201 protein-coding genes, 1 tRNA gene and 1 riboswitch (1 of these 203 cut by a window edge) are annotated in these 230686 nt (G+C 59.6%); of the genes, 72 read left to right on the top strand and 130 right to left on the bottom strand.

Features of this window, described 5'->3' with window-relative positions; all coding sequences use genetic code 11:
- From AC1DWZ_RS01010 to AC1DWZ_RS00970, 9 genes are all read right to left on the bottom strand, one after another.
- On the bottom strand, positions 1-476 hold the start of the coding sequence (locus AC1DWZ_RS01010; protein WP_477166997.1) for an acyltransferase family protein. Its footprint begins 541 nt before the window's first position; 476 of the gene's 1017 nt are visible here — the first part of the coding sequence; its start codon is at positions 474-476; the stop codon falls past the left edge of the window.
- Positions 477-851: 375 nt separating this feature from the next.
- Positions 852-1730, bottom strand: coding sequence for an SMP-30/gluconolactonase/LRE family protein (locus AC1DWZ_RS01005; protein ID WP_477166996.1), 879 nt, complete (start codon positions 1728-1730; stop codon positions 852-854).
- Between the two features lie 17 nt (positions 1731-1747).
- Entirely contained in the window at positions 1748-2620 is an 873-nt protein-coding gene (locus AC1DWZ_RS01000) for an SMP-30/gluconolactonase/LRE family protein (protein ID WP_477166995.1), read from the bottom strand.
- Positions 2621-2630: 10 nt separating this feature from the next.
- On the bottom strand, positions 2631-3563 hold the full coding sequence (gene kce / locus AC1DWZ_RS00995) for a 3,5-dioxohexanoate:acetyl-CoA acetone transferase (RefSeq protein ID WP_477166994.1): 933 nt from the start codon (positions 3561-3563) through the stop codon (positions 2631-2633).
- 18 nt (positions 3564-3581) lie between these two features.
- Entirely contained in the window at positions 3582-4529 is a 948-nt protein-coding gene (locus tag AC1DWZ_RS00990) for a 3-hydroxyacyl-CoA dehydrogenase (RefSeq protein ID WP_477166993.1), read from the bottom strand.
- An 11-nt stretch (positions 4530-4540) separates the two neighbouring features.
- On the bottom strand, positions 4541-5341 hold the full coding sequence (locus AC1DWZ_RS00985) for an SDR family oxidoreductase (protein WP_477166992.1): 801 nt from the start codon (positions 5339-5341) through the stop codon (positions 4541-4543).
- A 9-nt stretch (positions 5342-5350) separates the two neighbouring features.
- Complete coding sequence (locus tag AC1DWZ_RS00980; protein ID WP_477166991.1) at positions 5351-7390, bottom strand: ABC transporter permease; 2040 nt, start codon at positions 7388-7390, stop codon at positions 5351-5353.
- Positions 7390-8925: a sugar ABC transporter ATP-binding protein gene (locus AC1DWZ_RS00975; RefSeq protein WP_477166990.1), complete on the bottom strand. Its 1536-nt coding sequence runs from the start codon at positions 8923-8925 to the stop codon at positions 7390-7392. Before AC1DWZ_RS00975 ends, AC1DWZ_RS00980 begins: the two co-directional genes overlap by 1 nt.
- 68 nt (positions 8926-8993) lie before the next feature.
- The gene (locus tag AC1DWZ_RS00970) at positions 8994-10124 is read right to left on the bottom strand and encodes a sugar ABC transporter substrate-binding protein (RefSeq protein ID WP_477166989.1); all 1131 of its coding nucleotides are present in this window, start codon (positions 10122-10124) and stop codon (positions 8994-8996) included.
- A 204-nt stretch (positions 10125-10328) separates the two neighbouring features.
- Here AC1DWZ_RS00970 and AC1DWZ_RS00965 point away from each other — a divergent pair, with 204 nt between their 5' ends.
- On the top strand, positions 10329-11015 hold the full coding sequence (locus AC1DWZ_RS00965) for a GntR family transcriptional regulator (protein ID WP_477166988.1): 687 nt from the start codon (positions 10329-10331) through the stop codon (positions 11013-11015).
- A gap of 94 nt (positions 11016-11109) precedes the next feature.
- Positions 11110-12282, top strand: a complete 1173-nt coding sequence (locus tag AC1DWZ_RS00960) for an LL-diaminopimelate aminotransferase (protein WP_477166987.1) — start codon at positions 11110-11112, stop codon at positions 12280-12282.
- 58 nt (positions 12283-12340) lie between these two features.
- On the opposite strand, the gene AC1DWZ_RS00955 is transcribed toward AC1DWZ_RS00960, so the two are convergent.
- The 9 genes from AC1DWZ_RS00955 to AC1DWZ_RS00915 all read right to left on the bottom strand — a co-directional run bounded on the left by AC1DWZ_RS00955 (position 12341) and on the right by AC1DWZ_RS00915 (position 22105).
- The gene (locus AC1DWZ_RS00955; protein ID WP_477166986.1) at positions 12341-13444 is read right to left on the bottom strand and encodes an ABC transporter ATP-binding protein; all 1104 of its coding nucleotides are present in this window, start codon (positions 13442-13444) and stop codon (positions 12341-12343) included.
- A gap of 11 nt (positions 13445-13455) precedes the next feature.
- Entirely contained in the window at positions 13456-14289 is an 834-nt protein-coding gene (locus tag AC1DWZ_RS00950) for a carbohydrate ABC transporter permease (protein WP_477166985.1), read from the bottom strand.
- A 2-nt stretch (positions 14290-14291) separates the two neighbouring features.
- Positions 14292-15227, bottom strand: coding sequence for a carbohydrate ABC transporter permease (locus AC1DWZ_RS00945; RefSeq protein WP_477166984.1), 936 nt, complete (start codon positions 15225-15227; stop codon positions 14292-14294).
- A complete protein-coding gene (locus tag AC1DWZ_RS00940) occupies positions 15224-15412 on the bottom strand; it encodes a hypothetical protein (protein WP_477166983.1) in 189 nt (62 codons plus the stop codon). The genes AC1DWZ_RS00945 and AC1DWZ_RS00940 overlap by 4 nt, the downstream gene beginning before the upstream one ends.
- A 38-nt stretch (positions 15413-15450) precedes the next feature.
- A complete protein-coding gene (locus AC1DWZ_RS00935; protein WP_477166982.1) occupies positions 15451-16710 on the bottom strand; it encodes an ABC transporter substrate-binding protein in 1260 nt (419 codons plus the stop codon).
- Entirely contained in the window at positions 16707-17981 is a 1275-nt protein-coding gene (locus AC1DWZ_RS00930) for a PLP-dependent transferase (protein ID WP_477166981.1), read from the bottom strand. The genes AC1DWZ_RS00935 and AC1DWZ_RS00930 overlap by 4 nt, the downstream gene beginning before the upstream one ends.
- Positions 17978-18631 carry a FadR/GntR family transcriptional regulator gene (locus tag AC1DWZ_RS00925; RefSeq protein WP_477166980.1) on the bottom strand — a complete coding sequence of 218 codons (654 nt, stop codon included), beginning with the start codon at positions 18629-18631 and terminating at the stop codon, positions 17978-17980. Before AC1DWZ_RS00925 ends, AC1DWZ_RS00930 begins: the two co-directional genes overlap by 4 nt.
- Before the next feature lie 283 nt (positions 18632-18914).
- On the bottom strand, positions 18915-20264 hold the full coding sequence (locus tag AC1DWZ_RS00920) for a sigma-54-dependent transcriptional regulator (protein WP_477166979.1): 1350 nt from the start codon (positions 20262-20264) through the stop codon (positions 18915-18917).
- A complete protein-coding gene (locus tag AC1DWZ_RS00915) occupies positions 20264-22105 on the bottom strand; it encodes a sensor histidine kinase (protein ID WP_477166978.1) in 1842 nt (613 codons plus the stop codon). Before AC1DWZ_RS00915 ends, AC1DWZ_RS00920 begins: the two co-directional genes overlap by 1 nt.
- Positions 22106-22386: 281 nt before the next feature.
- On the opposite strand from AC1DWZ_RS00915, the gene AC1DWZ_RS00910 reads away from it, so the two are divergent.
- Positions 22387-23715: a dicarboxylate/amino acid:cation symporter gene (locus tag AC1DWZ_RS00910; RefSeq protein WP_477166977.1), complete on the top strand. Its 1329-nt coding sequence runs from the start codon at positions 22387-22389 to the stop codon at positions 23713-23715.
- A 59-nt stretch (positions 23716-23774) separates the two neighbouring features.
- Here the strand turns inward: AC1DWZ_RS00910 and AC1DWZ_RS00905 are convergent, their stop codons facing one another.
- The 7 genes from AC1DWZ_RS00905 to AC1DWZ_RS00875 are packed head-to-tail and all read right to left on the bottom strand — an operon-like array spanning position 23775 to position 30133.
- Positions 23775-25142 (bottom strand): amino acid deaminase, encoded by a 1368-nt coding sequence (locus AC1DWZ_RS00905; RefSeq protein ID WP_477166976.1) that lies wholly within the window; start codon positions 25140-25142, stop codon positions 23775-23777.
- 40 nt (positions 25143-25182) lie between these two features.
- Positions 25183-26181: a sugar kinase gene (locus AC1DWZ_RS00900; RefSeq protein WP_477166975.1), complete on the bottom strand. Its 999-nt coding sequence runs from the start codon at positions 26179-26181 to the stop codon at positions 25183-25185.
- Between the two features lie 15 nt (positions 26182-26196).
- Positions 26197-27114: an IclR family transcriptional regulator gene (locus AC1DWZ_RS00895; protein WP_477166974.1), complete on the bottom strand. Its 918-nt coding sequence runs from the start codon at positions 27112-27114 to the stop codon at positions 26197-26199.
- 11 nt (positions 27115-27125) lie between these two features.
- On the bottom strand, positions 27126-27884 hold the full coding sequence (locus AC1DWZ_RS00890; protein WP_477166973.1) for an amino acid ABC transporter ATP-binding protein: 759 nt from the start codon (positions 27882-27884) through the stop codon (positions 27126-27128).
- A gap of 20 nt (positions 27885-27904) precedes the next feature.
- Positions 27905-28582, bottom strand: coding sequence for an amino acid ABC transporter permease (locus AC1DWZ_RS00885; protein WP_477166972.1), 678 nt, complete (start codon positions 28580-28582; stop codon positions 27905-27907).
- Positions 28582-29247: an amino acid ABC transporter permease gene (locus tag AC1DWZ_RS00880; RefSeq protein ID WP_477166971.1), complete on the bottom strand. Its 666-nt coding sequence runs from the start codon at positions 29245-29247 to the stop codon at positions 28582-28584. The genes AC1DWZ_RS00885 and AC1DWZ_RS00880 overlap by 1 nt, the downstream gene beginning before the upstream one ends.
- A 31-nt stretch (positions 29248-29278) precedes the next feature.
- The gene (locus tag AC1DWZ_RS00875; RefSeq protein ID WP_477166970.1) at positions 29279-30133 is read right to left on the bottom strand and encodes a transporter substrate-binding domain-containing protein; all 855 of its coding nucleotides are present in this window, start codon (positions 30131-30133) and stop codon (positions 29279-29281) included.
- A gap of 260 nt (positions 30134-30393) precedes the next feature.
- Here AC1DWZ_RS00875 and AC1DWZ_RS00870 point away from each other — a divergent pair, with 260 nt between their 5' ends.
- Positions 30394-30828, top strand: a complete 435-nt coding sequence (locus tag AC1DWZ_RS00870; RefSeq protein WP_477166969.1) for a RidA family protein — start codon at positions 30394-30396, stop codon at positions 30826-30828.
- Positions 30829-30845: 17 nt separating this feature from the next.
- Here the strand turns inward: AC1DWZ_RS00870 and AC1DWZ_RS00865 are convergent, their stop codons facing one another.
- The gene (locus AC1DWZ_RS00865) at positions 30846-31799 is read right to left on the bottom strand and encodes a helix-turn-helix domain-containing protein (RefSeq protein WP_477166968.1); all 954 of its coding nucleotides are present in this window, start codon (positions 31797-31799) and stop codon (positions 30846-30848) included.
- A gap of 516 nt (positions 31800-32315) precedes the next feature.
- Between AC1DWZ_RS00865 and AC1DWZ_RS00860 the strand changes: the two genes are divergently transcribed.
- From AC1DWZ_RS00860 to AC1DWZ_RS00825, 8 genes are all read left to right on the top strand, one after another.
- Positions 32316-33746, top strand: coding sequence for an extracellular solute-binding protein (locus AC1DWZ_RS00860; RefSeq protein ID WP_477166967.1), 1431 nt, complete (start codon positions 32316-32318; stop codon positions 33744-33746).
- 116 nt (positions 33747-33862) lie between these two features.
- The gene (locus AC1DWZ_RS00855; protein WP_477166966.1) at positions 33863-34744 is read left to right on the top strand and encodes a carbohydrate ABC transporter permease; all 882 of its coding nucleotides are present in this window, start codon (positions 33863-33865) and stop codon (positions 34742-34744) included.
- Positions 34744-35580, top strand: a complete 837-nt coding sequence (locus AC1DWZ_RS00850) for a carbohydrate ABC transporter permease (protein ID WP_477166965.1) — start codon at positions 34744-34746, stop codon at positions 35578-35580. Before AC1DWZ_RS00855 ends, AC1DWZ_RS00850 begins: the two co-directional genes overlap by 1 nt.
- Before the next feature lie 4 nt (positions 35581-35584).
- A complete protein-coding gene (locus tag AC1DWZ_RS00845; protein ID WP_477166964.1) occupies positions 35585-35806 on the top strand; it encodes a DUF2160 family membrane protein in 222 nt (73 codons plus the stop codon).
- A gap of 10 nt (positions 35807-35816) precedes the next feature.
- Entirely contained in the window at positions 35817-36857 is a 1041-nt protein-coding gene (locus tag AC1DWZ_RS00840) for an NAD(P)-dependent alcohol dehydrogenase (RefSeq protein ID WP_477166963.1), read from the top strand.
- Positions 36858-36890: 33 nt separating this feature from the next.
- Positions 36891-37664, top strand: coding sequence for an SDR family NAD(P)-dependent oxidoreductase (locus AC1DWZ_RS00835; RefSeq protein WP_477166962.1), 774 nt, complete (start codon positions 36891-36893; stop codon positions 37662-37664).
- Positions 37665-37671: 7 nt separating this feature from the next.
- Complete coding sequence (locus tag AC1DWZ_RS00830) at positions 37672-39276, top strand: GMC family oxidoreductase (RefSeq protein WP_477166961.1); 1605 nt, start codon at positions 37672-37674, stop codon at positions 39274-39276.
- 70 nt (positions 39277-39346) lie between these two features.
- On the top strand, positions 39347-40414 hold the full coding sequence (locus tag AC1DWZ_RS00825) for an ABC transporter ATP-binding protein (protein WP_477166960.1): 1068 nt from the start codon (positions 39347-39349) through the stop codon (positions 40412-40414).
- 12 nt (positions 40415-40426) lie between these two features.
- Here the strand turns inward: AC1DWZ_RS00825 and AC1DWZ_RS00820 are convergent, their stop codons facing one another.
- From AC1DWZ_RS00820 to AC1DWZ_RS00735, 18 genes are all read right to left on the bottom strand, one after another.
- Positions 40427-41512 (bottom strand): ABC transporter ATP-binding protein, encoded by a 1086-nt coding sequence (locus AC1DWZ_RS00820; protein WP_477166959.1) that lies wholly within the window; start codon positions 41510-41512, stop codon positions 40427-40429.
- Positions 41513-41514: 2 nt separating this feature from the next.
- On the bottom strand, positions 41515-42315 hold the full coding sequence (locus tag AC1DWZ_RS00815) for an ABC transporter permease (protein WP_477166958.1): 801 nt from the start codon (positions 42313-42315) through the stop codon (positions 41515-41517).
- Between the two features lie 3 nt (positions 42316-42318).
- Complete coding sequence (locus AC1DWZ_RS00810) at positions 42319-43188, bottom strand: ABC transporter permease (protein WP_477166957.1); 870 nt, start codon at positions 43186-43188, stop codon at positions 42319-42321.
- 74 nt (positions 43189-43262) lie between these two features.
- Positions 43263-44306, bottom strand: a complete 1044-nt coding sequence (locus tag AC1DWZ_RS00805) for an ABC transporter substrate-binding protein (protein ID WP_477166956.1) — start codon at positions 44304-44306, stop codon at positions 43263-43265.
- Positions 44307-44401: 95 nt separating this feature from the next.
- On the bottom strand, positions 44402-44716 hold the full coding sequence (locus tag AC1DWZ_RS00800; protein WP_477166955.1) for an NIPSNAP family protein: 315 nt from the start codon (positions 44714-44716) through the stop codon (positions 44402-44404).
- An 11-nt stretch (positions 44717-44727) separates the two neighbouring features.
- Positions 44728-46212 carry an aldehyde dehydrogenase gene (locus AC1DWZ_RS00795; protein WP_477166954.1) on the bottom strand — a complete coding sequence of 495 codons (1485 nt, stop codon included), beginning with the start codon at positions 46210-46212 and terminating at the stop codon, positions 44728-44730.
- Positions 46205-47029, bottom strand: coding sequence for an alpha/beta fold hydrolase (locus AC1DWZ_RS00790; protein ID WP_477166953.1), 825 nt, complete (start codon positions 47027-47029; stop codon positions 46205-46207). The genes AC1DWZ_RS00795 and AC1DWZ_RS00790 overlap by 8 nt, the downstream gene beginning before the upstream one ends.
- Positions 47029-47622, bottom strand: coding sequence for an amino acid synthesis family protein (locus tag AC1DWZ_RS00785; RefSeq protein ID WP_477166952.1), 594 nt, complete (start codon positions 47620-47622; stop codon positions 47029-47031). The genes AC1DWZ_RS00790 and AC1DWZ_RS00785 overlap by 1 nt, the downstream gene beginning before the upstream one ends.
- A gap of 47 nt (positions 47623-47669) precedes the next feature.
- Positions 47670-48746, bottom strand: a complete 1077-nt coding sequence (locus AC1DWZ_RS00780; RefSeq protein ID WP_477166951.1) for an LLM class flavin-dependent oxidoreductase — start codon at positions 48744-48746, stop codon at positions 47670-47672.
- A gap of 29 nt (positions 48747-48775) precedes the next feature.
- On the bottom strand, positions 48776-49315 hold the full coding sequence (locus tag AC1DWZ_RS00775) for a flavin reductase family protein (protein ID WP_477166950.1): 540 nt from the start codon (positions 49313-49315) through the stop codon (positions 48776-48778).
- Positions 49316-49434: 119 nt separating this feature from the next.
- The gene (locus AC1DWZ_RS00770; RefSeq protein ID WP_477166949.1) at positions 49435-51195 is read right to left on the bottom strand and encodes a helix-turn-helix domain-containing protein; all 1761 of its coding nucleotides are present in this window, start codon (positions 51193-51195) and stop codon (positions 49435-49437) included.
- Between the two features lie 230 nt (positions 51196-51425).
- Positions 51426-52190 carry an SDR family oxidoreductase gene (locus AC1DWZ_RS00765; RefSeq protein WP_477166948.1) on the bottom strand — a complete coding sequence of 255 codons (765 nt, stop codon included), beginning with the start codon at positions 52188-52190 and terminating at the stop codon, positions 51426-51428.
- A gap of 81 nt (positions 52191-52271) precedes the next feature.
- Entirely contained in the window at positions 52272-53777 is a 1506-nt protein-coding gene (locus tag AC1DWZ_RS00760) for a sugar ABC transporter ATP-binding protein (RefSeq protein ID WP_477166947.1), read from the bottom strand.
- Positions 53778-53876: 99 nt separating this feature from the next.
- Positions 53877-54815: a substrate-binding domain-containing protein gene (locus AC1DWZ_RS00755; protein WP_477166946.1), complete on the bottom strand. Its 939-nt coding sequence runs from the start codon at positions 54813-54815 to the stop codon at positions 53877-53879.
- A gap of 145 nt (positions 54816-54960) precedes the next feature.
- Entirely contained in the window at positions 54961-55947 is a 987-nt protein-coding gene (locus tag AC1DWZ_RS00750) for an ABC transporter permease (protein ID WP_477166945.1), read from the bottom strand.
- A 47-nt stretch (positions 55948-55994) separates the two neighbouring features.
- The gene (locus tag AC1DWZ_RS00745) at positions 55995-57482 is read right to left on the bottom strand and encodes an FGGY family carbohydrate kinase (RefSeq protein ID WP_477166944.1); all 1488 of its coding nucleotides are present in this window, start codon (positions 57480-57482) and stop codon (positions 55995-55997) included.
- Between the two features lies 1 nt (position 57483).
- The gene (locus tag AC1DWZ_RS00740; protein WP_477166943.1) at positions 57484-58437 is read right to left on the bottom strand and encodes a transketolase family protein; all 954 of its coding nucleotides are present in this window, start codon (positions 58435-58437) and stop codon (positions 57484-57486) included.
- Entirely contained in the window at positions 58434-59261 is an 828-nt protein-coding gene (locus AC1DWZ_RS00735; RefSeq protein WP_477166942.1) for a transketolase, read from the bottom strand. Before AC1DWZ_RS00735 ends, AC1DWZ_RS00740 begins: the two co-directional genes overlap by 4 nt.
- Before the next feature lie 317 nt (positions 59262-59578).
- On the opposite strand from AC1DWZ_RS00735, the gene AC1DWZ_RS00730 reads away from it, so the two are divergent.
- A complete protein-coding gene (locus AC1DWZ_RS00730; protein ID WP_477166941.1) occupies positions 59579-60544 on the top strand; it encodes a sugar-binding transcriptional regulator in 966 nt (321 codons plus the stop codon).
- A gap of 21 nt (positions 60545-60565) precedes the next feature.
- Complete coding sequence (locus AC1DWZ_RS00725) at positions 60566-61348, top strand: SDR family oxidoreductase (protein WP_477166940.1); 783 nt, start codon at positions 60566-60568, stop codon at positions 61346-61348.
- Positions 61349-61403: 55 nt separating this feature from the next.
- On the opposite strand, the gene AC1DWZ_RS00720 is transcribed toward AC1DWZ_RS00725, so the two are convergent.
- Together AC1DWZ_RS00720 and AC1DWZ_RS00715 are read right to left on the bottom strand one after the other, a co-directional pair.
- Positions 61404-61985 (bottom strand): 6,7-dimethyl-8-ribityllumazine synthase, encoded by a 582-nt coding sequence (locus tag AC1DWZ_RS00720; protein ID WP_477166939.1) that lies wholly within the window; start codon positions 61983-61985, stop codon positions 61404-61406.
- A 10-nt stretch (positions 61986-61995) separates the two neighbouring features.
- A riboswitch (FMN riboswitch) is annotated at positions 61996-62161 on the bottom strand.
- Positions 62162-62466: 305 nt separating this feature from the next.
- Positions 62467-63267 carry a hypothetical protein gene (locus AC1DWZ_RS00715; protein ID WP_477166938.1) on the bottom strand — a complete coding sequence of 267 codons (801 nt, stop codon included), beginning with the start codon at positions 63265-63267 and terminating at the stop codon, positions 62467-62469.
- A 136-nt stretch (positions 63268-63403) separates the two neighbouring features.
- Here AC1DWZ_RS00715 and AC1DWZ_RS00710 point away from each other — a divergent pair, with 136 nt between their 5' ends.
- The 10 genes from AC1DWZ_RS00710 to AC1DWZ_RS00665 all read left to right on the top strand — a co-directional run bounded on the left by AC1DWZ_RS00710 (position 63404) and on the right by AC1DWZ_RS00665 (position 79684).
- Positions 63404-64042 (top strand): ANTAR domain-containing response regulator, encoded by a 639-nt coding sequence (locus tag AC1DWZ_RS00710; protein ID WP_477167733.1) that lies wholly within the window; start codon positions 63404-63406, stop codon positions 64040-64042.
- On the top strand, positions 64039-65304 hold the full coding sequence (locus tag AC1DWZ_RS00705; protein WP_477166937.1) for a CmpA/NrtA family ABC transporter substrate-binding protein: 1266 nt from the start codon (positions 64039-64041) through the stop codon (positions 65302-65304). Before AC1DWZ_RS00710 ends, AC1DWZ_RS00705 begins: the two co-directional genes overlap by 4 nt.
- Before the next feature lie 415 nt (positions 65305-65719).
- Positions 65720-67054, top strand: a complete 1335-nt coding sequence (locus tag AC1DWZ_RS00700) for a CmpA/NrtA family ABC transporter substrate-binding protein (RefSeq protein WP_477166936.1) — start codon at positions 65720-65722, stop codon at positions 67052-67054.
- An 80-nt stretch (positions 67055-67134) separates the two neighbouring features.
- The gene (locus AC1DWZ_RS00695) at positions 67135-68223 is read left to right on the top strand and encodes an ABC transporter permease (protein ID WP_477166935.1); all 1089 of its coding nucleotides are present in this window, start codon (positions 67135-67137) and stop codon (positions 68221-68223) included.
- 15 nt (positions 68224-68238) lie between these two features.
- Entirely contained in the window at positions 68239-69969 is a 1731-nt protein-coding gene (locus AC1DWZ_RS00690) for an ABC transporter ATP-binding protein (protein WP_477166934.1), read from the top strand.
- A gap of 10 nt (positions 69970-69979) precedes the next feature.
- The gene (nirB, locus tag AC1DWZ_RS00685; RefSeq protein ID WP_477166933.1) at positions 69980-72430 is read left to right on the top strand and encodes a nitrite reductase large subunit NirB; all 2451 of its coding nucleotides are present in this window, start codon (positions 69980-69982) and stop codon (positions 72428-72430) included.
- Positions 72427-72786 carry a nitrite reductase small subunit NirD gene (nirD, locus tag AC1DWZ_RS00680; RefSeq protein WP_477166932.1) on the top strand — a complete coding sequence of 120 codons (360 nt, stop codon included), beginning with the start codon at positions 72427-72429 and terminating at the stop codon, positions 72784-72786. Before nirB ends, nirD begins: the two co-directional genes overlap by 4 nt.
- Positions 72765-75461, top strand: a complete 2697-nt coding sequence (locus AC1DWZ_RS00675) for a molybdopterin-dependent oxidoreductase (protein ID WP_477166931.1) — start codon at positions 72765-72767, stop codon at positions 75459-75461. The genes nirD and AC1DWZ_RS00675 overlap by 22 nt, the downstream gene beginning before the upstream one ends.
- Positions 75433-76560, top strand: a complete 1128-nt coding sequence (locus AC1DWZ_RS00670; RefSeq protein WP_477166930.1) for a siroheme synthase — start codon at positions 75433-75435, stop codon at positions 76558-76560. Before AC1DWZ_RS00675 ends, AC1DWZ_RS00670 begins: the two co-directional genes overlap by 29 nt.
- Before the next feature lie 409 nt (positions 76561-76969).
- Positions 76970-79684, top strand: a complete 2715-nt coding sequence (locus AC1DWZ_RS00665; RefSeq protein ID WP_477166929.1) for an MHYT domain-containing protein — start codon at positions 76970-76972, stop codon at positions 79682-79684.
- An 81-nt stretch (positions 79685-79765) separates the two neighbouring features.
- Here the strand turns inward: AC1DWZ_RS00665 and AC1DWZ_RS00660 are convergent, their stop codons facing one another.
- The 12 genes from AC1DWZ_RS00660 to AC1DWZ_RS00605 all read right to left on the bottom strand — a co-directional run bounded on the left by AC1DWZ_RS00660 (position 79766) and on the right by AC1DWZ_RS00605 (position 92461).
- Positions 79766-80566 (bottom strand): 3-methyl-2-oxobutanoate hydroxymethyltransferase, encoded by an 801-nt coding sequence (locus AC1DWZ_RS00660; RefSeq protein ID WP_477166928.1) that lies wholly within the window; start codon positions 80564-80566, stop codon positions 79766-79768.
- A gap of 13 nt (positions 80567-80579) precedes the next feature.
- Positions 80580-81812: an NAD(P)/FAD-dependent oxidoreductase gene (locus AC1DWZ_RS00655; protein WP_477166927.1), complete on the bottom strand. Its 1233-nt coding sequence runs from the start codon at positions 81810-81812 to the stop codon at positions 80580-80582.
- Positions 81813-81866: 54 nt separating this feature from the next.
- The gene (locus AC1DWZ_RS00650) at positions 81867-82181 is read right to left on the bottom strand and encodes a MocE family 2Fe-2S type ferredoxin (RefSeq protein ID WP_477166926.1); all 315 of its coding nucleotides are present in this window, start codon (positions 82179-82181) and stop codon (positions 81867-81869) included.
- Between the two features lie 74 nt (positions 82182-82255).
- Positions 82256-83365, bottom strand: a complete 1110-nt coding sequence (locus AC1DWZ_RS00645; RefSeq protein ID WP_477166925.1) for a fatty acid desaturase family protein — start codon at positions 83363-83365, stop codon at positions 82256-82258.
- Positions 83365-84546 carry an aldose 1-epimerase family protein gene (locus tag AC1DWZ_RS00640; protein WP_477166924.1) on the bottom strand — a complete coding sequence of 394 codons (1182 nt, stop codon included), beginning with the start codon at positions 84544-84546 and terminating at the stop codon, positions 83365-83367. Before AC1DWZ_RS00640 ends, AC1DWZ_RS00645 begins: the two co-directional genes overlap by 1 nt.
- A gap of 147 nt (positions 84547-84693) precedes the next feature.
- Positions 84694-85608: a sugar phosphate isomerase/epimerase family protein gene (locus tag AC1DWZ_RS00635; protein WP_477166923.1), complete on the bottom strand. Its 915-nt coding sequence runs from the start codon at positions 85606-85608 to the stop codon at positions 84694-84696.
- Positions 85609-85643: 35 nt separating this feature from the next.
- On the bottom strand, positions 85644-86642 hold the full coding sequence (locus tag AC1DWZ_RS00630) for a Gfo/Idh/MocA family protein (RefSeq protein WP_477166922.1): 999 nt from the start codon (positions 86640-86642) through the stop codon (positions 85644-85646).
- Positions 86643-86772: 130 nt separating this feature from the next.
- Positions 86773-87873, bottom strand: coding sequence for an ABC transporter ATP-binding protein (locus AC1DWZ_RS00625; RefSeq protein WP_477166921.1), 1101 nt, complete (start codon positions 87871-87873; stop codon positions 86773-86775).
- Entirely contained in the window at positions 87827-88930 is a 1104-nt protein-coding gene (locus AC1DWZ_RS00620) for an ABC transporter ATP-binding protein (RefSeq protein WP_477166920.1), read from the bottom strand. The genes AC1DWZ_RS00625 and AC1DWZ_RS00620 overlap by 47 nt, the downstream gene beginning before the upstream one ends.
- 1 nt (position 88931) lies before the next feature.
- Positions 88932-89912: a carbohydrate ABC transporter permease gene (locus AC1DWZ_RS00615; protein ID WP_477166919.1), complete on the bottom strand. Its 981-nt coding sequence runs from the start codon at positions 89910-89912 to the stop codon at positions 88932-88934.
- Positions 89909-90769: a carbohydrate ABC transporter permease gene (locus tag AC1DWZ_RS00610; RefSeq protein WP_477166918.1), complete on the bottom strand. Its 861-nt coding sequence runs from the start codon at positions 90767-90769 to the stop codon at positions 89909-89911. The genes AC1DWZ_RS00615 and AC1DWZ_RS00610 overlap by 4 nt, the downstream gene beginning before the upstream one ends.
- Positions 90770-90850: 81 nt before the next feature.
- On the bottom strand, positions 90851-92461 hold the full coding sequence (locus tag AC1DWZ_RS00605; protein ID WP_477166917.1) for an extracellular solute-binding protein: 1611 nt from the start codon (positions 92459-92461) through the stop codon (positions 90851-90853).
- 365 nt (positions 92462-92826) lie between these two features.
- Between AC1DWZ_RS00605 and AC1DWZ_RS00600 the strand changes: the two genes are divergently transcribed.
- Positions 92827-93864 carry a LacI family DNA-binding transcriptional regulator gene (locus tag AC1DWZ_RS00600; protein WP_477166916.1) on the top strand — a complete coding sequence of 346 codons (1038 nt, stop codon included), beginning with the start codon at positions 92827-92829 and terminating at the stop codon, positions 93862-93864.
- A gap of 63 nt (positions 93865-93927) precedes the next feature.
- Here the strand turns inward: AC1DWZ_RS00600 and AC1DWZ_RS00595 are convergent, their stop codons facing one another.
- From AC1DWZ_RS00595 to AC1DWZ_RS00585, 3 genes are all read right to left on the bottom strand, one after another.
- Positions 93928-94377, bottom strand: coding sequence for a glycine zipper family protein (locus AC1DWZ_RS00595; protein ID WP_477166915.1), 450 nt, complete (start codon positions 94375-94377; stop codon positions 93928-93930).
- 100 nt (positions 94378-94477) lie between these two features.
- The gene (locus AC1DWZ_RS00590) at positions 94478-95014 is read right to left on the bottom strand and encodes a hypothetical protein (protein ID WP_477166914.1); all 537 of its coding nucleotides are present in this window, start codon (positions 95012-95014) and stop codon (positions 94478-94480) included.
- Positions 95015-95030: 16 nt separating this feature from the next.
- Positions 95031-95651 (bottom strand): hypothetical protein, encoded by a 621-nt coding sequence (locus tag AC1DWZ_RS00585; RefSeq protein WP_477166913.1) that lies wholly within the window; start codon positions 95649-95651, stop codon positions 95031-95033.
- A gap of 557 nt (positions 95652-96208) precedes the next feature.
- Between AC1DWZ_RS00585 and AC1DWZ_RS00580 the strand changes: the two genes are divergently transcribed.
- Entirely contained in the window at positions 96209-96883 is a 675-nt protein-coding gene (locus AC1DWZ_RS00580; protein WP_477166912.1) for a response regulator transcription factor, read from the top strand.
- Here AC1DWZ_RS00580 and AC1DWZ_RS00575 read toward each other — a convergent pair.
- Both AC1DWZ_RS00575 and AC1DWZ_RS00570 read right to left on the bottom strand, forming a co-directional pair.
- Positions 96854-99490 (bottom strand): hybrid sensor histidine kinase/response regulator, encoded by a 2637-nt coding sequence (locus AC1DWZ_RS00575; RefSeq protein ID WP_477166911.1) that lies wholly within the window; start codon positions 99488-99490, stop codon positions 96854-96856. The two genes, AC1DWZ_RS00580 and AC1DWZ_RS00575, sit on opposite strands and share 30 nt — an antisense overlap.
- A 1-nt stretch (position 99491) precedes the next feature.
- Positions 99492-100679: an FIST N-terminal domain-containing protein gene (locus AC1DWZ_RS00570; protein ID WP_477166910.1), complete on the bottom strand. Its 1188-nt coding sequence runs from the start codon at positions 100677-100679 to the stop codon at positions 99492-99494.
- A gap of 240 nt (positions 100680-100919) precedes the next feature.
- Between AC1DWZ_RS00570 and AC1DWZ_RS00565 the strand changes: the two genes are divergently transcribed.
- The 5 genes from AC1DWZ_RS00565 to AC1DWZ_RS00545 are packed head-to-tail and all read left to right on the top strand — an operon-like array spanning position 100920 to position 105541.
- Positions 100920-102029, top strand: coding sequence for an S-(hydroxymethyl)glutathione dehydrogenase/class III alcohol dehydrogenase (locus AC1DWZ_RS00565; RefSeq protein ID WP_477166909.1), 1110 nt, complete (start codon positions 100920-100922; stop codon positions 102027-102029).
- A gap of 38 nt (positions 102030-102067) precedes the next feature.
- A complete protein-coding gene (fghA, locus tag AC1DWZ_RS00560) occupies positions 102068-102934 on the top strand; it encodes an S-formylglutathione hydrolase (RefSeq protein ID WP_477166908.1) in 867 nt (288 codons plus the stop codon).
- A 23-nt stretch (positions 102935-102957) separates the two neighbouring features.
- On the top strand, positions 102958-103938 hold the full coding sequence (locus AC1DWZ_RS00555; RefSeq protein WP_477166907.1) for an ABC transporter substrate-binding protein: 981 nt from the start codon (positions 102958-102960) through the stop codon (positions 103936-103938).
- Positions 103935-104720: an ABC transporter permease gene (locus AC1DWZ_RS00550; protein ID WP_477166906.1), complete on the top strand. Its 786-nt coding sequence runs from the start codon at positions 103935-103937 to the stop codon at positions 104718-104720. Before AC1DWZ_RS00555 ends, AC1DWZ_RS00550 begins: the two co-directional genes overlap by 4 nt.
- Positions 104717-105541, top strand: coding sequence for an ABC transporter ATP-binding protein (locus tag AC1DWZ_RS00545; RefSeq protein ID WP_477166905.1), 825 nt, complete (start codon positions 104717-104719; stop codon positions 105539-105541). Before AC1DWZ_RS00550 ends, AC1DWZ_RS00545 begins: the two co-directional genes overlap by 4 nt.
- Here AC1DWZ_RS00545 and AC1DWZ_RS00540 read toward each other — a convergent pair.
- The 11 genes from AC1DWZ_RS00540 to AC1DWZ_RS00490 all read right to left on the bottom strand — a co-directional run bounded on the left by AC1DWZ_RS00540 (position 105487) and on the right by AC1DWZ_RS00490 (position 114391).
- A complete protein-coding gene (locus tag AC1DWZ_RS00540) occupies positions 105487-106302 on the bottom strand; it encodes a pentapeptide repeat-containing protein (RefSeq protein ID WP_477166904.1) in 816 nt (271 codons plus the stop codon). The genes AC1DWZ_RS00545 and AC1DWZ_RS00540 overlap by 55 nt on opposite strands.
- Positions 106303-106313: 11 nt before the next feature.
- On the bottom strand, positions 106314-106847 hold the full coding sequence (locus AC1DWZ_RS00535; protein WP_477166903.1) for a PQQ-dependent catabolism-associated CXXCW motif protein: 534 nt from the start codon (positions 106845-106847) through the stop codon (positions 106314-106316).
- 26 nt (positions 106848-106873) lie between these two features.
- A complete protein-coding gene (locus tag AC1DWZ_RS00530) occupies positions 106874-107725 on the bottom strand; it encodes a substrate-binding domain-containing protein (RefSeq protein WP_477166902.1) in 852 nt (283 codons plus the stop codon).
- 16 nt (positions 107726-107741) lie between these two features.
- A complete protein-coding gene (locus AC1DWZ_RS00525; protein WP_477166901.1) occupies positions 107742-108194 on the bottom strand; it encodes a c-type cytochrome, methanol metabolism-related in 453 nt (150 codons plus the stop codon).
- A 143-nt stretch (positions 108195-108337) separates the two neighbouring features.
- Positions 108338-110125, bottom strand: coding sequence for a methanol/ethanol family PQQ-dependent dehydrogenase (locus tag AC1DWZ_RS00520; RefSeq protein ID WP_477166900.1), 1788 nt, complete (start codon positions 110123-110125; stop codon positions 108338-108340).
- A 405-nt stretch (positions 110126-110530) separates the two neighbouring features.
- On the bottom strand, positions 110531-111646 hold the full coding sequence (gene pqqE / locus AC1DWZ_RS00515) for a pyrroloquinoline quinone biosynthesis protein PqqE (RefSeq protein ID WP_477166899.1): 1116 nt from the start codon (positions 111644-111646) through the stop codon (positions 110531-110533).
- The gene (pqqD, locus tag AC1DWZ_RS00510; protein ID WP_477166898.1) at positions 111643-111927 is read right to left on the bottom strand and encodes a pyrroloquinoline quinone biosynthesis peptide chaperone PqqD; all 285 of its coding nucleotides are present in this window, start codon (positions 111925-111927) and stop codon (positions 111643-111645) included. Before pqqD ends, pqqE begins: the two co-directional genes overlap by 4 nt.
- The gene (gene pqqC / locus AC1DWZ_RS00505) at positions 111924-112673 is read right to left on the bottom strand and encodes a pyrroloquinoline-quinone synthase PqqC (RefSeq protein ID WP_477166897.1); all 750 of its coding nucleotides are present in this window, start codon (positions 112671-112673) and stop codon (positions 111924-111926) included. The genes pqqD and pqqC overlap by 4 nt, the downstream gene beginning before the upstream one ends.
- On the bottom strand, positions 112670-113587 hold the full coding sequence (pqqB, locus tag AC1DWZ_RS00500; protein ID WP_477166896.1) for a pyrroloquinoline quinone biosynthesis protein PqqB: 918 nt from the start codon (positions 113585-113587) through the stop codon (positions 112670-112672). The genes pqqC and pqqB overlap by 4 nt, the downstream gene beginning before the upstream one ends.
- Before the next feature lie 50 nt (positions 113588-113637).
- The gene (gene pqqA / locus AC1DWZ_RS00495) at positions 113638-113772 is read right to left on the bottom strand and encodes a pyrroloquinoline quinone precursor peptide PqqA (RefSeq protein ID WP_477166895.1); all 135 of its coding nucleotides are present in this window, start codon (positions 113770-113772) and stop codon (positions 113638-113640) included.
- A 154-nt stretch (positions 113773-113926) separates the two neighbouring features.
- Entirely contained in the window at positions 113927-114391 is a 465-nt protein-coding gene (locus AC1DWZ_RS00490) for a hypothetical protein (RefSeq protein WP_477166894.1), read from the bottom strand.
- Positions 114392-114509: 118 nt separating this feature from the next.
- Between AC1DWZ_RS00490 and AC1DWZ_RS00485 the strand changes: the two genes are divergently transcribed.
- On the top strand, positions 114510-114866 hold the full coding sequence (locus AC1DWZ_RS00485; protein ID WP_477166893.1) for a hypothetical protein: 357 nt from the start codon (positions 114510-114512) through the stop codon (positions 114864-114866).
- A gap of 33 nt (positions 114867-114899) precedes the next feature.
- On the opposite strand, the gene AC1DWZ_RS00480 is transcribed toward AC1DWZ_RS00485, so the two are convergent.
- Positions 114900-115691, bottom strand: coding sequence for a quinoprotein dehydrogenase-associated SoxYZ-like carrier (locus AC1DWZ_RS00480; protein ID WP_477166892.1), 792 nt, complete (start codon positions 115689-115691; stop codon positions 114900-114902).
- Positions 115692-115726: 35 nt separating this feature from the next.
- Positions 115727-116686, bottom strand: a complete 960-nt coding sequence (locus tag AC1DWZ_RS00475) for a quinoprotein relay system zinc metallohydrolase 2 (RefSeq protein WP_477166891.1) — start codon at positions 116684-116686, stop codon at positions 115727-115729.
- A 192-nt stretch (positions 116687-116878) separates the two neighbouring features.
- On the opposite strand from AC1DWZ_RS00475, the gene AC1DWZ_RS00470 reads away from it, so the two are divergent.
- The 8 genes from AC1DWZ_RS00470 to AC1DWZ_RS00435 all read left to right on the top strand — a co-directional run bounded on the left by AC1DWZ_RS00470 (position 116879) and on the right by AC1DWZ_RS00435 (position 124310).
- Positions 116879-117286, top strand: a complete 408-nt coding sequence (locus AC1DWZ_RS00470; protein ID WP_477166890.1) for a c-type cytochrome — start codon at positions 116879-116881, stop codon at positions 117284-117286.
- Positions 117283-118515, top strand: a complete 1233-nt coding sequence (locus AC1DWZ_RS00465) for an ABC transporter substrate-binding protein (RefSeq protein ID WP_477166889.1) — start codon at positions 117283-117285, stop codon at positions 118513-118515. Before AC1DWZ_RS00470 ends, AC1DWZ_RS00465 begins: the two co-directional genes overlap by 4 nt.
- 47 nt (positions 118516-118562) lie before the next feature.
- Positions 118563-119528: a PQQ-dependent catabolism-associated beta-propeller protein gene (locus AC1DWZ_RS00460; RefSeq protein ID WP_477166888.1), complete on the top strand. Its 966-nt coding sequence runs from the start codon at positions 118563-118565 to the stop codon at positions 119526-119528.
- 1 nt (position 119529) lies between these two features.
- Entirely contained in the window at positions 119530-120345 is an 816-nt protein-coding gene (locus tag AC1DWZ_RS00455) for an ABC transporter ATP-binding protein (RefSeq protein ID WP_477166887.1), read from the top strand.
- A complete protein-coding gene (locus AC1DWZ_RS00450) occupies positions 120342-121166 on the top strand; it encodes an ABC transporter permease (protein ID WP_477166886.1) in 825 nt (274 codons plus the stop codon). Before AC1DWZ_RS00455 ends, AC1DWZ_RS00450 begins: the two co-directional genes overlap by 4 nt.
- Positions 121167-121178: 12 nt before the next feature.
- Positions 121179-121874: a hypothetical protein gene (locus AC1DWZ_RS00445; protein WP_477166885.1), complete on the top strand. Its 696-nt coding sequence runs from the start codon at positions 121179-121181 to the stop codon at positions 121872-121874.
- A 240-nt stretch (positions 121875-122114) separates the two neighbouring features.
- On the top strand, positions 122115-122687 hold the full coding sequence (gene gfa / locus AC1DWZ_RS00440) for an S-(hydroxymethyl)glutathione synthase (RefSeq protein WP_477166884.1): 573 nt from the start codon (positions 122115-122117) through the stop codon (positions 122685-122687).
- Between the two features lie 168 nt (positions 122688-122855).
- Positions 122856-124310, top strand: a complete 1455-nt coding sequence (locus AC1DWZ_RS00435; protein WP_477166883.1) for a methyl-accepting chemotaxis protein — start codon at positions 122856-122858, stop codon at positions 124308-124310.
- A 111-nt stretch (positions 124311-124421) separates the two neighbouring features.
- Here AC1DWZ_RS00435 and AC1DWZ_RS00430 read toward each other — a convergent pair whose 3' ends face one another.
- The 11 genes from AC1DWZ_RS00430 to AC1DWZ_RS00380 form a co-directional block, all read right to left on the bottom strand.
- Positions 124422-124781, bottom strand: a complete 360-nt coding sequence (locus AC1DWZ_RS00430; RefSeq protein WP_477166882.1) for a YybH family protein — start codon at positions 124779-124781, stop codon at positions 124422-124424.
- A 493-nt stretch (positions 124782-125274) separates the two neighbouring features.
- The gene (locus tag AC1DWZ_RS00425; RefSeq protein WP_477166881.1) at positions 125275-125925 is read right to left on the bottom strand and encodes a hypothetical protein; all 651 of its coding nucleotides are present in this window, start codon (positions 125923-125925) and stop codon (positions 125275-125277) included.
- Positions 125922-126494: a hypothetical protein gene (locus AC1DWZ_RS00420; protein WP_477166880.1), complete on the bottom strand. Its 573-nt coding sequence runs from the start codon at positions 126492-126494 to the stop codon at positions 125922-125924. Before AC1DWZ_RS00420 ends, AC1DWZ_RS00425 begins: the two co-directional genes overlap by 4 nt.
- A gap of 29 nt (positions 126495-126523) precedes the next feature.
- Positions 126524-127282 (bottom strand): ABC transporter ATP-binding protein, encoded by a 759-nt coding sequence (locus tag AC1DWZ_RS00415; protein WP_477166879.1) that lies wholly within the window; start codon positions 127280-127282, stop codon positions 126524-126526.
- Positions 127279-128352, bottom strand: coding sequence for a FecCD family ABC transporter permease (locus AC1DWZ_RS00410; RefSeq protein ID WP_477166878.1), 1074 nt, complete (start codon positions 128350-128352; stop codon positions 127279-127281). Before AC1DWZ_RS00410 ends, AC1DWZ_RS00415 begins: the two co-directional genes overlap by 4 nt.
- 2 nt (positions 128353-128354) lie before the next feature.
- On the bottom strand, positions 128355-129467 hold the full coding sequence (locus AC1DWZ_RS00405; protein WP_477166877.1) for an ABC transporter substrate-binding protein: 1113 nt from the start codon (positions 129465-129467) through the stop codon (positions 128355-128357).
- Between the two features lie 254 nt (positions 129468-129721).
- Positions 129722-130540, bottom strand: a complete 819-nt coding sequence (locus AC1DWZ_RS00400) for a sulfotransferase domain-containing protein (protein WP_477166876.1) — start codon at positions 130538-130540, stop codon at positions 129722-129724.
- An 89-nt stretch (positions 130541-130629) separates the two neighbouring features.
- Positions 130630-138540, bottom strand: a complete 7911-nt coding sequence (locus tag AC1DWZ_RS00395; protein WP_477166875.1) for a hypothetical protein — start codon at positions 138538-138540, stop codon at positions 130630-130632.
- A 441-nt stretch (positions 138541-138981) separates the two neighbouring features.
- A complete protein-coding gene (locus AC1DWZ_RS00390; protein WP_477166874.1) occupies positions 138982-139587 on the bottom strand; it encodes a hypothetical protein in 606 nt (201 codons plus the stop codon).
- Complete coding sequence (locus AC1DWZ_RS00385) at positions 139584-140240, bottom strand: hypothetical protein (protein WP_477166873.1); 657 nt, start codon at positions 140238-140240, stop codon at positions 139584-139586. Before AC1DWZ_RS00385 ends, AC1DWZ_RS00390 begins: the two co-directional genes overlap by 4 nt.
- Positions 140237-140995 (bottom strand): MotA/TolQ/ExbB proton channel family protein, encoded by a 759-nt coding sequence (locus AC1DWZ_RS00380; RefSeq protein ID WP_477166872.1) that lies wholly within the window; start codon positions 140993-140995, stop codon positions 140237-140239. The genes AC1DWZ_RS00385 and AC1DWZ_RS00380 overlap by 4 nt, the downstream gene beginning before the upstream one ends.
- A gap of 243 nt (positions 140996-141238) precedes the next feature.
- Here AC1DWZ_RS00380 and AC1DWZ_RS00375 point away from each other — a divergent pair, with 243 nt between their 5' ends.
- Both AC1DWZ_RS00375 and AC1DWZ_RS00370 read left to right on the top strand, forming a co-directional pair.
- Positions 141239-142657, top strand: a complete 1419-nt coding sequence (locus tag AC1DWZ_RS00375) for a sensor histidine kinase (RefSeq protein WP_477166871.1) — start codon at positions 141239-141241, stop codon at positions 142655-142657.
- On the top strand, positions 142654-143325 hold the full coding sequence (locus AC1DWZ_RS00370; RefSeq protein WP_477166870.1) for a response regulator: 672 nt from the start codon (positions 142654-142656) through the stop codon (positions 143323-143325). The genes AC1DWZ_RS00375 and AC1DWZ_RS00370 overlap by 4 nt, the downstream gene beginning before the upstream one ends.
- A gap of 29 nt (positions 143326-143354) precedes the next feature.
- On the opposite strand, the gene AC1DWZ_RS00365 is transcribed toward AC1DWZ_RS00370, so the two are convergent.
- The 4 genes from AC1DWZ_RS00365 to AC1DWZ_RS00350 form a co-directional block, all read right to left on the bottom strand.
- Positions 143355-143430, bottom strand: a tRNA-Met gene (locus tag AC1DWZ_RS00365).
- Between the two features lie 84 nt (positions 143431-143514).
- A complete protein-coding gene (gene rpoD, locus AC1DWZ_RS00360; protein WP_477166869.1) occupies positions 143515-145506 on the bottom strand; it encodes an RNA polymerase sigma factor RpoD in 1992 nt (663 codons plus the stop codon).
- Positions 145507-145564: 58 nt separating this feature from the next.
- Positions 145565-147490 carry a DNA primase gene (gene dnaG, locus AC1DWZ_RS00355; RefSeq protein WP_477166868.1) on the bottom strand — a complete coding sequence of 642 codons (1926 nt, stop codon included), beginning with the start codon at positions 147488-147490 and terminating at the stop codon, positions 145565-145567.
- Positions 147491-147505: 15 nt separating this feature from the next.
- A complete protein-coding gene (locus AC1DWZ_RS00350; protein ID WP_477166867.1) occupies positions 147506-147955 on the bottom strand; it encodes a GatB/YqeY domain-containing protein in 450 nt (149 codons plus the stop codon).
- Between the two features lie 246 nt (positions 147956-148201).
- Here AC1DWZ_RS00350 and carA point away from each other — a divergent pair, with 246 nt between their 5' ends.
- From carA to AC1DWZ_RS00325, 5 genes are all read left to right on the top strand, one after another.
- A complete protein-coding gene (carA, locus tag AC1DWZ_RS00345; protein ID WP_477166866.1) occupies positions 148202-149383 on the top strand; it encodes a glutamine-hydrolyzing carbamoyl-phosphate synthase small subunit in 1182 nt (393 codons plus the stop codon).
- Positions 149383-149928: an endonuclease domain-containing protein gene (locus AC1DWZ_RS00340; protein ID WP_477166865.1), complete on the top strand. Its 546-nt coding sequence runs from the start codon at positions 149383-149385 to the stop codon at positions 149926-149928. The genes carA and AC1DWZ_RS00340 overlap by 1 nt, the downstream gene beginning before the upstream one ends.
- Positions 149912-153145 carry a carbamoyl-phosphate synthase large subunit gene (carB, locus tag AC1DWZ_RS00335; RefSeq protein ID WP_477166864.1) on the top strand — a complete coding sequence of 1078 codons (3234 nt, stop codon included), beginning with the start codon at positions 149912-149914 and terminating at the stop codon, positions 153143-153145. The genes AC1DWZ_RS00340 and carB overlap by 17 nt, the downstream gene beginning before the upstream one ends.
- A 198-nt stretch (positions 153146-153343) precedes the next feature.
- On the top strand, positions 153344-153817 hold the full coding sequence (gene greA, locus AC1DWZ_RS00330) for a transcription elongation factor GreA (RefSeq protein WP_477166863.1): 474 nt from the start codon (positions 153344-153346) through the stop codon (positions 153815-153817).
- Between the two features lie 11 nt (positions 153818-153828).
- On the top strand, positions 153829-154623 hold the full coding sequence (locus tag AC1DWZ_RS00325; RefSeq protein ID WP_477166862.1) for a ribonuclease T2 family protein: 795 nt from the start codon (positions 153829-153831) through the stop codon (positions 154621-154623).
- 273 nt (positions 154624-154896) lie between these two features.
- On the opposite strand, the gene AC1DWZ_RS00320 is transcribed toward AC1DWZ_RS00325, so the two are convergent.
- On the bottom strand, positions 154897-155253 hold the full coding sequence (locus tag AC1DWZ_RS00320; protein ID WP_477166861.1) for a hypothetical protein: 357 nt from the start codon (positions 155251-155253) through the stop codon (positions 154897-154899).
- A 338-nt stretch (positions 155254-155591) separates the two neighbouring features.
- On the opposite strand from AC1DWZ_RS00320, the gene AC1DWZ_RS00315 reads away from it, so the two are divergent.
- Positions 155592-156500: an isocitrate lyase/PEP mutase family protein gene (locus AC1DWZ_RS00315; protein WP_477166860.1), complete on the top strand. Its 909-nt coding sequence runs from the start codon at positions 155592-155594 to the stop codon at positions 156498-156500.
- On the opposite strand, the gene AC1DWZ_RS00310 is transcribed toward AC1DWZ_RS00315, so the two are convergent.
- The 10 genes from AC1DWZ_RS00310 to AC1DWZ_RS00265 form a co-directional block, all read right to left on the bottom strand.
- Positions 156497-157030, bottom strand: coding sequence for a PAS domain-containing protein (locus AC1DWZ_RS00310; protein WP_477166859.1), 534 nt, complete (start codon positions 157028-157030; stop codon positions 156497-156499). The two genes, AC1DWZ_RS00315 and AC1DWZ_RS00310, sit on opposite strands and share 4 nt — an antisense overlap.
- Before the next feature lie 33 nt (positions 157031-157063).
- On the bottom strand, positions 157064-157561 hold the full coding sequence (locus AC1DWZ_RS00305) for a DUF1499 domain-containing protein (RefSeq protein WP_477166858.1): 498 nt from the start codon (positions 157559-157561) through the stop codon (positions 157064-157066).
- A 43-nt stretch (positions 157562-157604) separates the two neighbouring features.
- The gene (locus tag AC1DWZ_RS00300; protein WP_477166857.1) at positions 157605-158930 is read right to left on the bottom strand and encodes an HlyD family type I secretion periplasmic adaptor subunit; all 1326 of its coding nucleotides are present in this window, start codon (positions 158928-158930) and stop codon (positions 157605-157607) included.
- Positions 158927-160681, bottom strand: coding sequence for a type I secretion system permease/ATPase (locus tag AC1DWZ_RS00295; RefSeq protein ID WP_477166856.1), 1755 nt, complete (start codon positions 160679-160681; stop codon positions 158927-158929). The genes AC1DWZ_RS00300 and AC1DWZ_RS00295 overlap by 4 nt, the downstream gene beginning before the upstream one ends.
- Before the next feature lie 3 nt (positions 160682-160684).
- Positions 160685-161425 carry a hypothetical protein gene (locus AC1DWZ_RS00290; RefSeq protein WP_477166855.1) on the bottom strand — a complete coding sequence of 247 codons (741 nt, stop codon included), beginning with the start codon at positions 161423-161425 and terminating at the stop codon, positions 160685-160687.
- The gene (locus AC1DWZ_RS00285; protein WP_477166854.1) at positions 161415-162794 is read right to left on the bottom strand and encodes a glycosyltransferase family 4 protein; all 1380 of its coding nucleotides are present in this window, start codon (positions 162792-162794) and stop codon (positions 161415-161417) included. The genes AC1DWZ_RS00290 and AC1DWZ_RS00285 overlap by 11 nt, the downstream gene beginning before the upstream one ends.
- A 5-nt stretch (positions 162795-162799) precedes the next feature.
- On the bottom strand, positions 162800-163621 hold the full coding sequence (locus AC1DWZ_RS00280) for a class I SAM-dependent methyltransferase (protein WP_477166853.1): 822 nt from the start codon (positions 163619-163621) through the stop codon (positions 162800-162802).
- Positions 163618-165816, bottom strand: coding sequence for a glycosyltransferase family 2 protein (locus tag AC1DWZ_RS00275; RefSeq protein ID WP_477166852.1), 2199 nt, complete (start codon positions 165814-165816; stop codon positions 163618-163620). The genes AC1DWZ_RS00280 and AC1DWZ_RS00275 overlap by 4 nt, the downstream gene beginning before the upstream one ends.
- Positions 165817-165891: 75 nt before the next feature.
- Positions 165892-166794: a calcium-binding protein gene (locus tag AC1DWZ_RS00270; RefSeq protein ID WP_477166851.1), complete on the bottom strand. Its 903-nt coding sequence runs from the start codon at positions 166792-166794 to the stop codon at positions 165892-165894.
- A gap of 156 nt (positions 166795-166950) precedes the next feature.
- Positions 166951-168168 carry a glycosyltransferase gene (locus tag AC1DWZ_RS00265; RefSeq protein ID WP_477166850.1) on the bottom strand — a complete coding sequence of 406 codons (1218 nt, stop codon included), beginning with the start codon at positions 168166-168168 and terminating at the stop codon, positions 166951-166953.
- A 186-nt stretch (positions 168169-168354) separates the two neighbouring features.
- Here AC1DWZ_RS00265 and galE point away from each other — a divergent pair, with 186 nt between their 5' ends.
- From galE to AC1DWZ_RS00215, 10 genes are all read left to right on the top strand, one after another.
- Positions 168355-169350: a UDP-glucose 4-epimerase GalE gene (gene galE / locus AC1DWZ_RS00260; protein ID WP_477166849.1), complete on the top strand. Its 996-nt coding sequence runs from the start codon at positions 168355-168357 to the stop codon at positions 169348-169350.
- Entirely contained in the window at positions 169340-169990 is a 651-nt protein-coding gene (rfbC, locus tag AC1DWZ_RS00255; protein WP_477166848.1) for a dTDP-4-dehydrorhamnose 3,5-epimerase, read from the top strand. The genes galE and rfbC overlap by 11 nt, the downstream gene beginning before the upstream one ends.
- A gap of 10 nt (positions 169991-170000) precedes the next feature.
- On the top strand, positions 170001-170912 hold the full coding sequence (gene rfbA, locus AC1DWZ_RS00250) for a glucose-1-phosphate thymidylyltransferase RfbA (RefSeq protein ID WP_477166847.1): 912 nt from the start codon (positions 170001-170003) through the stop codon (positions 170910-170912).
- 215 nt (positions 170913-171127) lie between these two features.
- Positions 171128-172660: a DUF6212 domain-containing protein gene (locus tag AC1DWZ_RS00245; RefSeq protein WP_477166846.1), complete on the top strand. Its 1533-nt coding sequence runs from the start codon at positions 171128-171130 to the stop codon at positions 172658-172660.
- Positions 172661-172663: 3 nt separating this feature from the next.
- Positions 172664-175399 carry a glycosyltransferase gene (locus AC1DWZ_RS00240; protein WP_477166845.1) on the top strand — a complete coding sequence of 912 codons (2736 nt, stop codon included), beginning with the start codon at positions 172664-172666 and terminating at the stop codon, positions 175397-175399.
- Positions 175396-176568: a hypothetical protein gene (locus AC1DWZ_RS00235; RefSeq protein WP_477166844.1), complete on the top strand. Its 1173-nt coding sequence runs from the start codon at positions 175396-175398 to the stop codon at positions 176566-176568. The genes AC1DWZ_RS00240 and AC1DWZ_RS00235 overlap by 4 nt, the downstream gene beginning before the upstream one ends.
- 49 nt (positions 176569-176617) lie before the next feature.
- Positions 176618-177823, top strand: coding sequence for a polysaccharide pyruvyl transferase family protein (locus AC1DWZ_RS00230; protein ID WP_477166843.1), 1206 nt, complete (start codon positions 176618-176620; stop codon positions 177821-177823).
- Between the two features lie 20 nt (positions 177824-177843).
- Positions 177844-179031 (top strand): SGNH/GDSL hydrolase family protein, encoded by a 1188-nt coding sequence (locus AC1DWZ_RS00225; protein WP_477166842.1) that lies wholly within the window; start codon positions 177844-177846, stop codon positions 179029-179031.
- Between the two features lie 72 nt (positions 179032-179103).
- Entirely contained in the window at positions 179104-179499 is a 396-nt protein-coding gene (crcB, locus tag AC1DWZ_RS00220; RefSeq protein WP_477166841.1) for a fluoride efflux transporter CrcB, read from the top strand.
- A gap of 96 nt (positions 179500-179595) precedes the next feature.
- Positions 179596-179736 (top strand): hypothetical protein, encoded by a 141-nt coding sequence (locus AC1DWZ_RS00215; protein WP_477166840.1) that lies wholly within the window; start codon positions 179596-179598, stop codon positions 179734-179736.
- 75 nt (positions 179737-179811) lie between these two features.
- Here AC1DWZ_RS00215 and AC1DWZ_RS00210 read toward each other — a convergent pair whose 3' ends face one another.
- Positions 179812-179967, bottom strand: coding sequence for a DUF3309 family protein (locus tag AC1DWZ_RS00210; RefSeq protein ID WP_477166839.1), 156 nt, complete (start codon positions 179965-179967; stop codon positions 179812-179814).
- Between the two features lie 213 nt (positions 179968-180180).
- Between AC1DWZ_RS00210 and AC1DWZ_RS00205 the strand changes: the two genes are divergently transcribed.
- The 3 genes from AC1DWZ_RS00205 to AC1DWZ_RS00195 are packed head-to-tail and all read left to right on the top strand — an operon-like array spanning position 180181 to position 183397.
- Positions 180181-181782, top strand: coding sequence for a sensor histidine kinase (locus tag AC1DWZ_RS00205; RefSeq protein WP_477166838.1), 1602 nt, complete (start codon positions 180181-180183; stop codon positions 181780-181782).
- Positions 181783-181800: 18 nt separating this feature from the next.
- Positions 181801-182229 (top strand): response regulator, encoded by a 429-nt coding sequence (locus tag AC1DWZ_RS00200; protein WP_477166837.1) that lies wholly within the window; start codon positions 181801-181803, stop codon positions 182227-182229.
- Positions 182230-182242: 13 nt separating this feature from the next.
- Positions 182243-183397, top strand: coding sequence for a sensor histidine kinase (locus AC1DWZ_RS00195; RefSeq protein ID WP_477166836.1), 1155 nt, complete (start codon positions 182243-182245; stop codon positions 183395-183397).
- A 9-nt stretch (positions 183398-183406) separates the two neighbouring features.
- Here AC1DWZ_RS00195 and AC1DWZ_RS00190 read toward each other — a convergent pair whose 3' ends face one another.
- The 3 genes from AC1DWZ_RS00190 to AC1DWZ_RS00180 form a co-directional block, all read right to left on the bottom strand.
- Positions 183407-183628 (bottom strand): hypothetical protein, encoded by a 222-nt coding sequence (locus AC1DWZ_RS00190; RefSeq protein ID WP_477166835.1) that lies wholly within the window; start codon positions 183626-183628, stop codon positions 183407-183409.
- Between the two features lie 45 nt (positions 183629-183673).
- Positions 183674-184300: a sigma-70 family RNA polymerase sigma factor gene (locus AC1DWZ_RS00185; RefSeq protein WP_477166834.1), complete on the bottom strand. Its 627-nt coding sequence runs from the start codon at positions 184298-184300 to the stop codon at positions 183674-183676.
- 168 nt (positions 184301-184468) lie between these two features.
- A complete protein-coding gene (locus AC1DWZ_RS00180) occupies positions 184469-184720 on the bottom strand; it encodes a hypothetical protein (RefSeq protein ID WP_477166833.1) in 252 nt (83 codons plus the stop codon).
- Between the two features lie 223 nt (positions 184721-184943).
- Between AC1DWZ_RS00180 and AC1DWZ_RS00175 the strand changes: the two genes are divergently transcribed.
- Together AC1DWZ_RS00175 and AC1DWZ_RS00170 are read left to right on the top strand one after the other, a co-directional pair.
- A complete protein-coding gene (locus AC1DWZ_RS00175) occupies positions 184944-185744 on the top strand; it encodes a response regulator (RefSeq protein ID WP_477166832.1) in 801 nt (266 codons plus the stop codon).
- A 270-nt stretch (positions 185745-186014) separates the two neighbouring features.
- A complete protein-coding gene (locus AC1DWZ_RS00170) occupies positions 186015-187784 on the top strand; it encodes a histidine kinase dimerization/phosphoacceptor domain -containing protein (RefSeq protein ID WP_477166831.1) in 1770 nt (589 codons plus the stop codon).
- A gap of 41 nt (positions 187785-187825) precedes the next feature.
- Here the strand turns inward: AC1DWZ_RS00170 and AC1DWZ_RS00165 are convergent, their stop codons facing one another.
- Positions 187826-188302 carry a hypothetical protein gene (locus AC1DWZ_RS00165; RefSeq protein ID WP_477166830.1) on the bottom strand — a complete coding sequence of 159 codons (477 nt, stop codon included), beginning with the start codon at positions 188300-188302 and terminating at the stop codon, positions 187826-187828.
- Positions 188303-188588: 286 nt separating this feature from the next.
- Here AC1DWZ_RS00165 and AC1DWZ_RS00160 point away from each other — a divergent pair, with 286 nt between their 5' ends.
- Positions 188589-189707 carry an AI-2E family transporter gene (locus AC1DWZ_RS00160; protein WP_477166829.1) on the top strand — a complete coding sequence of 373 codons (1119 nt, stop codon included), beginning with the start codon at positions 188589-188591 and terminating at the stop codon, positions 189705-189707.
- Positions 189708-189814: 107 nt separating this feature from the next.
- On the opposite strand, the gene AC1DWZ_RS00155 is transcribed toward AC1DWZ_RS00160, so the two are convergent.
- The 8 genes from AC1DWZ_RS00155 to AC1DWZ_RS00120 form a co-directional block, all read right to left on the bottom strand.
- Positions 189815-190558: a PRC-barrel domain-containing protein gene (locus AC1DWZ_RS00155; protein ID WP_477166828.1), complete on the bottom strand. Its 744-nt coding sequence runs from the start codon at positions 190556-190558 to the stop codon at positions 189815-189817.
- A gap of 218 nt (positions 190559-190776) precedes the next feature.
- Entirely contained in the window at positions 190777-191562 is a 786-nt protein-coding gene (locus AC1DWZ_RS00150) for an ABC transporter permease (protein ID WP_477166827.1), read from the bottom strand.
- Complete coding sequence (locus AC1DWZ_RS00145; protein ID WP_477166826.1) at positions 191559-192413, bottom strand: ABC transporter permease; 855 nt, start codon at positions 192411-192413, stop codon at positions 191559-191561. The genes AC1DWZ_RS00150 and AC1DWZ_RS00145 overlap by 4 nt, the downstream gene beginning before the upstream one ends.
- 28 nt (positions 192414-192441) lie before the next feature.
- A complete protein-coding gene (locus AC1DWZ_RS00140; protein WP_477166825.1) occupies positions 192442-193548 on the bottom strand; it encodes an ABC transporter ATP-binding protein in 1107 nt (368 codons plus the stop codon).
- 82 nt (positions 193549-193630) lie between these two features.
- Entirely contained in the window at positions 193631-194674 is a 1044-nt protein-coding gene (locus AC1DWZ_RS00135) for an ABC transporter substrate-binding protein (RefSeq protein WP_477166824.1), read from the bottom strand.
- Between the two features lie 80 nt (positions 194675-194754).
- Positions 194755-195750, bottom strand: coding sequence for an AraD1 family protein (gene araD1 / locus AC1DWZ_RS00130; protein WP_477166823.1), 996 nt, complete (start codon positions 195748-195750; stop codon positions 194755-194757).
- A 35-nt stretch (positions 195751-195785) separates the two neighbouring features.
- On the bottom strand, positions 195786-196565 hold the full coding sequence (locus tag AC1DWZ_RS00125; protein ID WP_477166822.1) for an SDR family NAD(P)-dependent oxidoreductase: 780 nt from the start codon (positions 196563-196565) through the stop codon (positions 195786-195788).
- Positions 196566-196731: 166 nt separating this feature from the next.
- Complete coding sequence (locus tag AC1DWZ_RS00120) at positions 196732-198471, bottom strand: IlvD/Edd family dehydratase (RefSeq protein WP_477166821.1); 1740 nt, start codon at positions 198469-198471, stop codon at positions 196732-196734.
- A gap of 145 nt (positions 198472-198616) precedes the next feature.
- Between AC1DWZ_RS00120 and AC1DWZ_RS00115 the strand changes: the two genes are divergently transcribed.
- Positions 198617-199429, top strand: a complete 813-nt coding sequence (locus tag AC1DWZ_RS00115) for an IclR family transcriptional regulator (protein ID WP_477166820.1) — start codon at positions 198617-198619, stop codon at positions 199427-199429.
- Here AC1DWZ_RS00115 and AC1DWZ_RS00110 read toward each other — a convergent pair.
- Genes AC1DWZ_RS00110 through AC1DWZ_RS00090 form a run of 5 tightly spaced genes read right to left on the bottom strand, consistent with a single transcriptional unit; the run spans position 199426 to position 203896 of the window.
- Positions 199426-200274, bottom strand: a complete 849-nt coding sequence (locus tag AC1DWZ_RS00110) for an amidohydrolase family protein (RefSeq protein ID WP_477166819.1) — start codon at positions 200272-200274, stop codon at positions 199426-199428. The two genes, AC1DWZ_RS00115 and AC1DWZ_RS00110, sit on opposite strands and share 4 nt — an antisense overlap.
- A 4-nt stretch (positions 200275-200278) precedes the next feature.
- The gene (locus tag AC1DWZ_RS00105) at positions 200279-201373 is read right to left on the bottom strand and encodes a mandelate racemase/muconate lactonizing enzyme family protein (protein ID WP_477166818.1); all 1095 of its coding nucleotides are present in this window, start codon (positions 201371-201373) and stop codon (positions 200279-200281) included.
- 2 nt (positions 201374-201375) lie between these two features.
- On the bottom strand, positions 201376-202194 hold the full coding sequence (locus AC1DWZ_RS00100) for an NAD-dependent epimerase/dehydratase family protein (protein WP_477166817.1): 819 nt from the start codon (positions 202192-202194) through the stop codon (positions 201376-201378).
- Between the two features lie 16 nt (positions 202195-202210).
- Positions 202211-203122 (bottom strand): 5-dehydro-4-deoxyglucarate dehydratase, encoded by a 912-nt coding sequence (kdgD, locus tag AC1DWZ_RS00095; RefSeq protein ID WP_477166816.1) that lies wholly within the window; start codon positions 203120-203122, stop codon positions 202211-202213.
- A gap of 51 nt (positions 203123-203173) precedes the next feature.
- Positions 203174-203896: a FadR/GntR family transcriptional regulator gene (locus AC1DWZ_RS00090; RefSeq protein WP_477166815.1), complete on the bottom strand. Its 723-nt coding sequence runs from the start codon at positions 203894-203896 to the stop codon at positions 203174-203176.
- 324 nt (positions 203897-204220) lie between these two features.
- Between AC1DWZ_RS00090 and AC1DWZ_RS00085 the strand changes: the two genes are divergently transcribed.
- The 3 genes from AC1DWZ_RS00085 to AC1DWZ_RS00075 are packed head-to-tail and all read left to right on the top strand — an operon-like array spanning position 204221 to position 207002.
- Entirely contained in the window at positions 204221-205195 is a 975-nt protein-coding gene (locus AC1DWZ_RS00085; protein WP_477166814.1) for a TRAP transporter substrate-binding protein, read from the top strand.
- A 29-nt stretch (positions 205196-205224) separates the two neighbouring features.
- A complete protein-coding gene (locus tag AC1DWZ_RS00080; RefSeq protein ID WP_477166813.1) occupies positions 205225-205725 on the top strand; it encodes a TRAP transporter small permease in 501 nt (166 codons plus the stop codon).
- Positions 205716-207002: a TRAP transporter large permease gene (locus AC1DWZ_RS00075; RefSeq protein WP_477166812.1), complete on the top strand. Its 1287-nt coding sequence runs from the start codon at positions 205716-205718 to the stop codon at positions 207000-207002. Before AC1DWZ_RS00080 ends, AC1DWZ_RS00075 begins: the two co-directional genes overlap by 10 nt.
- Before the next feature lie 17 nt (positions 207003-207019).
- On the opposite strand, the gene AC1DWZ_RS00070 is transcribed toward AC1DWZ_RS00075, so the two are convergent.
- Positions 207020-208129: a helix-turn-helix transcriptional regulator gene (locus AC1DWZ_RS00070; protein ID WP_477166811.1), complete on the bottom strand. Its 1110-nt coding sequence runs from the start codon at positions 208127-208129 to the stop codon at positions 207020-207022.
- 303 nt (positions 208130-208432) lie between these two features.
- Here AC1DWZ_RS00070 and AC1DWZ_RS00065 point away from each other — a divergent pair, with 303 nt between their 5' ends.
- Positions 208433-215026, top strand: a complete 6594-nt coding sequence (locus AC1DWZ_RS00065; protein WP_477166810.1) for a calcium-binding protein — start codon at positions 208433-208435, stop codon at positions 215024-215026.
- Positions 215027-215262: 236 nt separating this feature from the next.
- Here the strand turns inward: AC1DWZ_RS00065 and AC1DWZ_RS00060 are convergent, their stop codons facing one another.
- From AC1DWZ_RS00060 to dgoD, 8 genes are all read right to left on the bottom strand, one after another.
- The gene (locus tag AC1DWZ_RS00060) at positions 215263-216165 is read right to left on the bottom strand and encodes an aldose 1-epimerase (RefSeq protein WP_477166809.1); all 903 of its coding nucleotides are present in this window, start codon (positions 216163-216165) and stop codon (positions 215263-215265) included.
- 3 nt (positions 216166-216168) lie between these two features.
- Complete coding sequence (locus AC1DWZ_RS00055) at positions 216169-217041, bottom strand: SMP-30/gluconolactonase/LRE family protein (protein ID WP_477166808.1); 873 nt, start codon at positions 217039-217041, stop codon at positions 216169-216171.
- Entirely contained in the window at positions 217041-217820 is a 780-nt protein-coding gene (locus tag AC1DWZ_RS00050) for a FadR/GntR family transcriptional regulator (protein ID WP_477166807.1), read from the bottom strand. Before AC1DWZ_RS00050 ends, AC1DWZ_RS00055 begins: the two co-directional genes overlap by 1 nt.
- A 12-nt stretch (positions 217821-217832) precedes the next feature.
- A complete protein-coding gene (locus AC1DWZ_RS00045) occupies positions 217833-218735 on the bottom strand; it encodes an ABC transporter permease (RefSeq protein ID WP_477166806.1) in 903 nt (300 codons plus the stop codon).
- Between the two features lie 108 nt (positions 218736-218843).
- A complete protein-coding gene (locus AC1DWZ_RS00040; RefSeq protein ID WP_477166805.1) occupies positions 218844-220349 on the bottom strand; it encodes a sugar ABC transporter ATP-binding protein in 1506 nt (501 codons plus the stop codon).
- A 94-nt stretch (positions 220350-220443) separates the two neighbouring features.
- Positions 220444-221421, bottom strand: coding sequence for a substrate-binding domain-containing protein (locus tag AC1DWZ_RS00035; RefSeq protein WP_477166804.1), 978 nt, complete (start codon positions 221419-221421; stop codon positions 220444-220446).
- Positions 221422-221460: 39 nt separating this feature from the next.
- Complete coding sequence (locus AC1DWZ_RS00030; protein ID WP_477166803.1) at positions 221461-222237, bottom strand: SDR family oxidoreductase; 777 nt, start codon at positions 222235-222237, stop codon at positions 221461-221463.
- Positions 222238-222243: 6 nt separating this feature from the next.
- Positions 222244-223416, bottom strand: coding sequence for a galactonate dehydratase (gene dgoD / locus AC1DWZ_RS00025; RefSeq protein ID WP_477166802.1), 1173 nt, complete (start codon positions 223414-223416; stop codon positions 222244-222246).
- A gap of 420 nt (positions 223417-223836) precedes the next feature.
- Between dgoD and AC1DWZ_RS00020 the strand changes: the two genes are divergently transcribed.
- From AC1DWZ_RS00020 to AC1DWZ_RS00010, 3 genes are all read left to right on the top strand, one after another.
- Positions 223837-224151, top strand: coding sequence for a hypothetical protein (locus AC1DWZ_RS00020; protein ID WP_477166801.1), 315 nt, complete (start codon positions 223837-223839; stop codon positions 224149-224151).
- Positions 224152-225074: 923 nt separating this feature from the next.
- Complete coding sequence (locus tag AC1DWZ_RS00015; protein WP_477166800.1) at positions 225075-225662, top strand: hypothetical protein; 588 nt, start codon at positions 225075-225077, stop codon at positions 225660-225662.
- A gap of 478 nt (positions 225663-226140) precedes the next feature.
- The gene (locus tag AC1DWZ_RS00010; RefSeq protein ID WP_477166799.1) at positions 226141-226866 is read left to right on the top strand and encodes a class I SAM-dependent methyltransferase; all 726 of its coding nucleotides are present in this window, start codon (positions 226141-226143) and stop codon (positions 226864-226866) included.
- Positions 226867-226978: 112 nt separating this feature from the next.
- Here AC1DWZ_RS00010 and AC1DWZ_RS00005 read toward each other — a convergent pair.
- Positions 226979-230686 (bottom strand): beta strand repeat-containing protein (locus tag AC1DWZ_RS00005; RefSeq protein ID WP_477166798.1); only part of this gene is annotated, 3708 nt, incomplete at its 5' end.

Raw genomic sequence — 230686 nt, 5'->3', positions numbered from 1 at the left:
AAATAGACGATGCGCGGCTGGTTTCGGAGATAGCGATAGAGAACCGTCGAGAAGAAGATTGCCGTCAAAAACCAATAGGCTGTCAGCGGCGTCACGATCCGGTTGCCGCCCAGGACATAGTTGGCCAGCAGCTTGGCAAGCTCCAACGGCGTCTCACCTTCAATGACCTTGCCGACGAAGTTGGCGCTGCCAATGATGATCAGCCAGGAGACATAGGGGACGATGAGGATCCGGGCGCGATGCCGGACTTCCTCCTTCAGCGGCCGCTTGTCCGACCACAGGTAGCCTGCGATCACAAAAAAGACAGCAACATAGCCGACGATCGGCGAGTTCACCCAGACATGGCCGCAAACGACGATGAGCAGGCCGAGCATGCGAACGATATCAATGGCGACCGATCGGCTGGCCACCGCCGACGCGACGGACGTAGCGGCCTGGTCCCGGCCCACGGGGTTGGCGTGTTCGTTCGCATTCACCGGCGTGCCTCCAACTATATTCACGCTTCCCAAAACCGGGCGGCAGTCAGGTGGCGGGCTTTCCCACGCCCAAGCCAGTTGCAATCGCGCCGGCCAACAAGATTATCCCGAGAAATGCTGCGACGCACCCAAAATAACACCAGAATATTGCATTGCGTCATAAACACTTAACACCGCAGTAACGCGGCAGTTGCCGACTGTCTCACTATTTTTGAAGGGGATCGCGCCAGACCCGCCAAAGGTCAGCCGCATGGCCGTTCTTGACGACCGCATCAAGAGAATAGCGTTTCAAAAAATATCTTAATAATTTAACATAATCAAATACTTAACAAAACCCGAACCGCCGCGCCGTGCCCGCAACCCGGCGCCTGGACATCAGGCGCCGAAGCGCGGTTCCGGTACGCCCTTGATCCCCAGATCATGGATGGCGAACAAACTGCCGCGCAGCACGCCATCACCGGGAAAACGCGGTAGCGGCGGCTTGGCCATCGACGTGACAAAGAGAATATCCATATTCGGCCCACCGAAATTGACACTGGTCACCTTCTTCACCGGCATGTCGATCACGCGATCAACCTTGCCATCCGGTGTATAGCGCACAAGCTTGCCGTCGTAGACCTGGGCATTCCAAAGATAGCCTTCTGCATCTACCGTGGACCCGTCCGCCGCCCCGCCGCGGCTGGTATCAATCTTGGTGAAGGTACGGCGGTTGGAGACGCCGCCGGTATTGATATCGTAATCATAGGCCCAAATTTCGCCCGACCATGAATCGGCGAAATAGAAGATCTTGTCATCCGGGCTCCAGCACGGGCCGTTGGAGACGATGATTCCGCTATCGAGCTTGGTCACCTTGAAATCCGGGTCGAGCCGATAGAGCTCACCATTGGGTCCGGCCTCCATCGTGTCCATCGATCCGCAGATAAAGCGGCCGCGGCGATCGACCTTGCCATCGTTCAGACGGATCGCCGGATTGTTGCCGATCGGATTATAGATGAGCGTGCTGTCGCCGGTCTTGAAATCCAGCGTATAGAAGCCGTCCTGCAGCGCGCAGATGGCACCATTGCCATCCTTGCGCAACGCCATCGACCCGATCTTGCCCGGCACATCCCAGGCGCGAATCTCGCGACCATCGGCGGTGCAGCGAAAGACATTGGCACCGAAACTATCGATCCAATAGAGACGCTGCTGTTCGACATCCCAGAGTGGCCCTTCACCGAGGATCGTCTTCACGTCTACCAAAACGTCGATGCGCATCACCAATTCCCCTTTTTCTAACCTTTGAAGCGCGGCTCGGCGATACCACGCACGCCCAAGCCATGTACCGCAACCGTCATGCCCGCCTCGCGCTCACGCGGATAGTGGCCTTTGAACGGCCGTGCCATCGACGTCACGAAGGCAATGTCCAGATTGGGTCCGCCGAAGCTGATACTGGTGGACGAGAAGACCGGCAGGCCGACCAAACGATCGATCACACCGTCCGGGTTAAAGCGCACCAGCCGCCCGGCATAGACTTCGACACTCCAGACATAGCCTTCGGCATCGACCGTGGCGCCATCAGGAAAACCCTGGAGCTCCGCGAAACTCCCGAAGGCGCGCTTAGAGCGCACATCGCCGGTAGCGGTGTCGTAATCATAGGCAAAGATGGTGCGCGCATAGCTGTCGGCGAAATAGAGAATCTTACCGTCTGGGCTGAAGCACGGACCGTTCGAGCAGATGATTCCCGTATCGAGGAGACTGACCTTCAGATCCGGATCGAGCCGGAATAGCTTGCCCACCGGCTCGCTCTCGAAATAATCCATCGAGCCAGCGACGAAACGTCCCTGGCGGTCGACCTTGCCGTCATTGAGGCGCGGGCGCAATTCACCCGGCTGCGTCTCATTGATGCGGGTGACCTCGCCACTGTCGAAATCGAGGAAATGAAACCCGCTGCGCAAGGCGAGTACAGCGCCCCCCTGCTCGCGCAGCGCCATCGATCCAATCGGTTCCGGCACGGTCCAGCTGCGTCGATCACCGCCCTTGAGGTCGGCACGGTGCACCATGGGACCGTAGGAATCGATCCAATAGAGCCGCTCCTCCGTCACGTCCCACAGCGGTCCTTCGCCGAGAGATTCCTTGCGGTCGCTGAAGATCTCTATGCGCAGCATGGTGCACCTCCTAGAACTGCACCTTGTCGGCGCCTTTGAGGCTGAGTATTTCGCGCGCGTCATCTGGTGTCGCAATTTCCAAGCCGAGGCCTTCGATCAGCTTGCGCGCGGCTGTCACTTGTTCGGCGTTCGATATCGCCAGACGCCCCGGACCGGCCCACAGCGAATCTTCGAGACCCACGCGCACATTACCGCCCATCGCCACCGACATGGCTGCGACAGCCATTTGATTGCGCCCGGCGCCCAATACAGACCAATGATAATTGTCGCCGAACAGGCGATCGGCCGTGCGCTTCATATGGATGACGTCTTCCGGATGCGGGCCGATACCTCCCAGGATGCCGAACACCGTCTGTACGAACAGTGGCGGCTTCACCAAGCCACGCTCCAGGAAGTGATGAAGGTTGTAGAGATGCCCCACATCATAGCATTCGAATTCGAAGCGGATGCCCGTGTCATTGAGCGTATTCAAGGCATATTCGATATCCTTGAACGTGTTGCGGAAGATGAGGTCGCGCGAATTCTCCAGCGCTTCCCGCTCCCAATCATGCTTGAACTCCTTGAACCGGTTCAGCATCGGATAGAGGCCGAAATTCATCGAGCCCATGTTGAGGGAGGCGACTTCTGGCTGGAAGGTGACCGAGGGCATGATGCGCTCCTCGATCTTCATCCAGGGTGCGCCACCAGAGGTGAGGTTGACGACGCAATTCGAGCGCTGCTTGATCACTTTCAGGAATGGTTCGAACGCCTGCGGTGTCTGGTCCGGCCGTCCATCCTTCGGATTGCGCGCATGGAGATGGACGATGGCAGCACCCGCTTCCGCAGCACCTACCGCCGCATCCGCGATCTCCTCCGCCGTCACTGGCAGATAAGGCGACATGGAGGGTGTGTGAATGGCACCGGTGACGGCGCAGGTGATGATGACTTTGCGTTTCTTGGCCATGACTGATCTTCCCAATCCTTATGAACCGATTTCGCCCGCCGCCTTGCGCTTGTGCGCCGCCAGCGCCATCAGCCGCCGGTCACGCCAAGCCGTTCGCTTTTGCAGGTCGGATTCCGGCAATTGGGCGCGGCGCTCTTGTTCGACGGTACCTAGCACAGCTCCTGCCCAATCGACGCGGCGCTGCATGGACGGGAACAGGCGCTCATAGATTTGCTGGTAGCGCACGATGTAGTCCCGCACACCGCCCGGCGCATTGAGGTCAATGGTCTCGAACGGCCCCATGAACGACCAGCGCAAGGCCAGGCCTTCGCGAATGCCGATATCGACATCCTCGACCGAGGCATAACCATCAGCCACCAACCGGAAGGCTTCTTCGAGCAAGGCACCCTGCAGGCGATTCATCACAAACCCGTCGATCTCGCGCTTCATGACGATGGGTGCCTGGCCGGCTTCGGTCAACAAGTGCCGCGTGCGCTCCACCGTTTCGGGCGCAGTCCAGGGTGCCGGCACGATTTCTGCGGCCGGAATAAGGTAAGGCGGGTTGATCGGGTGTACGACGAGGCAGCGCCCGCGACCGGCCAATTCCGCGGTGAAATGTGACGGCAGCAGCGCCGACGTCGAGCTTGCCAGCACCGTCTCCGGTGCTGCCGCCGCATCCAGCTGTGCAAAGACTCGTTTCTTCGTCGCCAGATCCTCTGGCGTATTCTCCTGCACGTGGGCGGCACCTGACAGGGCCGCCGCCAATGTCGCCACCGGTTTCAATCGCTCGGCCACTTCTGCAACGGACTGGCCATCAAGCAAGCCTTCCGCCACCAACGGCGATAGAGCCTCGGCGGCAAAGGCCATCGCCTTTTCCGCGGCGCCAGGGAATTCGTCATAGATCCGCACCTCATGGCCAGCCCGGGCGAAGGTGATGGCCCAGGCCCGGCCGATCAATCCGGCACCGACGATCGCGATGACTGCCATCTCACTTTCTCCTAAAGCGTCTCGACATTGCCATCGACGCCAAGCGATTGGCCGGACAGATTCTCGCCCATCGGCGACAGCAGGAAGGTGACCATGCCAGCAACGTCATGCGGTGTCACCATGCGGCGCAGCGAGACCTTCTCCAGATATTTTTCTTCCATCTTGTCATAGGACAGCCCGACCTGCTCTGCACGAGCGCGGATGACAGCCTCCATCCGCGGCCCCTCGACGATACCGGGCAGGATCGCATTGACGCGGATATTGTGTGGCCCCAGTTCCTTGGCGAGGCTCTGGGTGAACCCGATCACGCCGAACTTCGCTGCGGCATAGGGGGTCCGGAAAGCATAGCCATGGCGGCCTGCCGCCGAGGACATGTTGACGATCGCACCGCCACCCGCCTGCTTCAGCATCGGGACCGCAAAATGGGTGCACAGGAACTGACCGGTGAGCCCTACATCAATGCATCGCCGCCAATCGGCGATGGCGATTTCTTCGACGCCACCCGTTGGGCCAGCGACGCCGGCATTGTTGATGAGGGCGTCAAGGCCACCGAGCACCGCTTGCGCTTCACTGAAGGCCCGCGCAACATCGTCATCGTTGGAGACATCCGCCAATACTGCGCCGTGATCTGGATGCTGTTTCTTGAAATCATCAAGGAGGTTTTGCGCAACATCGCAGATGAAAACGCGAGCGCCATGCAGGATCAGCATATCGGCAATGGCCCGACCGATACCCGACGCACCCGCTGAAATGAACACACGCAGGCCGGGCTTGATACCGTCGATGATCTTGCGACCGATGGGTGTCGCCATGAACCTCTCCTAACTGTCTCGTTCGCGCAGGGCCACGACCGCCGCCAGGACGACCAGGCCAAAAATAATGATACGGGTGGCATAAGGCAGCATGGTGCCCGCGAGCAGGGTCTGCAATGCCGTCAGCAGCAGGACACCGCCAACCATGCCGATATAGCTGCCGCGGCCACCGGTGATCAGCGTGCCGCCGACCACCACGACGGCGATCGAGGGCAGCAGATATTCGTCACCCATGCCGAGGCTGGCCTGGCCGGAAAAGCCGGTCAGCATGCAGCCCACCAGCGCCGAGCAGAAGCCGGAGAGCATATAGACCAGCAAGGTCGTGCGATTGACATTGATACCCGACAAAGCCGAGACACGCTCGCCGTTCCCCAGCGCATAGATCCGACGTCCGAAGGCGGTCCGCTTGTGCAGCACGACGGCAGCCACGACAAACAGCAAGATGAAGATCACGACCGGCGTCACGAATTCAGCCTTCGACGTCATGAACCAGCGCATCAAGGGTGCGGAGAAGCCGGCCGGCGTCCCTTGCGAATAGAGCAAGGCAATGCCCTGCAGGATGCCATTCATGGCCAGAGTCATCACGATCGGCGATATGCCCAGCATGGCGATACCAAAACCATTGACCAGGCCGATGAGGCAGCCGATCGCCAGCACCAGTGGCAGCGTATAGATCAGCGGCCCGTTCTGCCCGTTGACGATCCCGGCCAGCAGAATTCCGCACAGCGCGATGGTCCATGGCACGGAGAGATCGAGACCGCCAGTCAGGATCACGGTCCCCTGCCCCAAGGCCAGCACCAGCAGGAACGACGAAAGTACCAGCAGCGAATTGTAATACCCGCCATGGAACAGTGCGTTGCCCGTGACGAACTGCGTCATCAGCACGACGAGGACGAAGCAGACATAGGCCGGCAGCGCAAACCGGATCGTCTCGGCATGGCGCACGGCGAAGGGCGGCATGGTGGCCGCCGCTTTGGCGCTGCCGATGCCGGGCAACACCAGTCGTTGGGCTGGCCTCTGGCCCTGCCCTGGCAGCATGCCAAGGCGTCGCGCCTTGATGCGATTAAGAAGCGATCTCAAGCCCCGCGCAGCCGGTGCATTGCGGCCGAGGGCCCCCGCCATGACCGCCAAAATCAGGATGCAGCCTTCCGTGATGGTCGAGTAATAGGCCGACACATTGAGCACGAGGAGGATGTTGACCACGATCATCAGGATATAGGCACCAACGATCGACCCCACCGCCCCACCACGGCCACCGCCCAGCCGCGTGCCGCCGACAACGACCGCGCCGAATACCTGGAGGAGCATCGAATTGCCGACCAGCGGATCGCCTGCCCCCGTCTGTGCCGAGACGAACACGCCGGCAAAGCCATAACAGCCGCCAGCCAGCACGTAGACCATGAACTGCACCCAACGCACCGGAATGCCTTGTGCCCTCGCCGCATCCATGTCGCTGCCGATGGCATAGACCGAGGTGCCGAAGCGTGTGTTCTTCAGCCACAGCCACAGCAGGATGAGAATGCCCAGCACCACCACCGCCATGGGCAATAAGTTGGGGATCGCATCTTGCACCAATGCCTCGCTGAGGCCCGCCGGTACCATGCCACCCGGCTTGTCGAGTACCAACAGCGTGAGGCCTTGCGTGATGAACATGGTCGAGAGCGTGACGACGATCGGCTGCAGGCGGAAGAAGGCGACAAAAAAGCCGTTGAAGGCGCCGATCATCATGCCAACGCCAATGCCCGCCAGCGACCATAGGAAAATTCCCATCGGCGTGTCCGGCATGTTGGTGGCGAGCAGCACATTGACCAACGAGATGACCGCGCCGGCAGACAGATCGAATCCACCGGTCAGGATCACCAGCGTCTGCCCGGCCGCGGCGATGGCGAGTGTGGCCCCGCCGGTCGACATGAAGCTGAACTCAAAATAGCTCATCGGCCCTGGGCTCATCACATTGTTGATGAGCAGCAGCAAGGCAAAGACGATGAGCGCAATGATCAAGCCGCGGTAACGGCCAAGCCTGAATGAACCGGTGGCAGTAGATTTCATCACGCAGCTCGCACGGAAACGTCACTGCCGAGGGCGGCGCGGACGATATTGTCTTCAGTGAGGTCCGCCATGGCGATCTCGCGCACAATCTGCCCTTGATAGAGCACGATGGCGCGGTCCGCGAGATGCACCAGCTCCGGAATCTCTGTCGAATAAAGCAGGATGGCACCGCCCGCTTCGACATATTGGCGCATCAGGCGATAGAGCTCGTGCTTCGTCCCCACGTCGATCCCGCGGGTGGGATCGTAAAGCAGTAGCACGCGGCTCTCTGCCAGCAACCATTTGGCAATCGCAATCTTCTGCTGGTTGCCGCCAGAAAAAGCGCCGGCCCGCGTCCACAACGCCCGGTCGGCGATCTCCACACGCTGGAACACATCCGCCACCGCCAGCCTTTCAGCCGCTATATCGATGAGGCCGAAGCGTGAGAAGCGCTCGATCACGGGAATGGAGGCATTCTCGGTGCCGGACAATTTCAAGAACAGCGCTTCGGTCTTGCGATCCTCCGGTACCAGGCTGATGCCAATATCGGCACGTACCGCATCGGCTGGCGAGGCAATCACCACCGGCTTGCCATCGACATAGAGCTGGCCGTTGGCGATCTCCGCCATGCCGAAGCAGGAGACGAAAAGATCGAGCTGCCCCATGCCCTGCAGGCCGGCAACACCCAAGATCTCGCCGCGATGCAGGCTGAACGAGGCATCCACCAGCTTCCCGTCGGCGGCAAGATGCTCAGCCCGCAGCACTTCGGGGCCGGATTGATGGGTGCGGATGGGGCGTTCCGGAAAGGCCTGGCCGATCGACCGGCCGACGATCATGCGGATCACTTCCTCATCGTCGAACGCGGCCACCTCGCCGCTGGCAATATGCTGGCCATTCCGCAGGACCGAGAGGGAATCGCAGAAATCGCGCACTTCCTTCAGTCGGTGCGAAATGAAGATGATGGTGACACCCTTGGCCTTCTCGCGGGCGATGATCTCGCCCAGCCAATCGACATCGCGGCCGGTCAATGAAGAGGTCGGCTCATCCAGCAGCAGCAGCTTTGGTTTGCGGTAGATTGCGCGCGCGATCTCGATCTTCTGCTTGATGGCGAGGTCGAGATTGCAAACCTCTTCATGGAGATCGATATCCTGCAGGCCGAGGGCCGCAAAATGCGCCCTCACCTCATCTTCGGCGGCGCGGCGGCGGATCAGCCCCAGACCATTAACCGGCGCGTAAGGCATCAGCACGGATTCGAGCACGGTCAGATCACGCACCAGGGTCATTTCCTGGAACGCGGTCTGAATACCCAGCGCATGCGACGTGCGCGGTGATTTCAACGCGGCTTCGGTCCCGAAAATGCGGAACGAGCCGGTATCGGGCATCAACAACCCGCTCAGCAATTTGACGATGGTGGATTTGCCGGCGCCGTTTTCACCCAACAGGGCATGGACGCGGCCGGCCTGTACCTGGAACGACACATCATCGACGGCGATTGTCGCCCCGAAAGCCTTGCGGACATGGTCGGCTTCTATCGCCAGAACGGATTGCTCTGTCACGTGACGGGACCCTCAGATTGGAAAGGAACCGGGCGGCACGGGGCCGCCCGGCACTAGTCATGCGACAGTCAGAGTTCAGGCTGACCGACCAACGCGCCCTGGAAACCGATTTCCGGAGTCTCGGGCGAGAAGATGGAAGCGAACCAGCCGGGGTTGGGCACCAGCGACGGCGGGAAAGCATTGCAGCCCGCCTTCATTTCTTCCCAGGATCCGGTTTCGCAATATTTGATGGTCTCGTTGGTGACAAGTGGCAGCGGCAGGGTGATGCGATGCGGTACATCTTTGCCTTCCAGCTTTTGCACCGCAAGCTTCAACGCATAGCCACCTGAATAAGGCGGCGAAGCGTAGGAGATGCGCGGTGCGCCCAGCGGTGCATAAGGTGCTTCACCACCCTCGACCTTGGTGCCGATGGGCAGCATCTGGATGCGGCCGCCATTGGAACCTTCGCCAGCGCAGGGCAGCAGTTCTTCCGGCTTCTTGCCGGCTTCCAGTTCCATGGAGTTCGCGGTGAAGCAACCCACCTGCATCCACAGGCCGTCGATATCGTCCCAGCTGCGTGTCGCCAGGATCTTCGAGAGTTCGGTGCGGGCCGTCGCCTGGCTCCACATGCCGACAGCTTCGGCAATGATCTTGATGTCGGGATGCTTGTCGAAGACTTCCTTGGCTGCCTTGGTGCGCAAGGTGTCGACCGAGGTGCCGGGGACGCCGGTAATGGCGACGATATTGCCTTTGCCGTTGAGCTTCTTGACCAGCCATTCGGCAGTGACGCGGCCCGCCTCTTCCTGGTCGATCGAGATATTATAGGCGCAGGGCTCGGTGATCTCGGCATCGTAGGCAAAGATGAGAACGCCCTTGTCGCAGGCATTCTTCACGGCAGCATTGAGGGCCGTGGGCGAGATCGGGAAGATGATGATTGCCTGGGCGCCAGCCTGCACCATGGCGTTGATCTGCTGGATCTGACGCTGGGCATTGGGGCCGGCCACTTGCACCTGCAGATCGACCTTGTCGGCCATGGACGGGTGCGCCGCCATGGCTTTCACCATGTTGGCGGCCTCAGCCTGCCAGTCGTTGCCGATGAAACTCATCGACAGGAAAATCTTGAACTTGTCGGCGGCATGGGCGGCACCACCCTGCAGCATGATGGACGCGCCGAGCGCAAAGGCCAGCCCAAGCCTCAGCGCACCTTTCAAAGGTGTCATTGTTTCTCTCCCAAACATGCGACCGCGTTTTCCTAGACGCCCTTTGGGTGTCCGCGCCCCCGATCCACGGTCACATCAGAACGGGAGCCGATTGTTTTTGATCATTTGATCATAAATCACATATCATGGAAATGACAAGTCACAATGATGGCTTGACGGGATACCCGCCCACCGATAGCCGGTTCGACCAGGATGAAAGAACCCATGCCAGCGAGTCGCCCGCGCCGCCGCACCAGCAACCTGCCGCAAATGCAGGTGGCGCGCGTCACCCTGCCCGACGAGATCTACCGCCAGATCAAAACCATGATTCTCGACGGCGGCTTGATCCCGGGAGAATTGGTGACCATCCAGGGGCTCGCAACAGCGTTTGGCGTCAGTGCCATGCCGGTACGTGAAGCGCTGCAGCGTCTTACCGCCGAACGGGCGCTGACCGTCATCTCAGGACGGTCCGTGGGCATTCCGGAAGTCGACGCGCGGCGGCTGACCGACCTTTCACGCGTACGGGCCGAAATTGAAGGGTTGGCGGCGGAATGGGCGACGCCCAACGTGACCCTGGCCGATCAGGCCAAACTGGAAGGCCTGGTCAAGACGATGGCCAAGGCGGCGGAGGATGGCGATACCCGGACCTATGTCCGCGCCAACCACGATTTCCACTTCACCGTCTATGCCGCCTCCGGCTCCGAGACACTGCTCGGCACGATCGAGGGCATCTGGCTGCAGGTCAGCCCCTATTTCCACCTGCTGCACAGTTCGGGCAATTACCTAGCCGCCAATGAGGAACATAAGCTGATCCTGCGGGCGATCCAGAGTGGCGACGCCAAGGCCTGCGCCATGCACTTCCGCGAGGATATCAACAGCGCCACGCGCGTATTGCTTGGCTTGCTGAGCTAACTTAGCGCACCGCCACACAACTCAATTGACAGGCCGGTTGACGCGGGGCAGCGTGCATGCCCCGTCACCGACCGTGCGAAGGATCTGACCACCGATGGATACCGAGTTCCACCGTACCAAGCGCTTGCCGCCCTACGTCTTCGCCGAGGTCAATAAGCTGAAAGCTGCCGCCCGTGCCGCCGGCCGCGATATCATCGATTTCGGCATGGGAAATCCCGACCAACCACCGCCCAAGCATGTCAGCGACAAGCTCGCCGAGACCCTGCTGGATCCGCGGGCCCATCGCTATTCCAATTCGCGCGGCATCCCCGGATTGCGGAAGGCTCTGGCCGGATATTATGCACGCCGCTTCAATGTGGAAATCGACCCCGATCGCGAGGCGATCGTCACCTTGGGATCGAAGGAAGGGCTAGCCAATCTTGCCCAGGCCATCACCAGTCCTGGCGACGTGATCCTGGCACCCAACCCCAGCTACCCCATTCATGCTTTCGGCTTCATCATCGCCGGTGCATCGATCCGCTCGATCCCTTTTCAGCCCGGCCAGGATTTCCTGGAATCCATGGACCGCGCTGTGCGCCATTCGGTGCCAAAGCCGCTGGCCGTCATCGTCAACTACCCCAGCAACCCCACCGCCGAAATCGCCACGCTCGATTTCTATCGCGAAGTTGTCGCCTTCTGTCGCAAGCACGGCATCTTCATCATCTCCGACATCGCCTATGCCGAAGTCTATTTCGACGGCAACCCACCCCCCTCCATCCTGGAGGTGCCCGGGGCCAAGGAGATCGCGGTCGAATTCAGTTCGATGAGCAAGACCTATTCCATGCCCGGCTGGCGCATCGGCTTTTGTGTTGGCAATGACCGGCTGATCGGCGCGTTGACGCGGGTCAAATCCTATCTCGATTACGGCGCCTTCACGCCGATCCAGGTGGCGGCAACGGCCGCCCTCAACGGACCCCAGGATTGCGTCGAAGAAATGCGGACACGCTACAAAAGCCGGCGCGATGTGCTGATCGAAGGATTGAACGCCGCCGGTTGGCCGGTGACACCACCGCCCGCCTCAATGTTCGCCTGGGCGCAGATCCCGGAACGCTTCCGCGCACTCGGCTCCCTGGAATTCTCCAAGCTGCTGATCGAAAAGGCCGGTGTCGCCGTGGCGCCTGGTGTCGGCTTTGGCGAATATGGCGACGACCATGTCCGCTTCGCCTTGGTCGAGAACGAGCACCGCACCCGCCAGGCCATCCGCGCCATCAAGGCTGCTCTCAGGTAGAGTCCAGCGTCACAAACACGGCCAGCCCCCTAGAAGCCTGGCCGAGTTTGGGTCGGTGTCAGGTCAGGCGCCGTCCGCTTGCAGCGTCAAAAGCATGCAGGCGCTCTGGTGGCAGCGAGATCGAAAGCCGATCACCGATGGCGGCATCTCCGCGCTCAAGCGTGAAGGCCTTGAACGAGACGCCGCAGAGCCGCAGATGCAGGATGGTCCCGAGGCCGGTCGGCTCGACCAGTTCGACAACACCCTCAAAGCCAGCCGCATCCCCCAGCACGATATGTTCCGGGCGAATGCCGATCGTGACGGCGACCCCATCTTCGATTCTCGCAGCCTTTCCCGCTTCGGCATCAATCTTCTGCAAGGGCGCCTGCAGCGGTAGTGTCAATCCCTCTGACAGATCGATCCAGGCAGCGCCACCATCCCGACGGTAACGCCCCTCTATCATGTTCATGGCCGGCGACCCGATGAATCCCGCCACGAACAGATTGGCCGGTCGGTCGTAGAGATCCAGCGGGGTCCCCACCTGCTGCACGATTCCGCCGTTGAGGGCGACGATCCGATCGGCCAGGGTCATCGCTTCGATCTGGTCGTGCGTCACATAGACGGAGGTGGCGCCCAGGGAATGGTGCAGCTTCTTGATCTCGCCACGCATCTGCTCACGCAGCCGGGCATCCAGATTGGACAACGGCTCGTCGAACAGGAAGGCTTTCGGCGCACGCACGATGGCGCGCCCCATAGCGACGCGTTGACGCTGGCCGCCGGACAGCGCCTTGGGTCGACGAGCCATCAATGCATCGAGACCGAGAATATTGGCGGCGCCGTTGACTGCAGCAGCAATTTTTTCGCGCCCGGTCTTTCTCAGCCGCAGGCTGTAGCTCATATTTTCGGCAACCGTCATATGCGGATAAAGTGCATAGGATTGGAACACCATGGCGATATCACGATCGCGTGGCGGCAAATCATTGACCCGCCTGTCATCAATTCGGATCTCGCCAGCAGAAATGTCTTCCAATCCGGCAATCATGCGCAGCAAGGTCGATTTGCCACAGCCCGAAGGGCCGACAAGGACGACGAACTCGCCATCCCGAATCTTAAGGTCGATTCCATGGAGGATCTGTATAGGCCCGTAAGCCTTGCGGATGTCGACGATATCGATCGATGCCATGGAATGCTCCCTCAGCCCTTGACCGCGCCGGCCGTCAGGCCCTGCACGAGATAGCGCTGGATGAGAAGGAAAAAGAAACCGGCCGGAATGAGGGCCAGCACGCCAGCCGCCATCATCTGGCCGAAATCCACCGAGAATTTCGAAACGAAGGACAGGAGTCCAACCGGGAATGTGCTGGCGGCCGTGCTGGAGATCAACATCAAGGCAAAGAGCAATTCGCTCCAGGCGGCCGTAAAGACGAAACCCAAAGTGGCCGCGATGCCCGGCAAGGTCAGCGGCAGGATGATCTGCCGGAAAGCACGGAACCGCGAGGCGCCATCAATCATTGCCGCTTCTTCAAGCTCCCTGGGAATACCGTCGAAGAAGCTTTGCATCAGGAACGTGGCAAAGGGCACGTTGAAGGCGACATAGACGATCACCAACCCGGTCAGGCTATTGGTCAAACCCAGCGGCGACAGCATTTTGAAGATCGGCGCCACCAGCATGACCAGCGGAAACATCTGGGTCAGCAGCATCAATGCCACGATCCAATATTTGCCGCGAAAGGTGAACCGCGACAATGCGTAGCCAGCGGTGGCGGCGAGCACTGTCACGATAATTGCGGTCGCTCCCGACACGATCAGGCTGTTGCGGAAGAAGCGCGGAAAATCGCTGTGTTGAAGCACGAAGGCATAATGCTCGAAGCCGACGCGTGACGGCCACAGCCGAACACCTTCGGAATAGAGAAGGTCGTTCGGCGTCACAGAAACCTTCAGCAGCCAGTACAGGGGAAAGAGCGCCACGGCGATGTAGAGCAGAATCGCGAGGCGATGGGCGACAGCGGCGGCAATTTGGCGCTTGCGCATCCTCATGCCCTCCGCAGCAGGGATTGGCGCAGCAACACAATCAGCAGCGAGTAAGTCATCAACAAGACCAGCAGAACAACGGCAATCGCCGACGCATAGCCGAAATCCAACCGCCGGAATGCCTGGGTGAAAATGTAGGAGGCGACGATCTGGGTGCGATCCGCGGGACCGCCATTGGTCATCACGATGATCAGGTCGGCGAAATTGGCGATCCAAACGGTGCGCAAAAGGACCGTGATGGCGATGGTCGGTGCCAGAAACGGCAGCGTAATGGAGCGAAAACGCTGTACCGCATTGGCGCCATCGATCGATGCGGCCTCGTAGAGATCGCGCGGGATCGCCTGCAAGGCGGCCAGCAATGTGATGGCGAAAAAGGGGATGCCCCACCAGACATTGGCGATGATCGGTCCCCACATCGCCATGGTCGGATCGGACAACAGGTTGGTCGGCGCTGAGGTCAAGCCAAGGGCAAAAAACCAATGTGGCAGTGGCCCCACCACGGGATTGAACATCCAGGCCCAGTTGAGCCCCGACAGAAAGCTGGGAACGGCCCAGGGCAGGAAGACCAGAGCCTGCGCAATAGCGCGGCCACGAAACGGACGGTCGAGCAACAGTGCCAGGATCAGGCCGAAAATGAACTGCAGCGATACCGATGCGCCGGCCCAGAGAAAGGTATTCTTCAATGCCCGGGCAAAAGCAGGATCTGTGGTCAGGGCACGAAAATGGTCCAAGCCGACGAATCCGCCACTGAAGGGATCAAGCAGTTTCACATCCCGAAAGGCATAGGAAAGGCCAAGCGCCAACGGCACCAGCATTACCGTCACGATCAGGATCAAAGCTGGTGCCGCGTAGAGATATGGCTCGCTCGCAATTGCCAGGCGCTGCAGCAGGGAACGCCGGTCCGGTCCACGTCGATCTGATGGAATTGCGAGACTCATGAATTGATGAAGCTTTCCAAATCGAACGTCATACGGATCGCGTCCCGGGCAGAGCCTTCAGGCAAGCTCGCAGCGCAGGACGGGTTGAGCAGGGCAAAGTCCGGAAACTGCCGGTGCATGGAACTTCCATGCACCGGCACGCCGACCTGACGGACGCTGAGCGATAATTCTATCGCCCAGGCCACGCGATATTGCCGCTCCGGAAAAAGCGTCAGTCACTAGTTCACTTGTTGCTCAAGAACTTTTGCTGCGCTTTGGTCAAGTAATCAGCCCATTGCTTGGCCAGTTCTTCCGGCGTCAGATCGCCCAACAAGGCTTCCTGGCTCGTCTTGATCACCAGCGAGTCCTTGAAGAAGGCGAATTCCTCCAGATAAGTCGGCATGACTGTTGGCACCACCGACTTGTCAGACAGTTCCTCAAACCAGCCCTTGAACTGGTCGTTGGCGTAGAACGGATCTTTCTCCGCCGATTTATGAACCGGCAGCGCGCCCGTCTTCTGGTTCCAGGCGATATTGCCTTTCTTGCCCTCCAGCGCCGCGATCAGCTTCCAGGACAGGTCCTTATGGGTACTGTTGGCAAACATCGACCAGCCGGCGTAGCCAATGGTCGGGAAGGCTTTGCCGCTCTCCCCCTTTGGCATGGGTGCCACGCCGTAATCCTCGGGCTTCATGCGCTGGGCGATCGCGATCAGCGCATCAGGATCCTGATCCAGCATGGCGCAGGTGCCGGAATAGAAGCCGGCCACGATTTCATTAAAGCTCCAGTTCACGCTGTCCTTCGGCGCGTAGCCGTTCTTGTAGAGATCGATCAGGAAAGTAAGCCCCTTGACCCAACCCGCTTCAGCAAAGGTCGAGGTGCCGTCCGGTTTGAAAAACTCGTTCGAGCCATTGGCCGTTGCACCAAACATCACCCAACCATTGAGGCCGCCAGGACCACCGCGCAGGCAGTAACCGTACTTGCCCGGCAGAGCCGAGACCTTCTTTGCCGCCTCCATGAACTCGTCCAACGTCTTCGGCGGTGCTGCGACGCCGGCTTCGGCGAACAGCTTCTTATTGTAGAACATCGCCCGCAGATAGAACCCATAGGGCAGCATGTAGGCCTTGTTCTTGATGGCCCGGCCAAATTCCAATGCGCGGTCATTGAGATCGGCGGTCTCGTCCCATTTGGCGAGATATGGCTCAAGATCTTCGAGCGCGCCATTGTTGGCATAGAGCGAGAGCCAGGTATCCGGCATCTCCACCACGTCCGGCGTCTCTCCCGCCGAAACCATGGTCGCAAATTTCTCGAACGCCTCACCCCATGGCAGCGAGATGATTTCAACCTCGGCGCCGGGATTATCGGCTTCAAAATCCTTGACGATGGATTTCAGCGTTTCAGTACGCTCCGGGCTGGTAATCACTTCGACGATCTTCAGTGCTTCGGCCTGTGCGGCGCCGGTCAGCAACATTGTGAATGCCGTCGTGGCAATAAGTTTCTTGATCACATTGTCCTCCCTTTATCATCGTTTGATCGGTCGCGGTTTTTAACAGCTTCGTTGATGGCTTGCATGAGGTCGTTCCACAGAGCTTCGATCCCTTCCAGTCCGACATGCAGACGGACAGAATTCGGGTCGATGCCAAAATCCAGTGCTGAATTGGGTGCCGCCGCCTGTGCCCGAACGACCAAGCCGGGCACGATCAGGCTTTCATGACCGCCCCAGCTCACGCCGAGCTTGAACAGCCGCAGCTGGTCCGCAAAGCGCGGCACGTTCACGCCGTCGCGAAAGGTGAAGGAAAACAGGCCGGACGTGCCATGCAGGCCGGTCGGCAAATGATTGCCGAGGCCTGGGTGGCTGACGGAGACAATGGCAGGATGCGCCGCAAGTCGTCTCGCAATGGCAAGCCCGGCCGCTTCATGTGCCTTCATGCGGATCGGCAAGGTCCGAAGGCCGCGGATCAGCAACCAGGCATCGAATGGCGACATCTTGCCGCCGAGATAGGGCGACGTCGTCGAGCGGATTTTGCCGATCAGGTCGCGCGATCCGGCGACGACACCGGCGACGACATCGCTATGCCCACCGAGATATTTCGAGGCCGAATGCAGGACCAGATCGACGCCGAGGGCGATCGGCTGCTGGAACACCGGCGTTGCCCAACTGTTGTCGATGATGCTGAGAATGCCACGTTGCCGTGCCAGGGCCGCCAGGGCGCGCACATCATGGGTCTCCATGGTCCAACTGGTAGGGCTTTCCAGGTAGAGCAGTGCGGCACCATCGAGTGCCTGGCTGACAGCGGCCGGATCGCGCCCATCGACATAGATTACGGTGATGCCAAAGCGAGATAGAAAAGTTTGGAACAGTCGATAGGCATCGGGATAGACATGCCGCACGCAAACGATGCGATCACCGGGCTTCAGGAACGTCAGCACTGTCGAGGAGATCGCCGCCATGCCGCTGGCAAAGCCGAGCGCATCCTCGGTTCCTTCCAGTTCGGCAAGCTTTTCTTCGAAAACCCGCACTGTCGGGTTGAGACCACGGGAATAGGTCGGTCGCACCTTCAGGCCGCGATAGGTTTCCTCCATCTCGGCATAGGTCGAGAAGGTGAAGAGCGAGGTCTGCACGATTGGCGGCACCACCGCGTCGTAAGCGATAGCATCGTCATGAGCAACAATGCGGCTGGCGCGCTCGAACGGATCACTGCCGTCAAGTGTCGGAAACTCCCTTAACGAATCCGGCGCAGCAATCGTCGGTTTGGTGGGAATCGGGCCGTTCGTCATCGGGACATTTCCTTGATGTCTTCCTCAACGATCGCCAGGATCGCGAGCGTCATATGCCGGGCGCGGTCAAGATCCTGAGCCGCGATGGCATCAAATAGCAGTCGGTGAAATGGGAATGAGCGGCGGGCGAAATCCCAACGCTCGAAAGGTTGCTCCCAGAAACTCTTGAAGGTTTCGCGCATCTGTTCCAACAACTGCGGAAACATCGCATTGTGCGTGGCATCGTAGATCGCCAGATGGAAGGCGAGGTCTTCCGGCCCGGCAGTGCCCTTTTCGTAATGCACCGCTTCCATGGCCAGCAGCTTTTCTTCGATCCGCGCCAAATCTTCCGGCGTGCGCCGCAAGGCGGCCAAGGCGCTGGCCTCGGTTTCCAGACCGCGGCGGATGTCGAGCGTCTGCAGCAGGGCATCGCGCAGATGCCCGACGTCAAAAGAGAGTGGCAAATGTACGGTGTCGGCCGAAATGTTGCGCAGCAGATAAGTTCCGCTGCCCTTGCGGGATTCGACCATACCCAGTGCTTGCCATTGGCGAATGACCTCGCGCACCGTCGAACGACCGACTGCCAAAGAAGCCATCAGTTCCCGCTCCGCCGGCAGCCGGTCGCCGGGCTTGAGCTGTGACCGTCCGATGAAGTCAGCCAATGCCGCCATGACACTCTGCGCCCGATCGGACTTTGGCAGCGGCTGCAGCCTGACGGTCAAGTCGGTCATTTCTTCGGCACTGCCCCCCTCAGCTGTCCCTGACCGCGCCCAAAAAAACGCGAAACCAATCTTTGAGAAGGATCAAATTCCTCATTTCTCAAAATTGGTCTGACATCTGATAGATTTGACCGAGAAACGGAGCATGTCAAGCGGCCATCCCAGAGCGAGCGCCGCCGACAGACGCTTTATTCAAGGTAAGGGGAGTGAGCCGGGTCGGCTCCAAGCCTGCGGCTTATTTGGCGATCCGAAAGGCGGTCTGATCGATTCCGTGACGATGCAGCTTGTCATAGAAAGTCTTGCGCGGAATGCCGAGCGCCTTGATCGTCGCCTGCACGTCGCCGCGATGAGTAGCGAGCGCCGCGCGGATTTGTTCGGCCTCAAATGCTTCCATACGCTGCGGCAGGCTTGCGCCAGGCTCTATCGATTCTATCGGCGCGGCGGGCCCAATTGGCGCCGTATCATCCATGAGGCCAAGGGCGACACGTTCGGCATAGTGGGCAAGTTCGCGTACATTCCCTGGCCAATCATGTTCCTCCAAATGCCGTCGGACCACAGTACCGATCATGGCTGGCTCGCGCCGAAAGCGCTTGGCCGCACCTCCGAGGAAATGGCCAAAGAGAAGCGGTATGTCCGTTTTACGTTCCCGCAGGGGCGGAATACGCACCGTCGCCACATGCAGACGATAATAGAGGTCTTCACGAAACCTGCCCTGGCGCACAAGTTCTTGAAGATCTGCCTTTGAGGCAGCGATCACCCGGACATCCACACGGCGCACATCATTGGCGCCGAGCGGTGTGATCTCCCGTGCCTCGAGCACCCGCAGCAGCTTGACCTGCAGTGCCGGTGACATAGCTTCGATTTCATCGAGGAAAAGCGTGCCGCCATGGGCATGCTCGACCCGCCCAACGCGTTTCTTGAGAGCACCGGTGAAAGCACCCGCCTCGTACCCGAACAGCTCGCTTTCGATCATCGTCTCTGGCAGGGCGCCGCAATTGACCGCCACGAAAGGCCGATTGACCCGGTGACTCCAGCGATGCAACGCATTTGCCACGACCTCTTTGCCGCTGCCTGTCTCACCTTCGACGAGGACATCGACATCCGCGTCGGCAATCTGGCGCAACGTCTGCCGCAAGCGCACCATGCCCGGCGTGGTGCCAAGTAGAGGCATGTCGTTGCTTGCTGCTTCCGCGGCCCGCCTCAGTTCGCGGTTCTCAAGAACCAGATGCCGCTTTTCAAGCGCGTGGCGAATACTGCCCAGAAGCCGGTCTATGGCATAGGGTTTGGCGACGAAATCGTAGGCACCCTCGCGCATGGCATCTACCGCCATGGCAATGTCACCGTGGCCGGTCACAAGAATGACGGGCAGGTCCGGATCCAAACGCTTGAGGCGCCGGAATAGCTCCAACCCATCTATCCGCGGCATCCGCACATCGGTGACCACAATGCCGGAGAAACTCGCATCAAGCTCGGCCAGCGCTGCAGTCGCGGAAGGATAGGGTGCCACGGCAAGGCCGGCCAGCATCAAAGCCTGAACATTGGCCGCTCGCAGGGCATCATCGTCATCGATGAAAGCGACGTCCATCATAGGCTCCTTGGCAAGGTAATGCGGAAGACCGCCCCGTCGTGATTCTCTGCGCCAAACGTGCCGCCGAACTCGGCGATGATCTCATTCGAGATGACCAGGCCAAGTCCAAGGCCTTTCGGTTTCGTGGTGGTGAAGGGCATGAACAACTCCTTCATGACCTCCGGCGGCAGGCCGGAACCGTTATCGGACACCGTCACTGTGACCTGTTCCGCCGTCGCCACCGCATCGATCCGGATTCGTCCGTCCGGCTGCTCGGACAATGCTTCAATGGCATTTTGCAGCAAATTGACGAAGACTTGCTCCAACCGCACACGTTCGGCGGCGACCACAATATCCTCTGCCGCCATATTCACGGTAAGATCGATGGCTTGCTGCTTCAGCCTATGACCGACGAGCAGGCGCGTGCCATCAATGACAGCGCGGAGCGATACAGGTTCGATCTTGCTGGGTGTCTTGCGGGCAAAGGCGCGCAATTCGTCGGTGATGATTCCAATGCGCTCGGTCAAGGAAGAGATGGTCGAGAGATTGGTTGACACTGCGCCCGCTTCTCCCCGTGCAAGAAGCGTTTCTGAATTCTCCGCAAAAATACGGATCGCAGCGAGCGGCTGATTGACCTCGTGCGCGACACTGGCCGCGATCTGCCCAAGGACGGCAAGCTTGCTTGCCTGCACAAGCTCATCCTGCATGTCATGGAGTGCCATCTGGGCACGCCGGCGCTCGTCCATCTCAGTTCGCAACCGATCGTTGGCATCGCTGAGTTCCGCCGTACGGACATCGACGCGCGCTTCGAGGTCGCGGCGCGCGACGGCCTGCATGGCTCTTTCGTTGCGCAATCTCTTGCGACGCGACATCCACAATCCCACCGCCCCCAATCCGATGACACCGACAAGCAGGGCCAGAGACCGCGCAGCCGTCGTGGCAAGACCGATTGCCTGCTCCGTTGGCTCAAGGACATGAAGTGTCCAGCCGATGGTGGGAACCGGCGCGGTGATTTCGACAAACTCCCGGCTTCCCTGGATACCGGGCAAGCTTGTCGAAACCGTCGTGGGGGCCTTCCCATCCGGCCGGATTGGCAGAAGATCAAGCGTCGCGTCGCCAAATTGCAGGCTCGCCCGGATGTCGTTTCGTTGATCGAGGGGAATGAGCATCGTCGTCCGAAAACGCCACTGCGGCTCGCTCGTCACCAGAACAATCGCCCGCTCATCGGTGGCGAAGGTCGGTTCGGCAAAGCGCCGCCATTCGGCTTCGATCGCATCGAATTCCGCCTTGACGACCAGGACACCCAGCGGCTCTGCGCCATCGTCGATCCGCTGCGTCAAATAGAGGCCTGGCCGCCTGCTGACCGTGCCAAAGGCAAAGTGTTCGGCGCTGCCGTTAGCCATCGCACGCTGATAGTAGGGTCTGAACGCATAGTCGTTGCCGACGAAGCTGGTCGGCGTGAGATAATTGCTGGCGGCAATCGCGACACCCTTGGCATCGAGGAGATAAATGGCCCCTGCCCGCGTGCTCTCGGCCAACAGCTGAAACTTGGCATTGAGTGTGGCGAGATGTGCCGCGTCACCCTGAAGGAGCGCTGCCCGGACATCCGGGTCCTGCGCCAGAATGATGGGCAGTGTGCGCTGCTTCTCAATTTCGCTGCGGAGCGTTGCAATCCGCAACCCAACCGCCGCCTCCGCCGACCCTTGCACTTCGGATAGCGCCCAGCGCTCAGCACCGTATTGGGCGATGCGATCCAAACCAACAAGAATGGCGATGGCGAGCAGGAGCAGCACCGCCTGGAACAAGCGATGGCGCCGCGAGGTCTTGTTGGTCTGCATGTCGATCTGAGGCGGTTTCAACGGGCTGCCTCGCAAGTGTTTTGTGTGGATTTTCGCACACGACTTTCGAAAATTTGTGCGTAATTCCGCCAAGCTTGTCAAGCTGCTCCGATTGGCCAATTATTTTATATATATAAAACAGATACTTAAGTGAACCCCGCGGCGACCAGCGGGTTGGTACGGGCTTTGCTGAAGGCAGTTGGCCGGCTGGTCTTTTTTGCACCGGCAGCCACGCAATCAACTCGGCTCCGAACGATGCCCAAACAATGAGGCGTCGACAGCCCTTGGGAGAGGAACGACCTATGACACAGGCCATTTTGGCGCCGGCACCGACCGCGCCCCGCAAATTCTATCGTCACCTCTATTTTCAGGTCCTGGTCGCCATCGCGGCAGGCATCCTGCTCGGACACTTCTACCCAAGCCTGGGCGCTGACATGAAGCCCCTGGGCGATGCCTTCATCAAGCTGGTGAAAATGGTCATCGCGCCGGTGATCTTCCTCACCGTCGTAACCGGCATTGCCGGCATGCGAGATCTTGGCAAGGTCGGCCGTGTGGCCGGCAAGGCCATGATCTACTTCCTGACCTTCTCGACGCTTGCCCTCGTGATCGGCCTGGTGGTCGGCAACGTTATCCAACCGGGCGCCGGGCTCAACGTCGATCCCGCCACGCTGGACCCGAAAGCGGTCGCCGACTATGCCGCCAAGGCTCACGATCAGACGATTGTCGGCTTTCTCACCAACATCATTCCGGTAACGCCGATCGGCGCCCTTGCTTCGGGCGAGATCCTGCAGGTGTTGTTCTTTGCCGTACTTTTTGGCATCGCCCTTGCTGCTATTGGCGAGCGTGGCGACCCGATTATGACGGTGCTGACGGCCCTGTCGCAAGCGATGTTCAAGCTCGTCGCCATCCTGATGAAAGCAGCACCCATCGGCGCCTTCGGCGCGATGGCCTTCACCATCGGTAAATATGGCATCGGGTCCGTTGCCAATCTCGCCATGCTGGTGGGCACTTTCTATCTGACCGCCATTCTGTTCGTTGTCATCGTGCTTGGCGCCGTTGCCCGCTACAACGGCTTCTCGATCTTTGCCCTGCTCCGTTACATCAAAGAAGAGCTGCTGCTGGTTCTCGGCACATCATCGTCCGAAGCGGCCCTGCCCAGCCTAATGGAAAAGATGCAGCGCGCCGGCTGTCCCAAATCTGTGGTCGGCCTGGTCATTCCGACGGGCTATTCCTTCAACCTCGACGGCACCAACATCTATATGACGCTGGCGGCCTTGTTCATCGCCCAGGCTACCGGCATTGAGCTCAGCCTGTGGGATCAGATCCTGCTGCTCCTGATCGCCATGTTGAGCTCCAAGGGTGCCGCGGGCATTACCGGTGCCGGCTTCATCACGCTGGCAGCAACCCTGTCCGTCGTTCCCTCTGTGCCGGTCGCTGGCATGGCGCTGATCTTGGGTATCGATCGCTTCATGTCCGAATGCCGGGCGCTCACCAATCTGGTTGGCAATGCGGTGGCAACCATTGTCGTCGCCCGCTGGGAAGGGGAACTCGACGAAGGCCAGCTCAAGGCAGCCCTGGCCGGCAAGGCGATCGATCCCGAGCTTCTGGTATCGGCCGTCCCGGCGGAATAATCGTCCAACACAGACCGCAAAGATGATCGCCCCGCATCCCTCCGCGGGGCGATCAGGGACTAGAATTGGGTGGTAATGCCACCGACCACCGACCAATCGTCATCGACCAGATAGATCAACCGCCAGCGGTCGAACGTCGTGCAGGGATGCGAGATTCCGCAGCAGATCAGATCACCGACCTGCAGATCATCGCCGTCGCCAATCGTCAAATAAGCATGCTGGTCGTTCATGCCCTTGACTGACCAGCCAGCCGGAACCGGCCGTGGCTGCGCGTCATCGCCGGGCCGATAGCACAGCACCGGTTTCGGCAGATCGATGTCGAATGAGGCATCGCGCTTGCCCATAGTGAGGATCGCTAAACCCGGCTCCGGCCGCGACTGGACCATCGACCAGACGAAAAGAGCTGGCTGCAACCGGCCCATGCTGCGCCAATCCGCAGGGATGCGATCCTGCAACCGATCGAAAATCTCGTCATAATAATGGGAATCGTGTGTGAGGTAGCAGCCGCTGCGAATGACGACGCGCGTTTTTCTCGACAGGCGTATCTCGGCAAAACGCCGCGCCACCATGTCGAAATAGGCCGAACCGCCCGCCGTCAACATGACTTCATCGCTCGCAAAGGCCCCGCCCCGGTCGGCCGCAATAGCAGCCTCGGTCAGGAAGTCGAGGAATTTTCCGACCTGCCCTTCGTCGGCGGCCGCATCTGAGGTATGGATCAATCCCTCGAAGCAGGCCAGCCCTTCCAGCGACAGGTGCGCACGGCAATCAACGAGGGCATCGATGGTCGCCTGTACCTGCTGCAGGGATCGGCAGCCGGTCCGCCCCCCGATCATGCCGACTTCGAGAAGCACTCGGAGCTTGCCAGCGAACCCCGCATTGACAGCGAGATCATGAAGCTGCCGCGCGCCCACCGCGGAATCGACATAGCTCCAGAAGGCGAGGTCGGGATAGCGCATGAGCAACGCGATCGCCCCGAATATGTCAGCCTTGGACACCATCTGGTTGGCCATCAAGATGCGGCGGCAGCCCGATTCGGCGGCCACCACAGCCTGCTGGATCGTGGCGACCGTCAGGCCCCAGCAACCGTCTGCCGCCTGGCGTGCGAACAATTGCGGGCTCATGGTGGTCTTGCCGTGCGGCATCAACTCGGCACCGGTATGGACGAGAAACTGAGCCATCCATTTGCCATTGTGATCGACAGCCGACTGCAGAATGGTCGCCACCGGATAGGGCGTGTCTCCACGCAGCACGTTAAGGCCAAGCGTGCCGAGTTGCGTCATGCTCACCGCAGGAAGGTAGGCCGGGTAGCCCTTGGTCTGTCCATCGACGGACCCCTGCCCCGCGCGAGCCAAGGCAGCATCAAGCGCCGCTTGGTCGAACCCGGGCGCGGTCTCTTCTTGACGAAGATTCTTGTCGCTGCTTGGCATGGTCTCGTCCCGTCAGTTGCTTGGCTTGTTGATCGTTTGCTTATGACGCCAGAGCGCTCTTGCGTAGCGCCATTTCGCGCAGGAACGCGTCCTTGGGCACGATCGCCCCGCGATGCCCGACGACGATGGCGGCGCAGGCGTGGCCCATGCGGGCGGCTGCCTGCAATGTCGCGCCGGTCAGCAAGGCGGACAGAAAGCCCGCATTGAAGGAATCGCCGGCCGCGGTCGTATCGACGATGCGGTCGGCTGCAGCCGCAGGAATCACGTCGCGTCCGCCGGCACTCGATATCATGCAGCCTCGGGCGCCGTCCTTGACGATGACGACCCGCGATCCGGCGTCATGGATCAGGCCCGTCGCTTCTTCCAATCCAGAGACACCATGGAGCGCTCGCTCATCGTCGAGGCCGGCCAGCACGATATCGCTCTCGGCCAGCTGGCGGCGAAATTCCCGTCGCGCCAGTTCGACCGAACTCCAGCCACGCGGCCGGTAATTGTCGTCAAAGACAACCTTGCCGCCCTTTTTACGAAACTGCCGCAACAACTCGAACAGGCGATCGCGACCGTCGTCACCATAAAGAGAGAGACTAATCCCAGTGAGGTACAGCCAGTCATACGACATCAGGGCACGGCACAGTTCAGGCCCATGCGGATCGGCAAATATCTCGCGCGCTGGTGCGCGGTCACGCCAATAGAAGAAGCTGCGCTCTCCCTGCTCGTCCAACTCGATCGTGTAAAGGCCGGGCAGGCGTCCTGGAACACGCCGCACGAGGTTGGTCCCAATTCCTTCACTTTGCCAATCGGCCAGCATCCGTGTGCTGTAGATGTCGTCACCCAGTGCCGTGACATAGTCGACGGTGGTACCGAGGCGCGCCAGATACACGGCTGTATTGAGCGTATCGCCCCCGAAAGCCAAATGACGGGATCCGGACGCGAGATCGGCCGCCGAGAGCTCGATCATGCATTCACCGATCGAGGCAATGCGTGGGCCGCCGCGTGCGCTTGGCACTGGTACGGCTGGTACCCCTTCCCCCTTCGTCATGGCAGCCAATCCAAACTATCGTGCGCCGGGGCGCACGCCGCCGAGACGGGCCGACATCTCATAAGCAGCGTCGGTCAATTGCCGGCGATAGCGGCGATGATTCTGCAGCCCCTCTTCCCGCGGCGTCAGCAGGCAGAGCGTTGCAACACAATGCTGATGCTGGTCATGCACCGCTGCGGCAAAACAGTGGGTGAAATGCCCGTCCACACCGTCACAGGAGAAGAACCCTTCGGCGCGCGCCTGATGAACTTCGGCGAGAAAGGATTCCGCCTTCAGTCGCTTGCCTTGCGGCAGGATAAAATCTTCAGTGGGGATGAGATCCAGGATATCGGCGTCATCCAGATGCGATACCAGCAACCGGCCCGACGCCGTCCAGGGCAACGGCACCTGTTCGCCGACGTCGGAACTGATGCGGAAATGCCTCTCGCCTTCCTTCATCTGCATGACGACATATTTCCGATCTTCGATCATGCAGAACTGTGCTGTCTGCGTGGTACTCGCCGACAGGCGATCCAGATATTCCACCGCCAGACGCATGATGTCGAAATGATGAAGATAGGACAAGCCGAACAGATACAGACGGCGTCCGAGAAAGACACGGCCTTCAGCGTCCGTCGGCTCAAGCACACGGCGGCGCAGCAGCAGCCCGATAATGTCGTAGACAGTCGATTTCGGCGCACCGATGGCGATGGCGATCTCGTTCGGCCGCATCGGCCGCCTGGCTTCCTGGAGGAATTCGAGAATATGGAATGCTCGGTCGATGCCGCGCGCACGGGGACCTGCCTCAGCCGATGCAGTATCCGCCACGCTTGCCTTTGGTGCCCGGGCGGCGGGCCTGGCGCGGGGGGTGCGATCAGCAACCGACTCGACGCCGCCCTTGGCTGTGACCCTGCGGCGCGCCCTGGATTGCGGCAGATTGGGCGTCTTTTGCATGGAGATCCCTCTTAGAACTGAGCGCTTTTCAGGAACTCGGCGAGGCGCTTGGACTGGGGATTGCGGAAAAGTTCCTCAGGTTTCCCCTGCTCCTCGATCCGGCCCTGATTCATAAAGACTACACGGTCGGAGACCTCGAAAGCGAACTTCATCTCATGGGTCACCAGCAGCATGGTCATCCCGTCACTTGCCAAGGTCTTGATGACGTTCAGTACCTCGTTCACCAGTTCCGGATCAAGGGCGGAGGTAACCTCGTCGAACAGCATGACTTTCGGGCTCATGGCAACTGCGCGGGCAATGGCGACCCGCTGCTGCTGGCCGCCGGACAATTGGCCAGGATAGTGCCCGCGCCGGTCGAGCATACCGACCCGCGCCAGCCATTTCTCGGCGATCGCAACTGCCTCGTCCTGCGGCATTTTCTTCACCTTGGTCAGACCCAAGGTGACATTCCCGAGCGCTGTCATATGCGGGAACAGGTTGAACTGCTGGAACACCATGCCGGTCATCGCCCGCTGGCGCGCGATCTCGACCTCCTTTTTCGGCTTCCGGTCGGGGCCTGGCAGGTAGCCGATTTCCTCGCCATCGATGCGGATATGACCCTCCTGAAAATCCTCCAACATGTTGACGCAGCGCAGCATCGTGGTCTTGCCCGAACCGCTGGAGCCGATGACCGAGACGACATCCCCGCTTTCCATGGCAAGGTCGACGCCCTTCAGAACCTCGAGGTCCTTGAACTTCTTATGCAAGTTTTCGATCTGTAGAACGGGCATCCCCAACGATTCCTCCTCACTCATGACGGCAGCGCGACGCGGCGCTCAAGATACCGGCCCAGCCGCTCTATCGAGAAATTGATCAGAAAATAGATGATGCCAGCCAGGAAGTAGAATTCGAGGCTCATGAAATTGCGCGAAATGATCTGCCTGGTCGCAAGCATCAGCTCCACCACGCCGATCACCGACAGCAGGGTCGATGCCTTGACCATTTCAGCTGCGGTATTGACCCAGCTCGGCAGCGCTTGGCGCAGGGCCTGCGGCGCCAGGACATAGATGAAAGCCTGCCGGAAAGTGAGGCCAATGGCCTTGGCAGCCTCCATCTGTCCCTTCGGCAGCGCCAACAGGGCGCCGCGCAAAGTCTCGCCAACATGAGAGCTGCAGAAAATGGTGAGCGCGAAGACACCAGCCTGGAATGCCGTCAACTGAATGCCGATTTGGGACAGTAGGTAGTAGCAAGCCAGGATCAACACGAAGACGGGTGTGCCGCGGACATATTCCAAGACAGCCCGTACAACGAAACGTGGCACCTGCCGTCCATAGACCAAGACAAGGCCGACACCGATCCCGAGAAGCGTCCCCAGCGAAATGGCCAAGGCCGAGATCAGCACCGTCATGCCAACCCCCTGGAGGATGGGCCAGCGAGCAAGCCAGAATTCAGTGAAGAAATGCGTGAGATCGGACATTTGTTCGGTCATCAACGAGGAATTGCCAAACGCCGCTCTGCGAACCGCAGGCCGGCAGCGATCAAATAGCAGGCGGTGACGTACATCAGACTACAGACCGACCAGGTTTCGATCACACGGAACGTGTTTACGTTAATCTGCCGCGCATAGAAGGTGAGGTCCGGCACTGCGATCGCTGCCGCCAGGGACGTATCCTTGAACAGTGAGATGAAGTTGTTGGCGAGTGCCGGAAGAGCGTTGCGCAGCATGACTGGAAGGATGACCCACAGCCGGGTCTGCCGTTCAGTAAGGCCGATTGCCAGACCAGCTTCGCGCAAGCCTCGCGGCAGTGCCAGCAAAGCGCCTCGAAAAACCTCGGTCAGATAGGCGCCGGCATAGATGGCGAGGGTCGCGACGAAGGCCTCGACCTTGCCGATGCGTACGCCCAACTGCTCCGGCACAACGAAATAAGTGAAGATGATCAGGAAGAAGATCGGCATGTTGCGAATGATCGTCACATAAGTCGACGCCACCCGACGCAGCACAGCGTTCTTCGAGATCATCGCAAAGGCCGCTGTCAGGCCTATCAAACATCCGACCAAGATGGCGAATACCGCCATTGCCAAGCCGAGTCCCAGCCCGGATAGCAACAAGTCGAAGTCTCGCCAAACCGGTGCGAAATTGAGTTGATAACCCATGACAGCGGCCCCGTCGATCTTCTAACAGAGCTTACTTATACTCGACCGGAAAGCCAATCTGGGGAACCGGCAGGTCGACGCCGAACCACTTCTTAAAGGAAGCGGCATAGGTACCGAACTCGACACCAGTCATGGCTTCATGGAATACCGTATTCACGAAATTCAACCATTGCTGATCACCACGCTTAACAGCGCAGGAGTAGCTCTGCGGGCTCCAGCCATAGCCGGCATCCAGATATTTGCCGGGTTGCTGCACGATCAGCCATTTCACCGAGGATTGGTCGGTAGCCGAGGCATCGGCCTGGCCGCTGTTCAAAGCCTGATACATGAGATCGACGCTCTCATACTGATCGACTTTGGCTTCGGGTAGAGCAGCGTGCACCATGTCCTCGGCATAGACGTTTTGGAGGACCGAGACGGTGGCACCGCTGCCGGCGGCCTTCAACTCGTCATAGGATTTGAATTTGCCACCTTCCTTGAGCAACAGGCCGACGCCCTCACGGTAGTACGGGATCGTGACGGCCACCTGCTGGGCACGCTCAGCGGTCACTGTCATAAACTGGCAAGTGATGTCGACCTTGCCGGTGGTGACGTTCGGAATACGCGCGTCTGACGATTGCTCAACGAATTCGATCTTGTTGGGGTCATTGAACAGACCCTTGGCGACGAGATGCGCCATGTCGATGTCAAAGCCCACCAGGTTTCCGTTTTCGTCCTTGAAATGCCACGGAGCATTGGTGCTGCCTGTGCCGACGATCAGGTGGCCGCGTGCCAGAATTTCGTCGAGCTTGCTCACTTCCTGTGCGTTGGCCGGCAGCGAACTGGTCGCCGCAACCGCTACGAACATCGTCAACCCGGCCAGCGTTTTGCGCAGTTTGTTGGTCATAGATCCCCTCCCTCATGCGATGAAACGGCAATCTACCGAATTCCAATATATTGGAACTGATTACACAGTGGTAGACAAGAGGGACTATCGGATGATAGTCGAAAGCGAGTCAAGAAGATCGTCGTGCCCTCGTTCTTGGATGTTGGGAACGCGATCTCCATGTCGGCGCTGAAGGACTTCCCGCCTACCGGCAGCAACGCGAGTGCACGCGATGACTTCCGAGCTGGAAGAACAATTTCATGACGAGGGAGCAGACAATTATGGCCACGAAGCCCGCGACAAAGACGAAGGCGAAACCTGCTGGCAAGGCGCGGAAAATACCGATCGGCGTGCCGAAGGCGGGCGCCGGCGGCATGGCATTGCCCTTCAGCCCGGCGATACGCGCCGGCGATTTTGTCTATGTCTCAGGTCAGGTGGGCTTTGACGCACACAACGAAATCGTCGCCGGCGGCATCGTCGCCCAGGTGCGCCAGACCATCGAGAACATGGCCCGGATTCTGGAAGCTGCCGGCTGCTCGCTCGATGATGTGATCAAGGTGAATGTGTGGTTGGATGACGCTCGCGACTTCGCAAGTTTCAACCGAGTCTATGCCGGCTATTTCAAGGACGTCCCACCGGCACGCTCGACGGTGCAATCACCTTTGACGATTGACGCCAAGATCGAGATGGATTGCATCGCCTACCGACCGCTGTGAGGCACCGACGGAGGGTGTCAGGCAGCTTGACCGACAGCCACCGCACTCTCGGCCGGTTTGAGGTCGCATTTATAGAGGTCCGTTGACTTCTGCATGTTTCTACCGGCCTGGCGTCGATATTCTGACGGCGCCAGGCCGCAGAGCTTGCGAAATTGGCGATTGAAATTCGAAATATTGTTGAAGCCGGTTTCAAAACAGATGCTGGTAATGGGCTTATCAGTCTGGGCGAGCAGGTCGCAGGCCAGATTGATCCGCATCCTGTTCAGATAGTGAACGAAACCATGCCCGGTATTTCTCTTGAAGAAGCGCGAGAAGATGGATTCCGACATACCGAAATAATTTGCGACATCGGACAGGTGAATATCCTCGGCAATGCTGGCTGACAGGAAATCCAGAACCTTGTTGATTGTCTCCGACGTCCCATGGTCCAGCGTCGGGCAGTAGTGTCGGCTCGAGAGAATCTTCCGCTCAGACGAGCGGCTCAATTCGTAGAGCAGTTCGAACAAAAGCAGGACCCTGCGCATGGCGGTCGCCTTGCCGATTTCGCCAAGCAGCTCCGCTCCCAGCTCGGCCGCGGCACCAGAAAACTCGATTCCAAATACGGCCTCGCTGAGCAAGCCGTCGATCTCCTTGAACTCCGGCCATAGCCGCATCGCATCCTGCACAAAGCTGTCGCTGAACTGCACCAGCATGTCGCGGTCTTCGATACTCTCACCGATCGCGATGTCGCTGACCCAGTTGTGTGGCAGGTTGGGGCCAGTCAGCACCAGTGTGCCGGGGCGGAAATCACCGACATAGTCGCCAATGAACATCTTGCCGGACGATTCCTGGATGAGATGAAGTTCGTATTCCGGGTGGTAATGCCATTTCGCGAGTTCATAGGGGTAGCCATGGACGTTCCACCGAAACGATTCCCGCGGCCCCCCAACAATGAGTTCAAAATCCGGCGTGCTGGATTTTCGCTTGGTCATGCTTCACCCGCCTGCTCATTCGCCAGCCGTCGCGGATCGCGCGGCTCCAACTCGACATCACCCAGTTCGATATCATCTGCGGCTATGGTGGAGGCCGGTCCTGCCCATCTGCTTTTTTCGACTTCTATCTCCGGCCTCCGATCACATATGCAATGGTTAAGTCATCGGCAGCGCATGTCAATGAGGTTGGCCGATGCTGCCTATGCTGCAACGCGAAACTTGGAGATGGAACATTTCGCGATGAGACATTTTGCGCAATTCGACTGGACATGATCGCATGCTGCGATCGGTGAGAGCCCGGGCACAAGCAATGACCGCGGTGATCATGTTGAAATTTGGTTTGTCGAAAAAAATGCGAACTCACCTGCCAAAAAGCGTGTAGCACGCCCCGCCCACGGGCGGATAATGCCGCACCAATAAGAAGCACGTCGACCCGATCCATAGTGAGTCAGGGCGGATCAGGGATCGATAGCTGCGGCCAATCAGAAACCTTAACCACTTATGGGGGGAAGATAGATGCACGCCAGACTTCCACTAAGAGCCATCCTCGCCACAGCGTCCCTGCTGGCGGCGGTATCGGGCGCCCGGGCCGATTTTTGGGCCGACGCCGGCGCCCCTTACAAGGGCGTTACCATTCACGGCGTCTCGGAAAGCACGCCGCCATCCAATTACGTCAAGGATGTCCTCGGGCCGGCCTTCACCAAGGCGACGGGCATCAACGTCGAATTCGAAGCGACCTCCTGGGACCAGATGTACGACAAGGCTATCAAGGACATGGAGGCCAAGACCGGCATCTATGACTTCGTCTATATCGAGCAGGACATCATCTACAGCTATCTGTCGCGCGACTTCCTGGTGGACCTCACCAAGGAACTGAAAGCCGATCCCAAGCTGGCATCGCCGGACTTCAAGGTCGACAATTTCACCTCCTTTATCAATTACTTCAAGGATTCCAAGGGTGACGTCTTTGGCGTGCCTATGGAAGCGTTCCTGAAGGTCTATCTCTATCGGAAGGATCTGTTCGACGATCCGAAGAACAAGGAGGCCTTCAAGGCGAAGTATGGCTATGATCTGGCGCCCGCCAAGACCCATGCCCAGTATCGCGACATCGCCGAGTTCTTTGCACAGTTGGGCAAGGACACCGATCAAGAGCTCTGGGGGACAACCGTCCAGGCCCATACCGGCCACCCGTCCTCGTGGTACGAGTTCTTTGAAAGCGTGGCACCCACTTTCGGCGTTTACAATTGGGGCATCAACCAGGACGGTTGGGGCGCCAGCGTCGAGCATGGCGGCACCATGAACAGCCCGAAGGCCAAGGCCGCCCTCGAATATTGGCTCGGGTTGCTGAAATTCGCGCCACCGGAATCGACTTCAAGCACCTGGGACGAGGTCGCCGCGACCTTCGCCGCAGGCCGCGCCGCCCAAGGTCTTGTCTACGGCGAAAATGCTGCCTGGATCGCGACCAACGCCGACAAATCCAATGTCGTTGGCAAGGTGGGTGTCGCCCTGCCGCCGCTCGAAGACGGCGTCCTGGCCGATGCCGAAGCCGGCAAAGGCTATATTGGCTATTACGATGGCGGCGCTTTCGGCATTCCCTATTCGTCAAAAAACCAGAAAGCGGCGCTGCTGTTCCTTGAGTATGTCGGCCAGGCTTCGGTCCAGGCGGATTGGGCGGTTGCCGGCTCGCGCATCACCCACACCGCGACCTATGACGATCCAAAGGTCAAGGCCATGGATGAAAAGGTCGACCACTATTATACGCTCATGAAAGACGAAGGTAAGCTGTTCGCTGGTGCCCCTCCCTACCCGTTCCATGCCCAGGTCCGGGAAGCGACTGCGCCCTTCTTCTATCAGGCGATTACCGGTGAGTTGACGGCCTCTGACGCCCTCGACAAGATGGCGGCAGCGGCGGAAGCCGAACTGACGAAGCTCGGCTATCGCAAGTGATCCGATCCCGGCCGGGGCGGTGATTGCCGTCCCGGCCGATATTTTTTACGGCTTTCACTGAATGCTTTTCCTGGACCAGATATCCGTCCGGAAGCCTAACTCTCGACGGTGAATTGATGCGATCACAAAGCATCGGCTGGTTGCTGCTGGCGCCGACCTTGGTCATCCTGGTCATCTTTGGTGTTGTGCCATTCGTTTACGTACTGGTTGTCGGCTTCACCGAATGGAACGCCTTTGCGGCAAATCCTGGGGCGCATTTCTACGGGGTGGAGAATTACCGTCACCTCGTCTTCGATGAGCAGCTGCTCTATTCGCTCTGGGTTACCCTGCGGTTCGCCTTCTTTGCGGTGCTGAGCGAAGTTGTCCTGGGATATTTCCTGGCGCAGCTAATGATGAAGAACTTTCCGCTGAAGGGTTTCTTCCGGACGATCCACACCTTGCCTTTGATGGTGGCCCCCATCGCCGTGGGGGCGACTTGGCGCCTCCTCACCGTGCCCGGCCTTGGTCCCGTCCCCTATTATCTCGATCGCTGGTTCGGGATCGACTATCGGCTGGGCAGCTTTGCCGACCAGGCCTTCTGGACGACGGTGCTCATGGATGTCTGGCACTGGACGCCATTGGTGACCCTGACGCTACTCGCGGCGCTTTCTTCCTTGCCGAAGGAGCCGTTCGAGCAGGCGCAGATCGACGGCGCCAACAAGTTTCAGATCTTCCGCCATGTGACGCTGCCGATGCTCAAGCCGGCGATCCTGGCGACCGTCTTCATCCGCATGATGGACGCCCTGCGCACGGTCGACGAGGTCTGGATGCTGACTGGCGGCGGTCCGGCCGCCGCCACGCGCTATATCGGCCTCTATATCTGGCGGGTCGTATTTCCCAAGACCGATTACGGCTACGGCTCCGCGATGTCCCTGCTCACCCTTTACCTCACGATCGTCATGTGCTGGCTGCTCTATGTGGCGCTGGTCGCACGCCGTGACCTGCCGAAAGGTGACTGATGCACAAGCAACGCCCCTGGACATCCGTCTTCTTCTGGATCGCCGCCAGCTTCGTCACGCTGTTCCCGATCTATTGGATGTTCCTGATCTCGGCGAAAAGCCGCGTGGAGATGTATGGGAAGCCGACTTTTCTCATTCGCAGCTTCTTTTCCGAAAATTATATCAAGACGCTGACGGATCCTTCGTTTCAGCAGTACATGCTCAACTCCATCATCGTTTCCACGGCCAACGCCCTGCTGGTGACCACATTGGCGCTGTGCGCCACCTATGCTCTGTCGCGCTTCAAGCTCGTCGGCAAAGAGAACATCTTTTTCTGGACGATCACGAACCGCATGGCACCACCCGCCGTCTTCCTGCTGCCGCTGTTCCTCCTGTTTACACAGGCCTTCACGATCGGCGAGTGGAAACTTTATGACACGCGCATCGGCCTCATTCTGCTTTATTGCGTGTTCAACTTGCCTTTTGCCATCTGGACCCTGCGCAGCATCATCGATGGCATTCCCAAGGAACTCGACGAAGCCGCCATGATCGATGGCGCCAATACCTGGCAGGTCATGACACGGGTCATCCTGCCGCTGGCCCGTCCCGGCCTAGCGGTCACGGCGATCCTGACCTGGGTGTTCGCGTGGAACGAATATCTGTTCGCAGCGACCCTCACCAGCGTCAAGGCGCGCACGATCACCACGGGCCTAGCTGAATTCGTGACGGTGACCGGGACTAATTGGGGTCAGATGGCAGCGACAGCAACATTGACTCTGCTGCCGGCTCTTCTCTTCCTGGGCTTGGTGCAGCGCCATATCGTCGCCGGCCTCACCTTCGGCGCCGTCAAGGAGTGACCCGATGGCCGATCTTCCGGACAAAAACAGCACGAAGAAAACCGGCAACGGGAAAATTGGCTTCCTGCCTATTCATACCAATGCTTTCGATCGAGTCTTCATCGGCACGGTCATCTTCGTTGCCGTGCATTTGTTTTGGATGCGTTTCCTGGAAGTGCATCTTCCCCTCTTCTTCGCGACGATGCTCTCCCTGATCATCGGCTGGATCGTCGTGGCGCGCGGTTAAGGAGTATAAAATGGTGCAGGCACTGGTTCTCGAAGAAAAAGACCGACTGTCCCTCCGAGACATTCCGGTGGACGAAGCGCTGGGTCGCCGTGATGTTCGCATTGCTCTCAGGCGTGTCGGCATTTGCGGTAGCGACGTCCACTACTACACCCATGGCGGCATCGATCCCTTCATCGTGCGGGCACCCATGATCCTGGGGCATGAAGCCTCCGGCGTCATCGTCGAGACCGGCTCGGACGTCACGGAGCTGAAGGTGGGCGACCGGGTCTGCATGGAACCAGGAATTCCAGATCCCACCAGCCGCGCCTCCCGCCTTGGCAAATATAATCTCGACCCGGCTGTCCGCTTCTGGGCGACCCCACCGGTCCACGGAGTCTTGCGACCAACCGTCGTGCATCCGGCTGACTTCACCTTCAAGCTGCCGGACAATGTTTCTCTCGAACAGGCTGCCATGGTCGAACCGCTGGCAACCGGGGTGCACGGTGCCACAAAGGCACAGATTCAGCCCGGCGATATTGCCGTTGTGACCGGCGCCGGCACGATCGGCTTGGTGACCACGCTAGCTGCCCTCGCCGCCGGCTGCGCCCGAATCATCGTCAGCGATGTTGACGACAGCAAGCTCGCCCTCGCCGCAACACTTGGCGCCGTCACCACCGTGAACGCTCGTTCCCAGAAGCTGGTCGATGTGGTGAAGCGCGAAACCGATGGCTGGGGCGTCGAGGTCGTTTTCGAATGCTCAGGCAACCACCGCGTCGCTCCTGACGTCTTCGACATGCTCTGCCCCGGCGGCCGCGCTGTCTTCATCGGTATGCCGGGGGAGCCGATCTCCTATCACGTCACGCGCGCGGCCATCAAAGAGGCACGGGTCGAGCATATTTTCCGCTATGCCCATGTTTTTCCGCGCTGTGTCGCTATGCTGGCCTCCGGTGCGATCGACTTGAAGCCGCTGATCACCCGCACGTTTGGCTTCGAAGACAGCGTCCGAGCGTTCGAATTTGCCAAAAACCCACCACAAGGCTCCGTGAAGATCCAGATTGAAATGCCGAGCTGAGTCAAGGCAGTGCCTGAGGAGGGCCGATTTCACATGTATCTCGAAAAGTTCAAACTTGACGGTCGCATTGCCGTCGTGACGGGAGGCGGCAGAGCGATCGGCCTCGCCTGTGTCACGGCGCTGGCTGAAGCTGGCGCCAAGGTGGTGATTGCAGAAATCGACCCCAATGTCGCAGCGAGCGGCCGGGCAACGCTGCAGAAGCTCGGGCTCGACGCCGAAATCGCACAGTTGGACGTGACCAATTCGACCGAGGTTGCCAAGGTAGCCGATGCCTTGGCAGCCAAGCATGGCCGTATCGATATCCTTGTAAACAATGCCGGCATCGCCCGCAGCGGAATAGCCGCTGAAGATCTGTCCGACGAGCATTGGCTCAACGTCAACGACGTCAACTATAATGGCCTCTTCTGGTGCTGCCGCGATTTCGGCCGACACATGTTGGCGGTTGGCCGAGGCTCCATCGTCAACATCGGCTCGATGTCCGGCTATATCGTCAACCGGCCGCAGAAGCAGGCCTATTACAACGCCTCAAAGGCGGCCGTGCACCATCTGACACGCTCGCTGGGCGCCGAATGGGCCGATCGCGGGGTCCGCGTCAATGCGGTGGCACCGACCTATATCGACACGCCCATGGTGCATGACGTCCCGGGGGTCGATGCTATGATGAAGGACTGGTTGCGGGACACGCCCATGGGCCGGCTCGGCAAGCCGGACGAGATCGCTTCGGTCGTTCATTTCCTGGCCAGCGATGCCGCAAGCCTGTTGACCGGCTCCATCGTCCTCGCTGACGGCGGCTTCACATGCTGGTAAGTCCACGGTGAAAGACTACGATTATATCGTCGTGGGCGGTGGCAGCTCCGGATGCGTGACGGCAAGCCGCTTGGTGCAAGATCATGGCGCGCGTGTGCTGTTGCTCGAGGCCGGTCCGGCAAAATCCAGCCCGGTACTTGCCATGCCAGCCGGCTACATGAAGTTCCTCGCCAGCGACGCCTATCTGACCATGCATAAATCCGTGCCCCAGCCCCAGCTCGACGGCCGCGCGCCGATCATCCCGCAAGGCCGGGTGCTCGGCGGTGGCAGCGCCGTCAATGCCATGGTCTATATGCGCGGCCAGGCCGCCGACTATGACCGGTGGGATCGCTATCTCGGCCAGGGGTCGGGCTGGAGCTATCGTGACCTGCTGCCTCATTTCAAGCGGCAGGAAGACAATGACCATCTCGCCGGCGAATTTCACGGCGTTGGCGGGCCGCTCAAGGTGTCGCATCTGGGTCATCACTGCGCCATGAGCCAAGCCTTCGTCAAGACCGTCCAAGGGCTAGGCTATCCCCACAATCCGGATTTCAATGGTGCCGCGCAACGCGGTGTCGGCTTCATGCAGCACACGATCGATGGGGCAACCCGTCGTCGCTGCAGTGCTCGCGACGCCTTCCTTACCCCCATCATGCACGATCCGCGCCTCACCATTCTCACCGACGCAAGTGCGACCGGTCTGATCATTGAACAGGGTCGCGCCAATGGCGTGCGCTATGTCCAGGGCGGCCAGATGCAGGAAGCTTACGCGGCCACCGAAGTAATTCTCACTGCTGGCACCTACATCACGCCAAAGCTCCTGATGCTCTCCGGGATCGGCCCGGCCGCGCATCTCAAAGAGCATGACATAACCGTCAAGGTTGACCTGCCCGGTGTTGGGCAAAACCTGCAGGATCATCACGAAGTTCCAGTGATCGCCGCCGCCAACGGGCCCTATGGCTATTTTGGCCAGGACCGCGGCCTCGCGATGCTGCGCAATGGTCTACAATATCTTCTCTTCAAATCCGGCCCCGTCACGACCACCGGCGTCGAAGCCTGCGCCTTTATCGATCCCGATACCCATGGCGATGAGAGCACGATCCAGCTCTATTGCGTGCCGACCGTCTATCTCGATCGGGACATTTCCGGCATTGCGCCGTGCGAGGGTGTCACCCTGACGCCGGGTGTCTTGCGTCCAAAGGCGCGCGGCTCTGTCAAGCTGCGCTCCGCCGATCCGGCATCGCCACCACTGGTGGACTGCAACTTCTTCGGCCATTCCGATGATCTTCGGCTGCAGGTGGCTGGCCTTCGCTTCGCCCGCAGAATCATGGCGGCAGCACCCATGCGCGACATGTTGACTGGCGAACTCTTCCCCGGTTCCGATAAAAATTCGGATACCGATCTCGAGACACATTGCAAGCGCATGGTCAAGACCACCTATCATCCGGTGGGGACCTGTCGCATGGGGCCGGATGGCGACATCAGCGCTGTCCTCGATGCCAAGTTGCGCGTGCGGGGTGTCGACAAGCTTCGCGTCTTTGACTTGTCCATGATGCCGAGCATTACATCTGGCAACACGAATGCGCCGGCTCTGGCGATTGCAGATCGGGCGGTCGCGCTGATGATGGGGTAGCGATATTTCCGGCGGACGATCCAGCTGGATCGTGGTTGAATTCAAAAAGAATCTGATGGGGGCATGGTCGATGGCGTCGGTCGAAATTCGCGAGGTTCGCAAGTCTTTTGGTGGCATCCACGTTATCCATGGCGTGTCGATCTACGTCGCTGACGGAGAATTCGTTATCCTGGTTGGTCCTTCCGGCTGTGGAAAATCGACACTACTGCGCATGATCGCCGGGTTGGAGGAAATCAGCAGCGGCGACATCCGGATCGGCGGCCGGATTGTCAACAACCTGCCACCGAAGGACCGCGATATCGCCATGGTGTTCCAGAATTATGCTCTCTATCCGCATATGACAGTTGCGGAAAACATGAGCTTTTCACTGATGTTGAAACGCGCGGCGAAGGATGAGATCGATGGGCGGGTTAAGCGCGCGGCCGAAATCCTGGCATTGACACCTTTGCTCAGCCGCTACCCGCGGCAGCTATCGGGTGGCCAGCGCCAACGTGTTGCCATGGGACGTGCCATTGTGCGCGACCCCCAGGTTTTCCTGTTCGACGAGCCCTTGTCAAACCTTGATGCCAAGCTGCGCGTGCAGATGCGTGCCGAAATCAAGGAACTGCATCAGCGACTGCGTACCACCACTGTTTACGTCACTCATGATCAGATTGAAGCGATGACCATGGCGGACAAGATTGTCGTCATGCATGACGGCATCGTGGAACAGTCCGGCCCGCCCCTGGAGCTCTATGACCGTCCAGCCAACCTTTTCGTGGCGAGCTTCATCGGCTCGCCCTCGATGAACCTGATTGACGGGACGGTGGAATCTAGCGCCAACGGCCAGCCCAGATTCGTGACGCCGGAGGGTGTTTATCTTCCACTTAATACTGCACCTGCAGATTCTATTGGCAAGCCCCTGCTCTATGGCATCCGCCCAGAGCATTTCATCGTTTCCGATGCTGGCGTCCCCGTGAAGGTCGTCGTCATCGAGCCCACGGGTTCAGAAACACAGGTTGTGGCGCGCCTGGGAAACCGCGACATCGTCGGCCTCTTCCGCGAACGTATCGCGCTCCAGCCTGGCGAAACCATCCGCCTCGCCCCGGATGTCGGCAAAATACATCTCTTTGACAAAACAACAGGCGTGCGGTTGTAAGGACAACGGCGTTTATCCGGGGAAAACCGTGGCATCCACCGACTCGAAAGAAAAGCGCGCTGGCGCCCCGATCGGCATGACATTCAGTTTGCGGCTATCTCGCACCAGAACGTTTTGTTTCCAGCGTGTCTCAATTTCGTATTGGAATATTTCGCCGAGAAAAGTCGCGTCAACGATTGTCCCTTCCAGAGATTGAGTTCTGCCGTCGTCAGAAGAGTTGACGTCGTGCAGCGCCAGCCGTTCTGGCCGCACCATGATCTCCACCGCAGCGCCTTCATGCAGATTTCCGCCATCGACGCCCTGCAGCAAAGTGCCGTCGGCCAGTTCGACCGTCGCAATATGTTGCGAAATGCCCCTCAAGCGACCACGTAGCATGTTTGAATTACCGACGAAACCAGCCACAAACGCATTGGCCGGTCGGTCATAAAGGTCCGCCCCGCTGCCGATCTGAACGATTTTTCCCTGGTTGAACACGGCAATGCGGTCTGACATGCGCAAGGCTTCTTCCTGGTCATGTGTGACATAGAGGATGGTGACGCCAAGATCCCGGTGGATCCGCCGAATTTCCTGTTGAATGTCCTCACGCAGGCGCTTGTCCAGCGCTGCCAGCGGTTCATCCATGAGCAGCAGGCGCGGCCGGTAGACCAGAGCGCGTGCCAAAGCGACGCGCTGCTGCTGACCTCCGGATAGCTCGCTTGGTCGGCGCGATGCATAGCCACCGAGACGCACCAGGTCGAGCATTTCGGCAACGGCGCGATTGATTTCGTTCTGCGGCCTGCCTCGTACAATGAGCGGAAATGCCACGTTCTCCCCTACCGACATGTGCGGGAACAATGTGTAGCGCTGGAACACCATGCCGATATTGCGTTCATTAGGCGGCACCGAGAGGACAGAGCGGCCATCGATCTCGACCAAGCCGGATGTTGGATCCTCAAACCCCGCGACGATGAACAGGGTCGACGTCTTGCCGGAGCCGGAGGAACCGAGGAATGTCAAAAACTCACCATCGGCAACCGTCAGCGAGACATCGTCGACCGCCGTCACCTGCCCGAAGCGCTTAACTAGATGGCGGATTTCCACGGCATTCTTGGTGGGCATTGTCATCGGGCGGCTCTCCGTCGCAGAAAGGCCGCAACCAGCATCACGGCAATGGTCATCACGATCAACAGGGTGGAAACGGCGGCAATAACCGGGGTGAGGTCCTGGCGCAAGGTGGTCCACATCTTAACCGGCAAGGTCTGCATGCCCGGGCTGGCCATGAAGATGCTGAGAACGACTTCGTCCCAGGAAACCAGAAAGGAGAACAGGGCTCCTGACAGAATGCCGAGCCGGATCGCAGGCAACGTCACCCGCCGAATCGCCTGAAATCGCGTGGCACCGCAAATGATCGCCGCCTTTTCGACCGAGACATCGAAACCCTCCAGCGAATTGACAATGCAGATGACCGAGAATGGCAAAGCAAGAATCAGATGGGCAGCGACGAAAGCCAGGAATGTCCCATTAAGACCAAGCTTGAGGACAAGCGCATACAGGGCGATCGCCAGAATGATCACCGGCACGATCATGGGGCTGATGAAAAAGGCATGGAGGGCAGCGCGACCGGCGAAACGCCCGCGCACGATCGCAAACGCCGCCGGCAAGCCGAGCACCACAGAGAATGCCATGACGCATGATCCCACTTTAAGGCTGTTCAGCATGGCTTCGATCCAGCGCGGATCAGCGAAGAGTGCCCCATACCATTTGAGCGTCCAGCCGGGCGGCGGGAACTGCAGCCATTGCGACGAGCCGAAAGACAGAAAGGCGATAAAGACGACCGGCAGCATCAGAAAAATGGCTGTCCCGGCGGCAATGGCATAAAGCACGAAGCGCCCGGAACCCATGCGATTGAGTGTCAATATCATCGGCTATTTCCGTTTTCCAAGGCCGACGACACGGACATAGATCGCAAAGAAGACGAGCGTCACGGCCAGCAGAATGAAGGCTGCAGCACTACCCACCCCCCAATTGAGCAAGGACTGCACCTGCTGGGCGATGAGTTCGGCAAGCATCATGTTGGTGGTGCCGCCCAGCAGAGCCGGCGTCACGTAATATCCCAGCGCCATAACGAAGACCATCAGACAGCCGGCGCCGATACCGGGCATCGACAGCGGTAGCAGCACGCGCCAAAAGATCTGCCGCGGCTTTGCGCCGGTGATGGCGGCCGCCTGCATGATCGCTGGATCGATACCCGACAGTGTTGCATGTAGTGGCAGGATCACATAAGGCAGCATGATATAGGTCATGCCGATGGTGACGCCGAACAGATTGTTGACCAGGGGCAAGGGTTCGCTGATGAGGCCAAGATCCATCAGCGTGCGATTGATGATGCCGGTGCGTTGCAACAGAACCATCCAACCATAGGTACGCGCCAGCAGATTGGTCCACATGGACAGAAGGATGATGGCCATGAGGGCATGGGCGGCACGGGTGGGCAATATCGCCAGCAGCCAGGCGACCGGGTAGCCGATCATCAGGGTGACAAAGGTAACCACGCCAGCGACGAAGAAAGTATTGAACAGAACCCGCCCATAGGCCGCGTCACCCAACAATTTCGCATAATTGCCGAGGCCAAGGCTCGGTTCCGTGACGCTGAGCAGAAGCAGGCTGGACAGCGGCAGGACAAGGAAGAGAAACAAAAATACCAGTGCCGGCATGGCCGGCCCAAGACCGCCCAATCGCCTTCGCATATGTTGGGGCGCGCGCGTCGATGCTGCCACCGCCAAACTCATCGTCATTCCAACCAACCGAGCCATGCCGACGGGATGGAGCAACCTTTGTCGCCCCATCCCGTTCTTGTTAAACGATCAGATCAAGCCGATTGCCAAGCGTACCAACGCTCGCCGATGGCATCGCGATTTTTCGCCCAGTACTTCATATCGAGCGTGATCTGGCTGTCGGTATGCTCGGACGGCAGCATGGCGACCATATCCTTGCCAAGCAATGGGATCGCCGCCGTGTTGACCGGTGCATAGGCGGTCGCCGTCGCGAGCGCAGCCTGCCCTTCCGGGCTGCTGGCTTGGGCGATGAACTTCATGGCCGCCTCCTTGTTCTTGGTTCCCTTTGGGACAACAAGGATATCGGCCAAGGCCATGTTCTGCGTCCAGGATGTGCCGACATTGGCACCCGATTGATTGAGCGCAAACATGCGGCCGTTCCAGAATTTGCCCAGGGCGACTTCGCCCGAAGCGAGTTGCTGCTGCGATTCCGCACCACTCGCCCACCACAGAATGTCTTTCTTGATCGTGTCGAGCTTGGCGAAAGCGCGGTCCAGATCCAATGGGTAGAGCTTGTCGGCTGGAACACCATCTGCCAGCAACGCCATCTCAAGTACGCCGGGGCTTGACCATTTCCAGAATGACCGCTTACCCGGGAAATTGGCCGTATCGAAGATCGCCGCCCAGCCTTCCGGCGTCTTGCCGCCCGTCGCGTCCTTGTTGAAGCCGAGCACGAAGGAGTAATAGAAGCTGCCTACGCCATATTCGAAGGAGAAGCGGGGGTCGAGCGCATCCTTCTTCACGATCGAATAATCGATCGGCTCTAGCAATCCGAGTTCGGCCGCCTGGAAGGCGTAATCACCCTCCACGTCGACCACATCCCACACCGCATTGCCCGCATCGACCATAGCTTTCAGCTTGCCGTAGTCGGTGGGGCCATCCTGAAGGACGTTCATACCCGTTGCCTGCGTGTACGGATCTGCCCAGGATGCCTTCTGAGCGTCCTGCGTCGTCCCGCCCCAACTGACAAAGATCATATCCTGCGCCGCTAGCAGGCGGGACGCCGGCAGAGCGCTGCCCAATGTCAATGCTCCGACACCAAGGCCTGTCGTTCCAAGTAGCCTTCTACGTGTAATCATGTCGCTAGCCTCCCTGATTGGCCAATTTCGCGGGGTCTTATTTTCCAGGTCACAGTTCCCCGAGGTTTCTGCAACCCATTACGCATCGTCGGCACCTAGAGCAGAGGCGAGAATGGCGCCGGCGTTAGAATCTTGGTTGCCCCCTCCTCGATCAGGACCTGGATTTTCGGCAGGAAGCCGAGCCATTCCGGATCAGCCATCAGGGAGGCGCGACGCGCGGCCCTGTCCGCCAGATCTGCAAAAGCCCAGATATGTGTAATTTCGTTGAGGGGGCCGATTTCCGTCGTGAAATAGCCCACCAGCTGACCGAGATGGCGCCGCTGAATGGGCAACCCCTCGCCACCCACGAGACGCAGATAGTCACTTACGCTGCCGTTCTTCAGCCGATAGGTACGGTGCTCATAGATCATGTTCCCACCTCTCAGCGCATCGCGAAGGGATCGCCCATCGGCGCACTGCTGGTGTTGATCCACACCGTCTTCGTCCGGGAATAGTCGAGCAGGCTTTCGATGCCGGCCTCGCGACCGGCGCCGCTTTGGCCATAGCCGCCGAAAGGCGCCATCGGGGAGACTGCCCGGTAGGTGTTGATCCAGACGATCCCGGCTCGAATCTGGTGCATCATCCGCAGGCCGCGCGCGCCGTCGCGGGTGAAAATGCCGGCGGCCAACCCGAAGGCCGTGTCGTTGGCCAACTGCACGGCTTCCGCCTCCGTCTCGAAACGGAAGGCGCTGAGGACCGGACCGAACAATTCCTCGCGGGCAGAGGCAATATCGGCACTCGGGCAATAAAGGATGGTCGGCTCGAAATACCAACCTTGGCTGATGCCTTCAGGACGCCCGCCACCGCCGATGAGTTCGGCTCCAGCTGCCAGCGAGGACGCCAGCACGGCTTCGACATGGTCGCGCTGCGCCTTCGTCGCCAGAGGCCCCATTTCGGTCGTAGCGTCCTGCGGATCGCCGATGCGAATGCGACGCGCTCGCTCAGCCACGCGACCCATCACGGCATCGAACACACCAGCCTGAATAATCACGCGTGAGCCGGCAACACAGCTTTGCCCGGAAGCACCGAAATTCCCCGCAACGATCCCGTTGACGGCACTGTCGATATCGCAATCGTCGAAAACGACGATGGGCGATTTGCCGCCGAGTTCAAGTGTGACGGTGGCAAAGTTCTCGGCACTGTTGCGCACGACATGGCGGGCCGTGGCGGGACCGCCGGTGAAAGCGATCCGTGCGACCAGCGGATGCCGCGTCAAGCGCGACCCGCAGGGATCCCCCAATCCGGTCACCACATTCACGGTTCCTGCGGGAAAGCCGGCTTCCTCGCACAGTCGCGCCAGTTCAAGGAGCGGTGCTGGCCCGTGTTCGGACGCCTTCAGCACCACGGCATTGCCTGCGGCCAAGGCGGGACCCATCTTGACGGCGGCCAGCATCAGCTGCGAGTTCCATGGCACGATCGCAGCGACCACACCGATCGGCTCGCGCACGGTCATCACGAACATATCGCTTTTGTCGATCGGCAGGGTCGACCCTTCCAGCTTGTCGGCAGCACCGGCGAAATAGTGGAAATAGTCGGCCACATAGCGGATCTGGGCCCGCGTCTCGCGGATGAGCTTGCCCGTGTCCGTGGTCTCCACTTCGGCGAGCCTATCGGCCCGCTCCGCCAGCAGATCGGCCAGGCGCCGCAGCAGCTTGCCACGCGCGGTGGCCGTCATCCCGGCCCAGGGACCGCTGGTCATGGCCCGGTGCGCCGCCTCAACCGCACGGTCGACATCATCGGCGCTGGCCGCAGGAAATCGGCACCAGACCTGCTCGGTCGCAGGATTGAAGCTATCCAGCAAGGCGCCGCCTTCGGCCTCGCACCATGTGCCATCGATGAACATTTTATAGCGGCGGATTTCACCCATGATGCGACCTGCCTTGCTCAACCTGTGGCGGCGCAACGAATTCGAGGATGCGCGCGGCGAGCACGTCCGGGCATTCGATCGGCGTCAGATGCCGTTGGCCGGCGATGATGGACGTCTGCGCCCGCGGCAACCGTGCCGCCAACGCTTCGGCCATCGCTACGGTCGAGCGCTGGTCGTCGCTGCCAGTGATGACCAATGTCGGTGTACCGATCTCCGCCACAGCATCGACCAGTTCCGCATCGGCGGTGGCGAAGACTTGATAAGCGGCAGCGTAGGCTGCAAGGTTGTTGCCGAGCATATGGCGGCGAACGCCTTCGACTATGTCTGGATTTCCGCGCCGAAAATCGGGGGTGAACCAGCGCTCGATCGCTACCTCGACGCTGGCCGGAAAGCCACCGGTCTCGACCTCGGCAACGCGCCGTGCGATAGACACCCGCTCTTCCTCCGATCGACGATAGACGGTGTTAAGCAGGATCAGATGATTGAGCCGGTCATCACCCGCCGCCGCAAAAGCCTGCGCAACCAGTCCGCCCATCGAAAAACCCAACAGATCGAAACAGCCCAGTTCCAGGGTGTTCACGACACGGGTCAATTGCGCGACATAGTCTTTGAGCGAGTAAGGACCAGCCGGCTTTGGGCTGCATCCGTGACCGATCATATCGTAGCGAATCACGCGAAACCGACCGACAAGCTGAGCTACCAAGCCTTGCCACATCGTTAGATCCATGCCGACGCCGTGGATCAGCACCAGCGGCCGGCCATGTCCTTCCGCACGCAGTCGCGTGCCGTCGCTGAGAACCTGATCGAGAGAAGGCATCACCCTTTGGCCTTTTCGGCCTCAATCTCGGCCATGTCGATGTAACGGTTGCCAATGCGCGGGTGCAACCTGCCGCCCGTACTGGCGCCCAAGGCGATGACGATTTCATCCGGCGCGGGGGCGTCGTTGACCGTGAATTCGACGGTCAGATAATGCGAGCGGGCTCCTTCGTCGAGCTTATGCATCATGGGTACTGCGATGGCGCAGCCCGGTGCGCCGCGCTTATTGGTGAAGCTGAGATAAGACGTTCCCCCAACGGCTTCGCGAAAGACATTGCCGAACCGGAGCGTGTGAATGAGGGCCGAGGCATGCTCGACTTCGCCCGATGTACCGACCACGGCCGCCTTGCCATAGGCTTCGACACGATCTTTGCCACCGCAGCGCTCGAGGATGATCGGCACCAGCGCCTCGCCCAGGATCGGCGCTGCCGCAAGAATCTCAGGTCGCAAATTGTCGACGAAGCCACTGCCGAGCCATGGATTATTGACGATGGCGGCCACGGCCACCATGCGTACCGGTGTCGCCCCGGCTTTGCCACCTTCGATGAAAACATCTTCCTGGTAGGTGACGATCTTGCGAATCTCGATAGGCATCAAAAAGTCTTTCCCCCGCATGCGTCAGATTGCGTCATTTCAAAGCATCAACGTGCGGTCGCCAGACTCCGCGGTGCGGCATTCTTGGCAAAAGCTGGCATCACTTCGTCGACGAAAAGTTTCAGTGACTTACGCTGCTGCGCCATGGGCAAGCCGTAGGTTGCGTAGTAGATAAAATTATCGACACCCAAGGCCTCATAGCGCTTCAGCTTTTCGATGATCTGGTCCGGCGTGCCGAACATCAGATTGGTCTGCAGCATCTTGCTGTCGTACTCGGCGCGGTTATCGAGGCTCGCCAGATCAATTTCGGAAGGGAAGCCGTTTTCGACTCCACCTTCACCGCGAAACAGATTCTCGAACTGGCCAGCCACCCGCTTCAACGAATTGACGAAGAGTTCCGCTTCCTGCTGGGTCCCGTAGACGCCAGTGTGACGCATGGTCGAGAAGCGCGGCCGGCGCGTGCCAGCAGGCGCCTTGGCAAGAGAGTCTTGGAAACGCTGCATGTAAAGCTCGACCTCCGCGAATTCACGCGTGAGCGCCCAGGTCATGACGTTGAGGTCGTTGGCGACAGCCCAATCGAAGGAAACCGGGTTGCGCACGGCTGCCCACAATGACGGATAGGGCTTCTGCAGTGGCTTCGGGCAGGCAGTCGCCTTTGGAAAGGACCAGAACTTGCCATGATGTTCGACATCGCCCTGCCATAATTGCTTGAGGAGCGGCAGCATCTCCAGCATGTAGGGCACGCTGTCCTGCGCCTTGAGCCCGCCTGCCATGCGATCGAATTCTCGCTGATAGGCACCGCAGCCAATACCAAATTCCAGGCGGCCATTGGTCAGCAGATCGCACATGGCGGCCTCTCCAGCGAGGCGGATCGGATGCCAATAGGCAGCAACGGCAACGGCGAGACCGAGGCGGATCTGGTTGGTGTGTTGACCCCACCAGGTCAGTTGCTGAAAGGGATTGGGGGCAATCGTCATCTCGATGGCGTGATGTTCAGCCGCCCAGACGATCTCGAACCCGCTCGCATCGGCGATCTGCGCCATTTCCAGCGTATGTCTGGCGACATCGCGCATGTCGGTAGCCGGACTCATCCGCTCGAAATTGATGGCAAGACTGAATTTCATGATGAGAGAATCCTTGTTCGAGAAGAGATCTAGAGAGCCAGGGCGGCATAGCTGCCGCGGTGGAAAATGAGTGGCAAGGCGGGCCTCTCTGCGAAGTCAACGACCTCGCCCAGCAGGATCATGTGGTCTCCGGCCTCGATCTCGCGCACACGCCGGCATTCCAAATGCGCCACGGCATCGTTGAGAACGGGGCTGCCCTGTCGGCCAGGACGCCAATCGACGCCAGCGAATTTGTCCGGCAATGGTTGCGCGAAGCCTTGTGAAAGTTCCTGCTGGCTGTGTGCCAGCACATTGACGGCGAATGTCTCGGCTGCGGCGAAGGCCGGCCAGATCGGCGCGTTCGTGGCAACGCAGACGAGGATGAGTGGTGGCGTGAGAGACACGGAGGTGAAGGAATTGGCCGTCATCCCGCGTGGCCGGCCGGACGCATCTCGGACGGTCACGATGGTGACGCCGGTCGCGAAGCTGCCGAATACCTGGCGCAAAGCGCGCGGATCGATCGCCGTATCTCCGCGCCGCGCGATGCCGGCAGGGCCCGTCACCGTTTCGGCAGTGGCAGTCTGGGACATGCCTGTCGCTCCCCGTCATTGCTTTTGACGGAGATTGCGGGCGTGGATGAGAATGGTCTTCCTATGATCTATAGGAATTCGACAATATTATGTACTATGAAACACAGGAGGTCTCGCGCCTAACTGCTGCCCAGCAGGCGCCGCACGCGGAGCGCCAGTTCGAGGCCGAGACGGGTCTCCTGCTCCTCAAGATCCAGCGCGAAAAGCTCGGATATGCGCTGCAAACGGTAGCGCAACGTCGTTACATGAATACCAAGCGCCTCGGCTGTCGCCTGCAGCCGAGTGCGATGTGCCAAATATTGTTCCAGCGTGAGCAGAAACTCGCCGCCACGGAGCGTGTCGTATTGCTCGATGCGGCCCACGACCTCCGTCACAAAGTCGCGCAGCCCCTCGGCATCCGTCAAAGCGACGAGCCGCGCCAGCGGTCCGAAATCGGCCGTCTCCGTAATTCCGGTATGGCCGACCTTCTCCGCAAGCGAGAGGAGCGTGCCCAACTGGCGACGCGCTGGGGGATAATCTTCCAATCGGCGGCAGGGCTGGCCCAGGCAGGCGACCGGTGCTGCCCGTGTCAGCCATTCGACCTCGCGCAGCAACTGTTCAAGGGTCTGCCGTGCAACGGTGCCTTTGGCCTTTGGCTCCGGCACGAATATGATAATGGCATCACCGTCGCGAAAGGCGCTGCCACCGGGCAGCACGCGCCGCAATTCCCGCACGACGGCATGCTCGACATCCGCGGCAATGTCACCAGCACCGCGCAAACTGATCGCGGCGAGACGCCCGGGCTCATCCAGAGCCAGACCCAGATGGTGGGCACGGGCCAGGATCGCTGCATGATCTTGCCAATCGGCCGAGAACAAGCGTGCAAAGAAGGCGCCATGCGTCTCCGCTTCGACCTCGAAACGGATATGCCGACGCAGGAGCAGCACGGTCAAAGCTGCACGGAGCTGCTGCGCTGTCAATGCTGCCGCCGCGCCAAGCGACCGATCTGAGAAAAGAGCCAGCCCGCCCAACACGCTGCCGGCGGCAATGCAGGGTTCGACGATCATCGATTGCCGCGCGGCAGATGCGGCAGCGCTAAATGGAATGTCTTCGACCATGTCGAACTGCCGCCCCTCCGCCTGCCGCAGGCGATCTCTCAGGCCCCGCATCAGTTCTTGTCTGTTTGCCGTGGCTGGCAGTTTGGCTCCTCCGCCGAAGTGAAGGCGGTTGGTGACAAAGTCGACCAGCAAAAAGGGTGTCGTCAGGTGCTGCGCCGCCAGCTCCAGGATTCCCTCAACGTCCTCCGTCGACAATACGTGGTCCATCGCGATCTGCGATATGTCGAGTGCTGTGCGCAACTGTGCCTTCTGTGCCTCGTCAAGACTGGTCCGGCGCGCTTTTTCAACGGCCAGCGACCCCAGCAACGCCACGGTCTCGAGGAAAGCCATCTCCTCCTCATCAACATCGCGTTGTTCGTGTGCATGAACAGAGAGCACCAGGCCTCGATCCAACTCATCAATCGTGCTGAAGGGGAGCAGAACGACGGTATGATAGTCGCGCTCGACCGCCTCCTTTCGATATCCAGGGAAGTCTGCGTTCTGCTGAGCATCTTCTATGATGATTGGCCGGCGCTCGGACAATACGGTCCGGATCGGGCTGGTGGAAAGAGTCCACTTGTCGACAGTGCCGCGCGCCACGTCGAACAGTGGATCGAAGCGTGCCACCAGGACCGACAAGCCTACATCTTCGTCCGCTGCCATGATGGCGCTGCTGGACCAGGATGACCGCTGACAGACGGCCGTCACGATAAGATTGAGCACCTCATTCAGGGCGTGGCCCGCGTTAATCAGGTTCGCGATATGGCCCAGACTTCTGATGCGTTCGGTGAGTTTTTTCGACATGCAAACCTCGTCGCCCACCTAACGTCGTCCAGCTGGAGGACCGAAGATCGTTCGGCACGGGATGCGAGGAATACAACACGTGATTCAATGTTGTGCAAATTCTATTGGAAGTGCCAGTGGGCCCCCAGTGTGGGCGGCGCATAGGATTCGAAGAAAATCCCGCCCTACTCCGCTCGATTTGATGTGCGTGCCCGCACTTCGGCTCAGCGCCGGAACGTGGTTGCGGTCGGTCACCAACATTCAAAGCCGCCATCGACCAGCAGGTCGACACCGGTCACGAAAGACGCAGCTCGGCTTGACAGGAACAAGGCCGGACCCGCCATTTCGTCGACAGTGGCCATGCGCTGCATCGGGGTTTCACGTTCGAAAATTTTACGCTGTTCGGCGACTTCGGGTCGAAGGTTCATCGGCGTCAACGTATAGCCTGGGCTGATGGCGTTAACGCGAATACCCTTGCCGACCCATTCCATAGCCAGGCTCTTGGTCAGATGCACCACGCCGGCCTTTGACGTGTTGTAATGCGCCTGCAGCAAGCCGCGGTTGACGATCGAGCCAGACATGGAGGCGATGTTGACGATCGAGCCGCGGCCGGCCTTCAGCATGATACGCGCCTCAGCCTGGCAGGACAGGAATATTCCCGTCAAATTCACATCCATCATGGTTTGCCACTGAGAAAGCGGCATGTCTTCGGCCGCAATGGCATTGGCGATACCAGCACTGTTGACTGCAACCGTCAGGCTGCCTAGTTCGGCTTCCGTGCGGGCGCAGGCTTCAGACAGCGCATCCGCGTTGGTGACATTGCCACTGGTAATCAGCGCGCGCCGGCCCAGTTTTTCGATGGCAGCGGCCGTGTCGCCGATACCCTTGCTGGCCGTCAGATCAAATAGAGCGACGTCCGCACCCGCTTCAGCGAGGCCAACGGCGATGCGCTGGCCAATACCGCTGCCGGCACCGGTGACAAAAGCGACCTCTCCGGCCAGGCTGAACATTTGCATCACACCACTCCCAGATTTCTGAATACCCGCCACGCCACCTGATATAGGTCGGGCGGGCGCTCTCACAACATTTGACTTGGTTCAGGTGGTCGCCAGTTCCATCACCGTCACGCGGGAAGCCTCATGATGAGAGAGAATACCGCGATTGCGGCCCCGGTTCAGCACCATGATCCGATGAGACAGGCCGAGAACCTCGTCGAGATCCGAGCTGACGACGATGACGGCCATGCCTGCATGTGCCAGCTCGGCGATCACTTCATAGATTGCGGCGCGCGCGCCAACATCAATGCCACGGGTTGGCTCGTCGAGGATCACCACCCGCGGGCCGCGCGAAATGCACTTGGCAATGACAACCTTCTGCTGGTTTCCACCCGACAGCTCGTCGGCCCGCTGCCCAGCCCGACCCTTGACGCCGAACCTGGCGATGGCTTCGCAGGCAAATCGGTCGACGATCCGTGGCAGTACCCAACCTTTTGGAGCAATCGAGGCGTAGTTGCCCAAGGCGATGTTATCGGCAATGGTATGCGGCAGTACGAGGCCCTGTGCCTTGCGATCTTCGGGCACCAACACGATCCCAGCATTGAGAGCATCGCGGGGGCTGCCTGGCTCAATCGCCCTCCCCTGCATACGTACCTGCCCGGCGGCCCGCCGATCGGCGCCGGCAATCGCCCGAACCAATTCGGTGCGACCTGCGCCAATGATGCCGGCGATGCCGAACACTTCGCCCGACCGCACCGAAAAGCTGACATCCGCAAAGCTGCCGTCAGGCGCGCTCAGTCCCTCGACGTCGATCAATGTGTCGCCTCCGACCTCCTCGATAGGCGGGAACATCCGGTCGAGTGGTCGGCCGACCATGTCCTCAACCAGCCGTTTGACCGGAATCTGCGCCGTTTCATGGGCGGCCACCAGCTGGCCGTCGCGCAAGACAGCAATTCGATCGGCGATACGGGCGATCTCATCCATGCGATGACTGATATAGACAAACGAGACACCGTCAGCTTTTAACTGGGCGATCTGATCAAACAAACGGTCCGTTTCTTCGGCGCCAAGTGCTGCCGTCGGTTCGTCGAAAATGAGCAGGCGGGCGTTGAGGGTCAAAGCCTTGGCGATCTCTACCTGCTGCTGAGCCGCGATCCGCAGGTCACGTACCAGCGTGGTAGGGGCGACATCCAAACCGAGGCGATGCAGCTGTTCGGCGGCCCGCGCGTTCATGGCGGTTCGATCGACCCTTCCACCTCGCATCGGGAGGCGTCCGACAAACACATTCTCGGCAATCGACAGATCCGGAAGCAACCGCATTTCCTGATGAATCAGGCCGATCCCGGCTGACAGCGCGTCGGCTGGCGAGGTGGGGGCATAGGTGTGGCCCAGCCAACGCATGCTGCCGGTACTGGGTCGAACGAGACCGGCAACAATGGCCGAGAGTGTGGACTTCCCGGCGCCGTTCTCGCCGATCAGGGCCTGCACTTCTCCATGCCTTACATCCAGATCGACACCACTGAGCACCGTCACCGGCCCAAAGGATTTGCCAACGCCCCGCAGCTCAAGGATGGATTCAGGCGTCGGAGGGGAAGCAGACTGTGTCATGGGCGTGCCCAGCAAAAGAAAGGGCGCAGCGGCGCCGCGTAGATAGGCGCCGCTGCGGCAGGGAGCCTTCCTGGGAGATCGGAAGGCCAGGCTCGATACTCAGGGGTGGTTGGCGATAAACGGTCCGACATTTTCTTTGGTGGTCAGCGTGGCATCCTGCAACTGCATGGCCGGCACCTTTTCACCAGCAACCAGCGCAAGCGCCGCGTCAACACCCAGGCGTCCCATCTTCTGGGTCTGCTGAGTGGCGGTCACGTCGAAGACACCGTCCTTCAACGCCTCGAGGGCGGCAGTGTCACCATCAAAACCGGCCACCCAGACCTTATGGTCGAGATTGGCAACCTTGACGGCCTGGGCCGCACCAAGGGCGAGGCCATCAGCCTGGGCGAAGATGATGGAGATCGACGGATCAGCCTGCAGCATGTCCTGCGCGATCTTGAAGCCTTCGTCTTGCGACCACATTTGACTCCATTGCTCGTTGACCAGCTTGACGCCTGGGTTGGCGGCAAGCGATTGGCCACAGCCATTGGAGCGGTCGATTTCCGGCGTGGTACCTTTCTGCCCATGGATGATGACCATGTTGCCGGTGCCGCCTGCCTGCTTGAGGATATAGTCGCACACGGTTTTGGCCGAGGTGACTGAATCAGTGGCGATAAAGGTGTCGCCAGGAGCACCGTCGGCGTTGCGGTCGATGTTCACGACCGGGATGCCTGCAGCCTTGGCGGCCTTCACCGGCACGGCGGCAGCCGTGGCGCCGGCGGGGATATAGATCAGCGCGTCGATGTTCTGCGCGAGCAAGTCCTGGATCTGGCTGACTTGAGTGGCCGCATCCCCCTTGGCGTCGACGGTGATCACTTCCAGACCTTTTTCGGCACCATAGGCCTCGACGGACTGTTTTATCTGATTGAAAAAGTTGGCCTGCAGGTTGGCGACGGCCAGGCCAATTTTCTTGGCTTCCTTGGCAGAGGCCATATCAGTCGCCCCAACAAGTGCCAATGTGGCGGCGGCTGCAAAGAGTGCTAAGCGACGTGAAAGCATTTTCGTTTCCTCCAGTTAGTTAAAGCCTCCGCCAGGCCGGGCTTCTTCCCGGCTTCAAGCGTGTCCTTGCGGACCAGTTTTCGCCCATGTCAGGAGCGAAATATTTGGGGAGCGTGCCGTAGCCGGCCCGCGCCCGGATCTCGTGTCAGCGCTTGCGCGCGCGGATGGAATCGCCGGCGACCGCCAGGGCAATAACCAAGCCGATGATGACCTGTTGAACAAAAGGCGAGACGTGCAGAAGATTGAGTCCATTGCGCAGGAAGCCAATGATCAGCACGCCGACGGCTGTGCCAGCGATGCCGCCCACGCCACCCGACAGGCTGGCGCCGCCAATCACCACCGCAGCAATAGTATCGAGCTCATAGCCCAAGCCGGATGAAGGCTGCGCCGAGTCAAGGCGCGCCGACAGAATGACACCAGCAAGACCAGCTAGCAGTGCACAGACGGTGTAGACCCAGATGGTCGCTGCCTCGACGCGTACGCCAGCCAGCCGGGCCACTTCTTTCGAACCACCGATGGCGTAGAGAGCTCTGCCGGTCGGCCGGAATTTCAAGAATACCCAAGCGACGACCGTCAGAACCAGCATCACGGCCACCGTGGCGCTAATCACGCCACCATGACGAATGATGGCAAGATCCGAAAACCAGCCAGGAAAGCCAACGATCTGTTCGCCGTCGGTGATGATCGAGGCAATGCCGCGCGTGATCGACATCATGGCCAGCGTGGCAATAAAGGGCGGCATGTTCAGACGCGTGATCATGACCCCGGCAACGGTGCCGCACAGGCCAGAAATGATCAGTGCAATGACAATGGCGACGCCGAACGGCAACCCCAGTTCATTGCCCAGATAGCCCATGACCATAGCCGACAGGGCCAGAACCGAACCGACCGACAGATCGATGCCACCGATGAGGATGACAAAGGTCATACCGATGGCCATCACGCCAATCACGGTGATCTGGTCCATGACGTTGAGGAAATTCCGAGCGCTGAGAAATGTGTCCGTGGCCAGCGACAGGAAGATGCACATGACAATGAGGCCAAGGAACGGCCCTGTCGCGCCGCTCCCAAGACGGAACCTAAACCGCCCTGATGCCTTTGCCGGTAAGACCTCGCCCGACGCCATTGCCATATGTCCTCCACGATCCTGCGGGTGGTCCCGCTTTTGTTCTTTGCCGGTCATCGCAAGTTGTCCGGTGCAAGCGACCGACCGACAGCCAGCTTCCAAGCACTCCTGCACTGCTCGCGCGCCGCACGCGGCAAGACCGGTCGAAAGGTCGTGCCATCGCGCGCCAGACCTGCCAGCTGCTCAAAACTGAACAGGCCAGCGGCATGCCCCGCGAGATGCGCGACACCAAGAGCCGACAGTTCTGGTGTCTCCGCGCGACATACTGGAAGGCCGATCACGTCAGCTTCAAATTGCATCAACTGGTTGTTGCGCGTTGGCCCACCGTCGACATGCAGCCGATCAACGGTGACGCCGCTGGCACGCACAGCCTCGACGAGATCTGCGATTTGATGGGCAATGGAATCGAGTGCTGCTCGTGCTACCGGTGCACGGCCGGAACCAAGCGTGAAGCCTGACAGGGTCGCGATCGCCTCCGCATCCCACCAAGGGGCACCAAGACCGTTGAATCCGGGTACCAAATGCACGTTGCCGGCATCTTCGACCGTGGCCGCCAACTGTGCCAGTTCATCGAGGCTGATACCGAGAAGATCGGCAGCCCAAATCAGTGTTGATCCTGCCGAGCGGATATTGCCTTCAAACGCAAGGCAGGGGCGATCGATCCACCAAGCAAGCGTGACGCAGAGCCCTGGATGCAGGCTTGATCCATCCTGCGTTGTGGCCCGGTCCAACAAGCCCATGACCGACGACCCGGTGCCATGAGTAGCCTTGATTGGCCCCGGCGCAAAAGCGCCGTGGGCAAAGAGCGCCGCATGGGAATCGGCCAGCGCCGCCAGGATCGGCACCCCGTCGGGCAGCGGCGCGAGATCGCACGCTGCATGAAAGGGCCCAATTGACGGGACAATCTGCGGCAAGCAAGCCTGCGGAATACGGAAGAGATCGAGCAGATCCTGGTCAAAAGCGCCGCGGACCACATTCATAAGCTGCGTCCGAGAGGCGTTGCCCGCCTCCACGACATGCGGTCCGCCGAAGCGAGACAGCAGAAAGGAGTCGATCGTGCCGACCCTGATCTCGCCCTCCGCCGCACGGCTGCGGTCCGGATCGATCCGGTCCAACAGCCAGGCGATCTTGGCCGCCGAAAACATCGGATCAAGCGGCAGGCCGCTGCGTGCGCGCACCATCGGGCCATGGCCCGCCGCGCGCAGACGGGCACACAGGTCTTCGGTGCGCTGATCCTGCCAAGACAGGACAGGCGTGAGCGGTGCACCGCTCCGTGTATCCCAGATGATGCAGGATTCGCGCTGCGTGCTAAGACCGATACCGATCACATGCGGTGCCAGATCCGCCGTCACAGTGCTGGCGACCGCCTGTTGAACGCTGGCCCAGATGGCAAGACCGTCCTGCTCGACCCAGCCTGGCTGGGGTGTCGCCAATCCAACCGACGCCTGGCCGCGCGCCACGACCGCTCCGTTCTTGTCGACGACAAGACATTTGGTGGAGCTGGTGCCCTGGTCAATGGCAAGCAGGAGCGGGCCAGTCATATCAGGCGCCCTTCAAGGCGCGGGCAGCAGCGGCGATGCCGGCCCGGTTGAGGCCAAAATGATCAAGCAGGAACTCTGCACTACCGGTTGGCGCAAAGCCGGCAATACCTAGGATGCGCATCGGTACTGGAACATTCTGCACGACGATGCCGGAAATAGCGGCACCAAGGCCACCCTGCACCACGGCCTCTTCTACTGTGACGATGGCACCGGTTTCGCGCGCCGCCGCGACCACGGCAGCCTCATCAAGCGGATGGATGGTTGCCATGTTGAGCACCCGGGCATGAATTCCATCTTTGGCAAGATCATCGGCGGCCTCGAGTGCTCGCCCGACCATGCCGCCGGTAGCTATCACGGTGAGGTCGCCGCCATCCCGCAACATATTGGCTTTACCGAAGATGAACGCCTCAGTCTGGCCAGCACTGACGGAGGGTACCTTGGTACGACCGACACGCATGAAAGCTGGCTTGCCATAGGCAACCGCCCATTGCACGGCGGCTCGGGTCTGCTCAGGATCGGCCGGCATGACAATGGCTAAGTCTGTGATGGCACGGAGCCAACTCAGATCTTCGATAGAATGATGAGTTGGCCCCAATTCACCATAGGCGAGCCCGGGACTCATGCCGCATAGCACGACATGATAACCGTTATAGGCTACGTCGGCTTTGATCTGCTCAAGTGCGCGACCCGTCAGGAAAGGTGCCGCGCAGCAGACAAAGGGCACGAAGCCACCGTTGGCAAGCCCGGCCGCGACGCCGACCATATTCTGCTCGGCGATGCCGACATTGATTAGTCGGTCAGGGAATTCCTTCTGGAAGGCGATCAGGTTGGACGAGCCAACGGAATCGTTACAGACGGCAACGATACGGGAGTCCTGGCGAGCCAGCTCAATCAGCGTCTCGGCAAATGCCTGACGGCAGTCGAAGGTCGCCGCACTGATGGTTTCGGCAATCATCGAGCCAACTCCTCAAGCGCAAGGACAACTTGTTCGGGGGACGGAACCTTGTGATGCCACTCAACGCGGTCCTCGATAAAGGACACACCCTTGCCCTTGATCGTGTTAGCGATCACGCAAAGCGGTTTTCCTTTGCGAGGCCTGGTGAATACGTTGAACAAGGTATCGTGGTCGTGGCCGTCAATCTCAGCGACCTCCCAGCCAAAGGATGCCCATTTGTCGCCCAATGGATCTAGCCGATTGGTACTCTCGGTGCGGGCACCCTGCTGCAAGCGGTTGCGGTCAACAATCGCCGTCAAGCTGTCGAGTCCGCGGTGGCCAGCCGCCATCGCAGCTTCCCAGTTTGAGCCTTCCTGCAACTCGCCGTCACCCAGCACCACGAAGGTGCGCCATCCCGTGCCAGACAAGCGCGCGGCGATAGCGCTGCCCACTGCGATCGGCAGGCCATGGCCGAGAGGTCCGGTATTGGCCTCGACACCCGCGACCTTGCGGCGGTTGGGATGGCCGTTCAAGATCGACAGCGGCTGCATGAAGCTCGCCAAAAGCGCCGGCTCGATGAAGCCGCTCATGGCAAGGGCGGAGTAAAGGGCCGCAGCGCAATGGCCCTTGGACAGGATGAACCGGTCTCGCAACGGGCTGAGCGGCGAAACGGGATCCACATCCAGCACGGCAAAATAGAGCGTAGCGAGAATGTCAGTCACCGACAGGTCACCACCGATATGGCCCGCCCGCGCAGCGCCGATCATCTGCACCACAGACCTGCGCAAGGCCTGCGACAACACCCGCAACCGCTCGGCTCGCTCGGCCGGCGGCAGTATGGCCAACTCTCCCGGTTTTGGTGCTGGCGGAAACGGGTGGGTAGATAGGGTGTCTTTCACTGGTGAATTTCCATTAGAATAATTATTCACTACTGGATTAATTTGCATGTTAAAGTTACAATCAGACTTCCGTCAAGGGTGGATTCTGATCTGGATTATTGCTTTCTGATCATGCTGCAATGCAGCACACAGCAAATGCGATGGACGAGGTTACGGCCCGGTTTATGCGCTACAAGAGCAATTCAAATTCGAATAATTATGCAAAGTACTGAATTGTCTGAAGTCGTTTCCCTCAAAATGACCCGTACCGGAATGCAATTCACATGAGCCGTGTCCATGAACTGCGCCTGATCGCCCGCGTCGCCCAGCTTTATTATGGTGATGGACTCAAGCAGGCGCAGATCGCGTCCATGCTCCACATCTCTCAGGCAACCATCTCCCGGCTGATTGGCAAAGCGCAGGGCGAAGGCATCGTGCGGATCACCATCAACGCCCCGCGCGGCACCTTCCCGGAACTGGAAGCGGACCTGCGCAGCCGGTTTGCCGTCAGCGAGGTCATCGTGGCCGAATGTTTCGAGGATCGCGAAGGGGCGATCTTGAGTGCCATCGGGGCTGCAGCGGGGCACTATTTTGAAACCACGGTAACGGACGGCGAAGTGATCGGGATTTCCTCTTGGAGCACATCGCTGCTGCGTATGGTCGACGCCATCCACCCGCTCAAACGGATCAAGGCTGAACGCGTGGTGCAGATTCTCGGCGGTATCGGTAATCCGTCAGTGCAGAGCCATGCCACCCAGCTGACCACTCGATTGGCAGCGCTCACCGGCGCCGATCCCATGCTGCTGCCCGCACAAGGTGTCGCAGGTTCGTCGGCAGCACGGCTGGTGATGCTGGGTGATTCCTATGTCCGGGCCACCACCGATCAGTTCCGCCGGGTCACGATGGCTCTCGTCGGGATTGGCGCGTCCCAACCTTCGGTAATGCTGGCCAATTCGGGCAACACCTTCACCAATGAAGAATTGCATGACCTGGAAGCGCGCGGCGCGATCGGCGATGTCTGCTTGCGCTTCTTTGATGCCAGCGGCAACCCGGTTGGTGGGCCGCTGGACGAGCGCGTCATCGGCATGTCTCTTGATGAACTCCGCGCCGTACCACGCGTCGTCGGCGTGGCCGGCGGCGCACGTAAGGTCGCCGCGATCCGCAGCGCCATGCTCGGTGGATTTCTTGACGTGCTGATCACCGACAAGTTCACCGCCGAAAAGCTGGTCGCTGCGCCGGCCGGCCAATAGCAATATCTGCCAGGAGGAAATATGCCCCGTTTCGCAGGAAAGACCGCCGTTATCACCGGTGCCAGCCGCGGCATTGGCGCTGCCATCGCTCATCGCTTTGCGGCCGAAGGCGCGGCAGTGGTGGTATCCGCCAATGAACCGCAGGCTGAGGCGATCGCAGCGTCCATCCGAGCCAAAGGCGGCAAGGCTATCTCTGTGCTGGCCGACGTGACCGACAAAGCCAGCGTGATCGCTCTTTATGACGCCGCCGAGACCGCTTTCAATCAGGTCGACATTTCGGTGCAGAATGCTGGTGTCATCACCATTGCCAAGATTGAGGCGATGACCGAGATCGAATGGGACAAGGTGATGGACGTCAACACCAAGGGTGTGTTTCTGTGTTGTCAGGAAGCCATCGCCCGCATGCGCAAGCATGGCCGAGGTGGGCGGTTGATCAGCACCGCGTCAGGCCAGGCTAGGCAAGGCTTCATCTACACGCCGCATTATGCTGCGTCGAAATTCGGTGTTATCGGCATCACGCAGTCACTGGCGAAGGAAGTGGCAAAGGAAGGCATCACCGTCAACGCCTTCTGCCCGGGCATCATCGAGACCGACATGTGGGCCTATAATGATGCAGCTTGGGGCAAGCTTTTGGGGAGCTATGCCCCCGGCGAATTGATGGCCGAATGGGTCCGCGGCATTCCCATGGGCCGAGCCGGGAATGGCGAGGATGTGGCAGGGCTCGTTGCCTTTCTGGCGTCTGAAGATGCATCCTACATCACCGGCCAGACCGTCAATGTCGATGGCGGCCTGATCATGTCGTGACCTATGGCGGCCCGACGCCGGAACGACCAGCGTCGGGTGCCTACAGCGCCGCAGGCTATGCCGCTACCTGTTTGAGTTGCTGGACATTACTCAAGGTCTGAGCGCAGGCATTGGCAACTTCAATGCCTTTGACGACAAAATGATCGAAATAGAATTTCTGATGCTCGCCATGCTCATGAAAATGATGCGGTGTGAGCACGGCCGACAGGACCGGCACTTCGGTCTCAAGCTGGACCTGCATCAGTCCGCTGATCACCGCCTGCGCTACGAATTCGTGACGGTAGATGCCACCATTCACCACGAAACCGGCACCGACGATGGCGCTGTATCGTCCACTCTTGGCGAGTAGTTTCGCCTGCAGCGGAATCTCAAATGCGCCCGGCACAGTGAAAAAATCCACCCGGCCGGCATCGATGCCGAGCTTGCCGAGTTGGGTCGCGAATGAGTCACGGCAGCGATCGACAATATCCGCATGCCAGGAAGATTGAATAAAGGCGACACGATCGACGTCAGCGCGTGTCGCATTTTCTTTAGTAGGATTGGCAGTTCGAAGGCTCTGATTCATCTTGGTTCCTCGACCATAGGACCTGGGAATCAGGGCAACGGGCTTATCCATAACCGGGTCATGCCTGATCATGTTGGCGATATCCCGTTCTCTTTCATCCGGACTATGACCGTCGGCCCCGGAGTCGCACCGGATCTGCTGACCTCATCAGATGATGCCGAAGCAACGGTCCGATGAGCGCTCGCGGGCTTATGCACTCTCATGCAATCACCGCCGGTGGGGAATTACACCCCGCCCTGAGAACGTATTTCCGCCTGAGAAATCATCTCGGACGGCAGCGTGAAGTACTCCATTTGCCGGATCGCTGCAAGCCAGATTGCCTTGCCGACTCAGGAAAGTCGCCACCAAAAATCGCCTTTTCCACGCGCTTTCATAGCGTTGCCGAGAAACTTTCTTGCCACCGAACCGTCTTGAGGTGGTCCTAATTGTCAGCGCCGGCCAGCTTGCGTCACCTTCACCCCCATGCGCGAAAGTTTCGTGGCTGCTCGAAACCAGTCCTGAGTGTTTCTATCTTGAGGGCGGGCGACCTCTCCACGCCTGAGCGCGCCCTCCTTCAAACCCTCGGGTATTTGCCAAAGAAGATCTTCGCCCGCTGCCGCCGCCAACGAAGCTTCGCTTTCAGGTCCCCGTCCACATAGTAGGTCAGCATGATCGACCGCCGTTCGCCATCTGCCTCCGTCGTCGTTGGCGCGCTGTGCCAGCTTTCCTTCCGACGGACGGCGAAGGCGTAGCCGCTAGAAGGCAGAAATTGCATCGCAAGTGGCTGGTCAGCCTCGTCCTTCTTATTGGTAGAGTGGAAGATCGTTCCGAGATGCGCTTGCGACGTATCACTCGGCAGATAGAACTGTACTGTAATCGCCTTGCTCAGCACGTCGGCGTGAATGCCGATGCGATAGCCGGGGAGATCACGCACCAGAATCGGCACGGGATAGAGTGGGATGCTCTCCGCCTCTTGCTGGAAGCGATCTTCTAAGGCTGTCCGGAATTTCCGCTTGAATGCGCTCTCAAGCTCCTGAGAGCATAGTGCGGCGGCAATCTCGCGCCAAATCGAGCTCTGTAAACGCGGCAAGCGCCAGAGGTTTTCGGGATAGAGGTACATGCGCATCCGCGTGCTGCTGCCGTCGGCCCGAAGCGCGTCATGGTGGTATAGCGGGTGATACTTGTCCGCGGCCGGAAGCTTCTCCAGTATCTCCTGGTAGAAATCTGCGGGAAAAACATTCTCCATATGAATGTGGTCAAAAGGCGTGTTGCGCAGGACCGCCCTATCCACGGCCCGGACAAGGTCGAGCTCGCCCCCCCTCTCGAACGTCGCCGAAGTGCCGGCGGTACCATCAACAATCTGCTGCGACATCATTAAAGCCTCTAAAACCCAGTCATAGGCCGAACCTGGATCCAAATTTATCTGGGTCCGGGTCTGTGGGCAATTCGGGAGGCAGTATCGTCCGATGTCTGCCCGATCAACCAGCAAAGTCGTAACTTCGGCACGATTTGTGCATTGCACAATATTCCTGCAACCGCGCCATTGGTATTTTGAGACATTGAGCCTTTCTGTCCTTGTCATCGACGAGAACCATATCCGGGCTTCGATCATCGAGGCCGGCCTGCGCGAAGCCGGTTGCTCGCCCGTCACCCTCGTGCGGGAAATCACCGGCCTCCTCGAACTCGTAAGCCGGATAAATCCGGACGTCATCTTCATCGATCTGGAGAATCCCAATCGCGATGCACTGGAATATCTGCTTCAGGTATCTCGCACCGTGCATCGCCCGATTGCCATGTTCGTCGATCGGTCGGACAAGGCGATGACTGAAGCAGCCATCGATGCCGGGATTTCTGCCTATGTCGTCGATGGGCTGAAAAAAGAACGAGTGAAGTCGATTCTCGACATGGCCGTCAGCCGCTTCAACGCCTTTTCGCGGCTCAAAAATGAGCTGGAGAGAACCAGGCAGGCGCTGGAAGAGCGCAAAGTCATCGATCGAGCCAAAGGCATCTTGATGACGGCCCGCGGGCTGTCCGAGGAGGAGGCCTATGCCCTCATGCGCACCATGGCAATGAATGAGAACCAGCGCGTCGCAGAGATTGCACAAAGCCTCATCATCGCCGCCAAGATATTTTCGGGAAATTCTTCATGACCACGGACGGGAGAATTGTAAGTTTGCGTGCAGGCTTCATGCCGCTTCTTGATGCAGCGATCCTGATTGTCGCCGCCGAAAAGGGTTTCGCAGAAGAACAGGGCTTGGCACTCCAATTGGTGCGCGAAACATCCTGGGCGAATATCCGTGACCGGATCGCCATTGGGCATTTCGACGTCGCCCATATGCTGGCGCCGATGCCAATCGCCGCGTCAATCGGATTGGCATCGCTCGCCGTTCCCATGATCGTGCCAATGGCGCTTGGTCTTGGCGGCAATGCTGTGACTGTGTCAAATGCCCTGTGGCAGGCACTTGCAGAGCTCGGTGCGCCAAATAACGGCGATCCGGCGCGCGTCGGCGCCGCTCTCAAGACACTTGTTGCCAACCGTCGTACAAAGGGCCAGTCACGCCTGACGCTCGCCATTGTGCATCCCTTCTCGGGCCATAACTACGAATTGCGTTATTGGCTTGGCGCTTGCGGAATCGATCCGGAAAATGATGTGACATTGGCAGTCGTTCCACCGCCCTTCATGCCGGACGCATTGGCCGCGGGTCATATCGACGGCTATTGTGTAGGTGAACCATGGAACACGGCTGCTGTCGCGGCCGGCGCAGGAAAGATCGCGACAACCAAGGCCGCTATATGGCGTTCAAGTCCTGAGAAGGTAGTCGGCATGCGTGCCGATTGGGCGGAACGAAATCGAGATGCGGTTAGAGCTCTCCTGGCGGCCATGTATCACGCCTCCAATTGGTGCGACAATTTCGAAAACCACACCGAGCTGGCACGCCTTCTGTCGCAACCAAAGTATCTTGATCTGCCGGTCGAATTGCTTCTGCCGGGTTTATCAAATCGGATCAGTCTTGGATCCGCAGCGCCGCAGGGTATACAGGACTTCCTGTCTTTTGAACGCAAGGCAGCGACTTTCCCCTGGATCAGCCATGCGCTGTGGTTCTTCAGCCAGATGGTGCATTGGGGTCAGGTCCCCTTGTCCGCAACGGCGCTCGACGCGGCGCGGCGCACCTACCGGCCAGATATCTACCGGGAGGCCCTCGGTCCGCTTGGCGTTGTCTTGCCGGGCGGCAGTTCAAAGGTCGAAGGCGCGCTGCTCAGTGAAACTCACGTGAGCGCCTCGGGCGGCACGCTTCGGCTCGGGCCGGACGGCTTCTTTGATGGCCGCGCCTTCGATCCTGACAAGCTCGACTCCTATCTCGAAAGCCTACCCTTCGGTGTCAAAACCGCGCGGGTCGCACCTCATTCGTAGAGTGCTGTTGTCGCGCGCACTGCACAATATTTACGCACGGCAAGCTCAAGAAATAGCCAAAACACCGCATCTAATCTCGTCGGCATGGAAATGTGGCAAACGCATAAGCTTCGACAGATAATGAAGAAAGTACCCTTCATGACACCCGGGATCCAGTTGGCACGCTGAGTGCATTTGTAACTTTGATTGGGCCACTGACGGTCCTCCAGAATATCGGCTCATAGAAGGGCCACCGGCAACGCCGCCGGCAGGAATCGAACCCCCAAGAAGAATTGGGGTGCGATCCTGCTTGCGGCGTTTTTTGCAATGACGACCGACATGGGTGACGAAGATGACAGGCACATATGCGTCAAGAGCCGATGATTTAACGAAAACCCGGTCCGCGGCGACTTTCATCGCAACGGTGTTGATTGGCGTGGTCACCTGGAGCGGAGCACCGCGCGCCGAACCGCTCGCGCTTGAAAAAGACCAACTCAAATTCGGCTTCATCAAGCTTACCGACATGGCGCCGCTCGCAATCGCCAAAGAGCTCGGCTATTTCGAGGATGAGGGATTGTACGTCACGCTGGAAGCCCAGGCGAATTGGAAGGTGCTGCTCGATCGGGTGATCAGCGGCGAACTCGACGGCGCACACATGCTCGCCGGCCAGCCGCTCGCTGCGACAATCGGCTACGGCACCAAGGCTCATATCGTCACGCCATTCTCGATGGATCTGAACGGCAACGGCATCACCGTTTCCAATGAAGTCTGGCAGATGATGAAGCCCGGCATTCCCCACGGTGCCGATGGAAAGCCGGTCCATCCGATCAAAGCCGATGCGCTCAAACCTGTTCTCGAGCAATTCAAAACCGACGGGAAATCCTTCAACATGGGGATGGTCTTTCCAGTCTCCCCGCACAATTATGAACTTCGCTACTGGCTTGCAGCGGCCGGCATCAATCCCGGCTTCTATTCGCCGGCTGACAATTCGGGACAGATCAAGGCCGACGTGCTGCTATCCGTGACGCCGCCCCCGCAGATGCCTGCGACACTCGAGGCAGGCACCATTTCCGGCTATTCCGTGGGCGAACCGTGGAACCAGCAGGCCGTCATCAAAGACATCGGCGTGCCGGTCGTAACGGATTACGAAATCTGGAAGAACAACCCCGAAAAAGTATTCGGTCTGACCGCGGCGTTCGTGGAAGAGAATCCGAACACCACGCTCGCCATCACCAAGGCGCTCATTCGGGCCGCCAAATGGCTGGATGAGAACGACAACGCGAATCGGATGCAGGCGGTTGAGATCCTGTCACGCTCGGAAAACGTGGGGGCAGACAAGGCCGTCATCGCCAACTCCATGACCGGCACTTTCGAATATGAAAAGGGCGACAAGCGCTCAGTACCGGACTTCAACGTGTTCTATCGCTACTTTGCGACTTACCCATATTACTCAGACGCAGTCTGGTACCTGACCCAGATGCGCCGCTGGGGACAGATCCCCGAAGCGAAGTCTGACGCCTGGTACGACGAAACCGCAAAGCAGGTCTACCGCCCCGACATCTACCTGAAGGCCGCCCAGATGCTGGTCGATGAGGGGCGGATCGACAGGGTAGATATTCCCTGGGACAGCGACGGCTATCGCAATCCGATGTCGGACTTCATCGACGGGCTCACCTACGACGGCCGCCACCCCAATTCCTATATCGACAGTCTGAAAATCGGCCTAAAGGCCCAAAAGACGACGGCCGACGCGGATTTTGTCAGCAACTGACACCACTTGAGCATGAGCCAGCAGGTCCGCCCAACCCATGTGCCTTCTGAGCATCCGGAAGTCCTTGAAATGGAATTGACATGACGCTGCAATCCGATTTCGCCAACCCTGCCAATAATACGGAGCGCGCCATCCGCCACGAAAGGCGCCGCGCCCGCATCGATCACACATCGATCTACCTCAACGCTGTTGGACTGGGTTGGACCGTGCCGATCATGCGGCTTTCCATTGGCGAGAATCCACAGGCACAGCTCAAGGAATTGTGGTCCACATTGCTGCTGCCTCTCATCGGCATCCTTTTCTTCATTGCTGCCTGGGGCTATTTCGCACCCCAGGTCCAGACCTCACTCGGTGCCATCCCTGGCCCGACAGCAGCTTGGTCGCAGGCGGTCAATCTCTGGCACGATCATGAGGCCGAGCGCGCAAAAAAAGCCGCTTTCTACGAGCAGCAAGAAGCGCATAACGCGCAATATGCTGCCGAGGGCAAACCCGACAAGATCAAGTGGCGCCGATACACAGGCCGTCCCACCTATGTCGACCAGATTTCTACCAGCGTCGAAACGGTCATGCTCGGCTTTGCGTTCGCCACGCTAATCGCAGTCCCAATAGGAATAGCTGCGGGCCTGTCGCGAACCGTCAACGGCGCCTTGAATCCGCTAATCCAGATTTTTAAACCGGTATCGCCACTGGCCTGGCTCCCGATCGTCACCATGATCGTGTCCGCACTCTATTTGGACCCAGTGGAGTGGTTGCCGAAATCCCTAGTCGTTTCGGCGATCACAGTAACCCTTTGTTCGCTGTGGCCAACTCTCATCAACACCGCCATGGGCGTGTCGTCGATCGACCGCGACCTGGTGAACGTCGGCATGGTATTGCAGCTCTCCACCTTTACCACCATCCGCAAGCTGGTCCTGCCATCGGCGATGCCGCTGATCTTTACCGGGCTACGCCTGTCGCTTGGCGTCGGCTGGATGGTGTTGATTGCGGCTGAAATGCTGGCTCAGAACCCAGGCCTTGGAAAGTTCGTCTGGGATGAATTCCAAAATGGTTCTTCGGAATCACTTGCGCGCATTATCGTCGCCGTCCTCACGATCGGTATTATCGGCTTTGTACTAGATCGCATCATGTACGCGCTTCAGCGCGCCTTCACCTACTCAACCGGGCGATAGAGGAAACACGCGGCGATGGCGATCCTGGAAATGACGAATGTCCGGAAATTTCGTGGCGAGGGCAATCAACGGACTGAGGTCCTGTCTGATATCAATTTTGCCGTCGAAGAGGGCGAATTTGTAGCCATCGTCGGATTTTCCGGCTCCGGCAAAACAACTCTGATGTCAATGCTCGCCGGTCTCGCCAAGGCTGATGAAGGCCAGGTGCTGTTCAAAGGAAGTCCGGTGACTGGACCCAGCCCTGCCTGCGGCCTCGTCTTTCAAAACTATTCACTCATGCCATGGCTCACGGTCTATGGAAACGTGGCGCTCGCCGTCGACGCCGTCTTTACGGACGAAACCCGCATCAATCGAGACACTCGAATACAGCACTTCATCGAATTGGTCGGCTTGTCTCATGTCCTCGACCGGAAACCGGCCGAACTCTCGGGCGGCATGCGACAGCGGGTGGCCGTCGCCCGCGCCCTCGCCATGAGCCCGGAGATGCTCCTGCTTGACGAACCACTTTCCGCGCTCGACGCACTGACACGTGCCAAGCTGCAGGACGAGATTGTCTCTATCTGGGAGGCGAACCGCAGAACTGTCATTCTCATCACCAATGACGTTGACGAGGCCATTCTGCTCGCGGACCGGATCATTCCGCTCAACCCAGGGCCGCGCGCGACGCTGGGACCGTCCTTTAGAGTAGACATTGCGCGGCCGCGCGATCGCATGACGCTGAACGGCGATCCAACATTCAAAGCCCTCCGCGCGACAATAACAGATTACCTTATGAACGTCGGCAAAGACGCAAAGAGCGAGATCGACGACACCCGGTCGCTGCCGAATGTGGTGCCGATCACTCAGCGTGAGGTTCTGCCAACTGCCTATGCCCGCGCAGCAGCCTCACCGATCGAGAACCGCTACCTTGAGTTTTCCGATTTGAAGAAAGTATATCCCACGCGGCAAGGGCCGTTGACTGTAGTCGAGGACTTCACGCTCAAGATGCGAAAGGGAGAATTTGTCTCTCTAATCGGCCATTCCGGCTGTGGCAAGTCTACAGTTCTCTCTATGGCAGCCGGCCTCAGCCCAATTACCGGCGGTGGCATCGTTCTTAACGGACGAGAGGTCGCTGGACCGGGCCCCGAACGGGCTGTCGTTTTTCAAGCCCCCTCGCTGATGCCCTGGTTGACGGCACGAGAGAATGTGGCGCTTGGCGTAGACAAGGTCTATCCCAAAGCCACGCCAGCGGAGCGGCGCGAGATCGTGGAGTATTATCTCGGGCGCGTTGGACTTGGGCAATCCATGCACAAGCCGGCGTCCCAACTTTCCAATGGCATGAAACAGCGGGTTGGTATCGCACGCGCGTTTGCCCTCTCACCAAAACTTCTGCTGCTCGACGAGCCTTTCGGGATGCTGGATAGCCTCACCCGCTGGGACCTGCAGGAAGTCTTGATGGAAGTCTGGAAGCGGACGCAGGTAACGACCCTATGCGTCACCCATGACGTCGACGAGGCGATCCTGCTGGCAGATCGTGTCGTGATGATGACCAATGGTCCTCATGCAAGGATTGGCAAGATTATGGACGTCGATCTGCCGCGCCCACGAACCCGCAAGGCCCTGCTAGAGCATCCTCACTACTACACCTATCGCCAGACAGTTTTGACATTTCTGGAAGAATTCGAGCATGGCGCCAGGGCCCAAGTCGGAACGGGTACGCCGGCGGTCGAAACGATTGCGATATCATCCGCCAAAACGGCCGCTTGAGGAGCCACCAATGAAGAATCGACTCGTCGTTGTGGGAAATGGCATGGTCGCGGGGCGAGTGCTCGAACATCTCCTCGCCTCGGCACCAGATGCCTATCAGATTACTGTCTTCAACGCTGAACCCCGCGTCAATTACGACCGGATCATGCTGTCGCCGGTTCTTTCGGGTGAGAAGACCTATGCTGATATCATCATTCATGATGACGATTGGTATGCGGAGAGAGGGATCACTCTCCATAAGGGACAAAAGATCATCGCAATCGACAAAGTCATGAAAACAGTAACATCAGTCGATGGGACAATCACCGCTTACGACAAATTGCTGATCGCCACCGGTTCTTCACCCATCGTAATACCTGTTCCGGGGCATGATCTACCGGGCGTGCTCACATATCGTGACCTTGACGATGTCGAAGCCATGTTTGCCTCGGCCGCCAAGGGTGGCCGGGCCATCGTCATCGGTGGAGGCCTGCTCGGCCTCGAGGCGGCGGCGGGTCTCATGGCCCGCGGCATGGCGGTAACGGTCCTCCACCTGATGCCAACCATCATGGAGCGCCAGCTCGACACCACTGCAGCGTTCCTTCTGCAGCGGGAGTTCGAGACCCGTGGCATCAAGGTGCTGACTCAGGCTGACACCAAGGCGATTCTGGGTACTGAGCGAGTTGAAGCGGTGGAGCTCAAGGACGGCAGCCTCTTACCGGCCGATATGGTCGTGATGGCCGTTGGCATCCGCCCCAATGTCGCACTTGCTCGGGAAGCTGGTCTCGCCGTCGACCGGGGTATTGCGGTGGATGACGGAATGGCGACGAGTGATCCGGACATTCTCTCGGTCGGTGAATGCGTGGAGCACCGTGGCGTTTGCTATGGCCTGGTAGCACCGCTCTACGAGATGGCCAGGGTGGTCGCAGCCCGACTGGCGGGCAATCATCAGGCAATTTACGCCGGGTCAACGACCGCGACAAAACTCAAGGTTACCGGCATCGATCTCTATTCCAGCGGCGATTTCAGCGAGGGCGTCGATCGCGAAGAGATCGTGTTGCGCGACGCCGCGGGCGGCATCTACAAGCGGCTCGTCATCAAGAACGACCAGATCATCGGCGCTGTCCTCTACGGTGACACGCGCGACGGCGCATGGTTTTTCGATCTCCTGAAACGAGGGGCGGATATTTCCGGGATGCGCGACACGCTCATCTTCGGTCAACAGTATGCCGGAGGGTCCCCGCTGGACCCTATGGCGGCCGTTGCAGCCTTGCCAGATGATTCCGAAATCTGCGGCTGCAACGGCGTATGCAAAGGCACTATTCTTTCAGCCATTGCGACCCAGCATCTCGCCAATCTGGGCGATGTGAGATCTCATACCAAGGCCTCGGCTTCCTGCGGTTCCTGTACCGGCCTCGTTGAGCAACTTCTGACATTAAGCCTAGGCGAGGCCTACAAACCGGCCACTGTGCAGCCTATTTGCAGTTGCACCGAGCTTGGCCATGATGATGTACGCCGCCTCATTGCCGTCAAACAACTCAGAACGATCCCGGCCGTGATGCAGGAACTGGAATGGAAGACATCGGCGGGCTGCGCCAAGTGCCGCCCCGCATTGAATTTCTATCTACTGGCAAAGTGGCCCGGTCAGTATCGAGATGATAGCCAGTCGCGATTCATCAATGAACGTGTCCATGCGAATATCCAAAAAGACGGTACCTATTCTGTGGTGCCGCGCATGTGGGGCGGTATGACGAATGCGCGCGAACTTCGCGCGATCGCCGACACAGTCGATAAGTTCTCGGTCCCGGCGGTCAAGGTAACCGGCGGCCAGCGAATCGACCTTCTTGGCATCCGGAAGGAAGACCTGCCGGCGGTCTGGGCAGACCTCAACGCGGCTGGCCTGGTGTCTGGCCACGCTTACGGCAAGGCCCTCCGGACCGTGAAGACCTGCGTCGGAACAGATTGGTGCCGGTTCGGGACGCAGGATTCGACGGGCCTAGGAATTCGCATCGAGAAATTCATGTGGGGGTCTTGGACACCGGCGAAGGTCAAGATGGCGGTCTCAGGCTGCCCACGCAATTGCGCGGAAGCGACCTGTAAAGACGTCGGCGTGATATGTGTTGATTCTGGCTACGACATTCACTTCGCCGGTGCCGCCGGCCTCGACATCAAGGGCACTGAAATCCTTTGTCATGTGGATACTGAGGACGACGCGCTTGAGATGATCGTTGCTCTTGTTCAGCTCTATCGCGAACAGGGCCGCTACCTTGAGCGCATCTACAAATGGGCAAAGCGAACCGGTATCCAGACGATCAAAGATCAGATCGTGGAGGACGCTGAAAAGCGAAAAATGCTGTTCGATCGCTTTGTCCATAGTCAGAGCTTTTCACAAAATGATCCCTGGGCAGAACGCGTTGCCGGGAACCAGGCGCACGAATTCCGCCCGATGGCTGATCTCGCTTTTGAGGGCATCGCGCAATGAACGCACAGCCAACGACCGCACAAGGGACCGAATGGATCGATATCGGGCGACTTGACGACATTCCCCAGCAAGGTGCCCGTACCGTCAGGACGCCGGACGGTGATATCGCGATCTTTCGCACGAGGGATGACCAAGTATTTGCCCTGTGGGACCGCTGCCCACACAAGGGTGGGCCACTGTCGCAGGGCATTGTCCACGGTCATGCCGTTACTTGCCCATTGCATAATTGGGTGATCTCCCTCGAGAACGGTGAAGCGCAGGGTGCGGACAACGGCTGCGTTCATCGCTTACGCGTGAAAGTCGAAGCAGGTCGTGTGTTCCTTGAGGGAGCGGCTTGTCCGGCAAAGGCCGCGTGAACCACATGATGGCTGGCCCCGCGCAAGAAATTCGAACCACCTGCCCCTATTGCGGCGTCGGTTGCGGCCTCCTTGCAGCGTCGCGATCTGACGGTTCCGTTGCCATCAAAGGCGATCCGGATCATCCGGCGAATTTCGGGCGTCTTTGCTCAAAAGGATCGGCGCTGGCTGACACTTTGTCCCTTGATGACCGCCTCCTTCACCCCGAAATTGGCGGACAGCGAGCGAGCTGGGAAGCTGCTATCGATCTGGTTGCAACGCGCTTCAAAGAAGCGATCGCAACACATGGTCCGGACTCAGTCGCTTTCTATGTTTCCGGCCAGTTGCTGACGGAGGATTACTACGTCGCCAACAAGCTGATGAAGGGCTATATCGGGACAGCAAATATCGACACGAACAGTCGGCTTTGCATGGCGTCTTCGGTGGCGGGGCATCGCCGAGCTTTTGGCTCTGATACGGTGCCCGGCAGCTATGAGGACTTTGAACACGCCGACCTCGTGGTTCTCGTTGGATCCAATTTGGCATGGTGCCACCCAGTCCTGTTCCAGCGGCTACTCGCCGCGCGGCACGAGCGGGGCACACAGATCGTGGTCGTCGATCCCCGCCGGACAGTCACGGCCGACTCTGCTGACCTGCATCTGGCATTGGCGCCCGGATCCGATGTTGCGTTGTTCAACGGATTGCTCGCCCATCTCGCTGCGACGGGAAAGACCAACGCCCATTACGTCCAGCAGCATACGCTTGGACAAGAGAGAGCGCTTGCCGCCGCGCAAGCCACGGGGATCGAGAGTATCGCACGCGAAACACAGTTGACGATCACCGATCTCCTCCATTTCTATGAGCTGTTCGCCTCAACTGAGCGGGTTGTCACCGTCTATTCTCAAGGCGTCAATCAGTCCACCTCTGGCACCGACAAGGTAAACAGCATCATCAACTGCCACCTGCTGACCGGTCGCATTGGACGGCCCGGCATGGGACCATTCTCGATCACGGGCCAGCCGAACGCCATGGGCGGGCGCGAGGTCGGTGGCCTTGCCAACATGCTCGCCGCCCATATGGAAATCGAGAACCCGGATCACCGCCGGATTGTCCAGGATTTCTGGCGAAGCCCCAGCATCGCAACAAAGGCGGGCCTGAAAGCCGTCGATCTTTTCCAAGCCATTCGAACCGGGCGTATTAAGGCACTCTGGATCATGGGCACCAATCCGGTCGATAGCCTGCCGGAGGGCGATGATGCTAAGGCGGCCCTGAAGACCTGTCCTTTCGTCGTGATTTCCGATGTGACACGGAGAACGGACACGGTCCCCTATGCCGAGGTGCTTCTGCCAGCTGCCGCATGGGGCGAGAAGGATGGGACCGTTACCAATTCCGAACGACGCATTTCCCGCCAGCGAGCGTTTCTATCGTTGCCCGCAGAGGTGAGGCCCGATTGGTGGATCATAGCAAAAGTAGCCGAACATATGGGCTATTCGGGTTTCGGTTACGCTGGCCCTGCGGCGATCTTCCAAGAATACGCGGCATTGACGGCGGCGAACAATGCAGGACAGCGAGATCTCGATCTTGGGGCGCTTGCCGATATCTCCGAGGTTGACTACGCTGAGCTTGCGCCACAGCAATGGCCGCTGCCTGCAGGAAGTCAAGTCACTAACTCAACGAGATTCTTTGGAGCAGGCCGCTTTTACACGTCAGATCGCCGTGCTCAATTTGTGCCGACACCCTTTCGGCCGCCCAGCCTTCTGCCAAGCGCAACATATCCGCTCATTCTCAATACTGGTCGGATTCGCGATCAATGGCACACCATGACGCGAACAGCGAAATCTGCACGCCTGATGAGCCATTTTGCAGAACCTTTCGCAGAAATTCACCCCGACGACGCTGATCGCTTCTTTATCGAGCCCGCGACCTTGGTTCACATTAGAAGCGCATTTGGTGCGGTAACGGTACGCGCACTGGTGACAGATCGGCAACGGCCAGGGTCGGTCTTCGTGCCGATGCATTGGACCGATCAGACAGCAAGTTGTGCACGCATCAATGCGGTCGTCGGCGCAGCAACAGATACTATCTCTGGTCAGCCGGAACTAAAACACACACCCGTCGCAATCCGGCCCGTGGCGATCGCCTGGTACGGCTTTGCGGTATCGACGGAACGACCCGACACAGACAACATCTTCTATTGGGCCGTGGCAAAAGCCGACGGCGGATGGCGGGCCGAACTTGCCGGCATCGCCGAGCCCGAAGATTGGGCCAGCTTCGCCGTGCGGCTATTCGCCGCTCAAAATAGCGCCATCGAAATTCTTTCATATCAAGATAGTGGGAACGGCGTGAAACGGTTCGCCGCTTTTGACGGCGATATATTGCGCGGCGCGCTGTTCGTAGCTCCCTATCCCGTTGTGGTCTCGCGCAGCTGGGCTACGGCACAGCTATCCAAGGTACAAGATCTGTCCAATCGCTTCGGCCTGTTGGCCGGTCGTGGCGGAGACAATATGCCAGATCCAGGTGCCACGATCTGCTCGTGCTTCTCGATCGGAGTGAACGAGATTGCAGGTGCCGTCGCAGCCGGAGCCACAACCGTCGACGAAGTGGGAAATAGCCTCAAGGCAGGAACAAATTGCGGATCTTGTCGGATAGAAATCCGGAGGACAATCGATGCATATCGTCTCAAAGAAGCCGTCTGAGTCCGTCACGCAGCGGTTCGGCCGACTGGCCAAACTCCCAGTATTCCTCGATCTCGCAAACAAGCGGGCTCTTGTGGCTGGTGGCTCTGCTGCAGCCGCATGGAAAGCGGAACTCATAGTTGCGGCTGGCGCCCATCTTCATATTTACGCATCACGGATCTCGCCGGAAATGCAGACTTTTCTAGAATATCACGCAGTCGCGGAAAAGATCACGCATCATATCAACGACTGGACGGGGATAGATCTCGACGGCAGCGCGATCGTGGTCGCCGATGCAGGGGACGAACATGAAGCACGCCTCTTTTCCGAGGCCGCAAAAGCTCGCAACATCATCTGCAATGTGATCGACCGTCCTCGCTACAGCACGATTCAGTTTGGAGCCATCGTCAACCGATCGCCTGTCGTCGTCGCCATTTCGACCGATGGCGCTGCTCCGGTGCTCGGGCAGGTGATCCGGCGCCGTATCGAAACATTACTACCTTCAGCACTCGCCGAATGGGCGACCCTCGCACAGACCATTCGAGAACATGTGAAGTCCGTGCTTCCCTCTGGCCTACGCCGCCGGCGTTTCTGGGAATGCTTTTCGGATCTCGCCTTCGGCTTTGCATCAGAAGGACTTCGCCGACAGTCAGCCGAAGTTCTGCTCGCCTCACATGTCCATCATGCCAAGGATGGGAGTTCGACGAGTGGCCGGGTAGCCATCATCGAAGTCAATTCGAGTGAGGCAGATATGCTGACATTGAGAGCATTGCGAGCGATGCAAATGGCCGACGTCATTCTTTTTGATGATCTTGTGCCAAGCCAGGTATTGGCACTGACACGCCGTGAGGCCCGGCACATGCTGATCAGAAACTCTGCGGAGACGAACGGCTCGCGGACAGTTGGAAACAACGACATAGCGATGAAATTTGCGATGTCAGGCAAATACATTGTTATCTTGAGGTCTGATCGACCTGCCACGGCGAATATAGCAGACGTGGAATTCGCCGAATTTGAGCGGAAAGGGATCTCCGTTGAGATCATCCGCAGCGTGACGCAGACCACTACCAAGGCGCCAACACAACCCGTCCATGCTCAAACCGCGGCAACGCTCGTATGACCTGATCGGCTTCACTTCTTTGATCCGGAACGGACACTCCTAGCTCAGCGTTGCCGGTCTGGAAGCTCTAGGAACGGTTATGACATCACCTTCGTGGTCGATGATGCCGATGCCTCCGGAATCTGGAACAACAGTACAGCTGATGCTGGTGCATCTGCTGTTTCAATCGATCTTCTTATCGTCGGATGCCAATTCGGAGAATAGGTTTAGCCGGTGGTAACCAGTTCGGCAGCTACCGTCTACGGCCTAAGCATTTGAATGCATGCAGAATATGCCTAGCCCGAAACATTTCTCGGATCTCTGGCGGGCGAGCCTATTCGCGGACATCATCACCCGACATTTGCACCCTAAATAAATATTTAACCATGACGATTCTACAATTGCGGGCCGCTTCATTCAGAGGTGTTCGGTGCAGGGCTCTTATGATGTCAGCCTGATCATTCTGTCGATCATTGTGAGCGTGTTCGCCTCGTTCACCGCACTCGGCCTCGCTCAGCGCCTTGCACAATCGACAGGCACCGTCCGGTATGCCTGGCTTGGTGCTGCTGCGATCGCGATGGGTGGTGGCATTTGGGCGATGCACTTCGTGGCGATACTCGCTTTTAGTTTGCCCGTCCCTATTACATACGATCTTACTTTGACGCTGCTTTCGCTTGCGGTGGCAATCATCTTTACTGCTCTTGGCATCCATCTCGCGTTTCGGCGCGGCGTTGGCGCCATCAATCTGCTGTTTGCTGGCACGTTGATGGGCCTTGGGGTCGTAAGCATGCACTATATCGGCATGGCCGCCATGCAAATGGCTGCGATCGTCACGTATAACTGGTTCTTTGTTGCTCTCTCGATCGCTATTGCCATCGCTGCCTCAATGGCGGCTCTGTGGTTGTCGTTCAAGCTCAACTCCATTCTCGGCAAGATAGCTGGTGCGGTTTGTATGGGCACCGCCGTTTGCGGGATGCACTATACGGGCATGTATGCCGCCACTTGTTCACCGGCCGCGTCATCACCAGTGACGAGATTTTCCGGTATCGACCCGGCTTGGCTGGCGGGCGGAATTGCTGCCGTGACAATTATCGTCCTTTTCCTGGGTTTGGTCCTGGCATTGGTTGATCAGCATCTCGAAGGACGGGCTACGGTCGCGGCTGAGCGCCTGCGACACATCAACGCTGAATTGGAGATGCGGGTCGATGAAAGAACGGCTGCGTTAACACGAATCAATCAAGCACTTCAGACGAGTGAAGCTCGTTTCCGTCGTGTGGTCGAAGCGGCACCCAATGCGATCGTTACGATCAATGAGGCCGGCCTGATCGAGATGGTCAATGCGCAGGCAGAAATGCTATTCGGCTATCGGCGAGAGGAACTTCTCGGGCAAGCCGTCGAAATCCTGGTACCCGAAAGATTCCGTTCCCATCACCCAGAGCAGAGGCAATCGTTCTTTCGAGACCCACAGTCACGCGCTATGGGTGCCGGCCGCGACCTCTTCGGCGTTAAGAAAGATGGTACTGAATTCCCCGTCGAAATCGGCCTCAATCCAATCGAAACGGACGACGGCACACTGGTCCTTTCCGCGATCGTTGATATCTCTGAACGCCGCGCGGCAGAAGCAGCGCTGCGCAAAGGCGCCGAAGATTTTCGCTATCTCTTTCAGAGCAATCCGTTGCCCATGTGGGTCTATGAGAGCGGCAGCCTGAAGTTCTTGAAAGTCAACAAAGCTGCCGTTCTGAACTACGGGTACTCTCGGGACGAGTTTCTGGCAATGCGCTTGACTGATATCAGGCCGCCCGAAGATATCAGGAAATTGATGGAGAACCTTGAGAGCGCGACCGGTGATTATCAGAAAACTCATAACTGGCGGCACCGGCGCAAGAATGGCGACATCATTCGCGTTGATATCTTCAGCCATGCGCTCATCTTTGAAGGCAAGGATGCGAGGTTGACGGTGGCGCTCGACGTCACGCAACGGAATGTCGCGGAAGAACAGTTACGCCAAGCGCAAAAGATGGATGCAATCGGTCAGCTCACTGGCGGCGTCGCGCATGACTTCAACAATCTGTTGGCTGTGATACAAGGAAACTTAGAAAGTATCGGCGATCGTGTCAGAGTTGATCCCGCAACATCGGAACTGGTGGAAGACGCTCTGAAAGCGACCGAGCACGGCGCGAGTCTTACCCATCAATTGCTAGCATATTCACGCCAACAGCCCCTTGAGCCGCGTGTACTCGACCTGGACAAGGTGATTAGTGAAATGGCGACAATGCTGCGTCGCACTTTGGAAGAATCGATCAAAGTGGACGCCGTCATCGCGCTAGATATGTGGAAGGTACGTATCGATCCACATCAGTTGCAGAACGCCTTGTTGAATCTTGCCGTGAATGCCAGAGACGCCATGCCAAATGGCGGCGAATTGACGATAGAGGGATCCAATGTCACTTTAGATGATCACTACGTCGCCAACAACGCTGATGTCGCGGCCGGCAGATATGCATTAATTTCTGTCAGCGACACGGGCGCCGGAATGCCGCCGGAGGTCATCAATCGTGCATTCGAACCATTCTTCACGACTAAGGCTGTTGGACATGGCACTGGGCTCGGCCTCAGCATGGTGTATGGCTTTGTCAAGCAATCCGGTGGTCACATCAAGATCTACAGTGAAGTCGGCTTAGGGACGACGATCAAATTGTACCTCCCTAGCGCCGAAACGGCGGGCAGCGCTACAGAAGAATTGGAGACGAAGACGGCAGCTCCCCGCAGCGCCGGTGGTGAAGTTATCATGGTCGTGGAAGACGATCCGTCTGTCAGGAAATTGACGGTTCGCCTGTTGGCGGAACTCGGATATGTGACCATCGAGGCCCAGGATGGCGCGAGCGCCCTCAGGGCCTTGGCCGAAGTTCCACGTATCGACCTCTTCTTCACGGACGTGGTACTACCCGGTGGAATGAACGGGGCCATACTGGCGCGCAAGGCAAAAGCACTGCGGCCCGATCTCAAGATCCTCTACATGTCCGGCTATACTAGAAATGCCGTTCTTCACAATGGTGAGCTGGACACTGGTGTCCAGTTGCTGACCAAGCCGTTTCGTCGCGTGGACCTGGCACTAAAGATTCGCCAGATTTTGTCGAACGCTTAGACGGGCAACATTCGGCCATGGCCGGATTGCAATCCACTGCAGCAATAGGCATGTCGTCTGCAAACGCTTCGCACTTCAGTTTCAGCCCGCACCTATTCTTGCCATGAATCGACCAAGTTCCTGGACATCCATGTTCACTACATGCTGACTTTCCGGATAGCTTCTGTTGCCAACATCGGCGACAAACTCCGAGAATGCAGCGACGCGCTCGGTCTGCAAACGATCGTATTCGGCGGAAAAATTGCGATAGACCTTGGAATGACGCGGTATATGCCCGCGATTTTGACCAAGAATATCGTCGGCAAACAGATACTGGGCGTCGCAGCCGGTTCCCGCACCCATCGAAATCATGAACAGCGATGTGCGCTCGGAGATGGCTTTAGCGACTTCAATCGGCACAACTTCGATCTCCGCGCCAAAGGCGCCCACCGCCTCATATTGCTTGACTGCATCAAATATCTGGACAGCCGTATCAGCGGTCTTACCAACTGCCTTGAAGCCCCCTGTCCACGTTGCTCGCGAAGGGATCAGCCCAACATGGCCGATGACCGGAATGTTGTCAGCCGCCAATCGCCTCACTGTCTCGAAGCCGGCGCTACAGTAGACGGCATCGGCAGTCGCCTTGTACATGCGAAAAGCCCATCGCAAGAAATCGTCTGACGTACCAATCTCGAAGAAATTGTCTCCCGGCATAGCAAATATCCCAGGCGCCGCATCACGAAACCGCGGATCAAGAATTAGATCCGGCGGCACGGAGACGATATCGATACCAGCCTTCTCGGCCGCCTCAAGCTCCTCCAAGGTCAGAACACGCAGCATGGTCAGTTGCCGCTTGCCTTTCATCGCGCGGAGATCGGCAACTGTCGGCCTCTTACGACTCATTGCACCTATTCCTTCATCCTGATTGTCTGCGTCGCAGCAACGCCTTGAGATTCACAGCTGAGTCTGCAAGTTCTTCGCACGTGGGAGATGCACGGCCGGCGATCAACATCTCCGCCAGTCGAATATCTTTGGCGACCGCATTTCCTGGACCAATGCCACTCGCAGCCACCAATCTCCCGTTATCGGCGAGATGAAATAGAAGAAAGACACCCGCCCCCATATCGCGGCGCACAATATGAGTCCCCTCGTCAGGTAGACCTGCTATCTGCAGCCCGAGGTCATACTGGTCCGACCAGAACCAGGGAACGGCCGTGTGACTCTCTCTTGCGCCGAGCATATTTCTCGCCGCCAGCGCCCCCTGTTCTCGTGCATTGCGCCATGCCTCCAATCTCACACGTCGCCCTCCATAGATCGCCAACGGGAATGAACAGCAATCGCCCGCCGCAAAAATATTCGGGTCACTCGATTGCATATAGCTATCGACTTTAATGCCATTCTCGATCTCCAGTCCGGCCATCCTCGCCAACTCAGTATTTGGCGTCGCACCAATTCCGATGACTGCCAGGTCGGCAGCAATCGTCTCTCCGTTCGCCAGTGAGATGTCGACATCGTCCTTCATCTCATCGATCGCGACGATGTTCTGACCGCAGACAATCCGGACGCCCTGCATTTCATGTCTGTCCTGGACCACTGCAGCGATGTCGGCAGGTACGCCGCGCATCAAGATGCGAGGCTGCGCCTCAATCACAGTGACCGTGCAGCCAACGCTACGCGCCGATGCAGCCAGTTCCAAGCCAATGAAACCGCCGCCGATGATGGCGACGCGGCGTTGTCGCGCAAAATGCGGCCTAAGAGCGAGGGCATCTTCGAAGGTTCGGAGATAGAAGCAGTGGCGATTCTTATGTACGTTGGTTAAGCGGCGCGGTTCCGCGCCGGTTGCCAAAAGCAGTCGATCATAGCGGATTTCGCCTTTGCCATCGAGGTGGAGGAGTCGGTCGGCCCTATCGATGCAGTCCACCTTCGTGGTTCTCATGAGAGTTATGCCGGCGTCGGAAAAGTGGGCAGCGTCGGCAATCGCCTTCGGCGCGGGTTCTGTTGCCTGGACGACGGTCTGTTTTGACAATGGTGGTCGTTCATAGGGCAGATGTCCTTCGGCTCCAATCAGAGAGACTGGACCGGTGAAGCCATGTTCACGCAACGCGAAAGCAGCGCGCGTACCACACTCACCCGCGCCGACAATCACCATTCCTGCAGAGCTGCTAACGCTCACTGTCTCGCCTTGCACGCTTGCAATAGTACATCACGCGATCTCGACCATGACTTTGCCAGCTGCAATTCTGACCAGAAAAGTTCGAAGATTGATGCAGACTGGCGCGCCCTTGGCTTGACCGGTCTTGTAGTTGAATCTGCCATTGTGCTTGGGGCATTCGATGATGTCACCCATCACCAGTCCATCGGCGAGATGCACTTTCTCGTGTGTACAGAGCCCTTCAGTGGCGAAGAACTCATTCTCTGGGGATCGATAGACGGCGAAGGTGCGTCCCGCCCGATCGACGCGAATCACGTCCTCCTCATCGATGTCATCCACTGCACATAGTTCAACCCAACCACTCATTCTCGATCATCCATGTAGTCACTGAAAAGGAACCCGGATACCCGTCGTCGATATCTTAACTCTCATCTTTCACCCTATTCCGCCAACGAAGATACGTTGGGAAGGTCTACGTTGATACGATAAGGCTGTGCCGTCGGGGGCAGACCACGCAGAACAAAATACTCCAGATCATGTCGCTGGCGCAGGAAGGCCGCGATCATCTCTCGAAAAGCATGAAATATCGACGGATTGGGGGCCGGCAAATCATGTTTGATCAGCTCATGGAGCTTGGGCAAGGCGTGATAAGGCACCATCGGAAACATGTGGTGCTCGATGTGATAGTTCATATTCCAATAAAGAAACCGACTGATCCGATTCATATAGACAGTACGGGTATTGAGGCGATGATCTGTCACATTGTCAGCAAGGCCGCCATGCTGCAGCAAGCCGGTCATTAGCATATGCCAGCAGCCATACATGCGCGGTAAACCGATCAGCATCAACGGTAGCCAGGACAGGAGGCTCAACGACAAGGCGAGCGTCGCCAGATAGATAGCAACATGATAGCGCGCTGCCCATATCGCCTTGGCCTGCTCCATTTCTGGAATGAAGCTACGCTCAGCCGAACTCAATCTACCGAGCGCATTCTGCGCCAGAGCCAAGATCGAATGCCAGACGTCGACAATACCGACAAATCCGAGCGCCACGCGCCATAAGTTGGGCGGCCGCATGACGGCTATTTCGGCGTCGCGACCGACGATGATCGTATCGGTATGATGCCGCACGTGACTCCAGCGCCAGGTCACGGGATTGCGCATCAGCATGAAACTCGCAATATGATAGATGACGTCATTCATCCATCGCGTCATAAAGGCCGTACCGTGGCCGCATTCATGCCAGCGTGCATCACTGGCCGAACCATATAGGACCCCATATACAAAGAAGAATGGCACACATTCCCAGCTGTTCCAGAAATAGATGCCTCCCGCAGCCGACAGGAGCAGCGACCCGATCCAGATGACAGAGTCCCGTATTGCCGGACCGTCAGAGCGGCGCATGAGGTCTTTCATAGTCTTGCGCGGCACATCGGTTCGATACCATTGCGCCATAGTGAGGCCGCTGTCGATCGCGTAGCGCGTACTCTCTCCAACTAGGCTATAATCTCGTCTGATCGGACCTGTCGATCCGTTGATACCTATCTTCATCACAACCTCCCACCGATACGCGGAAAATCGCCCGATGGTCGCGGATAGTCCTCTGCAGGCTGTCGCGCGATGGTCGAGATTCTCCTTTCCACCGCCGCAATCTGTTCGGCCCCGTCAACGATGCGAAAAGTTGCGTCGTAAGAGCGGCTCTCATCATGCTCAAGCCAAATCATTTCGGCGCGCTCACGCGCAGCCAGATTGCCAAGCACATGATGCGTTGAGGGTTCGATACCCAGCGCATACTGGCCGGCCTGGAAATTTTGCCACTGATACATGCAAGGTAGCTGATCTTTGCGGGTGATCACTTCCAAGCCGATTTTCAGGCGATCGTTGATGACAGCAACGGGTACTTCGCCAGCTTGGTCGGCGTCGAGCTCATGTTGCCAGACCTGCTCCTGGAACTTTTGCCGCGGCGCCGGCATGGTCCGATAGCCGACATTCTGCGCGTCATAACTTGCGCCTGCGTGCGCCGCCCATACGACATCCTTGATAGGTGCCAGATAGCGTGAGCCGTCATCAAGTAGCGGATGACTGACATTGATGTGATAGAAATACATATGCGGCGTTCGATAGAAACCGTGATTGACCACTCGGTCTTTCAACCGGATTTCGTTGCTCCCCACATCCACCTCGATACGGCGAATGAGGTGCAGATCTTCGCCAAACACGGTCGACTGCTGGACGATACCTTCCGCCCATAAAACGCAGCGATCACCGTCCCAAGTCTCACCATAGCCGGTAAGACGTGCCGGGATCGTGCTGATCCGTCCATGCAGAGAATGCGCAATCGTCTTCTTCGGCGGGTAGAGATAGGTGTCAGCCGGCACGTCATTCATAAAAAGAATATGATCGAGGCCGCAAGTGACCAGCAAACCGGAAAATGACCGGGCCCATGCCAAACCACCCTCTCCCTCATATTCATGGAGGCCGGGATGACGAAAGCCCGCCGGGGAATGCCACCCAATTGCAAGGCCTTTGAACTCACAATCGGCGATGTCCATGGCGCGGTCGACAAGAACAGTGAAGCGCAGCCCGGTACCGGTACGGAATTCGAGCATGCGAATTCCCCGTTCAACCCCGTCGCCGAGTGTCATCAGGCGGACCCCCGCAAACTGCGAGAGCATACCAGCCCGTTCGGCAATCTGGCGGCGCGACAATGCCTGACCATAGAGCTCAACCATGACAACCCGCCGGCAGGGGCCCATCGGTGAGATCTTTGGAGAGAACCGTCCGGCAGCATGGCAGCGCGGCATATCTTTCGCTCCCATCGCGTGATTGGCCCATGTGATCCATTGATCTCGCCATAGTGAACCCCGACTGTTCAGCGCTCAAAGTCCGTTAGCGCGGAACTTTCCATCCAGGAACTTTTTCGCCCTCGAGACGTCGTCCTCGGAAAGATGTTCGATGATGACAGGGATATTCGGGTGCTTTTCGGACAGCCGCTGCAGATAGAGATCGTAGTTGAGCGATCCCAGGCCCGGCGCTGGCAACTCGATCTCGCCGACCCCTCGGAACGTATGGCTCTCTAACGCATCTGTATCGCCGATGTCGGCGTGCTTTTCACTCTTGTCGCCACCAGCGCGTTTGACATCCTTGGCGTGCGCGATCCGGATCTTATCAGTCAGTGTATCAAAGACTTGGTTTAGAATCTGGTCGATCTTGTCGATGTTATGATTCTCGAAATAGTTGGTCGGATCCATCAGCAGACCCAAACCGGGATGATCGACCTGCGCAAACATCTTCACGGTTTCCTCCACAGAGCCCACGACATTATTCACATAGGTCTCGAGCAGGAAGACGGCACCATGGTCGTAGGCCGTCTGCGACAGGTCAGCGATGACCTTGCGGCACTCTTCAAAACCTTCTTCAGTCTTGTTCTTAGGGTGATGCACCCAGTCGGATTCTGTGTTGTAGGTGCCGGTTTCCGAGATGACATAGGGCGTACCGAAATGGCGTGCGTTACGGATGATCTCCTTGAGATAGCCGACCCGCTTCTCCCGCTCTGTCTTATCGGGATGAATGATGTTGGTGTAACCGGAGATGCAGCACACTGGCAGATGGTTGTCGCGGAACACGTCGCGAACCTTTTTCGCTTTGTCCTTGGTGATTTTCCCGGCAGAGAGATCGATGTCCTTGAAATGCAGATCGAGCTGCACAGTGTTGAAGTTCTGCGCCCGGATTTTCTGCGCAGTTTCTTCGAGGCCATATGGAAAGTATCCCGTAAAAATGCCTGCTTGCATCATGGTTTAGTCCTCCCAGACTAGGTGTTGGTTGGTCTTTATTTTATGGAGATCTCGGAAAGCTTGACAGTGCGGCGTTGGTCAATGGAACGATAGCCGGCTTCGATCAGCGCCATAGTCTTGACATTGTCGGCAACAGACAGCGCCGGTGGCATACCTGTCGCCAGCGCATCCTGCAGCTGCGCCATTACACCGATGAAGGCATGCGGGAACCACATCGTGGCCCATTGTGGCGAGACCCAGTTGCCGCCTGTCGTCTCGGCAGATGCATAGGTGAGTGTCGACGCGGCACCCGTCGGCCAGCCGATGGTGCCCTTGGCGACGCCCAGCGTTCCCTCGACGCGCCAGTCGATATGCTGATCATCCTTATATCCCTCCCGCCGTGGGCCCGACCAGACGTCCTCCAGCGACACCGCTAGAACACCAGATGGAAATTTCAAGGTCGAGATGGTGATACCATCGACATGATCGAACTTGGTACGTGGATCTCGGCGGGTCAGGCTCGTAATTTCTTCCGGGTCGCCAAAAAGGAAGCGCAAGACATCCAAATGATGCACACTCATATTGGCCAATGTCAGTCGGTCATACCCTTCCAGGAACGATTGCCAATGCGGGATGGCGTGCATGTCGATCTGGGCGAATACGATGTCTCCAAGCTCGCCGCCATCAACAATCTGCTTGAGAACTCGCATGGACTGGTCGTAGCGCATATTCTGGTTGACCGAGAGAATTTTGCCCGCGGCCGCCGCCTCATCGCGCAGCTTGATTGCGTCGTCGAGCGATAATGCTAGCGGCTTCTGCGCCAGAATGGCCTTGATATGCCTCTGCTTGAAGGCCTGTCGAATTAAAGCAGGTTGCTGGTCCGGCGGAAAAGCGAGATCAATGATATCGACGCTAGCATCGGCGATCAGCGCTTCCGGCGCGTCGTGGACCATAGGAATATGCCATCGCTCCGCTACCTTGGCCGCGTTGGCTCTGGTGCGCGAGGCAATCGCACTACCGGGAAGCCAGCCTCCCGATAAGCGGCCAGATGGCATTCCGCCATGATCATGCCAGCGCCGATGCAGCCGATCTTGAATGTCTTAGCCCCGACGGTGACATCCGGTTGGAATTTTGTCGCCCCAGCCATTTTTCTCTCCCCCTCGCCGATCGTTTGCAAGGCCGCTGTCATTGTGCCAGCGCTCCGCCGCCATGGCCGAAATAGTGAACGCGATTCGGTTCGCAGACGATCGATACCAACGAGTCCGCTCTGATATCCGGCTGCCCCCGAATGAGTGCCCGAAGACGTGTCTCCCCAGCCTCCAAGGTGATGACAGTGTAACCGCCCAGCGGCTCCACTTCGAACACTTTGGCCGGCCGACCTTTGGTATCGTCGGTCCAGCGTTGCAATTTGATATCCTCCGGCCGCAGGCCAATTTCTACGGTATCAGCCGGGATGCCAGGAAGGGCAATTCGAATGGCGCCACCAGCAGCCGACAAACCGTCGTCGCCATACACTGACGTTAAGACATTCATCATAGGCGAGCCTAGCAGGCGCGCGACATAGACACTGGCTGGATGATCGTAGATGTCGATGGGCGTGCCGATCTGGCGAATATGACCACCTTCCAGGATCGCCATACGATCGGCGACTGACATCGCCTCTTCCTGGTCATGGGTCACATAGATCAGCGTCTTGCCAAGTTCGCGCTGAATGCGTTTCAGTTCGACGCGCATCTCCTCCCGAAGCCGGGCGTCCAAGGCGGAGATGGGGTCGTCCATGAGATAGGCGGCCGGATCGCGCACCAGGGCGCGGGCTATTGCGACACGCTGGCGCTCGCCACCTGAAAGCTGCCCAGGCAGCTTGTGCAGGATATGGCCGATGTGCAGTTTGTCGGAAACGCTTTGCACGCGCGCTACAATCTCAGGCTCTGCGATCCGCCGCTCGACCAGCGGGAAGCGGATGTTGCCGCGCGCGGTCAGATGCGGGAAAAGCGCCAAATTCTGAAATACCATGGCGACATTCCGCTCTGCGGGTGACATCTGATTGGCAAGTTTGCCACCGATCAGAATCTCACCTTCATCCGGGGTCTCTAACCCTAGGATCAGTCGCAGAATTGTCGATTTTCCGGAAAGCGGCGGGCCGAAGAAGCAGAAAAACTCGTTGTCATCGACGGTAAAGGTCGCATTCACGAGAGCCATTGTCCTGCCGTATCGCTTCGTTACGTTGCGAAATGCAATGTCAACCATTGGCGGCCTCCGCCCTGATCGCCAGACCGCTTGCTGCATCGAAGATACGGGTCGCTTCTGGCACCGGTGCGACCGTCACGACATCGCCGATCTTTATCCGGATATCGTTGTCAAATACTGCCTTCGCCGTTGCGGCCTCGTCGCTGAAGTGGACGATGGTCCGCGCTCCGATCCGTTCGACAAACCGGACCACCAGGGAAATACCCTGCCCGCCGGAGGCCAGTGTCATTTGCTCCGGACGGCAGCCATAGAGTACCTCGCCGGAGGCATTGCCGACGGCCGAGGCCAGCGACGGCGACAAAGGTGGTGTTATGCCGAGCGAACCCAGATCGATCGCCAGCCCGCGATCCGTCATGCAAGGCACACCCTTGAGCAAGTTCATGCCTGGTGCGCCGATGAACTGGGCAACAAAGACATTGGCCGGATTATTATAGACTTCGAGCGGCGAGCCGACCTGTTGCAGCACACCATGATCCATGACAGCGATCCGGTCTGCCATGGTCATCGCCTCAAGCTGATCATGCGTCACATAGACCATGGTCTGCTTGAACTGGCGCTGCAGGTGTTTGAGCTCGGTCCGCATCACGGCACGAAACGCAGCATCGACATTGGACAGCGGCTCGTCGAGCAGAAAGATAGCTGGCTCCAGGATCGCCGAACGGCCGATTGCCACGCGCTGCAGGATGTTGACGGACAACCGGTCTGCCTTCCGATCCAACATGGATGCGAGCTCCAACAGCTCCGCGATGGCTCGAACTCGGCGCTCGATTTCACCTTTGCTGTCGCCCCGCATTTTCGGGCCGTAGGCAAGGTTGTCGCGAACCGTCATATGGGTAAAGATGGCGTAATTCTGGAACACGAATCCGACGCCGCGGCGTCCCATCGGCATGTCGGTAACGTCACGATCCCCGAACATGATGCGGCCGCTCGTTGGGTCAACCATGCCGGCGATCATATTCATGGTTGTCGACTTGCCGCAGCCGGATGGCCCCAGCAGCGCCATGAACTCGCCATCGGCAATGTCGAGGTCCATCGTCTTCAATGCCGTGAAATCGCCGAACTTCTTGACCAAATTCTGGAGGCGAATGGTGCTCATATCACACCGCCTGCCGCGCTGTGGCCATGCGCTTCATGCCGAACACGGCGGCAATCGACAGCAGAACCAGGATGGCAAGGGCGATTGCCGCGACATAGCTCCAGATCAGATCCTGGGTCGTGACTTTATAGATGTAGACAGAGATGGTTTCCGTCGCGACGCCCGGACCACCGCCAGTCATGATATTGAGTGTATCGAAGATCTTGAAATTCTCGATGACGCGGATAGCGAGAGCAATGACGATAATCGTTTTCATCTTGGGCAGAACGATGGTCGTGAACCGCTGCCATGAATTGGCGCCCAGCAACGTGGCTGCTTTGATCTGGTCATCCGGCACGCCCACGAGGCCGGCCAGCAAGATGAGAAACATCAACGGCGTCCATTGCCATATATCGGCAATCATCACCGCGATGAGCGCTAGTGTCGGGTCCGACAGCCAGGCAACTGTTATCTGCAGGCCAGTCAGGGAAGACAGAATATCGTTAATCGGCCCATCTGACTGGAACAGCATGAAGAACATGTAGCCGGCGACAGCAGGGACTACCATCATCGGCATCAGCAAGATCGAGTAAAAGATCCGTTTGCCGAGAAAATCGTCAGCGAACAAGATGGCGAGCGCCAGACCCAGCAGGAATTCCGCCGGCACGCAGACGATCATCACAATGAACGTCCGCCACAGAGCGCTCCAGAACCTTGCATCGGCAGCAAGGTCCGGATAATTCGCAAGACCATTCCAGAGCTGCCATGCATTCCACCATTGCACGCCAGACAAAGGCGACCAGTCGGTGAGGCTGATGTAGAGCTGCATCAGGAGCGGAAACACGGCAATGAACAGGACCAGTATCTGCGCCGGCAGCGTCAGACGCAGGCCAAGACGCGCGGCTTCCGCATTGTGGGCCGGACGGACCTGCGCCATCGGTAATCCAATGTTGGTACCCACGATTGGCGCCTGTTCGTTGACTGGGACGATGACCGAGCTCATTGCTTAAGGGCTCCAAAGGTCAGCCCGCGCACCAGGTGGCGCTGGATGGCAATGCCCATGATCACCGGTGGCACCGCCGCGATGAGGCCGAGTGCTGCCTTGGCACCATATAGCTGGCCGGTCATGGAGGAGGAGAGCGAGGTCATATAGACTGGGATTGTCACCCATTCCCGCGTCGTGAGCAGCAGGGCAATAAGATAATCCGACCAGTTGAGGATAAAGACAAACAGGGCGGCACTTGCCAGTGGTGCCCGCATCATGGGCAGCGTGATGCGAGTAAAGACGCGCAGGCGCGAGCAGCCCTCGACCAGAGCCGCCTCCTCGATCTCCCGCGGCATGTCGTCAAAGAACGTTTTCATGAGCCAGAAGGCGAAGGGTAGCGTCACAATGCCATAGATGAGAGCCAACCCCCACCAACTGTCCATAAAGCCCAGAACGGACCACATGATCATCACCGGAATCATGACGGCCATGGGCGGAAACAACCGCAACTGAATGAGTGCCAGTGGCAAATTCTGACCAGCGCCGAAACGCGACAGACCGTAGGCGGCGGCCGTTCCCGCAGACATTGCAATCACCGTCCCGAACACCGCCGATAACAGCGAGGAAACGATCGGCTTAATAGCGGTGCGGTCGAGTGCGACGATGAGGTTGGTTGTTGATTCACCAAAGACGAACTGGAAATTGCTGAGTGTCGGATTTTTCGGCCACCAAGTCAGATCGGCGCCGGTCGCCGACCATTCGGCGATCGGTTTGAAGGCCATCGACATCATCCAGACGATCGGGACGAGCGTCACCGCCATGGCTGCCAGGATTGCAGCGTAGCGGAATATTTGAAAGGGTACTGAACGTGTCATTGGGAGCGATCGTCAAAAATCTCGGTTAAAACGAGGGAGGGGCACCGCCCCTCCCTCCAAGCGTCGACTGACTGGGAGGAGTCAGCCGAGCGGATCGACAATCGTCGGCCAGGCTTCCTTATTCGCCTTGATGGCGTCAAGGAGTTTGCCTTCGCCCGTCCGCCGCGCGATTTTCCTCCATTCAGCCTCTGTGTCAGCCATCGCCTGTTCTGCTGACTTTGCCTTGGTGAGCGCCGCCATCAGATTTTCGTCAAGAGCATTGTGAAAGGCGGTGGCACCTGGGTAGTTGATCGTTGGCACCGTGCGCGCCACTGTCTCGCGGACCACGTCCATGTGATAGGCGTGGTAGGTCTGGCGTACCAACGGATCAGAGAAATCCGACATGCGGAACGGATCGAAATAGCCGCCTGGATTTGCCGTCATCCAGGCATAGATGCGGCTCGACCCCAACCATTGCAGGAACAGATAGCAGGCTTCCGGATGCTCGGCCTGGGACGAGACCGACGCCGACAGATTGAGCCACAGCACGGACCTGCTGATTAGGTTGCCATCGATCTCACGCCCGGGCGGTAGCATCGACCCGATCTTGCCGGTGACCTTCGAATCCGCATTGCCTGCATTGTCGAGGAATTTCGGCAGGTTGGAGAAAGCGCAGGTCATCGCTGCGCCACCTTTGGCAAAGTTGCCGTATTGCTCCGGCCAGCCCCAGGAGATGGCATCGGGAGAATGGTGGGCGAGCGAGGCGATATATTCATTGGTGGCGGCAATGCCGGCATCGGAATTGATCAGCGGTTTTCCGCTGTCGTCGAACAGGAACTGGTTGGGTGAGCCCATCGACACATAGCGCTGGTACCAGTTGGTATAGCCCCAACCTTGATTGCGCAGGTCCGTCGATCCGAACAATCCCTTGTCAGGACGATGGAAGAAGGCCGCAACCTCATCCATTTGTTTCCATGTCCGGGGCGGCGCCAGCTCATAGCCATGCTGGTCGGCGAAAGCCTTCTTCTCGCCTTCGTCGCCGAAGAGATCCGAGCGATAGACCCAGGTCTGAAAATCGCCGTCCAGGGATACACCATAGGTCGACCCGCGATACTGATTGAGCAGCGAGACGCCCTTCGCACCGTTCACATAACCGCGCTCGGGATCGTCCCATTCCGGTTTGTGGGCGGCCACAAAATCGTCGAGCTTCAGGATACCACCGGTTTCAGCAAGATCCCCGAGGCGATTCCACTCCACGGCGTAGATGTCGTAGGCACCACCTTTCGTGGAGATGTCCTGCATCGTCTTGGTGAATTCCTGGCCGTTCGGGACTCCGATGATCTCGAGTGGAATGCCGGTTTCCTTTTCCCAGAGATCCTTGATCGAGGGTGCGCCTTCGGGAAACGGCTTCGTCAACTGGCCGATCGACCCATCGGACAGGCCAAGCACGATTTTCGCTGGGGCCTTGCCGGCCCCCTTCATCACCTTGACCGCCTCGACGGCACGGCCTTCCGGTGTGTCGGCACCGTACTGATAGCGTTCGGCACCATCAAAACCCGTCGGTCCGCCGATCATGCCTGGCGCCAACGCGTCGGCCGCGTAGGCGCGGCCGGGGCGGATGAATTTGGGCGCCATACCAGCTGCAATCAGGACAGCAGCCTTACCTCCGGACGCCAATAAGCGGCGCCGCGATATGCGGTTGAAGTGCGACATTTTTCTCTCCCAGCGTGGGCTGCAGTTGCTCCGCGGCCCTTATGATGGAGATTGACGATGTTATTTTATGTTGTCAACATCAATAACGATCAAAAAACATCAAAAAGAAGCTTGTTTTGACGATTCCGCATTGAAATCTGATGGGTGTCAGTAAAAATGCTTGGATTTGATTGAATGAGAGGGGCCGACTGGAACGGCGTTGGGGGTCAGGCAGAAAAATGGCGTGCCCGCGGGATGTCGCAGGGCACATCAATTTACATCAGAATCAGCGACGGCTGAGTTAGCTTGCCCCAGGATGGATTTATCGGGGCGGCTTTATCGCGACGGGCTTCCAGTCACTGAGACGGACTAAACAGAAGGAACGAATGGTTGTGCGATCTACCCTGACCGACATTGCGCGCGAAGCGGGCGTCTCCACGGCGACAGTAGACCGTGTGCTCAATAACAGATCCGGCGTGCGGTCGCGCACCCGGGAAATCGTTCTCGAGACCGCCCAGCGGCTGGGATATATCGCCGATGGGACGAGTGCCAACGCCCTGCCCCCGTCGGCTGTCGGCCCCGTCGTCCGGCTCGATTTCACTCTTCCCGCCGGCACCAACACCTTCATCAAAATGCTACAGCGCCAGATCGAAACTCAGGCGGCAATGCGCCCCGATCTCGACGTTCGCGTCTCCATGATCGAAGGCTTCAGCCCTGAATCCCTGGCGCGCGCCCTGCACGATCTACGCGGCCAGACCCACGGCGTGGGCGTCATCGCCCTCGACCACCCGACCGTGCGCGAGGCGATCCGGGCGCTCGCGGCTAACGACGTCAAGGTGGTGACGATCGCCTCCGACATCCTTCATGTGCCGCGTGTCGCCTATATCGGCATCGACAATCGCGCGGCGGGTCGCCTGGCCGGCTATCTACTTGCCCGGTTCCTGGGGGCTGAAAAGCCAGCCAAGGTCGCACTCTTTGCCGGCTCCCTCTCCTACCGCGGGCACCAGGAGCGCGAGATGGGCTTCCGTCATATCCTGATGGAAGAGTTCCCAAATATTCAGATTGTCGAACTTCGGGAAATGCGGGATGACCGGGAAAAGGCTTATGCTGAAGCATCAGCCCTGCTCGATCGTCACCCTGATCTGGCGGCCATCTACAATGTCGGTGGCGGCAATATAGGTATCGCCAGAGCGCTCAAGGAACGCAAGCGGGAACATGCCATTGTCTTTCTCGGGCATGAAGCAACCGAAGGCACCAAGGAGTTGCTGCTCGACGGCACACTCGATGCCGTGATCGATCAAAACCCGCGGGTCGAAGCGCGCGAAGCGCTCAACATCCTCAGCCATGCCGTGAGGGGCACGCCATACGAAGGGCATCCGCCGCGATTGCAAGTCATCTTCAAGGAAAACATCCCCGAGATATGATCTGCCAAGAGATCATATCAGTCGCCGGCAAATGGCCAACACGATTTGGCGCGGCTATGCTGGTCAGCGCACCGTATATGCACGCCCCTGCATGCAAGCGCCAAAAGCATTGTTGTAGTTGTTGAGCTCCGCCTGATATTGAGCTGCCGACTCGTCGCTCGCACGAGCTTGCTGCCGGCGTTCGCGACCATTTTTAAGCAGCCCCGCGGTAGCGCCCACGCCAGCACCGATCGCGGCGCCCTTCCCGGCATCACCCCCGATCGCACCACCTACTGCCCCGAGAGCGGCACCACCTGCCGCACCTCGCACAATATTGCCGCTCGGCGCGTAGGAATTGCCGTAATATTGAGGCGGAGATTGATAAGGGTAAATGCCGGTCTGCTGGGTTGCCCACGCGCGACACTCCGCTTCGTCTTTTGCTTGTTGCTCCAAGCTCTGGCCGTTCCCAGGATAGCTGATGGGTGACTGCGCGAACGCAGTAGCCAGCGTCCCAGGCGCCGCCAGCGTGACCATAAGCGTCAACACTGCAGGCAGGCCACAGTACCGACTTATGCTGCCTCCCATCGCACCCTCCATTCGCTGCTTCTATCCCGCGCGAAGTCACGATCCCGATCTATGGCAACTTGTAAGTAAGCTTCGGCCAGATAATGATGCCGCCGGCCGATTCCTGAACGACGTTGCCGCCGGTTCCGGTGAATTCCTGCAGACCGCTTCGGATCGTGATGGGGCCGCCACCCGTGATGCCGGCAAATCGGTCGGTGCCGCCGGTAAAGGTGAACTCACCATCGCATCCGACCATGTGAACGCCTTTGCATGCAATATCGGCGTACGCGCGCGAACCATCCTTTGCCGAGATCGTGCAGCGTCCTTTGCCTTCCTGCGTGCCGTCTTTGGGGTTCACGTCAACGATCGCCGGACAAACCATAAAGCCAGCATCAAGCGGGCCTTTCTCCGTTTCGACAAAGATCATGCCAGTGAATGACCCCACAAAGGTGGTGCGGTCTGGCCCGGTATCAAACATCTGGCCGCGCCCTTGCCAGGCGGCAAATGCCTTGAGAGTCTGTTCTTCTCCAGCGAATGCCGGCGATGATGTCATGACAGCACCACACAGCAGACCGAATATCATCGCGACATGCGTCAAGCTCAGCATGGCTTTCTCCCTCAAATCAATCGAGATCGATGTAGACGGCATCGCCGCCCAGTGAGAGTGCGAGGCCAGTGCGTTCTGCTTTTAGCTTCAGAACGACGCCCTTCGTATTTCCTAAGACCAACTCGCCGGCGCTTAGATTGCCAAGGGCCAAGCCATAGCGTCCCTGTACATAGGCGCCATCAAAATCTTCAATGTTGCGCAAGTTGTAGACGGTGCCGGTTGCAACCATCTTAGACAGTCCGATGCCGCCAACACCGAGGCCACCGACCGTAAAGTCATATTTCCTGCCACCGACCGTCAACGTCCCGCCGCCGAGATTTCCACTGCCAATGAATGCAATCTGGACTTGTTCAATGCGAACCGCACCTGACGGCACCAGGTCATCCGCAATGAGGGGCGAGGCGAATATCAGGCCTAAGCCAGCAACAAATGCGGAATATAATCCGCGGCGCATCATCCCAGCAGCTTCACGTCCTCTGCCGGCTTGCTTAGTACGGTCATTCATCGCCGTCCCCTTCCCAACCAGAAATGGAACATCAGGCCGATGATCGGCCAGACATCTACGCGTCAATGACGAAGGTTTCTTGGCAGTAACAAGGTTTGAGATAAACACCGCAGATGCAATGCGATGCATCATCAATCGATCATCAAGTGGGATCCAGGCACTCCTGCCGGGCGCAACGACACTGAGACTCTTTTGTATTGGGCCAACATTACAGCGCCACTATCGGTAAATCCAGCATCCAAGTGACGCTGAAGCGTTGCAGCGCGATGGATACATATTCGATCTGCTGCACTGCAACGGTCTGCTAGCACCGCAGGCGCAGGTGTCAACAAGATGGCTGCAGATCACGGGAGGACCGATCCCGCTGCCGTCAGCATGTCAATTCCACTTTGGTATGATCAGGCGAGAAGAACAGGGTCTACTCCTCAAGTGAAGGAGTGTCACTGTCATGGCAAGATCGCTTCAGATCTCTGCTTGCCATTGTTCGGCGCACACGAGCTTTCTCCCGGTCGCAACGCATTCGACATGGAAGCCACAGATCGGCGCTCGCGCCACCATACTTGTCGCAAGCAAAGGTCCGGCGGCGGGTTCATGGACGGACATTTCTGTAACTACGACAACGCGCGGGTTGACACGACTAGGGAATAGGACTTCAATCTTTAAAACGTTTGTCCTGGGAGGACGCTACCATGATGACCGTGCTTGTCGCTGATGATCATCCTCTGTTTCGCGAGGCAATCGTGGACGCTCTTCGGGGCATGCAACACGATATCGATGTGATTGAATCTGGATCGCTCTCCGAAGCCTTCGATCACATAGCCAACAGCGCCGACATTGATCTCATTCTGCTTGATCTGCGCATGCCCGGCGTAAGTGGCGTCAAGGGCGTACGTGCGCTTCGAACCCGGCGGCCGGATGTACCGATCGCAGTCATCTCCGCGTTGACAGACAACGTCGTCATTCGCGAATGTTTTGATGCCGGCGCCGCCGCCTACATTCCTAAGTCGCTGCCTCGAGCTCATTTCGCCAGCGCCATCCAGACCGTTCTTGATGGCGGTATTTATATGCCGGCAGACGATAAGGTTGCCACGCCCACCGATGACGATGAAGGCATTGACGACTCCCTTCTCTGTCGATTTGAGCTACTGACCAATCAGCAGCGAAAGGTTCTCGAACTCATGGCGCAAGGGATGCCGAACAAGTGCATCGCCTATGAAATTGATGTGCAGATGACGACGGTCAAATCTCACGTCTCGAGCCTGCTGCAGAAACTTGGTGTCTCCAGCCGAACGCAGGCCGTCATCCGCTATGAGAAGTATAGTCGGCACCTCTCATCACCGGACAGACGAGATCAGCGCTCGTAATCGAGCCGGCTTGATTGGCTTGACCAGCAATGTAGCCCCCATCTGCTGCACTAAATGCTGGATTTCGGAATTGCGGTCTGCGGTAATGATCGCTGCCGGCACGTCGGCATTGCAGTGTTTTCGAATGGCGGCGATGACGTCCGTTCCGACGCGCCCTCGATCGAGATGAAAATCCGCCAGAATGATATCTGGGCGGTCACCACGCCGCACCAGCTCCGCAAGAGCGCCCGCTTCGTCGGACGCGGCGATCACGTCGCAGCGCCATGTATTTAGCAAGCCGGCCATGCCGTCGAGAACGTCTGGCTCGTTTTCAACGACAACCACCCGAATGCCTCCAACACTCGCGCGCTCGGCAACCGTCGGCGGCCCCACCTCCACCGGCTCGCTGACACCGGTTGCGATCGGTACAGAAACCGAAAACATGGAACCCCTCCCCAGCTTCGAGCGCACCTGAACCGGGCAGTTGATGAGCCGGCTGATACGACGCACAATCGAAAGTCCGAGCCCGTATCCCTCGCCACCGATCTCCGTGAATCGCCGGAATTCCTCGAAGATCTCGTTGAGCTTGTCCTTGGGGATGCCGATTCCAGTATCGATCACCTGCAATTCGACAAAGGACCCGCGACGACGAGCGCCAAAAAGAATCCGTCCATTGGGTGCGTAACGGCAGGCATTGGTGAGAAAGTTCTGCAGCAAACGGCGCAAGAGCGGCACGTCTGTTTTCACATTGAGCGAACATGGCATGAGGGTAACGCTGACGCCGTTACGATTGGCAAGAGGCGCAATCTCCTCAAAGAGGGCGGCCATCAACGCCGCCAGTGGCGCTCGCCTGATATTGACCGCGACCTTGCCGGCATCGAGCTTCGAAATATCGAGGAGGATATTGAGAATGTCTTCGACGTTCGACAACGCGCGATCTACCCGACTGATCAAGCGAAGCAAATCGTCAGGCACCGGCTGATCCTGAATAGCGGCGACAAAAAGCCGTGCCGCATTGAGCGGCTGCAACAGATCGTGGCTGGCGTCGGCCAGGAACTGCGTCTTGCTCAGATTCGCGCGATCCGCCTGAATTTTCGCCTGCTGCAGCTCACCGGCGATCCGCCGCCGTTCGACCACTTCACCTAGCAAAGTTTCATTGAGCTGCTGGAGAGAAGCCGTACGTTCATGAACGCGCCGCTCCAGTTCCTCGTTTGCAGCCTCCAGGATGCGCTGTGCCCGGCGCCGCTCTGTAATATCCTGTACCAGCGTGAAAAAGCCGATGATGCGACCGTTGCTGTCGCGATGCGGCACGTAAGTCGCTAGCCCAAAACGAGGCTCGCCGTCCGCCGACGGCAGCGTCAGTTCGAAGACGACCGTCGATCCGCTCAGCACGCGTTCGATATACGGCCGGCGAAGATTGTATTCCTCCTCGCCCAGGACAGCCCGCATCTTGCGCCCGAGAATCTTCTTGCCGTTGCGCCCGAACGACGTGCGATACGCTCGATTGACGAATTGGTACTGCTCGATTTCGTCGATGTAGCACATCATGGTCGGCATGGCGTTTGCGAACAGGCGGATGCGCTCCTCCCGGTCGTGCACAGCCTCCTCAGCCAGCCGACGCTCAGTGATCTCTGCACAGGATAAGACGAACCCACCATCTGGCATGGGATCCCGCTTGATCGCAAACCACCTGCCGTTGACACTCACCTCGGATGGCGTGGTCGCATTCGTTGTGACGAGCGGTGATGTAACACCCAGCTCCGGAACGTTGCGAAGATCATTGAAGCGCTGGAAACTCTGCAATGTGGCGCCCACGGTCAACAGACTTGCCGGTAGCTCCAGCAGCTCGCCATAACGCTGGTTCACGGTCATAAGTCGCTGTTCCCGATCGAACACGGCAACACCGATCGACATACTTTCGAGTGTCGCCTGCAGATGGCGCGATCGCTCCGCCAAAGCCTGCTCGCGCTCCTGGCGCTCGGCGTCCTTGACGTCGGTGATGTCGGTGTAGATCGAGGCAATGCCGCCCTCAAGCGAGGGCCGGTCATTGACCTGGATCCACCGACCGTTGGAAAGCGCATAGACCCAGCGATTTATACCCCCGCGCTTAATATCTTTCCGCTGCGCCAGGCGGTCGGCAATCCATTGCTCGGCCGGACAATCGCTTGGCGTGACAATCGAGCCGTTCTTTATCGCCAACCTGATCAGCGCTTCGAACGTCATATTGGTGTGGACGTCCCCCTTCAAATTCGGCCAGAAATCCAGAAACCGCTGATTGCAGAGGATCAGTTTGTCGGCCGGATCGAATATTGCAAAGCCTTCAGAAATGCTGTTAATCGCGTCGCGTTGTCGGTTCTGGGCCGTCATGCCCATCGCCACCGCTTCATTCAACTCGCGATTTGTGCCCGCGACAGCCTCCAGTGCATGCTCGAGTTCTCGGGTACGTTCCTTCACCATCCGATCTAGCAAGATAGCGGTCTGGAACAGGTGATAGGCGTTGCCTTGCAGATCCAGGCTATGTTCGACATGCTGCGTTAAGGCGCGATTGATCTCACGCAGTTTTGAAACTTCGCGCCGCAGCTTGACGACCTCGTCGTTATCCGCAGGCGATGTAATCTGGTCCTGCATATTATCGTGGGTGGCCAAAGGCGATGCCGGTAAATGTCTGGCTCATATGCATTGTGCCGAATTGTTCACCATAGGTGTTGAACCCGATCACATTGTTGAGGTCGTGCAATCGCGAGACGTCGGTCAGCATGTCTCCCTGCTCCATCTCGATATAACGTAGGATGCAGTCAAAGCCGATCGTCGCCTGCACAGGCCCGAGATCGTTGCGCAATTTCTCGAAGACGGCCTCCAGATCAGCCACCAGGTCGCCACTGCGCGCAATGCTCAGCACAATGCCTTCGTCGATCGCACAGAAGAATTGCAGGCTATCGTCATCGTTCACCTTCTGGATCGACCGAGCGTAAAATCTGCCGCCAGCACGCACCACGAGCGGGTGCAAGGCGAAAACCTGGGATGTGAGATCCGCACGCGTGAGGCCGAGGAGTCTGGCATATTCCTGAGCTGCTGGTTCTGCATTGATCTGCATGACGACCCGGCGGGAGGGATCGGCACGGGTGATGACAAGTTTCTGCGCCAGCGCCTCGAAGTGCTGTGTTTGGAACACACGGAAGTCGAGATCCGTCGAAATCAACATTAATACTGCGGAATTGGTCAGGATGCGGCCACCCAACAGCATATTGGGCTCGTTCTTGACGGCGCTGACCCCAGCCGAGCCACCGACGAGTGGCACATGACCCAGGGCGTTGCCGAATGCGCTAGCGATGGCCTCTTCACGCATCGACAGGCCGTCATTGAGCAGGATCGCGAAGGAATTGGGCATCGTGGCATGAAACTCGGCCGCTTCATGCTGGGTGAGAAGCGTGCGCGCGGCCGAGAAGCCGTCAGCAAGGTCGAACTGGGCCAATTGTTCGAACAATTGCAGGGACAGGTTAAAATGTGCCTTGGGGAGGCTCAGCCCAGTAATGGTCCCGTGCTGGTAGCCATGCGGTGTGATCTCCCCGGCAGTCGTGCAGCCAACAACTGGCATGCTACCGCCATATTCCGCCACCGCGGCGGCGATTTCGGGAATGTGGAATTGCGGTGAGCAGAACAGCAGCACAAGCTCGCTGTCATCGTTCGCGATGGCCGCCAACACCGACAACACAACGTCCCTGGTCGTACGCGTCTCGCGGCGCGCTTCCACAGACCACAGGATGCCGCCACGGTCTCCCTGGTGGCCCGGCGCATTTGGCGCTTCCAGAACAGCCATCTCAATCCTCCCCAGCGCGAAGGGTCCTGTTGATTGATTGGTTTGGCGGCATGCAACCTCACGCCGCACTTATCGGTCCTCGCGCTAGCATTATCATTGATTGCGGCCTTGATCCAAAGTCCAATTTCCGACTTGGGCAAGTTCTCGATAGCATTTCCTTTCTATAAATCGGCTCGTACCTGCAGGACGTAGGCTAGCGGTGCTGGCGGTGCATGTCCCTCAAACGGATAGGAAACAATCATGAAAACCCGGGCAGCCCTGGCGACACAGGCCGGCAAACCGTTGGAAATTGTCGATGTTGAGCTCTCCGGGCCAAAGGCAGGTGAAGTCCTGGTCGAAGTCAAGGCAACGGGTCTCTGCCACACCGACTGGTTCACCCTCTCTGGGGACGACCCGGAGGGCATTTTCCCTGCCATCCTGGGCCATGAGGGCGCCGGCATCGTGGTCGATATTGGCCCCGGCGTCACATCGCTGAAGAAGGGCGACCATGTCATTCCACTTTACACGCCGGAATGTCGGCAATGCGAATATTGCCTCAGCCGCAAGACCAATCTCTGCCAGGCAATCCGTGCCACCCAAGGCCAAGGGTTGATGCCGGACGGCACCAGCCGCTTCTCAATCGGAGGCCAGAAGGTCTTTCACTACATGGGAACCTCGACCTTCGCCAACTTCACCGTGGTCCCGGAAATCGCCCTGGCGAAGATTCGCGAAGACGCACCGTTTGACAAGGTCTGCTATATCGGCTGCGGCGTCACCACCGGGATCGGCGCCGTCATCAATACGGCGCGCGTGGAAATCGGTGCCAATGTCGTTGTCTTTGGCTTGGGCGGCATCGGGCTGAACGTGATCCAGGGTGCGCGTCTTGCTGGCGCTAACATGATCATCGGCGTCGACCTCAACCCCGGTCGCAAGGCCTTGGCCGAAAAATTCGGCATGACCCATTTCGTCAACCCGAAGGAGGTCGAGGGCGACCTCGTCCCCTATCTGGTCGACCTCACCAAAGGCGGCGCGGACTATAGCTTCGAATGCATCGGCAACACCAAAACCATGCGCCAGGCGCTGGAATGCTGCCACAAAGGCTGGGGTGTTTCCGTTGTCATCGGCGTTGCCGGTGCAGGTCAGGAAATCTCCACCCGGCCCTTCCAGTTGGTGACGGGCCGAGTCTGGAAGGGCACAGCTTTCGGCGGCGCGCGCGGTCGCACGGACGTTCCCAAGATCGTCGACTGGTACATGGATGGCAAGATCAACATCGATGACCTGATCACCCACACCATGCCGCTTCAGGACATCAACAAGGGCTTTGAATTGATGAAAGCCGGAACCTCCATTCGCAGCGTGGTACTCTATTGACCGATGCCAGATCGCAACAAGGCATGGGCCCGATGGCCGTGAGCCAGATAACAAGCGTGCCGATCGAGACATTGTCGCGGCAGCGTTGTTTTGGTGGATGGCAGGGCTTCTACCGGCACCAATCATATGAAATCGGGCTGCCGATGCGTTTTTCAGTGTTTCTGCCACCTCAGGCGGAACGCGGGCCGTGCCCCGTTCTGACATTCCTGGCCGGCCTCACCTGCACCGAAGAGACTTTCATGGTCAAGGCGGCGGCACAGCGGTTGGCTGCGGAATATGGACTGATCCTGGTTGCACCGGACACCAGCCCGCGCGGCACCGATTTTCTTGGACAAGCCGATCACTGGGATTTTGGCGTTGGGGCGGGCTTCTATGTCGATGCTACGCAGCAACCCTGGTCGCGCCATTGGCGAATGTACAGCTACGTCACGCGCGAACTGCCGGACGTCATCGGCGCACATTTTCCTGCCGACATGGCACGGCAGGGAATCTTCGGCCATTCCATGGGTGGTCATGGTGCCCTGGTCGCTGCCCTCCGAAACCCCAGCCGGTATCAGTCCGTCTCCGTCTTCGCTCCCGTCGCAGCACCCAGCCAATGCCCCTGGGGGCAGAAAGCATTTCGCGGCTATCTCGGCCCCGATTCGGCGGATTGGCGTGCGTATGACGCGTCTGAACTGGTCAAAGTGCACCGGCATCCAGGTGAAATCCTTATCGATCAGGGCTTGGATGATCAATTCCTTGCCGAGCAGCTGCATCCGCATCTCTTTGAAAAGGCAGCGCTGCAGTCGGGCCAGGCCGTCGAGTTGCGACTGCATCAAGGCTACGATCACGGCTACTACTTCATACAGAGCTTCATGGCCGATCATTTCCGGCATCACGCGCAGCAAATCTGTCGCGACCAGTAAACCTCTATCCGAGGGAGGCAGGGATGGTGACATCCATGGGCCGGGCATTGTCGGTATTTTTCATGGCCCTTTGGCTGACCGGCCAGGCATGTGCGGCTGACTTGCCGACGGTCCGTGTTGGCACGCTGAAATTTGGCACTGTCAATTGGGAGCTCCAGGTGCTTGGTGACGGCCTTGACCGAAAGCATGGCTTTATCCTCAGTCCCCAAGTGCTTGCCGACAAAGAGGCCACCAGCGTCGCCCTGCTGGCGGGCGATGTCGACGTCATTGTCACGGATTGGATCTGGGTCGCCAAGCAGCGCGCTCTCGGGCGCGATTTCACCTTCGTACCGTTCTCGCGCTCGGTCGGCGCCGTCATGGCCAACCCGGCAACAGGCATCAAGACGATTTCTGACCTCAAAGGTCGCAGCATCGGCATTGCCGGCGGAGCCACGGACAAGAGCTGGGTTCTGTTGCGGGCCTATGCCCTGAAGACCGCCGGGATGGATCTTGCTAAGGATGTCGATGCACAGTTTGCGGCCCCGCCTATGCTCAATGAACTGCTGTTGCGTGGCAAATTGGACGCCGTCCTCAATTTCTGGCAGTTCAACGCCAGACTGGCGGAAAAAGGCATGGTGCCGGTCATTTCGATCGCCGATATTCTGCCGGCCCTCGGCATCAAAACACCACCGCCTCTCCTGGGCTGGGTTTTCAGCGAAAGCTGGGCGGGCGCCAACCCGGCCGCTGCCGAAGGCCTGATCGACGCGTCCTATGAAGCCAAAGATATCATGAAAACCGACGATGCCGTCTGGACGCGCCTGCGCCCCGTGATGGACGCCGAAGACGACACAGTGTTCGCCGCCCTGAAATCCGGCTATCGCGACGGAATACCGGATGGATATGGGGCGGCGGACGTTGCCGCGGCCAATGCTGCTTTTGAGCAGATGCGCGCTATTGACCCAGATGCAGTTGCCGACCTCCCGACACTACCGGCAGGAACCTTCTGGCCGCATTTCCGGCCATGACACGCGCGGCAGCCGTTCCGCCGATGGAGACCGCATCTGCTCGGCGCTGGTTCAGATGGCCATCTTTACTGGCCTTGTTGGGGTTCTGGTATCTCATCGCCTTGCTGCTCGATGACCCGGTGTTGGTCCCATCGCCGATCGCGACTTTGGCGGCCTTCTATCACCATCTCATCGAGGGTGATCTTGTCTTCAGCCTGGCCATAACACTGGCGCGGGTCGTCGTCGCTTTTACTCTGGCTATGATTCTTGGCAGTATTTCCGGGATCCTGCTCGGCCGGTCGCAGATCATGGACGATCTGTTCGGCGGCTGGCTGGTAATAGCACTCAACATGCCGGCATTGGTGACGATGGTCTTGTGCTATGTCTGGTTTGGCCTGAACGAGAGTGCCGCGATCCTCGCCGTGACGATCAACAAGACGCCGATCGTGGCCGCAATTACCCGAGAAGGCACCCGCGCCATAGACGCGTCTTTGTTGGAAATGACCAAGGTCTTTGCTGTACCCCGATTTCGGGTGCTGCGCCGGGTCATACTGCCGCAGATCGCCCCCAGTTTCATGGCATCAGCACGTGCAGGCCTTGCACTCACCTGGAAGATCGTGCTTGTGGTGGAGTTGCTCGGACGCCCGAACGGCGTCGGGTTCGAGATTCGCACCTTCTTCAATTATTTCGACATCGCCAGCATTCTTGCCTATTCCCTGGCATTTATTGCCATCGTCATGATGATCGAAGGTTGTCTCCTGACGCCAATCGAGCAGCGCGTCGAGCGCTGGCGGCGCCCTTGATCGGCTTGCAACTTCAAGGCATCACCCGGGGCTTTGCGCGCCCAGCGCCGCACGCTGTCTTGCGCGGCATCGACCTTACGGTGGCACAAGGTGAGCTTCTCAGTCTGGTTGGTCCCTCGGGCTCCGGCAAGACCACGCTTCTGCGTATCATTGCTGGCCTCGATCAAACGTTCGGCGGGCAATTGCAGTGGCCGGATGGATTGCGGCCGCAGATCGCCATGGTATTCCAGGAACCACGCCTCGTGCCCTGGCTCAGCGTTCTCGACAATCTCCTGCTCGTGGCGGGTGACGGACGCCGTGCGGAGGCGATGGCGCTTCTGGCGGATGTGGAACTGGGTGGCAGCGAGCATGCCTTTCCGGCCCAACTGTCCGGCGGTATGCAGCGGCGCGCCTCTTTGGCACGCGCATTGCTCACCAAACCCGCAATGCTGCTGCTGGATGAGCCATTCATCTCGCTCGACGCCGCCTGCGCCAGCCGAATGCGGCGGCTGCTTGCGGCATATTGGCAAGAGCATGGCACGACAATCCTGTTGGTGACCCATGACCTCCGCGAGGCGGTCGAGCTTTCGACGCGCATTGTGGCACTGTCGCCAAGCGAAGGGCGTCTGATGACCGACCTGCCCATTCCCCTGTCATATCCGCGTAACGATACCGACGCCGCTGTAGAGAAGATTCTGGATATTCTTAGGCCTGTGACGCAGGGCTGGCCGCAACCGGACAACTCTCAGGCAACCGAACGCAAGAACGACACCTCGGCGGTCTCGTCTTATTTCAGCAAGGCACGGTCAAGATTTCTGGCTTTGTCGAGGCCGATCACCTGATCCGCTCCCACAAGATCAATCAGCTTGGTGGATGCGACGTCAGTTTGATTGAAATTGGTACCGGCGACATTGGCCCCCGTGAGATCGGCGCCGGCGAGTTCCGCCAGCATCAAATCCGCGCCCGACAGATTTGCGCCGACAAGCTTGGCAAATTCTAGTTTTACCCGCGTCAGGCGGGCCCCCGATAGATCCGCACCGGCAAGGTCGGCGGAAGACAGTACCGCCCGCATCAGCCCCATCGACTGGTTCTTCATATCGGCTGACAGATCGGCACCAACCAATATGGCACCCCGGAAGGCCGCTCGCGTAAGGTCCGCCGTGATGCGCGCATTGGACAGATTGGCCGACGTGAAATTGGCATCGCGCATTTGCGCGCCAAACAGCGTGGCGCCGACCAGGCTCGACCCACTGAAGTCGCTACCGAGGGCCCACACCTGGTCGAGAATGGTACCGTCCAATTTGGCGCCAACCAACTTGGCGCTATTGAGATAGGCGCCGCGCAGATTGGCATGCCGGAAATCCAGCCCGGAGAGATCCAGGCCATTGAGCCGCTTGCCCGACAGATCGATCTCTGTCCCAGGCGCAGCTTGCGCAAGGAGATTCACAAGCTCGTCCCGGGTCATCTCCGCAGTCGTAAAAGCCGGTCCCGAGAGATCGACCTGATCCATCATGTCCTGCGCGGACGCACTATCTGCTTCCGATCCCACCAGGCCCAGCGACAACCAGAGGACCGCCGCCTTCATGCCGGGCCAGATTTTCACGGGCATCATCATTACTTCAATGGGACTGCTGCATTGAGCATTGTCGGGTATCCAGCGGCACTCCATTCCTGAACGCCTCCCGGAAACCAGTAGACGCTTCGATAGCCGTAGCTAAGTGCGCGTTTGGCCGCATTCCAGGACATCCAGCATTGCGCTTCGCAATAGAAGGCCAGCTTGCGCGCCCTGTCACCCAGGGAAATATTGTCGAGAGCATCCTGGAAATATTGGTCCATCTCGTCCGATAGACTCCCGTAGCCAACATTTGCCAGCCAGACGCTGCCTGGAATATCGTGCCTCGCCGGCGGACGCCAATAGGTCGTTGCCGGAAGTTCGGACGGCCGCGGCGGTTGTGGCAGCACATCAATTGCCACCACTGCGTCCTGCAGCATCAAGCGGCGGAGTTCTTGTGCGCCGATGACGGTCGCACCATGCAGCGTCGCTGGGGTTTCTGCGCGGTAATCGTTCAGCCGGTAGGCGTCCGGCTCAGCAACATCTGCACTTGCCGATGAGACCGAAGCGGCAAGGTACATGACAGCAAGCAGCAAGAGACGCGTGATTGCTCCGGAGGCAGTCATGGCATGAGATTGCGCTGGGCATCGAGTGTAGGAACATGATAGCTGCGCAGAATGGCGTTGATTTCTTTCTGATTCTCGCGAATGAGCGTGTTGATCTCATTCTTCCAATTGTTCTCGCCCGGCCGCACCGCCATCGTGATGTAGAATTCCATGCGCGTGGTCGCCGTCTCCCTGGTCAAGGGCGTGATCGTCAGTTGCCCGCCATGTGGCGCCGCGAAATAGCCGGCGATCGGCCCCCATAGCAGCGCCACGTCGATCTTGTCATCAATCAGATCCTGAATCATATCCTTGCCCGGCGATCGATAGCGCGTGTCGACCATCAGATCATAAGGGCGCACTCGCGATGCAAGGCCGCTTTTGGCAACAATGTCCGCCGGCGGCGCCCCGGCCGTCAGGCCGATTCGAAGATCCTTGGACCGCAAGGCCTCGATCGTCTCGGCTGCGATGCCATCCGCGCTACGCGTGACCATGACATAGGTCGACCGATAATAGGGGTTGGTGCTCTGCACCATCTCAGCACCGGTGACAATGCCCATGACCAGGTCGCAGCGGCGTGCACGCAAGGTATTGCGCAGGAACCCGACCGTGTTGGGGTACCAGATATATTTCAGCGGAACATGAAGTTTCGCCGCCAGCAGCTCGGCGATCTTATTCTCAAACCCTTCGCCCTTGTCGTTTGAAAAGGGCAAATTGCTGGGATCAGCACAGACCCGCAATGTCGAACGGTCAACTGCTTCGGGATGCTCCGTGGCATTTGCCGACGAACTTATGAATGAAGCAAGGCAAAGAGCCGCCAGGCAAGCCACGACGTGACGGTAGGTTTGGAACGCCTTGAGCGTCCTCCTCACGCGCTGAAATCCTTGCTCAATTAGCCATGCAGGCCGCTTCCGTTTCGGCCACCTCAGCCGGTTTTGGATCATGCTTCGCCGGTCGCCCAGGCCCGAGCGCACCGTCGGAACGCGCCTTGAGATAGGCATATATGTCATCGATATAGCACATGACGTTGCGGTCGGTGCCAAGTGCCGGCATCTTCAGCGTAGACGCCGTATTGACGTCCGTCTTGCCGTTCACGACGGTCTCGAAGAACTGCTCATAGGTGAGCACCTTCAACGATTCCATGAGCGCTGGCCCGAAGGAACTCCCGGCGCCATCTGGCCCATGACACGTGAGGCAGATACCGTTGTAACGTCGAAAGCCGTTGAACGTCGCCCAATCTGTCGTGCCGTCCGGCTGGATACGATAGGGCTTTTCGGCGGCATCGGCAGCACCGCTATCCTGCGCGCGCGCCCCGGGGCTTAGGCTAACAATTGTCGCCATCGTTGCAACGGCGATGAGTTGAAGATAGCGACTTCCATTCGGCAGCATTCATCGTCCTCGGTTCGATTTTGATCAGGCCCGCGCGTCGGTTACTTGGAAAGACGGCGGGGATGCGGCAAACCGCACCCCCGCCAGCCGGCTACTCACTTGGGAAGCGCGAAGACGGTCAGTGTTCCACCGAGTGCTGTGTACTTCGAGAGGGATTGGTAGGCGCCCACCGCCCCCAGACCCTCTTGCGCACCGGTCAGGCCCGCCGCCATACCGATACCAGCCCAGCCACCCAGACCGGACAGCACCGCGACATACTGCCTGCCATCGTACTCGTAGGTGTTGACGTTGCCGATAATGCCAGATGGCGTCTTGAACTTGTAAAGTTCCTTGCCGCTCTTGGCATCGACAGCTTTCAGATAGCCCTCCAGCGTACCGTAGAAGACCACATCGCCGGCTGTCGCCAAAGCACCGCTCCAGACCGAGAAGGGTTCCGGCAACGACCATTTGATCTTGCCGGTCTCGGCGTCCCAGGCGATGAAGTTACCGAGATTCTCTTCACCCTTGGGTGGATACATGCTCAGCGTCGCACCGACATAAGGCTGGCCCGCAGTATAGGCCACCTTATAGGGCTCGTAGTCCATGCACACATGGTTGGTGGGCACGTAGAAGAGGCCCGACTTCGGCGAATAGGCCGACGGTTGCTGGTCCTTGCTGCCCAGTGCCGCCGGGCAGACGTTCTGAGTGTTGGTATCCTCGCCGCCAGCTTCGGTCGAGAACTTCTTTACCCGGTCCGGCAAGCCGGTCTTCAGGTCGATCTTGGTTGCCCAGTTAACAGCTGGATCGTACTTCTCGGCCACCAGCAGTTCGCCAGATGCCCGGTCCAACGTGTAGCCAAAGCCGTTGCGATCGAAGTGAACCAGCAGCTTGCGGTCTTTGCCTTTGAACTTCTTGTCGACCAGGATCATTTCGTTGACGCCGTCATAGTCCCATTCGTCATGGGGCGTCATCTGATAGACCCATTTTGCCACACCGGTATCGGCATCGCGGGCGAAGATAGTCATCGACCACTTGTTGTCGCCTGGCCGTTGCACGGGGTTCCAGGTGCTGGGATTGCCTGTGCCGTAGTAGACAAGATTGAGTTCCGGGTCATAGGACATCCAGCCCCAGGCAGTACCGCCACCGGTCTTCCACTGGTCACCTTCCCAGGTGGAAATACCAGAATCCTTACCGACGGGCTTGCCAAGTTGCGTGGTTTTCTCCGGATCCATCAGCGTGTCGGCATCCGGACCCACCGAATTCGCCCGCCACAACTGCTTGCCGGTCTTGGTATCATAGGCCGTGACATGGCCGACAACACCGAACTCGGCGCCGCTATTGCCAACCAGCACCATGTTTTTGATGACCATTGGCGCCGACGTGCCGGTCTCGCCCTTGGTCGGATCGCCGTCTTTCGCTGTCCAGACAGCCTTGCCGGTCTTGGCGTCGAGCGCGACCAACGAAGCATCGGCCTGATGCAGGAAGATCAGCCCGTCGCCATAGGCAACACCCCGATTGACCGTATCGCAGCACATCACCGGGATGACGTTGGGATCCTGCTTGGGTTCATACTTCCACACGATCTGACCGTCCTTGCTGAGATCGAGCGCAAAGACAGTGTTGGGGAATGGTGCATGCACATACATCATATTGCCGATAACCAGCGGGCCACCCTCATGACCGCGCAACACGCCGGTCGAGAAGGTCCAAGCAACCTGCAGATCCTTCACATTCTTGGCGTTGATCTGGTCCAATCCGCTGTAGCGTGTGCTTGAATAGTCGCCGAGCGGCATGACCCATTGCTTTGGGTCCTTCTGCAGGGTGAGCAATTCGTCATTGGCGAAAGCGCTGAGAGACCACAATGACGCTATTGCAGTCAGACCCAGCACTACACCAGGTTTCATTCTTGCCATGATTCCCTCCCGATAAAAGTGAATGGCCCATTCGCATCGGCGTCTTTATTTTCCCTGACCTACCGAGCAGCCATGTCCTTAGTGATCATCACGCGACAACCTGGAGAGATTTACCGGCACCTGAACCGCGTTCACATTGCAAACGATGCATCGGGCAAATGACGAACTGGCCAATTCATAAGTAAGCCAGTCAATCTGTCGGGTTCTCTACAGGCCACGATAACGAAGGATAGAGTGGGGCGACCGACCATTTGTCGTCAATCGACAAACGCAACGTAACCATCGTCCTTTGGTACAACTTGGTCCGCGATACACACTTTAGAGAGATCAGCCGGATCATTTTGCACTCGCGCGATCTTAAGATTGCACCGCGACATGCGCCCAAAATTCACCGACTCAGTCCGCCATTGCGGGCGATGACGTTCGACGACGATAGCGGAACGCCGGCGACGGCAGAGCAGATGCTGATTCCGCCAATGCACGCATCTCGGCATGCATGGGTGACAGTGCGCAAGCGGGATCAGTGGCACCTGCCGCACCAGCGATCGCGAGCGCCTGGCATCGACAGCCGCCCCAATCGATCTCGCGCTGTGCGCAGCTGTGGCAGGGCTCTGGCATCCAGGCGGTACCGCGGAATCTTTCGAAGGCAGAAGACGTCGCCCATATCTCGCCCAATGACCTGTATCGCACTGAGTCGAATGACAGCTCGGGGATAGTTTCCGCTGCATGGCATGGCAAGACGCGGCCGGACGGCGTCACATTGAGAAACTGCCGACCCCACCCTCCCATGCACGCCTTGGGCACGCGGGCGTAGTAATCCGGCACCACATAGTCGATCACGATGCGGCCACGCAGGCGGAGGCGTGCCGCTTCGACACGCTCGGTGGCTTGCTCGAGGTCGGCCAAAGTCGGCATCAAGGCCGCGCGGTTCTTGAGCGCCCAGCCATAATATTGCACATGCGCAATCTCGACACGGGCAGCCCGCAGACTCACCGCCAGATCGATCATCTCGTCGACCCGGCTGATATTGTGGCGATTGACGATGATATTGACAGTCAAGGGGAGGCCCATCTCCTGGACCCAACCCGCAAAAGCCAGCTTCTTTGCCTGCGCGCCAGCATAGTTGCCGATCCGCTCCGCCGATTCTGGAAGCGAGTCCTGGAAGCTGAGCTGCGCATGATCCAAGCCGGCTGCCACGAGATCGGCAAATCGAGCACGATCGATTGCAACGCCGGATGTAATGAGATTGCTATAGAGGCCGCATTGCCGGGCATGGGCAATGAGATCGACCAGGTCGCGCCGCACGGTGGGCTCACCGCCGGAAAAATGGACCTGCAGTACACCTAGCTTCGCGGCCTCGCCAATCACCCGGCGCCATTCCTCGGTCGTCAATTCATCGCGCACATGGTCCAGCTCCAAGGGATTCGAGCAATAGGGACATTGCAGCGGACAGCGATGCGTCAGCTCCAGGAGGATTGCCAGCGGCGGTGCCGGTGCGACAATGGCATTCATATCTGTAAGACCCGCTTGTCGATAAGCCCCGTCAGCAGCGCCCGCACGTCGCCATCGATCTCCGATCGATCAGCACTATAGGCCAGCGCCAGATCATCTATCAGCGTCGCAATAGGAGTGGTGCCGTTGCAACGTTGCACGATATCGAGTGACGTCTCGTCCAACATCAGGATGCGTTCGGGCGCCAACAGCATCCAGGATTGGCGTGTCTCGTCAAAATGCAGTCTGACACCCGGCGCCAGATGTGGTCGGGAGTCGATGGCCAACGAGAGATCGTTCACACCAGCACCTCCGGTATGAAGGCACCTGGCGCGATATGCCCTGGCGCCACATAAGCGTAGTAAAGCGCATCGAGCTGGGCCCACAGGACGTCGCATTTGAATGTGAGCGCCCGCAAAACCGACTGTTGCTGCTGCGGTAGCCGCGCTTCCCGCTTGACATAGTCCAGCGCAAAATTTGCATCGCGCGGCGCCTGGAAGAGCCGTTTGTCAAAGTAGGATAAGGCTGCCCGGTCGACGAAGGCGTAATTGGCCAGCATCCCGCTGACGCGGTCGTTGATGATCGCTGGCGCGAACATCTCAGTCAGCGACGACGCCACCGCCTCCAGCAGGCTGCGCTCGCGAACAAAGTGGAGATATGCCTCGACCGCGAACCGTGTGCCCGGCAGCAGGCCCGCGCCGGACAGAACATAGTCTCGTTCAAGTCCAAGGGCGTCGGTAAGTCGGAGCCAGCGCTCAATGCCACCTTCTCCCACCGTTTCTCCTGCAGCGTCACCGTCATGATCCTCGATCCGCTGGCGCCAGGCGCGCCGGAAATCCCGGTCCGTCGATCGGCCCAGAATTGCAGCGTCCTTCATCGGAATGATCGATTGGTAATAGTACCGATTGAGCGCCCAGGCCTGCACCTGGCCACGGTTGAGCTWGCCGCTATGCAGCAGCGCATGGAATGGGTGGCGGCTATGATAGCGCTCGGCACCGATCGCCCGCAGCGCGCGCTCCAATCCGTCGGCATCCAGCAGTTCGCTCATAGATTTACCCTCATGCCGTCTTCGGCTACTTCCCAACCCGCCGCCATGACAGCGGCGCGTTCTGGCGAGGTATCGTCCAGCACAGGATTGGTGGTGTTCACATGGATGAAGATTTTCCGGCCGATCGCGAGGTCTGCGAATGCCGCCAAGGTGCCCTCGGGTCCGCTGATGCTCATATGTCCCATCCGTGCCCCTGTTTTCGCGCTGACACCAAGATCAACCAACTCGTTGTCGGACCATAATGTGCCATCGAAAAACAAAAGTGACGAACCTTGCAAGCGGTCCCGCAGTTCCGGCGTCAACCTGGCGCAACCAGGTATGTAATGAAAACGTGCCTCGCCACAGCTGATTTCAAGACCGATGGTATCTTCGACATTGCCTGCAAGATTGCCGGCATGCCGTGATTCCAGAAACAGCGGTACCTTACCCGGCACTGGAAACGCGGTGACGGTGATATGGAGCGGCCCGAGATGCCCGTCGATATCAACCGGCTCACCCAGCGGAAATGGCCCACGTTCTACATACGTGGGGGACAAGGCGCCGAAGATTGGGTTCTCGGCCAAAATCTCCAACACACTACGCGTCGCCCACAAACGGAACGGCTGGCTCTCCCGCATCGACAACAGGCCCGCCACATGATCAATCTCCGCACTGGTCAACAGGACGGCCTTGATCGGTGAGTCACGCAAGCCATGCCGAGGCCAGAAAGCTCGGTTCTGCAGAAATTGTTGGCGTAAATCCGGTGAGGCGTTGATCAACAGCCACCGCTCGCCATCAACACTTACAGCAATCGAGGCCTGCGTTCGCCACTTGGTATGGCTAACACCTTCGCGTGCTGCTTTGCTGGCCGGTGTGTTGCAGTTCCACTGCGGAAACCCACCACCGGCAGCCGAGCCGAGCACAATCACTTCCATGATGATGGTCGTGACATTGCCAGACTCTGCCGCACGGCGAATGGCGTAGGTTACAGACGTGCGCTGGCGTAGCTGTTGATTTCCATGCCGACGCAAATTTCACGGATACGCGGAGCTGTCCATTTCTTCACGATCAGTCCCTCCCAATTTAGAGCGATTGTTGAACTCGCACTAACAGTCGGCATTGCCGACCAAATGGATCGTATCGCGACTCATCGGCGGCGACAATGACGCGCGACGCTACCAGGCTCATCCTTAGGAAGGAATTTCGGCGATATATCCGTCTATGTCGCATTGCAGCGTATGCGCAGGCCGGTGAACCGCCTCTTATTCTTGCGTTCAACAAGCAGGAAATATGGGCCTGGCGCGAAGCCGCAGCATCTCCGACGACAGAACACGCATTGTCGGCGCCGTATCTCTTAACCAATGAAACTGCACGTCATAGGCTTCACGCTCCCGCGCGTTCCATTCCCGACAATCCAATGGCACGCTGAGCGCCGCACCACCATTGGTCCCGTTCAATGAATCACCAGCGCTGGCGGCGCGAATTTGCAGGAAGTGCGTGAGTTCATGGACCAGGATGCTGGTCGCTACCGGATCGCGACCGACAGCGATACTGTCGTCCAACAGGATGCGTCCGTCAGGCGTGGTGAAGGCAAGGATACCGCAAGACTTGCCGCAGACCTCCAGCGCGAGTTCCTCATGTGGCAGCGCCACGATCTCGGGCGGTGCCGCCGGGATCGCATAGCCTGTATATTCGGAGATCGCCACGAGGAGCGAAGCCAGCAGCTTTGCAGTAATCATGCTCCACACCCCGGCAACATCGTCGCCGTCATGATATCGCCCCCAAAGTCAATTGACGCTCCGGTGGGTGTGTGTTTTGCTGACGCCGATTTACCCTTTCCATCACGCTGGAGTTCGCATGATGTGGCGCAAATGGCTCTTCGGCAGCGTGATGGCGACTCTGCTGCTGACGACGGGACCAGGCATTGGCGGCGCCCAGGCAAACGATTATCCGACAACCGTTGTCGCCGATTATGTGATCGGCTGCATGGCCAGCAATGGCCAGAACCAGGACATGTTGCGGCGCTGTTCTTGCAGCATCGATACCGTCTCGTCGATCATGCCCTACGAGACCTACGAGAAGGCCGACACCATCATGCGTATGCAGCAGGTGAGCGGCGAAATGACCGGCATGTTCCGTGAAATGAAGATGCTGACAGATATCGTCAAGCAGCTGCGCCTCGCCCAGATCGAGGCTGATTTTCGCTGTTTCTAAGGTTTCCGCCACGTCTTTGCCTTGCTCTTGACGTCAACTCGCCGGCGGAGTTGGCCAGGCGGATCGATAGATCTCACCCTCCGAATCTTTGACCTCGACCTCGACGCGAGTGCCCTTTTTGGCCGGCAGGTTGAACTGGAAAGCAGGATTTTCGCTCAGCGAGATATTGCCTTCGACCGACAGCACCGGCTTCCCGTCGGCTCGGATGTCGATCGTTTCAAGATAATTGGCAGGGATATAATTGCGCGTGATCTGATCCATCTGCATGCCACTGAAGTTCGGGTGACGGATGAGAAGTTCAATCGGGCCATCACCGCCCTCTTCCGCCAGTCGCTTCAGTTTCATCTCGCCGCGATGCGCCAGTGCTTCGCCCGGTGCCTTGCTGGCAGGAGCGGAGCACCCTCCGGCCGCTTTCACGTAGGTCGAGATTTCGTACAATCTTCCGTCCGTTGCTTCCGCGACCGCATGCACGTCGGTGTATTCGTTGACTCGAACTCGAGTCCCGATGGAAGGATCGTCGACGCCGGCCGGGTAATGGAACACCGCCGCCACCGGCACCGGATTCTTATCGACAATCAGGGTCAGCGTGCGCAACCCGATGCCACCGAGGCGGGTCGTGTCAAAATCAATCTGAATAGGCACAACGGCTGCATCATAGGCCCGCTCTGGAGCGGTTATGTGCATGAACGAAGCACCGCTTATGATGGATTGCCCGGGAAACAACGCAGCCTTAAGGTCCGGCCACAAATCGTCTTCGGCAATGGCGGGCCCACCGCATAAGACGCTGATCGCTGCGGTGACGATGCATAAGCGCCAACACTTCATCATGGCCTCCCACCGGATTGCCGACGATCCGAACCCTATTCCCACTCCAGTTCAGTATACGCCGCCGTTACATTACGCGCATTATAGGAGTCGAATAGGTGCCAGCGGCCTTTCTCCGATAAGCCCACGCGGCTGGTCGCTTCCGGCAAGGTCCCGCCCTTGGCCAGAATCTGCCGTGTTTCCCGAACGATAAGCTCCAGGTAGCGTCGCTCGTCCGCCAACGCCGCCGGCCACGGCGCAGTGGCTGGACCATGGCCCGCCACAACCCGCTGGGCTGGAACCTGGCGTAGCCGGTCGATCGCTGCCAGCCAGCCAGTGATTGATCCGTCCACAGCCGGAATGCGCTCCAGAAAAACGAGGTCGCCGGCAAATAATGTCCCAGTTGCCTCATCAAGAACCGTGAGATCACTATCGGTATGTGCCGGCGGATAGGCCTCCAAAACCAGACGGCGATGTCCCAGATTGATTGCCTCTCGTGCCGCCACCAATCGTTGCGGGGCGACAAACCAGGATTGCGTTGCCATGGGCCCGAACAGCTCGTCCGCCCGCGTAAGATAGCCCGCTTGTCGTGCACTGAGGGCCGCCGGCAGATTGGCATGGCCGATAATCACGGGCTTTTCGGATGCGAATGCTGCATTGCCCAAGACGTGATCGGGGTGGAAATGCGTGTTGATGACATAGCTGACAGGCAGTTCCGTCACCTGACGGATGGCCGCCAGCAGCGCGTGCCCTATCATGGGGCTCCCACCGGTATCGATGACGGCGACGGAGATGTCACCGACAATAAAGCCGATATTGGCGATTCCGCCGGCATTCTCACGCGTTGCTTCCGCATCGGCGCCATGAAAGACATAGACTCCCGGCGCGATCTCACGGACCGGGAGAGGCGTTTCAGCGGCGGCAGGACATAGGCGCATGGAGAGGACCATTGCGACGACGGTCAGTCCTAGAATGATGTGGGTCACAATGTGTTGATGCAGGACCGGACGTGACATGCTCGTCTCGACGCTCCATTGTACTTTAGTCTGATGCCGGTGTTGAACGCTTGTGGAGTGTGGGATCGATTCCTAATATTCTGACGATTGCTTCAAGTCGCCGGCTGCTCAGCATTTACGATCCAATGCGAGCAGATTGAGAAGAGCGACATCGGAATCTATCACGTGCAACGAATTTCTGGGAGTTTGTGCATGCAGCGCTCTTTTGTCACTGCGGTCGCTGGTGTCGCGGCCTTCGTTATCCTCTCCCTTGGGGCGGGAGCCGTATCTCATGCGGTCGAACCTGGCGACCCCGTGAACGGCAAGAAAATCTTCGCCCGCTGCGCGGCCTGCCACTCGGTTGACGTCAATGTCAACAAGATCGGGCCGTCTTTGCATGGCATCATCGGTCGTCCGTCCGGTTCCATTGCCGACTTCAAATACTCGCCGGCCATGAAGAGCATTGGCCTCACCTGGGATGCCGACACCCTGGACAAGTATCTCACCAAGCCGAAGGACGTCGTCCCCGGCACCAAGATGATATTCCCGGGCTTACCCAAGCCGACAGATCGGGCCGACGTGATCTCATACCTTCAGGAGGCCGCAGGTACGACGCCATGATCGGCGCCGCGGCGTTTCGGCAATCTCTTGCCAGATGGGCGATGCTATGCACCCTGCTCCTGGCATGCCTTGTCACGATGCCGGACGCCAATGCGGATGCAACGGCGCTCACTGTCAAAATCGGCTATCTCGGAGAGGCTATCCCCGAGCGCGAGCCGTTGTCCTTGGTCGAAGTTGTTGCGACAGATAAAGGGCTGGCCGGGGCAAGGCTGGCAATCGGCGACAACAACACAACCGGCAAGTTCCTTAAGCAATCCTACAGCCTGACGGAAACAATCATTCCGGAGAAGGGCGATTTGCATGCGGCCGCCAGCGCCTTCAGCGCCGCCGGCATCAAGCTCATCGTCGCCGCCCTGACGGCGGACCGGCTGTCGGAACTGGCGGCTCTCCCGGAAATGCAGGACGCCTTGATTTTCAACATTCAAGCGCAGGACGACAGCCTGCGGATTGCCGGATGCCGCGCCAATATCTTCAACATCATCCCGAACCGCGCCATGAAGGCCGATGCGCTCGCGCAATATCTGATCAGCAAGCAATGGCCGCGATGGGTTCTCATTTCCGGTGCCGAACCCGCGGACAAGGCCTTTGCCGATGCCATCCGCCGCGCAGCGAAGCGCTTCGGCGGCGAGATCGTCGAAGAGCGGGAATATAAGTTCGAAGCCGGATCGCGGCGCACCGACACTGGTCAGCAGCAGATCCGCAAGCAGATGACCGACCTTACCCAGCGTCTCCCGGATTACGACGTGATGATCGTTGCCGATGAGAGCGACATTTTCGGCGAATATCTGCCTTATCGTACGTGGGCAGCACGGCCGGTTGTCGGCACGCAGGGCCTAGTGCCAACGGCCTGGCATCGCAGCCAGGAACAATGGGGTGGCACCCAGCTCCAGCGCCGCTTCACCAAGGCGGCGGGGCGCTGGATGCTCGAGGAGGACTATACCGCCTGGATGGCCGTCCGGGCGATCGGCGAAAGTGTCACGCGGGTGGCCAAGGACGATCCCCAGACCTTACGTCAATTCATGTTGTCCGACGCTTTTCAGCTGGGTGCCTTTAAGGGCCAGGGACTGACCTTCCGCCACTGGGACCAGCAACTGCGAGAACCGATCCTGCTCGCCTCGCCGATGATGCTGGTATCGGTCTCGCCGCAAGAAGGCTTCCTGCATCAACGGACACCCCTGGACACTTTGGGCTATGACGAACCGGATTCGGAATGCCGTCTCAACCCTTGACCGCCAGCGATGCCGGCCGTGTCATGCAAATGCTTTAGGAGATCGAGATGAATGGCTTGCCCGCTTGTGCTCTCGCCCTGCTCGCCCTGGTCATCGCGCCACCAGCACTGGCATATACGGCCTATGTCTCCAATGAGAAGGGCAATACCGTCAGCGTCATCGACCTGACGACGCTGGAAGTCACCGCCACTGTTCCCGTGGGCGAACGGCCGCGCGGCATCACCCTCAGCGCCGATGGCAAGCAGATCTATATCTGCACCAGCGACGCGGACCATATCGAGGAGTTCGATGCAGACAGCCTGACATTGATCCGCACGCTGCCGAGCGGGCCGGATCCGGAGCTTTTTGCCTTGGCACCAGATGGCAAGCATCTCTATGTCGCCAACGAAGACAACAACATGGTGACCGTGGTGGATGTCGGCCCGGGTGCCGTCTCGGCCGAAATACCGGTCGGCACGGAACCGGAAGGCATGGGTGTCAGTCCGGACGGCAAATGGCTGGTCAGCACATCGGAAACGACCAGCATGGCGCATTTCATCGACACCGCCAGCTTCGAAGTGGTCGACAGCGTGCTGGTTGACGCCAGGCCGCGTTTTGCCGCCTTCACGCCAGATGGGGGGCAGGTCTGGGTGTCGTCCGAAATCGGCGGAACCATCAGTGTCATCGACGTCGCGACGCGCAAGATCCTGCACAAAATTGCCTTCGACGTGCAGGGATTGCGCAAGGAGACAATCCAGCCGGTTGGTATTTCGATCACCCCCGATGGCAAGACGGCTTTCGTGGCCCTTGGACCGGCCAATCGTGTGGCAGTGATCGATGTCGCCAGTTTTACCGTTAAGAAGTACCTCCTGGTCGGACAGCGCGTCTGGCAATTGGACCTTACCCCGGACAGCAAGATGCTGCTGAGCACCAACGGCGAATCCAACGACATTTCCGTCATCGACGTCGAGGCGCTGAAGGTCATCAAGTCGATCCCCGTCGGGGAACTTCCTTGGGGGGTTGTGATCCGCTGACATGGCATCGTCGATGAACAGCCCGGTCGCCGATGCACGCAAGACTGCAACGCAGTCGCTGGCGGCGTCGGCAGCGACCAGCCAACCTCCGGCATTGTCTGTGACCGGCCTTTCCCACCATATCGGCGGGCGGGCGATTCTCGACAATGTAAGCTTCGACGTTCCCAACGGCCGCTTCGCTGTTCTCCTTGGCCTCAACGGTGCAGGCAAGACGACTCTCTTCTCCCTTGTCACCCGCCTTTACGCGGCCCAGCAAGGATCGATCCGCATTTTTGAATCGGATCTGCAACAACAAAGCTCTCTCGCTTTGTCCATGCTCGGTGTCGTCTTCCAGCAGCGTGCCCTCGATCCCGACCTCAGTGCCCGCCAGAACCTGTGGTATCATGCGGCCCTCCACGGCATGCCGCGGCGGCAAGCGCATAGCAGGAGCACCGAGGAGCTGGGCCGGGTCGGTCTGGCGGACAAGGCTGATCGTAAGATCCGCGCCTTTTCCGGCGGCGAGGCGCGGCGGGTAGAGCTGGCTCGCGCCTTGCTCCACGATCCACGATTGCTGTTATGCGATGAGGCGACCGTCGGCCTCGATATCAAGAGCCGCGCGGAGATCATCGCCGACGTCCGCGGCTTGGTGGATACGCGCGCCTTGAGCGTTCTGTGGGCGACACATCTCATCGACGAAGTGCAGCCCACCGATCTCACCATTATCCTTCATCGCGGGCGGATCCTGCGGATTGGCACTGCTGCCGAGATCGTGCGGGAGCTGGGTGCTGCGGATCTCAACGCGGCCTTTCACCGGCTGACCGAAGGAACCGGCACATGAGGCACGGCCTGCCCGCCAGTACCTGGTTTCGCTGCTTCCACGGCATCGTCTGGCGCGAGGGGTTGCGCTTCATTCACCAGCGCAGCCGCTTCATTTCCGCCCTGGTGCGGCCACTCATCTGGCTGTTTGTGTTTGCGGCCGGCTTTCGCGCCGTGCTCGGCCTGTCAATCATCCCACCCTATGAAACCTATATTCTCTATGACGAGTACATCGTGCCGGGGCTCATGGCGATGATCCAGCTCTTCAACGGCATGCAAAGCTCTCTTTCGATGGTCTATGACCGCGAGGTCGGCAGCATGCGTGTGCTGCTGACAAGTCCACTGCCCCGCTGGTTCCTGCTGCTGTCGAAGCTGGTTGCCGGCACGCTGCTCTCCTTGCCGCAGGTCTATGTATTCCTCCTGATCGCGCGCCTTTATGGCATTGAGGTGCCCACGCTGGGATATCTCGTCGTCCTCCCGGCCCTGTTCCTCTCCGGCCTGATGCTGGGCGCCCTCGGGTTGTTGCTATCCTCGCTCATCCGCCAACTGGAAAATTTCGCGGGCGTCATGAACTTCGTCATCTTTCCGATGTTCTTCGCCTCCTCCGCCCTCTACCCGCTGTGGAAGATCGAGGAGGCAAGCCCGCTCCTGCGCGACGTCTGCAGCTTCAATCCGTTCACCTATGCGGTCGAATTCATACGCTTCATGCTCTATTGCAAGGTCGACATCTTTTCGGGCCTGATCATGCTGGGCTTCACCGCCTGCTTTCTCGGGGCCGCCATCACGGCCTATGATCCGTCGAAGGGACTTATCGCCCGCGTGCGCGCCGGCACGGGCGCTTGAAGGGAGAATGACATGCTCGCCTACTCTCATTTGACCCAGTGCGACGCAAGACCGTGCGGCTCCCTGCGAGCCATTTCAGTTGGGCTGGCGCTGGCTTGTCTTGGTATCTTGTCCCATCCCGCCCAGGCACAGGAGACCACTGTCAGCGAGGCGCCCGCGAGCAACTGGCCCTGCGAGCAGGCATTGCGACCGGAGATTTCGCTGGGGTCGGTATGGTCCGGCCCCGATATTGCTGCCGTCGAAGAGACATGGCGTGATGTTCCGGCCGTCGTCACCCTGGTTTCGCAGATCGCACCGCGCCGTATGCCGCAGGCTGATGCAGTGGCGACGGTGCACCGCTTTGCCGCCGGTTATCAGGCCGACCGCTCGCTTGTCCTGACCCAGGTCTTTGCCGGCCTGTTTGACACCATGGACAAGGAACGCCGCGACATTATCCGCGGCATAGGCCGCTTCAATGAGCGGCAGGCCAGCCTGTCAAAACGCATTGAGGAAGGCTGGCACACGCTCGATACCCTGGATCCCAGTTCGACCGATCCCGCCGTCGCCGAGCAGCGGTTTGCATTGCAGCAGGCGATCGATTGGGACTCGCGTGTCTTCGACGACCGGCAGAAGCTGCTACCGGAAATCTGCCAGCAGCCGGTCGTGGTCGAACAACGCCTGTTTGCTCTGTCGCGGGCGATCCAGGAAGATGTCTCAGCCGGGCAATAGTGATGGGCGCCGGGGCCATCCGCGAGGGCTTTCCGCGGGTGGTCTTCCGCGGAGCGCCATCCACTCTCATCCTTTGGAACAACGACGCCTCCCGGCCCTCGACTAACGAATTTATTCGAGGATATAACCGGATAGTCAGGTGGATTGTAGGCCTGCTGCGGCAAAAGAATGGCCCAATCAAAACGGTGGTGCGCTTCGCTGCAAGGGCATCCAAATTAGAAGATATTGGAGGACGCGAAAATGGCTGTATTGATTCATCCATCCGTGGACAACGGCGTCAAGCCAGGGTCAAAAACTTTCTCTGGCGGGACTTTGACGTGCAAATGCGCGACGGATCCCGTAACCGTCACAATCGGGGCGCAAACGGCACACAATCATATCTGCGGCTGCACCAAGTGCTGGAAGCCGGCCGGCGCCACTTTCGCGCAGATCGCCGTCGTATCGCGCGATGCAGTCAACGTCACCAAGAATGCGCAGAAGCTCAAAATCGTCGATCCGAACGCGACCATTCAGCGCCATGCCTGCACGGGTTGTGGTGCCCACATGTATGGCCGCATCGAAAACAAGGCCCATCCTTTCTATGGCCTCGATTTCGTACACACGGAATTGTCCAAGGAAGATGGCTGGTCAGCACCCGAATTTGCGGCCTTCGTGTCGTCGGTGATCGAAGCCGGTACGAAGCCGGACCAGATGGCAGGCATCCGGTCGCGACTGAAGGAATTGGGGCTTGAGCCCTATGATTGCCTGTCGCCGCCCTTGATGGACGCCATTGCAACGCACCTTGCCAAAGCCTCTGGCGCCTTGAAAGCTTGACGTCCAGTGCAACGATCACTTGCTAGGCACAGCAAGTCGATAACCTGGCCGCGCTATCCCACCACTCGTTGAGCGGTAAGGATATGCGCGGCCATTATCGTTCCGGTGTCGGCGACGGATGACGATCCGGAATGACCAATCAGGTGAGGGCCGAGGATCCGCCGAACAGTGAGCAAAGCGAACTTCATACCTCCCACCGACAGTGCTGCTCGGGCGCCGGTTCCGGGCAGCGCGGAAGGCCCATCCATTCAAGATAGGCTGATCGCCGATCTTGCCAATCGGATTGGCAATCTCGGCGTCGAGATGGCGGATATTGCCGGCAACATTGAAGAAGTGACCGGACGTTTTTCGCATCAAGCGGAACAATTCAGTGGCCTGCAGCAAACCGTTCAGACCATGGTCGCTGCCAATCGCGAGATAGACGATGCCGCGCGGTCTGCCCAGGCAGCCGCCGTCGCAGCCGGCACGAAGGTCGTCGACTCACGGGCGACTGTCACGGATGCCGGCGACAGCATCGCTAAACTCATCGCCGCGGTAGGAAAGTTCGAAGAGCGCCTTGGCACCATTCAGTCCGTGCTGGAACAGGTGGCGGGATTTTCCGGCACGATCGAAACGATTGCCAAGCAGACCAATCTTCTCGCATTGAACGCGACCATAGAAGCAGCGCGTGCCGGCGATGCAGGACGCGGGTTCGGCGTGGTTGCCAACGAAGTGAAGTCCCTGGCCGAGCAGACGCGCAAGGCGACACGGCAGATCGACGCGACGGTCCGCGACCTCACCAGCGAGATCGGCAGCCTGATCCAAGAAAGCGGCACCGCCACCCAATATGCCAAGCAGGCGGGCGAAGGTGCCCATCAGATCGAAAGCGTGATCGTCGGCATCCATGACGGTTTTACCGCTGCGGATCGCGAGATCAACGCGATTGCCGGCACTGCCGCCACCAATCTTGGGCATTGCGACGCGGTCCTGGCCGAACTTGCCAATCTGGCTGACGGTGTGCAGCTCTCCTCGGCGACGTTGCGACAGGCTGACTCCCGGGTAGAGGGTCTGCTGCAGTCCAGCGAGACGCTGATCGCCTTCATTGCCGAAAGTGGCGTAGATACGCCCGATACGCCATTGGTCCAGGCGGTTGTGGAAACGGCTGGCAAGATCATGGATGCCTTCGAGGCAGCCATCCAGCGCGGCGAGATCACGCTGGAAAATTTCTTCGACGAAAAATACCGCGAGATTCCCGGCTCTAACCCCAAACAATATATGACCGACTATGTCGAACTGACGGATCGCATCTTGCCGCCGATCCAGGATCCGATCCAGAAGATCGATCCGCGCATCGTCTTCTGCGTTGCCTGGGCAAAAGGCGGCTATCTCCCGACGCATAATCCGAACTATCGACAGAAGCCGGGCAGCGATCCGGTCTGGAACTCGGCGAACTGCCGGAACCGGCGCCTGTTCAATGATCGTGCCGTGCAAAAGGTTGCCGCCAATACCAAGCCGTTCCTGCTGCAGACCTATCGTCGTGACATGGGTGGCGGCAAGTTCGTATTGATGAAGGATCTTTCCGCACCGATCATGATCCGCGGCCGCCACTGGGGCGCGTTTCGCATGGGCTTCCGCCAGGATTGAAGATTGCCGCCAACGATGATGCGGTGAAGTTCAGAACGGCGCGCGATTTGAGCGCTGACTTGCCAGCAATAGTTCAGGGTCGGCTTGAAGGGCGTACCATCAAAGGTGCTGCTAGGTCACGGAATACCGGTCGATCACCCAGAGCCAGCCGCCGTCAGCCTGCCGCCGCGCGACCTCGGTGGTCACATCGCCATCCGGCAGGCGCGTCGACGTCATGGCAAGACCACCGCAGATCAGTGCCGGCCGCTGTTCGCCCATCGCGAACTTGCGGCCCGCTGCGATACCTTCGACATACAAGCTGCGGATAGCTTCCTTGCCGCGCACCAACCGGCCACCGCCGCAGTCGATCACGGCATCTGGCTCGAACAAGGCGGTCATGCCATCGACATCGCCAGCATTCTGCCTGGCTACCAGCAGACGCTCCAATTCCTGAGGGTCGTAAACCGGTTCGCTCTCCACTTGGCTATTCATGATGAGGCCTCGCTATTTATTGCAGATCGCTTGAAACAACGACTGCAGGGAATGCCGAGGCCGTGCGAAAGGCAAGCACCAAAGCTCATCGTGTGAACAGGCCGGCATATCGCAGCGGGAGTTGGCACGGCGTGTTCAGGTCCGCAACTCGACGATTTTCCTGATCGAAGCTGAGCGGATGAATCCGTCCATCGGCGCTGAAGCGGATACTCGATGGCATTCCGCTGTCGATTGCCGCCTTTTTCACGATGTCGATCGAGGAAGATCCGCAATTCTTCTTCCAGGAAGAAGATCTGATCGAGATCGGCAAAGGCGCGGTTTCATTCCGCCAGGTCGGCCTACGTATTTGAAAGCGCCCTGCCGCACCGGTTCAGGAATACAGGATCAGAAGCCTGCATTGTCGTGAGCGCTTGCACCCCGCCCTCATTCTGAGATGGGGCCGATAGGATGAAAGTTCGATCCTGGCAATTGACGTGGCTCAAAGGAAAAGAAGCTAGCTCGTCGCCATCCGCTCGACATCTGCAAATGCCTCTTTCCTCACATCCAGTTCCTCGCGCATCCACGCCAGGAAGCCGTCGAGAAACCGCGTCGTGGCCGGCATGAAATGCGAACCATGATGATAGAAGGGATCGAGGCTGGTCAGGATCATTCTGCCCCTCGTCGTGACTTCATCGATGTAAAGGATCGGCTTGCCGCTCTCGTTGACGGCCAGAACCTCGGCACCTTCCGGCACGTCGAACCAGCCATGCATATGCCAAGAAAGATCATCCCGCATGAGGCGCTTGAACAGTGCGTGCCCGGGCGCCGTGATTTTCACGCCAAGATCCGCGCCGGGCGTCAACCACCACCACCAGTTCGTCGCCTGCGGCGTGAATCGGACAGCGGGCAGATAGAGCGCCCAGTCATTCTCACCGGTCGCAATCACGGTGCCGCCCTGATCGAGATAGTCGCGCAGCCGCCCCGCATGCGGGGTCATGCGCTCGGCCGGGGTCCGGCACGGGATGAGGACGACCCGGAAATCTTCCAGCCGTACGTCCTGGAGATCTTCGGGCCGCACCAGCCGGTCGAAACATCCGGCATAGCGTGGCGCCTCAAGGCTCTCGATGTGATAGAAGGTGCCGGGGTGGATGGCGAGAATGCTCATTGACTTAAATCTCCGTCCGCCCAAGCAACAGCGCGGTCGGCCAACATTTGGTGAAGGGCTTCGTCGTCGCCGTTGTGCCAGAAATCATTGCCGGCATGGGAGAAGATGTATCCGCCTTCCGGCCTCGCCCAATGCCAGTCAATCGGAAGATTCTGCGGCCCCAATCCATTGATGGCGGTAGCACCCTGCGGCATCGGATTGTGGCCACGCCCATAGAAGCCCGCGACTCCCTTGTTCATCTCCAGCGCCTTCTGATCGATACCGGCGAAGATCGGGTGCTCGGAGAGACGGGTGAGCGTGAAGTCGACGCGACGCGGCTCTGGCAACGGCACATAGATACCGAGGCCCGGAACGATAGGGCGCAGCACATGGCCGTTGAAGAGCCAGCGGCGGCCGCGGCCGAGCAGCGCCTGGATCGAACCCGCATGTTCGATGAATCCGATCTGGTCGAGATACATGGTGGTGATCAGCCCGGAGGCCCCAGTAAAATGCGCCGCCGTCAGGTCGCGCTGACGCACCCGGCGCAGTTTGCCTGCCGCTTCCGGCTTGTCGAACAGCGCCTCGGTCATGCCGGAATACGAATCAACGAAGAGGACGCTCATCCGGCACGGGCTCCGGCAAAGGCCGGCAACACCGCACGATGCAAAACACCAGCCGGGCCCGAAAGCTCGACGGTGCGCATCGGCACGCCGTAGAGCCGCTCCAGATGCGCCGGCGTCAGGATCTCCGCCACCGGACCGAACAGCGCCGAGCCATCGGGCATCATCAGCAAGACGTCGTCGGCCGCAGCCAGCGCATGGTTCGGGTCATGGGTGGTGAAGACGATGGCCTTGTGCCGCTCCTGCCGCAGGCTTTCAAGCAGCGTCAACAGGCGTTCCTGGTTGTGAAGATCTAGGGCAGCAGCCGGCTCGTCGAGGACCAGCACCTCTGATCCAGTGGCAAGGGCGCGGGCCAGCAGCACCAACTGGCGCTCGCCGCCCGACAATCGGTCGAACGGCTGCTCGGCATGGCTCGCCGCACCAGCGCGTTGGAGTGCTGCCTTTGCCACGATGAAATCCTGTTCCTTCGGCTGACGGAACAGCCCCAGATGGGCCGCCCGGCCCATGACGGCAATGTCGATCGCCTTGAGCCGCTGGTTGCTCACGCTCACTTGCGGCACATAGCCGACAATCGGCGGCGCGGTGCGGGTTCCGGCATGGAGGCGCTGAAAGCCCAGCATGGCGCGCAACGCCGTCGTCTTGCCGCGGCCGTTGGGACCGAGGATCGCCAGCGACCGCCCGATCGGCACGGAAAAAGACAGGCGATCGACAACGGTGCGGGCACCGAAGCGGACCGTGGCCTGAGACAGGCCGATCATCGGCCGGTCCTTTCCCGGTAGTGATGGCGGAGCAGTACGGCAAAGATCGGCGCGCCGACCAAGGCGGTGATGACGCCGAGCGGGATTTCCGCCGCGGTCGCGGTACGCGCCAGCGTGTCGATGATGGTGGTGAAGGCGGCGCCGAGCACGATCGAGGCCGGCAGCATGACGCGATGGTCATGCCCCACCAGCAGGCGCGCCGCATGGGGGATGACGATGCCGATCCAGCCGATGATGCCGGAGACCGCGACTTGGCTGCCGACAATGACGGCGACCAGGGCGAAGATCAGCCAGCGCTCGCGCTCGGTCTTGGCGCCGAGGCTCTTCGCCTCCGCCTCATCGAGCGCAAGGACGTTGAGCCGGAACCTGAGACTCCAGAGCAGAACCGCGCCGAGGATCAGCCCGGGTGCCGCGATCAGCACCCGCTCCCAGGTCGCCGAAGAGAAGGAACCCATCAGCCAGTAAACGATGGCCGGCAGCGAGGTCTCGGGATCGGCAACGAACTGCAACAACGAAACGACCGCCGCGAAGACCGAGCTCACGACCAGGCCGGAGAGGATCACGGTGACGGTTTCAGTCCGCCCGCTGATCCGCGCCAGGAAGCCGACCAGCACCAAAGCCGCCATGCCGGCGATGAAGACCATGGCGATCAGCGGAAATCCCCAGATACCCAGCATGATGGCGAGCGCACCGCCGAAAGCGGCACCTTGCGAAATGCCGAGAATGTCCGGAGAGACCAGCGGATTCCGGAACACGCCCTGCAACGCGGCGCCGCAGACCGCAAGGCCCGCGCCGGCCAGAGCCGCCAGCACCACGCGCGGCACCCGAACCAGAAGCATGATGCGCTCATCCATCGCCTGAAGTGGCAGCGATGGATCGGTCAGCCCCTGCCAGATCAAGGCGAGCGCCCGATGGACCGGCACGCCGAAACGGCCGGCGCAAAGGCTGACCAGCAGGCTGACACCGAGCAAGGTGAGCAAGGCGGCGAAAACCAAAGCGGTCCGGGTCCAGGCACGGGAGCCCCGCGGAATTCCACTGGGCGCCACCAGGCCTTCGCTCACCGAACTCATGCTCAGTGGACCTTGAACTGGTCGTAGTTCGCAGCGTCGCCTTGTTTGGCGGTCCAGAGCACCCCGTCAATATCGGTATCGGCCAGATCATAGTGGTAGAGGGTCTTATAGGCCTTCTTCATCTCGGCCCTGAGATCGTAATGGAAGACCTCTGGATGCAGCAGGTTCGCCATCCACATCCAGCTCAGCGGCGATTCCTGGCTGGGCGGATCCCAGCGATAGCCACCGAGCGGCAGCTTGTAGACCCTGTGGTTCTTGGCCGCGTTGGTCAGCGAGAGAATGGGATCCTTATAGACCCAACCGGCATCGAGCTCGGCCTCGAAAGCGTTGAGGAAGATCACATCCGGATTCCAGGCCGCGACCTGTTCCTTGTTGATCGAGACCGTGCCGACCAGCTCCGCGGCGGCGTTCCGACCACCCGCGAGCTCCATCGACCATTCGGTATAGTTCCCCTTCGTACCCGACGCCGCCATGTCGGTGATCGCGCGCTGGAGATAGAGTGCGCGCGGCTTCTTGTCCTCGGGGATGGCGGCCGTCTTGGTCGCGAGGTCCTGCCGCACCTGGTCGCGCCAATCGATCAGCGCCTTCAATCGCTCGTTTTGACCGATCGCCTTGCCGGCCATGGTCATGTAGCCCTGGGTCAGCTCCTCGGTCCCGTAGAGGATCAGCATGGTGTTGATCCCGGCATTCGTCAGCGGTGCCACTTTCTCTTCGCCGATATCGCCCCACTGCACGACCAGCTCGGGGTTCACCGCCGCCAGCGCCTCGACATTGGGCACGAAGCTCGGCGAGGTGACGTCAGAGGGAATGTCCTTCGCCTCCGGGAAGATCTTGCCGAGAATGCCCTGGGTGACGGCGCTCTTTGCGGTCGGATTCATGCCGACCAGCTTCTTGGTGCCGCCATCGAGTGCGATCAAGTTGGAGGCCATCGGGATCACGATGGACACGACGCGCTCTGCGGGTTTCGGCAGCCGCACCTCGCGGTTGGCCTGATCGGTGAAGACGACCTCCTCCGCCTGGGCCGGCAGGCCGGACAACATGATGCCGAAGGCAAGGCCGATGAGGGGTAGATAGCTGCCGGCCCGGGTCGCCGTCTTCAAACATCCGCGCGTCATACAAATCTCCACTGGCCATCAAGACTGATCCAGCAATCCCAGCCAGCGTCGCCGCCGCACTGAACTTACCGACGCGGGCCATGTTGGCCCAACTATCGGTCACCCGTCAATGCAATTAAGAAGCAGTCGCAATTAAAACATCGCAATATGTCTCATGCCACCATGCCTAGTCACGGTCAGAGACAGAGAATGCGCCGCCGGCGACGGCGGATGATGAAAAGGGCGGATAGAAGGCGGATAGAAGAGTGTGAGTATCAACCTATGGCCGGGTCATACCCCAGTTCCCGGATTAGGCGAGCGAAGCGCTTGCGAGCAGCGGCTTCCTGTTCGGCGGTCAAGCGATAGCGACTTGTTCCGCTTTCACTGCGGCCGACAAAGCGCAGCCCGGACTTGATCGCCGCCTCGTTGCGATTCTGGAAGAAGATCCCTTCGCGTCTTTCGGCAATCTCAGTCTCTTCGATCCGGCGCATCACGTCAGCCGTCGAGTTGGCGATGGCCGACGAGATATCAGCTTCCGCGCGGTCGAGCTGCAGGAAGCGGCAGATGCGCCTCAATTCGACTGCCGCGTCATCACGCAGATCCTCATAGCGCAGCCGCAGTCGAGGTATCTTGATAAGAGGCGACGACCAGCTGGCCGTATGCTCTTCGAGGCGGCCGATGCCGAATTGCTGGAATTTCGCCGGGCCGCCATGCTTGATGAACGCATCGACAAAATCGCTGGCCAGCTTGTCCACATCCTTCCCACTTGCCTCGTGCAACAGATTGCCGGACCTGTTGATCGCGTAGTTCTGGTTGGATTCCAGCGTGGCGATCGGATGGCGGACCAGATGGATGATACCCACCGTGTCTTCGCGGAGCGGAAACTGCGTGTTGAAGGCCCAGTGGGTCTTGATCAAGGTCGTCTGCGGACCCCAAAGATGCGCGCCGATAACGCCTTCATGGATATCCGGCACGGCCAGCCGGACCTCTTCCGAACTGGCAAGCGGGCGCTGCGCGAGGAGGTTCGCCAGCAGGAAGCGCAGCCACGTATTTCCAGATTTCGGATAGGACGCAACCCAGACGATTTTGGCCATGAGTAACTCGATGGAAAGAATGTGCGACGGGAACGGCCACGGCCGGCGGCACAAGTATATGTGCCGCCGGTCGGCCTGTCAGCAAGTCGTCAGTAGGTTGTGATCTGGCTGTTGGGGTCGGCCACCAGGTCGGCGATGTTGTTGATGGCGCCTGTGCCGATGCCGTGGAAGGTCAGCGACCCGCCGTTGCTGAAAGTCACCAGAACATCAGTTCCGTCATCCGAGACCGTGGTCGCTGCCTGGAGATTGTCCAGAATACCGTCATGCTCGGTATCGAGGATATCCGCAAAAGCCAGCTTGTCCTGGCTGACGTCAAAACCGTCGACGCTGTCATTCCCCTCGCCAAGCGCTGCGAAGCGGAATGTATCGCCGCCGGCGCCGCCATCGAGCGTGTCGTTTCCGCCGCCGCCCGTCAGCGTATCGTCGCCATCCAGGCCGCGCAGGACGTTGGCGTTGGTGTCGCCGACGATCAAATCGTTGAAGGCGGAGCCGCGGACGTTTTCGATGCCGGTCAGCGTATCCTCATAGCCGAAGCCATCATTCTCCGCCTTGCCGAGAGTGAGATCGACGGTGACCGCGGCATCGGAGTTCCGGTAATCGGCCTGATCGATACCGGCACCGCCATTGAGGATGTCGAAACCAGCCTCTCCGCGCAGATAGTCGTCGCCACCGGCCCCATTCAGGATATCGTTGCCGTCCCCAGCACGGATCCAGTCGGTTCCGGCGCCGCCATTGATCGTGTCGTTGCCATCGCCGCCATAGAGCGCGTCATAGAAGCCGCCATTGCCGTTGATCGTGTCATTGCCAGCAGTGCCGATAATCACTTCGGCGGTGTTGACATTGTTGGTACCCGTCAGGCCGCGCTGGAACACGAAGGTCGAGAGATCTTCGTTGACGCCGTAATCTTTATTGAGCTCGCCAACGTCGATCTGCACCGCGACTGAGCCGGTGCCGACAAAGAAATTGGCCAGTGTCAGCGCGCCGGTATCGTTGACGTCGTAGCTGTCGTTGATGGCCTGGGCAACGGTCAGGTCGGTGTCATTCCAGCTGTAATTCAGGTCGTAGAAATCATCCCCCTGCAGCTTGATGATGTCGCCGGCGTTATAGGTAGCGCTGCCTAGGATGTCGAAGCCGTCGCCCACTGCGAAATTATAGATGTCATTGCCGGCACCACCATCCAGATAGTCGTTGCCCAGGCCGCCCGTCAGCGTGTCATTGTCAGCGCCGCCTTCGAGACGATCGTTCCCGAGGGCCCCCGTCAGCGAGTCATTCCCGCCAGCGCCGGCGAGGATGTCATCAGCACCTGCTCCCACAAGAATGTTAGCAGCAGCGTTGCCAACAAATGTGTCGAAAGTCGTGATCTGGGTATTCACGTCATCGACCAGATCGTCGATGCTGTTATAACCGAATCCACTCATGCCGCGGAAGAACACGATCCCGCCGCCTGAGAATTGGAAGCCGATATAGGTGCCGTCATCGTAGACGAACTGCGCCGACTGGATGTCATCCAAAATCCCGTTATTGCCGACATCCAGCGACTTTGCGAAGGACAGAACATCCTGCGTCCGATCGAAGTCGTTGATGTCATCGGAGCCATCATTCAAGCTATTGAAGCGGAACGTATCCGCGCCATCACCGCCATAGGACACGTCATTACCGGTGCCACCGGCCAGGATGTCATTGCCTTCGAGGCCATACAGATAGTTTCCGTTGGCATCGCCAAGAATGATGTCGTCATAGGAAGAGCCGCGCACGTCATCAATGCCGGTAAACGTGTCCTGGGATCCGTAGCCGTCATCGAGCGCCTTGTTCTGCGATAGATCCACCATGACGCCGGACGCCGCGCCGCGGTAGTCCGCCAGATCAAAGCCGGCACCACCATTGAGAATGTCAAAACCGGCATTGCCGCGCAGGATGTCGTCGCCACCGGCACCGTTCAATATGTCGTTGCCAGCACCACCGAGAATCCGGTCATTGCCGGCACCGCCATTGATCGTATCGTTGCCGTCATTGCCATAGAGGGCATCATAGTACCCGCCATTACCGTTGATAACGTCGTTCCCGGCGGTACCGATGATAACTTCGGATGTCGTGGCATTGTTCGTGCCCGTGAGGCCACGCTGGAAGATGACCGTCGAGAGATCGGGATTCGTGCCGTAGATGTCATTGTCGGCGCCGAGATCGAACTGCACGGCAACGGAACCCGTACCGCCGAAGAAATTCCCCAACGTGATGCTGCCGGTATCGCTGAAATTGTAGTTTCCATCGATCGCCGGCGCGACATAGAGATGTGTATCGTCCCAATCGTAGTTGAGATCGTAATAGGTCCCGTTGAACCGGATGATGTCGCCGGTGTTATAGGTCCCGGCACCGATCCCGTCGAACCCATCGCCGGCAGTGAAATTATAGATATCGTTGCCAGCGCCCCCATCCAGGAAGTCGTTGCCCTGCCCGCCGGCCAGTGTGTCGTTGCCGGCACCGCCGATGAGCGCATCGTCCTCACTGCTCCCATTCAGCGGATTGTTCCCGGTATCGCCCAGTACCTTGAGTGCCCCGAACGAGGCGCCGACGAACGTATTGACAAACTCGGCGGCGGTATCGATCGTCCCGTCGCCGACATTCGAGAGCGTCAGTGTCTTCCCACCATTCGTGAACGTGGCGACCACATTCGCGCCGTCATCGACGACGGACGCAATCGAGCCTGCCACGTTACCTCCCAGTGACGTGGCGAAGGACAAGGAATCCTGCCCGACTGTGAAGTCCTCGATAACATCATTGCCTTCACCGAAGGCATTGAACCGGAAGGTATCCGCGCCATCGCCGCCCAGCAGACTATCGTTCCCACCACCTCCGGTCAGGATATCGTCGCCGTCGCGGCCTTCCAGACGATTCGCATTGGCATCACCGCTGATGAGGTCGTTGAAGGCTGAACCGCGCACATCTTCGATGCCGATCAGTGTGTCTTGCCCGCCCTCGCCATCATACATCGCCTTGCCGAGCGACAGATCGACAATCACGCCCTCGTCTGCACGATTGTAATCGGCGCGGTCGATGCCGGCACCGCCGTTCAGAATGTCGTATCCCGCATCGCCACGGAGATAGTCATTGCCGCCGGCGCCAATCAACGTGTCATTGCCGTTGCCGCCGCGCATCCAATCCGAGCCGCTGCCGCCGTTGATGGCGTCGTTGCCGTTGCCGCCATAGAGGCTGTCGTAGAAGCCGCCATTGCCATTGATGACGTCGTTACCGTCTGTACCGACGATCACCTCGGCGGAATTGACGTTGGCCGTACCGGTCAGTCCGCGCTGGAAAGTAAATGTCGATAGATTGGCATCGGTTCCATAGAGCTCGTTATAGGTTGCCGTATCAATTTGCACCGTGATCGACCCGGTACCACCGAAGAAATTCGATACCGTCACCTTGCCGGTATCGGCAAAATCGTAATCGCTGTCGACGGCCTGTGCGATAAAGAGATTGGTGCCATCCCAGTCGTAATTGAGGTCGTAGACGTTCGTGCCAGCCAGCTTGATGACGTCGCCGGTGTTATAGGTGCCGCTGCCGACAACGTCGAAGCCGTCGCCGACGCTGAAATTGTAGACATCATTGCCAGCGCCGCCATCCAGGTAATCATTGCCGAGCCCACCCGTCAGCGTATCGTTGCCAGCCGCGCCAATCAGATGGTCGTGTCCGGCGCCACCGCCGATCGCATCGTTGCCCGCACCCCCAGTCAAGGTCTTGTCGGAGTCGATGAAGGTCGTGAATTGAGTGTTCGGATCGGCGACAAGATCGTCGATGCTGTTGATCGACCCGGTCGCAGCCCCCCAGAGCGTCAAGGTATGGCCGTTGGCGAAGGTAACGATGACGTTCGGCCCGTCCTCGGTAACAGTTGCCGTAGCAAGATCGTTCAGGATCCCGTCATTGCCGGTGTCCAGCGCCGAGGCGAATGACAGCTTGTCCTGGGAACCGTCGAAATCTTCGATGATGTCGTCACCTTCCCCGAAGGCACTGAAGCGGAAGGTGTCTGCGCCATCGCCGCCAACCAGATCATCGTCACCAGCACCACCAGCGATGAGGTCGTCACCGTCACGTCCCTCGAGCCGATTGGCGTTTCCATCGCCGATGATCGTGTCATCGTGGCTGGAGCCACGCACATTCTCGATGCTGTTCAGTGTATCCGTGGTACCGAACCCATCGTCGAGCGCCTTGCCCAGGGACAAATCGACGATGACCGAATCGTCCGAGTTCTTGTAATCCGCACGATCGATGCCGTCGCCACCGTTCAAAGTGTCGTTGCCGGCTTCACCGCGCAAAGTGTCGTTGCCCGCGGCACCGTTCAGAACATCGTTGCCTTCCCCGGCACGAATCCAGTCGGTACCGGATCCTCCCGTGATAATGTCGTTTCCCTTGCCGCCGTAGAGCGCGTCGTAATAGCCGCCATTGCCGTTGATGACGTCGTTGCCGTCCGTGCCGATGATCACTTCGGCGGTCGTTGCATTATTGGTGCCGGTCAGCCCACGCTGCATGACGAAGGTCGAGAGATTGGCGTCGGTTCCATAGAACTCATCGTAATTGGCCGTATCGATCTGGACCGTGATCGATCCCGTGCCGCCGAGGAAACCGGCCAACGTCAACTTGCCGGTGTCGGCAAAGTCATAATTCTCGTCTACCGCCTGAGCGAGGATGAGATCCTTGCCATTCCATTCGTAATTGAAGTCATAAACGTCGGTACCAGCCAGCTTGATGATGTCGCCGGTATTGTAGGTACCGGCGGCCAGCGTGTCCTCGCCATCGCCGATATTGAAGATATAGGTGTCGTTGCCGATACCGCCGTTTAAAATGTCATTGCCGACGCCACCCTCCAGCGTGTCGTTGCCCGCATTACCCGTCAACGTGTCGTCGCCGGCGCCACCGGCGAGCACGTCATTGCCTACGCCACCCGTCACAATCCTGTTGGCATCAAGGAAGGTCGTGAATTGCGCGTTGGGATCGGCGAGCAGATCGTCAAAGCTGTCGATGGAGCCGGTCGCGGCACCAAGGAACGTCAGGGTGTGTCCGTTGGCGAAGGTGACGACGACGTCATCTCCGACTTCGGTTGCCGCGATGCTGGCAACATCATCGAGGATGCCGCCATTGCCTTTGTCCAGCGCAGATGCAAATGACAGCTTGTCCTCGGCGCCGTTGAAATCCGTGATGACGTCATCGCCTTCGCCAAGGGCGCTGAAGCGGAACTCATCGGCGCCGCTTCCACCAACCAAGCGGTCGTTGCCGGCACCGCCGGTAAGGGTATCTTCGTCATCTCCACCGACCAATTGGTCATTGCCGGCACCCCCGGCAAGGATATCGTTACCGTCACCCCCTTCCAGCTCGTTGGCGTTGGCGTCGCCGACGATGATGTCAGCAAACTCGGACCCGCGCACATTCTCGATGCCAGTGAGCGTGTCGACACCAAAAAAGCCGTCATTGGTCACCTTACCCGACGACAGATCGACGTTGACGCCCGTCTCGCCGCCCTCCTCTTCGAGACCGCGATCGACATCGGACAATTCGTAATTCAGCAGGTCAATACCGTCGCCGCCATTGATCTTATCGTTGCCGGCGCCGCCGGTGATGGTGTCGTTGCCGGCAAGCCCGTTCAGAACGTCATTGTCGCTACCGCCAAAGATCCAATCCTTGCCAGAGCCGCCGGTGATAGTGTCATTGCCTTCACCGCCATAAATCTGGTCGAAGAAGCCGCCGCCGCCATTGATCGTGTCGTTGGTGTCCCCGCCGACAATGATCTCGCTCGACGTCGTATTGGCTGTACCGGTAAGCCCGCGCTGGAAGATGAAGGTCGAAAGATCCGCGTTCGTTCCATAGGCAAGGTTGTCCGCCAGGTCGATCTGCACCGTGACCGAGCCAGTCGCTTTCAAGAAATCGATCAACGTCATCACGCCAGTGTCGCCGTAGTCATAACCGGCATCAATCGCCTGGGCGAGATTGAGATCGATGTTGTCGATGCTCCAATTGAGATCGTGGAGATCCGTGCCGGCCAACTTGATCAAATCGCCGGTGTTGAAGGTGTTCGGCCTCAGAACGTCCTCACCGTCCCCGACATTGAAAATGTACGTATCGTTGCCGACACCGCCATTCAGCTCATCATCACCCTTACCGCCGACCAGCGTGTCGTTGCCGGCGTTGCCCATCAGGAAGTCGTTGCCGAGACCACCCGTCAGATGATCATTGCCCGTGGCGCCTATGATCTGGTTGTTCGCGTCGGTGCCTGTGAACGTCCAGGCGGCCGTCCCGAAATACGTAAAGTTCTCAACATTCGCGAAATTATTCGCATTGAGAATCGTCGCTGTTGTCCGCACCGAATCCTGGGTGCCCTCGCCCACGCCCTCCGTGACCGAATCGTTGAGATTGTCGACGAAGTATAGGTCGCCGCCCTTCCCGCCGATCATCACGTCCGCGCCGGCACCGCCATCGAGGACGTTGCCTTCGTCGTTGCCGGTGATCGTGTTGATACCCGCGTTACCCGTGCCGTTGGTCGCGGTACCCGTCAGTTTCAGGTTCTCGACATTGGCCAGCGCCGCCAGGCTATAGCTCAGGCTGCTTTCGATCGTGTCGGTGCCGGCGTTGGCGAGCTCCGTCACCTTGTCGCCGACATTGTCGACAGAATAGGTGTCGTCGCCAGCGCCGCCGATCATGGTATCGGCACCTGTGCCGCCATCCAGCTTGTTGTTCCCCTCGTTTCCGGTCAGGGTGTTGACGAGTGTGTTGCCGGTGAGCTCAATATTTCCCACGCCCCCCAAGGCAATCAGATTCTCAACGTTCAAGCCGTTCGTCAGCAGATTGAAATTGACCGCTGTCTTGATCGTATCGGTGCCGCCCATGGCAGCTTCCGTCACCGTGTCGTCGTCGCTGTCCACCACATAGATGTCGCTACCGAGACCACCGCTCATCTTGTCGTTGCCGGTGCCGCCATCCAGCGTATCGTTGCCGGCATTGCCCAGCAGCGTGTCGTTGCCCGCACCACCCTTCAAAGTATCGATGCCTGAACCGCCACTCAGCGTGTTGTCGACGGATCCGGTCGCTGTGAACGTCCAGGCTGCAGCACCGGTATAGGTGTAGCTTTCGATCCCTGTCGTCTCCTTCGTGATCAGCGCGCTGCTCTGGAAGGTGTCGTTGCTGCCGCCCTCATCGTCGATCGCCAGTTTGTCGCCGATCGAATCGAAGATATAGGTGTCGTTGCCCAGGCCGCCGGTCATCGTGTCGTTGCCGGCACCGCCATTGAGAATGTCGTCACCCTCGCCGCCCAGCAGCGTGTCGTCGCCGCCATTGCCCAGCAGCGTATCGTTGCCCTTGCCGCCGGTCAGATTGTCCTTGCCCGTGCTTCCGGTGATCACGTTATCGAGGTCGTTGCCCACGAACGTCCAGGCCGCCGCGCCGGTATAGGTGTAGTTCTCGACATTGTCGAAGTCGGTTGTGATCAACACAGACGTCTTCACCGTGTCCGTGCCGGCAGTTGAACCTTCGACGACTTCATCCAACAGATTGTCCAGCAGGTAGGTATCGTTGCCCTTGCCGCCTTCCAACTTGTCCGCACCGGCCTTCCCGTCGATCACGTCATTGCCGTCGCCGCCCAGCAAGTGATCGACGCCCGCCGAGCCTGTGACAGTGTCGTTGCCGACAAGAACGCGAGCCGTCAGAAAATTCTGAAAGTCATCGACGGCAAAATCAGCATGAAAGTCCGCAGCCTGGATCGAGAGACCCGTAATCTGCACCTGGGTTACGCCACCCACCACCGACTTGATACCTGTGATGATGCCGCCCGTCGGCACGAAATCGCCGTCATAGGTGAGGTTGGTGCCGACATACTCGTAATACGTCGTCGCTGCCTGGGTAACGCGCCAACTGGTTTTTGTGTGGGTGGTGACATTGCTGCCACCGGGGGAGACGATCGGAAAATCGAGGGTATCGAAGTCAAAGCCGCCCGCAGCGGGCACCAACAAGGTCGCCATTCATCCACCCCCATAAGCACGTTTATTTCGCTAATTAATAGAATTGTGTCTATATTGATATCAATTCCCACGCGTTCGCATCACCTAAATGGGTGGAATTGACATAAATTATTAATGACATTAATTTCTCGCGAGCAATCAATGGGATATCTGCGCGCGCACCGGTGTTTAGCACCGCCCAGGCCCCGCTCGATCACGTTTCTGGCTGCCGAAAACACCTTAAATTTGTATTTCTTTAAGAAATCCTCGGCATCCGGCCGACGCGCTCGGACTCGCAATGGTACGCTTTCCGCTCAGCATGCAACGACCGATGCGCGGCGACTCTGCAGGTCATCGGGCACCTAGGGATGTCATGCGCTTGAGTAGCGCATCGAGCGGGAATTCCGCCGGGTTTCTAGGAGAGTATAGCTAGCGCGCCAAAGATCGCGCACTGGGATGAGATCAGGGAACGTCTTTGGGCGGCAGCAGCGGCTTTGGCAACGGAATAAGGTCGACCGATTTCGACTGGCCGCCGAGAAAGGCTGGATCGAACAAGCCGCCGCCTGAAGGATCGCCACCCGGGGGTGCAGCGGCATTCACCGGCGAAGTGCCCGCGACGCGGTCCTCTTGCGGCAGGTGGCCGAAGAATTGGGACCGGCCGCCTTGGGGATGGCCCTGCTCGATCTCCGCCTGTGCGGCAGACACGCGCCGCGCCAGTTCTGTCGAATAGGGCAAGAGGTAGGCCCGGGGTGCACCGCTGGGCAGGTTGGCGTCGTCCAACGCCTCCAGCCAGAGATGGACGGCACCGGGCTCCTCCTGGGCCGGATTCGGTTCAATGACGCGGGTCCACAATACCTGAAATTTGTYCGGCACGGCGACCGGCGCCGACCAGCCAAGCAAGCCTTGCGTTGCGAAGAAGACCACGAGGTAAAAGACGCTGGCCGCCAGGATCTGGGCAACCTTGATCGGCCGGGGAATCGGTAGCCGTATCATCACCACAAGCAGCAAGACGCTCAACAGCACGTAAGCCAGGGTCAGGCAGAGGACGCTGGTCTGCAAATTCATCATTGGGGCGCACCGTTTCGCCATGCTTTGCCGTCCGGCGCGGCGTTGTAGAAGGTCTGCAGGATCGACCTCTCGATATGGCTGGTTTCCGTGACCGCACCGCTTGCATCCAGCGTGAAGCGCGCGGCGGTCTTTTCCACGCCGCCTGCATTGAACTCAATCGTTTCCTTGGCCACGATCGTCACGATGGGGTTGAGCTTCTGGACAGTCACCGTCACCGGGACCGTCCGTCCCGTGAGCGCGCTGAAATGATAGACATTCACCGTATATTCGCCGGCCACGATGCCGCGCAGGCTGACCAGTTCCTGCCGGGTCGCCGTTGGCACTTTCTGGCCGTTGACCATGACAAACGCGTTGAGACCGCCCCGGTTGTCGCGATCCAACAGCATGAAGCCGGCCTCGCGCCGCCGGAACCAGACGATGTTGCCAAGCGGGTCCTGGACGAAGGTATCGAAATCGTCGGGATGATTATCCGGCCAGTCCACGCTGATGAGAAATTCGGCCTTGCTGTCCACTTTGCCGTTCTTCGCCTCAGGCGCGACGAGGAGCAGTGCGAAGAAAAACAGGAAGGCCAGAACCTGTAGCGCCTTGAACAGCACAACACTGAAGGGATCGAAGGCTTCCTCGCGCGGCAGGAGTTCGAAATTGTCGATCATTCCGCGGCCGTGCGGCGTTCCAGTGCCGAGATGACATGGACTTCAGTGAGATCGACCGCAAAAGCAAAGATCTTTGCCGTGGCGCTGTCCAGAAGGGCATATTGAATTCGGATCAGGATCGAGCCGACGAGGCCGACCAGGGTCGTATACATGGCGACCGCCATGCCGTCGCTCATCAGCGACATCGACGATCGGACCGCCGCGCGATTTTCGGGATCCAGTCCAGCAATCGGCGCCAGCATCATGATGAAGCCGATGATGGTGCCCAGAAGGCCGAGCTTCATCAGCGTGTCGCCGGCGAAGAGGCCGAATGGATTCGACCCGCGCAATCGGTCGGCCAGAACGCGCAGAAGCAGAGTCTGATCAATGCGCCCGGCGCCCTGCAACGCCGCCTTGGTGATCAGATCGCGGATATGGCTGGCGACATGGCCCGATGGGCCGTCCTTGCGCGCCGCACTTTCCTGGGTGGGTCCATCATTCAGGAATTCATCGCCGTCACCGACCACCGCTCGAGCGGTCTTCAGGGCGGCATCTCCTTCCCGCGAGACGATGATGATGCGCCACAGGCAATGCAGGCTGCTGCCGACATAGAGCAGGCCGATGACCGAGGAAATATGGGTACGATCACTGGTGAGCATCATGTCGATCAGCCCATAGTACCAAAGGATGAGAACGGCAAAGAGACAGACACCGGTGAAAATCAGCCAGGGCAGCAAGGGATCGCGTCCTGGCAGTTCGAGATTGCGTGCGCTCATGCGGATACGGCTCTCCAGGGTGTTTTGCCAAGGCTTCTGGGGCGGCACCGCGCAGCTTATCTGTCAATACGGCCGAGAGAGTGGGCACGGGACCCGCGTCACCCTGGGCAATTTGCCCGACCTGCTTCCGACGCCGCCGCTCATTGTCGTTGGTCATTCCCTCGGTACTTGCCGGCCAAGATGCTTGCCACCCAAGATCGGGGCGGCCAGTATGGACAAAGCCAATTCGACCGAGAGAGAAAAATGACTCTGTTCGCTCATCTCGTCTTGCGTCTCATCGGTGTCGTGCTCGTCTGCCTGGTCTGCGCCGTCGGCTGGGTGTTGATCGACACGCATCGCGCCATCGAAAAAGAATCGGCAGCGTCTGCCGACCGGGTCGCCAGCACGCTTGAAACATTGTATTGGCGTGAATTGCTCTGGCGCGGCGGATTGAGCCGGGGCCATTTGCTACCGACTCCCGACTGGGAAACGATGGCGACCATGAAAGCCATCTCGCCCGGCGTTTGCATCACCTTTGCACCTGGCAACGACTTGCCGCGACGCCTGTGCAGCCAGTTGGAGACGATCAGCGACCCGGCGCCGGCCTGGTTCGAAAATTTCTATGATCGTGTCTTTGGCAGCTATGCGCGGGTCGAGCGGCCCCTGACATTGCGGCAGCCGACAGAAGGCGTGATCTCGGCCGAGCCTGACCGCGGCGCCGCGGTCCGCCAGGCATGGCATCAGATCTATGTCGTGCTCAGCGTGGCGGCACTGCTCGCCATCGCGATCGGCGTTCTCGCCGCCCTGTTCATCGGGCAATCGCTGATGCCCGCCCGGGCTATTGTCGCCGGCCTCCGGCGGCTGGAGCGCGGCGACTACAGCTACCGCCTGCCCGGTTGCCGCACCACGGAGTTCAACCGCATCTCCGGCGCGCTGAATGATCTGACCGCCCGCTTGGCGGAGACGACCGCGCAGCGCGCGGCGCTGACGACCCGCCTGTTCCAAGTCCAGGAGGAAGAGCGGCGGGCGCTGGCGCGGGATCTCCATGACGAATTCGGCCAATGCCTTGCTGCGGTGGGTGCCCTGGCCGCCGCCATTGAGATGGAAGCAGCGGCAGACCGGCCCGAGATCGCGCGGGACGCCCGCTCGATTATTGGCGTCGGCAAGGGGATGACGGCAACGCTGCGCGGCGCCCTCGCCCGCCTGCGTTCGCAGGAGGTCGAGGAGCTCGGCCTAGAAGCGAGCCTGGCGCAGCTCGTCGCCGGATGGAACGTGCAAAATGAACCGCAGGCGGCCTTCCATCTCGATGTTGTCGGCGACCTCGCCGGATTGCCGGAGGCGACGGCTCTCAACATCTATCGCATCGCCCAGGAATGCCTGACCAATGCCGCGCGGCACGGTAAACCCCGCGACGTCCATCTGCATGTCGAGCGGGTTGACGCCCGGGACGACGAGCCGGGGCGCAGCGGTGCCGTGGCGCTCAGCGTGGAGGATGACGGGGGCGGCAGTCCCGGCCGGCTGCATTCCGCATCGGGTTATGGCATCCTCGGAATCCGCGAGCGGGTCGCGGCGCTAGGCGGCAGCTTGTCGATCGATCAGGCTCGCCGCGGCGTGCGCATCGCCGCTCTCATTCCGTTGATGCCCGCACGCGACCCATCCATCGCGACGGCGGTGCCGGCTTGACCGATCTCACCATCTTGCTGGTCGACGATCACCCCGTAGTACGGGAAGGATATCGGCGGCTGTTTGAACGGACGCCGGGCTACCGGGTCGTGGCTGAAGCCCATGATGCCGCGTCGGCCTACCAAGCCTATCAGAAGTCGCAGCCCGATGTCGTGGTCATGGATCTCTCGCTGCCCGGCATTGGCGGTATCGAAGCCTTGCGCCACATCCGGCAATGGGACCGCGATGCGCGCATTCTCATCTGCACCATGCACAGCGGCGCCGGCTTTGCGTTGAAGGCTTTTGAGGCAGGTGCCACCGGTTATGTAACGAAGGGAAGCGACGCCGCGGAGCTGATCAATTCCGTCGCGATTGTCGCCAAGGGTGGTCGTGCCATGAGTAACGATGTGGCCAGGGAGATCGCCGCCGAACGACTCGCTCATCCAAGCTCCGCGTTGGACGACCTCAGCCCGCGTGAGACTGAAATTCTTCGCCTCGTCGCCTCTAGCTGGTCTGCCGAGGAAATTTCGGCCTCGCTGCATCTCAGCCTCAAGACCGTCCGCAACTACCATTACCAGATCAAAGCCAAGCTCGGCGCCCGCACGGACGCCCAACTGGTGTGGCTAGCCATCAGCGCCGGCCTCGTCGGCGCCAATCTGCAGCCGGGTCTAGTCACGCGATCTGAGTGAAGAATTCGTTCAAGAATTTTTGAAGAGAATGGTGGGCCCGGAGGGACTCGAACCCCCGACAACACCGTTATGAGCGGCGCGTTCTAACCGCTGAACTACGGGCCCCCGAGGCGTGCGGCGTGCGCCTCACCCTGCCACTCGTCATCCCGGACTCTGACCGGACATGACGAGGAAAGGCAAGAAACGGTATCAGGTATCCAGGAAGCTCCGCAGCTTCCGTGAGCGGCTCGGATGCTTCAGTTTGCGGAGCGCCTTCGCCTCGATCTGGCGGATGCGTTCGCGGGTCACCGAGAATTGCTGGCCGACTTCTTCCAGCGTGTGGTCGGTGTTCATGCCGATGCCAAAGCGCATGCGCAGCACGCGCTCTTCACGGGCGGTCAATGTCGCCAGCACGCGGGTCGTGGTTTCGCGCAAATTCGCCTGGATGGCGGCATCGAGCGGCAGGACCGCGTTCTTGTCTTCGATGAAATCGCCAAGATGCGAATCCTCCTCGTCGCCGATCGGCGTTTCGAGGGAGATCGGTTCCTTGGCGATCTTCAGGACCTTGCGCACTTTTTCCAGCGGCATCAGCAGCTTTTCTGCCAATTCCTCCGGCGTCGGTTCACGGCCGATTTCGTGGAGCATCTGGCGGCTGGTGCGGACCAGCTTGTTGATCGTTTCGATCATATGCACCGGGATGCGGATGGTGCGGGCCTGATCGGCGATCGAGCGGGTGATCGCCTGGCGGATCCACCAGGTGGCATAGGTCGAGAATTTGTAGCCGCGGCGATATTCGAACTTATCGACGGCCTTCATCAGGCCGATATTGCCTTCCTGGATGAGATCGAGGAATTGCAGGCCGCGGTTGGTGTATTTCTTGGCGATCGAAATGACGAGACGAAGGTTGGCTTCCACCATTTCCTTCTTGGCACGGCTGGCTTCGCGTTCGCCCTTCTGCACCGTGTTGACGATGCGGCGGAAATCACCGATCGGCAGGTTGACGATGCCCGAAATCTCGGCGATGCCCCCACGGATGTTCTTGGCTTCGTCCTTGAAGTCGATGGCGAACTTCTTCCAGCCCTTGCCGGCGAGCTTGCCGACCTTGGCGATCCATTTCGGATCGAGCTCGGCGCCGTAATATTTCTGCAGGAATTCTTCGCGCTTCACGCCGGCCTTCATGGTCTGGCGCATCAGCTGGCCTTCGAGGCCCATCAAACGGCGGTTGAGACCATAAAGCTGATCGACCAGCGCTTCGATCCGGTTGTTGTTGAGGCGCACGGAGCGCATCAGCTCGACCATCTCGAGCTTCTGCTTCTCGTAGCTCTTTTCCGAGCGCGGGTTCAGCTCTTCGCCGGCAAGGATCGTCTCCAGGCGCTTCACCTGGACCTTGTCGAGCTTCTTCTGGAGCGAGGCGATCTTGTCGAAGGTCTCGAGGACCTGCGGCATCAGGGTAAGTTCCATCGACGCCAGCGAGACGGCGGCTTCTTCGCCCTCTTCGCCTTCCGCGGCGGCGGGCTTGGCCTCGCCTTCCGCGGCTTCGGCCTCAGCCTCAGCTTCCGGCTCGTCGCCTTCAAGCGCTGCCTCGTTCTGGCGCAGCATCTCTTCTTCCGACAGCGGGGCACCGCCCATGCTGGCGTCGAGATCGATGATATCGCGCAACAGCAGCTCGCCGGCCTTGAGCTTGTCGCGCCATTCGACGATGCAGCGATGCGTGGTCGGGCTTTCGCCGATGCCGCCGATCATCATGTCGCGGCCGGCTTCGATGCGCTTGGCGATGGCAATTTCGCCTTCGCGCGAGAGCAGCTCGACCGATCCCATTTCGCGCAAGTACATGCGCACCGGATCGTCGGTGCGGCCGACATCGCTGTCGTTCAGATTGCCGGCGGGCTTGGCGTCTTCATCGCCATCGGCATCGGCTTCGGCCTTCGGCTCGTCTTCGCTCTCTTCGCTATCGTCGTTCTCGACGACGTTGATGCCCATCTCATTGAGGAGCGCCAGCGTGTCTTCGATCTGTTCCGAGGACATCTGCTCAGGCGGCAGGACGGCATTGAGCTCGTCATAGGTGACGTAGCCGCGCTCCTTGGCCTTGGCGAGCATCTTGCGGACGGCGGCATTCATGCCATCCATCAACGGACCTTCTGCGGTCTCTTCCTTCGGCTTGGCTGCATCGGCCTGGGGTTTCGCGGTCGGTTTGGTTGCCATCTATTCTCACCTGAGCTCTTTGAGCGTCTAATCGGTCACGTTACGGCTGAATAACCGTTCAACTTTTGAATAAGAATTCAGTGTCGGCGAGATCCAGATCGCGCCGCCTGCTCTCTGCTTCGAGTTTCTGCTGCTGCGCCGCTTGGAAGCGGTCGAGGTTCTCCTGAGACATGTCTTCCTCCAGGGCCCGTGCCGCCGCTTCCAGCTCGACCTCGATCTCGGTCTCGCGCAAGATGGCCATAACGTGCAAAAGCCCCGCCTCAGCCTGGGAAAGCCCGGCTGAAGGAAGGGCAAATCTGATCGTTCCCGTATGCCGAACCAGTGTTTCGATCGCTGCGGAGAAACCTAGTTCCATCAAATGGTTCCTGAGGTCGCCCGCTTCAAGGTCCGGATGTCGGGAGGCGAGGTCTAACAAGGCCCCCTTCAGCTTGTCAAGCTGACGGTCCGGAATGGGGATCAAAGCCGCCGCCTCGCCATGCCGGTGGAGGAGGTCGGGATGGTTAATAAGGACCGCCAGAAGCACCTCATATGGTAGGCGCTTGACCCCGGCCGTCCCGCGCCTCGCTGCTTCCCCACCCCCATCCAGATGCTGGAAGGGTGAGCCTGGCTGGCGAATATTTGCAAAGCGGCCAAAGCGTTGGCCACTTGGCGGCCTGGCCTGCACCTGCCCAGCCCGGGCTTGGGCGGGGTTGGCGAACATCTGGTCGAGGCGGTTGAGCATCTCCCGCCGGTAATCCTCCATGACCCCTTTATCGGCAATCCGGTTGATCGCCGCCAAAAGGTCGCGGCGGAAGCCGGACCGGCGTTCCGGGGTGTCGAGGGTCCGGCCAGCCAGCGTCTCGGTCCACAGCACGTCGACCAGGGGCTGCGCCTTTTCCAGCACCTGGCGCATGGCGCCCGCCCCACCACCGGCGCCACCGCCATGGGCGGGTCCCCGGATAAGGTCGTCAGGATCCTGGCCCTGGGGCAGCCAGGCAAAACGCAGGGAGAGGCCGGGTTTCAGGAGCGGGAGCACGCGCTCGACGCCGCGGGCGGCAGCCTTCTGCCCGGCATTATCACCGTCGAAACAAAGGATTGGCTCCTGTGAGAAACGCCAAAGGAGCTGGATATGATCCTCGGTGAGGGCCGTGCCCAGCGGCGCCACGGCGTGTGGAAAGCCGCCCTCGGCCAAGGCGATCACATCCATATAGCCTTCGACCACGATGATCTCGTTCTTGTCGCGGGCCGGTTTCTGGGCGTGGTTGAGATTGTAGAGCGTGCGGCCCTTGTGAAAGAGCGGCGTTTCCGGGGAATTGAGGTATTTGGGCTTCTCATCCCCCAGCGCACGGCCGCCAAAGGCGATGACGCGGCCCTTGGAATCCATGATCGGGAACATGACCCGGCCGCGAAAGCGGTCATAGACCCGGCCCGAATCCTCATTCTTCACCAGCATGCCGGATTCCAAGGAGATTGCTTCCGGGATGTTCTCCTTGGCGAGCTTGGATTTCAGCGCCTCGAACCCGTCCGGGGCAAAACCGAGGCGGAATCGTTTCATGGTTTCAGGCGTCAGGCCCCGCCTTCGGAAATAATCGAGACCGGCCCGCCCAGCGCTGCCGCCCAGCTGCGATTCGAAGAACTTCGCGGAAAGCTCCATGACACCGGCCAGCGTGTCCTGGCGTTCGGCCCGTTCGCGGGCTTCGGGATTGTCGCGGGGAATCTCGAGGCCGGCCTCGCCAGCGAGCTTTTCGACGGCATCGCGGAACTGCATGCCCTCCGTCTCCATGACGAAGGTGATGACATCGCCATGGGCACCACAGCCGAAGCAATGGTAATGCGGCTCGTCCGGCCCTTCATAGACATGAAAGGACGGGCTTTTTTCGTTGTGGAAGGGACAGAGTCCGGTTGCCTGCAGGCCGCGGCGATTAAGCCGCACGCGCCGGCCCACGACATCAAAAATCGAGACGCGGCGGCGCAGCTCTTCGAGGAATTGCGGCAGCAGCGCCATATGCGAAAAGGCCCCTTAGCCGAGCTTCGCCTTCACCAGGGCACCAACCTTGCCGAAATCGAGCTGGCCGGCAAAGCGTTCTTTGAGGATGCCCATCACCTTGCCCATGTCCTTGATCGAGCTGGCGCCAGTTTCGGTCACGATGGCGGCGATGGCCGCCGTCGTATCGGCCTCGGACAATTGCTTGGGCAGATAGCGGTTGATGACGTCGATCTCGCCCTGTTCCTTGGCCGCGAGTTCCGGGCGGTTGCCCTTGGTGTACATCTCGATGCTTTCCTGGCGCTGGCGGATCATCTTCTGCAGCATGTCGATGATCTCGGCGTCGGAAATGCCGTTCATATTGCCGGGACGGGCGGCGATGTCCTTGTCCTTGATGGCGGCGGTGATCAGGCGGAGGCCGGAAAGCGCCTCATCCTTGGCCTTCATGGCCGTTTTGACATCATCATTGATCCGCTGCCGCAGCATGGGCGCCATCCGTTCGGGTGAGGTATAGTGGAAAGGCCGGACACTACAGGATTCGCTTTCGCGAGTCCATGCGGCTGATAGTCATCAAGCCTTTGAAAAACCTCGCTATTCTTTTCGAGACGCCGCTTGACGCGAGGTCTGTCACGGAATAGAAACTCCCAACTTGCGGCCAGCGGTCTTTAAGCTGAAGGCGGCTGCCCAGGTTGGCACGCCTCCCTTTTCACGCACGCACGCAAAGGCCCGCGCATGACCGCCGCGACCAAATCCCCACACGCGCCCGCATATGATGCAGCCCCAATCGCCACGGCGCTCATCGTTCTTGCCGACGGGACCGTGCTGAAGGGCCGAGGCTTGGGTGCAGAAGGCCATGCGGTGGGCGAGATCTGCTTCAACACCTCGATGACCGGCTATCAGGAGATCATGACCGATCCTTCCTATGCCGGGCAGATCATCACCTTCACATTCCCGCATATCGGCAATGTCGGTGCCAACCCCGAGGATGTCGAGACCCAGCGCGTGGCAGCGCGCGGCGCCATCCTCAACCTCGACATCACCGAACCGTCGAACTGGCGCGCGACCCAGCATTTCGATGCCTGGCTGAAGGCCAACAATCTGCCGGCCATCGCCGGCATCGATACCCGCGCCCTCACCCACCGCATTCGCGACCTTGGCGCGCCGAATGGCGTCATCGCTGTGAATCATGAAGGCAAGTTCGACATTCCGGCACTGATCAAGGAAGCCAAGGCCTGGCCCGGCCTCGACGGCATGGACCTCGCCAAGGACGTCACCTGCCGCCAGGCCTATCATTGGGAAGGCTCGACCTGGGATCTGAGCGCTGGCTACACCAAAGCGCCAGCCGCCAAATACAAGGTCGTCGCCATCGATTACGGCGCCAAGGATAATATCCTCCGGTGCCTGTCTGCTGCCGGTTGCGATGTCACCGTGGTGCCGGCCACCGCCAGCACGGACGATGTGCTGCGGCATAGGCCGGATGGCGTGTTCCTCTCCAACGGCCCGGGCGATCCGGCGGCCACCGGCGAATATGCCGTGCCGGTGATCCGCGACCTCATCGCCAAGGATCTGCCGATCTTCGGCATCTGCCTCGGCCACCAGATGCTGGCGCTGGCGCTGGGTGGCAAGACAAAGAAGATGGGCCGCGGCCATCGCGGCGCCAACCATCCGGTCAAGGATATCGGCACCGGCAAGGTTGAGATCACCAGCCAGAATCATGGCTTTGAAGTGATGGCGGAGAGTTTGCCGAAGGATGTCGTCATCACGCACCGCTCCCTGTTCGATGATTGCGTCGAGGGGTTGGCCATGACCACGAAGCCGGTCTTCTCGGTACAATACCACCCCGAGGCATCGCCAGGCCCGCAGGACAGCCATTATCTGTTCCACCGGTTTGTTGAGAACATGGCGAAGAAGTGATGATGGCTGGCAGCGGGAAATCGGGGGCATACCCCCCTCCCCGACCCTCCCCCTCAAGGGGGGAGGGAGATTCGACCGAATCTCAGACGTCGAACAAGTCTTCTCCAATTGCAAACGCGTCCTCGCCATCTACGAAGACGTCCTCTCCCCCCTTGAGGGGGAGAGCTAGAGAGGGGGGTATCTCTCCGCTGGCACAATCTGCGAGCAAGAAGCTCCGCAGCACCATGACCGAGGTGGAGAAGAAATTGTGGCGATTGCTAAGCCGCAAGCAATTTGCCGGGCATCGCTTTCGCCGCCAGGCACCCATCGGCCCTTACATCGTCGACTTCTTCTGTCCGAGCGTGAAGCTCATCATCGAACTCGATGGTGGGCAGCATGCCGATCGCGCCGCGCACGACCGACGACGAACTGATTTCCTGGAGCGCGCCGGCTATCGCGTGCTGCGCATCTGGAACAACGACCTTTTGCAAAATGAACACGGCGCACTGATACTTATCAGTCAGGCGCTTGGAATAGACGAGACAAGTGATGCCCAAACGCACTGATATCCACTCCATCCTCATCATCGGCGCCGGGCCGATTGTCATTGGGCAGGCTTGTGAGTTCGATTATTCCGGGGCGCAGGCTTGCAAGGCGCTGCGGGCTGAGGGGTATCGGGTCATTCTGGTGAACTCGAATCCGGCCACCATCATGACCGATCCGGATCTGGCGGATGCAACTTACGTCGAGCCGATCACGCCGGAAGTGGTGGCGAAGATCATCGAGAAGGAGCGGCCGGACGCGGTGCTGCCAACCATGGGCGGGCAGACGGCGCTCAACACGGCGATGGCGCTGCATAAGTCAGGCAAGCTTGCGGAACTTGGCGTCGAGCTCATTGGCGCCAATGCGCATGCGATCGACATGGCGGAAGACCGTTTCCTGTTCCGTGAGGCCATGGACCGGATCGGGTTGGAGAGCCCCAAGGGGCGCCAGGTCGAGACCATGGAAGAAGCGCTTGAAGCGCTGGACTATGTGGGCCTGCCCGCCATCATCCGCCCGAGTTTCACGCTGGGCGGCACCGGTGGCGGCATCGCGCAGTCGCGCGAGGAATTCATGCGCATCATCGAAGGCGGCCTCAAGGCATCGCCGGTCGGCCAGGTGCTGGTCGAGGAATCGGTGCTGGGCTGGAAAGAGTTCGAGATGGAAGTGGTCCGCGACAAGGCGGACAATTGCATCATCATCTGTTCGATCGAGAATATCGACCCGATGGGTGTCCATACCGGCGATTCCGTGACCGTGGCGCCGGCCCTCACCCTCACCGACAAAGAATATCAGATCATGCGTAACGCCTCGATCGCGGTCCTGCGCGAGATCGGCGTCGATACCGGCGGATCGAACGTGCAGTACGCGATCAATCCGGAAACGGGACGCCTGGTCGTCATCGAGATGAATCCGCGCGTGTCGCGTTCGTCGGCACTGGCATCGAAAGCCACCGGCTTCCCGATCGCCAAGATCGCGGCGAAGCTTGCGGTCGGCTATACGCTGGACGAGCTTTCCAACGACATCACCAAGGTGACGCCGGCGAGCTTCGAGCCCACCATCGATTATGTCGTCACCAAGATGCCGCGCTTCACCTTCGAGAAGTTCGCCGGCGCCGAGGCGATCCTCTCTACCTCGATGAAATCCGTGGGCGAAGCGATGGCGATCGGAAGGTCGTTCGCAGAATCGCTGCAGAAGGCGCTCCGTTCGATGGAGACGGGCCTTACCGGTCTCAACGAAGTGGCGCTCGATGGCGATGACAAGCCGACCATCATGGCGCAGCTGGCCAAGCAGACACCGGACCGGCTACTGCTGATCGCCCAAGCCCTGCGCCATGGGCTCACCGTCGAAGAAATTCACGAAGCCTCGAAATTCGATCCCTGGTTCATCCGCCAGATCGAAGATCTGGTGCGCACCGAGGCCGAGGTCAAAGCCAAGGGCCTGCCGAAAACGCGCCCTGGCTTGATGCGCCTCAAGAAGCTCGGCTTCTCGGATGCGCGTCTGGCGCAATTGGTGGGCGAGAAGCCGGCCACCGTGACGGCACTGCGCCTGAAGCTCGACCTGCATCCGGTCTATAAATGCATCGACACCTGCGCGGCCGAATTCGCCTCCAACACGCCCTACATGTATTCCTGCTATGAGGGCGATGGCGTTGAGAAGGCCGAGACCGAAGCGAAGCCCAGCGACCGCAAGAAGGTGATGATCCTGGGCGGTGGCCCAAACCGCATCGGGCAAGGGATCGAGTTCGACTATTGCTGCGTTCATGCGGCTTACGCGCTGAAGGAAGCCGGTGTCGAGACCATCATGGTCAATTGCAACCCGGAGACCGTGTCGACCGATTACGACACCTCCGACCGCCTCTATTTCGAGCCGCTGACCGCCGAAGATGTGATCGAGATCGCGCGCGTCGAGCAGAGTAAGGGCACGTTGCTGGGCTGCATCGTGCAGTTCGGCGGGCAGACGCCGCTGAAGCTCGCCGCAGCCCTGGAAGCAGCGCATATCCCGATCCTCGGTACGTCGCCGGATGCCATCGATCTTGCTGAGGACCGCGAGCGCTTCCAGCAATTGCTGCATAAGCTGAAGCTGCGCCAGCCGAAGAACGGCATCGCGCGCTCGACCGAGGAGGCCGAACGCATCGCCAGCGAGGTCGGCTATCCGGTCGTCATCCGCCCGTCTTATGTGCTGGGCGGCCGTGCCATGGAGATCGTCCATGAGATCGGCCAGCTACGCCGTTACATGCGGACAGCCGTGCAGGTCTCCGGCGACAATCCGGTCCTCATTGATTCCTATCTCGAGGATGCGATCGAGGTCGATGTCGACGCGCTGGCGGACGGCACCGATGTCTATGTCGCCGGCATCATGGAACATATTGAAGAGGCCGGCATCCATTCCGGCGATTCCGCCTGCGCACTGCCGCCGCACACATTGCCGCTGCAGGTGATTGCGGAACTGCGCCGCCAGTCGGAAAGTCTCGCCATCGGCCTCAATGTCGTGGGCCTCATGAACGTGCAGTTCGCGATCAAGGGCGCTGACATCTATGTGCTGGAAGTCAACCCGCGGGCCAGCCGCACGGTACCCTTCGTTGCCAAGGCCACGGGCCTGCCGATCGCCAAGATCGCCGCAAGGGTCATGGCTGGTGAAAAGCTGAGCTCTTTTGACCTCAACACCAGCCTGCGCCACCATGTCGCGGTCAAGGAAGCTGTGTTCCCCTTCGCCCGCTTCCCGGGCGTCGACATCATCCTGGGGCCGGAAATGCGTTCGACCGGCGAGGTCATGGGCCTGGACTCAAACTTCGCCCGTGCCTTCCTGAAGGCGCAGATGGGCGCCGGGGTCCATCTGCCGAAGAGCGGCACGGTCTTCATTTCGGTCAAGGACAAGGACAAGCCCAGCATCGTGGGTGCCACCAAGCGCTTGCTGGACATGGGTTTTGACATCTGCGCGACACCGGGCACGGCGGCTTACCTGCGCAACCAGAACCTCAATGTCCGCGCCATCAACAAGGTTCATCAGGGGTCGCCGCATATTGTCGACGCCATGCAGCGCGGCGAAATCAAGCTGGTGTTCAACACGGTGGCCGGTAACAAGGCTGTCGGCGACAGTTTCAGCTTGCGCCGGGCGGCCCTGATGGGACAGATTCCCTATTACACGACCCTTTCGGGGGCCGTGGCGGCAGTCGATGCTGTTGGCGCCCAGGCTGCCGGGGAGCTTGCAGTCGCGCCTCTGCAATCGTACTTTAAGAGCTGAACGGGAAAAACGACCGCCACTCGTTAACGGTCGACCAGGTGCGGCCCAGTGTTTGATTGTCGTTTTCGACAGCCATTTTTAACTGGGGGATCTGGTTCCAACGCACATGTCAGCCCCACCGGGTAGCGACGCGGCCTCCTGAAACGGAGCCGGGCTGCGCCCGAGGGGTTCTTTTGCTTTTTTGCTATGGATTTGACCATGTTGAAGATTCCGATGACCGAGGACGGATTCGTCCGCCTCGAAGAAGAGTTGAAGCAGCTGAAGTCGGTCGAACGGCCGGCCATCATCCGTGCCATCGCGGAAGCGCGCGAGCATGGCGATCTTTCGGAAAACGCCGAGTATCACGCCGCGCGCGAACGCCAATCCTTCATCGAAGGCCGGGTGATGGAGCTTGAGGACAAGATTTCGCGCGCCGAGATCATTGATGTTTCGAAGCTGACCGGCAAGCAGGTCAAGTTCGGCGCCACGGTGACTCTCATCGATGAGGATACCGAGGAAAAGACGGTCTACCAGATCGTCGGCGAGGACGAAGCAGACATCAAATCGCGGCGCCTGGCCGTGACCGCGCCACTGGCCCGCGCGCTCATCAACAAATCGGTCGGTGAATCGGTCGAAGTGACGACACCCGGTGGCTCGAAATCCTACGAGATCGCCAAGGTGCAGTTCAAATAGGCCACGTCCCGATGAACCTGTTCAACGGCCGCCGGATCCGCATGATCCTGGTGGCCGTTTTCGTTTTGGCGGCCCCCTTGACGGTCAGGTCGGCCGCCGCCGAGACGCCGAGCTATGTGCTGGCCCTCTCCTGGCAGCCGGCCTTCTGCGACAGTGATGCGGGCAGCAGCAAGGCAGAATGCCGGACGCTGGCCGACGGCGATTGGGCCGCCGGCGATTGGGGACGAGGGCATTTCACGCTGCATGGGCTGTGGCCCAATGCCGATCGCAACAAGGACGGCAGGCTCGACGAGGCCGACGATTATTGCCTGCCGCCCGCCGCTCGCGCGGACGCCATCACGCTCGATCAAGGCAGTTGGCGCAGGCTGCCGCCGGTGGCCTTGCCGAGCAATCTTCAGCAGCGCCTGATCCACGTGATGCCCGGCACAGCATCGCAGCTGGAGCGGCATGAATGGATCCGCCATGGCAGCTGCAGCGGCTTCAGCGCCGCCCGCTATTTCGGCGCGGCAGTGGCATTGACCGAAGCAATGGCAGAGACCGAATTCAGCGCGTTCGTCGCCGGACAGGTTGGCAGAGATGTTGCCCGAAGCGATCTGCTGCAGGCTTTCAGAACTGAATTCGGCAAAGGAAGCGAGCGGGCATTGCAGCTGCTGTGCCACAAGGATGGTGGCGTCCCGGTGTTGAGCGAGATCCGGCTGCGCTTGCTGCCGGATGCGGTGGAGCAGCCATTGTCGGCGCAGTCGTTCGACACGGCGAAGGTCGCGAAAGGAAATTGCCCGGCGCGGATTTGGGTGGTGGGAGACTGATCGAACCATACCCCCCTCCCCGACCCTCCCCCTCAAGGGGGGAGGGAGTTTCGACCGAGCTTGATGGCTCGAACGAGCATACTCGATCGGTCCTCTCCCTCCTTGAGGGGGAGAGTTAGAGAGGGGGGTGTCTCTCAATCGACCCGATCCTCCCAAAATCAAACTCAGCCAACACGATCCTTACAGACCCAAAACTCGGCCACCACCAAAAACAAAACCCCACCACCTTGCGGTAGCGGGGTTCTTTATCAGCCGACCTTGCGGTCGAAAGATTTACATCGGGTTGGCGAGTTCCGCGTCGTAAAGGGCGAGGAGCGCCTTCACTTCGTCCGAATCGCAGCCCTTGTTGTAAACCAGGACGCGGGTATCGGTCTTCGCGGCTTCGATCAGCGTCAGACGCTCACCGGCCGGGATCTCGTAATTGATCTTCTTGTCGATATAGGTCGACACTTTGCTCCAGGCAGCCGGATCCAGCGTCATTTCACGGCAGGCTTCCGCAGCGCGGATGGCCTGGTGATACTGGCTGTAGATCGCGGTCTGATCCTGAGCCGACGCGAACGCGGCCGACGCCATCACGCTTCCCGCCACCAGGGCTGCCGCCGACAGGCGGATCACGAAACTCTTTGACATGGTTGGGTATCCCTCTTTTGAGCCCATGGAACGCAAAACCGGCCTTAGTCTCGTGCGGCCGGAAACAGAATTCAACAGGAATTTGCCGAAATACAGGGGTAATAACGCCCTCGGACGGACCAAAGTTCCCGTGGCAGACGCAAAAAGAAGCTTTTGAAGGCCGTTTGCGCCGCCTCTTTTGTCCCAAGGTTGACCCTTGGAGGCTGACCCTTTGGGTTTGTCCTCAGGCAGCCGCTATCGCCCCCGACTCGGCACCGGGCGTTATGATAGCAGATCGGCTTTGGATACGAGATCATCAAGCCAGAGCATCAAGCCAGGTCATCAAGAGGGTCATGCCCATGCGTCGTACCGCCCGCTTCCGCGAACTCATCGACCGACCGGAGATCCTGGTGCTGCCGGGGGCCCATGATGCGCTGTCGGTCCGCATGATCGAACTGGCGGGGTTCGACGCCTTTACCGCCGGCGGTTACGCCGCCACGGCGAGCCTGCTGGGCGCACCGGATATTGGGCAGCTGGGCCTCTCTGAAATGGCCGATCATTATGCGCGCCTCTGTGACACGACGCCGTTGCCGATCCTCGCTGATGCCGATACCGGCTATGGCTCGAGCATCAACGTGGCGAGGACCTTGCGTGCCTACGAGCGTGCCGGCGTCGCCGCCCTCTTCATCGAGGACCAGGTGGCACCGAAGCGCTGCGGGCACATGGAAGGCAAGCGCGTCGTGCCGGTGACCGAGATGGTGGCCAAGATCAAGGCGGCGACCGATGCCAGGGTGGATCAGGACCTGGTCATCATGGCGAGGACCGATGCGCGTGCCATCGAAGGGCTGGAAGCGGCCATCGAACGGGCGCAGATCTACCGCGAGGCCGGGGCCGATCTCATCTTCGTCGAGGCACCGCTGACGCCCGACGAGATGGCGCGAATCTGCAGCGAGATTCCCGCCCCGTGCATGGCCAACAATGTCGAAGGCGGCAAGACGCCTTTGCTGTCGGCAGCCCAGCTTGAGGATATCGGCTATGCCTGTGTTGCCTTCCCGGTGGCTGCGACCTATGCCATCGCGCACACGCTGCGGCGGCTCTACACCACCTTGCGGGAAAGCGGCGACACCCAGGCACTGCAGGCTGAGATGCTGAATTTCACCGCCTTTCACGACATCGTGCGGCTGCCGGCCCTGCGCGAGATGGAGCGCGGCTGCGATGGCTTTGCCCGCGACCTCTTGGAACGCGTGGCGGCAAGATCGGTAGATTAGCCGCGCGTCGTCACCGGCGTCATGTCGGGGATCTGGTAGCGGTCGAAATCGTCATAGGCCTCGATGGCGATGAAACTGCCGGCCGGATCGTCGCCGCGCAGCAGGGGCAACAGCGCGAACTCATAGCTGGTGATCCGACCGTCCAGGAAATGGAGATCGTTGATACCGACGAGGGGGCACCGCTCGCTATGCATGAAGCGGTAGCATTGCTGCCAGTCGACACTGTCGCGGGCGCTGTAGACCAGTTCGTCGAGATATTGGCCGGTGAAGTCCTGCTGGCTAAAATCGGCAACGGCGGTGCCAATCAACCGGAACAGCACGCGGAACGGGTCCGGCTCGATATCGCCCAGCAGAATGAAGGGCAAAACCGGCTTGATCGCGGCGGGATCGATCTGGGTGCGCCGGGGTGGCAGATTGTCGCGCCAGGCCGACAGCCAGTAGGCATAGAGCGTGCGGGTCGATGGCATCCGCGCCTGTGCCGCGTCCGTAAAACGGTGAGAACCAGGCGGCGCTGCAGAAATTCTGCTCATAATCACGTCAGTTCAATGAATTAGCGATGGCCGTCAGGCAGCCTTTGCGGGAACGCCCAGCTTCGCCAGCCAGTCCGTCACGCGGGCGATATTAACGCCAAAATCGCCATGGCCATAATTGGACCTGCTGTAGATGGCCAGAGTGGCGTGGGTCGCATCGACTGGCATCACCGCGATGTTGACCGTGTCCGGAAAACGGAACAGGCGCGAGCGCTGCACGAACACGAATTTGAGGCCAGTCTCGTCGCGCGCCGCAAGCTCGGTACGCGGTTCCTTGACCAGCACGTCAACAATCCGCGCTGCCAGCTGGTCGGCAGGGAGCGCCACGATCTCGGTGAGAAGATCGGTCTTCGCCTGGCAAAGCCCAATCGGACAGGCCAAGGCGGTGTTGGGCGTCTCGGCCCGTACCAATGTTGCAAAATCGATGAAGCCGGTCTCGGCACTGCAGCCCGCCGTCAGCAGGCAGAAACAGCACAGAAGGCCCAAAATGGGGTGCTTGCGTCGGTTGGATTGAATCTCTGAACGGGCCATCGGGCGGTACCACCTTGCGGGATACCGCCCTTATAGCGTGCCGTCACTCCTCGCGGAAGGCGCGGTGCCAGCTGTCGGTGATGGGGGAGATGAAATAATCGATGGCGCGGCGGGGGCCGGTGGCAATCAGGACCTCCGCCGGCATGCCGGGATAGGGTACCACCTTCAGCTCCGGCGGCAGGGAGGAGAGATCGAGCTTCACCCGTGCCAGATAATAGGCGACGCCGGAACGTTCCTCGACGATGCGGTCGGCGGAGACGGTGATCACTTCGCCGTCGATCGACGGGACGCGGCGCTGCTTATAGGCCAGCAGCTTCACTTCGGCCTTCAGACCGACATGGACGGAATCGATATCGTCGGTCTTTACCTTGGCTTCGATCACCAATTGATCGTCCTGCGGCACGATATCCATGACCGGCTTGCCGGGCTCGACGATGGCGCCGGGGCCGAACACCTGCATGTTGACGATGCGTCCACCCTGGGGGGCACGCAGATCCATGCGCTTCAAGACATCTTCGAGGCCCGCCAGACGACCCACATAGTCGCTGCCTTCAGAGAGGACCTGCTGCAATTCGGCATTCACGTCGCTGGCGCGGGTCGATTTCAGATTCTCGATCTCGATGCGCAGGCCCGCCATGGTCTCGCCACCGCGCGCGATGTTGGACTTCAGCTCGCCGATGCGGCCGCCCAGTTCGGCCGAATCCCGCTCCAGGCCACGCAGGCGTGGAATCTCGGTGAGACCCTTCTTGTAGAGCTCGCGGATGCTGACCAGCTGCTTTTCCGTGATCTCGCGCATCTCGCGGGTGGCCCCGATCTGGCTTTGATAGCCATCGATCTCGTTCTCGGTCTCGGCGATCTTTTTCATGCGCATGTCGGCGCCTTCGTCGAAGGCCGACCAGCGGGCTTTCAGAAGCGATTCCTGCGATGCCATCAGCACCTTGATCGCCGGGTCCGACCCTTGCGCCAGCAGTTCCGCCGGATAGGTGATCGTGCGCTGGCCTTCCTGCTCGGCGGTCAGGCGCGCGATCCGCGCCAGGCGCGAATAATGCTCCATGTGCAGCTGGTTGATCTGCGACTGCACCTGGGTTGTGTCGAGGCGCAGCAGCACATCGCCCGCCTTCACCTGGTCGCCATCGCGCACCAGCAATTCCTTGATGATGCCGCCTTCAAAATGCTGCACCGACTTCTTGTTGCTGTCGACCACCACGGTGCCGTCGGCAACTGCCGCCCGGTCGAGCGATGCGAGCAAGCCCCAGAGAACAAAGCCGCCAAAGCCGAAGAGGACAACGGCCAATCCGGTGATGATGTAACGGCGAAGGCTCGGTTCCGGATAGACCAATCCGGCATGGTTCATCTCGATGACGCTCATGATTTCACCAACCTTGCCACACTGGCAGTTGCAGGCGCCAACGCACCTTCGCTTTTGCCGGACGCGGTCACCGAGCGGAGCACATCGGCGCGCGGCCCGAACTGGGCCATGCCACCGTCGCGGAGCACCAGCAGCTTGTCACAGACGCCGACGATCGAGGGGCGATGGGTGATGAGGACGATGGTGGTGCCATCGGCCTTCGCCGCAGCCAGCGCATTCATCAAGGCCTGTTCACCGGCCTGATCGAGATTGGCATTGGGTTCATCAAGCACCATGAAGGCCGGCGCGCCGAACAGGGCCCGGGCCAAGCCGATCCGCTGCCGCTGGCCACCGCTCAGCGAATAACCTTGCTCGCCGATTTCGGTATCGTAGCCATGCGGCAAGGTGCCGATGGTTTCATGGACATCGGCGCGACGTGCCGCCGCCACGACCTTGGTGGCCTCCGCCTCGCCCATATGCGCGATGTTCTCACGGACGGTGCCTTCCAGCAGCGAGACCGATTGCGGCAGATAACCCACCGCGGCGCCGAAGGAGGACCGCTCCCAATTGATCACGTTCTGGCCGTCGAGATAGACGGCACCCTGGGTCGGACGCCAGACACCCACCAACAGGCGCGCCAGCGTCGATTTGCCCGCGGCCGACGGTCCAATGACGCCCAAAACCTCACCCGGCTCCAGCGAGAAGGTGATATTGCGCAGCACGGCACGGTCCGATCCCGGCGGGATGAAACCCAGCCGATCGACCACAAGCCGTCCTTCCGGGTTGGCCAGCGCCATGCCAGGGGCACGCGTTTCCACACGGCCGATGAGATCCTTCAAGCGCGAATAGGCACCGCGCGCGAAGACCCATTGGCGCCAGCCTTCGATCAACTGATCGAAGGGCAGCAGCATGCGGCCCATGATGATGGAGGCGGCAGCCATGGTGCCGGGCGAGGCCATGCGTTCGATGACCAGGATGGCGCCGGCCGACATCATGCCGATCTGCAGCATGTAGCGGATGGTCTTCGACAGCGCCGAGAGAGAGCGGGCGCGGCGGTTGCCTTCGTCCAAGCCCTGCAACACTTTGTACTGGCCATGTTCCCAGCGCCGGGCGATAGCCGGCAGCATGCCCATGGCCTGAATGACTTCGGCATTGCGGAGCGCCGCCGCAGTCTGGCCGGTGCTTTTCACGGCAGCTTCATTGGCTTCCGCGAGCGGCCGGCGCGCCACCAATTCCATGGTGAGGCTCAGGCTGACGATGATGATGGCGGCCGCCACGGCGATGAGCCCATAGACCCAATGCAGCATGAAGAGGACCGCCAGAAACAAGGGCGCAAACATCGCCTCGAACGGCACGCTGACCGCCGAGCCGGTCAGGAACTGGCGCAGATCGTTGAGATCGCGCAACGCCTGGCCGGGGTGATTGTTGCGCCCTTCCAGATTGTCGCTGACCGCCGCCTGCAAGGTCGGGCCATTGAGACGCCGCGCCAGGCGGTCGCCGAGAACGTGATAGACGCGGCTGCGCACATATTCGAGCGTGCCCAGCATCGCAAGACCACCAGCCGCCACAATGATCAGCATCGAAAGCGTGTCGAGGCTGCGACTGCCCAGCACGCGGTCGTAGACCTGCACCATGAACAGCGGCACGATCAATTGGCAGACGCAGATGAATGCCGTCAGGAAGCCGACAAAGGCAAGACCGCCGCGCAGCGCTCGGATCGCCGCGTCGAATGGGTTGTTCTTCATGCTGGCCTGGGTTTTGGGACCCGCCATAATTCAGTGACTCCCCAGCAGATGATAGACGATGAAGCCGACCGAAACGGCACTGGCCAGGAGGGCCCAGGTCCAGAGCAGGACGGGCTTGCGGCGATGTCCCTTGCGCTCGACCTCGAGCAGTCGCTTGTCATAGCCCTGCAGCATGGTGTCGAAGCGAACCTGGAACACTTCCATCGCTTCCAGGCGATGGTCGACGTCCGGCAGGGCGGCATCGAGCCGCTCGAGCGATTGAATGACGCGATCGTTGAGGCTTTGATCGAGACCGCCGCGTTCCTTGGCGACCGAAACCAATTGCTTGATCTGGCCCTGCAGGCGCTGGTCCCGGGCGCGAATTTCACCCAGCACGACGGCACTGACCGAGGCCGGTGCTGGCGCCGCATTCTGCCGCTTCAACTCGACCGAGGAAGCACCATCGCTGGTCGTGGCGATGACGGTAACCGGCGAGGCGCGGTCGATTTCGCCGATCGCCGGAATGTTGGCAACGAAGGCATAGCGGCCATCGCCGATGCCGTTGGCGACCAGATCGGGCCGCGGCAGGTTCGCTTCAAGACGGACGATCAGCTCGGCACCTTGGCGGACTTCGACCGTGAGACGCTCCGACGGCTCGGTCGTGTTCCAGGCCCAGCCGTAGATCCGATCCGGTTCGATGGCGTCGATATAGCCCTGGATATGGGGCGCACCATTCTGCGGCACAGCGGCGCCGGTATCCTGCTTTGTGATGACGTCTGCGTTAACCGACATGAGACACCGCTTTTTCCGCTTTCGATTTCGCCGCCAAAGGTTTAGCCGCGAGAGATTTAGATTTTGATAACGATGAGTTTGTTGGCATTTTAGATACTTTGTTTTGGTCTTCGGCGAGCAGCCCACGATAGAGTGCCAGATGTTCGGCAGCGCAATCTTCCAGCGTCCGGCGCGGCTTGATCGCTGTGACTAAATTGTCCCACAGTTGCGGTTCGGTGAGCGCTCGCTCCATGACATCCGCCAAGGCCGAGGCATCGCCCGGTCGGAAGGTCAGTCCATCGATTCCATCGCGCACGGATTCGGCCATACCGCCCATGTCGCTGGCGATCACCGGGCGCTTCTGGGCGAAGGCTTCATCGATGACCAGGGGCGCGTTCTCCCACCAGATCGAGGGCGTCACCATCCAGTCCGTGTTGCGCATGAGATTGGCCATCTCGTCCGCCTGATAGGCGCCATGCCAGCCGACAAATCCGTCGACCTTGGCCAGGGCGGCGGTGAGATCGGCTTTGAAGGCCTCGCTCTGGAACGGCGCACCACCGTGGATATCGACCCGGAAGGCGCCCGGGTGGCGCTGATTGAGCAGCCGTGCAGCTTCCAGCAGGACCAGCACGCCCTTGTTTGGGCTGAGATTGCCGAAATAGGCAAAATTCCCGCGTATCTCGCCCTTCTTGAGGGACCGGTGCGGCATGATTTCCGGGGCCGGCCGCGCATTGCGCAGGACCTCGATCCGATCCGGGGCCAATCCCCAGGCGATATAGCGCCGGCGCAGGAAATTGCTCGGGCTGAGAAAGCGGTCGACCACGGAGAAATGCGTCTTGATGTGCCGCTCGCGCAGCACGAAATGCTCCTGGTCGATGGTCGGGAAGCAGCGATGGCAGGCATCGGGCGAGGCCGCATGACATGGCCGCCGGTCCTTGGTCGTCACCATCTGACCATCATGGGCGCAGATCGAATAATAATCATGCAGCGAGAGGGCGATCTTTGCCTTGGGCAACACGCGCCGCACCAGGAACAGGATTTCGACCCCCATCAGCAGAATGTGATGGAAGTGGACGATGTCGGGCTTGAGCTCATGGAGCAGGTCGGTGAGTTCCGGCACGATGCCGTGGAGATCGATCTGCGACAGGTAGAAATTATCGAAATGACCGGTCCACATCAGCATTTCGTCGCTGTTCGGGCCGATGCCCTGGAACACGGTGCCCGGCCGCTGGCGCCGATGATTCTGATCGACGCAGCCGATGAACACCCCCTTCACATCACCATCGTCATTCAACTGACGGTGCAGGTCGCGCGCAAAGATCTCCGTCCCGCCCGGATGCAAGGCGGGATGGTTGTGACAAAGATGCAGCACCTTAAGTGGTTTCATCATGTCCTCTATTTGCCGCGCTGAAACACGCAGATGTCCTGGAAGTTCTCGGCCACGCGCCCGCTCCAATGGCCAAAGGCGATCGGGCGGTGCAGCTGCAGCCCCTGGGCCCGCGCGGTGCCGAGAAACCAATCGGCATCGAAGGCGACGGCCGCCATGGGATGGGCCTTATCGGCGATATAATCGGGCCCCTCGCCTTCCAGATGAAAGGCCGGGCGCGCCTTCTTGGCCGCGACCAGCGTGCGATTGGCTTCATCCATCACGAAGGCCGTGACGAACAGGCGCCCCGTCGGTCGCAACAGGCGCGCGGCTTCGCGCAGATAAAAGGTGGTGTAGCCGGGATCGAGATGTGTCACGACCGAGGTCATGAACAGGAAATCAACACTGTCGCTGTCGAACGGCAGGACAGCCTGTTCATCCAGGCGACCATCCGGATTGTAGAGCTGGTTCTTGAAGTCGAGATGCAGGAACTCAAAATTGGCATAGGCAGCGGCGATGTTCTGCTGGCACCATTCGATTCCGGCCGGCACCACGTCGAAACCGCTGTAGCGGCCGGCCGGCGCCTCCAGGAATTGTGTGAGAGGCAATGCCATGCGGCCGATACCGCAGCCGATCTCCAACACACGGTGCTGCGGCTTCAGGCCGCCCAGCTCGACGAAGTGGCGCAGGAATTCGCAGCCGATGGCCAGGAAATCACCATCGCCGACAAAGTTGCGCTCCTGCGGCGGGATCGGCAGGAAATTGTTGCGCCGGATCGACTTCAGTTGCGCCGCAAAGACCGCTTCTTCGATATCGAGCGCGTTGATAGGAGCCTGGGTGACGGCATTCATGATGCGGCACCGCTGGTCTTGCTGCCGAAGCGCGTCATCAGCGCCTGCATGGCGCTACCCCAGCGCTGTCCTGCCAGCCAGCGGTTGTAGAGACCGGCCACACTGCGCTGATAGCCCGCATGACGGTTGATTGATTTGCGCTCGAAATGGAACAGCACGGCCTCCGGGCAATAATAGATGTCACCGCCCGCGGCACGCAGCTTCAGGCACAGATCGGAATCTTCGTAATCGCCGATGATGTAATCCTCGGTGAAGCCACCGACATCGAGGAAGGCCTGCCGGCGTACCAGCAAAGCAGCACCCGTCACCGCTGGTACCGAGCGCGTTTCCAGGGCCGGCGCAAAGTCACGGGGCGCACCCTTGTGGTAATGAAGGTTCAGCCAATGGCCACCGGCATCGCGGGTGAAGCGCATGCCGGCATGCTGCAGGGAATGATCGTCGAACAGCAGTCGCGCACCCGACGCCACGACATCCCGCCCCTTCAACAAGGGAGCTACCAGCTTCTGCAGCCAGCCAGCAGCTTCCGGCACGACATCCGAGTTGAGGAGGACCAGGAATTTACCTTGGGCGATGGCAGCGCCGGCATTGTTGGCAGCAGCGTAGCCGAAATTGCCGGACATGATCATGATGGTCATCGACAAAGCATAAAGCTGATGCAGGCCGCTGAGGAAATGGACGAGGTCGGGGCGCTGCTCAGGCGAATCGAGCACGAAGATGATCTCCGCCTGCGCCATCTCAGGGTCAGTGGCAAAGCTGCCGATCTGGAAGCGGAGATAGTCGAGATTGCGATAGAGCGGGATGATCAGCGAATAAAGCGGTTTCTTGGGCCGCGTTCCCAATTGCACGATATCCGGTTCGCGGCGCGCAGCGAGATGCTGGCCATGGAGCGGGACAGCGGCGGGCGCGATGACACGGGCGATCGCCTCCGTGGTCAGATGCTCAGGCGGCACGCCACCCAGCACAGCATCGCGCAGCTGGACCGGTGTCCCCTGCGCCGGCCGTGCCAGGATCTCCAGCGTGGCGCCGGATCCCAGCTGCAGCTCTACTTTCGCCTGGCCGCGGATGGTGCCGACATCGGGCAGAAATGCCACGAAACCCAGCGTTCCCGAGTGGCCGTCATAATGCTTGTCGATGTCCGGGCGCGGGAAGCGCAGCCAGATGTCGTCCAGGCGCTGCGACTTGATGCCGACCGCCACGAGATGCGCCTCCCGCGTCAGTTGATGCGGATCACGCACCCAGCCTTTGACGAAGATGCCACCCTGCCCATCGCCGATCAGCAGTTCGATGGCGGCGCCGACCGGCATCTTCTTGTCGGTAAGATTGCGACGCACAGCTGGCTGGAACAGTTCAAGCTCGCGCAGCAAGGCGGCAGCCGAGGTGTCCTCATCGGCGATCTCGGCCACACAACGCATGACAAAGGCACGGGTCGTGGTGGCGATCGGCTTGTTGGCCTGTAGCCAGGCCAGGAATGGTGTCTGGGGCTGCGCGGCGATGCGCGCGGTGGCAAAGCCCTGGGATCCCACGACGACCAGCAGGCTGCCCACTTTCAGGGCCGCGCGGTCGAGCAGGATCAGGCTGCGGCCCTTGCCGACCTTCAGCGGCTTGTGGAGACCGATGGTGATGCCCCGGTCGCCGATGATGATGACATCTACGATGTCGCCGATATGGCCGGGGACCGGCATGCCGGCCAGAGCCAGATGCTGGCTGATCACCGCCTCCGGGGTGAGGGAAGCGGCATGCGGCGCCAGATCCGTGAGCAGGCTGCGGCACAGGCGGCCATAGGCGGTGTCGTGTTTGAGCTGAAAGAGATCGCGGCACACGTCCAGCAACTGACGCACCAGGCGCAGCTTGCCGGTCTCGTCGAGGTCGCGGACCAGGCAGTCGCGGTCGAATGGCAAGGGCGTCGCCGGATCGGCACGGCCGAGCAACTGGCCGTCAAGGGCCATGAGGTCGATCGGCTTTTGCGCCTTCGGACTTGGCCGGAAAATAATCATCTGCCGCATGCCGCCATCCAGCAGCGGCAGCGCCACCTTGATCATCGGTGGCGGCAGAACCTTGCCGTCCTGCATCGGCATCAGGCTCGCGGTCTCGCGCGTCACAATCAGGCGCAGGCCCCCGGGCATGTCGAAGCACGCCGGCTTATCATCAAGAACGGGCCGCTCGTTGGGCAAATGGTCGATGGGCTGAACCAGCATGTTTTTCCATTATCCGCCAAAGAAAATGGCGCCGGGTCCTGCGCCAGTGTTGGCCGGACCCGACGCCATATCCTGTTAGCTGATGACGAAGAACGCGCTCGGATTGGCCTGCACGTCGACCGCCTTGACGCCGACCAGCGTTACCTGGTCGCCGCCACCGAAGTCGATGACCGCGTTGCCGCCGACATCGTGCGCCAGCGAGGCCACGTCGTCCGCGGAGGTGACATCGAGACCGTTGATGTTCTTCGAGACGTGGAGGATGTCTTCACCCTCCTCGAAGTCCATGATGACATCCTGGCCGCCGCCGCCGTGGAAGACGAAGGTATCGTCCCCGGCACCGCCACGCAGGAAGTCAGCACCAGCGCCGCCATCGATTGTGTCATCGCCGTCACCGCCGACGATGCGGTCCGCGCCGTCACCACCCAGGAGGTGGTCATCGCCCTTGCCGCCATCGAGGCTGTCATCACCTGCACCACCCTTGAGCAGATCGTCGCCGTTGCCGCCACTGAGGCTGTCCTTGCCGGCACCGCCTTCAAGACGATCGTCACCGTTGGCGCCGCGCAAGGCATCATCGCCCTCGCCGCCGTAAAGCTGATCGTCACCGTTGCCGCCGGTCAGATCATCCTTGCCGGCACCGCCATTGAGGATGTCGTCGCCGGAACCGCCATTCAGCCAGTCGTCGCCACCATCGCCGAAGATCGTGTCTTCGCCGGAACCGCCATTGATGTAGTCGGCATCGGCCCCGCCATGGATGCCATCGCTGCCAGAACCGCCCAGGACGTGATCGGAGCCGGTGCCGCCAGAAATACTGTCGTCACCACCACCGCCACCGATCCAATCATGGCCGGAACCACCGTCGATATAATCCTTGCCACCACCGCCGCTGATTGCGTCGTCACCACCGCCGCCCAGGATCGTATCCCCGTGGCTGGTGCCGACAAGACGGTCGGCGAAATCACCGCCCGGAATTGTCGCCATCGTGTCTCTCCTCGTTTGGATTGCTGGTCGTTGGTGCCGAAACCGCAGTTACTTGAACAGCAAATATCGAGGGCCGCAACATTTGTATTGTTATATAACTATGAAGCTAATTTTCGACGTCGTAATTACTCTAGCTTATACTTTGGTGGCATTTTTCTACGGCACGATCGTGGTGCCGCTCGTGGCGAGTGCCTTCCATTTCGGCAGCAGCAGAGTGCGAGAAAAGTGCAATTTTGCTCGGTTACTGGCGTTGCTGCGCATTTTAGAGGCATGTGTTGCATCATTTATCGCATGCATGATCACTTTTTCCAGCGCTGCAACATCACGGTGATCGACAAAGTGCGCCGTCGAATCATCGCCAAGTACTTCGCGGGTCGGTTCTGTGTCCGATGCGATGATTTGGCACCCGCATGCCATCGCCTCAACGAGTGACCATGAGGGAACAAATGGCACTGTCAGATAGACATGCGCGCTCGATATCTGCAGCAGCCGGCGATAGTCATCGCGCGCCAGCGTGCCTATGAAATGCAGGCGTGTGAGGTCGAGATCCGGCAATTCACGAAGCGCTCTCTCCTTATATGTCTCGCCATCCGGCAGCGCGCGTGAATAGAAGGGGCGGTCCTCGCCGGCGATGGCGACATGCAGATTCTCGTCGGCACGCAGGCAGCCGGCGATGGCACGCATGAATTCCGGAAAGCCGCGATAGGGCTCCATGCCGCGCGTCGCGTAGGTTACTAAATGATTAACATTGGTGAGATCGACACCGCTGAATTGGCGCGAGACATTCGTCGCCGGTTTGAAATATTCGGTATCAACACCATCGTGAAGGGTGACCAGCTTGTGCTGGTAGGCGCGCGGCAGTCGAGATTGCTGAAAAGCCGTTGGCACAAGGCCTAAATCGACATCTTCCAGCATCATCAGAATCGGTGCATTAAGCGTGCGGATGCGGCAGGCATTGTCCGGGGTCATGGCATCCGGAGCCAGATAGTCCGCATCGCTGTTATGCGGATGATAATACCATTCGAAATAGCCGATGAGCCGTGCCCGCGGGAATGCTTCGCGGAGATACAGGCCAGCGCCCCAGCCACAATGTGCGAATATCACATCCGGCGTAAAAGCTTCTTCGCGCAGCCGATGGCACGCTTCGAAGACTGCCTGCCCGGCGAGCACCCCTGCTTCAAAGCCATGCAGATAATGATGCGTCGATGGTGCTGGCGCGCGCCGTGGCTGATAGCGGCGCACCATCATATCAGCGCGATCTCCGACCACAGCAGAAGTTACGAATGCAACACGATGATGCGTCGATTGCGCCAGATGCTCGGCCAATGCACCGAATTGGCCGGGGAAATCACGATGCACGAACAGGATATTCAAAGCGATCTCCCGCAGATGAGACGAAACAGTGACGTCACATAAAATGCGCAACACACATCTTCTTGCAAGTCTTTGCATACAGATATTGTCGCGACCTTTATGAATATTATCGCCAATAAGTAATTAGTGCTTTGCAGCATTCTGTTTGATAACTTCGCTCTTGGAAACAGCCAGGATGAGAACGCAATGCGCCATGTGCTTGTAACCGGCGGTGCCGGATATGTCGGCAGCCACGCGTGCAGAATACTCGCGGCCAGCGGCTATCAACCCGTGACCCTCGACAATCTTTCCACCGGTCATCGCTGGGCCGTGAAATGGGGCCCGCTTGAAGTCGGTGATATCGCTGACCACAAACTTGTCACATCGGTGATCGCGAAATATAAGCCCGTCGCCGTGATGCATTTCGCAGCGCTGTCGCTGGTCGGTGAATCCGGATCGCTGCCGGCCCGCTACTACGACAACAATGTCTCGGGTACCTTGTCGCTGCTGCAGGCGATGCGCGTCGGCGGTATCGATCGCTTCATCTTCTCCAGCACCTGCGCCACTTATGGACAGCCGGAGCAGTGCCCGATCGAAGAGACGACCCGGCAGCAGCCGATCAACACCTATGGCCGCAGCAAGCTGATGGTGGAAACCATCCTGCAGGATTTTGTCGCCGCCTACGGGTTGCGTGCGACCGCCCTGCGCTATTTCAATGCGGCTGGCGCCGCGGCCGAAGATGGTATCGGCGAGGCGCATCAACCCGAAACACATCTCATTCCCCTCGTCATCGAAGCGGCCCTCGGGCAACGCGGGCCAGTCCAGGTGTTCGGCGAAGATTATCCGACCGCCGACGGGACCTGTGAGCGGGACTATGTGCATGTCAACGATCTGGCCAGCGCCCATGTCCGCGCGATCGACTTCATGGAGGCACAGCCCGGCTTCCATGCCTTCAACCTCGGCACTGGCCGACCCTATTCCGTACGCCAGGTTATTGCCGCGGTCGCCGCCCAGGCCGGCCACAGCGTGCCGCAGGTGATGGGCCCGCGCCGCGTGGGCGATCCGCCCGCTCTCTATGCCGATCCGCGCCGCGCCAAGGACATGCTCGGCTGGACGGCAACTCAATCCTCCCTCGACGAGATCGTCACCAGCGCCTGGCGCTGGCATGCAGGCAATGCCAGGGAGGTGCGCCTTGCCGTTTGATCCCGCACCCAACAGTCATTTGTCAGCCAACCATCTGCCGGCTGGTGTCCGGCTGATCTCCGGGCGGCAATTCGCCGATGCGCGTGGCTGGTTCATGGAATTGCACCGCCGGCAACCGAGCGATGACGCGGCGAACGCTTCCCTGCCCGACTTCTATCAGGACAATGTCTCGCTCACCGGACAGCCGGCCGTGGTCCGCGGCCTCCATTTCCAGCGGCCACCCTTTGCGCAGGCCAAGCTGGTCACTGTCCTGGCCGGCGCCGTCCTCGACGTCATTGTCGACCTGCGCTCAGGCTCTCCGGATTTCGGCCGGCCGGCCACTTTTCATCTCGCGGCCTCGACCGGACAACAGCTCTTCGTGCCGGCAGGCTTTGCCCATGGCTTCTGCTCGCTACAGCCCGAAACGCTGGTGCACTATAAGGTGTCGGCGCCCTACACGCCCCAGGCCGAAGGTGGCATCGCCTGGGACGATCCGGACCTCGGCATCCAATGGCCCTTCACTGCCGCAGAGATCCTCGTCTCCGACAAGGATGCGCTGTTGCCACGCCTGCGCGATGTTGCCCCCATCGATTGGCAGCAGCACGCCGCGGTGAGCCAGCCGCATGGCAGTGGCCGTCGTGCCCAGAGGATCGCCATATGAGGATTGCCATATGAAGGGCATCGTTCTCGCCGGCGGCAGCGGCTCGCGCCWCTATCCGATGACGGCCTCGGTCACCAAGCAGCTGCTGCCGATCTATGACAAGCCGATGATCTTCTATCCGATCGCGACCTTGATGCTGGCCGGCATCCGCGACCTGCTGCTCATCACGACGCCCAAAGATGTGGATCGCTATGTCGATCTGCTGGGCGATGGCAGTCGATGGGGCCTTAATATCAATTACGCCGTCCAGCCGCAGCCCGATGGCATCGCGCAGGCCTTCGTGATCGGTGCGGACTTTCTGGGCGGTGCGCCGTCTGCCCTGATCCTGGGCGACAATCTGTTCTTCGGCAGCGGCCTCAGCCAGCGCCTGGTCAACGCTGCGACCCTGACCGATGGTGCCCACATCTTCGCCTGCCGCGTCGATGATCCGGAACGCTATGGCGTGGTCGAGCTTGATGCCGAGCAACGCCCGCTGTCGATCGTCGAGAAGCCACGCCATCCAGCCTCCAATTGGGCGGTGACGGGCCTCTATTTCTATGACGGCGAGGCCAGCACCATTGCCGGTGCCTTGAAGCCCTCGGCGCGTGGCGAATTGGAGATCAGCGATCTCAATGCCCATTATCTGGCACAAGGGCGCCYCAGCGTCGAACGCCTGGGCCGTGGCTATGCCTGGCTCGATACCGGAACGCCAGAGACCTTGATGGCAGCCACGCAATTCGTCTGCGCGCTGGAAAGCCGCCAGGGCATCAAGATCGCCTGCCTCGAGGAAATCGCCCTCGCCCAGGGTTTCATCACCGCCGACAGCTTTGCGCGATTGGCCTCCGCGGCACCGGTCAGCGCTTATGGCCGCTATCTGAAGACACTGCTTGCCGATCTCGAAATCGAGCACAGCCCGATGCCGCTACGCATCGCCGGCAGATAGATCGCCGCATTACTGCGGTGCGATAAATATATCTCAAATACTGAGACGATCCTGTCGTGCATCATTACTGTATAAATAGCATTAGTACTTGTTTTTATAAGATAATCACCCATGCGTGGGAGTATTTTTATTTATAGAATTGTTGATGCATCTTTCCAGCATTGCTATATTGCACCGCAAGATCAGATGAGCCACCAGATGGAAAGGGCGCGCGCGTGATCAGTGCTGCGACTGCACGACCTCAAGAGATCCACGTTCTCGACACCGTCAAGCGCGGCTACATCCGCAAGCCGGCAATTCTCTTCAGCGGTCGCCTGAGCGACAATGTCAAGGCACTCGCCGGCGACAGCTACGAGATGCTCAAGATCAAACGCGTCGCCGATGATCATCTTCTGGTACGCGATCAGTCAGGCCAGGAACGGCGCCTTGCTGAAGCACCGGTGCAATTGGCCGGCATTGTCGCGTTCGAAGAGACCGACCGCGAACTGGTCGAGCGGACCACCGACTGGCTGCGCAAGCGCCGCAACACGGGCGTGCCCGCGGCACAGGTGTTGGCCGGCGATGACACCGCGCAATTTGCCGCCATCATTCTTGCCAATGCTCAGCAACTGGCGCAGAAGAGTGCCGAGCTCACCACCGCCTTATTCCGGCAATTGTCGGAATCGCGGCAGGCCAATGAAGAGCTGCAGAATCGCTTTGCGGCCTTGGAAGCCTTCATCGACCGCCATGGTTTGCAGCCGTTCGAACTCGCCTTCATCAATCCGCCGGTCGATGATGATGCGGAGCCAAATGTGCTGGCGACCGCCAGCGGCGGTCGGATCAGCCAGATCCTGCCGGTGGCCAGCGTCGGCGTCAGTGCCATCGCCCTTCATATCGCCAAGGCGGCACCGCGCGGCAATGCCGTGCTTCAGGCATCGCTGCAATCGGTGGAAGATGGTCGCGTCATCGAGACCTGGTCCATACCGGTGGCTGAGATCGACGCCGGATGGATGACCCTCTCCCTCAAGAACACCATCGCCGGTCTGCGCCGGACCTTGCGCCTGATCGTGTCGGTTGACGGGCAGCGCGCGGATCTGCCCACCCTGTCGCTCGGCAATGCCCAACCACTCGATCTCTTCCGGTTGCAGGATCCCGATCTGCGGCAATCCATTTCCAGCAGCAGCCTTGCCTTGCAGGTCTATGTCGGCCTGCCCGGCGTGGTGCCACCGACACGCACCGGATTCTCGCCACGTACCTCGCAGGACAATGCGGCACCCGGCTTGCGCGAAACCTCGCTGCTGCCCGAAGTGCTGGCGCTCACCCGCCAGGTGCATCTCGACGAGGAATCGAGCGGGTTCGAAGGCGTCACCTATCTTGAGGGCGACCGTATCGTTTCCTGCCATCCGCCGGCCTTCGGCACCACCATCGCCAAGATTGCCGGGGGCTGTCCCGCCGGCACCTTGCGCCTCTCCGCCAATCTCCTGGTGGCCCATGAAAAGGCCAAGGATGTCGAGTTTGCACTGGTCGTCGGCCGCGACGAATCGCGCATTGCGCATCTCCTGAGCGGAACCGCAGATCCGGAACCCGGCGAAGGTTTCTCCGGCTGGGTGCGCGTGCCGGCCAAGCAGCCAAGGTTCGGCAGTCTCTATCTCGACGCCGCCGCCGCTGAGGCCAATGATCTCTATCTGGCCACGCGCATGGTAGATCCCGGCAATCACGACTTTGCCTGGGCCCGCTTCCTCAACATTCATGCACTCGTGCAGGGCTGACCCATGCAGGCACGCAAGCTGACCAAAGCCGCCAATGAGTCCAAGATCACCGCGGAAGATCGTCCGCCGGCGGTCGCGGGAGAAGATGGCTTTGCGCCCACCCTTGCGATCGTCATTCCGGTCTATAAACATTCGGTGCTGATGACCGAAGCGGTCGAATCGGCCCTGGCGCAGCAGGCGGATTTCGGTATCGCGATTGTCATCGTCGACGACGGCTGCCCGTTCCCGGAAACAGAAATCATCGGCACCAACTACGCGACCGCGCATGCCAATGTCTTTTATGTCCGCAAGCCCAATGGCGGCCTGAGTTCTGCCCGCAATTACGGCGTCGATTTTGCCTTCGACCTGTTTCCGGGCATCGAAGCAATCTATTTTCTCGACGCGGACAATCGCATCACCCCGCCGGCCATGCAGGATGTGTTCGATTTCCTAAAAAGCCGGCCGGAGATCGACTGGGTCTATCCCAACATCGATAAATTCGGCATCGGCTGGAATGGCAGCTACCAGGCGCCTTATTCGCGCCTACTGCACATGACCTTCGACAATATCTGCGAAGCTGGCAGCATGGTGTCGCGCCGCGTCTTCGATGCCGGCATCCGTTTCGATGAAACGATGAAGGCTGGCTTCGAGGATTGGGAGTTCTGGCTGCAATGCATCTCGCTGGGCTTTCTCGGCGCCAACTATCCCTTCTTCGGCTTCGACTACCGGCAGCGCGCTGAAAGCATGTTGCGCGATTCGCATCGCACCAAGGCCGCCATCATGGCCTATATCCGCGAGAAGCATAAGAAGCTGTTCATGCCCGATACGCTGGCGCAATGGGAGCATGAGGAGAGCCCGCGCTTTGCTGCGATCGCCACCGGCACCTATGCCGTCTCGCTCTTCACCGATCCCACAGCCATTCATCCCAAGATCGATCTCGAGACCTTCATCGATCGCTATTGGGCGGCCCTGGCGGAACCTGATGCCCATGGCGTGCCGCCTTTCATGCTGTGGATAGCGCCGGCGCATATCGAAGCGATGCGCAAGATTGGCGTCCTTCACAATGTGCTGTGGCACGCAGAGCGCCTCAGCGAAAAACATCATCTGGTTGCCATCCGCCTGGAGCACGATGCCAGCCGGATCGAAATGAAGATCGTCGGCGCCGGGACACCGGATTTCATGGCGAAGAAGCCCTTGGCCTGGATGTGCTCGGTCGACATCTTCAAGGCCTGTGTCGAAGATATTTCCGACGAATGGATCGGCTCGATCCGTACCAAGCGCCCCTCGCCGGATACGGTGGAACTGGTTATCCGCGGCCCCTTCAAGGCTTTCGATCTGGACCGGACCGTTCTTTCCGCCACCAATGGCCTGCTCTCGACGCTGGGTGTGTTCCGCGATTCCGCCTATCGGCGCGTGACCAGCGCGCGCTGGACATGGCGCGGTGGCTATTTCCCGGCCATCAAGACCCATTACCGGATGTTGCGCGAGGCCGTGGGCGCGTCACCGGTCCTGCCGCGCATTGCCGGCAAAAACCAGGCACCGCGCATCGGCTTCCTGCTGCCGATCGCCTCCTTCGGCGGCGTCGAGAAGGTCGCCTACGCCATGGCGCGCGTGCTGGCGCGGCTGGGTTACGAGACGCATCTCTATGTCCTCGGCAAATCGTCCTGCGAAATGGTGTTCGACCTTCAGGACTTCACCAGTGTCAACTTCCTCATGGATGACTATCCGCTCTGGGGTGGTGCTCATCATTTCGCCGGTCATGATGTGATGATGGCGCAGGATGAAGGGGCGCGCGTGGAGCGTCTGCTCGGCCTGTTTTCCGGCCTCGACGTGGTGGTCAATTGCCAGGTGGCCCCGGTCAATGCCGTGCTGGGCGAGTTGCGTCGCCGCGGCGTCAAGATTCTCGATCATGTGCATGTGCTGGACAAGACGCCGTCCGGCCGCGCGGCCGGCCATCCCTATATCGCCCTGGCCTACGAGCATATCTACGACCTCATTCTCACCTGTTCGGAACAGATGGTCGATTGGTTCCACGGCATGGGCGTTCCCTCGGCCAAGCTCATGCATATCCGCAATGCGCCAAGCTACGAGATGCGTGAGTCAGAGGTCCGCACTGTCCTGCGTCAGCGCCAGCGGCGCGGCATGCCGGAGCGCCTGAAGACATTGTTCATCGGACGCCTCGATTCACAGAAGGGCATCGAGCGCCTGTACGCGGCTGCGGTCGCCATCAAACGCCGCAAACTGCCGATCGACATTCGCCTCATTGGCGGCGAAGTTCTGAACGATCAGAATCGCGGCTCCTGGACCGAACGTTTTGCCGATATCGGCATCAAGCTGGAACCGGCCATCTATTCGGCCAAGGCCATCACCGATGCCTTTGCCGAAGCCGATGTGCTGATCCTGACCTCGCGCTGGGAAGGCGCACCGCTCACCATCCTGGAGGCGCAGCGTGTCGGCTGCGTGCCGGTGGTGACCGCCGTTGGCGCGGTGGCCGAGCTGGTGGAGCATGACGTCGACGGCATGCTGATCCGGACGGACGACGACAATGCCGTCGCCCAAGAATTGGTGAATTCGCTTGAGCGGCTGCTCAGCGAACCGCACCTCCTCAATCGGCTCTCCTCCAAGGCGGCAGACCATGTCGCTGCCGGGAATTGGGCTGAAAACCTGTCGCCGCTCATGGACCGGCTTGAGGCTTGGTTTCCCTTCAGGTCGGAGGAAATCGAGCTACGCCGAACCGTAACCTCGAGTCCCGGCCGATGAGCGGCGGCAACCATCTTTGGCTCGGCAAGCTGCTCGCCTGTGCCTGCACGATCACTGTGGGTGCCGGCGTGTCGGCGGTGGCAAGCGGCCAGAATGCCGGTGGTTTCGACACCAGTGGCTTCAATACCGGAATCGCCGCAGCCAACATTGCCTGGGCGAAGCCGAAGGCCATCGAAACGACTCTCACGGACATTGCCGCGGCCGGCTTCGGCAGTGTGCGCATCGGCCTCAAGAATCCGCTGACCGGCAGCTACCGGGCGCTGGAACAGGCCAAGCGTGCCGGGCTCGATGTGCTGGTGACCATCCCGCTGATCGACGGTGCCGTGGCGGCCAAGAGTGCCGAACCACGAGCACGCACCGATCGCTTTTTTGCCGCCTACGGCCTGTCGCAGATCGATCTCGAGCGCTATCGCCTGCGGCTCGAAGACCTGCTGGCTTTTGCCGATTTCCACGGAATCCCGCTTATTGGCCTCGAGCTTGGCAATGAGCTCAACTGGTCGGGCTACAATGGCGACCTGCCTTTGTCGCCTTCAGGTTCCGTCATCAAGAAGGAAGCGGACTGGCAGGCAACTGATCGCACCCGTTTTGAGGCTGGCCTCGATCGATACCGGGCGGTGATCGACATCACCCGGCAGGCGCTCGCCAAATATCCGTCCCTGGCCCGGGTCAAGCTGGTCTCGGCAGGCCTTGCCGACATCAACAGCGGCTTCATCCATCATAGCGGTGCCACTTACATTGCACCCGATCTCGTCTACCAGGCCTTTGCCGCACACAAGATCTTCCAGCAATTCGATGTCGTCGGCATCCACCTCTATGAACCGCTGCGCAACGCCAATGCATTGAGTGCGCGCGCCACCATGATCGACGCCCAGCTCGACGATTGCGCTGAGGCGGCCTTCGCCACGCGCCCCTGCTGGATTACCGAATTCGGTGCGGCCTTGCCGCAGCAGGATTGCGCACCCAGCGACAGCAGCCGCATCGCCTTGATGCAGCCGTTGCTGAAATATCTGGCCCTGCCGGCCAATGCCGGCCGCGTGCCCCTGGGTTTCTACTACGACTGGAATGACGATGCCGGCTTCGCCCTCGTGCGCTGCGGCCGTCCAACGGAACTGACCAAAATATTGCCGCGCCACAAAGACGGCAATAACGAGCTTCTGGGAACACCATGAGTAAGTTCATTCGCCTATTCAAACCATATCGGGGAGGAGGATTTTCGCGATGAAGAGACTTTGTTTCGGTCGTCAACCGGCGGATACCCGCTATCGCTATCATCCGGGTATGCCCTTCTCGGAGGGCCTTCCCCGGTCGAACAGCACGGATTTCAGCACGCTGTCGCGCAATTTCTACCTGACGTCGAACAAGGGCAATATGCTCATCGGCGAAGGGTCGTGCCGGATCTTCGACTATGACCGCAACTATAGCTGCATGCTGAGCGTGCACGTCCTCTACGACGCCTATAAGGGCTCGAAAGAGGCGATGGACATGCTCAACAACAATTTCGACGCCCTCGTCCTGCCGATGGCGAATGAAATCCGCCCCAATCTCAATCACAGCTCGCTGGTCAAGGTGATCGAGCAGTTGAAGATCCCCCTCGTCGTGCTCGGCATGGGCATGCAGAACGAGCTGGAGGATCTGAGCGGCCTGGAACCGGCCACGGTCGAGCTCCTCAAGCTCATTGACGAGCGCGCCCTGGTGTTCGGCGTGCGCGGCACTTATACCGAAGCCTGGCTACGGAAGATGGGCTTCAAGAACCCGACAGCACTCGGCTGCCCCAGCATGATGCTGTATCCGGAGAATATCCTGGCCATCAAGGCACCCACGAAGAAGCCGGAGGATTACCGTTTCGTCACGGCCGGCTATCTGCAGAAGAAGTCGGTGCGCGGCCGGCAGCTGGCCAAATTCTTCACCGGCCAGAAATGCTCCTATGTCTTCCAGGACGAGATCTTCCAGTTCAAGGACGAGTTGCAGGGCCGTCACTTCTTCGACGACGCGCGCAACCAGATGATCCAGAGCGTCTTCGAGCCGCTGATGTCCGAGGCAATCGGCACGCCGGCGCCATTCGACAAATATTTCTACTTCGATAGCGTCGATGCCTGGCGCCAATGCTATGGCTGGCATGATGTGTTCATCGGCGACCGCTTTCATGGTGGCGTCGCAGCGTTGCAGGTCGGCCTGCCGACAGCGATCCTGTTCAAGGATCTGCGCGTCAAGGAATTGGCCGAATTCTTCGGTGTGCCGCATACCTCGGTCGACAAGGCCTGCACCATGGGTATCGAGGCGTTCATGGCGGAGTTCATGTCGGAGCAGCGCATCAATGCCTTCCTCGACACCTACCGCATGCGCCTGAAGAACTTCCATCGTCACCTGACCGAAGCCGGCCTGATGATGACGGAGAACTACCAGGCCATGCTGATGGCTGCCTGAGAGCGGGAGAACCGAACCTAATGCCAAAGACCCTGCGCACCACCATCATCGGCGGCTCCAACACCGTGATGGAACCGGGCTATCTCGGCCAGATGCTGGCTGCGACCGAACGCCAGGGCCTGCGTCTCGATGTGATCGAAAATATGGCCGTGGGCGGCACCACCAGCGCCTACGGCCTGTTTCGCCTGAAGACCAGCGATGCGCTGGAGCGCTCGGATCTGCTGATCATTGAATATGCGCTCAACGATGCCTTCATCTATGGCGATGAGCGCCGGCAGTTCCGGCACTGGGCGCGAATCTATGAGGGCATTCTGCGCCATGCTCTCACCCGCAATCCCAGGATCAAGATCTGCACGCTGATTTTTGGTGCCCGCAACGGATCGTGGCTCGGCAGCGTGCCGTCGATCGATGCTGGTATCCATTACCTCTCGGACTGGTACGGTACGACGGAGATCGATATCTCGCGCCTGCTGATGCGCCGTTTCGGCCGCGACGTCGTGAGCGATCCCTCCTTCTACAGCGACCAGGGCCATTACACCCGGCCGATAGCCACCGCCATGGTGGCCGATCTTGCGGCGGAAGCGCTGGTGCGCACTGCCCGGGATGCGGCATGGGGTGCCGGATCGGAGGCCGCCCTGCCCCCGGCCGTCGATCCGGATCACTTTGCCGATGCGGGCGTCATTGATGTACCGACCATCTTCCGTGCGGCCAAGGACGCGCCGCTGGTCGAATACCACAACCGCCGCTTTGCCCTGACCGCAATCGATATCGCGCGCCATCAGCTGACCCTCAAGCTGGACGGCGGCAAGTTGCTGGGCGTGTTCCATGTCAGCACCCCAGGCACGGCACCCCTGGCGCTGACCCGGGGCGAGACCGGCTATCATTGCTCGATGCTGAAGGGCGGTGTGCGCGACGGCAAGTTCAAGTTCCTCGCCGCCATGATGCCGTGCGAGTTCCTCTATGGCGCCGAATTGCTGCAGGATGTGGCAGCGGAGACCTTCACCTTGGGATCCGCCGGCCCGGATGCCGCCTTGAAACGGCACGTCGCCAAGGACAATGTCGCCCAGGACGCACCAGGTCCCGACACGGCGCACCTGCCGCTTTTGGGCCTGCTCTACAGCGGCACCCGGCTGGGCTTTTCGGCCGCGCCGCGGACTGCCCGCACCACTTCCGAGGCAGAACCGCGCCGCGCCGCCAATTCGGCCTGATCACCCCTTTCATCCTGGCCGTCCCGCCATGCTATAAGCGGGGCGATCGTCGGTTTGTGGATGGGGTTCCAGATGGCGGCTTATCTTTGGATTGCGCTCGGCAGTGCGCTGGGCGGCATGGCGCGGTATTGGTCCGGGAGTTTTGTCGGCGCCAGGCTTGGCACCGAATTTCCCTGGGGGACCATCTTCATCAACATCCTGGGATCATTCGTGATCGGGTTTTTCGGCACGCTGAGCGGACCCGACGGCCGGCTGCTGGTCGGTGACAATATCCGTCTCTTTGTGATGGTCGGACTTTGCGGTGGCTACACCACCTTTTCCGCCTTCAGCCTGCAGACGCTGGACCTCATCCGTGCCGGTCATTTACCCGCCGCCGCCGGCAATATCGCGCTGTCGGTCATCCTCTGCCTGATCTTCGTGGCACTGGGCCATTTCGCCGCCACCTTTTTGAACCAGGCCCGGGCTTAGTCCCTTAAGCCTGGCGACTGCGGGCAACTAACGCCCTTCTCCGGTGTTTGATCCTGAAGAGACCCGAGTCACGAGAATTCGGAAGGGTGACATCTTATGGCCGACCAGCATCAGCACATATCGGCGCAGAAGGCGCGATCCGGCGAGATCAGCGGCCGCGTGCGCAACGTCCTCATTCTGTCGACATCACTGGCAATTCTCGCCCTGGCGATCATCGCCGCCTATTGGATGGGTTGATCAGCGGCAGGCGAAACCAGCAGGCAAAACCGCCCGATCCTCACGGAACGGGCGGTTCTTTTGCCGTGCGCGAAACTAGATGCGTCCGCTTGATACCGCGAGGACCACGACGATCAGCAGCACGACCATGATGCCGCTCGGGGCATAACCCCAGGAACGGCTATATGGCCAAGCCGGAACGGCGCCCAGCAGCATCAAAATGAGCAGTACCAACAGAATGGTCCCTAGCATGTCATCCCTCCATTGATCAATTATCGACGCCGATGGCGATGGCGGTCGGCTTAGACGATCAACCCAAAGACGTGATGCAGGTTCCGCTTCACAGCTGCCGGCAACTGAGCCGATAGTCGGAGAAATCGGCACTATGTTTTCTTGACGCGAAAAACCCGCCTCGCCAGGATGCTGTCAGTTTTAACGATATTGATCACATAGGGTAATGATCGCATGGGTTACTGGCCCCGGGCATTTCGCCCGGTCCAGGCATTTTGCTCGGTACTGTCGTTGGAGATGGGCTTGCCCCACACGGATCCCACAGCCATAAGCCAGCCCTGGCATGCGCGCCTGGCACCGATGGTGCGGGCCAGCGGCGGCCGACATCTCAACCAGCTGATCGTCCTCATCGGCGCAACCTCTCTCATGGTGGTGGTGGCCCTGGTGTCGGCATTTCTGGTGATCGACAACCGTGCCGCCGGCACGGAGGTTCTCCAGGCACAGCACGTCACCACCGATGTGGCCCGCCTGCTGATCCTGCTGCAGCGCGCCGAAAGCGGCCAGCGCGGCTATTTCCTGACCGCCAATCGCGACTATCTCGACCGCTATAACGACAGCATGAGCAAGATCTATCCGACGCTGGAAGCGGTCACCGAGGCCTTGAAGGGCCATCCGGCGCAGCAAGTCGAACTGCTCAATCTGCGCTCTGTCATCGGTGCGAAGATCGGCGAAATGACCAACACGATATCCCTGTTCGAATCCGGCAGGCGCGACGATGCCATGGCCATTGTCCGCTCCAATCAGGGCAAGGTCCTGATGGACCAGATCCGCACCAGCATCGCCGCGATCTGGACCGAATCAACCCGGCAATCGCAGGAACGCATCGACAGCTGGCGGGCCAACGGCAACTGGCTGTTCGTCGTGCAGCTGGGTGCCGCCATCCTGGTGCTGCTGGTATCGGGGCTGGCTGTCGTCAGCGGTGTGCGCCATACCCGTGGCCTGCAGGCGACGCAGGAGACCCTGCGGGCCGCCAATGAAAGCCTGGAGGAACGCGTGCGCGCCCGCACCGCCGACCTGCAGGAGGCCAATGAGGAAGTGCAGAAGTTCGCTTATATGATCAGTCACGATCTGCGCTCGCCCCTGGTCAATATCATGGGCTTTGCCGCAGAACTGGCAACGATCCGCGCCGAGACGGCAGCGCTCCTCGGCTCGGCGCCACCAATCGATATAAAACCGCGCGATCCTTCCGTCATCGATCAGGATTTTGGCGAGGCGCTCAGTTTCATCCAGCAATCGACCACCAAGATGGACCGGCTGATCAGCGCCGTGCTGCGGCTCGCCCGGTCCGGTCAGCGGCAGTTCCAGTACGAAAAACTCGACATGACGGCACTGCTCAACGATATTGCCGCAACGCTCCGTCACCAGACTGTCGAAAGCGGCACCGAGATCGTGATCGAGAACCTGCCTGACCTGGTCAGCGACCGGCTGGCCGTCGAGCAGATCTTCGGCAATCTCCTCGACAATGCCGTCAAATATCTGGACGACAGCCGCTTGGGACGGATCGTAATCCGCGCCCAGCTGTTGCGCCGCGCCGTCCTGTTCGAGGTCGAGGACAATGGCCGCGGCATTGAACCCCACGATCTCAAACGCATTTTCGATCTGTTCCGCCGCGGCGGCCGGCAGGATCGCCCCGGCGAGGGCATTGGCCTGGCACATCTGCGGGTCCTTATCCGCAGGCTCGGCGGCAAGATCAGCTGCCGGTCGGACTATGGCAAGGGCAGCGTATTTTCAGTGCTGTTGCCCCAGGGTGACTTGTCGCCCGACAAACACACCTGACGCAGGAGACCAAGGACCATGACCGGACCGGTACGCATCGTGATGATCGAGGATGATGATGGCCATGCGCGCCTGATTGAAAAGAACATCCGCCGCGCCGGCATCACCAACGAGATCATCCCCTTTACCCGGGGCCGTGCCGCACTTGATTTTATCGACGATGCCGCAGCACCCGGCAGGCCGGGCGGCGATGTCAAGTTCCTCATCCTCCTTGATCTCAACCTGCCGGATATGAGCGGGCTCGACATCCTGGCCAAGGTCAAGGCCGGCGAACATACCAAGCAGATCCCGATCATCGTGCTGACCACCACCGACGACAAGGTCGAAATCCAGCGTTGCTATGATCTCGGCTGCAGTGCTTATGTAAAGAAGCCGCTGGAATATGATGCCTTCGCCCATTCGGTCCGGCAGTTGGGCTTGTTCTTTTCCATCATCGAATTGCCATAGGCCTAGGATCACCGTGCCTCCTGAGACAGCGCCGCATATTCTCTATATCGACGACGATCCCGGCATCTGCCGGCTGGTCGCCAAGGATCTTGCGCGCCATGACATCAAGGTGACGCTGGCCCATAGCGGCGCCGATGGCCTGCGCCTGGTGCGCGAAGCAGCCTTCGACGTGATCGGCCTCGACCACTTCATGCCGGGCGAGAACGGCCTCCAGATTCTCAGCGACCTCGACGCCCTGCCGAACACACCGGCAGTGATCTACGTCACGGGCAGCGAGGACATCAACATCGCGGTGGCGGCCCTGAAGGCCGGCGCCAGCGATTTTGTGGTCAAGGATCTGCAAGGATCCTTCCTGACCCTGCTGCGTAAGGCCATCCATTCCGCCGTCACGCAATCGCAGCTGCGCCACGCCAAGGAAGCGGCCGAGGCGGAGATATTGGCGGCCAATGACCGGCTGGAAAAACTGGCGGCCAAGCAATCGATCCTGCTGCACGAAATGAATCACCGCATCGGCAATTCGCTGCAGCTCATCACCTCGATGATCCGCCTGCAGGCCTCCGCCACCCGTGATCCCGATGCGAAGGATGTCCTTCGCCAGGCGGCCGAACGCGTGATCGCCGTGGCCCAGGTCCATCAACGCCTCTATACGTCGGAGGACGTCCAGTTCGTGCAGATGCAGCCCTATCTGCGCAAGCTGCTGGAAGATCAGCAGCTGGCGGCGCGGGACCGGGGGTGCGAATTATTGGTCGATGTCGAGGACGTCAAGCTCAGCACCGACCGCGCCATTTCGGTCGGCATCATCGTCACCGAACTGGTGACCAATTCGCTGAAATACGCCTATCCGGACAAGGGCGGCCCGATCCGCGTGAAGCTGGCGCCGGTCGCCCAAAGTACCCAGCTAAATACCCAGCTAACCAACACCCGGGCAAATGACACCTTGGCGCTGGCGGTCGAGGATGATGGCGTCGGGTCAAGCGCAGCCTCCGGTCCCGATGGGCTGGAGATCCAGGGCACCGGTGTCGGATCGCGGATCGTCTATGCCATGGCCAAGAGCCTTGGCGCGCAGATCGAACAGGATTCAGGGGGAGCCGGCTTCCGCTCGATGCTTGTCTTCCCGCGGGCGGCGGAGGCATCCACGATCATGCCGGCCGCCGTCACGGCGCAATAGGCGCCCGCCTCAGGCGCGACGCCGCCCGACGACCACCAGACCCAGGCCGGCCACGACGGCAATGATGCCGGCGATATCGGGAATGTGAACCGTGTGTTCCTTGTCGGCCGTCGCCACCAGGGGCCCAAGCTCGAGCACTTTCTCTTCGGTGGTATAGGAGAAGCGGCCGATGGCCAGCGCGGCTACGCCGCCAATGATCAGCAGCAATCCGACAATTGAAATTGGTTTCATCGTCTTATCCTCGCCATCGTCTTATTATCCTCAAATGTGACGAGATCAGGAGCGATCTTGCCCGCGATAGGTCTGCTGCGGCGTGTCGGTAACCGAATCCTGTTCCAGGAATGGCTCCAGGCCATCAGCTTGGGTTGGGGCCGCATCACTGCGCTGACCGTTCAAAGTGCCCTGTTCCAAAATCTGCTTCAACTCGGCGCGCGCGCGCGAGACGCGGCTTTTCACCGTGCCGACGCGGCAATTGCAGACCTCGGCCGCTTCCTCGTAACTGAATCCGCTGGCGCCAACCAGAATCAGCACCTCGCGTTGATCGGCATTGAGTTGCCAGAAGGCGCGCCGGAAATCATTGAATTCGAGATTGGCTTCCTGCGCGGGTCCGATGGAAGGTTCATCACCCGCCATCTCATCGATCGGTGTCGATTTGATCCAGCGCTTGCGGCATTCATTGTAATAGAGGTTGCGCAAAATGGTGAACATCCAGGCCTTGAAATTGGTGCCTGGCGTAAACTGGTCGATGGCCGCCAACGCGCGCACCACCGCATCATGTGTGAGATCATCCGCCTGATCGCGGTTGCGGGTGAGTGAGCGAGCAAATGCGCGCAGATGCGGAATGACATCCAGCAGCATCGCTTCGACATCGGCCCTGGATTGTTTCACGACCTGGGTATCCATTCACTACTCTCCCTTGCCGCTCCCAAACATCGGGGGCGGGCCGCAGTTCCTTAGGCGAACTCGGCGTGACGCAGTTGTCGGCTGGAAAATATGCCACGACGCGTCCATGCGCGCTTAACAGGCGGCGTCTTGCTCTTAGTACTTTTGACGCAGCTATTTTTGACGCAGCTATTTTTGACCCTGGGCCTTCAACTGGCCAATCAATTTTGCCAGATCGGCCGGCAATGGCTCGCTGCTCACGTCATTAAATAATTGATTGAGCTGATCGTCGAACCAGCGGTCCAGCGCCTGGGGCGCTTTGCCACCCCCGGAGGTAGAAGTCGGTCCGGAGACTGTGCCGCCGGCATCAGCTTTTCCCTCCGCCGCCAGACCATTGTTGTCCGGGGCGCCCGCCTTTTGATCATTATGCTTTGAGGTCACGATGGCCAGCCGCCTTATCAATCTTTCTGAGGACTCATGCCGAGGCCCCTGAACAGGGCCAAATGCCACGACAACCCTAGCTCTGGCGATATAGGAACATATCCTTAGCATCGCTCGAAGCGTCTTTTTCTCTCGGTGACGGGAACCCAGCAAGTGTTAAACGGTTCCTTCTCCATCTGAAAAAAGTTAATCGCAGATCGAATTCTCAAAAAAGGGTGGCAACGTGCGGGCAAATTCTGACGAAATCGTCCACAATCTCAAGTATGTACGCCGTTATGCACGCGCTTTGATGGGCTCGCAGGAATCCGGCGATCTTTACGTGCGCATCTGTCTTGAAGCGCTGCTGGCCGAACCGGCCCTGCTGCCGGAGGGCACCGATGTAAAGCTGGGCCTGTTCCGGCTGTTCCACGCCGTTTCCAGCCGCAATGTCGACCCGGGTGCCGATACCGGCGAGTTGGTCGATCTTTCGGTTGAAGCGCGCCTGCGCGCCTTGCCGGCTTCCGAACGGCAGATTCTGCTGCTCACCTCGCTTGAAGGCTTCTCGACGGCGGATGCAGCCACCATCCTTGCCATTCCCCTCGCCGAAGCAGAAGCGCTTCTGGTCGATGCCTGGTCGACGGTCAACCAGCAGATTGCCACCTCGATCCTGGTCATTGAAGACGAGCCGGTCATTGCGCTCGATATCGCCAGCCTGGTGGGTGATCTCGGCCATCAGGTGGTCGGCATTGCCGCCAGCCAGACCGAGGCTGTGGCTCTCTTCAAAAAGACCCAGCCAGGGCTGGTGCTGGCCGACATCGATCTCGGCGCCGGTGGATCAGGCATTACCGCGGTGACTGAGATTCTGCGCATGTCGTCGGTCCCGGTCATCTTCGTCACCGCCTATCCGGAGCGCCTGCTGACCGGCGAGCGGCCGGAGCCGACCTATCTGGTGACCAAGCCATTTGAATCCGACACGCTCAAGGTGACCATTTCGCAGGCCCTGTCTTTCTCCAGTGCCGGTCACGCCAAGCGGATCGCTGTCTGATACCTGGGCACGCCACCCCACTTCACGTCCGCCTGCGTCATCAATCAGGGGCGCCGGTTGGCGTGGGCGCAAGTCGGCGGGGCGTTATCTGGTGGGGCTGGAGGATTGCCTTGTATCCATTGCCTTGTAACCCGGGCCGACCGAAACGCATTGCGGAATACGCGACACGGCAGATTTAGCAGCTGGGGAGCTTTGAAAGATGCATGGCGCCACCAGCAATAGCAATGCAGCGCCCACCAGCATTGCCGCCGCGCGTTCTGGTGATACCAGATGATGGGCTCCTTTCTTGGGCCACTGCGCCATCGCCTTATTCTGCTGTTTGCAATCGTCTTGGTGGTACCCAGTGCCTTCGGTGTCTGGGCGGCCATCGACAATTTCCGCAGCCAAGTGGCGATTGCGCGGGATTCGACCGCCCGCTTTGCAACCCTTGCCTCGAATTATGAAGCCAACCTTCTTTGGCAATCGCAACAGATCGTCCAGAACCTCTCGCGCGACGATGACGTGCTCTCTGTCCTGCGCGGTGTCAGCGATACGCGGATTGCCACGGCCTGCAACGAATCTTTCGCCAGGGCGGTAAAACCCTACCCACCCTACGGCACGGCAGTCCTGTTCGATCTGGGTGGCCAGTCCCTATGCCAATGGGACAACAGCAAAGCCATCATCAACGTCTCGCAGCGTGAATGGTTCAAGACGGTGATGGCAACCAAGACGGCAACGCTGAGCGGCTTCCTGATGTCGCCGGCCCTCAAGGAACCGATCATCTCCTACGCTGCCCCCGTCTTCGATACCGATGGCGTGATGAAGGGCGCCATCGCGCTGGGCATCCGCCTCAACTGGCTGTCTGCCATCGGTCAGGAACCCGGCCTGCCCAGCGCCGGTGAAATCACGCTCCTTGATCATGATGGCAAGGTGCTCGTCAGTTCGACCGGCGACGGCGAACGTGCCAAGAATGCCTTGCCGGGTGAAGCCGCCTTGCTGCGGATCGTCAAAGAAGGTGTCCGTGCCCTTGAGGAACCCGGCCTTGATGGCGAGACCCGGCTTTATGCCGTCAACGCCCTTGGCAATAACGGTCTCTTTGTCATCTTCGGCATGCCGCGCGCAAATGTCATGGACCCGCTGCTGCGCGACCTGATGATCCAGATTGGCATTCTTACCCTGGTCTCCGTCGCCGGCATGCTCGCAGCACTTCTTGGCGCCCGATTGCTGGTGACGAGATGGACGGAAAAGCTGACCGAGGCCGCCAATTCCATGGACCTTGGAAACCTGTCTGCCGAGACGGAACTGCGCGGCGCGCCGATGGAGATCCGGCAGCTGGGCGACAATCTCAAGGCCATGGCGATCCGCATCGAGCATCGCGAGGCGGATCTGCGCGATTCACTGGCGCAGAAACAGCTGATGCTGCGCGAGATTCATCACCGGGTGAAAAACAATCTGCAGATCGTCACCAGCCTGCTCAACCTCTATGCACGCCTGCCGCGGGGCGATGCTTTCAAGCAGGCCTTTTCCGACCTGCAGATGCGCATCAACGCCCTCGCCCTGGTACACCGGCATCTCTATGAAAGCGAAGATCTGAAGGAAATCGACCTGGCGCCCTTCATGAAAAACCTCTGCAACCTGCTGCAGGACGGCTCCGGCATATCATCCCGCCGGGTCAAGATGACCTTCAGCTTTCCTGAGTTGCGCATGATCGGTGATCGCGCCGTGCCCCTGGCTCTGCTCACGACCGAGATTCTCACAAACTGTTTCAAGCATGCCTTTCCCAACCAGCTGGCCGGCACCATCGACGTGAAACTGGTGGTGGCAGGAGATGGCGCGGCAACGCTCACCATCGTTGACAATGGTGTCGGGCCCCTGGCGGAGGAAGCTGGCAATCCGGCGGCAAGCATGGGCGCCACCTTGATTGCCGCCTTTACCAAGCAGCTAGGTGGCCGCATGCACGTTGCCGGGCCGCCCGGCACCGCGACGACGATTACGTTTAACGTTCTGTCCCTGACGCCCGAACAGACCGCCGAAGCCCGGGAACTCCAGCCATCGGCCTGATTCCCGTCTTCAACTGACGCCTGCTAGCGACCTGATGAGGCTCACTTCCCGGATTTCGTTGCGGCCGTGACGGCAAATTCCAGATCATCCAGTTCCTGGCGCGGCACTTTGATCTCCCGCAGGATGGCCGACGCCTCATTGGGCGACAGGCTCACCCCATTCGGCGAATTGGTCGAACGCGCTTTGCGGATGATGTCGATCAATCGGCCGATGGCGCCCGGCAGATCCAGGGCCTCAGAGAGAACGTCGCCACCCTGGCGGGGTGTCTCCGTCGTCGCATCGGCCAATTGCCGCGTATAGGCCTCCAGGAAAGGTGCCCGGCCAACTTTGGCATAACAGGCAGCATCCAGCAGGACGGACTTCGCCAAGGTCGGGCGGCCCGCACGATCGGGATCGGAATAATCCCGGATCGTCTTGGGCGACAGATTGGCAGCCTTGGCTGCATTGGTGACGCCCAGGATGCGCAGCACATCCAGCGTGGCGTCCTCGAAAGTACCGGCAGCGCGAATCTTGGTCATCATTCCTCCGACTTATCTTGGCCATGTCCCCACCAAGCCATTGAAGCAGGCGGGTTCACGGCACGCAGGCTTGTGACAGTCCGCGGTCAGCCACAGACTCCCTGGCTGAATAACGCCGCCCGCTACAGAGAGTTCCGCAAGGGCCAGTTCCAATATGTGGCCCGATATCCGGCCCGATATCCGGCTGCGTACAAGCGGAACATTTCCCTCATCCCGTCGTTGTTATTCCGCCCCGGCCGATTATCCCGGCGGTCTCATCATTCACGAGGATGACTGGATTAACGCCGTGGCCACGATCACCGAAATACCTGTCGGCAAGGCGCCGCAAAACCCTATCGAGAACGAGGATGCTGCCGTCCCGGAATCGGTTCAGCTTGGCCTCGATCCGATCACCGTCGCCATCGTCGGCCTGTTCCTGCTGGCGCTGCTCTGGGCGCTTTATATCGGGCGGCCGGTGGTGCTGCCGATCGTCGTCGCCTTCGTGCTGCGCCTATTGCTGCAGCCTATCTTCCGGTTTTTCACGAAAGTACATCTGCCGAAAACGGTGGCGGCGTTGCTCACGATCACTTTTCTCGTAGGCGTCGGCCTGCTGGTCTTGGCGCCGCTCATGGGGTCGGCCACCGCCTGGATCGAAAAGCTGCCCGAGGCCATCGCTCGCCTCACAGACCGCCTCAGCCTGCTGCGCGAACCGATCGATCTGGTGCAGCGCCTCATCCACCGTGCCGAGACGGCAACCAATGGCGCCGGCACAACGGTGACCGTGCAGCATTTCGACGTCGTCGGCTGGGTCGTTGGCCGGCTGGGTGCTGTCACCGATGGTCTGCTGACCACTGGCATCATTCTCTTTTTCCTGCTGATCGCCGGCGACAAATTCCTGCGCCGCCTGGTGGAATTGCTGCCGACCTTTCGCCAGAAGCGCCAGGCCATCGACATTTCACAGCAGATCGAAAGCGATATTTCCGCCTATCTGGTGACGGTCAGCATCATGAATCTCGCCGTCGGCGTCGCAGTCGCCATCGCGATGTATTTCTGCGGCCTGGGCGATCCATTGCTCTGGGGCGTGCTTGCCTTGCTGCTCAACTATGTGCCGATCCTGGGCCCCATCGCCGGCCTCGGCATCTTCCTGCTGGCAGGGTTTTTGAGCTTCGCGAACGATCTCCTCGCACTTCTGCCGGTATGCCTCTATCTCGTCATCCATGTCATCGAGGGCGAGATCGTGACCCCTCTGCTCCTGGCCCGGCGCTTCACGCTCAATCCCGTGGCCGTCATTCTCGCGTTGATCTTCTGGTACTGGATGTGGGGCGTCGCGGGCGCCATCCTCGCGGTGCCTATGCTGGCGATCACCAAGATCCTGTGCGACCGGGTCGAGGCTCTTAGCCCAGTCGGGCATATGCTGGAGGATTGATGTCGCCCGGGCATGGACCGGCACAGGGAACGGGCCGGCACAGGGCGTCGCTACCCACAGGGCGTCGCTACCCCATGCCGGTTCTATCTCTTGGTTGGGGTTGGCTGTTAGTTGGGGTTGGCTTCATAGGCCGGCAGGGCTTTCAGGCGCTCCTTGGTCGCGTTGACCAGGGCCTTCACCTCGCTCTGCGCACCGCTGAGCTGGACGTCCTTCCAGTTCAACAGGACCGGGTGCACGCCGATGCCGAGGAAACCACCGACATCGACCACCACGCCCTGGACGCTGCCATTCTCCTCCAACACCACTTCCCCGACTTCGCCGACGACATCGCCATCGCCGTTCTCGACATCCAGGCCGATGAGCTTGCTGGTGTTGATGCTGCCATCGGCATTCTTGATCGGCGTATCGTTCGGCATCAGCGTGCCGGGCTCGGCCGCCGCGTAAGGCTTGCCGTCGCCGGTCATGACCTTGCCGCGCAGGGAATCGTCAGCATAGTCATAGGGTGGTGTCGCCTCAGCCAGGTCCTTGGTCAGGCTGGTGACGATCTTCCCGTCCTCGGTCTGCTGCAGATCCTTCCAGGCCACCGGGATCAGCTTGTCACCTTGAATCCAGCCACCGACGTCAATGACGACCGACTGCACCCTGCCGCCAGCGTCGACCATGACGCTATCGACCTCGCCCACGGCATTGCCTTGGGCATCGACCACATCCTTGCCGATGAGGCTGCCGGCATCGACACTGCCATCCGGGGCGATCGTCTGTGTCATGACCGCATTGTCGGCAAGGCCGAGCGCCGGCGATGCCACCATCAGCACCGCCAGCGCCATGCTTGTCCTGAGCATGTTCTTCATTCCGTCTCTCCTTGAACTTGGGCTAGGTGATAGGAATGGGCCCTGCCGGCATTAGTTCCTGGCACGGCCGCGCCCAAATCTCCGTCAAAGTGCCGGGCGCAGTAACAGGCGCATTAACTTGTCTTTACAAGTGCGGCCCGAGGCCGGATCAGCGGGCATCTCGACGCCAACTTCTCACGCATATCGCAGCCACCTTATTCTACAATGTAGAATAAACGTCACATTTCCTTGGGCATGAGATAGCGGGCGGCAAGCAGGCACATGATCGTGGTGAGGCCCAGGATCAACGCCACCAGCGCATTGATGTCCGGCGTGAAGCCAAGGCGCATCATGGCCCAGAGGCGGGTCGGCAAGGTATTGTCAGTGCCGGTCACCAGCAGCGTGATCATGGTCTCATCAAACGAGAGCGCAAAGGCCAGGATCGCAGCACCGATCATGGCGCTGGTGAGATTGGGCAGCAGCACATAGCGGAAAGTCTGGAATCCGCTGGCGCCGAGATCGTAGGACGCCTCGACCAGGCTTCGGCTCAAGGATTGGAGCCGCACCAGCAAGGTGCGATAGACCAATGCCAGGACAAAGACGGTATGGCCGATGATCACCGTCACCAGCGACCGGTCGAAATCGATCTCGCGGAAATAGATGAGCAAGGCGAGGCCGGTGATGATCGGCGGCATCAGGAACGGCAGGAAGATGATGAACTGCAGCAAGGCCCGGTCCTTGGACTTGCCGCTGCTGACATAGAGTGCGCTTGCCATGCCGAGGATGAGCGAACAGAGGACAGCCGAGACGCCGACCACCATGGTATTGCGCAACGCCACCAGGATACCTTCGTTCGATGCCAAGGTGACATAGGCACCCGCGGTCGGCTGCTGCCAATCCACGACGCCCTGCTTCAGCGTAAAGAAGGAGGATGCGATGGGAACACAGATCGGCCCGTAGAGCAGGATGAAGACCAGCAGGGTGAAACCTGCCAGGAACCAATTGCCGCGCGAATCCCGGGTCATTTGCCAGCACTCCGGTCACGGCCGAAGACGGTGCCCACGGCAATGGCAGCGATCACCACGGCAGCCAGGATCACCGACAGAGCGGCGCCGAACGGCCAGTTGAAGGCTGTCCCGAACTGACTGTAGATGATCCGCCCGAAGGTGAAGCCGCTTTGCCCGCCGACCATCTGCGGTGTCAGGAAGTCGCCGATCGCCAGCACGAAAGTGAAGGTGAGCGCGGTGATCGTACCGGGCAGACTCAATGGCAGGATGACGCGCATAAAGGTTTGCCCGGCACTGGCACCAAGATCCGCCGAGGCGTCCATCAATGAGCGCGGGATGCGTTCCAGTGACAGGAAGATCGGCAGCACGGCGAAGGGAATGAGCAGCACCGTCAATGTCAGCAACACGGCATTGAGGTTGAAGACGAAGATGGTCAGCGGCTCGTCGATCACGCCCAGCCACAGCAGCGCCCGGTTGAGCGCGCCATTGCCCCCCAAGATGCTGCGGATCGCATAGATCTTGATGACATAGCTCATCAGCAGCGGGACCAGCATCAACATCAAGAGGATGTAACGCTTGCGCCCGCGCAGGCTGGCCAGAAAATAGGCAACGGGATAGCCAGCGAATACAGTGAGGAAGGCCACCTCGAGACAGAGGATGCAGGTCTGCCACAGGACCGGCAGGAAGACCGGGTCGGTGAAGAAGCGCTGATAATTGCGCAAGGTGAGCGCATAGGACATCTGGCCCTGCTCGGTCCAGAACAGGCTGTAGGCAAGGAAGGCCACCAGCGGCAGCAGGATGAAAGCGACCGGATAGACGAAGACGCCGATCGCTGCCAGCCAATTGCGGCCTTGTCCCGGCGCTTTCATTGCCGCCTCTGTCGTGGGGCCGTTCATCTCACACCAGCACCAGTCGGCATTCCGCGGCGCGCCAATAGAGATTGCTGATCATGCCGGCACTGAGTGCCACGCCTTCGACGCGGCTGGGCAGGCGCAGGCGCAAGGTGACAGGCTCGCTGGCGCTGACATTGATGTTGGCCAGCGTATGGGCGCCAGCAAAGCTCAAGGATTTGACGATGCCATGAGCGGAATTCTCCACTGGCGTGCCAGTCGGCGTTGGCGACAGCGCTTCCGGCCGGAAGGTCGCAAAGGCGCGGGTGCCATCCGGTGCCGCGGCGAGTTCAGGCTGGCCGTCGATAGCACAGGCGAGGCGGCCGATTGGCGTGTCGATCCACCGCAGATCGCCGGCGACCTCCTGCAGGCGGCCCTCCACCAGGTTATTGTCGCCGAAGAAACGGGCCACGAACTCGCTGGCCGGCCGATAATAGACTTCGTGGGCGGTGCCCAATTGCTGGATGCGGCCGGCATTCATGACACAGATGCGATCGGCCATCGCGATTGCCTCTTCCTGGTCATGGGTCACGAACAGGAAGGTCGTCTTGATCTCGCGCTGGATGTCCTTGAGGAACAGCTGCATATGGCGGCGCAATTCGACGTCGAGAGCGGCGAGCGGTTCGTCGAGCAGAATGAGACGCGGACGGCAGATGATGGCGCGTGCCAGGGCCACGCGCTGACGCTGGCCACCCGACAATTGCGCCGGATAGCGGCCGGCAAAATCACCCAACTGCACCAGATCGAGCGCCTGCCCGACCCGGGCCAGGATCTCGGCATTCCTGGCACCACGGACTTTGAGGCCATAGCCGACATTGGCCGCGACAGTCATGTGCGGAAACAGGGCATAGTCCTGGAACACGGTGTTGAACGGCCGCTTGTTGATCGGCAATGGGCTGATATCGGTGCCGTCGAGCAGGATCTGCCCGGTCGTTGGGCTTTCAAAACCGCCAATCATCCGCAGGATCGTGGTTTTGCCGGAACCCGACGGTCCCAGGATGGTGATGAATTCACCGTCACGCACGGCAAGATCGATCCGCTGCAACACGTTGGTGTTGCCGAAATCCTTCGAGACTGCCTTCAATTCCAGCAACAGCCGATCGGTGCTCATCATACCCCGGATATTTCGCAGAACTTAAAATAAGCTCGGCTGGCGACCCACCCCCATGGATCGCCAGCCGACCGTAGGACCGCTGCTACTGGGCGGCTTTGATCTCGTTCCAAAGGTCGGAACGCTTGGTCGGGTCTTCGACCGATTCCAGGTAGATCAACTTGTCATTGGCGCCGGCATTGGGTGACGGAGCCACCGTGTTGCCGAAACCGGTACGCTGCGACAATTGCTCGCCGATCTGCTTCTGCAGGACGAAATCGATCCACTGCTCGGCCAGATCCTTGTCTTCGACACCGCTGGTGAGCGCCCAGGTATCAAGCCAGGCAAGCGCACCTTCGCTCGGATTGACGTAAGCGATATGGGCGCCGGCATCCTGCATCGCCTTGACCTGCTGCTGGCCGTAATTGGCCCAGATCAACGCCACGTCATTGCTCTGATAGATCTGCAGTGCCTCATCGGCGGTGCTGTAGAAGCTCAGCACATTGCCTTTGAGAGCAATGAGCTTCTTCTTGATCTCGTCTAGCTGCGCGGCGTCGAGATGGAACGGGTCCTTGATGCCGAGGGTGAGTGCCGTGAACGAGAAATTGTGTTCGCCATTGTCATAGGCCAGCACCTTGCCCTTATATTTCGGGTCCCACAGGATGTCCATGGAGGTCGGCGCCGGGCTTACCTTGTCGGTGTCGTAGATGAGGCCGATGGAATCGAAGCAGAACGGAATGGCATGCACCTTGCCGTCGCGCATGACACCCTTGACCTTGGTAAGGTCGGCAAAAATCGGCAGCTGGCCCTTCTGGTTCGGCACCTTGTCGAGGTCGATCGGCGTGGTGAGACCCGCGTCGATGTAGCGCTGCAGCTGTGCGGTGTTGACGGCGAAGAGATCAAAATCCTTGCCTTCCGAACCCTTGATCTTGGCCCAGATTTCATCGTCCGTGCCAATGAAGACGACGCTGACATCAGCACCGGTCTTCTTCTCGAATTCCTTCACCCAATCGTCGTCGGCATAGCCCTGCCAGGCGAGGATGCGCAATTCCTTGGCATCGGCAGCCTGCGCGCCCATCAGGCCGGTACCGATCAGGGCACAGAGACCGGCCATCACCGGCAGTCCGCGCTTTACCAGATTCCCAAACATATTGAACCTCCTTGTTGATTGTTCGTCATCATCGTTCAGTCGTGATGTCTTGAACTCTCGCCGCACGCAGTATCGCGGCGTCACAGCACCTTCACGGTCACCAGACCTTCGTCCGGCACCGCCACCATCTTGTTGCAGAGCGTCTTGCCGAAGACCTCGGCCTCGATCTCGAACACGTCACCCACTTCCGTCTTGATCTTCGAAGCATAGCTCATGACCGCGGCACCGAAGAAATAGGCATGAAGGTCGCCCGGCCGCCGGAACATGGAATAGCGGAAATGATAATGCTCGAGATTGGCGATCGAATGCGACATGTTCTTTTCGCCTGACAGGAAATCCTCTTCCCACAGGATCTTGTCACCGCGGCGGATGCGCGACTTGCCGCGCACATCCTGCGGCAACTCGCCCAGCAGGATTTCCGGTCCGATCGAACAGGCGCGCAATTTGGAATGCTGGGTGTAGAGATAATTCTGCGCCTCGGTGAGATGATCCGAGAATTCGTTGCCGAGCGCATAACCGATGCGGAAGGGCTGACCATCCGGCCCGACGATATAGAGCCCGACAATTTCAGCTTCCTCGGCGCCGGCAAGCGCAAAGGCCGGCAGGGGCAGCGGATCGCCCGGCGCCAGAACACAGGTGCCGACACCCTTATAGAACCATTCCGGCTGGATGCCGATCTTGCCGGCGCCGGGCTTGCCACCCTCCAGCCCCATGCGAAAGATCTTCATGGAATCGGATTCAGGTGCGCCGTCGCCATGGGTGCTGATATGCATCTGGTTGCGCGCCGATGCCGAGCCGATGTGGGTGAGGCCCGTACCCGTGATGAAGAAGCGCGCCGGTTCCGGATGTTCGACCGGTGCCATCACCTGGCCCTTGGCCAGCAGGTTGGCATAATCGACCGTCTTATCGGTGGCCAATTCCTTGACCAAGGCTTCCAACCCGGTCTTGCGGGCGATAGCAAGATTGGCGAGCTCGAACACGCTCGATACCTGGCCGATTTCGCGGGCATGGTCGCCATCGGGCTGCACCCAGCCGACATGCCGCGCACCAGCATTGAAATATTGAATGAGACGCATTTGATGACCCCGTTGCGTAAGGCGATGCGCTGGACTCAGACCCAGCCGCCATCGACGATGAAATTCTGCGACGAACACATGCGGCTGTCGTCAGCCGCCAAGAACAGGACCATGCGCGCGATGTCGGCCGGAAAGAGCTTGTCCTTGAGGCATTGCCGCTCGTCGATCTGCTTCTCGCCGGCCTCATCCAGCCACAATTTGACCTGGCGTTCAGTCATGACCCAACCCGGCAGCACGCAATTGACGCGGATGCGTTCCGGGCCGAACTCCCGCGCCAGCGCCCGCGTCATGCCGGTGATGGCAGCCTTCGAGGTCACGTAGCCGGGACAGTCGCCATCCCCCACCAGCCAGGTAATCGAGCCGAAATTGATGATTGAGCCGCCACCGGCATCACGCATCATCGGTCGCACGGATTGGGCCGCGAAGAATTGATGCCGTACGTTCACAGCCATCCGCTCGTCCCAATAATCCGGTGTCACGTCTTCGCTGCGATGACGATCATCATTGCCGGCATTGTTGACCAGCACGCGGATAGGGCCATGCTTGGCGGCCGCGGTGGCGATGGCCGCGCGCAGGGCCTCGATGTTCCTGAGATCAACCTGGATGAAGTCCGGCGCCGCATGACCGCTGGCGGCGATCCTGGCACAGAGAGCGCGCGAGGGCGCTTCCGCGATATCCACGAAGGTGACCTTGGCCCCCTGCTGGCAGAGATGCGTCACGATGCTTTCACCGATGCCGCTGCCACCGCCGGTAACGAACACCACCTTGCCCTTGAGACTGTGGAACGTGGCGGGTTGGTCGATAAGTCCGGTCATTGTAGCGCCCCAATGTCGTGTTTCATTCAAAGCCCCCTCACCCCAACCCCTCTCCCCGCAAGCGGGGCGAGGGGCTTAGAGCCGAGCTCGCTCGAAACTCCCTCTCCCCACGATAGTGGAGAGAGGGTCGGGGTGAGGGGTTTCTGGATTGGATCATTACCCGCCCCTAATGCGATTGACGGGGCACATCGGCACCGCGCTTGCCGACCAGAAAATCGAAATCGCAGCCGCGGTCGGCCTGCAGCACATGATCGACGAAGAGCTTGGCGTAGCCGCCACCGGCAGCGGCGCTGGCCGGCACCGGTGGGGTCCACGCGGCTTTGCGCTGTGCCAACTCGGCATCCGACACATCCAAATGCAGGCGGCGGCCAGCGACATCGAGCTCGATCATGTCGCCGTCGCGGACCAGGGCGAGCGGGCCGCCAAGGGCCGCTTCCGGTGCCGTGTGCAGGACCACCGTGCCATAGGCCGTGCCGCTCATGCGCGCGTCCGAGATGCGCACCATGTCGGAGACGCCTTTTTTGAGGAGCTTGGCCGGCAGCGGCATGTTGCCAACCTCCGCCATGCCCGGATAGCCGCGGGGTCCGCAATTCTTCAGCACCATGACGCAACTCTCGTCGATGTCGAGTGCCGGATCGTCGATGCGGACGTGATAATCCTCGATGGTTTCGAACACCACGGCACGGCCGCGATGTTGCATGAGCGCCGGCGTCGCCGCCGACGGCTTGATCACCGCGCCATTGGGAGCGAGATTGCCGCGCAGGACCGCAATGCCACCTTCCGGCGTCAGCGGCTTGTCCATGTCACGGATGACCTCGCTATTGTAGTTGGGCGCATCCTTGATCGCCTCGCCGATCGTGCCGCCGGCCACGGTGAGCGCATCGAGATGCAGCATGCCGGCATCGCCCAAGGCGCGCATGACGGCTTTGAGGCCGCCGGCGTAATAGAATTCCTCCATCAGGAAGCGGCCGGAGGGCATCAGATCGACAATGGTGGGGACACCGCGGCCGAACTTGTCCCAATCGTCGATACCAAGATCGACGCCGAGACGCCCGGCAACCGCAATGAGATGAATGACGGCGTTGGTGGAGCCGCCAATGGCGCCATTGACGCGAATGGCATTCTCGAAGGCAGCCCTCGTAAGGATCTGCGACATCGGTACATCCTCCTTGACCAGGTCGACGATGCGCCGGCCGGCAAGATGCGCCAGCACGTTGCGCCGTGCGTCGACCGCCGGAATGGCGGCGTTGTCGGGCAGACCGATGCCGAGCGCTTCCACCATGCTGGCCATGGTCGAGGCCGTGCCCATGGTCATGCAGGAGCCGGCCGAGCGGCTCTGCCCCTGCTCGGCCGCGAGGAAATCCTCGATCGAAATGCGGCCGGCCTTCACATCCTCGAACACTTTCCAGACATGGGTGCCCGAGCCCACAGCGGCACCCCTGAAATTGCCATTGAGCATCGGCCCGCCGGAGACGGCGATGGTGGGGAGATCGCAGCTGGCGGCCCCCATGAGCAGCGCCGGCGTGGTCTTGTCGCAGCCGACCAGCAGGATGACGCCATCCATCGGATTGCCACGGATCGATTCCTCGACATCCATGGAAGCAAGGTTGCGGAACATCATCGCGGTCGGGCGCAGATTGGATTCGCCCAGCGACATCACGGGAAATTCCAGCGGCAGGCCGCCCGCTTCATAGACGCCGCGCTTCACATGCTCCGCGAGCGTGCGCAGATGGGCGTTGCAGGGGGTGAGTTCGGAGAAGGTGTTGCAGATGCCGATGACCGGGCGCCCGTCGAACACGTCGGCAGGCAATCCCTCATTCTTCATCCAGGAACGATGCATGAAGGCATTCTTGCCCTGCCCGCCGAACCATTCGGCCGAACGCAGTTTACGCGGCCACTTGGCCATCCCTGTCTCCAGTCTCTTGCGGATGCCGGCCCTCTCGATCGGGGCTTGCGATCCATTTTCTTGTTTGGTATTACAAAACTATGTTTTGCATTGCCGTGACTGTACGACTGAGCCGCGGGTGAAGTCAATAAAGGGAAGTGTCGCGATGTCGGATGAACGCTATCGGGTGCAAAGTCTTGGCCGCGCACTCGATCTTCTGGAACTGCTGGCGAAGTCCGGTCGCGACGGTGGCCGCTTGACCGATCTGGCGCTCGGTCTCGGCCTCTCCAAGGCGGCGACCTATGCCATCCTGCAGACCTTTCTCTCGCGCGGTTTCATTTCTGCGATCGGCGAGGGGCCGACCAAGCGCTATCGGCTCGGCATGTCGCTGGCACGCCTCGGCGACCAGGCGATCTCGAACATCGCCTTGGCCGACATCGCCATGCCGGTCCTGCGTGAGCTGACGCGTGAAGTGGGATTGACCAGCCGGGTGGCCGTGCTCGACGAAGGCTATGCGGTGGTGATCGGCCGCGCCGATGCGCCGGGTGCCATCCGCTTCGACGCAGCGCTCGGCCGGCGCGAACTGCCGCACAGTTCCGCCGTCGGCAAATCCCTGCTGGCTGCCATGCCGCGTGCGCAAAGCAATGCCATCCTGCAACAGATCGGCCTGCCGCAGCGGACACCGCACACGCTACTGACCCTCTCTGCCGTCAACGAAGATCTCGACCGCACCATCGCGCGCGGCTATGCCATTGATGACGAGGAGGATACCGAAGGTGTGGTATGCATCGGCACCTGCGTGTTCGACCGCACCGGCCTTGCCATCGGCGCCATCAGCGTCACGCGCCTCAAGCAGCAATCGACCGAGCAGCATCAGGAACAGCTGGCGGAAACGCTGATCCGCCATGCCAATCAGCTCTCGCGCCATCTGGGCGGTTTGGATGGTGTGGATGCCTGGGCGCTCAGGCGGGTCGCTTAGAAGCCGTAAAGTCCGGCCGGATTGTCGACCAGGATGCGCTGGCGCACGGCTTCGTCCGGCGCCCAATCCAAGAGCCGGTCGAGGAGATGCGCGTCATCCGGATAGCCGATCTTTTCGGCCAGAGCATGAGGCCAGTTGCTGCCCCAGATGATGCGCTCGGGTGCTGCCTTGACGAGCACGCGCATCAACCGCCCCACATCCTCGAACGCCGTGCCGCCTTCCTTGGAGAATTCGTAGGCGCCGGAGATCTTGACCCAGCAGCGCCCGGTTTCGACCAGCCGCAACAGGGTCTTGAAGGCTGGGCTGTCGACGGCGACCGGCTCCATGAAGCGGCCACAATGGTCGATCACATAATCGACCGGCAGGCGCCGCAATTGCGCCTCATGCTCAGGCAAGGTGCAGCCATCGAGTTGTACGATGGCGCTCCAGCCGAAGGGCTGCACGCGCGCTGCCATCTCGTCCATATGTTCCCAGGTGAGCGTCCCGCCGAAGAGATTCATGAAGCGGATGCCGACGGCGCCCGCTTTCGTGAGACTGTCCAGTTCCGCGTCGGCAATGCCGGGCTTCACCACGACGACACCGCGCGCGATGTCGCCCAGCGCCTTGACGCCCGCCATGGTCAACCGGTTGTCGTCGCCATAGGCGTTGGGCTGCACGACGACCGCGCGCGCGATGCCGAGCCATTTCATCACCTGGCGGTAATCGGCCACGGCCGCGTCGGGCGGGTTGAGCGTGTTCGGCAGCGCCGGATATTTCCGGTCATAGAAATGCATATGCGTGTCGCAGGTGCCGGCTGGCGCCTTTAGCTGCGGCGGCGCGCCGGTCAAAGTTCGCACCAGACTCATGCTCTCAATCCATCACGGTGAAATGTTGCAAGGCGTAAGGATCGGGTTCGAAACCGAGCCCAGGTGCATCCGGGATGGCGACCATGCCGTTCCGTGGACTCGGACTCTCTAGCCCGACCCAGCTCTTGGGCTGGATGAAGAGATGCTCCAGCATGCCGAGCTCCGGCAGGAAAGCCGCCAATTGCAGGCTCGCCCACCAGCCAGGTCCTGAGTAAGGACAATGCGGCATGAGGGTCTTGCCGGCCACCTTGGTGGCTTCGGCAACCTTGATGAATTCCAAAATGCCGCCGATCTTCGTGACGCTCGGCTGCACGAAGGTCACGGCGGGGACAATCTGTTTGAACTGGAAGGCCGTGCAGGCATTCTCGCCGGTGGCCAACGCCACGCCGAACTTCTTCTCCAGCGCCGCCAGGGTCTCGAAATCCTCCGGCGGGAAGATCGGTTCTTCGACCCAATAGAGGTTGAGGGCCTTCATGCGCGGCAGCAGATCTTCGGCCTGCGCCAGGCTCCAATTGCAATTGACGTCGGTGGTGAGACGCAGGCCGTCACCACCGGCTGCGCGCGCCGCGGCGATCACGTCATAGGCGATCTCATGAAGCTTCACATCGGTGAAGCCCTGGCTCATGGCAGCGTCAATGACGGGTGCCATGGGGGCTACTTCGCCGTAGCGCACGAGACTGGCATAGGCTGGAACCGAGTCTCGCTTTCGGCCGCCAAGGAGGCGTGCCAGCGACACACCTGCGCGTTTTCCGGCGATGTCCCACAGCGCCATCTCGATGCCGGACCAGGCAAAAATGGTGATGCCGTAGCGGCCCTGGATGTGCAATTGCCGCTGCATTTCCCGGCTCAATGCTGCGATATCGCTGCAATCCTGGCCGATGAGGCGTGGGCTGTACATGTCACGGACCGCGGCCCGCGTGGCGGTGCCGCAGGCATAGGCGAAGCTTTCGCCCCAACCAATGAGGCCGTCATCCGTCTCGACACGAATGAGCAGCGTATCGCGCTGGGTCCAGCCGCGCGGCTTGGTCCGCGGCCCGGCATAATAATCGTCGAACGGGATATCGAGGAGGATAGTGTCGATGCGGGCGATTTTGCTCATGATCAATCACGCTGCTTCAGTCGGTCGAAATCACCCGCGAAGTCCTGCGAGCAGAACGGCCCGCCCTGGAAATAATCACCGACCGGGTCCGGCACCTTGGCCGCCTGCCCGTCGAGGGCCGCCTGCAAGTGAGCTTCCGACTCACCGCTGGGCTTATAACCATAGCGATAGGCCGTGGCATTGTCCCACCAGCCGCGCACATTGTCGGAGATGCCGTAGAAGATTTCATAATTGAGATCGGGATGCTCGAGGCCGATCTGGATCAGCTGCACAAGATCCTCGGGCTTCAGCCAGATCGACAGGTGACGCAGATCGAGCGGCGCTTCGTTGATATTGCCGATCCGCAGGCACAGCACCCGGAGGCCGAATTTGTGGGCATAAAGCGCTGCCAGCCCTTCGCCAAAGGTCTTGCTGACACCATAGAGCGTGTCAGGCAAGGCGGTGACATTGGTGTCGACGCGCTGATCCCGCGGGTAGAAGCCGATCACATGGTTGCTGGAGGCAAAGACCACGCGCTTGACACCCTGGCGCCTGGCCGCTTCGAACAGATTGTAGGTGCCGACGATGTTTGCGTTCAGGATCGTGTCCCACGGCCCTTCGACCGAAAAGGCACCGAAATGGATAACGGCATCCATGCCAGCAACCACTCGCTCGACGGCGGCAAGATCGGACAGATCGGCCGCCACGAACTCCTCATCGGGCCGCAAATCAGCCGGCGCCTGCAAGTCGGAAAGACGCAGCTGCGGATAATGAGGCGGCAGCAATTTCCGCAGGCGAGTTCCAACGCCACCACTGGCACCGGTCAGCAGAACGCTTGTCATCACCATCATCCCCGAACTATTGTGGCCCCAATTTGTCGATCAGCAGCTTCAAGGCCGCGCGCTCTTCGGCATTGCAATCGACCAAGGGCGTGCGGACCGGGCCGGCGGAACGGCCGACCAGATCAGCCCCCGCCTTGACGATGCTGACGGCATATCCAGCGCGCTTATTGCGGATCGCGGCATAGGGCATGAAAAACGTGTCGAGCAGGCGGTTGAAGGTTGCGGCATCATCATCCCTGACGGCACGGTAGAATTCCATCGCCATCTTCGGCACAAAATTGAATACCGCCGAAGAATAGACCGGGACGCCCATCGCCTTATAAGGGGCGGCGAAGAATTCCGCCGTCGGCAGGCCACCGAGATAGGCAAAGCGCTCGCCCATGCGGCGCCGCACGGAGACCATGAGTTCCAGATCGCCGATCCCGTCCTTGAAGCCGATGAGGTTCGGGCACTGCGCCGCAAGCTTTTCCAGCGCATCGGGGCCAAGGCGGCAGACGTTACGATTGTAGACGATGACACCGATCTTCACCGCAGCGCAGATCGCCGCCACATGGCGCGAGATTCCTTCAGAATCGGCTTCCACCAGATAGTGCGGCAGCACCAGGAGGCCAGCGGCCCCCGCCGCTTCCGCAGCCTTGGCATAGGCGATGGCCTGGCGCGTGCCGAAACCCACACCGGCGATGATCGGCACCTGCCCCTTGCAGGTCTCGACCGCAGTACGAATGACGGTTGGATATTCATCTGGTGCCAGAGAGAACAGCTCGCCCGTCCCGCCCGCTGCGAACAAGGCGGTGGCACCATAGGGCATCAGCCATTCCAACCGCGCCCGGTAACCCTTGGGATCAAATTCGCCGGCGGCATCGAAATCGGTCACTGGAAAAGATAACAGGCCGGTACCGAGAACGGATTTCAACTCTTCTGGACGCATCGCTCTTCCTTCACCCGATAAGCGTTTGATGATGTCGCCGGGACATGAAACTCAATGGCCGTCATTCTCGGCCATGGCGAGGCGCAGGCGCTCGCGCGAATTGCTGAGATGGAGCCGCATGGCGGATCGCGCCGCCTCGGTATCCTGGCGGTGGATCGCGTGGTAGATGTCTTCATGCTCGCGGTTGACGCGGCGCAGATATTCAGTGCGGTCGGGCGCAAAGTAGCGAAAAGTCTGCAATCGCGCCCGCGGGATCAGCAGCGAGCCCAGATAGCTGAAGAGATGCGTGAAATGCGGATTGCCGGTCGCCTCGGCAATCGTGCGGTGGAAGTCGAAGTCCGGCGACACGGCATCTTCCGATTTGTCGATGGCAAGAGCCATCCGGTCGAGGGCTTCGCGCATGGCGACCAGATGTTCCTCGTTCCGCCGCAGGGCCGCCAAGGCGGCCGCATCGGATTCGAGCGCGATGCGCAGCTCGAGGACCGAGATCACATCCTTGATGAGATTGAGGCTGGTGCCTTCGATGCGGAAGGATGGCGATGCCCCCGACTGTAGGACAAAGGCGCCGACGCCCTGCTGCGAGGTGACGAGGCCTGCAGCCTTCAGGCTGGAGATCGCCTCGCGCACCACCGTGCGGCTGACGGAGAACTCTTCGATGAGGTCCTGCTCCGTCGGCAGCCGGTCGCCCGGCTTCAACTGACCGCTATGGATTCGTTCGGTCAGCGCCTTGACCACCTGCGAGGTCAGTGTTTCGCGCTGAGGCAAGGCCGCCACGGTGATTCCTTCCAGAATGAGAGGCTCAGACGCCCCTTTCCTATCATCGTTCATGATGTATGACAACTAAGGTATATGTTGCGTCGCAATAGGAGAAAGAACATCGAAAGAACATGCGTGCGTGACAATCACGCCCCCTTGTCCTATTGGCCATCATTCTACTGATATATATCGATTATATAGATAATAATCTTATCAACAAACAGCCAATTGATCCTACTATAGACCTGTTATATGATCATCATACAAGTAAGGGAAACATAACCCCGCTGATAACTGAGCGGCGATCAACGAAATCGCCCGCCGACTAGGAGGAGACCCGTAATGACCAAGCTTGCACCGATTCTGACTGGCGTCGCCATGGCCCTGGCACTGACCAGCGCGTCCTTCGCCAAGGAATTCCGTTCTTCCGACGTGCATCCCGACGACTATCCGACCGTCATGGCGGTCAAGAAAATGGGGGAGATCATCGCCGAGCGCACCGGCGGCAAGGACACAATCAAGGTGTTCGGCCAGAGTGCCCTTGGCTCGGAGAAGGACACGGTCGAGCAGGTGAAGCTCGGCGCCCTCGACATGGTCCGCGTCAACGTGGCGGCCTTCAACAACATCGTCCCGGAAACCATCGTCCCGGCCCTGCCCTTCCTGTTCAAGTCGAAGGAGCATATGAGGAAGACGCTGGATGGTCCGGTCGGCGAGGAGATTCTGGCCGCCCTTGAGCCCCAGGGCTTTGTCGGCCTGGCCTTCTATGACAGCGGCTCACGTTCCTTTTACACGACCGAAAAGCCCATCAAGACGACCGCCGACATGAAAGGCCTGAAGCTGCGCGTGCAGCAATCCGACCTCTGGGTCATGCTGATCGAATTGCTGGGCGGCAATCCGACACCGCTCCCCTATGCCGAAGTCTATACCGCGCTGAAGACCGGCGTCGTCGATGGGGCAGAGAACAATTGGCCGTCCTATGAATCCTCGCATCACTACGAGGTCGCCAAATATTACAGCCTGACCGAGCATTCCATGTCGCCAGAGATTCTGGTCTTCTCCAAGGCCGTGTGGGACACGTTGCCCAAGGAAGAGCAAGATATCATCCGCCAGGCGGCCAAGGAATCGGTACCCTATATGCGCCAATTGTGGGATGCGCGTGAGGAGCAGTCGCGCAAGACCGTCGAAGCTGCCGGCGCCATTATCACCAGTGACGTCGACCGTCAGGCCTTTGCCGATGCAGCCAAGCCGATCTACGATAAATTTGCCGCCGATCCCAAGCTGCAGGATCTGATCAAGAAGATCCAGGCGACGGAATAGGCTCACTACTCGCAGACCGGGAAACATAGATGTTGCGCTGGCTCACACCTTTCAACGCCTGGGTTTCCCGGCTCTGCATGTATATCGCGGTCGCCGGCCTGTTTGGCATTGTCGTCGTCGTTGCCTGGCAGGTCTTCGGCCGCTACGTACTCAACAACACGCCCACCTGGGCGGAGAGCATCGCCCTCGTTCTAGTGCTCTATGTCACCCTGCTCGGTGCCGCCGTCGGTGTCCGCGACGCGCGGCATATCGGCTTAGATTCGCTCATCATCTTCCTGGTGCCCGAACGGCATCGCATCTGGTTCGAGCTGACCTGCCATCTGCTGGTGGGCCTGTTCGGCGGTCTCATGATGTGGAATGGCACCGTCCTTGCCAAATCGGTCATGCCCTACAAGATTCCCATCCTGGGCATTTCCGAAGGCATCAATCATATCCCGCTGGTCATCTCCGGCGTGCTCATCATGCTGTTTTCGCTGGAGCACATCCTGGCGCTGATCCAAGACAAGAAAGTCATCCCGTCTTGGCACTGATCATCCTGTGCGTGAGCTTCCTGATCCTGCTGCTGATCGGTGTGCCGGTGGCCTTTGCCATCGGCCTCTCCGCAGTCGCCACCATCTTTTATGAAGGGCTGCCGCTTGCCGTCGTGTTCCAGCGCATGAGTGCTGGCATGAACATCTTTTCGTTCCTCGCCATCCCGTTCTTCATCTTTGCCGGCGAACTGATGCTCTATAGCGGCGTTGCCGAGCGCATCGTCACCTTCGCCCGCAATCTGGTAGGGCATATCCGCGGCGGCCTCGGCATGTCCAACGTCGTGGCATGCACCCTCTTCGGCGGCGTTTCCGGCTCGCCGGTGGCCGATGTGTCTGCCATGGGGTCGGTGATGATCCCGATGATGAAGCGCGAAGGCTATGACGCCGACTATGCGGTCAACGTCACGACCCATGCGTCGCTGGTCGGCGCACTGATGCCCACCAGCCATAACATGATCATCTATGCGCTGGCCGCCGGCGGCAAAGTCTCGATCGCGGCCCTCATCCTCGCCGGCTTGGTACCGGCAGCCCTGCTCACCGCCTGCATGCTGGTCGCGGCCTATCTGGTCGCTATCAAGCGTGGCTATCCCGCCGGCATCTTTCCGGGCTGGAGCCCCGTTATGCGCTCCTTCGCCGCCGCCATGCCGGGTCTCTTCGTCATCGTCATCATCATCGTCGGCATCCTGTCGGGCGCCTTTACCGCAACTGAATCGGCTGCTGTCGCGGTCATCTATTCAATTCTGCTGGGCCTTTTCTTCTATCGCTCGCTCAAGGTCGAACATCTGCTGAAGGCGGCGGCCAAGGCGGTGAAGACCACCGGCATCGTGCTGCTGCTCATCGGCATTTCCAACACCTTCGGCTATCTCATCAGCCTCTATGACGTAGCCCAGCTGACCGCCGATGCTCTCTCACACATCTCGACTTCGCCTTGGGTCATCTTCTTCCTGGTCAACGTCATCCTGTTCCTGCTCGGCACCTTCCTAGACATGGCGGCAACCATCCTCATCTGCACGCCGATCTTCCTGCCGATCTGCATGCAGTTCGGCATGGGACCGGTGCAGTTCGGCATGCTGATGCTGATCAATTGCGCCCTCGGCCTCAACACGCCACCGGTCGGCACGACACAATTCGTCGGCTGCGCCATTGGCGGCGTCTCCGTGGCGCATGTCATGCGCACCATCCTGCCCTTCTATGGGGCGCTGGTGGCGGCCCTGTTCCTGGTCACCTATGTGCCGAGCTTCTCGCTGGCCCTGCCCAATTTCCTGCTAGGGCATTGATCGCTCGGGGGGCGAGCCTAGATCCTGGCCCCGAGCATGAGCCGGACCAGCTCCGCCTGGCTGTGCGTATCCGTCTTGTGGAAGATATTCTTGAGATGCACGCGCGCATTGCCGGGAGAGATCTCGAGGTCAAGTGCCGCAGCCGCGATGCTCATGCCGCCGGCCAGCCGGCTCACGATCGTCGCCTCGCGGGGAGTAAGGCCAAAAGCAGCGGCGACCGCGGTCACCTGCCGGTCCACCTGATGATCAGGATCGCGGATATAGACGGCGACACAGCCGGCAGCAGCATGCATATACCGCTGGCTCCGCGTACCACCGTCAATCGGCAAAGCACGCACGGCCAGCGGCCGTTTGCCTGACGGCCGGGGCAGCAGGCAAGGCTCGCCAGTTGCCGATCCCACACAGACGCGCAATCTCTTGGTGTCGCTCTCCCGCGCCGCGACGGGACCGGCAGGCGTCCAATCCAACCCGTCCTTGGCCCGCAAGATGCGCTCGCCAACGGCGTTGGCATGAAAGGGCCGCCGTTGTGGATCCAGCAGGAGAATGCCGATATCCGCTCCCTCCAACGCAACTTCGATCGACGCGCTGCGCGTTTCCAGGAGCGAGAGATGACGCTTCAATTGCAGCACGGTGGTGAGGGCCGGCAAGGCACTCTGCAGATGAACGAGATCGCCTGATTTGAATTCATCTGCCTGCTCCGGCCGGCAGAATGTAATGAAAGATCCTTCGCAGGGTCGCGCGATGATCGCGTGATGGCCGCCCATGGGGCGCACGATATCGGCATAAAGCTCCGTCCGGCGAAAGACGTCATCCGGCAGGAGCGCCTGCTGCGGCAGTGCCCGTCCCGTGGTGAGGCCGCTGGCAAAATTCATGGTGCCCATACCTGTCGCCGAGACGATGGGCAGGAACTCCTCGGCAAGGCGCGCGGTCCAGGACAGGACAGACCCTGGCGCTTGGGCAAGGTTGATGCCGGTATTCTCACCGGCATTTCCTGGAACATGCCCGCGGGCAAGCGCGATGACATGATGTGCCCCGCACATTTCGGCCAGGGCATGCAACCCTGACTGCCAAGCCTCGGCATCGAGGACACCAGCATAGAGCAGCGCCGTCACATCATCGCGATCCATCGAAGAGTCTCCCCGATCTCGGCGCCGCTGTCTTTTGACCCTCCCATATGGGAGGCGACAGGACGCTCGACTTTACAGAACTTCAGAGCCGGCCGCCAAGACAGGCGCGAATCCAGGATGCACGCATTGATTCTACGGGACGAATTCAACCAGCACGCCAGGACAAGCCTACCTGCGGGCCTGCACCGGCGCTGTGACCCACTTCACTGCACGATCCGCATGAAGGGGCGCCTATAGAGCGCCACGAGAGTCGGACCAGCGAAATCACGGGCAGAGAAATGCCCCTATCAGGAGACGACCGAGATGACCGCAATCACTGGAACCGCCGGAAACGACATTCTGGCAGGCGCCGATTCCGATGACATTCTCAACGGCCTCACGGGTGCCGACAAACTCAGCGGCGGCAAAGGCAGCGACCTCTATCTCGTCGACAATTCAGGTGACGTTGTCGTCGAAGCGGCCAATCAGGGGAATGATCGCATTTTTGCGACGGTCTCCGTTCCCGTCCTGGCGGTCAATGTCGAAACTCTGGCGCTGCTCGGTGGCGGCAATATCAACGGCACCGGCAATACGCTCGACAATGTCGTTGCCGGCAATCTCGGCGACAACATTCTTGATGGTGGCACTGGCAATGACACGATATTCGGCTTCGACGGCAATGACACACTTATCGGTGGGGCCGGTGACGATGGTTTGAGTGGCGGTACCGGCAACGACCAGATGAAAGGTGGCCTCGGCAACGATATCTACCTCGTGGAGGATGCCGGGGACACCGTGGTTGAGTTGGCCAATCAGGGTACCGACAGCATCATCACCGCCTTCAGCTTCGACCTCGCCACCAATGGACTCAATGTCGAGAATTTGCAGCTGGACGGCAGTGCGAATCTGACCGGCACCGGCAACGACCTCAACAACATCATCTTTGGCAATGTCGGCAGCAATACTTTGTCCGGCGGTAAGGGCAACGACCAGCTGCTCGGCCAAACTGGCGCAGACACTCTGTCCGGCGGTGGAGGCAACGACCTGCTGGACGGCGGGACCGACGCCGACAAAATGAGCGGCGGTCTCGGCAACGACACCTATGAAGTTGACAATGCCGGGGACGTGGTTACTGAACTGTCAAACGAGGGGATCGATACCGTCCGCAGCAAATTGGACTTCAGCCTGTTGGCGAAGGGCGCCAATGTTGAGAACCTGACCCTGCTGGGTACCGGAGACTTGGCTGGCACCGGCAACGATCTCAACAATGTGATCACCGGCACCAGTGGCAGGAACGAGCTGGACGGCGGCAAGGGCAACGACACCCTGATCGGTGGTAAGGACGACGATACCTATATCGTCGACAGCATCGCTGACAAGATCACCGAGGCCACCAATGAAGGCTTCGACACGGTCAAGTCCACCGCCACCTTTACACTGGCTGCCAACCTGGAAGCCCTGGAACTCACCGGAACCGCGGATATCAACGGCATTGGCAACACTCTTGAGAATTTCCTGACCGGCAACAGCGGCAAGAATGTCCTGAGCGGTGGTGCAGCGCTCGATGTGCTCAAGGGGGAGGATGGTGACGATACGCTGAACGGTGATGCCGGCGATGACGTGATCGAGGGCGGCAACGGGAATGATTTGCTCTTCGGCGGCGAGGGCAATGACCAGCTTGAAGGTGGTGCCGGGAATGACGTCATCGAGGGTGGCAATGGCAATGACGCCCTCAATGGCGGCGCTGGCAATGACAAGATGATCGGTGGTGCCGGCGACGATGAGTTCAATTCAAATAGTGGCGGCGGCGTTTATACGATGATCGGAGGGCTAGGGAACGATTTCTATCGCGTCGACAGCTTGACCAACATCGTTACCGAGCTGGCGGGCCAAGGTACGGATCTTATCGAATCTAGCGTGACATTCAGCCTGGCCGGTATCCTCAACGTCGAGAATTTGGATCTGACAGGTAATGGCGACATCGATGCCACCGGCAACGATCTCAACAACGTGATCAACGGCAACGACGCGAAAAACATCGTGTCGGGTGGCAAAGGAAACGACCAACTGTTCGGCTTTGACGGGACTGACACGTTGCTGGGCGGCGACGGCAACGACCTTCTGAATGGCGGGATCGATGCCGACAAGATGACCGGTGGCCTCGGCAACGATATCTATGAGGTGGACAATGCCGGGGATGTGGTCACCGAACTGCTCAACGAAGGCATCGACACTGTCCGCACCAAGCTCTCCTTCAACCTCCTCACCAACGGCACCAATGTCGAGAATCTAACCTTCCTTGGCACAGACGACGTCGATGGTACCGGCAACGACCTCAACAACATCATCACGGGCACTGACGGCATCAACCAGCTCGCCGGCGGCAAAGGCAATGACACGCTGTCGGGCGGCCTGGGCAAAGATATTTTGGATGGTGGCATCGGCAACGACACGCTGATCGGTGGCAAGGGCGATGACACCTATATCGTCGACAGCACAACTGACAAGATCACCGAGGCCGCCGATGAAGGGTTCGATATTGTCGAGACCGGGTTTACCTTCACGCTCGGCGCCAATCTCGACGCCCTGGTACTGACCGGGATTGCCGATATCAACGGCACCGGCAACGCCCTTGAGAATGTCATGGTCGGCAACAGCGGTAAGAATGTGCTGAGCGGTGGCGACCGCACCGATCGGCTCGAGGGTGACGATGGCGACGACACGCTGAACGGTGACGGCGGCAACGACCGACTTGAGGGCGGCAACGGGAACGACCTGCTCTTCGGTGGCGAGGGCAATGACCAGCTGGAAGGTGGCGATGGGAATGACGTCGTCGAGGGTGGCAATGGCGATGACGCGCTCAATGGCGGCGACGGCAATGACAAGATGACCGGCGGTGCCGGCGGCGACGAATTCAATTCAAATAATGGCGGCGGTATCGATACGATGATCGGGGGGCTTGGGAACGACGTATATCACGTCGACAGCTTGACCGACATCATCACCGAGCTGGCCGGCCAGGGTACGGACACCATCGAATCCAGCGTGACGTTCAGTCTGGCCGGTTTTGCGAACATCGAAAATCTGACCCTGGCAAACGTTGCCAATATCGACGCCACCGGCAATGATCTCAACAATGTGATCATCGCGAACGAAGGAAAAAACACGCTGTCCGGCGGCAAGGGAAACGATCAGCTATTCGGCGATGACGGGACCGATACGCTGCTGGGCGGCGACGGCAACGATCTGCTGGACGGTCAATTCGATGCCGACAAGATGACAGGCGGCCTTGGCAACGACATCTATGAGATAGACGATCCTGGTGACGTGGTCACCGAACTTCTCGGCGAAGGCATCGACACGGTCCGGACCAGACTCTCCTTCAGTCTCCTGACGAACGGCGCCAATGTCGAAAACCTCACTCTCCTCAACACCGGCGATCTCAATGGCACCGGCAACGATCTCGACAATGTGATCACTGGCAACGATGGCATCAACCAGCTTGCCGGCGGCAAAGGCAATGACACGCTGAATGGTGGTCTCGGCAATGACAGTCTGGACGGCGGTACCGGCAACGACACTTTGATCGGCGGCCAGGGTAATGATACCTATTTTGTCGACAGCCTCACCGACAAAGTCACCGAGGCAGCGAACGAAGGCACCAACGACACCGTCGTCACCACGCTGACCACATTCACGCTGGGGGCGAATGTGGAGAATCTGATCTTCAACACCGGCACTAATTTTACGACCGGTATCGGTAATGCCCTAAACAACGACATTAGCGGCGCGGACGGAAACGACGTCCTCAGTGGCGGTATCGGCGATGACAAGATCGAAGGATTTGCCGGCGCAAACACTCTGAATGGGGATGCTGGCAACGATGCTCTACTCGGCGGCGACGATCGCGATATCCTGAACGGCGGCAGCGGAAATGACAACCTGTTTGGTGGCAACGACAATGACGTTCTGAACGGCGGGGCCGGCAACGATTTCCTATTCGGGGACGCGGGCGACAATACTCTCAACGGCGATGCCGGCGACGACAACCTGTTCGGCAACAGCGATGACGATATTCTCAACGGCGGCGACGGCAACGATCTGCTGGATGGCGCGGGTGGCACCGACGCGCTCAGCGGCGGCGCAGGTAACGACTTGTACTTCGTCCGTGACGCCAACGACACCGTATTTGAGCTGGCCAACCAAGGCATCGATAAAGTGGTGAGCAACGTCAGCTTTGATCTTTCCACCCAGGGCGCCAATATTGAAGACCTGGACGTGAGCTCCAACGCCAATGGCACCGGCAACGATCTCAATAATGTGATCACTGGTGGTAGCAACTTCAACACTCTGTCCGGCGGCAAGGGCAATGATCAACTGTTTGGCAATGGTGGCGCCGATGTTCTGATCGGCGGCGACGGCAATGATGTGCTGACCGGCGGCACCGAGGCTGACAAGATGACCGGCGGCCTCGGCAACGATACCTATGAGGTGGACAATGCCGGAGACACGGTCATCGAACTGGCGGGCGAAGGCACAGATATCGTCCGCAGCACGGTGAACTTCAATCTATCGACGAAAGGCGCCAACGTCGAAAACCTGATTCTGCTGGGTACCGGCGATTTGAATGGCACCGGCAATGATCTGGATAACGTCGTCACAGGGACCGACGGTGCCAATGAGCTGGACGGCGGTATCGGCAACGACATCCTGGTCGGCGGCAAGGGCGATGACACTTATTTCGTGGACAGCCTGACCGACAAGGTCACGGAGCTGGTTGGCGAGGGCGTCGCCGATATCGTTATCACCACGCTCTCGACAATCACGCTCGGTGCCAATGTCGAGAATTTGACCTTTGATGCCACTGTCATCAATGCGACCGGGATCGGCAATACCCTCGAGAATCGCATGAAGGGCGCTGGTGGAAATGACGTCCTCAGCGGCGGGGCCGCCAATGATTTCCTGGAAGGTCTTGCCGGTGCCGATATTCTCAACGGCGATGCTGGCAATGATACTCTCGACGGCGGCGACGACAACGATATCCTGAATGGTGGCGTCGGCAATGACACCATGTTCGGTAAGGCTGGCACGGACACGCTGAACGGGGGCGCCGGCAACGATTTCCTCCTCGGCGACGCCGGCAACGACATTCTGAACGGTGGTGACGGCGACGATCAGTTGGAGGGTGCAGTTGGCGCCGACGCACTCAGCGGCGGTCTCGGCAACGACTCCTATTTTGTCGAAGATGCCGGTGACACAGTCGTGGAGTTGGCCAATCAAGGCATCGATCGCGTGACCTCAAATATCAATTTTGATCTCTCCGTCAAAGGTGCAAATGTTGAAGAGTTGCTTCTGGGTAATAACAGTGCCGTCATCGGTATCGGCAACGACCTCAACAACGTGATCCAGGGCAATGGTGTCAATAACGCTCTGTCGGGCGGCAAGGGCAATGACCAGCTGTTTGGCAATGGCGGCAACGATGTTCTGGTCGGCGACGACGGCAACGACGTGATCAACGGCGGCACCGAGGGCGACAAGATGACCGGCGGCCTCGGCAACGACACTTATGAGGTGGACAATAGCGGGGACACAGTCATCGAACTGGTGGGCGAAGGCATTGACACCATCCGCAGCACGGTGACCTTCGACCTCCTGGCCGACGGTGCCAATGTTGAGAACCTTATCCTTACCGGCAGCGATCTCGACGGCGTCGGCAACGATCTGAACAATGTCATCACCAGCGATCTTGGCGCCAATGAACTTTCTGGCGGCAAGGGCAACGACACGCTGGATGGTGGATCAGGGAACGACACGCTGGACGGCGGTATTGGCAATGACATTCTGATCGGTGGCAAGGGTGATGACACCTATTTTGTCGACAGTGTCGCCGACAAGATCACCGAGAAGGTGGGTGAAGGCACAGCCGATGCCGTTGTCACCACGCTTTCGACATTCACCTTGGGTGCGGAACTGGAGGTTCTGTCCTTCGATGCCGCCGTCATCGGTGCGATCGCGACGGGCAATGCCCTCAACAACGAGATCATTGGCACAAATGGCAATGACAAGCTGGATGGTGCCGCCGGCAACGACGCGCTCAGCGGCTCCCTGGGCGACGATATCCTGATCGGTGGCACCGGTGACGACGAGTTGGAAGGCGGCGCCGGAAACGACAATCTGGACGGCGGCACCGGTAACGACGTCTTGGATGCTGGCACCGGCAACGATACTCTGATCGGGGGGACCGGCGACGATCTATTGGATGGCGGCAGCGGCGTCGATGTGATGACTGGCGGATCGGGCAACGACACCTTTATCGTGAGCGATGCTGGCGATGCGGTGTTGGAGCTGGTCAATCAGGGGATCGACAGGATCATCGCACAGGTCAGTTTCGATCTCTCGATCAGCGGCGTCAACGTCGAGAACCTGGAACTGCGCGGCGCCGGTAATCTGGTCGGCACGGGTAACGACCTCGACAATATACTCATCGGGAATGCCGGTCTCAGCATTCTCTCCGGCGGCAAGGGTGCCGACACGCTGCTGGGCAATGACGATGGTGATTTTCTGTCCGGCGGCGACGGCAATGACGTCCTTGATGGCGGGCTCGGCCCGGATTCCCTCACCGGCGGTGCCGGTGACGACCTGTTCCTCTATCGCCTCGATAATCCCGCCGACCTCGCCAATCTCGGCGGTGACACCATCAACGATTTCGAAAGCGGCAAGGACAAAATAGATCTCGTTGACCTGTTTTTCGATTTTGGCGTCGATACGACCAACCCCTTCGATGACGGCTTCCTCCAACTACAAGTGATCGGTACCGATACGCTGATCAAGTTCGACAGCAGTGGCGGCGCCAACAGCTTCGTCACACTGGCTACCGTCAGCGATGTCGCTGTGACCGCCGCCGATCTGATTTTCTGACGGTATTGGATAGCCGGCACCGGCCGGATAACGCCGCTCAACTGGACTCCGCTGCTCAGGAGCCCAGTTGAGTCGCGATTGCCACAAAAGACTCCCGGCGGCCGGCCGATCTTAACGGCCGGAGCAGTCTTTCGTTTCACCCATTTCTCCGGCGGCGTCGATCATTGATGAAACGGGAAAATCTGGCTGTGCTGGCTGTCGGTGGCGAACCAGCAAGCTTGATCGCTCGCGGCCCGCTAACGCTGCGCCCTCCGAGATGCCAGAATCATCTCGCCGACGAGAGTCTCACCGGGTTGCAAAATCTTGAGCGGCTTGGCAAGACTATCGGCGGCCCTGCGAGCTGTAGCGCCTGTCGTGTGGCTTTGCGGCTCTAGGCAGAAGAAAGGCGCTGCCGTCGGCGTGTAGATCATGAGCTCTGGTAGCGAGGCCGAAGCAGACAGATTGATCGTGATCCCGCGTTCGATATCATCGATTACCAGGCTGCCGCGCCAATCTCCGTAACAATTGTTGCGCCAGCAGTCCGGCAGCGGCCGGCCGTTGGCGAAATCGAGTTCCGCCGGTAGCGAGATGGCATCTGTCGGAAGGTGTCCGGGACCCTCGAGCCAAAAGCGCTCAGCCATGAAGCTGAGCTGCATCCCTGGCATACGATGGAAGTATGGATGAAGGCCGATGCCTGCTGGGATCGATCGCCTGGAAATGTTCTCGATAGAGAGCGTGGCCTGCAACGAAGCGCCCGCTAGGGAGAGGTGCCAAGTGCTGCGAAAGGGAAATACCCAATCTCCCTCCTGGACAACCAGTTCCATCAGGCAATCGGTCTGGCTCGTTGCCACGATCGTCCAAGGCCTTTGCCAGCCGATGCCATGGAGGGCACAAGGCTCATCGGCGACATTTGAATGCAGGATCAATGGCGGTTCTACGATATCAATGCAATTGCCGCGAGCGCGATTGGCAAAAGGAACTAGCGGATGCATGGCCGACTGCGCAGCGCCGCCTCTCATGAGCGCATCAACCGATACAGGCCGGAGGATCGGAAGAAAGGTGCCAGTCGTCAATTTGAGATCAAGTCTGGCTACCGAGCCACCGATCTCTGGCGCGATCTCAAGATAGAGCTCATCGCTCTGCAGCGAGATGAGTTGCAAGGTCTACTCACGATAGGACGCGCGCGGCAAGCCCGGCACATCCACGTCAATGGCGAGCAATCCACCGGCCCAAGGTTGGCCGCGCAACGCCACCTCGGTGAGATCGCCTATCGCGGTAGTGATATAAAGCGTCTTCAGTTCCGATCCACCGAAAGCACAGCATGTCGGCCGCTGCACCGGCAGATCGATGATCCGGTCAAGCGTACCGTCGGGCGCAAAGCGTGTGATGCACCAGCCGTCCCAGCGGGCGTTCCAAAGATAGCCGTCGCGATCGACTGCGGATCCATCCGGATAGCCTTTGACCGTGCTTGAATTGCCGAAGGGCAAACGCGCGCCGATTGTGCCCGCCGCGGCATCATAGGCATATGCGCCGAGATCATTGGCAGCGGTATCGGCAAAGTAAAGCACCGTGCCGTCGGGGCTGAAGGCGATAGAGTTCGATATGCCGATCTCAGATTTCACCTTTCGCAGTCCGATCGCGGGATCCAGCACATAGAGGCTGCCGGTACTACCGCTGCCTTCCTTGTTCATCGAACCAGCGAGAAATCGCCCGCGCGGATCGGTGCCGCCATCGTTGAACCGGTTCGCCGGCAGCGTCAGTTCGGGTCGGGCGATCCAGGCGACGTTCTCACACCTGTCGTCGAAGGTAGCGAACCCGCTCTCGAAGGTACCAACAAAACCACCATTCTGGCGCGGCGCGAAAGCGGTGAGACCCTCAGCAAGATCGATTGCGGTCAGCTCGCCACCGCCAAGATTGAAACGATGCCAGCGTCGGCCGAGAATGTCGACCCAACGCAATGCATTCTCCCGTGCGACGAAGACCGGGCCTTCGCCTAAACTATTCTTTGCATCCGCGATCAACCGGACATCGCTCATCATTTGCTCCGCTTGCCGGTACGTTTGTCGGCAGAAGAACCAGCATTTGCGACGCGCATCAGATCTTCAGTTGCGATTCCGAGCAGGGCCTGCATCCGGGTCCTCGCCACATCCGGCTGCCGCATGCGGATGGCTTCCAGCACCTCCCCATGCGCCGCCAGCGTCGTCTGGTAGTTGAGCGAGGCCGAAGTCGTCAGGCGAAAGGCATTCCGCAGGGCGGCGCCAATGACATTACCGAGATTAGCAAGCACCGGATTGCGGCTGGCGTGCAGGATGGCGATATGAAAAGCGACATCGGCCTCCGCGCACGCGTCGAGATCAGTGAGTTTCGCACTACACATCGCATCATATGCTTCCTCAATGGCGGCGAGATTGCGGGATGTCGCCCGCCTTGCGGCCATCTCGGCGCTTGCGGGTTCAATGATCTGCCGCGCCTCCGTAAGTCCACGCACGAAATCCAGATCGGGTTCGATTTCGCCCATCCAGCGCAGTACGTCGGGGTCGAGTCGACTCCAGTCTTCCGATTGACACACCCGCGTACCGGCGCGCTGGCGCGATTCCAACAGGCCTTTGGCCGCCAGTGTGCGCACGGCCTCGCGCAAGGCGGTGCGGCTCACTTTAAAGGCAGCACCTAGCTCGCTCTCTGTTGGCAGAAGAGATCCTTGCGGGAAATGGCCGGAGAGAATTTGCTTGGCAAGGCCACTCACCACGCGGTCGCGGATTGACGTCGACGACGATCTCGCTGCCCCGATGTCGACGATACTGGCGACTTTGGCCATTTGTTTCCTGCCTCAGGCACGGTTCTGCTGATATTCGGCGATAACCACGGCCAGTATCAACAAGCTGCCCTTCGCTAGCAACTGATAGAATGTCGGCACGCTAGTGAGAATCATACCGTTATTGAGCACGCCGATGATGGCGACGCCAAGCAATGCACCGGCGATGGTCCCCTTGCCGCCCTGCAGCGCGCAGCCGCCGAGCACAGCCGCCGTGATCGCTTCCAGCTCCAACCCTTGCGAGCCGGAGATGGGCTGCCCAGACCCCGTCCGCGCTGCCAGCAGGATGCCGGCGATGCCAGCGAAGAAGCCACTCATCACATAAATACCCACGCGATAGGCGCTAACGTTGATGCCGGAAAAGCGAGCGACTATCGGATTGCCGCCCAGTGCATAGACATTGCGCCCGACGATACTTTTGGCGAGGAATATCTGAAAAAGGATCGCCGAGACAACCAGCACCCAGATTGGGAACTGCAGACCGAGGAGCGTGCCGACACCCATAAAGCGGAAGGTGTCGTTGAAGACAGAAATGGACTGGCCATCGGATAGGATGAATGCAACACCGCGAAAGATCGCCATCGTGCCTAAAGTCGCGATAACCGCGTTGACCCGGCCATAGGTCACAATGATGCCATTCACAAGCCCGGCGATACAACCGATGACGAGGCCGGCGAGGATTCCAGTCGCGGCCGAATCATCTATCTGGATCGCCATGGCGGCGGAAACGGTCGTCAGGCCGACGATCGACCCAACCGAGATGTCGAGTCCGCCAGCAACGATCACCACTGTCTGGCTCATGGCGAGAACACCGAGGATGGTGATGGCGAGACCTATATTGAGGATATTGCGTGATGAAAAGAACACGTCGCCGCGCAGGCTGCCGAAAATTACGAGTAAGACGGCGAGCGCAACCAATAGGCTCATATTGTGGATGCCGACGCGCTCCGTGAGATGCGCAAGGCGCCGTTTCCCCGACTGCCCATCGCCTTGCTCCATGGCCTCTCTCCCAATCGCACTCATAATTTAACCCGCTTTCTGAAGAGCTGTCGTTCTCTGCGGCATCGCCAGTTGCAGCAGGTTGCGTTCCGTAATTCCGTCGCCCTCCAGCATGCCGATGATTTCACCGCCGGCCATGACGGCGACGCGGTCGGCAAGACCGATCAGTTCAGGCATTTCGGAGGAAATGAGGACGACGGCCATACCTTGGGCCGCCAATTCATCTATCAGGCGATAGATTTCCGACTTAGCGCCGACATCGATGCCGCGCGTTGGCTCATCGAGAATTAGAAGGGCCGGTTGGCGCGCCAGCCATCGCGCCAAGATGACCTTCTGCTGGTTGCCGCCCGAGAGCTTCGACACCAACTCGTCGAGATTAGGAGCCTTGATCGCCATCTTGCGGGCAAGCTCTCCTACCACATCCATCGCAAGCCGACGGCTGAAGAAACCCATTTGCGCGGTCTTGTCGGGAATGCACAAGGCCGCGTTGTCGAGTATCGAACGGAACAACAGCAGTGCTTCATGCTTGCGGTCTTCGGGTGCAAAACCGATGCCGGCACGGATAGCCTCTGCCGGACTGTTGGCCATTACGGCCTTGCCATTCATTGTGACTGTACCGCTCTTGCGCCGATCGAAGCCCACGATCGCCTTGGCAAGTTCCGAGCGACCGGCACCCATCAGGCCGCCGATTCCCAACACTTCGCCGCGCCGGACGGTCAGGCTGATATCGCGGATCTTGTCCGTACGGAGCCCGGCAAGTTCAAGCACGACATCTCCGGGAACACGAGACGATCGGCGAAACAAGCTGCTGAGATCACGCCCAACCATGTGCCGGGTGATGGCTTCCTCGCTAAGCTCGGTCGTCGCGAACGTGCCGACTACGCGCCCATCCCGCAGAATGGTGACACGGTCGGAGAGCTCCATCACCTCATTTAGGCGGTGCGAAATGTAGACGATGGAGACTCCGTCCGCCTGCAGCCGCCGGATCACCTTGAAGAGGCGGCGCGCTTCGTCATCGGTGAGAGAAGACGTTGGCTCGTCAAAAGCGATTAATCGTCCTTGCGAACGGACAGCCCGCATGATCTCGATCATCTGCCGCTGGGCCGGTCCCAGTGCGTCGCATAGCTGGCGCGGGCGCAGATCGCGCTCCATGCCGAATTCGTTGATGATCGCCCGAGTCTTGATTTCCAAGGTCGACCAGTCGAGCAATAATCCGGCCTTCTTCGGCATGTCACCCATGAAGATGTTTTCCGCCACGGTGAGATAGGGAACTATCTCCGGCTCCTGATGGATGACTCGGATTCCTGCAAGATGCGCTTCGCGCGGCTCTTTAAACGCTACCGTCTTGCCGTCCATCGTCACGCTGCCGCTATCCGGCGGAAATACACCTTCGACGATACGCATCATGGTCGATTTGCCGGCGCCGTTCTCGCCTACCAGCGCGAGGATCTCACCGGCACGGACCGTCAATGCGACGCCGTCCAGTGCCTGGACGATGCCGAAGCGCTTGCTGATACCATGCAGGGTCAACATTATTCTGGTGGATAGATCGGAAGTTTGCATCCGAATGTCACCGTGAAAGAAATCGCGGATCGAGCAGCCCCTCGATCCGCGCTAGATTATACGCTTACTTGCAGAGCTTCGCTTTATAAGTGGTGGCGAAGTTGTCCGCAGTGATGAATTCCGGGCTGGTGAAAGTCTGCGTCGGAAGTTCCGTCCCATTCTTGATGGCATCGACCAGCAATTTCACGGCTGTCGCCCCGTGGTTTTCAGAGTTGAGCCACATTGTGCCCCGGAAGGCGCCGGGCTTGCCACCGCCGAAAGCGTCGCACGCCCGGCTACCGTCGATCCCGATGCCAATGCCTTGGTCTGGTTGGTAGCCGGAATTTTCCATGGCGCGCGCAGCACCCAGCACGCCGTCGTCGTTGCAGGAATAGAAGATCCAGTTGGTGACGTTGGGGTTGGCCGTCAAGGTTGTGGTCATGACGTCGATGGAATTGACCATCGTGTTATCGTAGGGCACGCGCACAATGTTCTCTGGCTTAAAATCCGGCACGGCCTTGAGAAATGCCTCTTCGGCACCCTTATTCCGCTGCATGCAGGTATCAGCCTTACGGTCCTCAATCGAGGCGATCCGCACTTCCTTCCCCGCCCATCCTTCTTGTTGATAAAGTTTGGCCAGTTCCTCGCCGACACGTGTGCCGATGTTATGGGCATTCATGCCGACATAGGGCACCTGCGTACCGTCCTGGAAATAGATGTCGTCATCGACCGCGACGAGCTTGATGCCGGCCTTCTTCGCCTTATCTGCTATCACTGGCCCTAAACCCTTGTCGGGCACGACGATGGCGATGCCCTTGACGCCGTCACCGACCATTGTGTCGAAGGTCGTCACGGTGAGGTCCGCATTGAACTGCACGTCCTGAGCCTGAAAGCTAGCACCTGCGGCTTCCGCCGCGGCCTTGGCGCCGGCGACCTCAGCGACGAACCAGGGATGGTCACCCATCTTATTGATATAGCCGATCTTGATGTCCTGGGCCGTCGATTGCGAAATGCCGGCCACCATGATGAGGGCCATTGTGATTGGCCACGCCGCATACTTCATTTTTGTCTCCTCCCAATTGAACCCGTTTCTCGGGTTTTCCTAATCGTGATAAAGCACTGAGCGGCCGCCATCGATGACGATCGTTTCAGCGTTGATAAACGGCGCCTCGTCCGAAGCCAGGAACAGCGCCGTCATCGCAACCTCTTCCGGTCGGCCGATCCGCTTGGGCGGATGCAGGTCATAGGCCCGGCGCCTTTCGGCATCAGGATCCGGAAAGGTATTCCAGTAGTCGATTGCAATAGGTGTCTCGATATAGCCCGGCGCGATGGCGTTCACGCGGATGCCACGTGCAGCGTATTCAACGCCAAGTGCGCGCGTCAGACCGAGCAAAGCATGCTTTGCTACGGGATAGGGGAAGCAATGCGGGATGATCTGGAAGGCGTGGCAGCTTGCAATGTTGACGATAGCACCACCTCCCGCCGTGATCATACCGGGCAGGACAGCGCGGGCGCAGCTCCAGCACGCCTCTAGGTCGAGCGCGAAACAGCGCCGCCATTCCTCTTCCGGCATCTCCAAAGGTTCATGGAAGACATTGGCGCCGGCATTGTTGATGAGGATGCGTGGTACACCGAACTTCTGTGTCGCTGCCGCTAATAAGCGCTCGATTGCGGCCTTGTCAGTGACATCCGTCTCGACGAACAGTGCTCTCCCACCTTCGCCTTCGATCGCGGACGCGACCGCGCTACCCGTCTCCGCATTCTTCTCTGCCACCACCACGGCAGCGCCTTCGCGCCCAAAGACACGGGCTATGGCTGCACCGATACCTTGACCGGCGCCCGTAACGATAGAGACTTTACCTTGGAGACGGTCGCTCATCTCGCATCACCAATCGACGATCGTGCCGTCAGGCATGACGGCGTTGCGGGCATGCAGAACTTCCTGCTGGAAGGGATGCTTTGCGATGACCTTCTCGTCCACCTCGATGCCGAGACCTGGCTTCTCAGGCACATCCCAACGGCCGGGCTTCCGCTCAATCGGCCATTGGACCACCTCGCCATACCAGGCGACGGCACCTGACATCTCTTCCTGGATCACGACGTTGGGTGTCGCGATTCCAAAATGCAGTGCCGCCACACCGGCGATCGGCCCCAGCGGATTGTGTGGAGCAAGGCCGATGCCCGCGGTTTCCGCCATGGCGGCGATTTTTTTGGTCTCCAGCAGGCCCCCGGTATGGCAAATATCCGGCTGCGCGATGTTGAACGCGCGCGCGCGGATCGCAGGCTCGAACTCCCGACGTCCCACCAACCGCTCACCTGAGGCGATGGCCACCGGCGAACGCGCGGTGATTTCGGCAAGGCCGGCCAGGTTTTCTGGCGGCACAGGCTCTTCGACGAAGAGCGGTCGGCTCGCGGCGATCGCCTGAATGTAGCCCATGGCGGCATTGACCGAGGCTGGGCGGCCATGAAAGTCCACCATGATGTCGATCTCAGGGCCAAGGGCCGCACGCAGATCAGAAAGCATTTCCCCTACACGGTCGATGCCTTGGTTGGTAGCCGTATAGTGGGTGTAAGGGATGCAGACGACTTTCACCGCATCGTAGCCGGCCTGCGTCACGATGCGGCCGCGCTCGACGATGCTGGCAGCGGTCTCCGTCTCGTATACGGCACGCATGTCGCCGAGACCGAGATGGGTATAGGTGCGCAGATAGTTGCGCACCTTACCGCCGAGTAAGCGCCACACCGGCACGTCCAGAGATTTGCCCAGGATGTCCCACAATGCGAGCTCAATTCCGCTCACCGCTGACATGCCAACGACACCGAGGCGCCAGAAGCCGTGGCGCGTCATTATCTGCAGACAGTGCTCGATATCGCGCGGGTCCTGGCCGATGAGAAGTGGGGCCAGATCTTCGACCGCTCCGACGACAGCGCGCGTCTTCCATTCCAGTGTCGCTTCGCCCCAGCCGAACAGTCCCGGTTGGTCGGTTTCCACCCGGACGAAGATCCAGTTGCGCATCTCGGCATTGCAGACGCGCGCGGTGACGGCAGTGATCTGCACCCTGAGCTCCCCAACATCATTTCTTTATTCATTTAGGTATGATTTATTATATCAAAGATCGACACTGTCAACTGGCAATATGGCCCGCTGAGTCGAGGCGGGCTTGAGCACGCGGCGTCCGGCTGCTGCTGGCGCCGGAGGGGCTGCGGCAAATATCTGCTGCCGAGATCACGATCACCCGCCCGTCGCCCTTTCGTTAGATATCTGGGCCGCTAAGAGCGCCGGCACCAGGAGCAAGGCGGGAGTTAATCTTCTGAAGAGGAGATCGGCACCGTCGAATGATGCACAGCCGCCGACACTGTTGCTGGACCAGGATATTGACGCTGCTGAACAGATATCGATCGATAGGGAACAGGCCGGACAGCACATCGAGATCAAGGTACCGGCCAGTTCATCCGCTGCGGCCAGGAAGTGAGACTGGTGATCGGCAACGATGACGGCAACTGTGCCGGCGTCGATGACCACTTACTGCGGGAGATCATTCAAGCCCGCCGATGGTTCGACGATCTAGCCAATGGGCAAGCCGCCAGTGTTACAGAGCTTGCTCGGCCATCCGGCATCAGCGCGCTCTATATCAGCAAGAAGATATCGCTGGCTTTCCTCGCGCCGGACATTACGGAGACGATTGTCTCCGGAACGCAGCCGATCAGTCTGACACCTGAGGCTCTCAAGCGGGCCTGTCCCCTCTCCTTCCCTGTATCGTGGGACGAGCAGCGGGCAAAACTGCTTACCTAATCCGCGTCTCGGGCAGCTCCACTCGAACGCTCACTCAATCTAGTGAAAGTCGACCCGAGGCAGACTGCAATCCGCCCCGATCGCATGGCAATTAGCAAGCCACCATATCCGGAACTTTGGCATTCGGAGACAAGGCCAGTGGCGGCCGCCGAATTCGCACCGTTTTGGCGTCTCTGTGGCATGCCTCGCGCGTCAACTGAGCCTAACCGGCGGGAATGTCGCGAGAATTCCGGAAGCCGCAAAACTGGCGAAGTAGAGAGGAAGAGTCTGGCTGTGCTGGCAGTCCGTGGCGAACCCGTCTCTCTTTATTTTCCCTGTTAAGCAGCGAAATTACAGGGAATCTCGCGATTTTGACTGACCAAAAGGCCCATTCGATTACCGCAATGCCCGCTATATCAGGCTCTTCGAGAGAATAATCGACTCTCAATAACAGGGAAAGTTACTCTCAAACAGGGAAAGTTACTCTCAGTAACAGGGAAAATTGCACACCGTAACAGGGACCTAAGCCGCGAAAATCAGTTGAGCATGGTAGCAGCGGCGTTCGATCGATATTCTCCGCGCCCCGTAAAACCGACCATTTGCTACCAAGAAAACTGTCCATTGCGATTTCGGCTTCGCCCGCTGCCGATTCTCCATTCTGGGTGTCGCGCGCCAATTTGAAACCATGTTCGGCAAGGCTTGCTGGGAGGGCCTTTGCGGCGACCAGATTTTCCCCGTCCGGTGCCGCGCTTATTCCCGATCCTTCCCCGGCGCCTCGCACTCTTCGACGTGGATGCGGTGCATCCCCGATCGCGCGGCGCCAATAAAATCTGATAAATACGACCACCTCACCTGTGGGAGCATATTTCTGCCGAAAGCTATAAGGATTTAGAAATCGTTCGGCCGGCCTATTGCCAAGCGGCAGCGAGGACGGGCGCGAGCGATTGCTTGACAGCGGATTCGAGCGCCATCTGGCCAACCGTCGGGGGATTAAAGGCGGCCATGGCGTTACCGATCTTCCGCTGCTACATCCCGAGCGAGTCGACTATGCGGTCAGAACGCTGACCGCAGTCAGCGCCAGCGTCTTCGGTCGCGATGATCTTGCCAACTTTCTAATTCGCGAAAGCAAGCTGGCCATCCGCGCACAGGGAATGTGCACACGCCTGCTGGCGGAGTCGGATGAGCAGATGCTTGATCTCGGCCGGCTGTCCCTCATCAGAGTATTTGAAACACGTGTGTCAGTTGGCAATTACGAAGCGCCGAACCTTGCTCCAGAGCAGGGTCACGTCGCAACACAATCGATCGAGGGTATTGGCTGTCGTCCAACGCGCCCCTGGATTTTCAACAGGCTCTCAGAGCTATTTCCCCACGTGTACTTGCCCAAAACACAACCCGCGCACGAGCACTTCCCAACGGATTGGACCGTCTCTCCCAGCGCCAGCACGACGCGTGCGGTCTTTGTCGCATCAAGAAGTCCTTTGGATAGCCCGTCTCTGGTCGACCATTTGATTGATAAACAGACACACCAATAACCTTACTGTCTGACAAGCTCTCCTACCGACTAGCAGTGTCTCAGCCGGAACCGCATTCTCTCTCAACCTAAGAGAGTCAGTGCCACGCCGCCGCGAGAGCGGGGGTTAGCGACTGCAGTACACTGGGATTAAAAGTCATCTGCCCGAGGGGTGGCGGGTCAAAAGCAGACATTGCTGTACGCAACTGCTCCACGTCATTCACGTTGGCATACTCGCCGTTTGCAAGCTCTATGATATTGAGTTTCTCATCCGCGCATGAGAGCGACGTGGAAGCTCTTGAACGTGGCGAACTTCTGACAGAATTAGGATGCAAATTTTAGCATTGAATTAGCCGAGAGGGACCGACAGGTCATTCCAGAAGCTTCCCCTGAGCTGAAGTAGGTTGCACGCATCACAGCTATCCATCTAGGCAGCAGCGCCACTCCTTGTTAAGATAATTGGAACATTCTGTGCTCTCGTATCAGTGAGGCCTCATCCAATGAATTTCGACGCGTTAAATCTAATATTTCGCAATCCAAGCTATAAGCGCAACAACAGCCGCCGCCAGGAGCATCTGGCGACGCTGGGCCTGGATGTCTTTGACAAATCTGTTCTTGAGCTTGGTGCAGGACTTGGCGATCACACCTCATTCTTCTTAGATCGTGGCTGCACCGTAACGAGCGTCGAGGCGCGTCCAGAGAATTGCCAATTCTTCGCAGCGACTATGGAATTCGTTGGGAAGCATGGCTATCTTCCTACTGCAAAGTGGAAACTGATCGAAGCCGATGTGGGCGCGTTGAGCCCCACTGCGCATGGCATATTTGACATCGTCTATGCCTACGGTATTTTCTATCACCTAGCTGATCCGGATAATGCTCTGAAGCTCTTTGCGACGCTGTGCGGTGACTTGCTCCTGCTGGAAACCTGCGTCTCGGTCGGTGATTACGAGGCCGCCAACATTGTTGCGGAACCCAAACAACTTCAGACTCAGGCTTTCGACGGTGTCGGCTGTCGGCCAACACGCCCTTGGATTTTCAACCGACTCGCGGCCCTCTTCCCATATGTCTATGTCCCGAAGACGCAGCCGGTTCACGAAGACTTCCCCATCGACTGGACAGTGGCACCGCAGACCGAACTGACCCGAGCGGTCTTCATCGCCTCAAGGCAGCCGATTGACAATCCGATGCTGCTAAGCGAACTGCCGGCGAAGCAATCCTATCGGTAGCCACGGGGAACGCCAGCAGCTTCTTGCTCGCTGACAAATCCCCCGAAATCGAAAAGAAGCCGGACCAGAGCGACGTCTGGTCCGGCTTTCCTCAATGCACTCTATTTCGCTCTCAATGCCACGCGGCAGCAAGAGTCGGCGTCAGAGCCTGCAAGGTCGTTGAGTCGAGCGTCAATTGACCGAGCGGTGGCGGACTGAAGGAGGCCATCGCCGAGCGCAGTTGCTCAACATCGCTCGCAGTTGCATATTTTCCATCGGAGAGTTGGACGGTATTGAGCTGGCGATCCGTACTGCTATACCAACCTTGGACCGTCACCGTGTCATTGGTGCCAATGATCGTCATGATCAGGTCATTACCAGATTGCGAGAACCAGACTTGGTCTATAGCAACGCCACTGGCAATGGAGAGTTTGTCGGCACCACCATCGGTATCGTAGGCATCAACGATGTCCACTCCACCAGAGCGACCAAAGCGGAACTCGTCGGCGCCTTGGCCCCCGATGAGCGTATCGTTGCCGTCGCCACCATCCAGGGTATCGTTTCCATCCGCGCCGGTCAGCGTATTGGCAGCGCTGTTGCCACTTATTTGATTGTCCAGCGCATTGCCGGCACCGCCGATGGCTGATCCACCCGTCAGGGTCAGATTCTCGACATTGGCCGCCAGAGTTGAGATTGCGACCGAGCTTTCGATAGCATCAATCCCTTCATTCGCATTTTCTGTTACGACGTCGCCGATATTATCAACCACATAGGTGTCGTTACCGGATCCACCGTTCAAGAAGTCATTGCCACCGCGGCCGTCAAGCCGGTCATTGCCCGCTGCGCCGTTTAGAATGTTCAGACCGATGGCGCCGATGATTACGTTGTCGAGTTCATTTCCGGTTCCTTCAGCCCCGCTGGTGCCGGTCAGAATGAGATTTTCTACATTCGCGCTGAGAGTATAAGTGGTTGTGGAGGTTTCGACGGTATCCGTACCTTCACCAGCATTCTCCGTCACGACATCGCTAGAAAGATTCACGTCGTATGTGTCGTTCCCCAGTCCACCAAACATCTTGTCGGAGCCAAATCCTCCAACAAGACGATTGTCACCAGCGTCTCCGGTAAGGCTATCGTTCTGAGAAGACCCGCTTAAATTTTCAATGTTGACCAGCGTATCACCTTCCGCATCACCACCAGAACCGGTACCAGCAGCTAGGCTTACTGTTACCCCTGTCAACGAACCTGAATAGTTGGCCCAATCAACACCAGATCCACCGTCTAAGAGGTCCGCACCACCCTTACCAGTCAACGTGTTGTTGTAGGAGTTTCCGATGATCACATTATTGAGCGCGTTACCAGTCCCGCTAACAGGGTTTGCAGTTCCAATCAGAGTCAGGTTCTCAACGTTGTCACCGAGTGTATAGGTAATCGAGCTCAAGACAGTGTCGATGCCTTCGTTGGCAATTTCCGTCACCACATCAACCGAGCTATTAATGACGTAAGTGTCGTTGCCAGCGCCGCCAATCAGTTTGTCAATCCCGGCGCCACCATCCAGCGTGTCGGCACCATCACCACCTGTCAGTTCATTCGCGCCGCTGTTACCTATAATGATATTGTCGAGCGCATTTCCGGCCCCATTTATCCCGCCAGATCCCGTCAACGTCAGGTTTTCGACATTGAGCCCAAGCATGTGAGAGGCAGAACTCTGAACCAGATCTATTCCTTCGCCCGCACTCTCTGTCACAACGTCGCCAACATTGTCCACCACATACATGTCATTGCCGAGCCCACCCGCCAACGTATCGACACCGGTCCCGCCATCAAGTTGATTGTCAGCACTATTGCCAACGATAACGTTGTCCAATGTGTTGCCGGTTCCGTTAAGCACCAAGCCGCCCGTCAACGTAAGATTCTCAATATTCGCGCTGAGGGTTGTTGCGACGCTTGAGAATACCAAATCGATTCCCTCGCCGGCATTTTCTGTTGTGACGTCAGCAATATTATCGACCACATAGATGTCGTTACCGGCCGCACCGACCATCGTATCAGCACCGGCACTGCCATCTAGTTTGTTGGCGGCACCATTGCCCGTTAGGATATTATTTAGGTCGTTGCCAGTACCATCAATCTCATCACTTCCCGTCAATGTCAGGCACTCAACATTCGTACCTAGAGTCGTAGAAATGCTCGACAGAACTAGGTCTATGCCTGCGTCGACATCTTCGATAGTCACATCACCAACGTTATCGACAAAGTAGATGTCGTTGCCACCGCCGCCGGCCAAGTAGTCTGCACCAATACCGCCGTCCAGCTGGTTAGCATTGCTATTGCCTGTAATGCGATTGGTTAGTTCGTTTCCAGTGCCATCGATCTTGCTTGTGCCCGTTAACACCAGATTCTCAACATTCTGCCCCAGCGTTATCGTCACATTTGCCAACACCAAATCAGAGCCAACGCTATCGGCTCTCTCAGTTATGACATCGTTCACGTTATCAACAACATAGGTATCGGCACCATCACCGCCATCCATGGTGTCCGCGCCGGCGCCGCCATCTAGCTTGTTATTGCGATTATCACCAATCAGAGTGTCGGCGAAAGTTGAGCCAGTCAGATTCTCAATTTCGAAGAGCGTATCTCCTTCGGCGTCGCCATAAAATGCGGCACTGTTCTTCAGGCTCACAAATACAGCGGCTTGAGAGTTCGAATACGTTACCGTATCTGTTCCATCTCCGCCGTCCAGGATATCAGCGCCTGCACCGCCATCGAGAATATTGTTGCCGCTACTCCCAATTAGCGTATCGGCGAGCCCAGAGCCCGTTAAATTCTCAATTGACGTCAGGCTATCGCCAGCAGCATCACCGCCAGTCGCAGTATTTTTTGCAAGATCTACGACGACTGCAGCGGCCGATCCCACGTAGGATGCTGTGTCGACTCCGATGCCACCACTAAGAACGTCTGCGCCCGCGCCGCCAATAAGGATATCGCTACCATCCTCACCATAGAGACGGTCAATACCTGCAGCACCAGACAGAGTGTCATCGCCTTTGCCGCCAAAGATCGAATTGTCGCCTGAGGTTCCAGTCATGGCGTCGTTAAACTGAGAACCGATCAAATTCTCCACGGTGACGAAGGTATCCCCTTGGGCAAACCCACCAGAGCCAGTATTTGCCGTCATGTCCACGGTGACCGCAGCATTGGAATTCGCGTAGGTCACGGTATCTATGCCTGCGCCCCCCGTCATGGCGTCGTTGCCGGCCCCACCGTCGAGTACATCATCTCCATTGCCACCATCTAAGCTGTTGGAAAGCGAGTTACCGGTCATGATGTTATTCAGCGTATTCCCGGTCGCCGTGATGCCAGAGAGGCCGGCGCCGATCGTCAGGTTCTCGACAAAACCCGCCATGGTGTAGCCGGTGACACGGACGTCAATCGTATCCGTGCCTTCGCCAGTCAGCTCCGTAACTAAGTCAGTAGCAGTTCGGACAATGTAGGTGTCGTCACCTTTGCCACCCTTCATCGTGTCGATCAGCGCATCGGTGCCACCGTCGAGCACGTTAGCGCCGGCATTGCCCGTGATTGTGTTCGCCAGGCCGTTACCCGTGCCGTTGATGTTTCCGGCACCCAGCAACGTCAGATTCTCAACGTTCGCTGTTAACGTGTAGTTGGCGAGGAAGGTCTCGACGCTATCCGTGCCCGTGCTGGTGCCCGACAGCTCCGTGACGATGTCGCCGGCATTGTCCACCACATAGGTGTCGTTGCCGTTCCCACCTTCCAGCGTGTCGATACCCGCACCACCGTCGAGGCGGTTGGCGCCGGTATTGCCGCGCAGCGTGTCGTTGAA

Source organism: Dongia sp. P2_B8 (assembly GCF_056404715.1).
Note: the sequence above shows the minus strand (reverse complement) of the source record. Positions and strands in the feature narration are given on the sequence as shown.

Excerpts from the sequence above, each read along its gene's own strand:
- AC1DWZ_RS00825 (WP_477166960.1), top strand. The coding sequence starts at position 39,347 with ATGGCGTCGGTCGAAATTCGCGAGGTTCGCAAGTCTTTTGGTGGCATC.
- AC1DWZ_RS00135 (WP_477166824.1), bottom strand. The coding sequence starts at position 194,674 with ATGTTTGGGAATCTGGTAAAGCGCGGACTGCCGGTGATGGCCGGTCTC.
- AC1DWZ_RS00300 (WP_477166857.1), bottom strand. The coding sequence starts at position 158,930 with ATGAGCGTCATCGAGATGAACCATGCCGGATTGGTCTATCCGGAACCG.
- AC1DWZ_RS00155 (WP_477166828.1), bottom strand. The coding sequence starts at position 190,558 with ATGAAGAACATGCTCAGGACAAGCATGGCGCTGGCGGTGCTGATGGTG.
- AC1DWZ_RS00970 (WP_477166989.1), bottom strand. The coding sequence starts at position 10,124 with ATGACACCTTTGAAAGGTGCGCTGAGGCTTGGGCTGGCCTTTGCGCTC.
- AC1DWZ_RS00900 (WP_477166975.1), bottom strand. The coding sequence starts at position 26,181 with ATGACGAAGGGGGAAGGGGTACCAGCCGTACCAGTGCCAAGCGCACGC.
- AC1DWZ_RS00205 (WP_477166838.1), top strand. The coding sequence starts at position 180,181 with ATGGGTTACTGGCCCCGGGCATTTCGCCCGGTCCAGGCATTTTGCTCG.
- pqqB (WP_477166896.1), bottom strand. The coding sequence starts at position 113,587 with ATGGAAGTGATTGTGCTCGGCTCGGCTGCCGGTGGTGGGTTTCCGCAG.
- AC1DWZ_RS00785 (WP_477166952.1), bottom strand. The coding sequence starts at position 47,622 with ATGCCTATCGAGATTCGCAAGATCGTCACCTACCAGGAAGATGTTTTC.
- AC1DWZ_RS00520 (WP_477166900.1), bottom strand. The coding sequence starts at position 110,125 with ATGAAACCTGGTGTAGTGCTGGGTCTGACTGCAATAGCGTCATTGTGG.
- AC1DWZ_RS00185 (WP_477166834.1), bottom strand. The coding sequence starts at position 184,300 with ATGGATACCCAGGTCGTGAAACAATCCAGGGCCGATGTCGAAGCGATG.
- AC1DWZ_RS00790 (WP_477166953.1), bottom strand. The coding sequence starts at position 47,029 with ATGCCTTCTCTCGATCAGGTTCTCAGCGACGGCACGCGACTGCGTGCG.
- AC1DWZ_RS00670 (WP_477166930.1), top strand. The coding sequence starts at position 75,433 with ATGCATATCGTCTCAAAGAAGCCGTCTGAGTCCGTCACGCAGCGGTTC.
- AC1DWZ_RS00235 (WP_477166844.1), top strand. The coding sequence starts at position 175,396 with ATGAGCGGCGGCAACCATCTTTGGCTCGGCAAGCTGCTCGCCTGTGCC.
- AC1DWZ_RS00625 (WP_477166921.1), bottom strand. The coding sequence starts at position 87,873 with ATGCAGCAAGCGGTCTGGCGATCAGGGCGGAGGCCGCCAATGGTTGAC.
- AC1DWZ_RS00230 (WP_477166843.1), top strand. The coding sequence starts at position 176,618 with ATGAAGAGACTTTGTTTCGGTCGTCAACCGGCGGATACCCGCTATCGC.
- AC1DWZ_RS00640 (WP_477166924.1), bottom strand. The coding sequence starts at position 84,546 with ATGGTTGAGCTCTATGGTCAGGCATTGTCGCGCCGCCAGATTGCCGAA.
- AC1DWZ_RS00800 (WP_477166955.1), bottom strand. The coding sequence starts at position 44,716 with ATGATCTATGAGCACCGTACCTATCGGCTGAAGAACGGCAGCGTAAGT.
- AC1DWZ_RS00605 (WP_477166917.1), bottom strand. The coding sequence starts at position 92,461 with ATGTCGCACTTCAACCGCATATCGCGGCGCCGCTTATTGGCGTCCGGA.
- AC1DWZ_RS00910 (WP_477166977.1), top strand. The coding sequence starts at position 22,387 with ATGACACAGGCCATTTTGGCGCCGGCACCGACCGCGCCCCGCAAATTC.
- AC1DWZ_RS00450 (WP_477166886.1), top strand. The coding sequence starts at position 120,342 with ATGAGGCACGGCCTGCCCGCCAGTACCTGGTTTCGCTGCTTCCACGGC.
- AC1DWZ_RS00965 (WP_477166988.1), top strand. The coding sequence starts at position 10,329 with ATGCCAGCGAGTCGCCCGCGCCGCCGCACCAGCAACCTGCCGCAAATG.
- AC1DWZ_RS00110 (WP_477166819.1), bottom strand. The coding sequence starts at position 200,274 with ATGAGTCTGGTGCGAACTTTGACCGGCGCGCCGCCGCAGCTAAAGGCG.
- rpoD (WP_477166869.1), bottom strand. The coding sequence starts at position 145,506 with ATGGCAACCAAACCGACCGCGAAACCCCAGGCCGATGCAGCCAAGCCG.
- AC1DWZ_RS00740 (WP_477166943.1), bottom strand. The coding sequence starts at position 58,437 with ATGATTGCCGAAACCATCAGTGCGGCGACCTTCGACTGCCGTCAGGCA.
- AC1DWZ_RS00980 (WP_477166991.1), bottom strand. The coding sequence starts at position 7,390 with ATGAAATCTACTGCCACCGGTTCATTCAGGCTTGGCCGTTACCGCGGC.
- AC1DWZ_RS00165 (WP_477166830.1), bottom strand. The coding sequence starts at position 188,302 with ATGACCAAGATTCGCGCTGCCGGTACTTTCGAGGACGCCACGCTGGAT.
- AC1DWZ_RS00240 (WP_477166845.1), top strand. The coding sequence starts at position 172,664 with ATGCAGGCACGCAAGCTGACCAAAGCCGCCAATGAGTCCAAGATCACC.
- AC1DWZ_RS00035 (WP_477166804.1), bottom strand. The coding sequence starts at position 221,421 with ATGAAGTATGCGGCGTGGCCAATCACAATGGCCCTCATCATGGTGGCC.
- AC1DWZ_RS00730 (WP_477166941.1), top strand. The coding sequence starts at position 59,579 with ATGAGCCGTGTCCATGAACTGCGCCTGATCGCCCGCGTCGCCCAGCTT.
- kce (WP_477166994.1), bottom strand. The coding sequence starts at position 3,563 with ATGGCCAAGAAACGCAAAGTCATCATCACCTGCGCCGTCACCGGTGCC.
- AC1DWZ_RS00580 (WP_477166912.1), top strand. The coding sequence starts at position 96,209 with ATGATGACCGTGCTTGTCGCTGATGATCATCCTCTGTTTCGCGAGGCA.
- AC1DWZ_RS00415 (WP_477166879.1), bottom strand. The coding sequence starts at position 127,282 with ATGATCGGCCTGTCTCAGGCCACGGTCCGCTTCGGTGCCCGCACCGTT.
- AC1DWZ_RS00215 (WP_477166840.1), top strand. The coding sequence starts at position 179,596 with ATGGCCGACCAGCATCAGCACATATCGGCGCAGAAGGCGCGATCCGGC.
- AC1DWZ_RS00085 (WP_477166814.1), top strand. The coding sequence starts at position 204,221 with ATGACCAAGCTTGCACCGATTCTGACTGGCGTCGCCATGGCCCTGGCA.
- AC1DWZ_RS00705 (WP_477166937.1), top strand. The coding sequence starts at position 64,039 with ATGACCACGGACGGGAGAATTGTAAGTTTGCGTGCAGGCTTCATGCCG.
- araD1 (WP_477166823.1), bottom strand. The coding sequence starts at position 195,750 with ATGCGTCTCATTCAATATTTCAATGCTGGTGCGCGGCATGTCGGCTGG.
- AC1DWZ_RS00140 (WP_477166825.1), bottom strand. The coding sequence starts at position 193,548 with ATGATGAGCACCGATCGGCTGTTGCTGGAATTGAAGGCAGTCTCGAAG.
- AC1DWZ_RS00595 (WP_477166915.1), bottom strand. The coding sequence starts at position 94,377 with ATGGTCACGCTGGCGGCGCCTGGGACGCTGGCTACTGCGTTCGCGCAG.
- AC1DWZ_RS00550 (WP_477166906.1), top strand. The coding sequence starts at position 103,935 with ATGACACGCGCGGCAGCCGTTCCGCCGATGGAGACCGCATCTGCTCGG.
- AC1DWZ_RS00145 (WP_477166826.1), bottom strand. The coding sequence starts at position 192,413 with ATGAAAGCGCCGGGACAAGGCCGCAATTGGCTGGCAGCGATCGGCGTC.
- AC1DWZ_RS00960 (WP_477166987.1), top strand. The coding sequence starts at position 11,110 with ATGGATACCGAGTTCCACCGTACCAAGCGCTTGCCGCCCTACGTCTTC.
- AC1DWZ_RS00645 (WP_477166925.1), bottom strand. The coding sequence starts at position 83,365 with ATGAAGATAGGTATCAACGGATCGACAGGTCCGATCAGACGAGATTAT.
- AC1DWZ_RS00815 (WP_477166958.1), bottom strand. The coding sequence starts at position 42,315 with ATGATATTGACACTCAATCGCATGGGTTCCGGGCGCTTCGTGCTTTAT.
- AC1DWZ_RS00880 (WP_477166971.1), bottom strand. The coding sequence starts at position 29,247 with ATGGGTTATCAACTCAATTTCGCACCGGTTTGGCGAGACTTCGACTTG.
- AC1DWZ_RS00760 (WP_477166947.1), bottom strand. The coding sequence starts at position 53,777 with ATGACACAGTCTGCTTCCCCTCCGACGCCTGAATCCATCCTTGAGCTG.
- AC1DWZ_RS00040 (WP_477166805.1), bottom strand. The coding sequence starts at position 220,349 with ATGTTGACCCTGCATGGTATCAGCAAGCGCTTCGGCATCGTCCAGGCA.
- AC1DWZ_RS00920 (WP_477166979.1), bottom strand. The coding sequence starts at position 20,264 with ATGGACGTCGCTTTCATCGATGACGATGATGCCCTGCGAGCGGCCAAT.
- AC1DWZ_RS00270 (WP_477166851.1), bottom strand. The coding sequence starts at position 166,794 with ATGGCGACAATTCCGGGCGGTGATTTCGCCGACCGTCTTGTCGGCACC.
- AC1DWZ_RS00055 (WP_477166808.1), bottom strand. The coding sequence starts at position 217,041 with ATGAGCGATGTCCGGTTGATCGCGGATGCAAAGAATAGTTTAGGCGAA.
- AC1DWZ_RS00340 (WP_477166865.1), top strand. The coding sequence starts at position 149,383 with ATGATGGCTGGCAGCGGGAAATCGGGGGCATACCCCCCTCCCCGACCC.
- AC1DWZ_RS01005 (WP_477166996.1), bottom strand. The coding sequence starts at position 1,730 with ATGCGCATCGACGTTTTGGTAGACGTGAAGACGATCCTCGGTGAAGGG.
- AC1DWZ_RS00745 (WP_477166944.1), bottom strand. The coding sequence starts at position 57,482 with ATGACTGGCCCGCTCCTGCTTGCCATTGACCAGGGCACCAGCTCCACC.
- AC1DWZ_RS00810 (WP_477166957.1), bottom strand. The coding sequence starts at position 43,188 with ATGACGATGAGTTTGGCGGTGGCAGCATCGACGCGCGCGCCCCAACAT.
- AC1DWZ_RS00575 (WP_477166911.1), bottom strand. The coding sequence starts at position 99,490 with ATGCAGGACCAGATTACATCGCCTGCGGATAACGACGAGGTCGTCAAG.
- greA (WP_477166863.1), top strand. The coding sequence starts at position 153,344 with ATGTTGAAGATTCCGATGACCGAGGACGGATTCGTCCGCCTCGAAGAA.
- AC1DWZ_RS00295 (WP_477166856.1), bottom strand. The coding sequence starts at position 160,681 with ATGGCGGGTCCCAAAACCCAGGCCAGCATGAAGAACAACCCATTCGAC.
- AC1DWZ_RS00630 (WP_477166922.1), bottom strand. The coding sequence starts at position 86,642 with ATGCCATCTGGCCGCTTATCGGGAGGCTGGCTTCCCGGTAGTGCGATT.
- AC1DWZ_RS00985 (WP_477166992.1), bottom strand. The coding sequence starts at position 5,341 with ATGGCGACACCCATCGGTCGCAAGATCATCGACGGTATCAAGCCCGGC.
- AC1DWZ_RS00310 (WP_477166859.1), bottom strand. The coding sequence starts at position 157,030 with ATGAGCAGAATTTCTGCAGCGCCGCCTGGTTCTCACCGTTTTACGGAC.
- AC1DWZ_RS00565 (WP_477166909.1), top strand. The coding sequence starts at position 100,920 with ATGAAAACCCGGGCAGCCCTGGCGACACAGGCCGGCAAACCGTTGGAA.
- AC1DWZ_RS00100 (WP_477166817.1), bottom strand. The coding sequence starts at position 202,194 with ATGACAAGCGTTCTGCTGACCGGTGCCAGTGGTGGCGTTGGAACTCGC.
- AC1DWZ_RS00400 (WP_477166876.1), bottom strand. The coding sequence starts at position 130,540 with ATGGCCAAAATCGTCTGGGTTGCGTCCTATCCGAAATCTGGAAATACG.
- AC1DWZ_RS00720 (WP_477166939.1), bottom strand. The coding sequence starts at position 61,985 with ATGATCAGGCATGACCCGGTTATGGATAAGCCCGTTGCCCTGATTCCC.
- AC1DWZ_RS00030 (WP_477166803.1), bottom strand. The coding sequence starts at position 222,237 with ATGAGCGACCGTCTCCAAGGTAAAGTCTCTATCGTTACGGGCGCCGGT.
- AC1DWZ_RS00620 (WP_477166920.1), bottom strand. The coding sequence starts at position 88,930 with ATGAGCACCATTCGCCTCCAGAATTTGGTCAAGAAGTTCGGCGATTTC.
- AC1DWZ_RS00850 (WP_477166965.1), top strand. The coding sequence starts at position 34,744 with ATGCACAAGCAACGCCCCTGGACATCCGTCTTCTTCTGGATCGCCGCC.
- AC1DWZ_RS00660 (WP_477166928.1), bottom strand. The coding sequence starts at position 80,566 with ATGAGTCGTAAGAGGCCGACAGTTGCCGATCTCCGCGCGATGAAAGGC.
- AC1DWZ_RS00410 (WP_477166878.1), bottom strand. The coding sequence starts at position 128,352 with ATGAGTTCGGTGAGCGAAGGCCTGGTGGCGCCCAGTGGAATTCCGCGG.
- AC1DWZ_RS01000 (WP_477166995.1), bottom strand. The coding sequence starts at position 2,620 with ATGCTGCGCATAGAGATCTTCAGCGACCGCAAGGAATCTCTCGGCGAA.
- AC1DWZ_RS00690 (WP_477166934.1), top strand. The coding sequence starts at position 68,239 with ATGGCGATCCTGGAAATGACGAATGTCCGGAAATTTCGTGGCGAGGGC.
- AC1DWZ_RS00120 (WP_477166821.1), bottom strand. The coding sequence starts at position 198,471 with ATGGCCAAGTGGCCGCGTAAACTGCGTTCGGCCGAATGGTTCGGCGGG.
- AC1DWZ_RS00465 (WP_477166889.1), top strand. The coding sequence starts at position 117,283 with ATGATCGGCGCCGCGGCGTTTCGGCAATCTCTTGCCAGATGGGCGATG.
- AC1DWZ_RS00875 (WP_477166970.1), bottom strand. The coding sequence starts at position 30,133 with ATGACCAACAAACTGCGCAAAACGCTGGCCGGGTTGACGATGTTCGTA.
- AC1DWZ_RS00445 (WP_477166885.1), top strand. The coding sequence starts at position 121,179 with ATGCTCGCCTACTCTCATTTGACCCAGTGCGACGCAAGACCGTGCGGC.
- AC1DWZ_RS00945 (WP_477166984.1), bottom strand. The coding sequence starts at position 15,227 with ATGAGTCTCGCAATTCCATCAGATCGACGTGGACCGGACCGGCGTTCC.
- AC1DWZ_RS00600 (WP_477166916.1), top strand. The coding sequence starts at position 92,827 with ATGGTTGTGCGATCTACCCTGACCGACATTGCGCGCGAAGCGGGCGTC.
- AC1DWZ_RS00455 (WP_477166887.1), top strand. The coding sequence starts at position 119,530 with ATGGCATCGTCGATGAACAGCCCGGTCGCCGATGCACGCAAGACTGCA.
- AC1DWZ_RS00290 (WP_477166855.1), bottom strand. The coding sequence starts at position 161,425 with ATGTCGGTTAACGCAGACGTCATCACAAAGCAGGATACCGGCGCCGCT.
- AC1DWZ_RS00320 (WP_477166861.1), bottom strand. The coding sequence starts at position 155,253 with ATGTCAAAGAGTTTCGTGATCCGCCTGTCGGCGGCAGCCCTGGTGGCG.
- AC1DWZ_RS00870 (WP_477166969.1), top strand. The coding sequence starts at position 30,394 with ATGGCCACGAAGCCCGCGACAAAGACGAAGGCGAAACCTGCTGGCAAG.
- pqqA (WP_477166895.1), bottom strand. The coding sequence starts at position 113,772 with ATGCCGACTGTTAGTGCGAGTTCAACAATCGCTCTAAATTGGGAGGGA.
- AC1DWZ_RS00570 (WP_477166910.1), bottom strand. The coding sequence starts at position 100,679 with ATGGCTGTTCTGGAAGCGCCAAATGCGCCGGGCCACCAGGGAGACCGT.
- crcB (WP_477166841.1), top strand. The coding sequence starts at position 179,104 with ATGGCGGCTTATCTTTGGATTGCGCTCGGCAGTGCGCTGGGCGGCATG.
- pqqE (WP_477166899.1), bottom strand. The coding sequence starts at position 111,646 with ATGAATGCCATTGTCGCACCGGCACCGCCGCTGGCAATCCTCCTGGAG.
- AC1DWZ_RS00555 (WP_477166907.1), top strand. The coding sequence starts at position 102,958 with ATGGTGACATCCATGGGCCGGGCATTGTCGGTATTTTTCATGGCCCTT.
- AC1DWZ_RS00650 (WP_477166926.1), bottom strand. The coding sequence starts at position 82,181 with ATGAGTGGTTGGGTTGAACTATGTGCAGTGGATGACATCGATGAGGAG.
- AC1DWZ_RS00420 (WP_477166880.1), bottom strand. The coding sequence starts at position 126,494 with ATGACCGAGGCGCTGTTCGACAAGCCGGAAGCGGCAGGCAAACTGCGC.
- AC1DWZ_RS00775 (WP_477166950.1), bottom strand. The coding sequence starts at position 49,315 with ATGTCCCAGACTGCCACTGCCGAAACGGTGACGGGCCCTGCCGGCATC.
- AC1DWZ_RS00905 (WP_477166976.1), bottom strand. The coding sequence starts at position 25,142 with ATGCCAAGCAGCGACAAGAATCTTCGTCAAGAAGAGACCGCGCCCGGG.
- AC1DWZ_RS00890 (WP_477166973.1), bottom strand. The coding sequence starts at position 27,884 with ATGCCCGTTCTACAGATCGAAAACTTGCATAAGAAGTTCAAGGACCTC.
- carA (WP_477166866.1), top strand. The coding sequence starts at position 148,202 with ATGACCGCCGCGACCAAATCCCCACACGCGCCCGCATATGATGCAGCC.
- AC1DWZ_RS00425 (WP_477166881.1), bottom strand. The coding sequence starts at position 125,925 with ATGAGCATTCTCGCCATCCACCCCGGCACCTTCTATCACATCGAGAGC.
- AC1DWZ_RS00070 (WP_477166811.1), bottom strand. The coding sequence starts at position 208,129 with ATGGATCGCGATGATGTGACGGCGCTGCTCTATGCTGGTGTCCTCGAT.
- AC1DWZ_RS00750 (WP_477166945.1), bottom strand. The coding sequence starts at position 55,947 with ATGGCAATGGCGTCGGGCGAGGTCTTACCGGCAAAGGCATCAGGGCGG.
- AC1DWZ_RS00065 (WP_477166810.1), top strand. The coding sequence starts at position 208,433 with ATGACCGCAATCACTGGAACCGCCGGAAACGACATTCTGGCAGGCGCC.
- AC1DWZ_RS00170 (WP_477166831.1), top strand. The coding sequence starts at position 186,015 with ATGATGGGCTCCTTTCTTGGGCCACTGCGCCATCGCCTTATTCTGCTG.
- AC1DWZ_RS00780 (WP_477166951.1), bottom strand. The coding sequence starts at position 48,746 with ATGAAATTCAGTCTTGCCATCAATTTCGAGCGGATGAGTCCGGCTACC.
- AC1DWZ_RS00350 (WP_477166867.1), bottom strand. The coding sequence starts at position 147,955 with ATGCTGCGGCAGCGGATCAATGATGATGTCAAAACGGCCATGAAGGCC.
- AC1DWZ_RS00885 (WP_477166972.1), bottom strand. The coding sequence starts at position 28,582 with ATGACCGAACAAATGTCCGATCTCACGCATTTCTTCACTGAATTCTGG.
- AC1DWZ_RS00955 (WP_477166986.1), bottom strand. The coding sequence starts at position 13,444 with ATGGCATCGATCGATATCGTCGACATCCGCAAGGCTTACGGGCCTATA.
- AC1DWZ_RS00990 (WP_477166993.1), bottom strand. The coding sequence starts at position 4,529 with ATGGCAGTCATCGCGATCGTCGGTGCCGGATTGATCGGCCGGGCCTGG.
- AC1DWZ_RS00525 (WP_477166901.1), bottom strand. The coding sequence starts at position 108,194 with ATGGCGACAATTGTTAGCCTAAGCCCCGGGGCGCGCGCGCAGGATAGC.
- AC1DWZ_RS00610 (WP_477166918.1), bottom strand. The coding sequence starts at position 90,769 with ATGACACGTTCAGTACCCTTTCAAATATTCCGCTACGCTGCAATCCTG.
- AC1DWZ_RS00325 (WP_477166862.1), top strand. The coding sequence starts at position 153,829 with ATGAACCTGTTCAACGGCCGCCGGATCCGCATGATCCTGGTGGCCGTT.
- AC1DWZ_RS00950 (WP_477166985.1), bottom strand. The coding sequence starts at position 14,289 with ATGCGCAAGCGCCAAATTGCCGCCGCTGTCGCCCATCGCCTCGCGATT.
- AC1DWZ_RS00490 (WP_477166894.1), bottom strand. The coding sequence starts at position 114,391 with ATGATTACTGCAAAGCTGCTGGCTTCGCTCCTCGTGGCGATCTCCGAA.
- AC1DWZ_RS00655 (WP_477166927.1), bottom strand. The coding sequence starts at position 81,812 with ATGGTGATTGTCGGCGCGGGTGAGTGTGGTACGCGCGCTGCTTTCGCG.
- AC1DWZ_RS00010 (WP_477166799.1), top strand. The coding sequence starts at position 226,141 with ATGAATTTCGACGCGTTAAATCTAATATTTCGCAATCCAAGCTATAAG.
- AC1DWZ_RS00635 (WP_477166923.1), bottom strand. The coding sequence starts at position 85,608 with ATGATGCAAGCAGGCATTTTTACGGGATACTTTCCATATGGCCTCGAA.
- AC1DWZ_RS00285 (WP_477166854.1), bottom strand. The coding sequence starts at position 162,794 with ATGATGAAACCACTTAAGGTGCTGCATCTTTGTCACAACCATCCCGCC.
- AC1DWZ_RS00430 (WP_477166882.1), bottom strand. The coding sequence starts at position 124,781 with ATGAATAGCCAAGTGGAGAGCGAACCGGTTTACGACCCTCAGGAATTG.
- AC1DWZ_RS00615 (WP_477166919.1), bottom strand. The coding sequence starts at position 89,912 with ATGAGCTCGGTCATCGTCCCAGTCAACGAACAGGCGCCAATCGTGGGT.
- AC1DWZ_RS00860 (WP_477166967.1), top strand. The coding sequence starts at position 32,316 with ATGCACGCCAGACTTCCACTAAGAGCCATCCTCGCCACAGCGTCCCTG.
- AC1DWZ_RS00895 (WP_477166974.1), bottom strand. The coding sequence starts at position 27,114 with ATGCAAAAGACGCCCAATCTGCCGCAATCCAGGGCGCGCCGCAGGGTC.
- AC1DWZ_RS00755 (WP_477166946.1), bottom strand. The coding sequence starts at position 54,815 with ATGCTTTCACGTCGCTTAGCACTCTTTGCAGCCGCCGCCACATTGGCA.
- AC1DWZ_RS00105 (WP_477166818.1), bottom strand. The coding sequence starts at position 201,373 with ATGAGCAAAATCGCCCGCATCGACACTATCCTCCTCGATATCCCGTTC.
- AC1DWZ_RS00200 (WP_477166837.1), top strand. The coding sequence starts at position 181,801 with ATGACCGGACCGGTACGCATCGTGATGATCGAGGATGATGATGGCCAT.
- AC1DWZ_RS00725 (WP_477166940.1), top strand. The coding sequence starts at position 60,566 with ATGCCCCGTTTCGCAGGAAAGACCGCCGTTATCACCGGTGCCAGCCGC.
- AC1DWZ_RS00380 (WP_477166872.1), bottom strand. The coding sequence starts at position 140,995 with ATGAGCGCACGCAATCTCGAACTGCCAGGACGCGATCCCTTGCTGCCC.
- AC1DWZ_RS00150 (WP_477166827.1), bottom strand. The coding sequence starts at position 191,562 with ATGACCCGGGATTCGCGCGGCAATTGGTTCCTGGCAGGTTTCACCCTG.
- AC1DWZ_RS00840 (WP_477166963.1), top strand. The coding sequence starts at position 35,817 with ATGGTGCAGGCACTGGTTCTCGAAGAAAAAGACCGACTGTCCCTCCGA.
- kdgD (WP_477166816.1), bottom strand. The coding sequence starts at position 203,122 with ATGCGTCCAGAAGAGTTGAAATCCGTTCTCGGTACCGGCCTGTTATCT.
- nirD (WP_477166932.1), top strand. The coding sequence starts at position 72,427 with ATGAACGCACAGCCAACGACCGCACAAGGGACCGAATGGATCGATATC.
- AC1DWZ_RS00485 (WP_477166893.1), top strand. The coding sequence starts at position 114,510 with ATGATGTGGCGCAAATGGCTCTTCGGCAGCGTGATGGCGACTCTGCTG.
- AC1DWZ_RS00770 (WP_477166949.1), bottom strand. The coding sequence starts at position 51,195 with ATGTCGAAAAAACTCACCGAACGCATCAGAAGTCTGGGCCATATCGCG.
- AC1DWZ_RS00115 (WP_477166820.1), top strand. The coding sequence starts at position 198,617 with ATGTCGGATGAACGCTATCGGGTGCAAAGTCTTGGCCGCGCACTCGAT.
- galE (WP_477166849.1), top strand. The coding sequence starts at position 168,355 with ATGCGCCATGTGCTTGTAACCGGCGGTGCCGGATATGTCGGCAGCCAC.
- AC1DWZ_RS00275 (WP_477166852.1), bottom strand. The coding sequence starts at position 165,816 with ATGCTGGTTCAGCCCATCGACCATTTGCCCAACGAGCGGCCCGTTCTT.
- AC1DWZ_RS00585 (WP_477166913.1), bottom strand. The coding sequence starts at position 95,651 with ATGATGCATCGCATTGCATCTGCGGTGTTTATCTCAAACCTTGTTACT.
- AC1DWZ_RS00475 (WP_477166891.1), bottom strand. The coding sequence starts at position 116,686 with ATGTCACGTCCGGTCCTGCATCAACACATTGTGACCCACATCATTCTA.
- AC1DWZ_RS00820 (WP_477166959.1), bottom strand. The coding sequence starts at position 41,512 with ATGCCCACCAAGAATGCCGTGGAAATCCGCCATCTAGTTAAGCGCTTC.
- AC1DWZ_RS00080 (WP_477166813.1), top strand. The coding sequence starts at position 205,225 with ATGTTGCGCTGGCTCACACCTTTCAACGCCTGGGTTTCCCGGCTCTGC.
- dnaG (WP_477166868.1), bottom strand. The coding sequence starts at position 147,490 with ATGGCGCTGCTGCCGCAATTCCTCGAAGAGCTGCGCCGCCGCGTCTCG.
- AC1DWZ_RS00865 (WP_477166968.1), bottom strand. The coding sequence starts at position 31,799 with ATGACCAAGCGAAAATCCAGCACGCCGGATTTTGAACTCATTGTTGGG.
- AC1DWZ_RS00795 (WP_477166954.1), bottom strand. The coding sequence starts at position 46,212 with ATGGGTGAAATCCGCCGCTATAAAATGTTCATCGATGGCACATGGTGC.
- nirB (WP_477166933.1), top strand. The coding sequence starts at position 69,980 with ATGAAGAATCGACTCGTCGTTGTGGGAAATGGCATGGTCGCGGGGCGA.
- AC1DWZ_RS00375 (WP_477166871.1), top strand. The coding sequence starts at position 141,239 with ATGACTCTGTTCGCTCATCTCGTCTTGCGTCTCATCGGTGTCGTGCTC.
- gfa (WP_477166884.1), top strand. The coding sequence starts at position 122,115 with ATGGCTGTATTGATTCATCCATCCGTGGACAACGGCGTCAAGCCAGGG.
- AC1DWZ_RS00925 (WP_477166980.1), bottom strand. The coding sequence starts at position 18,631 with ATGGCGGCATTGGCTGACTTCATCGGACGGTCACAGCTCAAGCCCGGC.
- AC1DWZ_RS00280 (WP_477166853.1), bottom strand. The coding sequence starts at position 163,621 with ATGAATGCCGTCACCCAGGCTCCTATCAACGCGCTCGATATCGAAGAA.
- AC1DWZ_RS00050 (WP_477166807.1), bottom strand. The coding sequence starts at position 217,820 with ATGGCCAAAGTCGCCAGTATCGTCGACATCGGGGCAGCGAGATCGTCG.
- AC1DWZ_RS00395 (WP_477166875.1), bottom strand. The coding sequence starts at position 138,540 with ATGGCGACCTTGTTGGTGCCCGCTGCGGGCGGCTTTGACTTCGATACC.
- AC1DWZ_RS00695 (WP_477166935.1), top strand. The coding sequence starts at position 67,135 with ATGACGCTGCAATCCGATTTCGCCAACCCTGCCAATAATACGGAGCGC.
- carB (WP_477166864.1), top strand. The coding sequence starts at position 149,912 with ATGCCCAAACGCACTGATATCCACTCCATCCTCATCATCGGCGCCGGG.
- AC1DWZ_RS00715 (WP_477166938.1), bottom strand. The coding sequence starts at position 63,267 with ATGATGTCGCAGCAGATTGTTGATGGTACCGCCGGCACTTCGGCGACG.
- AC1DWZ_RS00190 (WP_477166835.1), bottom strand. The coding sequence starts at position 183,628 with ATGAAACCAATTTCAATTGTCGGATTGCTGCTGATCATTGGCGGCGTA.
- AC1DWZ_RS00480 (WP_477166892.1), bottom strand. The coding sequence starts at position 115,691 with ATGAAGTGTTGGCGCTTATGCATCGTCACCGCAGCGATCAGCGTCTTA.
- AC1DWZ_RS00405 (WP_477166877.1), bottom strand. The coding sequence starts at position 129,467 with ATGACGCGCGGATGTTTGAAGACGGCGACCCGGGCCGGCAGCTATCTA.
- AC1DWZ_RS00765 (WP_477166948.1), bottom strand. The coding sequence starts at position 52,190 with ATGCAAATGTTCAGCCTGGCCGGAGAGGTCGCTTTTGTCACCGGTGCC.
- AC1DWZ_RS00590 (WP_477166914.1), bottom strand. The coding sequence starts at position 95,014 with ATGCTGAGCTTGACGCATGTCGCGATGATATTCGGTCTGCTGTGTGGT.
- AC1DWZ_RS00225 (WP_477166842.1), top strand. The coding sequence starts at position 177,844 with ATGCCAAAGACCCTGCGCACCACCATCATCGGCGGCTCCAACACCGTG.
- AC1DWZ_RS00930 (WP_477166981.1), bottom strand. The coding sequence starts at position 17,981 with ATGACGAACGGCCCGATTCCCACCAAACCGACGATTGCTGCGCCGGAT.
- AC1DWZ_RS00305 (WP_477166858.1), bottom strand. The coding sequence starts at position 157,561 with ATGGCCCGTTCAGAGATTCAATCCAACCGACGCAAGCACCCCATTTTG.
- AC1DWZ_RS00125 (WP_477166822.1), bottom strand. The coding sequence starts at position 196,565 with ATGACCGGACTTATCGACCAACCCGCCACGTTCCACAGTCTCAAGGGC.
- AC1DWZ_RS00460 (WP_477166888.1), top strand. The coding sequence starts at position 118,563 with ATGAATGGCTTGCCCGCTTGTGCTCTCGCCCTGCTCGCCCTGGTCATC.
- AC1DWZ_RS00385 (WP_477166873.1), bottom strand. The coding sequence starts at position 140,240 with ATGATCGACAATTTCGAACTCCTGCCGCGCGAGGAAGCCTTCGATCCC.
- AC1DWZ_RS00210 (WP_477166839.1), bottom strand. The coding sequence starts at position 179,967 with ATGCTAGGGACCATTCTGTTGGTACTGCTCATTTTGATGCTGCTGGGC.
- AC1DWZ_RS00855 (WP_477166966.1), top strand. The coding sequence starts at position 33,863 with ATGCGATCACAAAGCATCGGCTGGTTGCTGCTGGCGCCGACCTTGGTC.
- AC1DWZ_RS00835 (WP_477166962.1), top strand. The coding sequence starts at position 36,891 with ATGTATCTCGAAAAGTTCAAACTTGACGGTCGCATTGCCGTCGTGACG.
- AC1DWZ_RS00470 (WP_477166890.1), top strand. The coding sequence starts at position 116,879 with ATGCAGCGCTCTTTTGTCACTGCGGTCGCTGGTGTCGCGGCCTTCGTT.
- AC1DWZ_RS00315 (WP_477166860.1), top strand. The coding sequence starts at position 155,592 with ATGCGTCGTACCGCCCGCTTCCGCGAACTCATCGACCGACCGGAGATC.
- AC1DWZ_RS00805 (WP_477166956.1), bottom strand. The coding sequence starts at position 44,306 with ATGATTACACGTAGAAGGCTACTTGGAACGACAGGCCTTGGTGTCGGA.
- AC1DWZ_RS00845 (WP_477166964.1), top strand. The coding sequence starts at position 35,585 with ATGGCCGATCTTCCGGACAAAAACAGCACGAAGAAAACCGGCAACGGG.